Genomic DNA, 168,536 nt, shown 5'->3' on the forward strand with positions numbered 1-168,536 from the left:
ACCCCCAAGCATCCAATACTCCCCTCGCTCGAATGGCAGGACCTGAATGGTTACGTCAGGGTCTTCAGCGACCTTCAGGGTGTGGGTAAGTTGCCTCATCATCGCCACTTTCCCGCCGACTGGCCGCTTTAGCGCCGACTCGTCCATGACCGCCCAGTACGGGGGCCGCTCTTCCCGGCTGAAGACCCGCTGCCGACCCATCCGGTTGACTACGGCCTCATCGAAGTGACCCTTCGGCGCCTTAGGGCGAGCTGTTCGCAGTAGAGCACTCGCGTAATCTTCGATCTGCAGTAGCGCAGGGATCGTGCTGCTCGTGAAGACCTGAATCCGCTCGGCCTGAGCCTCCCTTGTGGCAGCCGTTCGCCCGTACTCCTGCACCGATCCCCCGCGGACGGTGTCGAGGAGCTGGATGAGCGTTCCACCCATTTCAAATCGCTGATCAAGGGCGGCCATCAAGGCGTCGGACGGCAATTGAGTGCCAAGCTCCACCCTGTTGATATAGCTGTGCCCATAGCGTGTTTCTTCGGCGAGGTCTCGCAACGACAACCCCGCACGCTTGCGCAGATGCTGAATCATCAACCCGATCGCCTGACGTATCGTCAGCCGTTCGTCCTGTTCCCGCTCAGTCATCGAACAACCGCCCGTCACCATCTGCGAGTTGTGTACACGCCTCCTCTGGTGAGGGTATGCCCCTCTGCTCAATCCTGGTAATCGCCTGATCACAGAGCGCAGGAGGCGCTGACGCCCCTGCCCTTCGGCAGGCACAAGACGTGCCACATGCGAGACCCCCGCGACCGTGGCGTCGGTCCGGGGGCGTGGCCAACGCTGACAAGGAGCGCTAGCAATGCACGACCTTATCCTCCGATGCCTCACGTGGGCGAGAACAACCTTCTGGCCCGGTGCTGCCGACCGCACCGGCCGAGCCACCCGGGCTCCACAGATACCCACCCCGCAACCCATGACGCCCCCGGCGCCGAAGGCCCCGTCCCTTGCCGAGGTGCCGATGGGTGACGGCGCCGGCCCCGTCTTCCTGTGGGTGACGGCACACGGCATCGACTTCCGGCCTCGCCAGCCCCACGGTGCGGAGGTGAGCCGGTGACGGCCGCCGACGAGCGCCGAGGAGACGGGCGGGTGCCCAACGTAGGGGCACTGGTCGTAGACCTCCGGCGGGATCGTGTCGGTGAGGTGATGGCCTCGACCGGCGGGCGGTTGTCGCTGCGGCCCCCGTCCGGCGGACGGGAGTGGGAGGCGTTCCCCTGTGACGTCCGCTCGATGACCGCGAGCGACGAACTGCGGGCGAAAGTGACGGAGGCCAACGACCGGAGCAGGCGAGAGCGGGGCACGGCATGAGCGAGAAGACCACCGCCGAACACGGAACCGCGCCCGAACCCCGGCGCCCTCGGTGCCAGGAGTGCTGGGACATCAAGCGCACGAGGGCTCAAGCGCTGGTGGTCGACGACCGCCGGACGGCCGAGGAGATGACCCGGGCCATGGGCGTCCACATCTGGAAGGCGCACGCGTGAGGGCCCCGGGGGAACATCAGGGGTGCGAGGCCGGGGCGATCCGGCCACCGCTGGAACTCGGCGGGAACGGAGTCGTCTACGTGCCGACGTCTGAACCCGTGAAGCCGTGCACCCACCCCTGCTCACTGTGCCAGCTGAGGGAGCGCCAGAAGACCGCTCCGGCGGGAGCGGGAATCCGCGACAGCTGACTGCCGCAAAGCCGAGTGTCCTGCCCGGGACCAATTCCCCGGGCAGGACGCTCTGATACAGGTCAGGCAGTCCTTTCGACCGGCTTCAGGACCACCACGCACTCTATATGATGCGTCTTCGGGAAGGTGCCGAGACGACGACTTCCCGAAGAAATCGCGGGTCAGAGTATTTTAGGTTGCCAGAGCGAGGCCATCAGGATCCTGGAGCGTGCTTACTGTCCACCCGTTGCCGTCTTCGTCCCTCCGCCATGCCGGGTTACCCGAGGACGGCATCGCATTCGGACGGCTCCGTGAGTGAACGCCGGGTCAGTGGACTTACTCGCCCACACGTACGCCTCGCCGGGCTGAAGCTGCGCCATCTGCTCAGCGCGCAGACTAGCGAAGGCGGTGTTCGCCTTCTGGAGGTGTTTCAACCAGGCCGGCGAGGTGAACTTATGCAGGATGACGTGGTCGGAGAGTTCGATCAGGGAGATCGGTACGGAGGGCGGGTCCTGGCTGGCGACCAGGACGCTTATTCCCTTGTGGCGCATCTCGCGGACGGTCTCGACTAGGCCGGCGACGAGGTCCGGGCTGTCGATATACTTGTGCGCTTCGTCGAAAACGACCAGCTTGTTGAAGTGTTCGTCCCCGCTGCGTGCCTCGGCGAAGAGCTGCATCAGGACGACGAAGAGACCGAGCGCTTCGTCCTTCTCGATGTACTCGTCGCGGAGGTCAACGATGATCAGTCGGCCGGGTCGGATGAGACTGGCGAGCCGGGCATTGTCGTCGATGTAGCCCTCGGCGAGGTTGAGCCGCTCCTGGGCCAGTTGCTTGACGTGGTCGGGCATACCGGAATCGGCCACGCCCTGCCGGATGACGCCGAGGTTCAGGTTGTTGCGGTTCGACTTCATAATGCGGGTCAGCTGCCGGATGTACGTTGACTGGTTGCCGACCGCGCCCATGAGGAAGCGCCAGTGGGATGCCTGGAGTTCGGCGGAGGAGAAGGCGAGCGGCTGGACGTCGATACCGGGGAATTCCCGTCGGCGGTCGGCGACCTGGTCGGCGGGAGCGAGCAGCAGCACGTCCGACAGCGCTTGGGGTTCGGCTCCATAGCGCTCCTTCAGGACCTGGAGCTGCACCTGGTCATCATTTGGGCGCGCCATGGAAGTGAACTCCGGTGCGTAGTCCATGGTGCGGCTGTAGTGGAACACCACGGTCGCGAGAGGGCGGGGAAGTTCGTTGACCGACGGGGTGGGCAGCGAGGCCATCTCGATGATGTTGCCCAGGGTGTAGCTCTTGCCGCCTCCTTGTACGCCGAAGAGGCTGATGGTGTGGGTTTCGTCGAGATCGACCGCGACTTTCCGGCCGACTACTTCGCCGAGTACACCGTGTTGCGGGGAGGGGCGGGTGACGCCGAGGAAGATCTCGGGGAGGCCCCCTGGTGAAGCCGATCCTGGTGTGACAGGGGTGGGCTGGGCATCGATGGTCGGCGACTCGTGGAAGCCCTGGCTTTCAGGGACGGTGCCCGCCCGCAGCGGATTTCCGGTACCGCCCGGAGGAGGAGCAGCCGATGAGGTTCCTTCCGAAGAAGGAGACACCGGGACCGCCCCCGCCGTGTCTGCACCAGGCACGGCCAAAGTTGCCACGGACTGAGCCGGACCTGTCTCACGGCCTGCACGCTCAGGTGCGGTGAGTGGCGTGGTCTCGTTGCCGTTCGCGGCCTCGTCCGTGTCGAGGATAGTCACTGCCTTGCCCGCACCACCCTGCCCGCGGTCTTCCTCCTGGGCATCTTTGGCATCCCGCTCGTCGCCAGGTGCCCGGAACTCGGCGTTGGGGAGCCGCGGCACGGCCAACTGCGACAGGGCCAGGGTGGGAGCGGTGGCCGCTCCGTCCTCCTCCTCAACGGCTAGGTCCGTGGGCGCGGGTACGCCCGGCCGAACAGTGGGAATCGCATTGATCAGCTCGGTGATCAGATCGCTACCGATGCGGTGGAACTCCACCTCGTCGTCGAGTTCGCGGTCGGTTCCCTCGCGGGCGAGGTCGAAGATCAGGCCGCTGCGGGTGAAGTGGAGGGCGTAGCCGTCGTCAAGGCTATCGAGCAGGGCGTGGGCCGCCTTCCGGGGGGCGTGCCCCATGGTCCCGTGGCGTGCCGCCCGTTCCAGGTAGAAGCGGAGCAGGGAGCCGAGTGCCAGGTTCTTGACCGGCCGGTCCAGCCGGTCCGGGGAGGTGTGGGCCGGATCGAAGGACTCGGTGAGCACGGTCTGGCTCCGTCTGAGCTGCTGGGCGACCTTGGCTTTGAGGCGCTGGTAGGCGCCGATGTCGTCGAGCGTGGTGTAGCACTTGACCTCGACGAGGCGGCAGGTGATGGCTCGGGTCCATGCGTCTAGGTGGAACAGGGCGAGGTCACTGCGCTGGAAGGTGAGGGCGTAGCCGAGTTCCCGGGCCTGGCGGCGGACTTCGGCGTACAGCTCGGGGTGGGCGTCCAGGGGGACGACGATCTGGTTGTGCAGGGCGCCCTGGTAGTCCAGGTAGAGGCGGGCCAAGGCGAGGCCGAGTACTTCGGTGCGCTGAGTGGGGGCGGTGGAGGCCAACTTGAAGGCGAGGTTGCCGGAGAGCAGGCGCAGTTGCTCGAAGAAGGTGTTGAGGTGGCGCTGTTCGACGTCGAGCCCGTGCTGCTGGGCGGTCGGTCCAAGCAGGGTGCGCAGTTCGTCGACCGAGTTCGAGCTGACCATGATCTGGTGGCCGAGGCCGCTGTCCAGCGAGGGCGCGTAGTCGATGACGTACTCGGGCCGGTCGCGTTGTCCGGCGTGGTCGAAGTACTCCAGGCCGAGGGTCCTGTCGATCGTGACGACCCAGTCGCCGACCTGGTGGGCCTGGTAGAGCAAGGCTCGGTCAGTGTTGTCGAGGGAAAGGACGGTACACGGCACATGGCGCGGCGCCTGTCCCGCGGTGGCGACGTTGGCCGCGGCGCCGGCGAGCAGTCCGGGAAGCCGACCCAGGAGAATGGCAAGGTCCTCCGCGTCCTCGGCGGGCAGGGCGACGCCGTGGCGTGGCATGGTCCGCCACACAATCTGCTGTTCGTTGTCCTCGTACGTGGAGGACGTCGGCTGTACCAGGCCGTGGACGGGGGCGTGCGCGATGTCGTGGCGCGTGACGGAGCCGTGCTGTTCCCCGCCGAAGGCGTCGATGAGCACGGTCAGATGGGCGTCGAACTCGGCTCCGGGTTCGCCGAACTCCTCCACCGAGCGGACAGAGTAGACGAGTTTCGGGCTCCGGGTGCCTTCCGCGGCGTGTAGGAACGCCTCCGCCTCTGTCGAGGTGAACTGACTCTGCGCGCTGATCAGCCCATCCAGCGCTGCACCGGACTCGGGGGCTTCCGGGTCGGACACGCACAGCCGAATGTCGTAGGTGAGGTCCCTGGTGGGGGTGCGGCGCTGCAGTTCAAGGAGGGCGTCGGCGACGATCTCGGCGCGGCCGGCGTTGACGATGTTCATGACCAGGGTACGGACGTACGGGTGGAGACTTACGTACCGCTCGATCCGATCGGCGAGCGCCGTACCGGACAACGCACCGGCTCCGCCTGCGGCGCGAGGGCCGACCGCCGGGAGATGCAGCGCGGTGGTGAGTCGGCCGAGCAGGCCACGGGGGTCGGCTGTCTCACTAGGTAGGTAGGCGGCCCAGTACGGGGTGAGGTTGTCAGCGGCCGTCATGAGCCGTCCGTCCTGGCGGGGGACGGCGAACGGGAAGCCCAAGGGCGAGAGGGCTTGGAAGAAGGAGTCGCGGGTGGCGATGACCCGTCGCTTTTCCTCGCCGACGAGGCGCGCGGCCCAGTCCCGGCCCAGGGCCGACCAGGTCGCCAGCCAGAGTGCGCGGAGGGGGTGCGTCGGGGAGACGAGCAGAACGGTGTCGCGCCCGCCGAGACCGTCGGTGAGGGTGACGGCCGCACAATCGGCCTGCTGGATGCGGGCCAGCGCCACCAGCGCGGCGCCCCGGGCGCCGTCACCAGCCCTCTCGGCCTGGAGCGACTGGGCTTCCACCAGTTCCGCGTACGCCTCCGTGTAAGCGACCAGTTCGTCCCGGACCACCTCGAAGTCGACAGCCTCGCTGACCAGGAGCTGATCGGTATCGGCCGGGTCTCCCGCCTGGCCGCACAGGGCGGCGAAATAGGCGTGCCGCGTCGCGAGATAGCGGTCGTAGGCCTCGGCAGCCCGCCCGTTCAGGGCGAGGGACAGGTCCTCCTCGTTCCCCTCCGGGGTCTCGCTGGTGCCGTTGGGGCACAGTACGAGTCGGCGCAGAGAAGTGTCCTGGGGGCGAGCCAGTAGGTCCTGCTGGAGTTGCACGAGCAGCGGGGAGAGCCGGATCTCCGCGCTTCCCGCCGTGTGGATGCGGGCGTTAAGGACGCGCAGGGGGCTGCGCGCCGACGTGGACTTCCAACGGACGTCCGTCAGCGTGACACGGGTCGGATCGTCCCCGGCGGTCAGCGCCTCGAACTGCAGTGAGCGCAGCGCTTGAGTGATGCCGTCGTAGCGCCCGACGCTGCGCTCCAGCGGCTCCTCGGCCTCTCCCTCGGGCACGACGTAGAAACGTTCACTCTCGCCGCCGGGCAGGCCATGTACACCAGGGGCGATGTCGAGAGCGTCACCGGAGGCATCGAGCGGGGTGATTTTGAGGTAGTGCCACCCTTCCTCCCAGTCGATCTTGTTCAGGCGACGCAGCGGTGCCTTGTAATCGGGCTTGGCCCGGGTCCCCTTGGTAACGTGGGCGATCCGGCCGATCGGCCCGCCGCTTTCCGAGACGATCTCCACGCGGAAGCGTTCAAGTCCCTCCACCTTGAGCGGGGATGGTTCAACGGTGAACCGGGGTGTCAGTTCGCGGATGCCCTTGTCCCCGGCGAGCAGGTAGGGCTGCCCCACGATGGCTTCGAGTGCCGGGTGGGCCTTTAGCTCCTCGGCGTTGTCGCCGGCGGCGGGCAGACCGAGTTCGCGTACCTCGATGGAGACGGTGGCGCGGCGCCGTTCGTCGATGCGCCAGTTCCCGAAGGAGAGTGTCCAGTTCTCTCGGTCAACGACGATACGGCGGGTCCATGTCGCCGGGTCCTCCAGGCCGCAGCGGGTGGCGAATCCCGCGAGCCTGCCGGCGAAGTCCGCGTCGGTCAGCCCTAGATCGAGGACGCGCTGGCGCTCCGAGCGGCTGGAGGCGGTGAGTTTGCCGACCAGCTTGCGGTTCCGCTCGGCCCGATCCTTGACGAGCGACGGATCGGCGTACAGCTCGAAGTCGGGTACCAGGCCGAAGTGGTAGATAGCGGCCCCCGCGACCTGGTCGCGGTAGTCGTTGGTCCGGAGCGTCAGCAAGTACAGGGCGATGGCACGGTCGCCCGTCCGGTGTCCGGGCCGGTCACGGAGTACGGCGAGCAGCTCGTCGACGCCGGGCCGCAGCCGGTCCGGTACTTGGTCCAGAAGGTGGTCGGCCAGCTGCGCGTAGGCGTCGCCGAGGGGCACTTCCTCGAAGGTCGCGATACCGAAGGAATCCTCGGCGCTGACCCGGGTGCCCGGGGGGACGAAGACGAGGAGTGGTCCGGGCAGGCTGTTCCCGTTCCCGTCGTCGCCTTCGGTGCGGTTGCGGAGCTCGACCAGTTTGGTGCTGGTGACGACGGTGTCACGGTACGGCTGTTCGGGAGCGAGGTCGTCGGCGGTGCCCAGGACACAGACGGTGGCGGTGGGCCCGAGCGCTCCTCGGAGCCGACGGACCAGCGCGGCCGCCAGTTCGGGCTCCACCTCGGTGACCCGCATGCAGTGTCCGGCGCCCCGCTCGCCGACCAGCTTGGCCAGGCGCGGTACAAGGACGCCTTCGAGGGCTTCGCGGAGGTCCTTCGCGGTGGGCTCCGCAAGGCCGGCGCTGGTGCTGGCGCTGCTCATCAGGCCGTCGCCCCCGTCGTCGCGGCCCCGATGGTGTACCGGGGCGTGATGGTCTGCGTCAGATAGGCGTCAGACATGTCCTGGTAGTAGCCGATCTCGCGCAGTCGATTGAGGAAGGCCGCTGCGTTGGCCCGTAGGGCTGCCTGGTCGTCCAGGTGGGCGCCAGAGAAGCCGTCGCCGTCCGGCAGCTGATCGATGTGGAGTCCGTACCGTTCGCGCAGCAGAGTGAGGAACTCGTCCACGCGCATGGGGGCGGTACGCAGATTGCCGCTGGCGTCGTCGCCCTCCCTCAGGAGCGACACCTGAAGGAGCACTTCGAGCAGGCGCGCGTCCAGGACGAATCGCCGGACGGCACTGTCGCGTCTGCCGCGCGGCTGGGCGAGCAGGGCACCGGGCCGATGTTTGAGCAGCATCGAGTCGAGGCAGTCGATGAAGTAGCTGCGGTAGTAGCTGCCCTTGTAGTGCATCAGCATCTCGATGTACTCGTCGAAGGCATTGAGCCCGAGCTGTGTGATCTGCTTCAGCTCCGGGGGAAGGTCCTTCTCCTCGTCCCGTACGCGGGTGGCACGCTGAAGGAAAAACGCCTCGCGTTCCTTGGGATGGGTGGAGAGCCGCCGCAGGACCTCGACCGGGGTGAAGTAGCTCCGGCCAACGGGCGAGGTCAGCTTCTGGCTCTTGACGAGGTCCTCGGAGAACTCGTCAAGCTTCTTGATCTGATAGGTCGCCTGGACGAACCGCGTGATCCGCCCGTACCAAATGGCGGCGCTACGCTCGGCGAGCGCAGCCGCCGGGGTGCCGGGCACACCCTCGACGTCGACGAAGAGCCGGACGCGGTGCGGGCAGCGGTCCCCCGTCCGCATGTCCTGATGCCCGGTCCGGCAGGTGGCGGGCGCCGATCCGGCATCGATCACGGCGGGCAGCAGCTTCATCATCCGCAGGTGGTAGAGGGCCAGGTGAAAGGCGAAGAGGATCTTCAGGTAGTCCACGAGGACGGTCCGGGGCATGTGGTCCTGATGGTAAAGCAGCCGCAGGACGTCCCGGCACAGCTGGCGGGCCGGTTCGGCGCACAGGGCGGGGTAGGGGGTGCGGGGGCGAGTGGTGTCGGGCCGGTCCCGCATCTGTCCGCCCGCCTGTTCCACCAGGTGGAGCAGCGCCTGGGTCTCCACGTCGGTGTCCGTCCCCGGGGTGATCTCCGAGGTGGCGCGGTCGACATCGGAGAAGAAGAACTCGCGGAGCTGGTCCAGGACCCCCTCGTCGGTGGCGAGCATCTCGTACAACTGCTCGTCAGCCCCGTACGGGCGGGACTTGCGCTTGTTGCGGAACCGGTAGGTGAGACCGTGTAGCGGTCTGGGGCCGGCCACCGCCTCGGTGGCCCTGCCCCGGTTGACCATGTCGAGGAGATGGGTGGAGGCCCACCGGGTGGTGGTCTCCCGGTCGAAGCCGTCGAAGACCTCCGGATGGTCCAGGAACAGCTTGACGAAGACGTCGACCTTGAGCTCGTTGGAGCGGTTGATCTTGCTGGGCATGCCCTGGTGCCACAGGCGCGCGAGCAGCCCGGTCAGGACACGGTCCATGTCCAGTGTCTTGTAGTCGAGCCGGCTGATGCCGGGGTGGTGGAACGTCCCCAGGGAACCGCTCAGCGCCATGTCGTCTCCTCCGTCCTCGCGACGCCCCCTGCGATGCCGGCCACGGTGTCGGTCGCGGTGCCCGCGCCAGCCGGATCGTCGCCGTCCGCACCGCCGTTGTCGTCGCCAGACCGTGCTGTCAGTTCTTCCATGTGCAGGACGGAGTCTTCGGTGCGGTGGATCCGTCGCAGGTCGTGTCCGTGTGTGGTGAGCAGGATCTCCTGGTACGGCACGGCCGCCAGCCGGTTCTTGAACACGGCGAGGGCGAGCTGCTGCCCTTGCAGGTCGGTCACAGACGGCCGGTAGCCGCGCTCGAACCGCTGGAGAAGCTCGAACAGGTCGAGCCGGATGTCTAGTTCGGCCGTGCCGCCCTGGCTGCCAGCCGGATCCCGGTAGCTCAGCCGCAGCGAGGTGCGCCCCGACTCGATATACGGCGAGGCCGCCGCGTTACCTGGTTCGAGCCGGAACCCTTCTGCGGGGAAGCGGCGGAAGGTACGGATGGTGCCGCCGGGTACGTCGCGCACCTTCAGCGCAAGCGCATCGCCGATCCGCTCGGGGGCCACGAGTCCCTCACCACGGTTGAGCGCCCGCAGGATCCGATCCCGCTCCTTGGTGCCCGTTTGCGTTACGCGGGACAACAGCGCCATGAAGTGCAGCACCGACGGGTACGGCAGCATCCGCTCCGCTCGGTCCTCGTCGTGGAGTTCGAAGTAGAGCAGGCGGCGGGCCGCGTCCACGTAGTGGCGGTGGGCAGCGGCCTGGGAGACGCGTTCGGTGACCGACCGGCCGAGCTGCTCGAACGCGCCGCGCAGCAGTACGCGATCGCGGTCGCCGCGCCCGTCGACCGCGACCAACGCCCGGTCCTCTAGGAGCCCGGCGTAGTCCAGACGACGGTCGAGCTGCGGCTGCGGAACCGCCGCCACATCGGCCTCGCGCAGCAAGGTCAGCAGACGGTCCCGCTCACGCGGACTGCCGTCGGCGGTGGCCGGGGCGCCGAGATGCGCAGAGAAGTAGAAGCTGTCCAGGATCTCCTGACCGGAACTGGCCGCGTACAGCTGGTGGATCTCGGCGCAGTCGCGGCCCGAGGTGAGGGTGTAGGCGAGCGCGGAGCGCAGGTCGCGCAGGGTGATGTGGAGCCTACCGCGCAGCTGGGTCATCTCGTAAAGGCGGCGCAGACGACGCGCAGCCTGCGGGCCAGCGGCGGGGTGCTGGAAAGTCTGGGCGTTGTGCCGGGCATAACAGGTGGCGGCCAGGTCGCAGCGCTCACAGTCCTCCCAGAACCGGTCGTGTGTCATCCGGTCGAGCATGCGCTCCAGGAGCGATGCGCCGTCCTGCGGTTCGCCGTCGGCGTCGAGGGAACGAGCCGCGACATCACGTGCGTTGAGGTTGACGACAGCGACGGCCTGCCCGGTGTCCCGGCCCGCCAGGCCGAGGTTGGCCACCTTGGCGAGGTGCGGGAAGCGGTCGTGGTGGTGGCTGAGGAAGTCGACCAGACGCCCCTCGTTGATGGCAATCAACCGGGTTTCCCCCGCGACCTGCCACGCCGATGCGTCGGTCCCGGCGAAGGGTGCGAAGAACTCGTCCAGTACGTCGTCGCCGCTGACCCCACCCTCGTCTTGGCTGCCGTCGTGGTTGGTGCGGAACCGTTGCCCGGCCAGGGTGAAGTCGCTGCCATTGGCCCGGCGGGGCCCGAACTCGGCGCCTAGCTCGCGCGCCTGGCGTTCGAATCGCTCCAGGAAGGCCGTCTTGCCGTCGCCCGCGTTACCAGTCACCACGACCAGCGCATGCCGGCCTTCCCGCAGTGCGGGCACGAGCTCCCGGTCCAGGGCCGTCTCGACGTACACGGACATTGTGTGCGGGTCGAGGCCGCGGGTACCGCGGTTGCTGCGGCGGCTCTGGCTGTACAGCGTCTGCAGGTGGGCCACGAACGGGTTGGTATTCGGCTCAGGCTCCTGACCTGTGCCGGGTTCCGATGGTGGCGCCGGGGGCTGCTCGGCTCGCTCGGATGTGGACGACGGGGCCACGGCCGGTGGTGGCAGTGCGGGGGCGACGCGGGCGGATTCCAGCGCCTCCAGCGCGCGCAGCAGTTCCTCGGCCGTGGAGAACCGCTCCGCCCGGTACGGAGAGATCGCGCGCAGCATGATCTCGGCGAAGCCGGGCGCCAGATCACCGAAACCGCTGTACGCGGTGCGCGGGTCCACCGGCGGCACACCGGGCGAGGGCCGCCCGACACCCTCCCACGGGTACTGCCCGCCAGTCAGCGCCTCGTACAGGGTGACGCCGAGGCCGAACAGGTCCCGGTCGGTGTAGCCAGAGGCGTCGGCGGGCACCTGGTCCAGGTCCGGCGGGGTGTAGCGGGGGCTGGTGTAACTGTGGCCCTCGGAGGAGTCGGAGGTCTTGGAGATCCCGAAGTCGATCAGCTTGACGCCGTCGTCGGTCCACAGCAGGTTGCTCGGCTTGATGTCGCAGTGCCACACCCCGCGCTCGTGGATGTGACGCAGCCCGCGCGCGGTGTCGATCGCGAGCCGCAGCACGTCCGCCGCGCCCATCCGGCCGCCGCGGATCACCTCGGCGACGTCCTTGCCGTCGACGAACTCGAAGACCAAGTACGGGTACTCGTCCGGTGGCATCAGCCGGTCCGCGTCCACCATCGACACTACATTGGGGTGCGGGGCGTTCTGCAGCCGGTCAAGGACGCCCGCCTCACGGCGCAGCCGCTCCAGGACGGAGTCCCGGTCCCGCAGAACCAGCTTCACCGCCCGGTCGACACTCCTTATCGTGTCGTACACCCGGTAGGCCACACCAAACGAGCCGGGACGGCCGAGACGGTGGCGCACCAGGTACTTCGTACCGAGCTGGTGGTCAGCCGGCAGGTCACGGAAGAACTCCGGGCCTCGCGGACCGTCCTGCACGGGCTGCCCGGCGGAGGGCGCAGGAGGAGCCGGGGGAACTGCGGCCGAGGAGCCGATACGCCGGGCCGGAGCCCGCCGCGCTCCCATCACCAGATCCAGGCGGCGCAGCGCCTCTACGCCGGTCGGCCGGGCGTCCGAAGCCATCGCGCACAACTTCTGCAGCCAGTGGGCCAGTTCGACGCGTACCTCGGCGGCTTCGAGGACCTGCGCAGGGAGCCGTCCTGCCTCGTCGGCCTGCTCGGTAGCGGAGGTGAACGGCAGCTCGCCGGTGAGGAGCTGGAACCCGAGGACACCGACCGCGTAGATGTCCGTCTTCATGCCCATCGCCGCCGGGTCGGTATGGCACTCGGGCGCCAGATACGCGCGGTCGGCGACCTGGTACGCCTCCCGCATGACCGTGTGGGCACGGCGCTGCGCGGTCTTCGCATATTCGAAACCGGTCAGCATCGCCCGGCCATCCTGCGCGATCAGCACGGTGGACGGGTTCAGCTCGCGGTGCGCGATCAGGCGGCTGTGCGCGTGAGCTAGGCCCATCAGCATGTGACGGATCGTCCGCAGCTTCGCGTCGGCGGTCAGCGGGTCTGCAGCCCCGTTCAGGTGCAGGGCGAGGGCGTGCCCCGGAACGTCGTCGTAGACGGTGACGAAGGAGTCCTTGTCCTCGTCGGCGAAGAAGTCCCGCACCCCGACGATGTTCGGGTGCGAGGGCAGCTTGCCGAGTGCCTCGTACGCGATGCCGATCCGCTTCTGCTGTTGGAGCCGCTCGGCCTCCGGCGCGTACGGATCGGCCCTGCGGACGGAGAGCCGGACCGTGCCCGACCCCTGCACCGCGAGGGCGTTTTTCGCCCGGTACTCGCGGTGGACGTCGTCACCCTCCTCCGGTCCCGTCTCGCTCAGTCGCTCGATCACTTCCCAGCTGCCAAACCGCAGGGGGCCCGACGGCGGCCGGGACGAACCCTGCACCGCGCGCACGATCAGCTCGTGGTGCGCGGAGACGTCCGTGTCGAAGCGGTTGGTCGAGGTGGGTACGCGTCTCACGTCCGCGAGCCGGCCGATCAGGTCCGGGAGGTTGACGGTGTCACGGGCGTCGTGCTGGCGGGGCGTCCGGTCGACGAGCAGGGCGTCGGGTGCGGGCAGGACGACGAGTGCGTCCGTGTAGAGCCGGGACAGCGTACGGTGGGCCGTCTCCAGGAGCGTCTTCAGCTGCTTGGCGTGCCCGCGCAGCTTCGGCAGCGGGGAGCGGAATGGCGCCCGGTGCGAGGGCTGCCAACGGCCGCCGTCGACCTCGATGCGGCCCCGGGCGCCCTTGACGTCGATGACGTACACGGCGTGCCCGGTGACCACGACGAGGTCGACCTCGAACAGCTCGTTCCGGTTGTACGGAATCTCGACGGAGTGCAGGACCGTCCAGTCGTCGGGGGCGTGATCACGCAGGTGCGCGATCACCCTCCTCTCGGCATCGTTGACGGCCTCCCCAACAGCAACGATCCTGGCACCCATCAGCCGGCGGCCTCCTCGATGGCGGTGGTGAGCAGCGCGAGGGCCTGGTCTTCGAGGACGTCAGCTTCGTCGCGGCATTTGTAGGCGTGGCGGACGGTGGCGGCGATGCGCTTACGGTCGGCCGGGGGGGCGAGGGGGATGCGAAGCTCTTGGAGCCTACTGGGTAGAAAACCTTGTTGCTTTCCCCCATAGCTCATGGCACGAAGTAGCCTGAAGGCCACAGCAGAGCGGAAGAACGCAAAAAGATAGGCTCCTGGAATTTCAGAATTCCCACTCGAAACCCGCACGAAATCTTGACTGTAGGCATTCGCCAACCAAGATCCGGTGACGAAGATTGCGCGGCCGTATACCTCATTTTCACCAAGAGTTCCACGTCCGGCAATTAGGATTGTTTCATCCGGAAGGCTTGAATTGCTAGGCGCTTGAGCAGCGCTAATCCATCGCCCTTCCGGTCGGAGCCAAAATACCTGCCGCTGTCCGAGTAGGCGAATGCCATTCGCAGAATCAACGTCGATCCTCTTGAATCGTGACCCGATTTTCAAGCTGGATTCTGTGCAAACTTCCCCGAACGACTCTCCAGGCACCGAGCTCAGCCTTTGTGCCAAATTTTGGGCTCGCGGAGAGAAGTTAAGAGCCCGAAGGGAATCAGGGCCCAGCCCATCGACCTTGAACCCGAGGTCCCGCTCCTGCTGATGCCATCCGACATCGATCAGCTCGGGCAGCCCCACGCTCGTGAAGAGGTCCTTCGTCGCTTTGACCGAGGACGACTGGAACTCAGCACGCAGCCGCGCACACTCTTCCACCAGGTCGTGGATCTGGCCCTCGAGCTTCGTTCCCAATCGCGGCACCGGCAGCCCTGCGATGTGATGCGGCTCGATGTGCTTCACGGCCGAGCCGTACACCGACCCTCGCACGAGCGACTCGCCGAACTTGCTGAGCAGGAAGGCGTACAGATATCCGGATTTGATCTTCTCCGGATCAGGCTCGACCTTGACAATGTCCTCCGAGGCCCAGTAATCACCCATGTCGGGCCGGACGTACGCCCGCCTTCCTGCGTTAAATCCCGAGCGCGAGATCAAGGTCATTCCAGGCTTGAGCTGGAGATATGACAGGGCTGGCGATTCCGCATCCGCCTTACGCAGCCGGGGCAACCCAGTCAGGTCGGCCGCCATCATGTCCTTGGTGCCGATGAACGGCACGCTGTGCTCAGGATCGGTAAGGAAAACCCGCCGGAACATGGGCCCGCTGAAAATTCCGCCCTTGTGCCCCGCCGTCAGGCTCGCCAGCAGCTCCGTCCTTGGCAACTGCTCCAGCAGCTTCTTCGTCTTCATCGACCCCGCAACATACGGCGAGGCATCCAGCCGAAGTCCCTGGTCCGCGAACCAGTCAGACTTCACCGGGTTGGACAGCTCGGCGATCTTCACGCCCCTGCCCCCGTTCCCGCCGACCCAGCCGTACGCGGGTCCACGCCCGGCACCGGGTACTTGGCCCGGAACTCCCGGTACTTCTCCGCGATCACCGGCAGATCGTTGTCGATGACCTTCTTGCTGCGGGTCAGCGGCCGGGTTACTTCCTTGCCCCGGATCCGGAGCCGCTCCATGACGACCTCCGTCTCCACCACGATCTCCCCGTTGGGCTCACGCTTGTAGAGGTCGTTGCCACGCCGGTCGAAGCCGACCTTCTCGGCGACCGCCATGAAGACGGGGTACGTCTTCTCCGTCCCGAGGTCGTGGTTCTGGATCTCCTGGCGAGTCTTGCGCTTCAAGAAGAGGAGCGTGGTGAGGATGTTGACGTTGGCGTCGACGATGAACGTCTCCACCGGCAGCTCGACGCTCGCGAGGACCCAGCAGTTCCGCAGGATGTAGCGGCGGATCGCCTCGTCCGTCGGCCCGGGGTTCGACAGAATGCCGTTCGGCAGGACGATGCCGATCCGTCCACCGGGCTTGACCCACTCGATGGCGCGCTGGATGAACAACTGTTCCGGCGCCATGCTCGACGGCATGCTGGTCGTGCTCGCCTCGACCTCGCCGGTCTCCTTGTTGCGCCCCCAGGACCTGGCGATCCCGTTACGGAACGACCCGAGCACCGACTCGTCGCTGACCGGGATGTCCGCGCCGAAGGGCGGGTTGGTCAGGAGTACGTCCACGGTGGGCTTGTCGAGCGGGATCTTCTCCTTCGCCGCCTCCACGCCCGCGAGGTGTCCGCGCGGGAAGGCCAACGAGTCCATGTGGAAGACATTCCCTGTGGTCTGTGCGAGCGTCATGATCGCCATGGTGGTCGCACGCACCAGGAACGGGTCGAAGTCAGAGCCGAACAGGTGCTTTTCCGCGTACGACTTGAGCTTGTCGCCATACCGCTCCCGCTCCTCCTTCTCGTCCGGGAAGCCGAGCGTGCCGGCCTCCTTCTTCCAGGTGTGGTGCAGGTGCTTGAGGGTGGCCTGGAGGAAGCCGCCGGTGCCGCAAGTCGGGTCGAGGACGGTCTCGTCCTCCTTCGGGTCGAGCATCTCGACCATCAAGTTGACTGCGCCGCGCGGGGTGAAGTACTGGCCTCGGTCGCCGCGCAGGTTAGTGCCGACGAGCTCCTGGTAGGCAATGCCCTTGGCGTCGACATCCGTGCCGATCAGGTCGTACGGGGCAAGCTCGCTGACGATGAAAGCGAGGGCCCGGTCGGAGAGGGTGATCTCGTCGGTGGGCTTGAAGACGTCCTTGTACTCGCTCTTGACGTCCTCGAAGAGCTCCTTGACGCGCTTGCTGATGGCCGCGCGCCCATTCTCGTCGAACATCTCCTTCAGACCGGTGCGGAACCGGCCGTGCACGGAGCCGTGACTGACCCGCTCGTCGTACATCTTGGCAAAGAGCAGGTAGAGGAACTGCCAGAATGCGGCGTCCTTCGGCATGCCCTCGTTGCCGTGGATGTAGTTGTGGCAGCGCCGGAAGGCGATCTTGAGCATCTCCGGGTCGGCCTGGCGCAACCGCTGGTGCGAGGCGACGGTGCGGCTGCCGAGGGTGCCGTCGGCAACCTCCCAGTCGCTGCGGTCCTCAAAGTCGGCGCCGAAGTCGCCGAACACCTTCTTGAGGAAGAAGAAGTCGACACCGTCGGTCCACATGCCGTCCGCGCACTGCGGGCGGTCCTCGTTGCCCATCAGCTCCTGGAGCTCCTCCAGGTCCTTCCGGGCCTGGTCGGGCTCGCGGAGCTTGACGACGTTCTTCCCGCGCTTGGGCTCCTGCTTACAGATCACCACCCGCCGGAGGTTCGCCGTGGTGTGCGGGGCGCCGGACTCGAAGATCGCGATGTCGGCCTTCTTGCTCCGCTTCCGCTTGGCGCCCTCCTCGCTGATCGTGACGGAGAAGTCGCGCTGCATGTCGCCGGGGTCGATGCCGTGCTCGTGCACCAGCCCGCGGGCGATCCGCTGCCGGACCTTCTCCTTCTCCGTCTCCTTGATCGCATCGCCGGAGATGTAGTCGACGACCTGGCCCTCCTTGAGGGCCGTGACCTTGGGCGCGGAGCCCTCCGCGGCAGGCCCCGCGCCGTCCTCGGGCTGCTGCGGGATGTCCAGGTCCAAGGCCAGTTCCTCCATCGGCGTGCTGCTTCTTTCCTGTGCTCAGTGGTGCGGGCAGGGGTCTGCGCCCCGGGCGGTCCGTGCGTGCGCCGTCACAGTCGCCACCTGGGATTCTACGGCCCCACGGGTACCTCCGAAGGTGCGTTCCGCCAGGCCGGAAGGTGCGCGGTTCAATGTCTCCGGACCCTACAGGGAGCTACTGACAACGCCTGGGCGGAAGCGGGGCGACGAGGCTGGGCCGGCGGCGCCCCGATCCCCTGGCCGCGCTCACTCCTCCGTCGGCTCGTTTCCCTCTCGCAGCCGTACTGCCAGCGCCAGCTCGTCCAGCGAACCCTGCCCCGGCACGAACCACCGGATCGTGCCCTGTGCCGAGCTGTTTACTCCGGACGCCTCGCAGCGCATCTTCCGCGCGAGGCCACTGGGCGAGTACCACTCATCGTCAGCGTGCCACTGCAGGGGGTAGCGACCCGCCGCGTTGCTCCAGGTCGCCTGAGCTCGCCGTGGGTCGACCGCCAGCCACTCGGCCATCTCACGGCGCTCTGGCTTGCTGTACGGGCGGAATTCCAGGACCGTGCCCTCCTCGATCTCGCCAGCGGCGACCAGGGTCGTCACGGCGTTCACCTTCCGCCCCCGGGCCTCGGCCGTGGCGACCTGGTAGTCCTGGTTGAGCTCCGGGGCTTTCTCCTCGGAGTCGAGCTTGCGCAGGGCCGCACGTACCACTCGCTCGATCCGTTCCGTGTTCCGGACGGCGGCGATGATGTGGCTGGACGTGCCGTATTCGTTGTCGATCGCATCGAGCACCCAGGACAGGGACTCGCGGACCAGGTCGGGCACCTTGGCGAGCTCCGTCGCCCAGTCACACTCCGGATCCTCGATGGCCCGGGTATCCAGGCGGCGGTAAACGATGTGGGTGACCAGGAGGTCGCCGTAGAAGGCCGCCGCGTCGGCGCGCCACACCAGCCCCTCACGCAGGAGCTGCAGCTGCGCCCGGACCTCACGGAGAAGCTCGACACTGCGCCAGACCTTGAAGACGTTCGGTTCGGGGCCGAAGGTCTCCTGGTAGTTGTGGTCCTCCCACAGCCCGGCGAGGTTGTCATCACGCTTGGCCACGGCTGCGAGCCGGGCGTTCGGGCTGACAGCCGCAAGCGCCTCGGCGGCCTCGGTGATGGAGCAACCGTGCGCCGGGTCGGGGACCGTCTCGCCGCGCTTGATGACGTAACTGCGCTTGAGGAGCATGGCGAAGTCGTCGCGGAGCCTGACCTGGCCGGGGTCGAGGGACTTGAAGTCGCGCTCCTCGATCGGGTTCTGTGTGTTCGTGGTGGTGGTGACCTGGTCGCCAAAGCCAGGCGGGCAGTCCTCCAGGGAGATCAGGCGCACAAGGACCCGCCCGTCCTGCGCCGCGCCCGTGTCCTCGGTAAAGGCCCGATAGATGGCACTCACCGTCTGCGCGCCGTTGACCACGCTGACGCCGGACAGCTGGAAGTTGCCCACTTTGCCGGGCAGCGCCCGGCCGATCGACTGGATCGACTCACACAGCATGGTGATGCCGTTGCTGAAGTACCAGAAGTGCTCGGGCTCCTCCCGCAGGGTCTCTCTGATCTTGGAGTTGACGTCGCTCTCATCGAGGGAGTCACGGATGTTCCGGGCGAAGAGGCCGCGCCGGTGCTCCTCATAGAGATCGGCGAGGTCGGGGACGGTCATGGTGCCGTACATCGCCTTGTACGGCGTCGACTCCTGGCCGAAGCACTCCAGCTGAACCTTGGCGTCGATCTTCGGTGCGGCGGCGTCGCCGAGAATCGCTCGATGGAAGTCCCGCAGGTCGAGAACCTTGACCTCGACCATGTCGCGGACAACCTGGTTCTGCTCCTCCTGCTTCATCCTGATCAGTTCGCGCACGCCGTCGCTGAGCGGCGCCTCGCGCATCAGGGCGAGCACAAGGGTGATCTTCGGGGTGCCGGAGTCGTAGGCCCGCTCGATGTCAGGGACGAACGGCTGGAAACGGCGGTTGAACCGGCCGAAGTTCCGGTCGAGCATGAGCTCCAGACCGTGGAACATCTTGTGCACCTCGGCCTCGCCGAAACCGCCCTTGTTCTGGTCGCTCCACTTCGCCTGCACCAGGCAGATCCGGGAGCGCGTGGTTCCGAAGTCCACCGCGATCGAGTCGAGGCCCTGGTCGTCCTGCCCGTCAAAGACCCTCGTGGCGGCGACCCGGTCGCTGCACGGGTGCTCGATCTGCGCGGCGAGCGCGGCCAGACCACGGCTCAGGAACGCCTGATGGCGACTGGCCTCCGACAGCCGCGCCTGGTCCGACATGTCGATAAGACCGGTGAACCGGTCCTCGATCGCCTTGCGGACGTACCCCACGTGCAGTTTGCTCACGGTCCACCCCTGTCAACGCCTCAGATCGTCAACACCCTATCGGGGGGAATAGTCCTTGTGAGGTTCCCCTCGCAGCATGGAGTCCGTGACAGCAGGGGACGTTGGTTGTCATGGCGGAGAAGCGTCGCAAGTTCGCGGCGGAGTTTCGTGAGGGGCAGTACGGATCGTGACGGAGTCCGGGAAGCCGATCCCGAGGTTGCGAAAGACCTGGGGATCAACGAGACGTCCCTGGCGAGCAATGGGCGTCATTTCAGCGTCAAGATATCGCCCGTAACGCCCACCGAAAATAATACGCACACCTAAAATTGCAGGTCAGGAGCCGTTCTCGGCAGGCTTAAGGATCGCCACGCACTCCACATGATGCGTCATCGGGAACAGATCGAACGCCCGCAGCGTCACCGGCCTGTACCCCTCCTCCGCGAAGTACGCCAGGTCCCGTGCCAGCGCCGCCGGGTCGCAAGCCACATAAGCGATCCGGCGCGCCCCCAGCGAAGCCAGGTGGCGGACCGTCTGCTTGCCGGCGCCCGCGCGGGGCGGGTCGAGGACGATGATGTCGGCGCTGTCGATGCCGGTGCGCGGGAGGACCTGTTCGACCTTGCCCTGCTCGATGCGGACGCGGTCGAGGTCCTGGAGGTTGTGGCGGGCGTCCTCTACGGCGCGCTTGCTGGACTCGATGCCGAGGACCGCGCCCTTGTCCGTGATGCGCTCGCCGAGCGCGCCGGCGAAGAGGCCGACGCCGCAGTACAGGTCGAGGGCCATGTCGTTCTTGCGGGGCATCAGGCCCTGCATGACGGCCTTGATCAGGGTGTCGGCGGCCTGCGGGTGGACCTGCCAGAAGCCGCCCTCGCCGACGCGGTACGTGCGCTCGTCGGCGCGCTCGCGGACGAAGGGGCGGCCGTGCACGCGGTGGACCTGCTTCTCGCCCCGGCGGTTCTCGCCGACGCGCATCACCGACACCGGCTTATCCAGCTCCACGATGGGGAGGCGGCCGTCCGGCTTCGGGGTGAGGATCACCTGGCGGTCCGCGGAACCCGAGGCCGCGATGGCCTCGATCGTCGCGATCTGCGGCCACTCGCGCTTCTCGATGCCCAGCTCGGTGACGCCCGGCGCGGCGATCATGCAGTGGTCGATGACCTGGACCTCGTGCGAGCGGTGCTTGCGCAGGCCCGCGTGGCCCTCGGCGTCGACGGCGTACTGGACGCGGGTGCGCCAGGCCGGGACCTCGCCCGCCGGGAGCTTGTCGCCCTCGGCCGGCATCACGGTGCCGTCCCAGCCGGCCTCCTCGGGGGTGAGGCCCGCGAGGCGCTTGAGCTGCTCCGCGATGACCTCGCCCTTGAGGCGGCGCTGGGCGCCGGGCTTGGCGTGCTGCCAGTCGCAGCCGCCGCACATACCGGGGCCCGAGAACGGGCAGGGGGCCGGCACCCGGTCCTTGGAGGCTTCGAGGATCTCGACCGCGTCCGCGCGCAGGAAGCGCGAGGTCGACTCGCCCTCGGTGACGCGGGCGCGGACGCGCTCGCCGGGGAGGGCGTGCCGGACGAAGAGGACGCGGCCCGAATCGGTGCGGGCGACGCAGTGGCCGCCGTGCGCCACCGGGCCGACCTCGACCTCGTACTCGTGGCCGATCAGCGATGCGTCGGTGTCGTGCTGCATGGCGGGATCGGCTCCAGAGGTCAGAGGAAGAAAGGAGAAGTGCGGCGCGGTGGAACTCGCCGGACAACATCAGCCGTCCAGTCTACGTCCCACCGCGCCGCACTCCTGACGTTCCGGCGCCGCCACGCGGCTACCGCTTCGTCGCGGCCTTCTCCCGCTTCGGTTCGGCGACCGGGCCGCGGCGCACCGAGCCCGGCGCGTTCCACTCGGCTCGCTTGCGGGCCCGCCGCTTGGCGGCCTCGGAGGAGTCGAGCTGCCAGGGCACCGAGGTGACCATGACGCCCGGGGTGAAGAGCAGCCGGCCCTTGAGGCGCAGCGCGCTCTGGTTGTGGAGCAGGTGCTCGTACCAGTGCCCGACCACGTACTCGGGGATGTACACGCTCACCACGTCGCGCGGGCTCTCCTTACGGAGGCTCTTGACGTAGTCGATGATCGGGCGGGTGATCTCCCGGTACGGCGAGTCGAGGATCTTCAGCGGGACGTCGACACCACGGCGGTGCCACTCGTCGCGCAGGGCCTTGGTCTCGGCCGCGTCGACGCTGATGCTGAGCGCTTCGAGGGTGTCGGAGCGCATCAGCTTGGCGTAGGCCAGGGCCCGCAGGGTGGGCTTGTGGACCTTGGAGACGAGGACGATGGAGTGCACCCGGGAGGGGCGTACGGTCTCGTCGCCCGGCTCGTCCTCGGCGGCGATCTCCTCGGCGACCCGGTCGTAGTGCTTCCGGATCGCGGTCATGGTGGCGTAGAAGATCACCATGCCGAGCAGCGCGACCCAGGCGCCGTGGGTGAACTTCGTCAGCAGCACGACGACGAGGACCAGGCCGGTGAAGAACGCGCCGAAGGTGTTGATCGCGCGGGAGCGGACCATGCGGCGGCGCTCGGCCGGGTCGCCCTCGGTGGCCAGGTGGCGGTTCCAGTGCCGGACCATGCCGATCTGGCTGAGGGTGAAGGAGACGAAGACGCCGACGATGTACAGCTGGATGAGCCGGGTGGAGTCGGCCCCGTAGATCACGACGAGTATGGCGGCGGCGCCGGCCAGCAGCACGATGCCGTTGGAGAACGCGAGCCGGTCGCCGCGGGTGTGCAGCTGGCGCGGCAGGTAGCGGTCCTGGGCGAGGATCGAGCCGAGCAGCGGGAAGCCGTTGTACGCGGTGTTGGCGGCCAGGAAGAGCACGAGGGCGGTGGCGGCGGCGAGCACGATGAAGAGGAACGAGCCGTTGCCGAAGACCGCCTCGGCGACCTGGGAGATCACCGGGTTCTGGGTGTAGCCGGAGCCGACCGGCCGGCCGTCCTTGAGCAGGTCCGTGGCCGGGTGCTCGGCCATCCGCACCTTGGTGGTCATGGCCAGGGCGATGATGCCGCAGAACATGGTGACGGCGAGGCCGCCCATGAGGGCGAGGGTGGTCGCCGCGTTCTTGCTCTTGGGCTTGCGGAAGGCGGGCACGCCGTTGCTGATGGCCTCCACGCCGGTGAGCGCGGCACAGCCGGAGGAGAAGGCGCGCAGCAGCAGGAAGACGAGCGCGAAGCCGGCCAGGCCCTGGTGCTCGGCGTGGATGGTGTAGTCGGCGGTGGGCGCCTTCATGGTCTGGCCCATGATCAGGCCGCGTACCGCGCCCCAGACGATCATGATGAAGACGCCGCCGACGAAGATGTACGTCGGGATGGCGAAGAGCTTCCCGGACTCCTTGACGCCCCGCAGGTTCATCAGGGTCAGCAGCACGATCACCCCGACGGCGCAGGCCGTCTTGTGCTCGACCACGAACGGGACGGCGGAGCCCAGGTTCTCGATGCCGGAGGAGATCGAGACCGCGACGGTCAGGACGTAGTCGACGAGCAGGGCGCTGGCGACGGTGAGGCCGGCCTTGGGCCCGAGGTTGGTGTTGGCGACCTCGTAGTCACCGCCGCCGCTGGGGTACGCGTGCACGTTCTGGCGGTACGAGGCGACCACCGTGAACATCAGCACCACGACCGCGACGGCGATCCAGGGACTGAAGTGGTAGGCCGACACACCTGCCACGGAGAGCACGAGAAGCACTTCGCCCGGCGCGTACGCCACGGAGGAGAGGGGGTCGGAGGCGAAGACGGGGAGCGCGACACGTTTGGGGAGAAGGGTTTCTCCCAGCTTGTTGCTGTGCAGCGCCCGCCCGATCAGGATCCGTTTCGGCAGGTCGGTCAATTTGGACACGCAGAGGATCGTAGAGGATGGCAAGGCATTCGTATCCACGCCGCCCCACCTGGCTGCCTATGCGAGGCGAAAGCCGTTAAAGAGGCGTTAAGACGGGCCGGTACCGGCGCCCGAGGGCGCCGGCCGGGGTTATAAGCGGACTCCGGAAAGGGGTGCGGGGGCCCGGGAAGCGGTGGGTGAACGGGCTCCTCGGATCCGGGGAAAGTGGCCAACGCGACAGTCCGGCCGGCGGCCGGTACGCCGACCCGCCGGCCCCGCCCCGTCAGCGCGTCAGCGCGTCAGCAGTACGGGCAGGCTCCGGTGCCCGTTGGAGATGAAGGACTCCACCGGACGCAGCCCTTCCGGGTCGGCGAGGGCCAGGTCGGGGAAGCGCGCGAAGAGGGCGGGCAGGGCGACCGCGGCCTCCAGCCGGGCGAGGGGCGCGCCGAGGCAGAAGTGGACGCCGTGGCCGAAGGCGAGGTGGTCCTTGACGGCGCGGGTGACGTCGAAGCGGTCGGCGTCCTCGCCGTGCAGCTCCGGGTCGCGGCCGGCGGCGGCGTAGGCGGCCAGGATGGGCTCGCCGCGGCGGATGGTGACGCCGTCGAGGGCGATGTCCTCGGTGGCGTAGCGCAGCGGCAGGCTGGCGACGGGGGCCTGGACGCGGAGGGTCTCGTCGATCACCGCGTCCCAGTCGGCCTTCCCGTCCCGGACGAGCGCGAGCTGGCCGGGGTGGGTGAGGAGGGCGTGGATGGCGTTGTCGAGGAGGTTGACGGTGGTCTCGTGACCGGCGCTGATCACCAGCAGCAGGGTGTCGATCAGCTCCTGCTCGGTGAGGCGGGAGCCGTCCTCGTCGCGGGCCGAGATCAGGATGCTGGTCATGTCGTCGCCGGGGGTGGCGCGCTTGGCGGCGACGATGCCGGCGAGGATCTCGTAGACCCGGGCGTAGGTGGCCGTGACCTCGTCGGCGTCGGCGGAGGTGTGGAAGATGCTGTCGACGCAGGCGCGCAGGCCCTCGCGGGTGGCCTCGTCGGTGACGCCGAACAGCTCGCAGATGACCTGGATGGGGATGGGGTACGCGTAGTTCTCGCGGAGGTCGACCGGGCGGCCGGCCGGGGTGGCCGCGAGGTCGTCGAGGAGGCCCTGGGCGAGCTCCTCGATGCGGGGGCGCAGGGCGGCGGTGCGACGGGCGGTGAAGGCGCGGGCGACGAGGCTCCGCAGCCGCTTGTGGTCGGCGCCGTGGGCGGTGAACATGTTCTGCACCGCGACCCAGGTGAAGAGCGGCCACTCCGGCGAGATCTCACCGTTGATCCAGGCCGGCCAGTGGCGGCGCGGGTCCTTGGAGACGCGGGGGTCGGTGAGGAGCTGCTTCAGGAGCGGCTGGGTCGTCACTGCCCATGCCACCACTCCCCCAGGAAGCTCCACGGGCGTCGCCGCTCCGCGGGCCCGGATCCGGGCGGCCTCGCCGTGGATGTCACTGCCGGTGGGGTCGATGGCGACGGCACCGGTCCTGCTGAGCTGACTGAGCTGGCTTTCCATCGGGGGTCTCCAGGGGTCTCGGCCTGCTGCTGACGGTGGTGGTACGGGGCTCCGGGCCCTCCCGCGGCACCGGGCACGCCGGACGCCGCGAGGTCGTGGACGGGCGCGGGGGCGGGCCTGGTGGGGTGGACCGGGGGGAAGCGGACGGGCAGGGCGGTGAGCGCGCGGTGGAAGGGGCCCGGCCGCCAGACCAGGCGGTCGGCGGGGACGGCCAGCTCCAGGTCGGGCAGCCGGTCGAGGAGCTTCTCGACGGCGACGGCCGCGATGAGCCGGGCGGCGTCCTTGGCGGGGCAGGTGTGCGGGCCGGCGCTCCAGGCGAGGTGGGCGCGGTTGCCGGTGCGCTGGTCGGAGAGGAGGGCGGGGTCGGTGTTGGCCGCGGCGAAGCTGACGACCACGGGCTCGCCGGCGCGCAGCGGGACGCCGCCGAAGTCGACGTCCTGCACGGGGTAGTGCACGCCGTAGTTGGCCATCGGCGGGTCGAGCCAGAGGACCTCGTCCAGGGCGTCCTCGACGGGCATGCTGCCGCCGGCCAGGTCGCCGGCGAAGCGGTCGTCGGAGAGCAGCAGCCGCAGCGCGTTGGCGATGAGGTTCTGCTGGGGCTCGGTGCCGGCGCCGATGAGGACGACGAGCTGGTGGATCATCTCCTCGTCGGTGAGCCGGGCGTGGTGGGCCATCAGCCAGGAGGTCATATCGGCGCCGGGCTCGGTGTGCTTGAGGCCGATGAGTTCGACGAGGCTGTCGGCGATGAGGGCGTCGGCGCGCTCGGCGTCGACGCCGTCGAAGATCCCGGAGAAGCCCTCGACGAGGCGGTCGCCGAGCTCCGGCGGGCAGCCGAAGAGCTGCTGGAAGACCAGGAGCGGCAGGACCTTGGCGTAGGCGCCGAGGAGGTCGGCCTCGCCGAGGCCGGCGAAGCGGTCGATGAGGGTGTCGGCGCTGCGCTCGACATAGCCGCGCAGGGCGTTGGGGTCGATCCGGGACAGGGAGTCGGTGACGGCCTGGCGGAGCCGGCGGTGGGCGTCCCCGTCGGAGAAGAGACAGTTGGGCCGGTAGGCCATCATCGGGACGACGGGGTTGTCGGCGGCGACCCGGCCGTCGGCGAGGGCGCGCCAGCGGCGGGCGTCCTTGGCGAAGATCTCGGGGCTGCGGAGCACCTCCAGCGCGGCCCGGTAGTCGGTGACGAGGGTGGCGTGGGCGCCGGGCGCCAGCTCGACCGGGGCCGCCGGCCCGAGGGCCCGCAGCCGCCGGTAGACGGCGTGCGGGTCGGCGGCGAAGTCCGGCCCGTACATGGGGGTGGCGCCGCCGTGGTGCGCGGGGCAGCCCGGCGGTGCGCCGGACCCCGCTCCGGGGCCGGCGTCGGGGCGGTGGGTCACACGGGCTCCTGGGCGTACGGGGCGGCGTGCCCGGCCGGACCGCCGGGGACCGGTGCCGGACCCGCCGGACCCGCCGGGGCCGCCTGTCGCGCCTGGAGGTATTCCACGAGGGCGATCAGGGCGCGGGTGGAGGAGATCCGGTCGCGGGCGTCGCAGGTGATCAGCGGGGTCTCGGGGAGGAGGTCGAGGGCCTCGCGGATCTCCTCCTCGGGGTGGGCCGGGGCGCCGTCGAAATGGTTGACGGCGACGGCGTACGGCAGGCCGTGCTCCTCCAGCAGCCCCATGACGTCGAACGACTGCTCAAGCCGACGGGTGTCGGCGAGCACGAGCGCGCCGAGGGCCCCATGGGTCATGTCCTGCCAGAGCCGGGTGAAGCGCTGCTGGCCGGGGGCGCCGAAGAGATAGAGGACGAGGCTGTCGCTGAGGGTGACCCGGCCGAAGTCCATGGCGACCGTGGTGGTCGTCTTGCCGTCGATGCCGGCCAGGTCGTCGACGAGCGCCCCGGCCTGCGTCATGGTCTCCTCGGTGCGCAGCGGCCGGATCTCCGACAGCGAGCCGACGAAGGTCGTCTTGCCCACCGCGAAGTGGCCCACGACGAGGAGCTTCGCGGCGGTCCGCACGGACCGCCGCAGGTAGAGCGCTCCGTCAGAGGCGAGCGCGGAGTCCATCCAGCACCTCCTGAAGAATCTGGGCCTCGGGAAGTTGCGCCGAGGGGATGGGGGCCCGGGTGATGAGGTGACCGCTGTCCACGAGATCGCCGAGCAGCACCTTGGTGACGCTGACGGGCAGCATCAGATGGCCGGCGATCTCGGCGACGGACAGCGGCCCGCCGAGGCAGAGTTCCATGAGCCGGTACTTCTCGGGGCTCAGTCCGCCGAGCGGGCGGTCGTACTGGGCGATGACGAGGGTGACCAGGTCGAACGTGTTGCGGGTCGGGTGGGCGCGGCCGTCGGTGACGACGTACGGCCGTACTAATCCTTGTCCGCGCCTCGGCGTGGGCGGGGTCATGCCGGGCTGCCGCCCTGCCAGGCGTCCCGCCGGGGCGGGCTGGTGAGCTCCTTGCCGAGCCGGTCGACGAGCTTCTGCATGCGGTAGGTCACGGCCTCCATGTCGACGTGCTCGGTGGCCGAGACGGCGAGGTAGGCGCCGGGGCCGGCGGCGATGAGGAAGACGTAGCCGCCCGCGAACTCCACGAGGGTCTGCCGCCAGGGGCCGGACTGCTGGATCTGCGGGCTGCAGAACTCGGCGGTGGAGCGGCTGATGGACTGGAGGCCGGAGAGGGCGGCGGCCTGCCGCTCGGCCTCGTCGCGCTCGATGCCCTCGGAGCGGGCGCGGAGCATTCCGTCGGAGGAGAGGAGGATCGCGTGCCGGGCCTCCGGCATCTTCACGACCTCGTCCAGCATCCAGCCCAGCTCGTTGTTCAGGTGGTCGTTCACGCTGGGGTGTTCCCTTCGTCGTCTTCGGGTGCCTGTTCGGGGTGGCCGCCGTGGCGGGGGGCGTGGCCGGGGTGCCCGGTGCGGCCGGAGCGGGTGCCGCGCGCGAAGGCGCCCATGCGCCGGGCGGTCTCCTCCGGGCTGCGGGGCGGCGGTCCGTCCAGGTCGAGGGGCGTACCGCCGGGCGGGGTCGTCATGCCGCCCAGCCCCAGGATCTCCACGGTCTGCTCGGCGGGCGCCTGCCCGGCGCCCGCCGTGGGCTGCCTGCGGCGGCGCTTGGGCAGGCCGCCCGCGGTGGAGCCGGTGACGGCTCCCGGGTGGCCGTCCGGGGAGCCGACGGCCGGGCGGGCGGGCGGGAAGGCGCCGGGGGCGGGCGCCATGGGGGCGGTGTCGCCGGTACGGCCGGAGGGGGCGGAGGGTCCGGGTGGCCGGCGGGGCCGGCGGGGCCGCCGCGAGGGGCGGGCGGCGGGAAGGCATCGGCGGCGTGCGGAACGCCGCCCGGGACCCGCTGTCCGGGGAACGCGGCTCCGGCGGCATCGGCACCGCCGGGAACACCGGCCGCACCGGAGGCACGGGGAGCCTCGGACATTCCGGGAACCTCGTGCGACCCGGGGGCATCGCGGACCTCGTCGTGCCGTACGCCCTTGGAAGCCGTACGGCCGGGGGGCCCGAGCGGCGTGGTGTCGGGCCCGTCGATCTCAAGGTGCACCAGCAGCGCGCTGGGCAGGAACAGCACGGCCCGCACACCGCCGTACGGCGAGCGGGTGTCGACGGAGACGCTGAACCCGTAGCGGGCGGCGAGCACGCCGATGACGGGGAAGCCGAACTGCGGCGGGTCGCCGAGCCGGGAGACGTCGACGGTCCGCTGGCCGGACAGCAGCGCGGCCGCCCGCTGCACCTCCTGGCCGTCCATGCCCACGCCCGCGTCGTCGATGACCACGCAGGCGCCGTTGTGCACGGGCTGGAGGCCGACCTGCACGGTGGTGTTGGGCTGCGAGTGACGGGCGGCGTTGTCCAGCAGCTCGGCGACGGCCAGCACCACGGGCTCCACGACCCTGCTGACGACGGCGAGATCGGCCTGGTTGTGCACCTGTACGCGCCGGTAGTCGCGGATCCGCGAGGTGGCGCCGCGTACGACGTCGGTCAGCGGGGACGCACTGCGCTGCCGGCCGGGCCAGGAGCCGCACAGCACGGAGATGGCCTGGGCGCGGCGGCCGAACTGGGAGTTGGCGTGGTCGATCTGGAGGAGGTCGCGCAGCACGTCGGGGTTGTCGTGCCGCTCCTGCATGTCGGAGATGGCCAGCTGCTGTTCGTGCGCCAGCCCCTGCAAGGCGCGCATGGACGCCTTGAGCGCGGCCTTCGCCGACTGGTCGGCGCGGGCCTGCGCCTTGTCCACGGCCTGGGTGAAGGTCTCCATCACGGACTGAAGGCCCTGGGCGAACACGGTGCCGGTCAGCCGCTCGTCGAGCAGCCCCGGCAGGGGCACGGGCTGGTGCATGGAGGCCGTCACGGCGGGCAGCCGGACGGCGACCAGGTGCCGCACCTCGGTGTCACGTGCCTGAAGGCCGTCCTCCAGCGCGCTGACCCGCCGGCGCACGGCGGCGGTGATCCCCCGCTGGCGCACGAGCAGCACCGCCACGGCGACCAGCGCGACGGCCAGACACCAGCTCACCACCTCCGGTATGTGATGTGACATCAATTCCTCGTGGGCGAAGGGGGCATACGGTCGGCGTGGACAGGTGGTGTCCTGACGTCCCGTCCAAAACGGAATACGCGGATCATCCTAACCACGCGGCTGGGCGTCTGGCCGATCTTCGTTTCACGAGTTACCGAACAGACATACGCCTCATGTCACGACCGTAGCGTGCGTCCCTTCAGGGCGTCAGAGGCCCCCGTACGGGCGGCCCCGGGACCGCGCTCATACGATCACGCCCGACGGATCCGTGTCCTCCGTCACCGGCCGCAGGGCGTGGGGGATGTGGGCGACGGGTGGGAGGGTGAGGACGGCGCGGGCGATGGCGTCGGAGTCGCCGAGGGTGACGGAGTCGACTCCGGGACGGATGCCGGCCGCGGTCACCCAGTGCACGGCTTCGGTCGGCACGCCGTAGGCGAACCGTCGAGGATGGACATGGCCTCTCCCGTCGATCACGTGGTACGGCCGCTCGGTGACCGCGAGACCGCCCGTCTCATAACTCGTACCCGACGCCGCGTCGATACGGAAAGTCGTGATCTGGTCAGTGTTCAACAAGTGCCGCAGCAACGGATCCGCGGTACGCCGCAGGTCAGGCTCGGGAAGCCGGGCCTCGATCAGCGTGCGCGCCCGTACCGGAGCCCCGGGCACCGCCGTGGAGGTCGCCACGAACGCGGGGTCCGCGGTGTCGATGCGCACGACCGTCCCCGGCCCGGTCACCTCCAGCACCCCGGCCTCGATCAGCGCGATCATCTCCTCGATCCGCGACGCGGGCGGGCCGATCGACAAGAACGCGTTCAGCGGGGTGTACCAGCCCTCCAGGTCGTCACGGTGCGAGGTGCCCTCCAGACCGCCGTGGTCGACCGCGAGACGGATCTCGTTGCGCAGATCCCGCATCACGTCCAGCGCCGCCTTCAGCGGCCCGCTGACATTGCCCGCGCGGGCCGCCCGCACGTCCTCCGCCAGATACCCCAGCAGCCACGCGTGGAACTCCCCGCGACCGGCGAACTCCCGCTCCCCGTACGGGCGCGAGAGCCGCTCCCAGCTCCACCGCGCGTCCCCGCCGATCCCGAACGCCTCCAGCAGCCCCGCCCGCTCCTCCTCCGACTCCAGAGCCAGGAACCTGCCCGCGAACGGCTCCGCCTCCCCACCACGCCCCAGGGAGCGCAGCAGAGTGGCGTAATAGACGCTCTCCACCTCACGGGAGATCAACGGCCACAGATCGGCACCGAAGCGCACCGGTCCCCCACGACGGACGCGGTCCCGCAGCCCGGCCACGTACTCGGCCGTCAGCAGCCTGGGAAGGTAACGGCCGTATGCGCCCTTCTCGTTCTCACCCCGTGCGTGATAAGGGACGCCACGCCGGGAGAAGGCGTAGATCTTCGGCTCCCGGCCGGACGGTCGGTAGGCCACCTTCCCGCCCGCACGGACGAACCGCCCGCCCCGCCCGGCCGTGAAGAGCGCCATGTAGTCGAAGAAGTTCAGGCCCAGACCGCGCAGCAGGACCGGCTCGCCGCCCCGGACCCCGCTCAGGTCCAGATCGGCGGGGTTGGCGGGGGTGACGTAGTCGAGGTGGTGGATACGGGCGAGCGACGCGGTACGGGCCTCGCGCGGTGAAAGATGGGCCGGCACATGGCCCAGCGCCATCACGATCGCGTCCAGCTGGTTCAGCCGGGTGCCGTCCTCCAGGCGGACGCCCTGGGGGCCGCCGGGCACGCCTTCGACATCGGCCATGGCGACCACCAGCGAGCGATGCGTCTCGACGGTCATGTGCGTGGGGGCGCGGGCGACGATCCGCCGGAAGCTGTCGTGGAGGTAGCGGCCGTAGAACGCCCGGGTCGGATAGGCGTCCGGGCCCAGTCCGCGGGCCTCGGCCAGAGTCGCCCCGTCGTACGGACCGGCCGCTCCCCCGGCGCGCCCCGCCACGCCGCGCGCCCACTCGTACAGGCTCGGCCCCGGCTCGATCGGGCCCTCGATCCGGGCGCTGTCGTCCGTGTACACCGTGATCTGCGACGACACCGTGTTCATCAGCAGCTCACGCGACTGGTCACTGCGCCACACGGTGCCCGCGCCGGGCGCCGACGGATCGACGACATGCACCGTGACGGCCGCATGCGTGGGCGCGACGCGCTCGTTGGCGCACAGCCGCTCCAGGACGGACAGGCCACGCGGGCCGACACCGACGACGCAGACCTCGACATGGCTGTCACTCATGCGGGGCTCCTCTTTTCCAGAGAACAGCGGCTCGGACACCGCCCCGGGGGGAGACACGGCCCCCTCGCCGGCCGCGCGCGAGCGGTCCGGAACGTGCCGCCGCCGGCCGGCGCGGCTTCCCACGCCTGTCAATCTGGACGGCTCCGTTTTCACGGGTCAACGGCCGGTCTGCGGGTCCGTCAGGTCCTCCCTTTTTCCCCGGCCTCTGGGCGCTTCACGGCCCCGGCCCGGCCCCCCTGACCTGACGCATCAACCGGGGCGGCCTTGTCCGGCACGGCCGCCGCCGCGCAGTCTCGTGCCATGAGCCGTGCCCGCCCGTGCGCCGGGGCACCTCGCCGAAGGACCGGCCGAGGGACTCGCCGAGGTCTTCGGGCGACCGGACCCGGCGCGGTGGGCCGGACCGCCCCTCGACCGCCCCGACCGCCCCTAGGCGCCTGCCTGCGTGAGATGAGGAGAGATGACGACCCGAGCGGCACCCTCCCGTCCGTGGACCGAGAGCTGGGACCCGGAGGACGAGGACTTCTGGGAGCGCGGTGGGAAGCACATCGCGCGACGCAATCTGACGGTGACCGTCCTCTCCGGACACCTCGCCCTCTCCGTGTGGGGCATGTGGTCGGCGCTGCTGCTGTTCGGGTCCCCCGGAACCGGCCCGGCGTACGGTCCCGGGGGCGCTTTTCTGCTGGTCGCCGCGCCGGTGGCGGCCGGGGCGGCGCTGCGGTGGGCCGGTTCACGGGGGCGGCGCGCCCCCGGTCCCGTGGACCGGCCGGGCGGCCGGGCACGGGTCGTCCTCGGGACGGCCGCCCTGCTGCCGCCCGCCCTGGCCGCCGCCTGGCTCGTACAGCGGCCCGGCACCCCGCTGTGGACGCTCCTGATCGTCGCGGCGACCGCCGGGGCGGGCGGGGGGACGCTTCCCGCCGTCGGCGCGCGGCACCTCGCGTCCCTGTATCCCCACCGGGAGCGCGGGCTCGCGCCGGGTGTGGGCGGCGGCCTGTCCGGCGTCGTGACCGCGCAGGCGCTGGGACTGCTGGTGATCGCGGCGGCCGGGGAGTCGGGCCCGGCGTACGTGGCCGTCGCGCTGCTGCCCCCGGTCGCGCTGGTCGCGGCGGCGGCCGCGCTGCTGATGGACGATCCGGTTCCGTTACGGCCGGCACGGGTCTTGCGGGTCGTGCCTCCCGTCCGGCCCCGGGCGGTGGCGCCGCGCCGCGCCCGCTGGGCCGCGGCACTGCGCGCGGGCACGTCCGGCGCGCTCCTCGGCCACTGCCTGGCCTTCGGCCTGGTCCTGCGGAGCGAGTTCGGCTGCTCGCCGCGCCGGGCGGCCGCGTACGCCTTGCTGGGCGCGCTGCTCGGCCGGGCGGCCCGGAGCCTGGGCGGCAGGGCGCCCGGCCCCCGGACCGCGGGGCGCGCCGTCCTCGCGGGGACGCTCGGCATGGCCGTGACGGCCGCGCTGCTGCCGACGGTTGGGGGCACGTGCGGAGGGTTCGCGGCCGGCTTCACGGCGCTGTGCGTGTGCGGCGGCGTGGGGGCGGGGGCTCTGAGCCGTACGGCCGACGACGTGGACGGCCGCGCGGGGAGCGGCGTGCGCGACGTCGCCGGGGGCGGCCGGAGGAACGGCCGTGGTGGGGTCATGGACAGCGACCCCACCGCGTACGGCCACGCCGGAACCGGCCTGCGCGACGCCATCGGGGACGGCCGGAGGAACAGCCCGGGTGGGGCCATGAACAGCAACCCCACCGCGTACGGCCGCACCGGAACCGGCCTGCACGACGCCATCGGGGACGGCCGGAGGAACAGCCCGGGTGGGGCCATGAACAGCAACCCCACCGCGTACGGCCGCACCGGAACCAGCCTGCACGACGTCACCGAGAACAGCCGGAGAAACGGCCCGAGCGGGGTCATGAACAGCGACCCCACCACGTACAGCCGCGCCGGAACCGGCCTGCCCGGCGTCATCCGGGACGGCCGGAGGAGCCGCGGCATCGCGGGCGGCGGCCCCCGCGTGGCCGACGCGTTCGGTGCCGTCGTCGTGCTGCTCACCTTCGCCGCCTGCTACGCGGGTCCCTCCGGCGGCGGTTCGGCGGCGCCCGCGCTCCGGGGCCTCGCCTGCGTCCACGGGGTGTGCGCGGTGCTCGCCTGGGCGGTCGACCGGCGGCGCGGGGCCTCGGCGGGCCCGGGCCGGGAACCCGCCCGGGCGCACACGGACGTTCCGCGCCGCGGGACCGTCCTCCCGGGTGTCACGGGAGCGTCCCCGTAAAGCGCTCCGGGGGCCGAGCGCTCCAGGGGCCGGGAAGGAAACGCGGGCGCGGTGCCGGAGAGGTACCGCTTCGGTGTCGGCGACGGGGACTCTCCCGGTCGCCGACACCGGCCGCACCGTGCCGACGACCGGGAGAACGGAGACCGACATGTCCAGGGTGGTGCTGATTTCCGGGAGCCTGCGCCGCGGGTCCGTGAATTCCGCGGCGCTGCGCGCCGTGCGGCGCATCGTGGAGAGCGCCCCGGGCGCCCCGGAGGTGATCTCGCTGCCCATCGGCCGGCTGCCGTTCTACGACGGGGACGTCGAGCGCTCCGGGGCGGCCACGGCCGTGCAGGCGGCGCGAGCGCTGGTCGCGGACGCCGACGCCCTGGTCATCAGCACCCCCTCGTACAACGGCGCGGTGCCGGGGGTGCTGAAGAACGCGCTGGACTGGCTGTCCCGCCCGGACGGCGCGAGCCCGCTCGCCGGGCGGGTCGTGGCCGTGCTGAGCGCCTCGCCGAGCGGGCGCGGGGCGATCGACGCCCAGCCCGCGCTGATGGACCTGCTCGACGCCTGTGAGGCGGTCGTCGTCGAGCACCCGCCCGTGGCCATCCGCCGGGCGGATCGCCGCCTGGACGCGGCGGGCGAGATGAGCGATCCGGAGGTGCTGGCCGCCCTGCGCGGGCTGGTCGACGCCACCTTCGAAGCGGTGGCGATCCTGGCGGGCCAGCGTCGGTCGGCGCTCGCCTGACGGGACCGGCCCGCCCCGGTGCGGCCGCGACGCGCGGTCTCCGGAGCGGGGACCCGGACGAACGGGCGAGGCCCTGGAGCCTCGGACCGCTCGTGTCCGCTCCCGGGTGAAGGGGTCAGCGGGGACCGCCCGGCGGGAGCGGGTGCTCGGGGAAGAGCCGGTGCAGCTCGGCGTGGAAGCCGGGGAAGGTCTTGGCCACGCAGTGGGGGTCGTCGAGTGTGAGGGTGCCGGGCACGGCCAGGCCGAGCACGGAGAAGGCCATGGCGATCCGGTGGTCGCGGTGGCAGGCGATACGGGCGGGCCGCGGTGTGCCGGGGTGGACGGTGAGCCGGTCGGGGCCCTCCTCGCAGGTGATGCCGCAGGCGCGGAGGTTCTCGGCGACGGCGGCGACCCGGTCGGACTCCTTGAGCCGGGCGTGGGCGACGCCGCGCACGGTGACGGGCGCGTCGGCGAGCGGGGCGATGGCCGCGAGCGTCATGAACGTGTCCGAGATATCGCCCATGTCGATGTCGAAGCCGCCGCGCAGCGGCCCCGTCCCGGCGACGGTGGTGGCCGTCTCCCCGACCTCCACGTGCGCCCCGGCCCGGCGCAGCGCCTCGACGAAGCGCAGGTCGCCCTGGACGCTGCGGGTGCCGAGGCCGGGCACGGTGACGGCGCGCCCGGTGACGGCGGCCGCGGCGAAGACGTAGGAGGCGGTGGAGGCGTCCGGTTCGACGACCAGGTCCGCGGGGGCGCAGCCGCCGGGCCGTACGGTGATGCGGCCGTGCGGGCCCTCGGTGACGTCGGCGCCGAAGTGCCGCATCAGGGCCAGGGTCATGTCGAGGTACGGGCGGCTGACGAGGTGGTGGACGTCGACGGTGAGCGGGGCGCGCATCAGGGGCGCGGCCATCAGCAGCCCGCTGAGGTACTGACTGCTCATGGACGAGTCGAGGACGAGCCGCCCGCCGTCCAGACCGGTGGTGTCGAAGTGCAGCGGCGGACCGTCCTCGGGTGCGGGGCGGACGGCGGCGCCGAGGCGTGCGAGCGCCTCGGCGAGGGGGCGCTGCGGCCGGGCGCGCAGCTGGGCGGAGCCGTCGAAGACGAACTCGCCCTGCCCGGTGGCGGCGAAGGGGGGCAGGAAACGGGCGGCGGTGCCTGCGTCTGCGCACCAGACACGGGCGGGCCCGGTGGGGCCGCGGCCGGTACCGGTGACCTCCCAGCAGCGGTCGTCGGGGGCGCTGCGGACGGTCACGCCGAGGGTGGTGAGGGCGGTGCGGAAGGCGAGGGTGTCGTCGCTGACGAGGGGTGCCCGGATGCCTGTGGTGCCGCGGGCGACGGCGGCCAGCAGCAGGGCGCGGTTGGTGATGCTCTTGGAGCCGGGGATCCGCGCGGTCAGCGCGGTGACGGGCGGCTGCCAGGTCGTCATGGAGTCTCCTGGTCGGGGCGGTCAGGGAAGTCGAGGCGGTCGAGGGTACGGGCGTCGGGGCGGGCCCCGGCGGCGGTCTCCAGGGCGAGGGTCAGGGTGTCGAGGAGGCGGTGCCAGGACTCGTCGAGGTCCTTGAGGGCCTCGGCCTCCAGGCGGGTCGTGAGTTCGCGGTGGTCGATGCCGCACCACCGCAGCTGGCCGAGGAGGCGGCGGGCGGCGGCGTGGCCCACGTCGGTCCAGGGCCGGCCGGTGGCCTTGCCGTGGTCGGCGACGGCTTCGAGGGTCTCCTCGGCGAGGGCGGTGACGGTGGACCGGGCGGTCAGCCGGTCGGCGTGGCGGGTGTCGCGGTAGGCGGGGTTCCGTACGGTCGTGTCCGCCCAGAGCAGCCGCCGCGGCCGGCCGCCCGAGCCCGTCCGTGCTCACGGCCGGTTCCCTCCCGGCCCGCGGGCCAGTCCGGCGCGGGCGGCCGCGGCGACCCGCTGGGCCGTCAGCCCGCCCTGCTCGTAAAGGGCGCGGTACGAGGCGAAGGCGCCGGCGCCGTCCAGGCCGACGGTCTCGCGGGCCGGGCACAGGAGCTGGTACCAGCCGAGGGCGGTGCCCGCGCCGACGGAGACGGTGGCGCGGGCGCCGGGCGGCAGGACGGCGTCGCGGTACGCGGGGTCCTGCTCGTGGAACCACTTGGCGCACGGCATGGCGACCACGCGGGTGGCGATGCCCTCGCGCTGGAGGATCCGCCGGGCGTCCAGCGCGACGGGCACCTCGCCGCCGCCCGCGACGAGTACGACGTCGGGGTCGCGGGAGCCGCCGCCCGCGTCGGCCTCGGCCTCGGCCAGGACGTAGCCGCCTCGGGCGACCCGGTCGGCGGCGGGGGCCGCCAGGGTTTCCAGGGGTGTTCGTACCACTGCCGGGCTCATGCGACGGGCACCTTTTCGACGAGGCCGGCGAGCAGGTTCCCCACGATCCGTGGTCCGTCCTGGGTGAGGACGGACTCGGCGTGGAACTGCATGGACGCGAAGTGCGGGCCCCGCAGGGCATGCACCTCACCATTGGCGGGATCGCGGCTGACCTCCACGGTCCCGGCAGTGCCGTACGGGACCGTGTCCGTAGCACTGCGGGCGGCGAAGGTGTTGTAGAAACCGACACGTTCAGGACTGCCGAAGAGATCGATCCCCCGCTGGACACCCTGATTCGGCACCTCACGACGGCCCAGCTCCAGCCCCAGACGCAAACTGAGAACCTGGTGACTGAGACAGACCGCGAGGAAAGGCCGCCGCTCATCGAGCAGAGTGCCGATCGCCGCGTCCAGATGGGCGATCTTGGGATGGGAAAGCTCCCTCGGATCACCCGGGCCCGGGCCCATGACCACCAGATCGTGCCCGTCGAAGGAATACGGCTCATCGAAACGGCGAACCGTCACCGTCAAACCCATGGCGCGCAGCTGGTGGTCGATCATGGAGGTGAAGGTGTCCTCGGCATCCACGACCAGCACCCGCCGCCCGGCCAGCACCGGCACGGTGCGGGCCCGCTCGGTGTCGGGGGCCAGCCAGAACCCGGCGATACCCGTATTCCGCTCCGCCAGGGCGGCCCGCACCCGGGGGTGACGGCCGAAACGGCCGGCCCCGTCGTCCTTCAGCGCGGAGATCAGCCCCGCCGCCTTCGCCCGCGTCTCCAGCACCTCCGAACCCGGATCCGAATGACGCACCAGCGTGGCCCCGACCCCGATCCGCACCCGCCCCGAACGGTCGATGTCGGCGGTGCGGATGAGGATCGAGGAGTCCAGGACCCGCTGCCCGGCGCTGTCCCTGCCGATGAGGGCGAGCACCCCGCTGTAATAGCCGCGGCCCGACTCCTCATAGCGGTCGATGACCCGGCAGGCACTCTCCAGCGGGCTGCCCGTCACCGTCGGCGCGAACATCGTCTCGCGCAGGATCTCGCGCGGATCCCGGTCCGTACTGCCCTCGATCAGATACTCGGTGTGCGCGAGACGCGCCATCTCCTTCAGATACGGCCCCACCACCCGGCCGCCACCCGTGCAGATCCGGGCCATCATCTTCAGTTCCTCATCGACCACCATGTACAGCTCATCGGTCTCCTTACGGTCCGCGAGGAAGTCCATGACCTCGGGAAGACTGGGCCCCGCGGCCGGGTAACGGTAGGTCCCGCTGATCGGGTTCATCACCGCCCGGCCCCCCGCGACACTGATGTGCCGCTCCGGAGTCGCGCCCACGAAGGTCCGCTCACCCGTATGCACCAGGAACGTCCAGTACGCCCCCGACTCCCGCTCCAGCAACCGCCGGAAGAACGTCAAAGCATGCTCGGGCCCGTATCCGGTGATGTCCGCGGTGAAAGACCGCTTGATGACGAAATTGGCACCCGTACCCTCACCGATCTCCTCCGCGATCACCCGCCGCACCATCCGGGCATACGCGTCATCATCGACGTCGAAATGCTCCCCGGTAAGAGCGAGCGGCACCTCGGGAATCCGGGCCAGAACCTCCGCCACACCCACAACAGCCTGATCAGTCACCGTCATCGCCAGCAACGGAGCACCGTCATCGGCACAGGCGAAACCCCGCTCCGCGATCTGCCGGTACGGGACCACCACCAGCGCCTCGTGCCCCGCGCCGCCCGGTGCGGGCAGCCGGACGTCGGCCAGGGTCCCGGGCGTCGACACCTCGCCCACCAGCAGGTCCATGGCCCCGGGCCCGGTGGCGTCCGGGCGGTGCACCAGCGCGTACGCGGGCACCTCGCCGCCCAGGATCCGGCCCAGGAGATCCCCCGTGCCCGTGCTCATGCCGTGACTCCTTCCCACTGTGCCGGGCCGGCCGGGAAGGCCGCCCCGGGGTCCTTCGTCGTGTCCGCCGCCAGAGCGGCCGCCAGGTCCCCGGCCGTGGCGACCACCGCGCACCGCTCCGCCGCGTAGGTCAGGGCCAGCCGGTGGTACTCGGCGGAGAAGTCCGCCACCGCGTCGCCCACCAGGAACGTCTCGATGTCGTTCGTGAACGCCTCGACGGCGGTCATCAGCACGCCCACGTGCGCGTACACCCCGCACACCACCAGTTGGTCCCGCCCGGCCGCGCGCATCCGCGCGAGCAGTCCGGAGCGGAAGAAGGCGCTGTAGCGCCACTTGGTGAACACCCAGTCGCCCACCCGTGGCGCCACCTCGTCCACCACCAGCCGGTCCGCGGGGGCCACCCGCATGCCCGGCCCCCAGAAGTCCTTCAGCAGGCCCCGCTGTTCCTCGCTCATCCCGCCCGGCTGCGCCGTGTACGCCACCGGCACGCCGGCCGCCGCGCAGCTCTCCCGGAGGAGGGCGGTGTGCCGCACCAGGGCGTCCCGGACGCCTTCGGGCAGGGGGGCCAGGAAGTAGCGCTGCATGTCGTGGACCAGCAGCACGGCGCGGGCGGGATCCACCGTCCAGCGGGCGGTGTTCCCGGGCAGCTCGCCCGCTGTCGGCATCGGGTACGGCTCTATCGGGGGGATACCAGCCATGGAACTTCCTCTCCTTCGCTCTCGGTCCTCCGGTGGTCGCCCGGGGCCCGGCAGGGCTTCCCCGGTCAGCCCTGCCAGGCCGAGACGACCTCGATGGCCTGGGCGGGGTTGAGCCGGGGGTCGCAGAAGCTCGTGTACTTGTCGCCGACGTGCGCGAGCCCGGACTCGTCCCGTACGCACTCGGTGACGTTCTCGGGCGTGGTCTCCAGGTGCAGGCCACCGGCGACGCCGCCCGCGGTCCTGACCGAGCACTGGAAGCCGCGGACCTCGCGGACCACGGTGTCGAGCAGCCGGGTCTTGAGGCCGTCGGGCGCGGTGACGGTGTTGCCGTGCATGGGGTCGGTGAGCCAGATGACCGGGTGTCCGGCGGCGCGTACGGCCTCGACGAGCGCGGGGAGCCGCTCGGACACGGCGTCGGCGCCCATGCGGGCGATCAGGGTGAGCCGGCCGTGCTCCCGGCCCGGGTCGAGGAGTTCGCAGAGCGTGAGGAGTTCGTCGGCGTCCATGCCGGGGCCGACCTTGCAGGCCACGGGGTTGGCCACCTCGGCCAGGAGGGCGACGTGGGCACCGTCCACCTGCCGGGTGCGCTCACCGATCCAGGGCCAGTGGGTGGAGGTGAGGAGGGCGCGCCCGGTCTCGTCCCGGCGGACCATGGGCTCCTCGTAGTCGAGGAGCAGGGCCTCGTGGCTCGTCCACACCGGCGGGCAGACGCCCGAGCGGCGCGCGGGGGCCAGCCAGCCGAGGTGGGTCATGGCCTCGCTCGCGGCGAGGTAGCCGGACAGCAGGCGCTGCGGGTCGGGGCGGCGGCGCTCGGGGTGCGGCTCGGGGCTGTTGACCATGTGACCGCGATAGACGGGCAGTTCCACGCCCCGCACCAGCTCGGTGGGGCGCGAACGCGGCTTGGCGAACTGACCGGCCATCCGGCCCGCCCGCACCACCGGCTTATGGGTGATCATCTTCAGCACGCCGGCGAGGATGTCGAGCAGGCCGGCCTTCCGGGCGACGTAGCCCGAGGTGCACTCCGCCGGGTCCTCCGCGCAGTCGCCCGCCTGCACCACCTGGGATTCCCCCCGGGCGACCTGGGCGAGATGGGCGCGCAGGGTCCTCACATCGGCGGAGCGTACGAGCGCGGGGCGGGAGGCGAGTTCGTCGCGGACCCGCTGAACCTGAGGGGCGTCTCTCCAATCGGGCTGCTGCGGCGCGGGCTTGAGCCGGGTGGCGAGCAGAGTGTCGTTCACGGATGACTCCAAAAGCGTTTCGTTAATGGGCCGCTCTCAAACAGGGGTGGAACCAAGGAGGTGGCAGGCTTCGGAACTCCCTTCACCGCGGGGACCGGGGGTTCTCGATCGTCCGGCGGTGCCGCGCATTCCGCCAAAGGCGGCACGCTCACTCCGTCAGATGGGCGGGACTCCATCAGATCGCTGTCAAGTCCGCGATCACGCCAATGTGACGGAGTAAGCGCGGACTGTTCGGCGCGGTCGCGTATCCGCTTTACTGTCGTGCCCTCTGCCCTATCCATTTCCGCGACCGGCCCGGAGAGGGGGCAACGCCTCATGGGAGAGCGCTCGGTGATTTCGGACGGTGAGGTACTGCGCGAACTTCTCGCGGAAGGCGTCTCACCCTGGCTCGGCGGGCTGTGCCGGTCACTGCTCGCCCCGGGACGGCTCGCGGCCCTCGTACGGGAGGCCGGGGTGCGGGGGGCGACGTCGCACCCGCGGGCGCTGGCCGCCGATGTGGCGCGGGGCACCGCCTACCGGCAGCAGCTTTCCCACCTGGCGTGCCGCTCGGTGCCGCTGGACACGTCCGTGCAGGCGCTGTGCGCCTACGATCTGCGGTCCGCCTGCGACGAGTTGCTGCCGGTCTTCGTGTCCACGCAAGGCCGCGACGGGCATGTGTCGATGGACCTGGACCCCCGGCTGGCGCACGACGCGCGGGCCACGGCGGTGGCCGCCGTGGCCCTGAACCGGGCGGCGTGCCGGCCGAACGCGCTGGTCAAGATACCGGCGACGGACGAGGGCATCGTGGCGGTCGGGGACTGTCTGGCGCGGGGCATCGGGGTGCACGTCACGGAGATCTTCTCGGTGCGCCGCTACGAGCGGGTCGTCGACGCCTACTTCGACGGGCTGGAGCGGGCCCTGGCCGCGGGCCGCGACCTGGCGGCGATCTCCTCGCTGGCCTCGCTGCCCGTGGCCCGCCTCGACGCCGAGATCGACGCGCGGCTGCGCGCGTCCGGCGCTGGGACGGCGGAGCCCGGCACGGCCTCGCCGGCCGTCGCCCGGCTGGTGTACCGGCTGTACGAGGAGCGCCTCGGCAGTGAGCGCTGGCGGATCCTGGCGGCCGCGCACGCGCATCCGCAGCGGCTGATGTGGGAGGTCGACACCCCCGAGGACCCGGCGCCGGCCGTGCCGTACGTGGCGGGGCTGGTCGCCTGGGGCACGGTCAGCGTGATGTCGGAGGCCACCCTGGAGGCGGTGGCCCGGGGGTGCCGGCTCCAGGGCGACACGCTGTCCGGCGAGGCGGAGGCGGCGCGCGCCGTGGTGACGGGGCTGGAGCGGCGCGGGGTGTCGCTGGAGGAGGTCGCGAAGAAGCTGGAGACGGACGGCGTGGACCGGCTCGTCTCCTCCTGGCGGGCGCTGCGCGGCGCGGTCGACGACCGGCTGCGCCGTCCCCGGGGGTGACCCGGTGCCGGACCGTCCGTACCGGCGGGGCGCCCGCCGCGCCGGTGCGGGGCCGTACCGGCGTACGGCCTTGGGCCGGGGCGCGTACGGGGTGCCGGCCCCGTACGCGGCCGTCGCCCGGGGGCGGGCTCAGACCCGTACGGAGCCGCGCCGCCGCTCGGGGAAGTCCGTGCCGGTCAGGGCGGTCATGGGGGCGGCTTTCACGGCCGTCTCCTCGTACTCCTCCCCGGGGTCGGAGAGGGCGATGATCGCACCGCCGACGCCGTAGCGGACCCGCCCGGGGGTGATCACCGCGGTGCGGATGACCACGCTGAGGTCGGCGGCCCCGGTGAGGGAGAAATAGCCGATGGCGCCGGAGTAGACGCCGCGCGGGCCGGCCTCCAGCCGGTCGATGACCCGCATGGTGCGGATCTTGGGCGCGCCGGTCATGGAGCCGGGCGGGAAGGCGGCGCGGACGCACTCGACGGTACTGCGGTCCGGGCGCAGCCGGGCGCGGACGGTGCTGACCAGCTGGTGGGCCTTGGCGTAGCTCTCGACCTGGAAGATCTCCTTCGCTTCGACCGTGCCGACCCGGGCGCAGCGGCCGAGGTCGTTGCGGACGAGGTCGACGATCATCAGGTTCTCGGCGCGGTCCTTCTCACTGGTGCGGAGGTCGTCGGCGAGGGCCGCGTCCTCCTCGGGGGTGGTGCCCCGGGGGCGGGTGCCCTTGATGGGGCGGGATTCGGCGAGGCCCTCGCGGTCGACGCGGAGGAAGCGCTCGGGCGAGGTGCTGAGCACCGACAGGGCGCCGAAGCTGAGCAGGGCTCCGAAGGGCGCGGGGCTGGTGCGGCGCAGGAGGCGGTAGCCGCTCCAGGGGTCGATGGTGCCGGGCACCTCGGCCATGTTGGTGAGGCAGACCTCGTAGGTCTCGCCTGCGGCGATCTCCCGCAGGCACTCGTCGATCAGGCCCAGGTAGGCGGCGCGGTCGTGGCGCAGGCGCAGGGCGCCCAGGGGTGCGGGGGGCTCGGTCGGGCGGGCCGGGGCGCCGGCGAGGGCGGTGAGCCGGCGGGCGGTCGCGTCCATCCAGGAGCGGGCGGCGCGTTCGTCGCCGTCCTCGGCGAGGGCGAGCAGATGGGTGGTGGCGGTGGCGTGGTCGAAGACGAGCGCCCGGTCGGCGAAGACCATGGTGGCGTCGGGCTCCTCGGCGGGGTGGGCGCGGTCGCCGCCGCACTCGGCCTTGAGGCCGTAGCCGAGGTAGCCCACCCAGCCCAGGGCGAAGTCGAAGGGCAGGTCGGGGACGGTGGTGCGGGCGGCCCGCAGGTCGCGGTCGAGCCAGTCGAGGAACTCGCCGGTCACGACCTCGGTGGTGTGCCGGGAGCGGACCGTGACGGTGCTGCTCTCGACGTCGGCGGAGGCGACGCGGGAGAGCGGTCCGGAGGCGTCGCCCATGATCGAGAACCGGCCCTGGCGCTCGTCGCGGCGGCTGCTGTCGAGCCAGTAGCCGTACGGGCCCCGGCGGAAGAGGTGGTCGAAGGCGGCCTCGTCGTCCCACCGGGTGGGCAGGGCGGCGGCGAGGACCCGCAGCCGGCGGGGCGCCGCGGGGGCCGGGGTGACGGCCGGTGGTGGTGGGACCACAGCGGCCGGGGTGGCGGCCGGTGGTACGAGGCGGCGGACGCCGCTCCGGCCGTGTTTCTCGGTCAGTGCCCGGAAGTTGCGCAGGAGCTGGTGCCCATAGGCACTGTTGACGGATTCCGGATGGAACTGCACTCCCCACAGCGGGAGTTCCCGGTGGCGCAGGCCCATGACGACGCCGTCGGCCGTCCAAGCCGTCGCCTCCAGCGCGGAGGGCAGCGCACGGACGGCGAGGGAGTGGTAGCGGACGACCCGAAAGGGGGACGGCAGTCCCCGGAACAGCTCGCTCCCATCGTGCAGGACGGGCGAGACGCGCCCGTGGCAGGGCTCGGGGGCCCGCCCCACTTCACCGCCGAACACGCTTGCGATGCCTTGGTGGCCGAGGCAGACGCCGAGGGTGGGCAGTCCGCCGGTCTCGACGATTTCCCGGCAGATTCCGAAGTCCGCGGCCCGTTCCGGATTTCCCGGCCCGGGCGAGAGGACGACGTTGTCGAATGCGGTGAGATGCGCCGTACGCCAGGCCGGGTCGTCATTGGCGACGACTTCGGGTTCCCGCCCGTTGACCTCGGCGAGATAGTGGAAGAGGTTGTAGGTGAACGAGTCGTAATTGTCCACGAGCAAGGTGCGCACGAGCTTCCCCCTTATCGGACGGCCGCCGCCCGGCGGACCGGCACTTCCGCCGGTGTCACCTCTATCAGCAGGTGTTCGACCCGCTGCGTGCCCTCGCGGCGCACGGCGCTCTTGAGCACCCGCAGCCGGCGGCCGGCCTCGCCGGCGATACGGAGCAGGGCCGCGACGTCGCCCCGGGTGCTGAAGTGCAGCAACACCGAGCCGCCGGGGGTCAGCCGGTCGGTCGCCTCGGCGAGGAAGCGGCGGTGCGCGGCATAGCCGGGATCCACATAGGCGATCTCGTGCAGGCTGCGCGGGCGGTAGTCCGCCGGGGCCAGCACGAAATTGGAGTGCCAGAAAATGGTGTCGAAGCGTTCGTTCTCGTCGATTCCGTCGAACAGGTCGCTGTGCACACCGCGGACGCGGTCGAGCACACCGTGCCGGGCCGCGTTCACCGAGGCGTTCAGCGCGGCGGCGGGGTGGATGTCGGCGGCGACCACCCGGTCACAGCCGGCCAGCGCGCTCGTCACCGCGATGATTCCGGTGCCGCAGCCCATCTCCAGCATCGAACCCGACCGGGGAACTCCCACCCATTCGTCGAGCCCCAGGAACTCCAGGGCAATCCTCGTGGCCGGCGTGTAAATCGGAGCAAACACCTCCGGTAATAGCTCCCACTCGCGTCCGCACATCGAGAAAACCGACGGCCGGTCCTTCCTTGTCAGTGCCGCACGGCCGCGCTCGAGCGAGAGTCTGTAGTCCCGCGTCTCCAGCATCCTGATCCCCCCAGAATCGGCGACAACTCCCGGCTGAACCCCGGGTGTTCATCAACCTTCACCTATAAGGGGCGTTTACAGGAAGGTGATCCAGTAACACACCAACGGCAGACGGCGGTGGTCCGGACACCATCGGTCCGGCGCCACCTGGCTTGCGGCCCACTGGTGCCTCGCATAGCTTGATCGGTCGTGGTTGACGCACCACTGCCGGGGTGCATAGCTTCCCGGCATACCGTGCCGTGGCTCATCCGTGCGGCAGCGCGCTGGACCCGGGGGGCATCGTGTCACATGGCAGGGCCGAGGACGGAATATTCGCCATGCTGGAGCTTTTGGCCGGCGAGGCCCCGGCACATGAATACGAAGCGCTGACCGAGGCCGGACGACGTACCGGCGCCGCCCCGGACGAGCTGGCGAAACTGGAGCGCGCGAAGCGACTCGGCCTCGCCATAAGGACTTTGACGGAACGCCGGCATCAGCGGGAGGCCGGCCTCTCCGCCCTCGTCGACACCGCGCGCGACCTCGCGACCCCGCACGACGTCGACACCCTGCTCCAGGTGATCCTCCGGCGCGCCCGGCTGCTGCTCGCCGTGGACATGGCGTACATCGGCATGTACGAGGACGACCAGCGCCATTTCAGCGTCCGCGCCTCCGACGGGCACACCACCGCGCTCAACATCGGGCTGCGGCTGCCGAGCGGCACGGGGCTCGGCCATGTCGTCATGACCAAGCCGTCGCCGTTCTGGAGCCCCGACTACCTCGCGGACGAGCGGATCCACCACAGCGGCGACGTCGACCACGTCGTCAAGGCCGAGGGGCTGCACGCCATCCTCGCGGTGCCGCTCAGCAGAGGGGCCCGGCCGTTCGGCACCCTCTACGTGGCGGAGCGGAAGGTGCGCCACTTCACCACCGACGAGATAGCCCTGCTGAGCTCCCTGGGCGACCTCGCCGGCGTGGCCATCGAGAAGGCCGAGCTGCTGGACCGCAGCACGGCCCTGGTGAGCGAGCTGGAGCGGTACACGAGCCAGGTCGAGGCCGGGCTGCGCGGCGCGCAGGAGCTCGGCGACATCCAGCACCGGCTGATGCAGCTGGTCCTCGGCGACTGCGACCTCGACACCCTGGCCCGCGCGGCCGGCACCGAGCTGGGCGCCGCCGTGCAGGTCTGCGCGGCCAACGGCACCATCCTCACCACGGCGGGCGACATGACCGGCTCCGCCGCCCGCCCGGGATTCCCGGACGGGGCCGCGGACGCCGCCGAGTCCGCGCTGGTGCTGGCCACCATGGACGCCCACGCCGCCCGTGAACCCGTCGCCCTCCAGGGCGGCCTGTGGGCGGTGCCGATCTCCGCCGGCACCGGGAACCTCGGCACCCTGCTGCTGCGCCCCGACCGCCCGGACGAGGTGCAGGACGAGCGGCTGCTGCGCCTCGTCGCCCAGGTCGTCGCCGTCCAGCTGCTGGTCGAGAGCCGGCGCACGGCGATCGCCGAGGGACAGGTGCGCGACGACTTCCTGGGCGACCTGCTGGCCAGCCCGCAGCGCCCGCCCCACCAGCTGGAGCAGCACGCCCGCCGGCTCGGCATCGACCTGAGCAAGCCGCACGTGCTGGTGGTGGCCCGGCCCGAGGGCGACGCCCGGGGCAAGATGGCGATCTGGGCGGCCTCGTACGCCCACCGGCTGAGCGGGCTCAAGAGCATGCACAACGGCTGCGCGGTGCTGCTGCTGCCCGGGACCGACGCGGGCGGCGCGGCCCGCGCGGTCTCCGCGGAGCTGTCGCCGCTGCTCGGCCACCCGGTGACGGTCGGCTCCGCGGGCCCGATGACGGGTCCGGTCTCCGTCCACCACGGCTTCCAGGAGGCGCTGCGCTGCCTGGACGCCATGACCTCGCTCGGGGTCACCGGCCGCTCGGCGTCGGTGCGGGAGCTGGGCTTCCTCGGGGTGCTGCTTTCGGACAACCACGACGTCGAGGGGTTCGTCGACTCGGCCATCGGCCCGGTCATCGACTACGACCAGCAGCGGTTCACCGATCTGACCCGCACTCTGGAGACCTATTTCGACGCGGGCGGCAGCCCGACGAACGCGGCCAAGAAGCTTCATGTGCACCCCAATACGGTGGCCCGTCGGCTGGAACGGATCAGTGAGCTGCTGGGCCCGGAGTGGCAGCAGCCCGACCGGGCGCTGGAGGTCCAGCTGGCGCTGCGGGTCTTCCGGGTGCGGCACAGCCTGCGCCGCCCGGACCGGCCCATGGCCGAGGAGGGCGCGGACCCGGCCGGGGACCGGGAGGGCTGAGCCCGGCGGCCCCGCGCCGCCCGCCGGACGGGAGGTGTCGCCGCCCCTCCCCCGGCACGTCTCAGGACACCCGCTCCAACCGGTGCCCGGCCTCGTACCGCCCGGTCAGGGCGGCGACCGCGTGCGCCGCCGAGGCCAGCGTGACGTGCCGGTGCCAGCCGCTGAACGAGCGGCCCGCGAAGTCCCGGACGCCGACCTCGTCGGCGATCTCGGTGAAGTCCCGGTCGACCCGGTCGATGAGCTTGCCCAGCCGGACGAGCGCCGCCGGCGGCACGTTCACCATGTCCGTCACCCACAGCTCGGCGGGCCACTGGCGGCCGTTCTCGCCCACGCCCAGCAGGAGCAGGTCCCGGCGGCGCACGGGGTGCCCGGGGGCGGCGCGGGTGGGCAGCCCCACCCGTACGGCGGCGGTCAGCGCGGTCCGCACCGTCCGCGCCGGTCCGTGGTCGCGCCACATGACCGGGCGGCGCATGTCGCGGGCCGCCCCCATGATCTGGTGCGCGGGCAGGGCCTCGGGGCTCCGGCCGGGCACGGCCGGGTCCGCGACCACCATCCGCAGCGAGCTGCCGACCCGGGCCAGCACCGGCACCCCGGTGGCGCGCAGCCGCTGGAAGACGGCCGGCGCGTCCGCCTCCCGGGCGTCCAGCACCAGCGGGCGCGGCGGCAGCCCCCAGTCCCGCATCATCCCGAGGTACGCCTCGACCGTGCACTCCCCCAGCGTCTCCGGCCGCACCGAGTCCGGGATCGACGCCTGGTCGCGGCGCGCCCCGTCGGCCAGCCAGGCGTCCGACAGGTGCAGCCGCCAGTTGACGGGCGAGCTGCGCTCGACGGAGGCGGCCCACACGCCCACCGCCTGCTGGGCGTTGAGCACCTGCCCGACGGCCGGGCAGAAGCGGCGGTCCACGCCGACGGAGTTGTCGCCGGCCTTCGGGATGACCATGGGGCGGACGACCCATGCCTGCGGCGGCGAGACCCGGGCCAGATAGTGCGCGAGGGCGCGGCGCACGGGCGCCCACTCCCAGGTGGAACTGGCGATGAAGTGGTGCAGGCTCTGCTCGGCCGCCTGGCCGCCGGTCAGCGCCGCGATATTGCGGATGGACTTGCGCCCCCGCGCGCCCAGTAAGCCCCGTACGTACGCCTCGCCGCGGCGGCGCTGATCGCTGCGGGGCAGCGAGGCGAAGAGCGCGGCGCACAGCTCGGCGAGCACGACGTCCCGTGTCCCGGGGTGGGCCGGTACGGGCCGTACCCGCTGACCGGCCCGTGTGGAGAGAGCAACACCACTCATCGGAATTCCCCCATCTCGGCTTCGCGGACGCGCTGCTGGGTGGCTCTTCAACGGTGCGTGCGGGCGCCCCCTCGCGCACAGGTGCGCAGCGCACCCGCGTACGGCCTCCTCAGGTGCTCCCACCACCACCCCGGCGGTCCGGAGCCCGGCCGGAGGGCCTCGCGGGGGCCTCCGGGTGTGCCCGCACCACCATGGGCGCGGTTCCGGGGGCGCGGCGGGCCGGGCCCGGGGACCCGGCCTACGGGCGCGCGGGGGCCAATCGGCGGACGGGGGTCTCAGCGCGGCGCGGCGCAGCGGATACGGTGGTCCCATGCGCCGAAGCGGTTCACCCCGTGGCAGGCGCATCGCGTCGTTACGCGAGCGGAAAGCTCTCGCGGGCCCGTGAGGGGAACCCGAGAACAACAAGGGAAGATGTGAGCAGGTTGTTGGTGCAGGTCAGCGCGGTCGTCCGGAGCACGGGGTAATCGACATGCACATTGTGATCATGGGCTGCGGGCGAGTGGGCTCGGCCCTCGCGCAGACCCTTGAGCAGCAGGGGCACACGGTCGCCGTGATCGACCAGGACCCGACGGCCTTCCGTCGCCTGGGCTCCGGCTTCGGCGGCCGCCGGGTGACCGGCGTCGGCTTCGACCAGGACACCCTGCGCGAGGCGGGCATCGAGGAGGCCGGCGCCTTCGCGGCGGTCAGCAGCGGCGACAACTCCAACATCATCGCGGCCCGGGTGGCCCGGGAGATGTTCGGCGTCGAGAACGTCGCGGCCCGTATCTACGACCCCCGGCGCGCCGAGGTCTACCAGCGGCTCGGCATCCCGACGGTGGCCACCGTCCGCTGGACCGCCGACCAGATGCTGCGGCGGCTGCTGCCGTCCGGCGCGGAGCCGCTGTGGCGCGACCCGAGCGGCGGTGTGCAGCTCGCGGAGGTGCCCGCCTCGGAGGCGTGGGTCGGCCACAAGGTCAGCCGGCTCCAGGACGAGACCGGCGTGCGGGTGGCGTTCCTCACCCGGCTGGGCGAGGCGATGCTGCCGTCGTCCACGACGGTGCTGCAGGAGGGCGACCTGGTGCACGTGATGATGCGCACCGACGAGGTCGAGAAGGTCGAGGCCGCGTTCGCGCAGGGGCCCGAGGAGGGACACCGATGAGGGTCGCTATTGCGGGCGCCGGTGCGGTGGGCCGTTCCATCGCGGGCGAGCTGCTGGAGAACGGGCACGAGGTCCTGCTCATCGACAAGGCCCCGACGGCCATCTCGGTGGAGCGGGTGCCGCTCGCGGAGTGGCTGCTGGCCGACGCGTGCGAGATCACCTCGCTGGACGAGGCGGCGCTCCAGCGCTGCAACGTCGTGATCGCCGCCACCGGTGACGACAAGGTCAACCTGGTGGTGTCGCTGCTCGCCAAGACGGAGTACGGGGTGCCCCGGGTCGTGGCCCGGGTGAACAACCCGAAGAACGAGTGGCTCTTCAACGAGTCCTGGGGCGTGGACGTGGCCGTGTCCACGCCGCGTCTGATGTCGGCGCTGGTCGAGGAGGCCGTGAGCGTCGGCGACCTGGTGCGCCTGATGCGCTTCAGCCAGGGTGACGCCAACCTGGTGGAGCTGACGCTGCCGCCGGAGTCCGCGCTGGCGGGCACCCGGGTCGGCGACGTGGACTGGCCGGACGACACCTCGCTGGTCACGATCATCCGTGGCAACCGGGTGCTGACCCCCAGCAAGGAGGACGCGCTGGAGGCCGGCGACGAGCTCCTCTTCGTCGCCGCCCCCGCGCGCGAGGAGCAGCTGGAGGACCTGCTGTCCGTCCGCCGTGAGGGCACCTCCGACTGAGGGCCCGGACGCCGGACGCCGGGAGGCCCCGGGAACCTTCAAGGTTCCCGGGGCCTCCCGGTGTCGTGTGCGGCGCGGGCTCAGTGGCGCGGCGGCGCCGCGCGGTCGGCCGTCGCGCCGGCCTCGTCCACGGCCCGGTCGGCCCACTCCGCGAGCAGCGGCTCGGCGACCTTCGCGACGTCCGCGGCCTTGTCGGCGGCCTTGTCCGCGGCCGCCTTCTCGCGCTCGGCGGCCTCCGCCGCCTCCATCTCCGCGAAGACGTCGATGGGCGGCGGCGCCTTGGCCAGGAAGATCCAGGTCAGATAGACCGAGAGCAGCATCGGCGGAATGCCGAGGGCCACCTTGACCCAGCCCAGCTGGGTGGCGTCGCCCCACCAGTAGAGCGGGAAGAGGATCGCCGACTTGGCGAGCAGGATCAGCCCCCAGGCCCAGCTGGCCTTGGTGTACGCGGCCTTGCGGCCGGGGTTGCGGGTGCGCCAGGAGAGGTTCTCCTTGAACACCGGGCCGAGGATCAGGCCGAGCAGCGGATAGCCGAAGAGCGAGGTGACGATGTACGCCACGGCCAGCCCGAGGCTGTAGAGCATGCCCGGCAGGTAGAAGTTCTTGGCGTCGCCGGACATCATCGCGAAGACGGCGCCGAAGGCCACCCCGAAGACGCCGCTGAAGGCGTGCTTGAGGGTGTCCTTGCCGACCAGCCGGGCGATGCCGAGCGCTACGGAGAGGCCGAGCGCGGCGATGGCCGCGATGTGGATGTCGCGCTTCACTGTGTAGATCGCGACGAAGACGAGGCCCGGGACGGTCGTCTCGACCATGCCCCGCACTCCGCCGAACGCCTCGAACAGGGCGGCCTCCGTGGCCGATCTGGCCTCGGCGTCACCGCCGGCGCCCTGCCCTCGCTGGTCGGTCGGCTTGTCGAGAGACGTCACCCGCTACTCCTGTCCGAGCGGTCGGAGTTCGTACTTGGGATTGAACAGCACTCTGCGGCCGCGGCTCATGGAGATCCGGCCGGAGGCGATCAGCTTACGGCCGGGTTCTATCCCGACGATGGAGCGGCGCCCCAGCCACACCACGTCGAGCGCGGCCGAGCCGTCGAACAGCTCGGCCTCCAGGGCGGGCACTCCGGCGCGCGGGCGGAGGGTGACCGTCCGGAGCGTACCGGTGACCTTCACTATCTGGCGGTCGTCGCAGTCGCGTATCTTCGTGCAGCCCACGGCCTCGGCGTCCTGCTGCAGCTCGGCGGAGTGGAGGTCCTCCTGCGAGGTGGACAGCCGGTCGAGCATCCGGCGGAAACGGCCGGTCGGCTTCTCGGGACGGGGTACGGCGCTCATGCGTCCAGCGTACCGGTGGCCCCCCGGGCGGGCGTACGCCCGGAGGGCCGGTTGTCCAGTGCGAACGGGCGCGCCGGGGGTCCGCCGGGGGCGGCGGGCCGGTCCTTCCGGCGCCGGGCGACGGGCTCCCGGGCGACAAGGGGGTACGGGGCCCGGCCCCGTACCCGGAGGAAGCCCGCTCACACCTCGAAGCGGTATCCCGTCCCCGGCTCCGTAATGCCGCAGCCCTCGGGGGCGACCCCCGAACCCCGGGCCGCACCCGCACCACCCCTCACACCTCGAAGCGGTACCCCATCCCCGGCTCCGTAATGCCGCAGCCCTCGGGGGCAACCCCCGAACCCCCGGCCGCACCCGCACCACCCCTCACACCTCGAACCGGTACCCCATCCCCGGCTCGGTGATGAAGTGCTTCGGGTGCGAGGGGTCCTGCTCCAGCTTCCGCCGCAGTTGCGCCATGTACACCCGCAGATAGTTCGTCTCCGTGCCGTACGACGGCCCCCAGACCTCCTGGAGCAGCTGCTTCTGGCTGACGAGACGGCCCGTATTGCGGACCAGGACCTCCAGCAGGTGCCACTCGGTCGGCGTCAGGCGGACGTCCCGCCCCTCGCGGTTGACCTTCTTGGCCGCGAGGTCGACCGTGAAGACCTCGGTCTCGACGATCGCGTCGTCCCCGGCCGCGGCCGCCCCCGTGGGCTCGGCGCGCCGCACGGCCGCGCGGAGCCGGGCGAGCAGCTCGTCCATGCCGAAGGGCTTGGTCACGTAGTCGTCGGCGCCGGCGTCGAGCGCCTCGACCTTCTCGTCGGAGGTCTGGCGGGCGGAGAGGACCAGGATCGGCACCCGGGTCCAGCCGCGCAGACCCTTGATCACCTCTACGCCGTCCATGTCGGGCAGGCCGAGGTCGAGGATGACCACGTCGGGGTGGCGGGCGGCGGCGAGCTGGAGGGCGGTGGCGCCGTCGGGCGCCGCGTCGACCTCGTACTTCCGCGCCTTGAGGTTGATCACGAGAGCGCGGACGATCTGCGGCTCGTCATCCACCACGAGCACCCGGTTCATCGGTAACCACCTCTGCTGTTCGTCCGGGCCCATCCGCTGGGCCCGGTGTCCGGTTCTGTGGGTCTGTCCGTACGGCGGGGCGCCGGGGTCATGAGGTGGCCTGGGCGGGCAGGTCCGGGCGCACGGGCGGGCGGCCCGCGGCGACCCGCAGGGTGAGCACCATGGTCATCCCGCCGCCGGGGGTGTCCTCGGCGGCGAGCGTGCCGCCCATGGCCTCGGCGAAGCCGCGGGCGACGGCGAGGCCGAGGCCCACCCCGGCGCCGCGCGGGGCGTCGCCGTAGCGCTGGAACGGCTCGAAGATGCGGTCCTTGGCGCTGTCGGGGACGCCGGGCCCGCGGTCGGCGACGCGTACCTCCACCCGCTCGCCGAGGGCGCTGGCGGCGACGAGGACGGGCCGGCCGTCGGGGTTGTACTTGACGGCGTTCTCGACGATGTTGGCGACGCTGCGCTCCAGCAGCCCGGGGTCGACGGCGACCATCGGCAGCGACTCGGGGATGTCGAGGCAGACGCTGCCCTCGGGGACGCCGCCGAGGGCCATCGGCACCACCTCGTCGAGGTCGATCTCGCGGATCAGCGGGGTGACCGTGCCGGTCTGCAGCCGGGACATGTCCAGGAGGTTGCCGACGAGGTGGTCGAGGCGGTCGGCGCCCTCCTCGATGCCGGCCAGCAGCTCGGTCTCGTCCTCCTCGGACCAGGCGACGTCGTCGGAGCGCAGCGAGGTCACCGCGGCCTTGATCGCGGCGAGCGGGGTGCGCAGGTCGTGGCTGACGGCGGCGAGCAGGGCGGTCCGGATCCGGTTGCCCTCGGCGAGCTGGCGGGCCTGCTCGGCCTCGCCGACCAGCCGCTGGCGGTCCAGGAAGACGGCGGCCTGGGCGGCGAAGGCGGCCAGCACCCGGCGGTCCTCGGCGGGCAGCACCCGGCCGGAGAGGGCGAGGGCCATGTTGTGCCCGACGGGCATGTCGACGTCGGCGTCCTCGGGCCGCAGCAGGGGCTTGCCCGTGCTGGTCACGACGCTGCCCGCGCAGGTCCAGGGGTCGACCTCGCTGACCCGCTCCAGCAGGGCGACGGACTCCATGGCGAAGGTCTCGCGGACCCGCTCCAGCAGGGCGTCCAGGCTGGTGTCGCCGCGCAGGACGCTGCCCGCGAGGAAGGAGAGGATCTCGGACTCGGCGCGCAGCCGGGCCGCCTGGTGGGTGCGCCGGGCGGCGACGTCCACGACGGAGGCGACCGACACCGCGACCGCGAAGAAGATCACGATGGCGACGAAGTTCTTCGGGTCCTGGACGGTGATGCTGTGCGTGGGCGGGGTGAAGTAGTAGTTGAGCAGCAGCGAGCCGAAGGCCGCGGAGGCCAGGGCGGGCAGCAGCCCGCCGAGGAGGGCGGCGGCGACGGTCAGGAAGAGGAAGAGCAGGACGTCGTTGGCGAGGCCGGGGCCGTTCTCCAGGGCCGTCAGCCCGAGCGACAGCAGCGCGGGCGCGACGACGCCGACGATCCAGCCGGCCACGATCCGGGGGCGGCCCAGCCGGGCACCGCGCGCCACGGGCAGGCCGCGGCCCTTGGCCACCTCCTCGTGGGTGACGATGTGGACGTCGAGGTCGGGTCCGGAGTCACGGGCGACGGTCTGGCCCACGCCGGGGCCGAAGACGTACTGCCAGGTCTTGCGGCGGCTGGAGCCGAGCACGATCTGGGTGGCGTTGACGCCGCGGGCGAACTCCAGCAGCGAAGCGGGCACGTCGTCCCCGATCACGTGGTGGAAGGTGCCGCCGAGGTCCTCGACCAGGGTGCGCTGGACGGCCAGCTCCTTCGGCGAGGCCGACGTCAGCCCGTCGCTGCGGGCGATGTAGACGGCGAGGATCTCGCTGCCGGAGCCCTTGGCCGCCATCCGGGAGGCGCGGCGGATCAGGGTGCGGCCCTCGGGGCCGCCGGTGAGGCCGACGACGATGCGCTCGCGGGCCTGCCAGATGGTGGAGACGCTGTGCTCGGTGCGGTACTGCCGCAGGTACTCGTCGACGCGGTCGGCGGTCCACAGCAGGGCCAGCTCGCGCAGGGCGGTGAGGTTGCCGGGGCGGAAGTAGTTGGAGAGGGCCGCGTCGACCTTGTCCGGCTTGTAGATGTTGCCGTGCGCCATCCGGCGGCGCAGCGCCTGCGGCGACATGTCGACGAGCTCGATCTGGTCGGCCCGGCGGACGACCTCGTCGGGCACGGTCTCGCGCTGCCGGACGCCGGTTATCGACTCGACGACGTCGCCCAGCGACTCGAGGTGCTGGATGTTGACGGTCGAAACCACGTCGATGCCGGCCTGGAGGAGCTCCTCGACGTCCTGCCAGCGCTTGGTGTTGCGGGAGCCGGGCACGTTGGTGTGCGCGAGCTCGTCCACGAGGGCGACGGCGGGGCGGCGGGCCAGGAGGGCGTCGACGTCCATCTCGGTGAAGACGGTCCCCCGGTAGGCGAGCTCCCGGCGGGGCACCTCCTCCAGGCCGTGCAGCATGACCTCGGTGCGGGGCCGGTTGTGGTGCTCCACGAAGCCCACGGCGAGGTCGGTGCCGCGCTCCATGCGGCGGTGGGCCTCGGAGAGCATGGCGTAGGTCTTGCCGACGCCCGGTGCCGCACCGAGATAGATCCGAAGCTTGCCGCGTCCCATGGCCCCATTGTCTTTCACGAATCGTGACGGTGTTCGGGCCGGTTCTCCGTCCCGAGGTACGACATCGTCGCGCTCTGTTGACCATACGGCCAATGTTCTGGACATTTGGGGCGGGAGGTGGGGAGGCCCCGGGTATTGACGCGGTTCTGACGCCACGCGCCCGTGTCCTGGCCCGCCTGGGCGTTCATACTCCCCCGCGGACGGCCCTGCGGGGGCGGGACGGGCTCTCTGGCAGCATGACGACCATGATTCACGTACGCACGGCGCACACCTCGGAGCTCGGCGAAGGCGAGCTCACGGCGATCCGGAACCTGCTGGACACGGCGTTCGAGGGCAATTTCTCCGACGACGACTGGGACCACTCGGTGGGCGGCGTGCACGCCCTGGCGCACGACGGCGACGAGCTGGTCGGCCACGGCTCGGTGGTGCAGCGGCGGCTGCTGCACGGCGGGCGGGCGCTGCGCACCGGTTACGTGGAGGCCGTGGCGGCCCGCGCGGACCGGCGCCGCCGGGGCGTGGGCTCGGCCGTGATGGCGGAGCTGGAGCGGGTGCTGCGGCACGGGGCGTACGAGCTGGGGGCGCTCGGCGCGGCGGAGGCCGCCGCGCCGCTGTACACCGGGCGCGGCTGGCGGCTGTGGCGGGGTCCGTCCTCGGTGCTCTCCCCCGGCGGGATCGTGCGCACGGAGGAGGAGGACGGCTTTCTGTACGTCCTGCCGCTGACGGCGGAGCTCGACCTGGACGGGGAGCTGGTGTGCGACTGGCGGCCCGGGGACGTCTGGTGACGCCGACCGGTCCCGCCGACCTTCCGGCCGGCGGGACCGAGGCACGTCGCCGGCTAAGCCGGATTGGCGAAGTCCGGTGCGGTTCGGCAGCGCCCCGAAGGGACGCGGGGAACCGCGCGGCCGGCCACGACGCACCCGCGGATGACTCGCCGGAGTGCCGGCGGAGCGCTTAGCGGGCCGGGCGGCTGCCCGGTACCTCCGGGGCGCGCCACTGCCGGCCCGGGGCCGTCACGGCCTCCGTCCACTGCCGGGCACGGGCGCCGGGCTTGAGGCCGGAGTTGTCGATCTCCAGGAACTTGCCGCTGTTCTTGTTGATGACGGGCGTGATGTCGTTCATGACGTCGAAGCGCCAGAGCCGGGTGCCGACGCCGTCGACGCAGCTCCACTGCCGGGCGGGGGCGCCGTCGTCCCGTCTCCTCAGCCCACGTCCGAGCGGGTGCGCGGCGCGGGCCGCCGCCCCAGCAGGTCCGCGAGGCCCTGCCGGGTCGCGGTGACGATCAGCCGGTCCTCGGGGCGCAGGACGTAGGAGGACGGCAGGTCCCGGAGCAGCACCGGGAGCCGGCCGCCGGGACCGGCCGGCTCGGGGCGGTCCTCGACGAGGGCGACCGCCCGCCAGGCCCCCGGCGCGAAGGCGTCCGCGGCCCGGCGGCCCGCGAGCCCGGCGTGCGCGCCGGCCATCAGCTCGGCGATCAGGATGACCTTCCGCTCCACCGGAACGGCGCCCAGGACCTGACGGCCCACCATGGCCGCGGCGAAGGCCGGCGCCACCATGTAGCTGACGCTGCGGCTGCGGGTCAGGCCCTGCGGGTGGGAGTCGCGCAGGGTGCGGTAGACCGCCTTCGCGAACCCGTCCTCGTACAGCCGCATCACCACCCGGACGTCGGGCCGGACCCCGCGGGCGTACAGCACGGCCTCCAGGTTGGTGACGTCGCTGCTGGTGAGCGCCATCAGGGTGCGGCACTGCCCGATCTTGGCGGCCTCCAGGACGCCCTCCTCGGTGACGTCGCCGATGACGGTGGGCACCCGCAGCGAGCGGGCCAGCGCCACCCCACGGGCCTGCGGGTCGCGCTCCACGCAGACCACCGGGATGTCCAGTTCGCGCAGCCGGGCCAGCACCCGGGCCCCGATCTTGCCGAGGCCGAGCAGGACCACGTGGCCGGACAGGCCGCGCGGCGGGCGGCGCAGCGCCGAGGCGGAGCGGAAGGTGCCGAGCCCCTCCAGGGCGGCGGCCACCAGCAGCGGGAGCAGCAGCAGTCCGGTCAGCCCGGAGAGCAGTTGGAGGATCTGGCGGCCCAGGCCCTCCCCTATGGCGGGGTCGTTGATGGCGAAGAGGTCGAGGAGTGACAGATAGGCGGCGCGCATCGGGTGCTCGCCGGTGACGAGCCAGGAGGCGACGGCCAGTCCGCCGACGGCGGCGGCCAGCCAGACCATCGACCAGCGCAGCCGCCGGGAGAAGAAGGAGCCCAGCGGCAGGCTGCGGGCGGTGAGCCGGGCGGGCGGGGGCCCGGAGTAGTGGGTGGCCTCCAGGACGACCCGGGTGCGGCCGGTGGCTGCGGCGACGGCGGCCTCGTCCGGGAGCATGTCGGGGCCGTCCGCGTCGGCGCCCGGCGCGGACAGCAGGGCGAGGGTGCCGGCGCCGGGGCTCCCGCCGGGCGCGCCCGGCGGCCGCTCCACGGCCCGGAACACCAGGCCGCCGGCCTCGACGACCTTGTTGTGCCCGGAGACCGCGGTGGCCACCAGGGCCGGGGCCGCGGTGTCGGCGTCCGAGAGGACGGTCGTGGTCGCCTCGCCGCCGCCTCCCAGGGACGCCTGGTCGAGGAGTTCCTCCAGGTACTGGCCGAGCCGGCGGTTGTAGAGGCGGATGACGAGCCGCAGCCGGGGGTTGAGGCGGCGGGCCCGGAGGGCGGCGTGGATGTTGGTCTCGTCGTCGTCGTAGACGAGCGCGAGGGCCGTGGCGTCGGCGACGCCGGCCTCGGCGAGCGCCTCGTCGTCGGGCCCGGCGGCCTCGACGATCCGCACCGGGCCATGGGCCGCGCCGTTCCTGCCGGCCACCGGGGGCCCGCCGTTGGCCCCGGACACCCGGCCGACGGCCCCGGTCATCCGCCCGAGGAGCGCCGCGGCCCGCCCGGCCGCCGCCCCGGCACGCCGCGGCCGCCCGTCCCGCGCGGACGGCAGGACGAGGGTGACGCACTCGCCGTACACCCCGGAGAGCTCGGCGGCGAGCCGGTGCGCGAGCCCGTCGTCACCGCACACGACCATGTGCGGGACGCTCGGCGCGACTTGAGGCTGCTGAGGAAGAGTGACCACCTCAACAGAGTGCCTTGTTCAGCCGTTCGAATCCCGCAACCGCGCCGAGGGCCGGGGCGATGTGCCCCGGCCCTCGTGTCCTCATCACGGTTCCCGCGCGGGCGACTTCACGACGCCGCGCTGCGGACTCCGGCCGTCTCAGCCGTTGGCCAGCTCCCGGAGCGCGATGTTCAGTTTGAGGACGTTCACCCGCTCCTCGCCCATGAAGCCGAGGGCGCGGCCGTCCACATGCCGGTCGACCAGCTCGCGGACCTTCGCCGACGGCAGGTGGTTCGCCTTGGCGACGCGGTCGGCCTGGAGGCGGGCGTAGGCCGGGGAGATGTCGGGGTCGACGCCGGAGGCGGAGGCCGTGAGGGCGTCGACCGGGACCGACGACGGGCGGACGCCGTTGAAGGCGGCGACGTCGGCGCGGCGCTGCTCGACGTTGGCCAGCAGGACCTTGCTGTCGGCGGCGAGGTTGGACGGGCCCGAGACCAGCAGGGAGTACTTCGTGTTCTCCGTGTTGGCGCCGGCCGCCGACGGGCGGGGCTGGAAGTACTTCGGGTCGGGCAGCGGGTTGCCGTCCTTGTCCTTGGCGTCGAGGTTGTAGCTCTGGCCGAGGCGCTCGGAGCCCACGGACTTGCCGTTCACCTTCAGCTCGGAGCCGTTGGCCTTGCCGTGGAAGGCGACCTGGGCGATGCCCGTGACGACCAGCGGGTAGATCACGCCGCAGACCACCGTGAGGACCAGCAGGGCCCGCAGGCCCGCCGCCACCAGGCGGGCCGTACCGCTTACGGAAGTGTTCATGGAGAGGTCACCCGATGCCAGGGATGAGGGAGATGAGCAGGTCGATGATCTTGATGCCGATGAACGGGGAGATCAGGCCGCCCAGTCCGTAGATCAAGAGGTTGCGCCGGAGCATGCTGTCGGCGCTCATCGGGCGGTAGCGGACGCCCTTGAGGGCGAGCGGGACCAGGGCCACGATGATCAGGGCGTTGAAGATGACCGCCGACAGGATCGCCGACTCCGGCGACGTCAGGTTCATGATGTTGAGCTTGTCCAGGCCCGGGTAGGCCACCGCGAACATCGCCGGGATGATCGCGAAGTACTTCGCGACGTCGTTGGCGATCGAGAAGGTGGTGAGCGCGCCCCGGGTGATCAGGAGCTGCTTGCCGATCTCGACGATCTCGATGAGCTTGGTCGGGTTGGAGTCCAGGTCCACCATGTTCCCGGCCTCCTTGGCGGCCGAGGTACCGGTGTTCATGGCCACACCGACGTCCGCCTGGGCCAGCGCGGGCGCGTCGTTGGTGCCGTCACCCGTCATGGCGACGAGCTTGCCGCCCGCCTGCTCACGCTTGATGAGCGCCATCTTGTCCTCGGGCGTGGCCTCGGCCAGGAAGTCGTCGACGCCCGCCTCCTCCGCGATGGCCCTGGCCGTCAGCGGGTTGTCACCCGTGATCATGACGGTCTTGATGCCCATGGCGCGCAGCTCCTCGAAGCGCTCGCGCATGCCCTCCTTGACGACGTCCTTGAGGTGGATGACGCCCAGGACGCGGGCGCCCTTGTCGTCCTCCACGGCGACCAGCAGCGGGGTGCCGCCGGCCTGCGAGATGTCGTCGGTCAGCCGGGTGGCGTCCTCGGCGACCGTGCCGCCCTGCTCCTTGACCCAGGCGATGACCGAACCGGTCGCGCCCTTGCGGACCTTGCGGCCCGCCACGTCGACGCCGGACATCCGGGTCTGCGCCGTGAACGGCACCCACTCGGCGCCGGCCAGCTCGCTCCGGTGGCGCTCGTCCAGGCCGTACCTGCCCGTGGCGAGGACGACGATCGAGCGGCCCTCGGGCGTCTCGTCGGCGAGCGAGGAGAGCTGGGCGGCGTCCGCGACCTCGGCGTCCGTGGTGCCCTTGACGGGTACGAACTCCGAAGCCTGGCGGTTGCCGTAGGTGATGGTGCCGGTCTTGTCGAGCAGCAGCGTCGAGACGTCGCCCGCGGCCTCCACCGCGCGCCCGGACATCGCCAGGACGTTGCGCTGGACGAGCCGGTCCATGCCCGCGATGCCGATCGCGGAGAGCAGCGCGCCGATGGTGGTCGGGATGAGGCAGACCAGCAGGGCCGCCAGCACGATCATCGTCTGCTCGGCGCCCGCGTAGATCGCGAAGGGCTGGAGGGTGACGACGGCCAGCAGGAAGACGATGGTCAGCGAGGCGAGCAGGATGTTGAGCGCGATCTCGTTCGGCGTCTTCTGCCGGGCCGCGCCCTCGACCAGGTTGATCATCCGGTCGATGAAGGTCTCACCGGGCTTGGTGGTGATCTTGATGACGACGCGGTCGGAGAGGACCTTGGTGCCACCGGTGACCGCCGAGCGGTCGCCGCCGGACTCCCGGATGACCGGGGCCGACTCACCCGTGATCGCCGACTCGTCGACGGACGCGACGCCCTCGACGACATCGCCGTCACCGGGGATGATGTCGCCGGCCTCGCAGACGACGAGGTCGCCCACGCGCAGCTCGGTGCCGGGCACCGACTCCTCGGCCGAGCCGTTCAGCCGGCGCGCGACCGTGTCGGTCTTGGCCTTGCGCAGGGTGTCGGCCTGGGCCTTGCCGCGGCCCTCGGCGACGGCCTCGGCGAGGTTGGCGAACAGCACCGTCAGCCACAGCCACACCGTGATCGCCCAGCCGAACCAGGCGCCCGGGTCCTTGAGCGCCAGCCCGGTGGTCACCACCGAGCCCACCAGGACCACGAACATCACCGGGGACTTGACCATCACCCGGGGGTCGAGCTTGCGGAACGCGTCCGGCAGCGACTTCAGCAGCTGCGCGGGGTCGAAGAGGCCACCGGAGACGCGCCCGTGCTCCTCGGGGCCCTGCGGAGGCGTCGCCTCCGGCCCCTCCTGGGCGGTACGGACAGGGGTGGTCGTGCTCATGAGAGTCCCTCCGCCATCGGGCCAAGGGCCAGGGCCGGGAAGTAGGTCAAGCCGGTGATGATGAGGATCGCGCCGACGAGCAGGCCGGCGAAGAGCGGCTTCTCCGTGCGCAGGGTGCCCGCGGTCTCGGGCACGGGCTTCTGCTCGGCGAGCGAGCCCGCCAGCGCCAGCACGAACACCATCGGGACGAACCGGCCGAGCAGCATGGCGAGGCCGATCGTGGTGTTGTACCACTGGGTGTTGGCGTTGAGGCCGCCGAACGCGGAGCCGTTGTTGTTGGCACCGGAGGTGAAGGCGTAGAGGACCTCGGAGAAGCCATGGGCGCCGCTGCCGTTGACCGAGTTCTCCGCCGTGTTGAGGATGGAGTCCGGCGGGGTCGCCAGCGCCATGGACAGGGCCGTGAAGCCGAGCACCAGGGTCGGGGTGACCAGGATGTAGCAGGCGGCGAGCTTGATCTCGCGGGTGCCGATCTTCTTCCCGAGGTACTCGGGGGTCCGGCCGACCATCAGGCCCGCGATAAAGACCGCGATCACGGCCATCACGAGCATGCCGTACAGACCGGAGCCGACGCCGCCGGGCGCGATCTCGCCGAGCATCATGCCGAGCAGCGTGATGCCGCCGCCGAGGCCGGTGAGCGAGGAGTGGAAGCCGTCCACCGCGCCGGTCGAGGTCAGGGTGGTGGTGGTCGCGAAGATCGCGGTGCCGCCGACGCCGAAGCGCTGCTCCTTGCCCTCCATCGCGCCGCCCGCCGCCTGGAGCGCGGGGCCGTGGTGCGCGAACTCCGTCCACATCATCAGGGCCGTGAAGCCGAGCCAGATCAGGCCCATGGTCGCGAGGATCGCGTAGCCCTGCTTGACGTTGCCGACCAGCTTGCCGAAGGTCCGGGTCAGCGCGAAGGGGATGACCAGGATCAGGAAGATCTCGAACAGGTTGGTGAAGGCGTCCGGGTTCTCGAAGGGGTGGGCGGAGTTGGCGTTGAAGTAACCGCCACCGTTGGTGCCCAGCTCCTTGATGACCTCCTGCGAGGCGACGGCGCCGCCGTTCACCTGCTGGGTGCCGCCGGTGAGCTGCCCGATCTCGTGGATGCCGGCGAAGTTCTGGATCGCGCCGCAGGCGACGAGCACCAGCGCGCCGATCACGGAGATCGGGAGCAGCACACGGACGGTGCCGCGCACCAGGTCGGCCCAGAAGTTGCCGAGCTCGCCGGTGCGGGAGCGGGCGAAGCCCCGGACGAGCGCGACGGCCACGGCCATGCCGACGGCGGCCGAGACGAAGTTCTGCACGGCGAGGCCGAGCGTCTGGACGGCGTGGCCCATGGCCTGCTCGCCCGAGTACGACTGCCAGTTGGTGTTGGCGACGAACGAGGCGGCCGTGTTGAACGCCTGGTCCGGGCTGATCGCGGTGAAGCCCAGCGACAGCGAGTCCGGCAGCACGCCCTGGATCCGCTGGAGCAGGTAGAGGAAGAGAACGCCGGCCACCGAGAAGGCGAGGATGCCGCGCAGATAGGCGGGCCAGCGCATTTCGGCGTTCGGGTCGGCGCCGATGGAGCGGTATATCCACTTCTCGACGCGCAGGTGTTTCTCGGAGCTGTAGACGCGGGCCATGTAGTCGCCGAGCGGGCGGTACACCAGGGCCAGCGCCGCGACGAGCGCGGTGAGCTGGAGAACTCCGGAAAGGACGGGGCTCATGTCGGCGGTCAGAACCTCTCCGGGAAAACGAGGGCGAGGATCAGGTAGCCCAGCAGGGCGACGGCCACGACCAGGCCGACGACGTTCTCGGCGGTCACAGCTTCGTCACCCCCTTGGCGACGAGAGCCACCAGCGCGAAGACCGCGATCGTGGTGACGACGAAGGCCACGTCGGCCATCGTGTGCTCCTAGAGAGGTCGGATAGGAACGGACCTCCACAGCAAACCGCTCTTATCAACGTATGAGCGCCCCGTTGACGCCTCCCTTACGGCCATTAGCGCGCCCTTGACGGAATCCATACGGGCACCTCCCGGACCTGCGAAAACGCCGCTGGGCCGCGACCCCGGAAGGGGGTCACGGCCCAGCGGAACGGCGTAATCCAGCCGTTTGACGAGCGTTTTCTCAGCGGATCTCGGAGATCTCCGGACCGCGCTCCAGCCGCTCCACGCCACCGGCGAAGCGGGAGCCCTCGGAGTCGTCCTGCTGGAGGCCCTCGGCCACCATCTGGGCGTCGTCCGGCAGCTTCAGCACGATCGGGTCGCGCGGCGCCATCGGGGAGTCGCCGCGCACGACGACGGTGTCCTTGAAGATCTGCTCCAGCAGGCCGGCGGTCTGCGGCTGCACCGCGCCCTGGCCGGAGATCACCCCGCGCAGGAACCAGCGCGGGCCGTCGCAGCCGACGAAGCGGACGAGCTGCACGCCCTGGGTGCCGTCCGGCAGCGCCACCGGCACCTGGGCCCGCAGCTCCCAGCCGAGCGGGCCCTGCGTCTCGTCGACGACACCGCCCTGCTGGGTGATGCCCGAGGCGATCTCCTCGCGCACCTCGTGCCAGATGCCCTCGCGCTTGGGGGCGGCGAACGCCTGGAGCTGCACGGCGCTGTCGCGCAGCACGACCGTCGCGGCGACGATCGCGTCGCCGGCGACCTCGACCCGCAGCTCCATGCCCTCGACCCCGGGCACGAACAGTCCACCGAGGTCGACCCGGCCCTCGCCGGCCTCCCGCACCTCGGAGAGGTCCCACGGCCCGTCGGGGCGCGGTTCCGGCTCCAGCCGGACCCGGCTCGCGGCCGCGGTGTCCGTCACGGACTCGTCGGCGAGGGTGTCCTCTGCCGACTCATCGGAGGTCACGTCGTCGATGTGATCGACGGCGTCCTCGCTGCGCTTGCGGCGACGACCGAACACGTCACTGTCCTTCCCGGTCGCTGGCGACCGAAGCGAATCCATTCCCCACGGCAGCGTGGCCACCGGTGGACCCGAAGCCCCCTTCGGCCCGTGCCGAGCCCGGAAGCTCCGCCACCTCGTGGAAGCGGACCTTCTCGACCTGCTGGACGACCAGTTGGGCGATGCGGTCGAACCTCTCGAACCGGACGGTCTCCCGCGGGTCCAGATTGACCACGATCACCTTGATCTCTCCACGGTACCCGGCATCGATGGTCCCCGGGGCATTCACCATGGAGACCCCGCACCTGGCGGCGAGACCCGAACGCGGGTGCACGAACGCGGCGTACCCGTCGGGCAGCGCGATGGAGATCCCGGTGGGCAGGACCAGCCGCTCCCCCGGGGGCAGCTCGGCGGCCTCGGTGGTGACCAGGTCGCAGCCGGCGTCGCCGGGGTGCCCGTAGGCCGGGATGGGGACCTCGGGGTCCACCCGGCGGATCAGCACGTCGACGGGCGCGCCGCTGGGCGCATGACTCATGGGTTCACCTCAAAAGCTCGCGCGACCTTCACCTGGTCGGGGTCGGCCAGGGCGGCCTGGATCTCGGCGGGACGGCCGTTCTCGATAAAGTGGTCGATCTTGACCTCGATGAACACCGCCGACGCGCGCACCGCGACGGGGCCCTCGGGACCGCCGATCCGGCCGGTGGCCGTGGCGTAGATCTTACGGCCGTGCACGGCGTGCACGGCGGCGTCCAGGTGCAGCACGGTGCCCACCGGTACGGGCTGTACGTAGTCGGTCTCCAGCCGGCCGGTCACCGCGATCACCCGCAGCAGCCAGCCCAGCGAGCCCAGCGTCTCGTCCAGCGCGGTGGCCAGCACTCCGCCGTGCGCGAGGCCGGGGGCGCCCTGGTGCGCCTCCTTGACGCGGAACTCCGCGGTGACGCTCACGCCCTCGCCCGCCCGCGCTTCCAGGTGCAGTCCGTGCGGGACGCCTCCGCCGCATCCGAAGCAGTGTTCGTAATGCGACCCGATGACCTCTCCGGGCGCGGGCGCGTCGGGGTGCCGCACCGGCGGCTCGGCCCCGTCCGGCGGCGCCAGCGCTGTCGTTCTTCCACTCACAGGGGCTGACCTTACCCGCGACGGCCGGGCCCGGTCCCGTCCGTGTCAAGCTTGGGCCCATGCAGGGTTACGAAGAACGCCTCACCGCGCCCCGTTCCTGGTGGTTCGTCGCGGTTCTGGTCGGGATCGCCATGGGGCTGATCATGCTGCCGCTGGGACCTGTTCCGATGATCGGCGGGCTCATCGGCGGCGGCGCGCTGGCCGCGGTGGCCGTGAGCTCCTACGGGTCGGTGCGGATCCGCGTGGTCGGCGGCGATCTGGTGGCGGGCGACGCGCGGATCCCGGTCGAGGCGCTGGGGCGGGCGGACGTCCTGGACGCGGCGGAGGCCCTGGCCTGGCGCACGCACAAGGCCGACCCCCGCGCGTTCATGCTGCTGCGCGGCTATGTGCCCACCGCGGTGCGGATCGAGATCACCGATCCGGCCGACCCGACGCCGTACGTCTATCTCTCCACACGCTCTCCCGAGCGCCTGACGGCCGCTCTGGCGGCCGTACGGACCTGAGCGAGCCCCGGGGGCCGCCTCAGGGCGTCCCGGGCGGCAGGGCGTCCCAGGACACCTGCTTGCGGCGCAGGTCCTTGCGGACCTTCTCGGCGAGCTTCCGGGTGTCCCTGCGGTTCATCACCGCGCCGACGGCGGCGCCCACCATGAACGGCGCGAGGCTCGGCAGATTGCGGACCGTGCGCTTGAGGATCTGCTGGCGCAGTTCGCGCTTCAGCTGGCCGCCCAGGGCGGCGTTGACGGAGGTGGGGGCGGTGACGTCGATGCCCCGCTCGTCCGCCCAGGCGGCGAGGTAGGCCGTGGCCCGCTGCCGGGCGCTGCCCGGGGCCCGTACGCCGTAGACCTCGTGCAGCTCGGCGATGAGCTTGAACTCCACGGTGGCCACACCGATGATCTCGGCGGCCAGTTCGGCCGGCATGGCCGGCGGGACCGGCATCATCGCCGCGGCGCCGACGCCGGCGCCGACGGTGGACGTGCCGTTGGCGGCGCCGGTCACCAGCTTGTCCGCGAGCTCCTCCGGGCCGAGGCCGGGAAACTGCTCGCGCAGGGTCGCGAGGTCGCGCACCGGGACGCGCGGGGCGGTCGCGATGATCCGGTCGACGACGGCGGTCAGGCCCGCCCGCGCCCCCCGGCCGCCCATCCTGGCGCCGTGGCCGACCGCCGCGGCGAGCGAGGCCGTGCGGCCCCGCTCGACGCCGGTGCCGGCCACGGCCCCGGCAGTGTCGTCCTGCCGCGCGGCGTCACCGGTCGGCCCGCTGGTCAGCTCGGGCCGGCGGGAACGCCGCTTCCGGAACGGGGTCGAGCCTGCCATGGCAGACCCGGTCCTCAGTCGCAGTCGCGGCAGATCGGCTGGCCGTTCTTCTCGCGGGCCAGCTGGCTGCGGTGGTGCACGAGGAAGCAGCTCATGCACGTGAACTCGTCGGCCTGCCGAGGCAGGACCCGGACGGACAGCTCCTCGTTGGAGAGGTCCGCGCCGGGCAGCTCCAGGCCCTCGGCGGCCTCGAAGTCGTCGACGTCGACCGTCGAAGCCGACTTGTCGTTCCGCCGTGCCTTCAGTTCCTCGATGCTGTCCTCGTTGACGTCATCGTCGGTCTTGCGTGGGGTGTCGTAGTCCGTTGCCATGTCGCTCTCCCCCTCTGGGTGTCTGCGGTGTCTCCAGCGCACGTAACGCGTGAGAGGCCGGACTTGTGCCCGACCTGAGGCGGAGATTTTGCCTCACATCAAGGTCTGTTACTCAATCGACACCCAACCGCACACCTGAAGAGGTGATGGGGTTGGGTGGCGAACCGGACCGTACACGGTCCGAAAGCCGCATGCGGATACGCCATCCCGTGTACTTCCCGTGATCAGGACCAATGGAAACCCCCATTTTCCCGGCGTTCCGCCGGTCCCGTCGATCACGGAGAGTGGATGGCCTGAAGTTTGCGCATGTGAGCGATCACACACGCCTACAGCAAGGGTCGGACCGTGAAAATTCCGCCCAAAGCGAACCCGCAGCCGCCCTATTCTCGCAGAATCTGTCAGGTGGGCAGTACCACTCTCATGATCAATCCGCCCCCCTCGCGTGATTCGGCCGTGATCCGGCCGCCGTGGGCGCGCGCCACGGAGCGCACGATCGACAGTCCGAGGCCCACCCCCTTGTCGCTCCCGGTGCGCTCCGTGCGCAGCCGGCGGAACGGCTCGAAGATGTTGTCCAGCTCGTACGCCGGGACGACCGGCCCGGTGTTCTCGACCACCAGCAGGGCGTGGCCCGGCATGGCCTGGGTGGTGACCTCCACCCAGCCGTCGTCCGTGTTGTAGCGCACGGCGTTCTGCACCAGGTTCAGCGCGATGCGCTCCAGGAGCACGCCGTTGCCCTGGACCACCGCGGGCTCCCGGGTGCCCCGCAGCTCCACGCCCTTGCCCTGCGCCTCCGCACGGGCCTGGTCCAGCGCCCTGGAGGCCACCTCGGCGAGGTCCACGGGCTTGCGGTCCACGATCTCGTTGTCGCTCCTGGCGAGCAGCAGCAGGCCCTCCACGAGCTGCTCGCTGCGCTCGTTGGTGGCCAGCAGCGTCTTGCCCAGCTGCTGGAGCTCCACCGGGGCCCCCGGATCGGAGAGGTGGACCTCCAGCAGCGTGCGGTTGATCGCCAGTGGGGTCCGCAGCTCGTGCGAGGCGTTGGCCACGAAGCGCTGCTGCGCGGTGAAGGCCCGCTCCAGCCGGTCGAGCATCTCGTCGAAGGTGTCCGAGAGCTCCTTCAACTCGTCCTCCGGCCCACCCAGTTCGATCCGCCGGGAGAGGTCCGTGGCGGCGACCCGGCGGGCGGTGCGGGTCATCCTGCCCAGGGGCGAGAGGACCCGGCCGGCCATCGCGTAGCCGAAGGCGAAGGCGATCACGGCGAGGCCGAGGAGGGCGAGGAGGGAGCGCTTGAGCAGGCCGTCGAGGGCCACGGCGCGCTGGTGCTCCATGCAGCGGCGCAGGCCGCTCATGAAGACGTCGCTGTCGTTGGTCGAGGTCAGGTACCCGCAGGTGCCGCTCGTCTCGACCCGCGCGTTGACGATCCGGAACGGCAGCTCGTTGCCCTGGCTCAGGGCGCTCGCCGCCAGCAGGTAGATGATCGTCAGCAGCAGCACCCCGGCCATCAGGAACATCCCGCCGTACAGCAGCGTGAGGCGTATCCGGATGGTCGGGCGCAGCCAGGGGAACGGCCGCACGACCGGCTGGCGGGGGTCCCAGCTGGGCTTGGGCGGCGTGGGCCGGGAGCCGGCCGGCGGGGCCGGGGCGGCGGAGGCGGGGGGTGTGGAGGGCAAGGGGATCAGATCCGGTATCCCGAGCCGGGCACGGTCACGATGACCGGCGGCTCGCCGAGCTTGCGGCGCAGGGTCATGACGGTGACCCTGACGACGTTGGTGAACGGGTCGGTGTTCTCGTCCCACGCCTTCTCCAGCAGCTGCTCGGCCGAGACGACGGCGCCCTCGCTGCGCATGAGGACCTCCAGGACGGCGAACTCCTTCGGCGCGAGCTGGACCTCACGGCCCTCGCGGAAGACCTCGCGGCGGTTGGGGTCGAGCTTGATGCCGGCCCGCTCCAGGACCGGGGGCAGGGCCACGGTCGTACGGCGGCCGAGGGCCCGGACGCGGGCGGTCAGCTCGCTGAAGGCGAAGGGCTTGGGGAGGTAGTCGTCCGCGCCGATCTCCAGGCCCTCCACGCGGTCGCTGACGTCGCCGGAGGCGGTCAGCATCAGCACCCGGGTGGGCATGCCGAGCTCGACGACCTTGCGGCAGACGTCGTCGCCGTGGACGACGGGCAGGTCACGGTCGAGCACGATGACGTCGTAGTCGTTGACGGCGATGCGCTCCAGGGCCGCGGCCCCGTCGTACACGACGTCGACGGCCATGGCCTCCCGGCGCAGTCCGGTGGCGACGGCATCTGCGAGCAGCTGCTCGTCCTCGACGACGAGTACGCGCACGGCGTTCTTCCTTCCCTTTGAGCCCTGGGGGCACATGATGAGACCCGGTTCCCGGGTATATCCATCCTGCCTGCAACGCCGGTAAACCGGCCGTAAGGGGCTCCTGGCAGCCAGTGAGCATCGGGTTCCGGCGAGATTCCGGATTGGCGTGTGGCGGCAGGTTTCCGCGCGGAGCACGGTGGGGAAGACGTCTGCACACCCGCGATCACACCGGCCCTGGCGGCCGCACGCCGTGTGCCACCCGCCCTCCGGGCCCGGTCGTGATCGTTTCGCCGTCGGCACACCCCCGTGCCATCGACCCACGACGAGGGGGCGCAGCACCATGGACGCGTTCACCGCTGGCATTCTGCAGCGCATAGAGACCACCCGGTCCGACCTGGACCAGGCCCGTAGGTCGGGCGACGAATTCCTCGCCGAGGTGGAGCAGGCCGCACTGGACGATCTGCACCGCCTGGCCGCCGAACACGGCGTCCAGGTCACGGCCGCTTAGGCCGTAAGGGGCCGATCCACGCAGCGGAGCGCCCCCGTGCCGGTCGGCACGGGGGCGCTCTGTGCGCTCTGTGCGGCCGCCTCGCGACCTGCCGGGCCCGCCGGGGTCCCGGTCTAGTCCCGCCAGGCCCCGAGCTCGTCCAGGCGGGCCTGGAGGGGTTCGAAGAGGCCGGGCGGGGCGGCCACGGTGAGCTCGCCCGATTCCGCTTCGCCGGGGCGGCCGCCGGTCAGGGCGCCCGCCTCCCGGGCGATGAGGGCGCCGGCCGCGTGGTCCCAGGGGTTGAGGCCCCGCTCGTAGTAGCCGTCGAGCCGGCCGCAGGCCACGTCGCAGAGGTCGATGGCGGCCGAACCGCCGCGCCGGATGTCCCGCACCTCGGGCAGCAGCGCCCGCAGCACCTCGGCCTGGGCGGCCCGGCGCTCGGTGAGGTAGCCGAAGCCCGTGCCGATCAGGGCCTGGCCGAAGGCGGGCGCGGGCCGGACCGTCAGCGGCAGGTCGCCGGCGAAGGCGCCCCCGCCGCGGACCGCGCGGTACGTCTCGCCGCGTACGGGGGCGGCGACCACGCCTACGGCCGTCTCGCCGTCGATCTCGGCGGCGATGGAGACGGCCCAGGAGGGCAGCCCGTACAGATAGTTGACCGTGCCATCGATCGGATCGACGACCCAGCGCACTCCGCTGGTGCCGGCGGTGCTGGCGCCCTCCTCGCCCAGCACCCCGTCGGCGGGGCGGCGCTCGGCCAGGAAGTCGGTGATCAGCTTCTCGGCGGCGAGGTCCATCTCGGTGACGACGTCGATCGGGCTGGTCTTGGTGGCGGCCACGCCCAGGTCGGCCGGGCGGCCGTCGCGCAGCAGCGCGCCCGCGCGGGCGGCGGCCTCCAGGGCGACGGAGAGGAGTTCGGCCTTCAGGGGGTCGGTCATGGTGCGGGGGCTCCTCAGGCGTACGGGCTGTCGGCGCCGGCGGCGGCCGGGCGGGGGGCCCGGGCCGGGCAGCAGCCGACGGGGCAGAGGTCGTGCGAGGGGCCGAGGGCGCCGAGGGCGCAGCGCCCGGGCCGCTCGCCGCGCTCGGTGGCGGCGCGCTCCAGGACCAGCTCGCGGACGGCGGCGGCGAAGCGCGGGTCGGCGCCGACCGTGGCGGCGCGGGCGACCGGCAGTCCGAGGTCGGCGGCCTTGGCGGTGGCCTCGGTGTCGAGGTCGTACTTGACCTCCATGTGGTCCGAGACGAAGCCGATGGGGACCATGACGACGGCGGGGACGCCCTCGCCGTGCAGGGTCTCCAGGTGCTCGCAGATGTCGGGCTCCAGCCAGGGGATGTGCGGGGCGCCGCTGCGGGACTGGTAGACGAGCCGCCAGGGGCGGTCGGCGCCGGTCTCCTCGCGGACCGCCTCGGCGACCGTCCGGGCGACGTCGAGGTGCTCGGCGACGTAGGCGCCGCCGTCGCCGTGGCCCTCGGCGGGCCCGGAGGAGTCCGCGGCGGCCGTGGGGATGGAGTGTGTGGTGAAGGCCAGGTGGGCGCCGGCCCGTACGTCCTCGGGCAGCTCGGCGAGCGCGGCGAGCGTCGCGTCGACCATGGGTCGGACGAAGCCGGGGTGGTTGAAGTAGTGCCGCAGCTTGTCGACGCGCGGCGGGGTCAGGCCCTCGGCCTCCAGGGCGGCGAGGGCGTCCGCGAGGTTCTCGCGGTACTGCCGGCAGCCGGAGTAGGAGGCGTAGGCGCTGGTGGCCAGGGTCAGGACGCGGCGGTGGCCGGCGGCCGTCAGCTCGCGCAGGGTGTCGGTCAGGTACGGCGCCCAGTTGCGGTTGCCCCAGTGGACCGGCAGGTCGAGGCCGTGCTCGGCGAAGTCCTCGCGCAGCGCGCCGAGCAGCTCGCGGTTCTGGTCGTTGATCGGGCTGACGCCGCCGAAGAGGAAGTAGTGCTGCCCGACCTCCTTGAGCCGCTCGCGGGGGATGCCGCGCCCCCGGGTGACGTTCTCCAGGAACGGGACGACGTCGTCCGGGCCTTCGGGGCCGCCGAAGGAGAGCAGCAACAGGGCGTCGTACGGCGCGGCTGCCGACGGGGGTGCCTGCTGGTCTGCTGGCTTGTCTGCTGTCTGGTCCGACATGCGTCCGATCCTGCCACCCTGTCCTGACGGGCAGGAAATGGCCGTGCGTAGGACGCGCGTACGCACGTAAGCTGTATCGGCCACTTACAGCCCTTACGGACGTCCCGTCGCCGCTCGTGCCCCGCCCGGCCCCCACGCCGTGCCGTCCCGCCCGCCCGTCCCCCTCCCGAGCCTCCTGGCGGTCCTCTTGCCCAGCTCCTACCGCGACATATTCGCCGTCCCCGGCGCCAGGGGCTTCTCCGCCGCCGGCCTCATCGGCCGGATGCCGCTGTCCATGCTCGGCATCGGCATCGTCACGATGATCTCCCAGCTCACCGGCCGGTACGGGCTGGCCGGCGCGCTCTCCGCGGCGCTGGCCGTCTCGGCCGCCGTGCTCGGCCCGCAGGTGTCCCGGCTCGTCGACCGGCACGGACAGCGCCGGGTGCTGCGCCCGGCGATGCTGATCGCCGTGGTCTCGGTGGCGGGGCTGGTGCTCAGCGCCCAGCAGCGCTGGCCGGACTGGACCCTGTTCGTCTTCGCGGCCTGCGCGGGCAGCACGCCCAGCGTGGGGTCGATGGTGCGAGCCCGCTGGGCGGCGGTCTACGGCGGCACCCGCGAGCTGCACACGGCCTACGCCTTCGAGTCCGTCGTCGACGAGGTGTGCTTCATCTTCGGGCCGATCCTGTCGATCGGGCTGTCCACGGCCTGGTTCCCGGAGGCCGGACCGCTGCTGGCCGCCGCCTTCCTCGCGGCCGGGGTCTGGTGGCTGACGGCACAGCGCGGCACCGAGCCCGCCCCGCACCCCCGCGGGCAGCACACGGGGGGCTCCGCGCTGCGCTCGCGCCCCCTCCAGGTGCTGGTGGCGACCTTCGTCGCGATGGGCGCGATCTTCGGCACGATCGACGTGGTGACGGTCGCCTTCGCCGAGGACGAGGGCCACAAGGCGATGGCGAGCCTGGTGCTCGCCGTGTACGCGCTGGGCTCCTGCCTGGCCGGCGCGATCTTCGGGCTGCTCCACCTCAAGAGCGATATGGCGCTCCGCTGGCTCCTGGGCGTGAGTGCGATGGCCGTGAGTATGATCCCCCTCCAACTGGTCGGGAGCCTGCCGCTCCTGGCCGTGGCGCTCTTCGTCGCGGGCCTGTCCATCGCGCCGACCATGGTGACGACGATGGCCCTCGTCGAACAGCACGTACCGCGCGCGAAGCTGACCGAGGGCATGACCTGGACGAGCACCGGGCTCGCGGTCGGCGTGGCGCTGGGGTCGTCGGCCGCCGGCTGGGCGGTCGACGCCGCGGGGCCCGAGGCGGGGTACGGGGTGGCCGGCGTGGCGGGGGTGCTCGCGGCGGCGGTCGCGTTCCTGGGATACCGCCGGCTCCGGGAGCCGGCGCCGCAGCGGCCCGGCCCGTCCGCGCCGCAGGCAAGGGGAGGGGCTGGGGCGGATGGCGGAGACGACGACCGCGACGGGAAGCGGGACAAGGGGCGCGTGGCGTAACTGGGCGGGGAACGTCACCGCCCGGCCCGCGCGGACCGTGGCACCCGCGAGCACGGCGGAACTGGCGGCGGCGGTGGCCCGGGCCGCGTCGGACGGGTTACGGGTCAAGGCCGTCGGCTCGGGCCACTCCTTCACCGCGGCGGCCGCCACCGACGGCCTGCTGGTCCGCCCCGACCGCCTCACCGGCGTCCGGGACGTCGACCGGCGCGCCGGGACGGTGACGGTGGCCGCCGGCACCACGCTGCGGCGGCTCAACACGGAGCTGGCCGCGCGGGGCCTGTCGCTGGCCAACATGGGCGACATCATGGAGCAGACCGTCTCCGGGGCCGTCAGCACCGGCACCCATGGCACGGGACGGGACTCGGCCTCACTGTCCGCCCAGGTCAGAGCCCTGGAGCTGGTGACCGCCGACGGCCGTGCGCTCCGCTGTTCGGCGCGGGAGCACCCCGAGGTCTTCGCGGCGGCCCGGCTGGGGCTGGGCGCGCTGGGCGTGATCAGCGAGCTCACCTTCGCGGTGGAGCCGTCGTTCCTGCTCAGGGCCTGCGAGGAGCCCATGGCGCTGGACCGGGTGACGGCCGAGTTCGATCAGCTCGTGGCCGAGAACGAGCACTTCGAGTTCTTCTGGTTCCCCCACACCTCCGGCTGTGTCACCAAGCGCAACAACCGCAGCGCGGGCCCCGCGGCTCCGCCCGGCCGAATAGGCGCCTGGGTCGAGGACGAGCTGGTCTCCAACGGTCTCTTCCAGGCCGTCTGCACGGCCGGCCGCGCCGTGCCCGCGGCCGTGCCGGGCCTGGCCCGGGTCGCCGGCCGCGCCCTGTCCGCCCGCACCTACACCGACGTCGCCTACAAGGTCTTCACCAGCCCGCGCCGGGTCCGCTTCGTGGAGATGGAGTACGCCCTGCCGCGCGAGACCGCGCTGGCGGCGCTGGCCGAGCTCAAGGCGATGATCGAACGCTCCCGGCTGCGGATCGGGTTCCCGGTGGAGGTACGGATCGCGCCGGCCGACGACATCCCGCTGTCCACCGGGCAGGGCCGGGAGACGGCCTATCTCGCGGTGCACATGTACCGGGGCGCGCCCTATCGCGCGTACTTCGCGGCGGCGGAGCGGATCATGACGGCGCACGGGGGGCGGCCGCACTGGGGGAAGCTGCACGGGCGCGACGCGGAGTATCTGGCCGGGGTGTATCCGCGGTTCGGGGAGTTCATGGCGGTGCGGGATCGGGTGGATCCCGGGCGGGTGTTCGGGAACGAGTATCTGCGGCGGGTGCTGGGCGGGTGAGCGGGTGGGGGGCGGGGGTGGGGTGCCGCTGCGCGGGGCTTTTTCCCCTACCCGCCCCTTCCCGTAACCGGGGCTGACGCCCCGGGCCCCTTTCCGCGCTCCGCGCGGTGTCCTCAAACGCCGGACGGGCTGAAAATCAGCCCGTCCGGCGTTTGAGGACATTCGAGAAAGGGCGGGGCGGGTCCCCGTTATGAGACCGGGGTCTGCTTGCCCGTTGTGGCGGCGCCCGCCGCCGCGTTCTGCTCCGGCGGCTTCGGCGTGCTCTGGCCGCCACTCGTGCCCTGCCCGCCGGTCGTCGTCCCGCCGTCGGTCTTGCCGCCGTCGGAACCCCCCTTGCCGCTGTCGGGCGACTGCCCGCCCCCGGAGGGGTTCGGCTTCGGGGACGGCGAGGAGCCGCCCGTGGACGGGTCCACCGGGTCCGGGGACGTGGACGGGTCCGGCGACCGCTTGCCCGGGTCGCCGCCCGGCTCGGACGTACCGGGGTCCGGCGCGCCGCCGTCCCGGTCCTTGCCGCTCTCCCGGCCGCCGCCCTGCTCCGTGCCCCGCTCGGGTCCGGGGTCCTGCTTCTTGCCCGAGTTCCCGCCCCCGCCGGTCAGGATCTGGTTGACGGACGTGCCCTTGCCGCCGTCGGCGGTCTTGCCGCTGACCAGTTCGACGGCGGTCACCGTGCCCATGGCCAGGACGAAGATCGCGGCGGCGGCCAGCAGCGGGCGCTTGTAGCCGCGCCACCGCGTGCCGTGCGTGATGCCGGACGTGTACTCGTCATCGAACGGGGCAGCCGTGCCGTCATGACCATCGGAGTGCGGATCGGCGTGCGGGGTGGAATTCGCTCCCGCGTGTGCGCCGTTTCGCTCCGGCGGATGATCCACGCTGCGCAACAGCTGGGTCGCGTCGGCGGCGGGCCGTGCGGCGGCCGGGTCGACGCCGGGGAGCAGCCGCGTGGCGTCCGCGTCACCCACCTGGCCCAACAGCTGGGTGCGATCCCACGCGGGGCCGCCACGCCCGACCGCGCGACCCGCGTCCCGGACCGGGACCTGCCGCATCTTCGGCCGTGCGGCCTGGGTCGTCGCCTCTCTGAGCTGCTCGCCCGTGCGTTTGAACAAGTGCTGGAAGATCGTGCCGCCCGACGTGGCCACGACACTGACGACGCCGGCACCGATGACGGTGCCGTACACCCCGAGCTTGCCGGCGAGCAGAGCGGCGATCACCGCCGCCAGGGCGCTGCCGGCGACCTGCGCGACGCTCAGTTCCAGACGCTTGTTCTTCTGTTTTGCCTCGCTTTCGCCTTTGCCGTCCATCTCCTGCCTCTGTTAGCTCTTCGGTCCCTCTTGCAGCTAGAAGAGACATTCGAGCGTAACGAACAGTTCCGATTCGGGCGATTGTGTGAACCTCGACACCCGGACAACAGCCGTCCGTGTCGGTGGCTCCCGACCAACTCCCTTCTCCCGCGTGAACTTCGATGGCGCGCCGATCCACCCCCCCGTGGCCCGAATGGAGTACTGTGGCGAGCCCTGGCCCGGTGTCCCGTCCGGCTGCCCGGACCCAACGGGAGGGATCCAGGCGGCTCTCGCCCCGTCAACTCGGCAATGTTGTGGCAGGCTGCACCCGGGCAGGCCACACTCGACTAGCGGAAGCAGCGACGCAGGTGACGTCGGCAGGCACCACCCGGGAGGTCCCCATGCCCGAACTGCGTGTCGTGGCCGTCTCCAACGACGGCACACGGCTGGTGCTCAAGGCTGCGGACAGCACGGAGTACACCCTTCCCATCGACGAACGGTTGCGTGCGGCCGTACGTAACGACCGTGCTCGCCTGGGCCAGATCGAGATCGAGGTGGAGAGCCATCTCCGCCCCCGTGACATCCAGGCACGTATACGCGCAGGCGCCTCCGCCGAGGAGGTCGCCCAGCTCGCGGGCATCCCCGTGGAGCGCGTCCGCAGGTTCGAGGGCCCGGTGCTCGCCGAGCGCGCGTTCATGGCCGAGCGCGCCCGTAAGACCCCCGTGCGCCGCCCCGGCGAGAACACCGGCCCCCCGCTCGGCGAGTCCGTGGCGGAGCGGCTGGTGCTGCGCGGCGCCGAGAAGGACAGCGCGCAGTGGGACTCCTGGCGGCGCGACGACGGCACCTGGGAGGTCCTGCTCGTCTACCGCGCGGCAGGTGAGCCGCGTGCCGCCAGCTGGAGCTTCGACCCGCCGAGGCGGATCGTCCAGGCGATGGACGACGAGGCCCGGGCGCTCATCGGCGAGACCGACGACACGCCCGAGCCGAGCTTCCCCTTCGTGCCGCGCATCGCCCGGCTGCCCCGGGACAGGCCGCTGGACCGCAGCCAGGACCGGACTGCCGACAGGCAGTCCGGCGCGCCCACCGGCTCCGACGAGGACGCGGGCGCCGCGACGGCGGAGGCGTCCAAGGAGCGGGATTCGCTGACGAGCCTGCTGGAGGCCGTGCCCAGCTTCCGCGGTGACATGGTCGTGCCCGAGCCGCCCTCGGTGGCCCCGGTGCCGGCCGAGGAGCCGGGCGAGGAGGCGGAGGCCGTCGAACCGCCGGCCCCCGCGGCCAGCGCGGGCGCGGCGTACGCCGATGTGCTGATGCCGCGGTCCGTGGCCGGTCACCGCGACCGGCTGACCGGGACGACGGACCGTCAGGCGGAGGCGGACGGCGTCCGGCCGGGCCGCCGGGCGGCGGTGCCCAGCTGGGACGAGATCGTCTTCGGCACACGCCGGAAAAAACAGGAATGACGAGAAGAAGAGAAGAGAAGTAACCATCCGTCACGCCCCGGCCGGGACGTGACGGACGGCTGCCGGGCCCTGTCGGCAGGCGCCCGGCCCACCCGGATCCGGCCACCGCTCCCCGGCCCGTAGCTCCCGGACCGGGTCCACGCCGTGACGGCGGGGCGGATGAACCGGCGGACCGCGTACTCCGGGAATCCGGGGCCCGGCGGACTCACCTACCCGCTCCAGCCGGACCAGGCCCACGCCCGCCACGACCGGACAGGCGCACCTGCGGAGCACGCGCTCCAGCGTCCCGGGGCCCGGCGGGCTCCCCTGCCCGCCCCTCCCGGACCAGGCCCACGCCCGCCACGACCGGACAGGACGAACCGGCTGACCGCGCACCCCAGGAACCCCGGTCCCGGCCGAGTTACCCCGCCCGCCCCACCCGGACCAGGCCCACAACCCGCCCCCCAGGACCCCGCCCCGCCCCGCTCAGCCCGGCAGGGCCCCCGTGGCCACCGGGCGGGACGTGTCCGCCGACCACTCGCTCCAGGAGCCCACGTAGAGGGCCGCCGGAGTGCCCGCCACCGTCAGGGCCAGCACCTCATGGGCCCCGGAGACGCCCGAGCCGCAGTAGACGCCCACCTCCGGGCCCGGCTCCCCCGCCGCCCCGAGCTCCGCGAACCGCGCGGCGAGCTCCTTCGCGGGCCGGAAGCGTCCGTCCTCGCCGACGTTCTCGGTGGTCGGCGCCGAGACCGCGCCCGGGATGTGCCCGCCGACCCGGTCGATCGGCTCGACCTCGCCGCGGTACCGCTCCCCGGCCCGCGCGTCCAGCAGCAGCCCCCGCCGGGCCAGCGCCGCCGCGCCGTCCGCGTCGAGCAGCGGCAGCGCCCCGGGCTCCGGGGTGAAGTCGCCCTCCGCCACGGCAGGCACCTCCGTGGTCAGCGCCCCGCCGCGCGCGGTCCACTCCGCCAGCCCGCCGTCGAGGACCCGTACGTCCCCGTGCCCGGCCCAGCGCAGCAGCCACCAGGCGCGGGCGGCGGCCCAGCCCTGCCCGCCGTCGTACACGACGACCGTGCGGTCCCGGCGGACCCCGGCCCGCCGCATGGCGGCCCCGAACTCCCCGGGGTCCGGCAGCGGGTGCCGGCCGCCGCCCTCCCCCGCCGGACCGGCGAGCTCGGTGTCGAGGTCCACATAGACCGCGCCCGGCACGTGCCCGGCCTCGTACGCCGGCCGGCCGGGCGGGCCGCCGAGCTGCCAGCGGACGTCCAGCAGGGTCGGCGGCCGCTCGCCGGCCGCCGCGTTCATGAGTTCGACTGCGGTGATGAGTGGGGTCATGACCCCATCCTGGCGTACCGGGCATTGGGCCGAACGGTCCTCTGGCCAGACCGCACACAGTCGATCGATACTGGACCGCCATGACATCGGAGCGGGACCGAAAGGCGAATCCGGGCATTCTCCTGCGGGAACCCGTGAAACCCGGCGCGGCCGGGGGGCGCGCCACGGCCGGTGGTGCAAACATCTCCACGTGCCCCGTCCCGTACCACCCGCGCGCCGCGTGCCGGTGCGGGACGCGCGGCCACCCCGATGGTCCGAGGAGAGAATGACGATGACCGAGGTTTGGGGGTCTCCCCAGAGCGATACCGGGGAGGCTCGGCACACCCCCGGCACCCCGTGCTGGACGAGCCTGCTGGCGCACGACCTGGAATCGATCAAGGACTTCTACAGCGGCCTGTTCGGCTGGGCCTACTACAGCCCGGGCCCCCGCCAGCTGGGCCCGTACGTGCGTGCCACCCTCGACGGCCGGGACGTCGCGGGGCTCGGTGAGCTGACGCCCGGCCGCCGGCTACCGACCGTCTGGACCACATATCTCGCCAGTGACGACGCCGACGAGGCGGCGGAGTGGATCCGCTGCTGCGGCGGCACGGTCGGGGTGGGGCCGCTGGCCGCGGAGGACGCGGGGCGGCTGGTGATCGCCTCCGATCCGGCCGGGGCGCCGTTCGGCGTGTGGCAGGGGCAGCGGATGCCCGGGGCCCAGCTGAGCGGGGTGCCGGGCACCCCGGTCTGGCACGAGCTGGTGACCCGGCGGACGGCCACGGTCGTCAAGTTCTACCAGGCGCTGTTCGGCTATCAGACCAAGCGGGCGGAGACGCCGGACACCGACCACCTCACGCTGCACCTGGACGGCCGGCCGGTCGCCGGGATGCGCGGCGTCGGGGCCGAGCTGCCCCGGGAGCGGGGCCCGCACTGGATGACGTACTTCGAGGTGGCAGACGCCGAGGCCGCCGCGGCGCGGGTGACCGGGCTGGGCGGCCGGGTGCTGCTGCCCCCGCGGCAGGGGCCGGGCGGCGACGAGACCACCGTCGCGGACCCGGAGGGGGCCGTGTTCACGCTCAGGCGGTCGGCTCGCTGACGGGGTCCACGGGCAGCACGTCGGGCGACAGGGCCGCGGCGCGAGCCGCCGCCGCGGTCAGCCGGCGCCGGTGGTGACGGCGGCACAGCACCTCGTAACCCACCACGGTCTCCGGCTGGTTGACGTCGCCGACGACGACCTGCGCGCCCTCGACGACCATCTGTCCGCCGACCGTGCGGGCGTTGTGGGTGGCCCGCGCGCCGCACCAGCAGAGCGCCTCGACCTGGAGCACCTCTATCCGGTCGGCCAGCTCGACCAGGCGCTGGGAGCCGGGAAAGAGCCTGGTGCGGAAGTCGGTGGTGATGCCGAAGGCGAAGACGTCGAGCTCGAGGTCGTCGACGATGCGGGCCAGCTGGTCGATCTGCTCCGCGGTGAGGAACTGCGCCTCGTCGGCGATGACGTAGTCGGCACGGCCGCCGGCGGAGACATGGGCGACGATGTGCGCGTAGAAGTCGAACCCCTCGCCCGCCTCGACGGAGTCGGTGACCAGGCCGAGCCGGGAGGAGAGCTTCCCCTCGCCCGCGCGGTCGTTGCGGGTGTAGATCATCCCTTGCAGGCCGCGGGCGGAACGGTTGTGTTCGATCTGCAGAGCGAGGGTGCTCTTTCCGCAGTCCATGGTTCCGGAGAAGAACACCAGCTCGGGCATGGGGAAGCCAATGCCTTTCATACGTCGTCGGGTGGGGGGCGGGTGGGGCGGTAGAGGCGTGGGTGGCTCAGGACCGGACTTCGAGGAGCGGCACCAGTTGCTCCACGGGGGTCATGGAGCCGTGCAGGCCGACCATCCGGGACTCGTTGGGCTCGGTCTCGGTGGCGACGATCGCGATGTCGTCGCGGGCCGCGGCGACCACGTCGCCGATCCGGCCGTACACCCGGTCGTCCACGCCGTCGCCGGGCCGGCCGAACCAGCCCGCCTCGATGGCCTCGTCGCGCCCGGCGACCCACATCTGCTCGCCGAGCACCTCGCGCCAGACGGCCAGGACGTCGCCGGCCGCGCCGGGCACGGCGTAGACGTGGCGGGCGCGGGCCTCGCCGCCGAGGAGGGCGACGCCGGCCCGCAGCTCCCAGTCCTCGTCGAAGTCGATGCGCGACTCGGGGTCGAACGGGATGTCGATCATGCCGTGGTCGGCGGTGACGTAGAGCACCGAGCGGGGCGGCAGCTGTTCGGCGAGGCGCTGGGCCAGCCGGTCGACGTACATCAGCTGACCGCGCCAGTCGTCGGAGTCGACGCCGAAGCGGTGCCCCTTGCCGTCGAGGTCGCTGTAGTAGGTGTAGACGAGCGAGCGGTCGGCGGCGCCGAGCCGGTCGGCGGCGAGGTCCATGCGGTCCTCGCCGGAGAGCCGGCCGTGGAAGGTGCCGCCGCTGAGCGCGATCTTCGTCAGCGGGGTGTGCTGGAAGTCGGGCGCGGAGACCTGGCAGGTGTGCACGCCCGCGGCGTCCGCGAGCTGGAAGACCGTGGGGTAGGGCTGCCAGACGTGCGGGTCGGTCCACGGGCGCCAGCGCAGCTGGTTCATCAGCGCGCCGGTCGCCGGGTCGGCGACGGTGTAGCCGGGCAGGCCGTGGGCGCCCGGCGGCAGGCCGGTGCCGACGGAGGCCAGCGAGGTCGCGGTGGTGGACGGGAAGCCCGCGGTCATCGGTTCGCCGGTGCCGTTCAGGGAACCGGCCATCAGCGAGTGCAGGAACGGCGCCTCGGCGGGGTGGGCGCGCAGCTGCTCCCAGCCCATGCCGTCGACCAGGAAGACGCAGACCCGGTCGGCGGGGGCCAGCTCCAGGCCGGTGGAGAGGCCGGGGACGCCCATGCCGGAGGCGACGGCGGGCAGCAGGTCGGCCAGCGAGCCGGTGCCGTAGCGCGGGAGGGGGGCGGAGCGGGGGTCGAGCGGGGCCGGGTCGGACCAGGAGGACGGGCCGCCCGAGGTCAGCGGGTAGGACATCAGCGGCCGGTCGCCGCGGTCGCCTCGGAGAGCGCCTGGGCGAAGGCGAGGGCCTGCCGGACGGTGTCCGGGCCGTCGCCCGCCTCGCTGACCCGCAGGCTCAGGTCGTCCGCGGTGGCGGAGCCGGTGTAGCCGTGGTCGGCGTCGCAGTTGGGGTCGCCGCAGGCGGCGGGCTCCAGGTCGATCCGGGAGACCGCGCCCCAGCCGATGGTGAGGACGACCTCGCGGGGCAGGGTGCCCGGGGTGTACGCCTCGGGGTTGGCGACGACGCGGCTGAGCACCACCGAGGAGATCCGGTCGAGCTTCACGGACTCGGTGGAGGTGGTGGCGTACGGGGACGGGGAGGTGCCGTCGGCCGCCTGCTCGTCGGTGTGGCTGACGATGAAACGGTTGCCCGTGAGGACGAGGACCGTCACATGGCGGCGCACCTCGTTGGAGTCGAACGTCGTCTCCTGGTGCACGAGGTACGACACGACCGGCTCCCCGCCCACGGCGGCCTCCACCGCCTCGGCCACGAGGGCCGGGTAGTAGCCGCTGCGCTCGATCGCCGCGCGCAGCCCTTGGGTCGTCGTACCGGTCTTCGCCATACGCCCATCCTACGGGGCGTACGGGGTCTGCCCGTGCGTGCCCGCACGGACGGACGGCGGAGCCCCGGGGGTCGCACGGGGCCGGTGGCGGCGGGCCGTCAGTAGGCCGGGAGGCTGCGCGGGCCCAGGTCGGTGCGGGCCGGGGGCGGGGCGAGGCGGATCACGGCGCCGAGCACATGGACGCCCCGGGGTGCGACGATCACCGGCTCCAGGTCGGCGCCGACGACCTCGGGGTGGTCGTCGACCAGGCGGGAGACGCGGAGCAGCAGCTCCTCCAGGGCCCGGGTGTCGACGGGGGTGCTGCCGCGCCAGCCGAAGAGGAGCGGGGCGGTGCGGATCGAGCGGATCTGCTCCGCGGCGTCCCGGTCGGTGACGGGCACGAGGCGGTGCGCGGTGTCGCCGAGCAGCAGGGAGGGCGCCCCGGCGAGACCGAAGGAGAGGACGGCGCCGGCGGCGGGGTCGATGACGGCGCGGACGACGGTGTCGACGCCGCGCGGGGCCATCGACTGGACGACGAAGCGGGTCTCCTCCGGCTTGCCGAGGAGCTCGGTCAATTCGGCGTAGGACCGGCGGAGTTCCGTCTCGCCGCCCAGGTCGAGCCGGACGCCGCCGAGGTCGGCGCGGTGGCGCAGGTGCGGGGCGGTGGGCTTGAGGGCGACGGGGAAGCCGAGCCGCCGGGCGGCCCGGACGGCGGTGTCGGGGTCGGGCGCGGGCAGCGCCGGCAGCACGGCGATGCCGTACCGGGCGAGCAGCCGCTGGGTGTCGGCGGCGGAGAGGGTGACGGCGCGGGGGTCCGCGGGCTCCGGGAGCGGGCCGCCGGGCAGGGCGCCGTGGGCGGCGAGCAGGACGTCGATGTCGGCGGCGGCGCCCGCCTCGTCGATGTCGTCGTATTCGGGCACCTTGCCCGGCTCAGCGGCCAGCCGGCGCCAGCGCGCGTACCGCACGGCCTCGGCCAGGGCGCGCACGGCGCGCTCGGCGGCGGGGAAGGCGGGGATCCGGACGGCGGGGGCCGGGTGCCCGCGGTCCTCGCCGCGTTCGTCGTCATCGGCTTCGGCTTCGCCGGTGGGGCCGGGGGCCGGTGCCGCGAGGGCCTCGGCGAGGCCCGGGATCTCCAGGTGGACCACCGTCACCGGCTTCGCCGCCGGGGAGGCGGCCACCGCGGTGCGCAGCGCCGTGGCGAGGTCGGCCGCGGACGCCTCGCCGACCCAGGGGATGGCGGTGACGACGACGGCGTCGCACTCGTCGTCCGCCAGGGCCAGGGCGAGGGCGGCGCGGAAGTCCTCCGGCTCGGCGGCGGTCGACAGGTCGTACGGCGGCTGGGGGCGCAGGCCGTCGGTCAGACAGGCGTCGTAGGTGAGGAGGGCCAGGGACTCGGAATTGCCGAGGATGGCGACGCGGGGGCCGGCCGGCAGCGGCTGGGAGGCGAGCAGCAGCCCGGTGTCGGCCAGCTCGGTGACGGTGTCGACGCGGATGACGCCGGCCTGCCGCAGCAGGTCGGAGACGGTGGCGTCGGGGATGCGGGTGGAGGGGACGGCGTGGCCGGTGGGGGCGGCGCCGCCGTGCCGGGCGCCCTTGACGACGACGACCGGCTTACGGGCCGCGGTGCGCCGGGCGAGCCGGGCGAACTTGCGGGGGTTGCCGATGGACTCCAGGTACATGACGACGACGTCGGTGTCCGGGTCGTCGTGCCAGTACTGGAGGAAGTCGTTGCCGGAGACGTCGGCGCGGTTCCCGGCGGAGACGAAGCTGGAGACGCCGACCAGGCCGGCGGCGCGCCGGTGCAGCCCGGAGAGCAGGGCGATGCCGATGGCGCCGGACTGGCTGAAGAGGCCGAGCCGGCCGGCGGCGGGCAGCTCGGGCGAGAGCGAGGCGTTGAGCCGGACGCCGGGGGCGGTGTTGATCAGGCCGAAGGCGTTGGGGCCGATGAGGCGCATGCCGTACGAGCGGGCCTGGCGGACCAGCTCGCGCTGGCGGTCGCGGCCGTCGGCGCCGCTCTCGGCGTAGTCGGCGGAGAGGACGACGAGCCCCTGGACGCCGTGCTCGCCGCACTCGGCGACGACGGAGGGGACCTGCTCGGCGGGGACGGCGACGACGACGAGGTCGACCGGGCCGGGGATGCCGAGGACCGAGCGGTGGGCCGGCACGCCCTCGGGCTCCAGGACGGAGGCGCCCTCGGGGAAGGCGCGGTTGACCGCGTACAGACTCCCGGTGAATCCGCCCTCGCGCAGATTGCGCAGCACGGCGCGGCCCATCCCGCCGGGCTCGCGGCCGGTGCCGACGACGGCGACGGAGCCGGGGGCGATCAGGCGGTGGACGGAGCGGGCCTCGGCGCGCTGCTCGCGGGCGCGCTGCACGGCGAGGGAGCGGTCGGTGGGCTCCAGGTCCAGCTCCAGGCGGACGACGCCGTCCTCGAAGCTGCGCTTCTGGGTGTAGCCGGCGTCCGTGAACACCTTGATCATCTTGGTGTTGGCGGGCAGCACCTCGGCGGCGAAGCGCCGGATGGAGCGCTCGCGGGCGACGGCCGCGATGTGCTCCAGGAGGGCGGAGGCGACGCCGCGGCCCTGGTGGGCGTCCTGGACGAGGAAGGCGACCTCCGCCTCGTCGGCCGGGCCGGAGGAGGACTGGCCGCGGGCGTCGATGCGGTCGTAGCGGACGGTGGCGATGAATTCGCCGCCGACGGTGGCGGCGAGGCCGACCCGGTCGACGTAGTCGTGATGGGTGAAGCGGTGCACGTCCCGGTCGGAGAGGCGGGGGTAGGGGGCGAAGAAACGGTAGTACTTCGACTCGTCCGAGACCTGTTCGTAGAAGCTGACCAGCCGCCCGGCGTCGTCGGCCGTGATGGGGCGGAGGTGCGCGGTACCGCCGTCGCGCAGCACCACGTCGGCTTCCCAGTGGGCCGGATACACCTGCTCGGACGGCGTCTGCATGGGGCCAGCGTAAGGCCGGGCACCGACAAGCCGCCCAGGGCCGACCGGGGTGCACGGGAGCACCGTCACCCCTGTGCAACACTGGTCTAGACAACTCCTTACGACTTGAAGGGCAACACCATGGCTGAGCGCCGCGTCAACGTCGGCTGGGCCGAGGGCCTGCACGCCCGTCCGGCGTCGATCTTCGTTCGTGCGGCGACCGCCGCCGGCGTCCCGATGACGATCGCCAAGGCCGACGGCAACCCCGTCAACGCCGCCTCCATGCTGGCCGTGCTGGGCCTGGGCGCCCAGGGTGGCGAGGAGATCGTGCTCGCGTCCGACGCCGAGGGTGCCGAGGCCGCCCTGGACCGTCTGGCGAAGCTGGTCGCCGAGGGCCTCGAGGAGCTCCCGGAGACCGTCTGATTCACGGGAATCGCGCGCGGCGGGGCCGCGGTGGCCGGGAGAGGCCACCGCGGCCCCGTTGTCGTTCCCGGACCGGTTTCCCGGTGCGTGCCGCCGGGGAATTCCGGCGTTCCCGCCGGGCGGGAATAGCAGCCAATTGTTAAGAACGTGCGCTCGCCGTGTGCACGGATTGTTTCGGGGATTGTTTTCCGTGCCGCCCGTCCGTACGGCCCGGGTCGCGGTCCGGGGTCCGCTCCGGGTCCCGGGGGCGCCGCGGCCCGGCGGCGGCCCGCAGCCGGTAGGCGCCGGGGGCCCGCTCGGCGCGGGCCTCGGCGAGCGTCCGCGCCCGGTCGGCGTCCCCGCGCGCGACGGCGTCGACCAGGGCCGCGCAGGTGCCCCACGCCTCCACCGGCCGGGCCGGCGGCTCCGGCACGTACACCCAGGAGATCTTGAGCCGGAGCTGGGTGAGCAGGGCGGCCAGGCTGGGGCTGCCGGACGCCTGGGCGAGCGTCTCGTCGAACCAGTCGTCCAGCGGGCGCAGCTCGCCCGCACGGCCGCCGCGGGCGCGCTCCTGGCCGAGCCTGACCAGCCCGCGCAGCACCTTCAGGTGCGCCTCCGTGCGGCGCTGGGCGGCGCGTGCGGCGCCCAGCGGCTCCAGCAGCGCGCGGACCTCGATGAGGTCGGCCGCCTCCTGCTCGGTGGGCTCGGCGACACAGGCGCCCGCGTGCCGGCGGGTGGTCACGAACCCTTCGGAGGCGAGGGTGCGCAGTGCCTCGCGGACGGGCACCCGGGAGACGCCGTACCGGCGGGCGAGGACCTCCTCGGTGAGCCGGCCGCCGGGTGGGAAGACGCCCGTGACGATGTCGTCGCGGATCGCCGTGCAGACCGCGTGCGCCGAAATGCGGCCGCCGTTCGGTGCCGCTTTACCATCGCCGTTCACGTACGGCCCCGCATGGGTGAACCTCCGCATTGACCCCCGCGAAACGCGGCCGATTGACGCCTGGTCAATGACTCTATTGCAGCGGCCCGCGATTTCCGATGGCACCGAAGATTTCATCGATATGTTTTGGCCAACACGAAGGCCCCGGCCGGGGGCCGGGGCCTTCGTGGAACGACGCGGTGCGCGCGAGGGTCAGATGCCGACGCCGTGCGAGCGCAGGTACTCCACCGGGTCGATGTCGGAGCCGTAGGAGGGGCCGGTGCGGGCCTCGAAGTGCAGGTGCGGGCCGGTGACGTTGCCGGTGGCGCCGGAGATGCCGATCTCCTGACCCGGGGTCACCGTCTGGCCGGCGCTGACGCCGATGGACGACAGGTGGCCGTACTGGGTGTAGGTGCCGTCGTTGTGCTTGATGACGACGTTGTTGCCGTAGGCGCCGCCCCAGCCGGCCTCGACGACGGTGCCCGCGCCGACGGCGTGGACAGACGTGCCGGATTCGGCGTGGAAGTCGACACCGGTGTGGCTGCCGGACGACCAGAGGCCGCTGGACGCCTTGTAGGAGGTCGAGACGTACGAGCCGTCGATCGGCGACACGTAGGCGTTGAGCTTCTTGCGCTCTTCCTCGCGGGCGACGCGCTCCCGCTCCTTGCGCTCGGCCTCGGCCTTGCGGGCGGCCTCGTCCGCGACCTTCTTGGTCGCGGCGGCCTGCTGGCGGGCCTCGGCCTCGGCGTGCAGCCGGGCGCTGGCCTCGTCGGCGGAGCTGCGCTGGACCTCGGCCTGCTCGCCCACGCGGTTGGCGGTGTCCTCACCGATGACGATGGCCTGGGTGAGGCCGGTGTCCTCGGTGCGCGGGGCGTCGTCGGTGGCGGCGAGCGCGGGGGCGGCGAAGCCGGCGACGACGCCGGTGGCCGTCAGGGTGGCTATGCCCGCGATGTTCGCGCCGGTGCGCACGGCGCGGCTCGGACGACGGTGCTTCCCGGTGGCACGAGTGAACGCCATAGGTGCGGCTATTCCTTTCCTTCCCTCTCGCCTACCGGGTTAGCTGACGGGTTCGGAGCAGGAAGGTCTCCTACGGCGCCCTCCGGAAAGGGAACCGATTCACCCCAGGGGACATGTGGGTCCCCGGCTCCCCTGGCTCGCGCCGTACGGGGACTCGGCGATGGTTGCCCGGGGCCGCGGATGCGACTCACATCTGACGGACAACCGCCCTGACGCTAAACGGCGCCCGATTCGAACGGCAAACAGAACTCATGTTTTGTGGCGTACGCCACACACCAGACGTGCAACCACTCCACTAAATCGGACATAAGGGAGGCGCGTGGGTCTCGCCGACCCCACGCGCCTCCCCGCACCCTGATAAAGCGTCAGCCGGTGACGACCGTCACCTCGCCGATGCCCAGCGCCTTCACGGGCTCCTCGATCTGCGCGGCGTCACCCACCAGGATCGTCACCAGCCGGTCGACCGGGAACGCGCTGACCGCGGCCGCCGTGGCCTCCACCGTGCCGGTCGCCGCGAGGCGTTCGTAGAGATGCGCCTGGAAGTCGTCCGGGAGGTGCTGCTCGACCTGGTCGGCCAGCGTGCCCGCGACGGCCGCCGCCGTCTCGTACTTCAACGGCGCGACGCCGACGAGGTTCTGCACCGCCACGTCGCGCTCGGCGTCCGTCAGGCCCTCGGCCGCGAGGGTGCGCAGCACGGTCCACAGGTCGTCGAGAGCCGGGCCGGTGGACGCGGTGTCCACCGAACCGCTGATGGCGAGCATGGCCGCGCCCGTGCCGTCCGGCGTGGAGCGCAGCACCTGGCCGAACGCCCGGACGCCGTAGGTGTAGCCCTTCTCCTCGCGCAGGACGCGGTCCAGGCGGGAGGTGAGGGTGCCGCCGAGGCAGTAGGTGCCGAGCACCTGGGCGGGCCAGACGCGGTCGTGCCGGTCGGCGCCGATCCGGCCGATGAGCAGCTGGGTCTGGACGGCACCGGGCCGGTCCACGATGACCACGCGGCCCTTGTCGTCCGCCGTGATGGGCGGGGCCTGCCGGGGGGCGGCCGGGGAGCCCGTCCAGGCGCCGAGGGTGTCGGCGAGCGCGGCGTCCAGGTCGACGCCGGTGAAGTCGCCGACGACCACGGCCGTCGTGGTGACGGGACGGACGTGCGCCTCGTAGAAGGCCCGGACGGCGGCCGCGTCGATGCGCTCGACGCTCTCCTCGGTGCCCTGACGGGGGCGGGACATCCGCGAGTCGGCCGGGAAGAGCTGCGCCGAGAGGGCCATGGCCGCCCGGCGGGCGGGGTTGGCCAGCTCGTGCGGGATCTCGTCCAGGCGGTTGCGGACGAGCCGCTCGACCTCGCCGTCGGGGAAGGCGGGGGCGCGCAGCGCGTCGGCGAGCAGGCCGAGCGCCTTCACCAGCCGGGAGGCCGGGACCTCCAGGGAGATCCGGACGCCCGGGTGGTCGGCGTGCGCGTCGAGGGTGGCGCCGCACCGCTCCAGCTCGGCGGCGAACTCCTCGGCCGTCAGCTTGTCGGTGCCCTCGGAGAGGGCACGCGCCATGATGGTGGACACGCCGTCGAGGCCGGCCGGCTCGGCCTCCAGGGGCGCGTCGAGGTTGATCTCGACGGCGACGACCTGCTGGCCGGGGCGGTGGCAGCGCAGCACCGTGAGGCCGTTGGGCAGCTGACCGCGCTCGGGGGCCGGGAAGGCCCACGGCGTGGCCGGGCCGGGCTGGGGCTGCGGGTGGAAGGTCATGGTGGCCGCGGCGTCGCTCACTGGGCCGTCTCCGTCTCTTCAGCGTCTTCGGCGGTCACATCGGCCTCGGCGGCCTCGGGGGCGGTCGGTTCGTACACCAGCGCCGCGCGGTTGTCGGGGTGCAGCCTGGCCTCGGCGACCGCCCGCACCTCCTCCGGAGTGATGTCCAGCACGCGCTCCACGGCGGTCAGGGCGAGCTGCGGGTCGCCGAAGAGCACGGCGAAGCGGCACAGTTCGTCGGCGCGGCCGCTGACGGTGGCGAGCCGGTCCAGCCACTCGCGCTCCAGCTGGGCCTGGGCGCGCTCCATCTCCTCCGGGGTCGGGCCCTCGGCGGCGAAGCGGGCCAGCTCGTCGTCGACGGCGGCCTCGATGTCCGGGACCTCCACGCCGCCCGACGCCTTGACGTCCAGCCAGCCGAGCGAGGGCGCGCCCACGAGCCGGAGCAGTCCGAAGCCGGCGGCGACGGCGCTGCGGTCGTGGCGGACGAGGCGGTTGTGCAGCCGGGAGGACTCGCCGCCGCCGAGGACGGTCAGGGCCAGGTCGGCGGCGTCGGCCTCGCGGGTGCCGTCGTGCGGCAGCCGGTAGGCGGCCATCAGGGCGCGCGAGGGCACCTCCTCGCGCACGACCTCGCGCAGCTCCTCGCCCATCACGTCGGGCAGGGTGCCGTCGCGCGGGGGCTGCTTGCCGTCGTGCGCCGGGATGGAGCCGAAGTACTTCTCGATCCAGGCGAGCGTCCGCTCGGGGTCGATGTCGCCCACGACCGACAGCACGGCGTTGCCCGGCGCGTAGTACGTCCGGAAGAAGGCGCGGGCGTCCTCCAGGGAGGCGGCGTCCAGGTCGGCCATGGAGCCGATCGGGGTGTGGTGGTACGGGTGGCCGTCGGGGTAGGCCATGGCCGTCAGCTTCTCGAAGGCCGTGCCGTAGGGCACGTTGTCGTACCGCTGGCGGCGCTCGTTCTTGACGACGTCCCGCTGGTTCTCCATCGACTCCTCGTCGAGAGCCGTCAGCAGCGAGCCCATGCGGTCGGCCTCCAGCCAGAGGGCGAGCTCCAGCTGGTGGGCGGGCATGGTCTCGAAGTAGTTGGTGCGCTCGAAGCTGGTGGTGCCGTTGAGCGAGCCGCCGGCGCCCTGCACCAGCTCGAAATGGCCGTTCCCCTTGACCTGGGCGGAGCCCTGGAACATAAGGTGCTCGAAGAGGTGGGCCAGCCCGGTGCGGCCCTTGACCTCATGGCGCGAGCCGACGTCGTACCAGAGGCAGACGGCGGCGACCGGGGTCAGATGGTCTTCTGAGAGCACCACCCGCAGGCCGTTGGCCAGCCGGTGCTCGGTCGCTGTCAGGCCGCCGGAACCGGCCTGTTGCGTGGCCGTGTGACCCATGGGCATGTACGTCCCTTCGATCGCTTGAAATCTCGCGATGGTCCGCGATGACTCGCGTGATGAACAGTCCTGTCACTGTATGCAAGCGCGCCGACATCTGGCGAAGTTCCCGGGGCGGTCCGCCCTTACGGACGGGTCGCGGTCGGCGATGTCGGTGGGGCGGGCCACAATGGTCGGCGTCAGAACCCTGCCTCGGCAATCGATCGAAGGAGCCGCAGCCGCGATGGCCCGCCGCAGCACGAAGACCCCGCCGCCGGAGAACTTCGAGGAGCGCATCCTCGACATCGACGTCGTCGACGAGATGCAGGGTTCCTTCCTCGAGTACGCCTATTCGGTCATCTACTCCCGGGCCCTGCCGGACGCCCGGGACGGCCTGAAGCCCGTTCACCGCCGCATCCTCTTCCAGATGAACGAGATGGGCCTGCGCCCCGACCGTTCGTACGTGAAGTGCGCCAGGGTCGTCGGCGAGGTGATGGGCAAGCTGCACCCGCACGGCGACGCCTCCATCTACGACGCTCTGGTCCGCATGGCCCAGCCGTTCTCGATGCGGGTGCCGCTGGTCGACGGCCACGGCAACTTCGGCTCGCTGGGCAATGACGACCCGCCCGCGGCCATGCGCTACACCGAGGCCCGGATGGCCTCGGCCACCTCGCTGATGACGGAGTCGATCGACGAGGACACCGTCGACTTCGCGCCCAACTACGACGGCAGCGAGCAGGAGCCCGTAGCCCTCCCCGCCGCCTATCCGAACCTGCTGGTCAACGGCTCGTCCGGGATCGCGGTCGGCATGGCGACGAACATGCCGCCGCACAACCTCGGCGAGGTCATCGCCGCCGCCCGGCACCTCATCAAGCACCCGGGCGCCGACCTCGACACGCTGATGCGGTTCATCCCCGGCCCGGACCTGCCCACGGGCGGCCGGATCGTGGGCCTCGGCGGCGTCCGCGACGCCTACGAGACCGGCCGCGGCACCTTCAAGATCCGCGCCACGGTCGCCGTGGAGAACGTGACGGCCCGTCGCAAGGGCCTGGTCGTGACGGAGCTGCCCTTCACGGTCGGCCCCGAGAAGGTCATCTCCAAGATCAAGGACCTGGTCGGCTCGAAGAAGCTCCAGGGCATCGCCGACGTCAAGGACCTCACGGACCGCTCGCACGGCCTGCGCCTGGTCATCGAGATCAAGAACGGCTTCAACCCCGAGGCCGTCCTGGAGCAGCTCTACAAGCTGACGCCGATGGAGGAGTCCTTCGGCATCAACAACGTCGCCCTGGTCGACGGCCAGCCGCTGACCCTGGGCCTCAAGGAGCTGCTGGAGGTCTATGTCGACCACCGCTTCGAGGTGGTCCGCCGGCGGAGCGAGTTCCGGCGCGGCAAGCGGCGCGACCGGCTGCACCTCGTCGAGGGTCTGCTGGTGGCCCTCATCGACATCGACGAGGTCATCAGAATCATTCGATCGAGCGATAACGCCGCGCAGGCCAAGGAGGCCCTGATCGCGCGGTTCTCCCTCTCCGAGATCCAGACGCAGTACATCCTCGACACCCCGCTGCGCCGTCTGACGAAGTTCGACCGGGTCGAGCTGGAGTCGGAGCGCGACCGCCTGACGGGCGAGATCGAGGAGCTGACCCGGATCCTGGAGTCCGACGCCGAGCTCCGCAAGCTGGTCTCCGGGGAACTGGCGGACGTGGCGAAGAAGTTCTCCACCGACCGGCGCACGGTGCTGCTGGAGTCGGCGGGCGCCCCGGCGTCGGCCGTGCCGCTCCAGGTCGCGGACGACCCGTGCCGGGTGCTGCTCTCCTCCACCGGCCTGCTGGCCCGTACGGCCTCGGGCGAGCCCTTCCCGCCCGGCTCCGGGGAGGCCAAGCGCGTCAAGCACGACGTGATCGCCTCGGCGGTGCCGGCGACGGCGCTGGGCGAGGCGGGCGTGGTGACCTCGGCCGGGCGGCTGCTGCGGCTGCGGGTGATCGACCTCCCGCAGCTGCCGGAGACGGCGGCCGCGCCGAACCTCTCGGGCGGCGCCCAGGTGACGGAGTTCCTGTCGCTGGACGACGGTGAGCGCGTGGTCTGTCTCACCACCCTGGACGAGTCCTCGCCGGGCCTCGCGATCGGCACGGAGCAGGGCGTCGTCAAGCGCGTGGTCCCCGACTATCCGGCGAACAAGGACGAGTTGGAGGTCATCTCCCTCAAGGACGGCGACCGCGTCGTCGGTGCGGTCGAGCTGCGCACCGGTGAGGAGGACCTCGTCTTCGTCACCGACGACGCCCAGTTGCTGCGCTATCCGGCGGGGCAGGTGCGGCCGCAGGGCCGCCCGGCGGGCGGCATGGCGGGCATCAAGCTGACCGCCGGTGCGAAGGTGATCTCTTTCACGGCCGTCGACCCGGCGGCGGACGCCGTGGTGCTCACGGTCGCGGGCGCGGCGGGCACGCTGCTGGGCGCCTCGGAGACGACGGCGAAGCTGACACCGTTCGACCAGTACCCGCGCAAGGGCCGGGCGACGGGCGGCGTGCGCTGCCAGCGGTTCCTGAAGGGCGAGGACTGCCTGGTCCTGGCCTGGGCGGGCCCGGCCCCGGCACTGGCCGCGGGCGCGAACGGCACCCCGGTCGACCTCCCGGAGCCGGACCCGCGCCGCGACGGATCGGGCACGCCGCTGGCGAAGGCGGTGGAGGCGGTGGCGGGGCCGGTGTAGGCGGTCCGTGGCGCGGCCCGGGCGGGCGACGCCCGGGCCGCCGTACGGGGCCCGTAGCCCGTCGGCGCGCGACGGCGGCCGGGTCGCACGTCGACCGGGTCGCACGTCGGCGGCCCGGCGCGCGGAAGGGCGTACGCGTCCGCCCGCCGTGCCGGGCCGTCGGGTGCGCGGGCCGGGGACGACGGCCGCCGGCGCTGTCCTGGGCCAGGACCGTCCGGCGTGCGGGGCCCGGGGCGTCCGTGCCCGGGCCGCGCGCCCGGCGTCTCCGGGCGAGCCCCGGCGTCTCCGGGCGAGCCCCGGCGTCTCCGGGCGAGCCCCGGCTTTCCGGTCCGGCGCCCGGCCGGATCGCGGGGTCAGCCCTGCGCGTACCGCAGCACGCCCCACATCGTGTGCTCCTCCGCGTCCTCCTCGGCCAGGTGCCGGCACGCTTCGAGCCCGGACCGCAGGGCCTCCGGGTCGATGCCCGTGCCGATCAGCACCAGCTCGGTCGGCCCGTCCTCGCCGCGCGCCGCGGGCGTGGCGTAGAAGCGGAGGAAGTCGCCGACGGCGTGCACCTCGTACCGCGTGCGCCGGTGTCCCGCCGCGCCGAAGCGGACGTACCCCTTGATGCGGTAGAGGCCGTCGGGGCGGTTGTCGAGGAAGTCCATGAGCCGGCGCGGGTCCATCGGCCCGTCGGCCGTGAAGGCGACGCTGTCGTAGGCGGCGTGCAGGTGGGCGCCGTGGCCGCAGGCGTCCGCGCAGCCGTCCGTGCAGCCGTCGCCGTGCCCGTCGGCGCCGTGCCCGTGCTCCCGCGCGTCCGCCCGCTCCCGCTCCTCGCGGACGAGGTCCTCGAAGGACAGCTGCCGTATCGCCGCGGTGTCCTCCTCGCGCGGCTTGCGGTCGAAGAGCAGCTCCGGGTCGACCCGCCCGTAGGACGCCTCGACGACGGGCGTGCCGGGGCGGCCGATCCGGCCGAGCTCCTCGCGCAGGGCCCGGCGCGCGTCCTCCGGCACCCGGTCCGCCTTGTTGAGGACGACGAGGTCGGCGAGGGCCAGGTGCCGGTCGATCTCGGGGTGCCGGGCCCGGGTGCCGGCGAACTCGGCGGCGTCCACGACCTCGACCAGTCCGCCGTAGACGATGCTGGTGTTGTCGCTGGCCAGGATCATGCGGATGAGCTCCTGCGGCTCGGCGAGCCCGCTGGCCTCGATCACGATGACGTCGATCCGGGCGGCCGGGCGGGCCAGCCGGTCGAGGAAACCGTCCAGCTCGCTGGTGTCGACGGCGCAGCACAGGCAGCCGTTGCCCAGCGACACCATCGAGTCGACCTGCCCGGCCACGCTCATGGCGTCGATCTCGATGCTGCCGAAGTCGTTGACGACCACGCCGATCCGGCTGCCCCCGCTTCTGCTCAGCAGGTGGTTGAGCAGGGTGGTCTTGCCGGAGCCCAGGAAGCCCGCGAGCACGATGACCGGGATCTGTCGTTTCGCCAACGGGGGCGCCTCCCTCACATGTCGGACGCAGCGGGAACCGGCTGCGGCGGGGGCGGGCCGACATAGCGGGCCGCCGGGCGGATGATCTTCGAGTCCTCCGCCTGCTCCAGGATATTGGCGCTCCAGCCGATCACCCGGGCCGCGCAGAAGGTCGGGGTCAGCTTCTCGGCCCTGAAGGGACCGGGCCTGCCGGCTCGGTCGGGAGGGCGTTGATTACAAGTGGAGCGCGGCCGGCTACCGCGTGGTTCCCCTGCGTCCGGAACCGGCTCGCGCCGGTTCTGGGGCGGTTGACTGCGCCCCGCTGCCACGCAGCCTCGCCGCGATAGGCGATGTTGCGGGAGCCGTTGTGGTCCGCGTGCCGCACGGTCCCGCAGGACCGGCATACGAACCGCGCTTGATCCACCCGGTTGGTCCGGTGGGTGTGCCAGCACTCCGAGCACTGGCGGGAGGTGTTGCGCGGGTCCACGAAGACCACGGGCACACCCGCCCGTCGCGCCTTGTACTCGACGTATGCGCCGAGCTGGGCGAAAGCCCAGGAGTGCAGCCGTGCCCGCTGGTCCTTCTTGGCCGTAACCCTCTGCCGGATACCGCCCAGGTCTTCCAGGGCGATCCCGCGCGAGGTGCGTTCAGCGGTGGCAACGAGCTTCTTGGCGATGATGTGGTTGGTGTTCGCGGCGTGCCGGGCCTCGCGGCGGCGGACACGCTTCAGGACCCGCTTCGCGGACTTGGTCCGCTTCTTCTGCAACTTGGTCCGCAGATCACGCTGCCGCTTGCGGTACCGATTGAGCCCACGCCCGGCCATGATCTGACCGTCACTGGTGGTGGCGATATTGACGATGCCCAGGTCCACGCCGAGGAACCCGTCCGGCTCGAACACCTCGGGCTCTGGCACGTCGATAGTGGCGATGAGGAAAAACATCCCGTCCCGCATCACCAAGTCGGACTCCCCCTTACGGGAAGCCAGCAACTTCATGGTCTGCTCGGAACAGACGAACGGGATGCCCTTCAACCGTCCGGCCACGGTCCAGATCGACACCGTGCGCTGATCGAGGTTCCACGTCAGGATGCGGTCATCGAACGGCTGCGCCGCGTCCTCTCGGAACACGATGGGCTTGGACTCCGCGCGGCGGCGACCCTTCGAACCCTCCGGGCCAAGATTCCCGGCCTTGATATTGCCCTTCAGCGTGGCGTAGGCGTCACAGACCTTCTTCACCACCCGCACAGAGGGCTGGGCCCCGAGGTCGTAGTCAGCCTTGAGCGCGAAGTACACCTCCTTCTGCAACACGTTTCGCCGTTTGAGGCCCTTGGCGAACGCCACCCCGGAAGCGTGGTTCGCGGCCCGGTTGCAAGCACGCAGAGTCGCTGCCAGTGCGTCCGCGTCGTGCGCGGCCACAGGCACCAACTTCACCTGCGCGACAATCTTCACGCAAAACACGCTAGTACGACTCGCCACAGAGAGACAACTTGCCCTCGGAGCCGCGCCGAAGAGAATTCCGCCTCTTCGTGGCCCCGCGTCGAAGGAGCCATTCCCAGAGCTGACGCCCCGGATGCCCGACGCGGCGTCACTGCGGGCCCTGGAGGCCGCCCTCGTGCTGCTCATCGACCACGACCTCGCCGCCTCCACGCTCGCGGTGCGGGTCGCGGCCTCCGCGCGGGCCCACCCGTACGCGGTGGTCTCGGCCGGGCTCGGCGCGCTGGAGGGGCCGCTGCACGGCGCGGCGAGCGGCCTGGCGCACCGGATGCTCACCGAGGTGCTGGAGCGCGGCAGTGCGGCGGCCGTGGTGGCGGACCATCTGCGGGGCGGGCGGAGCGTCCCGGGGCTGGGGCACCGGCTCTACGCGGGCCCGGACCCCCGGGCGCGGGCGCTGTTCGCCCGCCTGGAGTCCGTCCCGGGCGCCCGGGACGCCCTGGCGGCGGCGCGGGAGGTGGAGGCGACGGCGGCCCGGCAGGGCACCCCGCACGCCAACGCCGACCTCGCGCTCGCGGTGCTCACGGTCGCGTCCGGGATGCCCCCGGAGGCGGGCGAGACGGTCTTCGCCGTGGCCCGTACGGCCGGCTGGATCGCCCATGCCCTGGAGGAGTACGCGGAGCGTCCGCTGCGGCTCCGGCCCGTCGGCCAGTACTGCGGCCCGAAACCCCCTCGGGCGATGCCGTGAACGGTTCGTATCGCCCTGCCCGCCACGCCCGTTCGGCCCGATCCGAACATACAATCTACGCCGAGGTAGGTTAGGCTAACCTTCGTGAGTACGTGCGCGACCGCCTCTCGCCGCCTTGCCGAGCCGTTGTCCGGTACCGCGGCCACCGCCCGGACGTGGCTGCTGATCGAGCAGCCCGGCCCGTGGGGCGCCGACGCCCTCACCACCAGCCACCTCGACCCCGCCGTGGGCCGGGCCCTGGCGGCGGCCACCGAGGGCACCGGCGTACGGGTCGCGCTGATCCGGCGCCCCGGCCGGCACGCCGACTGCCACGGGCCCACGACGCAGCGGGTGTTCGCCGCCCACACCGCGCCGGGCCGCTCCTGGGTCCGCACCGCCGCCCTCGCCGACCCGGCGTCCCTGACCTCGCTGGACTTCGCGGCGCTCGGTGCGGGCGAGCACGGCGGCCTGTGGGAGCCGCACACCGGCGAACCGCTGGTCTTCGTCTGCACCAACGGCAAGCGCGACCGCTGCTGCGCCCTGCTGGGCCGCCCGCTGGCCGCCGAACTCGCCGCGACCGGGTCCATCGACACCTGGGAGATCACCCACATCGGTGGGCACCGCTTCTCCCCCACCCTCTTCGTCCTGCCGTACGGCTACGCCTACGGACGGGTCACCGCCCACGAGGTCAAGGACATCGTCGAGGCGGCCCGCGACGGCCGGATCACCACCGGGAACTGCCGCGGCCGCTCGGCCTGGGAGCGCCCGGCGCAGGCCGCCGAGCTGGCGGTGCGCGAGCTCACCGGCGAGGAGGGCGCGGGCGCGCTGGACGTGACGCGGGCGGAGGGACCCGCCCCGCACTGGTCCGTGACCGTCACCCACGCCGACGGCCGCGCCTGGCGGGTCGCGGTGGAGCAGGGCGCCGCCGAGCCGCCCCGGCCCGAGAGCTGCGGCCGGGTGCCCGGCAGCCCGGCCCGGATGGACGTCGCGTCGGTCACCCCGCTGGTGCCCGTCTCCCCTTAGGGAAGCCGTCAGCCGGCTCAGGAAGCCGTCAGACCGACGTCACCCGGCCTTCTTCACGAACTCCGTGGTGTAGGTCTTCTCCAGGTCCACCTTGGCGTTCTTGAGGTTGGGGTTGAAGGACTTGAGCACCTCGTGGACGGTCCTCGGCCCGTCGGCGGGCATCACGCCGTCCGGGGTGAACATCGGCAGCGTGTTCTTCACCGCCTCGACGTACTGTTCCTTGCCGCCCTTCGCGTAGTCCTCCGGCATCTTGGCGGCGATCTCCTCCGGGCTGTGCGTGGACATCCACTTCAGGGTCTTCACGAAGGCGTTGGCCAGCTTCTGCGCGGTCTCCTTGTGGTCGTTCACCCAGCCGGTGTTCATATAGAGGCTCGACGCGGGGTAGAGGCCGCCGAGCGCCGCCCGGGAGCCCTCCGGGGTGCGCATGTCGACGAGCACCTTGCCCGCGTCCTTGGCGAGGATCTGCGCGACCGTCGGGTCGGTCGTCATGCCCGCGTCGATGGAACCCTGCTGGAGCGCGGCGAGGAAGGTCTGGCCGGCGCCGACGGCCACGGGCGTGATGTCGCTCACCTTCACCCCGTTCTTGACCGCCAGATACTTCGTCAGGAAGTCGGTGGAGGAGCCGAGTCCGGTGACGCCGAGCTTCTTGCCCTTGAAGTCCTTGGGCGAGGTGAGGTCCGGTGCCGCCTTCTTGGAGACGATCTCCACCTCGCCCGGCGTCCGGGCCAGCTGCACCACCGACTCCACGTTCTTGCCCTTCACCTGAAGGTCGAGCGTGTGGTCGTAGAAGCCGACGACGCCCTGGACCTCCCCGGAGACGAGCGCGGTGGTGGCCTGCACCCCGGCCGGCTCGCTCAGCAGAACGACCGCCACGCCCTCCTCCTGGAAGTAGCCCAGCCGCTGGGTGAGCACGGCCGGCATGTAGATGACCTTGTCCAGGCCACCGACCATGATCTTGACGGTGTCCCCCTTGGCCGCCTCGGCGGCCTTCTCCGCGGTGTGCGTCGCCGAGGAATCGTCGGCGCACCCGGCGAGGCTCCCCGTGAGGAGGAGGCAGAGTGATCCCGCGGCGGCCGCCGTACGGACGGGGGCGCGCTTGCTGAAGATGGGCATCAAGTTTCCCTACGGTCGGGACGTACGCCGGAACGCACGGCCGGAAGTGACGGACGGGGCGTGGGGAGTGCGGTGGGCGGTCTCAGCCGCCCGCGCCCGGATCGGTGGGCTTCCAGCGGAAGAGGCGTTTCTCCGCGAAGGTCAGCAGCCCCTCCGCGAGGAGGGCGACGACGGCGAGGATGACCATCGCGGCGTAGACGCCGGCCGTGTTGAAGGCGCCCTGGGCGCTGGCGATGAGCATCCCGATGCCCTTCATGGCACCGATGTACTCGCCGACGATCGCGCCGATCAGCGCGAAGCCGAAGCTCACATGGAGGCTGGTGAAGATCCAGGAGGTCGCGGACGGGACGACGACCTGAAGGGTCACCCGGCGGTTGCTCGCACCCAGGATGCGGGCGTTGGCCACCAGATTGCGGTCGACCTCGCGGGCGCCCTGGAAGGCGTTGAAGAAGACCGGGAAGAAGACCAGCACGACGGCCGAGGCGACCTTGGACGCGGGGCCCAGCCCGAACCAGATCAGGAAGATCGGCGCCAGCACGATCCGCGGCACCGCGTTGAGCACCTTGATGTACGGGCCGAAGACGTCGGCCAGGAAGCGGACCCGGCCGAGCACGATGCCGAGCACCACACCGGCGAGGACGCCGATGACCCAGCCGAGCAGCGCCTCGTAGAGCGTGTACCAGATCTGCTCGCCGAGCGAGCCCTGCGCGGTGCCGTGCAGCGTCCACTGGACGATCTGGTCCCAGATCGCCGACGGCATCGAGAAGTTGAACGGATCGATCAAGCCATTCCGGGACAGCGCCTCCCACGCGGCGAGCACCGCCACGAGCAGCAGCACCCGGGCCCCGTACACGAGCGCCCTGCGGCGGCGGGCGGCCTGCGCGCGGGTCACCGTCCGGCTGGTGCGGAAGGCGGTGGGCGCGCCGACGGACTCCACGGACTCAAGCGACACGGGAGGCCCCCCTCTCCCGGGTGATGCGGACCTCTTCGCCGAGGGAGGACCAGATCTCGCGGTAGATCTCCACGAACTCCGGCTCCAGCCGGACGGCTTCGACCTTGCGCGGCCGGGGCAGCCGGACGGGGAAGACCTCCTTGACGGTCGCCGGGCCGGCGGTCATCACCACGACCTTGTCGGCGAGCGCGATCGCCTCCTCCAGGTCGTGGGTGACGAAGACGACGGAGGCCGCCGCCCCATCGGCGCGGCTGGCGCTCCACAGCTCCAGGAGTTCGTCCGACATCAGCGCCCGCGTCTGTACGTCGAGCGCCGAGAAGGGCTCGTCCATCAGCAGGATCGCGGGGTCGCACACGAAGGTCTGGGCGAGCGCGACGCGCTTGCGCTGCCCGCCGGAGAGCTGGTGCGGATAGCGGTCGGCGAAGGCGTCGAGGCCGACCCGGCCCAGCCAGTCGCGGGCCCGGTCCCGGGCCTCGGCCTTGGGCACGCCGCGGAAGCGGGGACCGGCCGTCACGTTGGAGAGCACGGTGCGCCAGGGGAAGACCGCGTCCTGCTGGAAGACGAAGCCGACCTCCGGCCGGATCCCGCGCACCGGCTCGCCGCCGACCAGCACCTCGCCCTCGGTCGGCTCCTCCAACCCGCTGACCAGGGTGAGCGTGGTGGACTTGCCGCATCCGGTCGGTCCCACGACCGCCACGAACTCGCCCCGCTCCACGGTGAGGTCGAGATCCCGTACGGCCGTGTGCGCGGCCCCCGAGGGGGTCCGGAACACCTTGCTCGCGCCCCGCAGCTCGATCGCCGGGGTGTGCCCGCCCGGCGCGGGGCCGCCGCGCCTGTCGCCGTTCATCCGCATGCCTCCTTCGCCCGGCCGCCTCGTCGGACCCCCGCTGTCCTGGGGCCCGGTCGGCCGGTGCTGGAGGTTAGGTGCGGCGCGCGGCGACGGCACAGGCTTGTGGGCGCTGTGCGGCTTCCGCGCACGAACCCCGTTCTGCTCGTTCTGCTCACGGTGGAACCTCGCGGTAGCGCAACGAATGCGCCACGGGGCTGGGCTACGGGGGCAGGGCCCGGATACGTTCTGTTGACGCCGCAGAAGCGGACAGCCGCTGAACCGGAATTGACCAATCCGGTCCGGCTGGGCGACTGGCCGGTCCCGCATGGGCGGGAGACGACATGAAAGGGACAGAGATGCGCCCCCGGTGGCCCCGCCGCGTCTTCGCCCAGGTCCTGCTCGTCCACCTCCTGATCATCACCGGGGTCACCGGGCTCGCCGCCGGGCTCTTCCTCGCGCCCCTCGGTGCCCAGCTGGACGAACAGGCCGAGCGCCGGGCGCTGTCCATCGCCCAGGCCACCGCCGCCCAGCCGGGCCTCGCCCACGACCTGCTGGCCGGCAGGCCCACCCCGGACGGCCCGGTCCAGGCCGGCGCCGAACGCGTCCGGCTGGCCACGGGCGCCAGCTATGTGGTGATCGTCGACACCCGGGGCATCCGCTACTCCCACACCACCCCCTCCCGGATCGGCGGCCGCGTCAGCTCCGACCCCGGCCCGGCCCTCGGCGGCCGTGAGTGGACGGGCATCGGGCGGGGCACCCTCGGCCGCTCCGCCCGGGGCAAGGTGCCGCTGCGCGACGGCGAGGGGGCCGTCGTCGGCGCCGTCTCCGTAGGCATCGCCTACGACAACGTGCACGCCCTGCTGATCCGCGCGGTGCCGGGCATCCTGCTCTACGCGGGGGCCGCGCTCGCGGCCGGCGCGCTGGCCGCGGTCGCCGTGTCCCGGCGGCTGCGCAAGCGCACCCACGGCATCGAACTCACCGAGATATCAGCGCTCCTGAACGAGCGTGAGGCCATGCTGCACGGCATCCGCGAGGGCGTGGTGGCGCTGGACCGGCGCGGCCGGGTGCGCCTGGTCAACGACGAGGCGCAGCGGCTGCTCGGCCTCGGGCAGGACGCCATCGGACAGCCCCTCGACACCGTCCTGCCGCCCGGCAGGACCACCGATGTCCTGGCCGGCCGGGTGACCGGTACGGACCTGCTCACCGTGCGGGACGGCCGGGTGCTCGTCGCCAACCGGATGGACACCGCCGACGGCGGCACCGTGGCGACCCTGCGCGACCGCACGGAGCTGGAGCAGCTGCGCAGGGAGCTGGACGGCACCCGGGGGCTGACCGACGCGCTGCGCGCCCAGGACCACGAGCACGCCAACCGGCTGCACACCCTCCTGGGCCTGCTGGAGCTCGGGCTGCACAAGGAGGCCGCCGAGTTCGTCGCGGAGGTGACGGGCGCGCACCGGGCCACCGCCGAGCAGGTCACCGAGCGGGTCCGGGACCCCGTGGTCAGCGCCCTGCTGGTGGGCAAGGGCGCGGTGGCCGCGGAGCGCGGGGTGGCCCTGCGGGTGAGCCCCGGCAGCCGGCTGCCCGACCGGGTGGTGGACGCGCGGGACGTGGTGACGGTGCTCGGGAACCTCGTGGACAACGCCCTGGACGCGCTGGCCGCCGGACCGCGCGGGGAGCCCTGGGTCGAGGTCGACCTGCGCGCGGTGGGCTCCACCGTGGTCCTCCGGGTCTCGGACAACGGGCCGGGCATACCGGAGGCCGCCGGGGAGCTGGTGTTCACGGACGGCTGGTCCACCAAGGAGTCGTCCCCGCACCGCCGCCGGGGCCTCGGCCTCGCGCTCGTACGGCGACTGGCCGAGCGCTACGGCGGCTCGGCGCGGTCGGGTGATCGGGAAGGCGGCGGCGCGGTGTTCACCGTGGAGCTGCCGGAAGCACTGAACCACCTCGAAAGGGTGAATCGATGATCGAGGTCCTGGTCGTGGACGACGACTTCCGCGTCGCCGAGATCAACGCCGCTTACGTCGCACGGGTCCCCGGCTTCCACGTCGGCGCCAAGGCCCACAACGCGGCGCAGGCCATGGCGGTCCTGGAGCGCGGCGGCATCGACCTGGTCCTGCTGGACCACTTCCTGCCGGACGAGACCGGGCTGTCCCTGGTCCGCCGGATACGTCAGCGGGGGCACCTCACCGACGTCATCATGGTGACGGCCTCGCGCGACATCGCGACCGTACAGGCGGCGATGTGTTATGGCGCGCTGCAGTACCTCGTCAAGCCGTTCACCTTCCCCGGGCTGCGGGTGAAGCTGGAGGCGTACGCGCAGCTGCGGCGGACCCTGGACGACGCGGAGGAGGCGGGCCAGGACCAGGTCGACCGGATCTTCGGCACGCTGCGGACGGCGGCCACCAGCGCGCCCCTGCCGAAGGGGCACTCCGCGCCGACGGCCGAGCTGATCCGCCGGGTGCTCTCGGACGCGGCCCGGCCGCTGTCGGCGCACGAGGTGGCGGCCCGCTCCGGGCTGAGCCGCTCGACGGCGCAGCGCTACCTCAAACGGCTGGAGGAGTCCGGGCGGCTCCGGCTCACCCTGAAGTACGGCGAGACGGGCCGTCCGGAGCACCGCTACACCTGGGCGGTGGCCGGCTGACGCGGGCCGGCCACCGCGCTCGTCAAGGCGCCCGAGGGACCGTCAGGCGTCGATGCGCGAGCGGTCCAGCGTCGCCGCCGAGTTGGTGATGAACTCCTTACGGGGGGCCACCTCATTGCCCATCAGCAGGTCGAAGGCGCGCTCGGCCGCCTCCAGGTCGCTGATGTTGATGCGGCGCAGGGTGCGGTGGCGGGGGTCCATCGTGGTCTCCGCGAGCTGGTCGGCGTCCATCTCGCCGAGGCCCTTGTAGCGCTGGATGCCGTCCTTGTACGGGACGTTCTTGCGGTCCAGCTCCAGCAGCGTCTGCCGCAGCTCGCTGTCGGAGTAGGTGTAGATGTACTTGTCCTGGCCCTTCTTCGGGCGGGTGAGCTCCACCCGGTGCAGGGGCGGCACCGCGGAGAAGACCCGGCCCTCCTCCACCATGGGGCGCATGTAGCGCTGGAAGAGGGTCAGCAGCAGACAGCGGATGTGCGCGCCGTCGACATCGGCGTCGGCGAGGAAGATGACCTTGCCGTAGCGCGCGGCGTCGATGTCGAAGGTCCGCCCGGACCCGGCTCCTATGACCTGGATGATCGCGCCGCACTCGGCGTTCTTCAGCATGTCGGAGACCGACGACTTCTGGACGTTCAGGATCTTGCCGCGGATCGGCAGCAGCGCCTGGAACTCGGAGTTCCGGGCGAGCTTCGCGGTGCCGAGCGCGGAGTCTCCCTCGACGATGAACAGCTCGCTGCGCTCGACGTCGTCGCTGCGGCAGTCGGCGAGCTTGGCCGGCAGCGAGGAGGACTCCAGGGCCGTCTTCCGCCGCTGGGCCTCCTTGTGCTGCCGGGCGGCGATGCGCGTACGGGCCGCCGCGACGACCTTCTCCATGACGGCGCGGGCCTGCTGCTTGGCATCGCGCTTGGTGGAGGTCAGGAACGCCTTGAGCTCCTTCGCGACCACGTTCGCCACGATCCGGGTGGCGGCCGAGGTGCCCAGGACCTCCTTGGTCTGCCCCTCGAACTGCGGTTCGGCCAGCCGGACCGTCACCACGGCCGTGAGGCCCTCCATGGCGTCGTCCTTGACGACGTCGTCCTCGGCGACCCTCAGCAGCTTCGACGAGCGGAGCACCTCGTTGACGGTCTTGGTGATGGAGCGCTCGAATCCGGACACGTGCGTGCCGCCCTTGGGGGTGGCGATGATGTTGACGAACGACTTCACGTTCGTGTCGTAGCCGGTGCCCCAGCGCAGGGCGATGTCCACGCCCAGCTCGCGGGTGACCTCGGTCGGCGTCATGTGGCCGCGGTCGTCGAGGACCGGCACGGTCTCCTTGAAGGTGCCCTGGCCCGTCAGCCGCAGCACGTCGCAGACGGCCTTGTCCTGCGCGAGGTACTCGCAGAACTCGCTGATGCCGCCGTCGTAGCGGAACGTCTCCTCGGTGGCGCCCTCGCCGTCGAGGCCGCGCTCGTCCCGGACGACGATCGTCAGGCCCGGCACCAGGAACGCCGTCTGCCGGGCGCGCCCGTAGAGCGTCTCCAGGGAGAGCTTGGCGTCCTTGAGGAAGATCTGGCGGTCCGCCCAGTAGCGCACCCGGGTGCCGGTGCGGGTCTTGGGCACCTTCTTGCCCTTGAGGAGGCCGTTGCCCGGGTCGAAGGGGGCGTCCGGGCCGGACTCGGTGAAGATGCCGGGGACGCCGCGGCGGAAGCTGATGGCGTGCGTCCGGCTGTTCCGGTCGACCTCGACGTCCAGCCGGGCGGAGAGGGCGTTGACGACGGAGGCGCCGACGCCGTGCAGACCGCCGGAGGCGGCGTACGAGCCGCCGCCGAACTTTCCGCCGGCGTGCAGCTTGGTCATGACGACCTCGACGCCGGACAGGCCGGTCTTGGGCTCGACGTCCACCGGGATGCCGCGGCCGTTGTCCCGCACCTCCACGGAGCCGTCGTCGTGGAGGATCACGTCGATCCGGTCGCAGAAGCCGCCCAGGGCCTCGTCCACGGAATTGTCGATGATCTCCCAGAGGCAGTGCATCAGACCGCGGCTGTCGGTCGAGCCGATATACATGCCGGGGCGCTTGCGAACGGCCTCGAGGCCCTCGAGGACGAGCAGGTGCCGCGCGGTGTAGTTGGATCCGTCCCGGTCTGCCCCGGTCAGCAACGCAGTGGACGGCACGGACATATCGGCGGTCACGCGGTTCGCTCCTCGCTGAATTTCTTTTTGGCCCGGGTCGGGCGCAGTGATGGCTCTGTCGCCGTTCAGAGGGTACCGACGCCTGGTAGAGCCTTTGCGCAGCCACCCGTGGGAACGCCCATGCTAGTCCAGGGTCGATCAGATGTTCGATGACTCGATGGGGTGACGTGCACATCACGTTCCCTTGGAGGCATGAACCATTTAGGCTCCGGGCACGTCCTGAACAACAACCCGGCAAGCCGGCCGGGTGGACGAGAACTCCCCAGCGATGTGAAACCGTAAGCCCACGCAATACGGCTCATTCGCCGCCAACCGTCAAGATCCGGCCTGCTCCGAAGGAAGTTTCGAGGAAAAGCCGCGAGCGGGAACGTTTTCGGCCTGGTTGGATGTTGACCCTGGTACGACAGCTCGTCGAGCTAGAGAAGAGGCGACGTGACTACTGTTCTGACCCCCGCGAGCCCGCTGACGGCCGCTGACCGCTGCGACCGGTGCGGCGCTCAGGCTTACCTGCGCGTCGTTCTCATGAGCGGCGGCGAACTGCTCTTCTGCGCCCACCATGGGCGTAAGTTCGAGCCAGAACTCAAGAAGATCGCCGCGGAAATACAGGACGAGACGGAGCGGCTCACCACCCCTCCGGCGTCCGCGTCCGACGAGGACCGCTGAGTCCGCAGTGGAACGCTGACACATCGCATCCGACGACGAGCGAGGTCCGGCCATCCAGGGCCGGGCAGCCGCGGGCGGCCACCCCCACGGGGGAGGCCGCCCGCTCTCGTGCGCGCGCCCGGCCGGCGGGCCTCTCCGGCGGCGCGCCGCGGCGACCCTGCGCGTGTCGCGGCCCGGCGGCCTGACGGCGACCCGGGTGGCAGCGCGTACCGCGGGCCGGGCGCGAGCCGGGCGACGCCGGGGCGCGTGTAGCCGGCCTTCCCGGCCGCGGCAGCGGCGTGGCCCGCGGACCCGTACGCACCTCGGCCCACGGACCCGTACGACCCCCGGCCCGCAACCCCCGCGTCACCCCCAGCGGGCCGCCACAGGCCCTCACTGCCGTCACCACGGCCTCCGGGGGTGCTCCCCGGCACTCCTTTGCCCCGCCGCCCCACGAGGCGGCGAGACGGGCCTCTGGCCCCTCACCGGCACCGGCGGGGGCGGCACGGCGTGCGAGCGGCCCTTCGGCCGTGCCGGCCGGCCGGCGTGCGACGCCGGCTGCCGGCCGTGCTTCCGGGCGACCGGCCCGGCGCCCCCCGTGACCCGGCCCGACCGCGCCTCCGAGGGCGATATCGGCGGAGCGGGCTTCAGTACGTCGACGCTGTGCTCCTTCACCTTGTCGATGGCCGCCGAGATCCGTGTGTACACCCCCGGGTGGCCGGGCTGGGCGCAGCCGCTCCCCCAGGACACCAGCCCCACCAGCCGCCCCCGGGCCACCAGCGGTCCTCCGCTGTCGCCCTGGCAGGCGTCCCGGCCGCCCGCGGGAAGCCCCGCGCAGAGCATCGTGGCCCGCCGGTACACGCCCTCCGCGCTGCCGGGGTACGCCCGCTCGCACTGCGCGTCGTCCATCATGACCAGCCCCGCCGCCCGCAGGGTCTCGGAGTACGTGCCGTTGCCGAACATGTCGCCCCAGCCGTAGACCGCCGTCGGCGTGCCCGTGCGGTAGACGCCGTCGCCCGCCTGCGCCAGCGCGATCGCGCTGTCGTGCGGCAGCGGGTCCTTCAGCGTGAGCACGGCCAGGTCGCCCTCGTTGGTCTCGGTGTCGAAGTCCGGGTTGACCCAGGTGGCACGCAGCTCCAGCTCGGACCCGGACACGCCCCTCAGATCGTCCCGGCCGTAGATCACCCGGAGGTCCTTCGCCTCGCTCACGTCCGTCCCGAGGACCTCGCGGCTGAGGCAGTGCGCCGCCGTGAGCACGGTCCGCTGCCCCACCACGGCACCGCCGCAGAACTGCCCCGAACGGGCGGGGCCGAACCGCTGGCGGCTGGCCAGGGCCACCGCCCAGGGCGCCTCCGCGGCCCGGACGGACTGCCCTCCGACGACCGCCAGGTCCGCCTGCGCGGGGACCGGCGCCGCCAGCAGCAGCGCGACCGCGCCGGCCAACGGGTAGCTCAGCGAACGCATGCACACTCCTGACCGTATGAAGTCCCCTGCATACCCAGGGTCACCCCGTCCGCCGATCATCGCATCCCGAAGCCCGAAGGCCCGGCACCTCGGAAGAGGTGCCGGGCCTTCGGGGACTTTCGGGGAACGGGCGACCGCCCCGGTTTCTAGTCCAGGTAGTCGCGCAGGACCTGCGAACGGGACGGGTGGCGCAGCTTGGACATGGTCTTCGACTCGATCTGGCGGATGCGCTCGCGCGTCACGCCGTAGACCTTGCCGATCTCGTCCAGCGTCTTCGGCTGACCGTCGGTGAGGCCGAAGCGCATGGAGACCACGCCCGCCTCGCGCTCGCTGAGCGTGTCGAGGACGGAGTGCAGCTGCTCCTGGAGGAGCGTGAAGCTGACCGCGTCGGCCGGCACGACCGCCTCGGAGTCCTCGATGAGGTCACCGAACTCGCTGTCGCCGTCCTCACCCAGGGGGGTGTGGAGGGAGATCGGCTCACGGCCGTACTTCTGGACCTCGATGACCTTCTCGGGGGTCATGTCGAGCTCCTTGGCCAGCTCCTCCGGGGTGGGCTCGCGGCCCAGGTCCTGGAGCATCTGGCGCTGGACACGCGCGAGCTTGTTGATGACCTCGACCATGTGCACCGGGATACGGATGGTGCGGGCCTGGTCGGCCATCGCGCGCGTGATGGCCTGGCGGATCCACCAGGTCGCGTAGGTGGAGAACTTGTAGCCCTTGGTGTAGTCGAACTTCTCGACCGCACGGATCAGACCCAGGTTGCCTTCCTGGATGAGGTCCAGGAAGAGCATGCCGCGGCCGGTGTAGCGCTTGGCCAGGGAGACCACCAGACGGAGGTTGGCCTCCAGGAGGTGGTTCTTGGCGCGGCGCCCGTCCTCGGCGATGATCTCCAGCTCGCGCTTGAGCTTCGGGGCGAGCTTGTCGGAGTTCGCCAGCTTGTCCTCGGCGAACAGGCCCGCCTCGATGCGCTTGGCGAGCTCGACCTCCTGCTCGGCGTTGAGGAGGGGGACCTTGCCGATCTGCTTGAGGTAGTCCTTGACCGGGTCGGCGGTGGCACCGGCCACCGCGACCTGCTGCGCGGGAGCGTCGTCCTCGTCGTCGTCGGAGAGGACGAAGCCCTTGTTCTCGCCGGTCTCGTCCTCCTCCTCGCCGGCCTTGCCGGGGGTGGGGGTCTCCTCGACGAGCTCGTCCTCGAGCAGCTCGTCGGCGTCCTTCTTGGAGGCGGTCTTCTTGGCCGCCGTCTTCTTCGCGGTGGCCTTCTTCGCCACCGTCTTCTTGGCCGCCGTCTTCTTGGCGGCGGCCTTCTTCACGGGCGACGCGGTCTCGTCACCCTCGGCGTCGCCGTACGCGCCGACGGACGCGCCGGACGTGGCCTGCCGGGACGTGACCGTCTTGGAGGCGACGGTCTTGGTCGCGGTGCGCTTCGCCGGGCTCTTCGCTGCGACGCTCTTGCGGGTGCGCTTGGGCGCCTCGGCGGCACTGACCATCAGCGTCACACCCTCCTCGTCGAGGACCTGGTTGAGGCTGCGCAGAACATTCTTCCACTGGGTTGGCGGAATCTGGTCAGCCTCGAAGGCCCGACGCACGTCGTCGCCGGCGATCTGCCCCTCGGCCTTTCCCTGCTCGATGAGCGCCATCAGAGACTCGGATTCGGCGATCTCCGGCGGGAGCGTACGGGATGTGCTGGCCGACACGAACAACCTCTCGGAACGATGGAAACGGCTTCCGGCCCCGGTCCGCTCTGAACGACGGACCGGTTCCGACGACCGCCGGCAAAGGATGAACCGACGGCGCGCGGGTGGTGAGTACGGACGGACACAGCACCTCGAACGAGGCCGGTATTCCCTCCGCCGCTGCCACCTCTTTAGTCATCGCACTGCCTCAAAGAGCGTTACGCCCAATCCTCGTGGCCCGAGTCACACCACATAACGGAGTGAAAGGCCATACAAGAGGACATAGCATCCCGTCGCTCTCCGCCGAGGCCCCCGTCCGAGCTCCGAGGGGCGGCCGGCGGCGCCCGTCCCGCGACGGATCGGGCGCGCCCGGCCGGGGTGTCGGCCGCGCGCCCGATCCGCTCCCGCGGTCCCGCGCGCGGCCCGGCCGTACGACCCGGCCCGTACCGTCCCGCCTCTCCCGCGGTCAGTGTTCGCGCGGCGCGGGCACCACGCGCTCGACGTCGGGGTGGGCGATCAGCAGCTGGCGCATGGCGGCCTCCGCCCCGGCGGCGTCGCCCGCGCCCACCGCGTCGACGATCCGGAGGTGGTGTCCGACGCCGGCCTCGGTGGGGCGGTCGCAGCCGCCGGCCGGGGCGCCCGAGACGTGCAGCGCGGCGGAGACGATGCCGGAGAGGTGCTCCAGCATGCGGTTGCCCGCGACCTGGAGGAGCAGGGAGTGGAACTCGGCGTCGGCGCGCGAGAACGTGAGCGAGTCGCCCTGGGCCAGCGCGTGGCCCATGATCTCGGCCATGTCGGCGAGGCGCTGCTGGACGTCCTCCCGGCCGTGCCCGGCGGCGAGGCGGGCGGCGAGCGGCTCGATGGTCCAGCGGAGCTCGCAGAGCTCGCGGCGCTGGTCCTCGCGCTGGGGGCCGAAGGCCCGCCACTCGATGATGTCCGGGTCGAGGAGGTTCCAGTCGGCGACGGGGCGGACCCGGGTGCCTACGTTCGGCCGGGCGCTGACCAGGCCCTTGGCCTCCAGGACGCGCAGGGATTCGCGGACGACGGTGCGGGAGACCTCGAAGCGCTGCCCGATCTCCTCCGGGACGAGGGGGCGGTCGGCCCCCAGGTCCCCGGAGACGATCATCTGGCCCAGCTGCTGCACGAGCTGTCCGTGCAGCCCTCGGCCCCGGCTGCCGGCCGCGCGGCGGCCGGCCCGGCTGAGCTCCGCCTCGCTGTCCCAGGCGGGTGGGGTCCCACGGTCGGCCCCGGGGGCCTCTCCGTAGGAGTATCGGTCCAGCTCGCCCGGGCCTGTGAGGCCGGAGTCGGAGGGGCGAGCCGCGGTCATCATGGTGTGCGCAAGGGTACTCACGCCTCCTTTGTCGGCGACACCTCCAGCTCCCTTGAGGTCTTTGGTGAAAAGCACACGAAAGGGTGATCGCCCATTACCTCATAATTGACGCCTAACTGTGCGGAAACGGGCGTACTTCCTGGGCGCTTTGAATGCGGAGCGTGACATTCGAGGCGCCGGGCTCACGGGGAGTTCATGGGCGTGAGCGGGCGGGCGCGCGCCCTCACCGCGGGCGACCGCGGAACACGGTGAGAACGTACGCGCCGAGGAGCGCGGTCAGCGAGAGCGCGAGGCCCCACCCGACGGGCTGGGAGACCAGCCGCAGGGCCGCCGAGACGCCCTGGTCCACACCGGAGGGCCACTGCACGACGGCCGCCGAGCGCAGCCGCTCCGGGAGCCCGACCAGCGACCGGGCCGCGGGCTCGGCCAGCAGCCCGCCCAGCACGGGGACCACCAGGGTCGGCACCGCCAGCACCGCCACCAGCCCGAGCGCCGTGGACCGGAACAGGCCGGCGGCGAGCAGGCCGGCCCAGGCGCAGCCCAGGGTGAGCCCCGCCCAGCCGGCGAGCGCGACGGCCAGTTCGCCGGAGGGGCCGACGGTGACGTCGCCGAAGAGCAGCCCGACCGCCGCCGCGTCGAGGGCGACGGAGGCGAGCGCGAGCAGCAGGGCGGCGGCGGCCGTGACGGCGAGCTTGGCGCCGAGGAGGCCGAGGCGGCGGGGGACGGTGCCCTGGTCGGGGGCGAGCGCGGGGTAGCGGAACTCCTGGCCGAAGGAGAGCGCGCCGATGAACCCGGCGCCGAAGGCGGCCGGGGGCAGCGGCAGCAGGGTGGGCCAGCCGGTGAACAGGCGGGGCTCGGGCGATCCGGTGCGGGCGAGGAGCACCGAGGCGAGGACCGAGACGAGGAGCGCTGCGGCGGCCGCCACCCAGGCCGTACGCACCCCGGCGGTGCGGCGGAGTTCGTAGCGGAGCGGCCAGGCGGGGTCGGACGCCGGGAGGCGGGGCTGGACGCGGGGGGACAGGGCGGAGCGGGCTGCCGCGCGGCCGCTCCGGGCGGACCGGCCACGGGCTTCCGCCCGACCGAGGGGCGCACCGGGCTTTCCGGGCACCTCAAGCGCATCAGGTGCCTCAGGCGCCCTGGGCGGTGACTCGGCGGGAGTGGCGGTGTCGGCGGGGGCGGCAAGGCCAGTGGGATCAGGGAGGCCGGTGGGGTCGGGGACGGGCCGCCTGCCGTCGGCGCGCGGCAGGGGGGCCACCGGGCCGGTGTCGCCGACCTCCTCGGTCAGCCGGTGGACGAGGATGCCGTGGCGGTAGGCGACCTCCCCCACGGCGGCACAGCTGCTGTTGTAGACGGAGAGCCGGCCGCCGCCCTCGTTGACGACCTCCATGCGCGGCCCCGCGTCGGCGGCTCCCGCGGCATCCGTGGCACCCCGGACCTCCGCGGCACGGCCCGCGTCGGCCTCGGAGTCGAGGACATGGGCGAGGCGGTCGGCGAGCGGGGTCCGCACGGCGACGCGAGGGCGCAGCCGGGTGCGGGCGAAGTCGTCGACGACCTGGTCGGCCACGAGGCGGCCGTGGTCGATGGTGACGACCTGGTCGGCGAGGCGGGCGGCCTCCTTGGGGTCGCGCGAGGTGACGAGGACGGCGCCGCCCTGGCTCGCGTAGCCGCGCAACAGCCCGTGGAGCCAGGCGGTCTCGCGGGGGGAGAGCTCATGGGCGGGCTCGTCGAGGACGAGCGAGTGCGGGTCGCCGAGGAGGGCGGCGGCGAGCCCGAGGCGGCGGTCCATGCCGAGGGAGAAGGTGCCGAGGCGCTGGTCGGCGAGACCGCTGAGGCCGACGACCTCCAGGACCTCGTCGGCGCGGGCCACGGGGACCCCCGCGGCCGCGCTGAGCATGCGCAGATGCCCCCGGGCGGTACGGGAGGGGTGCCCGGGGACGTCGCCCAGCAGCACCCCGATCTCACGGGTGGGGTGCGGGACGCGGTCGAGGGGGCGGCCCCGGAAGAGCGCGACACCCCGGCCGGGGTCGAGGCGCAGGACCAGACGCAGCGCGCTGGTCTTTCCGGCACCGTGCTCCCCCAGCAGGACGGTGACCTTCCCGGGACGCGCCTCGAAGGTGAGGTCGGCCACGGCGAGCGGTTGATTGCGGCGGGGAGCGCTGGTCAGTCCGATGGCCTGGATCATGGCTTCTCCCGCAGGGCGTGAGACGGCTCGGCGGCGCCAGGGCGCACGCGAACGTGAGGACGCACGGGAGCACGGTAACCCGGTATGTCCTATTTGTTACGCAATACATGCGCCGGGTGTCCGCGTGTCCCGCACCGGCCCGGGGCAGCCGCGAGCACCGGGCGACCGCGCGGCCGACCGGGCCGCCGACCGGTCGCTCGGGGCGGGTCCGGGACAGGGCCGGGACAGGGCCAAGGTGGGGCCACCGGGGCCGGAAAGCCGGCTTCCGGGCAAGCGCGCGTCAGGGCCCGGGCAGACGGCCGAGGAAGGCACACGGCAGGACGGAAGGAGGCCGGAAGCACCCTCCGGCCGGGCCGAGCGCCGGCCTTCCCGGTCGCCGGCCTTCCCGGTCGCTGTATCTCCCGGTCGCCATGCCCGCGGCCGCACCGCCCGTGCCGCACTCCGGTGGCCGCTACGCCTCCGGCCGCAGCATCGGCGGGTTGAGCAGGGTGGCCCCGCCGGCCCGGAAGAGCTGAGCGGGCCGCCCGCCCTGACGCGTCGTCGTCCCTCCCGTCGGCACCAGGAAGCCCGGGGTGCCGGTCACCTTGCGGTGGAAGTTGCGCGGATCCAGCGCGACGCCCCACACCGCCTCGTACACCCGGCGCAGCTCCCCGACGGTGAACTCCTGGGGGCAGAAGGCGGTGGCGAGCGAGGAGTACTCAATCTTGGAGCGGGCGCGCTCGACGCCGTCCGCGAGGATCCGGGCGTGGTCGAAGGCGAGCGGGGCCGCCTGCTCGTCCTCGCGGGCGTACCCGACCTCCTGGTCCAGCAGGTCCTCGACGGGCGCCCAGCGCACGCTCCGGGCGTCACCACCCGCGCGCGGCGCCGGCAGGTCCGGCGCCAGCGCGAGGTGCGCCACGCTGACCACCCGCATCCTGGGGTCGCGCTTGGGGTCGCCATAGGTGGCGAGCTGCTCGAGATGGGCGGCGTTGGGCAGCAACGGTCCGGCCGGGTCGTGGGCGTGCAGCCCGGTCTCCTCGGCGAGCTCCCGCGCGGCCGCCGTCGAGAGGTCCTCGTCGCCCCGCACGAACCCGCCCGGGAGCGCCCAGCGACCCTGGTACGGAGGCTCGCCGCGGCGGACGGCGAGCGCGCACAGCGCGTGGCGGCGCACGGTGAGCACGACCAGGTCGACAGTGACAGCGAAGGGCGGAAAGGCCGACGGGTCGTAGGGCATGACGCGATCATAGTCGTCTGCTTGACGATAAACAGGGTCTTGCGGACGCCCCTGAAGCGTCCCGTCGAAGAGTTCCACTCACACCCCCAGCTGCAGGCCATCGGCCGCTTCCTCGACCATCCCGAGCCCGAGTCTGCTGATCCGCACGGCGAACGGCTGCTCGGCCACCCGCAGGCCGGTGAACCGCAGCGCACCGAGCGGCGTCGTGCGGAGCGGGCGGACGGCCACACTGCCCGCAGGCACATCGGGCCGCACCCCGGCGAGCGTGGTCAGCAGTTGCACCGCGCCCGCGGCGGCGACGGCGGCCGGGCGGCAGGCCGCCGGGTGGGGCAGCGGAGTGCTTCCGGTCACCCGCTGCTCGCCCGCGTACATCTCCGGCAGGCGGTGGCCGAAGGACTCGGCGGCGTCGATGACGCCGCGCAGCAGCCCGCCCGCCTCCTGCTCATAGCCCGCGGCCGCCAGCCCCGCCACGGCCACGGCCGTCTCATGGACCCGCACGGCCCCGCTGCGGTGCCCGAACGGATTGTGCCCGGGCTCCTTGGCGCCGAGGCTGCGCAGCCCCCAGCCGGAGTCGAGGGCCGGCCCGCCGAGCAGCCGGGCCAGCTGCTCGGTCCGCACCTTGTCGAGCAGCCCGGGAGCGTGGGTGCCCGCGCCGAGCAGGCCGGTGTCGAGCAGGTGTGCGGCGGCGGAGCCGAGGTGCGGTATCAGGCGCCCGTCGGGCGTCCGGGCGGCGGCGGGGCGGCCGCCCCCGGGGTCCTCGATCCAGAACTCCTCGCGGAAGCGGCTCCGCAGCCCGGCGGCCCACGTCCGCCACCACTCCGCCCCGGGCCGGCCGTGGGCCTCCAGGAGATCGGCGCCGAGCAGCGCCGCCCGGTGGGCGTGCGCCTGCACCTCACAGCGGTACGGCCCGGTGGGCAGCGGGTCGGCGAGACAGCCGCCCGCCGCCGTACCGTCCCCCGCGACGGCGGACCGCAGCCACTCCAGGCACCGCTCGGCGGCCGGCAGCAGCGCCTGGGCCTCCCGTTCGGGCAGCCCCCACCGCCGGGCCTCGGCGAGGACGACCGGGAAGAGCAGCGTCGCCTCGATGCCCGTACAGCCCGGCGGCAGATGGGACCCCGTATGGCGCAGCGCTCCGGGGAAGCTCCCCCTGTCCGGGCCGGTGCCGGCGATCTGGGTGCGGGCCAGGGTCCGCAGGGTCCCGGCGGCGACCCGGACGCCCAGCGGCAGCGTCATCCGGGCCGCCCAGAGCGCCTCGGCCGGGGCCAGCCCGCAGCGCCAGGGGACGCCGGCCGCGAGGTGTACGTCGCCCGGTTGCGCGGGGTCGCGCAGCAGCAGCGCCCGGAGGTCGTCGAGGGCCGCCGCGAAGAGGGCCGCCGCGCGGGGGTCGTCCCCGTCGGCCTCCGCGTCCCCCCAGGGCAGGGTGGCTCCCCGCCCGCCCGAGGCCGCGGCCTCGGGCGGGCGTGCCCGGCCCGGCTGTTCCAGCCCCGCGCGGAGCTCGATGGCCCTCGTGCCGCCCGGGGGCAGGTCGATCTCCCAGCACAGCAGGCCGGCGGAGGCCAGGGTGTCACCGGGCGCGGGCTCGGCTGTGACCACGGCCTGCGCGCCGGGCGCCGCCCACCGCAGTCCGGAGGCGTGCACGGCGGCGGGCACCTCCGGGCCGGGCATTCCCGCCGCGACAGCGCCCAGCTCGGCCAGGTCGGTGCCCAGGGACACCTCCACCCGCAGCCGCAGCGGACGGATGGCGGTGCTGCGCAGGACGACGCGCTCCACACCTTCGGCGGAGCGGAGCCGTTCGACCGTGACGGCCGGATCCGGACCGGAGTCCGCGGCGGTCCGCACGGTGCCGACGAAGCGGGCGCGGTCGGCGGCGAGCATCCGGCCCTGGACGGGCAGCGGGTGCTCTCCTCCGACCCGCACCAGACAGCGCGCGAGAATCCGCCGCCCGCCGCGGTAGAACCCGTCGAGCCCCTGGCCGGTCATCTGTCCGTGCTCCCCGGAGATAGCGAGGGCCGGCAGCGCGACACAGATCAGGGCCGTGTGCACGGCCTGCGGACCGGACGGCCGCACACCGCCGGTCCGCTGCTGCGGCGCCGGGGGACGGCGGGTCGGCCTGCCTTGGGGGGCGATGCCTTGCACGTGTCTGCACTCCCCTGCGGGTGTCATGGCCCAGGACGACGGGCAACGCTTACGGGCCACCCGGATGAACGGCACCGGACCGGTCGAAGTCACGGTGACGCTCGGCACGTCGCGCGCCCGGGCCGCGCCGACGGGTGTCACCGGGAGCCCCTCTGCCCGTCGCGGACCTCGCGCGCCGAGCTCCTGCGCCGCACGCGCGGGCGGCCCGCGGGCCCGGTGGCACCACCCGGGCCCGACCCGCCGGCGGGGCCCCGGGCCTGCCGCCTCGCCGCGCGGCCCGGCGCGGCCGCTCCTCCTCCACCGCCGAGGCCGCCGACTCCACCCGGGTCGCGGCGGCCTCTGCCCGCACGGCGGCCTGCAGCGCCCGGTCGGCCTGCTCCCGGCGCAGGCAGTGGCGCAGCGGCTCCGGGTCCAGGCCCTCGTTGCAGGCCCTGTGCAGGAGCTGGGCGAAGAGGTACCGGGGGTCGAGGCTCAGGGCGCGGCTGAGCGCGACCCGGGCCTCGGGGTGGTCGCCGATGGACCAGGCGACCCAGCCCGCCAGGGTCACGGGAGCGGTCGCGTGCTCGGTGTATGGGGGCACACAGCGCCGGGCGACGGCCCGCCACACCCGGAGCACCGCCGGGGCCTGCGGGCCCTCCATCCATTCCGCGGCGCGGTCGCGCGTCGTGCGGTCCTGGAGCCCGATGATCAGCGCGGCGGCCTCCTCGGCGGTGAGGAGGGTGTCGTCACGGGCGTCGGACTCGGCCCGGCCGGGCACGGGCGGCGCCTCGTCGAACCGGCGCACCAACCGGCCGGTGAGGGCCAGGGTCTCCTGCCGCACGTCCTCGCAGTCGGCGCCGCGGAGGATGCGCGGGACCAGCGCGAAGGCCGCCGCGTCGAGCGCCCGCTCCTGCTCGTCGGCGCAGTCGCCGGACAGGGGGGCGAACCGGGCTTCCATCTGACGCAGCGACCCCCGCACCTCGATGCCCGCGTAGGTGGCGGCGGCCGCCATGACAGAGGTGCCGGGAAGGGCCAGGGGCGTGCCGTCGGGCGGGCAGCAGCGGGGGTCGGGGCAGCAGTAGGACCAGAAGCGGCCGTCGGAGATGCACAGTGCCTCGTGGACCGGCATGTCGAGCCGGCCGCACGCGAGGCGCAGGGTCTGGGCGAGCGGACGCAGCCGCTCCATCACTTCGCCCGGGGTCTCGCCGGGCGCGGGGTCCTGGCAGAAGAAGAGGACGACTCCGTCGGGGCGGGCGCCGCGCTTGCTGCTGCCGGACAGCAGCGTCTCGGCGAGCAGGGTGCAGACGTCGGGCCACTCCTCGCGGAGGGGCGGGATGCCGAGCCTGAGCCGGCCGCCGAAGCGGCCGCGCTCACCGTGCAGCGCGACCATGACTACGGAGTCGTCCGGCCTGAAGCCCAGAAGATACGGGAGCGCGTCGGCCAGCTCGGCCGGGCTGCACAGGGTGACCTGCTGTTCCGCGTGCGAGCCCGACGCGGTGGTGGAGGTGGACGGGCGGGGCGAGTCGTTGTGCTGAGTCATGGCGAGAGAGTCGCGTGGATCCGGCACGTCCCACCAGCCCTGTGGATAACTCCAGAATGATGGTCATACGAACCTCTGTGGACAACGCTCCTTCGCCTCGCCCGGATCTCCCCGCCGGGTTTTCCACAGGCGGGCGGTCTCGTTCGCGCGATGTCAGTGGGCTCGTGTTGCATGGGGGCATGACCAACGAAGATCTGCGCCACTCGGCCGACACCGTCCTGGCCCGCCTCGTCGGAGACCGCACGGGCACAGCGAGACTGCGCGAGGATCAGTGGCGCGCGATCGAGGCGCTGGTCGCCCACCGCCGCCGTGCGCTGGTCGTCCAGCGCACGGGCTGGGGCAAATCGGCCGTGTACTTCGTCGCGACGGCGCTGCTGCGCGAGCGCGGCAGCGGCCCCACGGTGATCGTCTCGCCCCTGCTGGCGCTGATGCGCAACCAGGTGGAGGCCGCCGCCCGGGCCGGCATCCGCGCGCGCACGATCAACTCGTCCAACACCGAGGAGTGGGACACCGTCCAGGCGGAGGTGGCCGCGGGCGAGGTCGACGTGCTCCTGGTCAGCCCGGAGCGGCTGAACAATCCGGACTTCCGCGATCAGGTCCTGCCCAAGCTCGCCGCCGCCACCGGCCTCCTGGTCGTCGACGAGGCGCACTGCATCTCCGACTGGGGTCACGACTTCCGGCCCGACTACCGCCGGCTGCGGACGATGCTGGCCGAGCTCTCCCCCGGCGTCCCCGTCCTCGCGACGACGGCCACCGCCAACGCCCGGGTCACGGCGGACGTCGCCGAGCAGCTGGGCACGGGAGAAGGGGCCGAGGAGGCGCTCGTGCTGCGGGGGCCGCTGGACCGGGAGAGCCTCAGCCTGAGCGTGCTGAACCTGCCCGACGCCGCCCACCGGCTCGCCTGGCTCGCCGACCGGCTCGGCGATCTGCCGGGGTCCGGCATCATCTACACCCTCACGGTGGCCGCGGCGGAAGAGGTCACGGCGTTCCTGCGGCGCCGCGGCCACACGGTCGCCTCCTACACCGGCAAGACGGAGAACGCCGACCGGCAGCAGGCGGAGGAGGACCTCCTCGCCAACCGCGTCAAGGCCCTCGTCGCCACCTCCGCGCTGGGCATGGGGTTCGACAAGCCGGATCTGGGCTTCGTGGTCCACCTGGGTTCCCCCTCCTCCCCCATCGCCTACTACCAGCAGGTGGGACGCGCCGGGCGCGGTGTGGAGCACGCCGAGGTGCTCCTCCTGCCGGGCCGGGAGGACGAGGCGATCTGGAAGTACTTCGCGTCCCTCGCCTTCCCCCCGGAGGAGCAGGTCCGCCGCACGCTGGACGTCCTGGCCGCCGCCGGCCGGCCCCTCTCCCTGCCCGCCCTGGAGCCGCAGGTGGAGCTGCGGCGCTCCCGCCTGGAGACGATGCTCAAGGTCCTCGACGTGGACGGCGCGGTGCACCGCGTCCGCGGCGGCTGGACGGCGACCGGCCGGCCGTGGGCGTACGACGGCGAGCGCTACGCCTGGGTCGCCCGGCAGCGTGAGGCGGAGCAGCAGGCCATGCGCGACTACGCCGCCACCACGGAGTGCCGGATGGAGTTCCTGCGGCGGCAGCTCGACGACGAACAAGCCGCGCCCTGCGGCCGCTGCGACAACTGCGCCGGCTCCCGGTTCACCGCCGAGGTGTCCTCCGTGGCGCTCGACGCCTCCCGGGGAGAGCTGGGCAGGCCGGGCGTCGAGGTCGAGCCGCGCCGCATGTGGCCGACGGGGATGGCCGCGGTCGGCGTGGATCTGAAGGGGCGCATCCCGGCGGGCGAGCAGGCCGCTCCGGGCCGGGCCCTCGGGAGGCTCTCCGACATCGGCTGGGGCAACCGACTGCGGCCCCTCCTGGCCGCGCAGTCACCGGACTGCGTCATTCCTGATGATGTGGCGGACGCGGTCGTGACCGTTCTCGCCGACTGGGCCCGGGGGCCGGGCGGTTGGGCGACCGGCGCTCCCGACGCGCTCGCCCGGCCGGTGGGCGTGGTCACCCTCGACTCCCGGACCAGGCCGCAGCTGATCCGGTCGCTGGGCGAGCGCATCGCCACGGTCGGGCGCATGCCCCTGCTCGGCACGGTCTCCTACCGGGACACGGGGACGGACACCCGGCTGCCGCGGACCAACAGCGCGCAGCGACTGCGGGCGTTGGACGGCGCCCTGACCGTGCCGCCGGACCTCGCCGCCGCCCTGGCCAAGGCCGGCGGGCCCGTCCTGCTGGTGGACGACCTCTCCGACACCGGTTGGACGCTCGCCGTGGCCGCCCGGCTGCTGCGGCGCGCCGGGGCGCGGGAGGTGCTCCCGCTGGTGCTGGCGGTGCAGGGGTAGGAGCGCGGGGCCGACGGGGCGGCAGAGCGCGCCCGGGCGCCTGCAGCGCGGCACGGGGCGGGCCCTCGTGAGTGGCGCCAATTGATCGTTGCCGCCTGCCGGTGCGGCCGGGAGAATTGGAGCAGCTCCCCGCCCCGCCCGACCTGACCGCTCACGGGCCCACGGGCAGGACTGCCTTCGCGCGTACCCCGGCCGACGCCCGCCCTGCCCGTGGGCCCGCAGACGAAGGGAGGCTCATGGCCTTCGGCTTCGCTCCGCCCCCGCCCGCCGACTCCGGCCCCCGCATCGGCCGGCTGCTCGAACCCGCCGAGTGGACCGCCGCCGGAATCCCTTTGCTGCGCAACCCCCGCGAAGTGATCACCGGTCTGCACACCCGGCACCGTCCGGCACCGTCGACGGCCGTCGTCGCCGTCCTCGACCACGAGGAACGGGTCACCGCGAGCGCGTCCTTCGCCCGGCGGGCCACCGCCCCGGACGGCTGGGAGCTCCGTAACGAGCTCCTCACCCAGCTGCGTCTGGTGATCCCCCACGATCTGCGCCGCCGCACCCCGGTGAGGACGGCGGTGCTGCTCTACTGCCGGGCCGGTGAGGCCCATTGGACGGAGGAGGACGGGGCGTGGATGTGGGGGCTGCGGGACGCCTGCACCCTGCACGGGCTGCGCTGCGGCGCGTACATCACCCTGACCACGAGCGGCTGGCGGATCCTCGGCGAGGGGCGCAGCGGGCGCCGGCCCCGCTCGCCCGTACACCGGACGGCGCGGCTCACCTCCGGCGGCGGGGCGCCCGAGGCGCACCGCCACACGGCGGCTCGCTGACGCCCCGGCCCTGGCAGCGCCCTCCCCCGTCCGGGTACGCGAACGGCGGCCGTCCTCCCCGCGGGGGGGGGTGGGCGGCCGCCGGACGGCTCGGGCTCAGACGCCCGCCGGAAGAAGGGCATTGACCCGCTGCGGGTCGCCGCAGACAACCAGCAGCGCACCGGCGCGGGCCACCGCGGCGGCCACCGCCTCGTCGCCACCGCCGTTGACGGCGACGATCACGACGGGACGGCCCTTCGCACGGGTGGCGTCGGCCGCCGCGTAGAAGACGTCGTCGCCGGCGTCGTGCTGCGCCCAGTAGGACGCCTCGCCGAACGACAGCTCGTGCGCGGCCCACGGGTGCGGGTCGCCGGTGGTGAGCACCAGGATCTCGCCCGGCTCACGGCCGGTGTCGAGCAGCAGGTCGACGGCCTCGTCGGCCGCGGCCAGCGCACCCTGCGCGGGCGCGGGGATCAGCTGGACCTGCGGTCCGGCGGCGGGAACCGGGGTGGCCGGGGCCGCCGCCGTGGTGCGCGGAGCGCGCGGCGACGGGATCGGGGCGCGGTCGGCTCCGGCGCCGCCGGGCCGCGTCGGGACCGGTCGGGGGCCGGGGCCAGGAACGGGACGGGGGGTCTGCGCGCTGCGGCCGGGGTTCGGAACGGCGCGGGGACCCGGGACACTCTCGTGAATCTGAGGCTCCTCGGGGATGAGAGGCATGAGTTGATATTTATCAAACGCCGGTGCGAGTCGCGTCGGCGGGTGGCGGTTCGGGCCACTCAGAAGTCAAAGCCGAGCTGGCCACCCGCCTCCAGAGCAAGTGCTTCGGGGGCGCTACGGGCCCGCTTGAGGTGCTGCCACCTGGGCAGCGCGTCCAGATAGGACCAGGACAGTCGGTGGTGCGGGGTGGGGCCCAGCGCCTCCAGGGCCGTGCGGTGCACCGGCGAGGGATATCCGGCGTTGTCGCAGAAGCCGAATTCGGCGTACTCCGCGCCCAGTTCGGCCATCATGGCGTCGCGCCGCACCTTGGCGATCACGGAGGCGGCGGCGACCACCACACAGGACTGGTCGCCCTTGATGACCGTACGGACCTTCCACGGGTCCCCGAGGTAGTCGTGCTTACCGTCGAGGATCACGGCGTCGGGCCGTACGGGCAGCGCCTCCAGCGCACGTGTCGCGGCCAGCCGCAGCGCCGCCGTCATACCCAGCTCGTCGATCTCCTGTGGGGAGGAGTGGCCGAGGGCGTGGGCGGTGACCCAGCTCTCCAGCACGTCGGCGAGCGCGGTCCGCCGCTTGGGGGTCAGGAGCTTGGAGTCGGTCAGCCCCTCCGGGGGGCGGCGCAGGCCGGTGACAGCCGCGCACACGGTGACCGGCCCGGCCCAGGCCCCTCGACCGACCTCGTCGACTCCGGCGACGATCTTGGCTCCGGTCGTGGCGCGCAGGGAGCGCTCGACGCTGTGGGTAGGCGGTTCGTACGGCATGGCGCCAGCAAGCGTACGCCCCCGTCGCCGACCCGAGTAGCCCCGCCCCCTCCCCTTTTCGCCGGGTCAGCCCCCGAGGGCGGGCAGCCAGGCAGGCAGGGGCTCGGTGCGCTCCAGCCAGGCCGCGGGCGGAGCCCCTCGTTCCGCCGCGCCGACCACGCCGCCGGCGATGGCGGACGTGGTGTCCACGTCGCCGCCCGCCTGCGCCGTCGTCCAGAACGCGGTCTCGTAGGAGCCGAGGTTGCGGGCCGCCGCCCACAGTGCGAACGGCACCGTGTCGTGGGCGCTCGTGCGGCGGCCGCAGCCCAGGACGGCGGCGACGGTGTTGGCGTCGGCGTAGTCCAGCATGTCCCGCGCCCGCCGCAGCCCCGCCTGCACGGCGCTGCGGGGCACGAGCGCGATCACTCCGTCCAGCAGCACCTCGGGGCCGACGTCGCCGGCCGGGTCGGCCGCGATGGCCGACGCCGCGGCCACGGCCATCGCCCCGGCCACGGCCTCGCGGTGCTGGTGGGTGGTGTAGGCCGAGATCTCGGCCTGGTGCGTCGCCTGCTCCGGGTCGTCGGCGTACCAGGCGCCGAGGGGCGCGATGCGCATGGCCGCGCCGTTGCCCCAGGATCCCTGGCCGTTAAACAGGGCGGCGGCCAGCTCACGCCAGTCGCCGCCCTCCCTGATCAGGCGCAGCATCCGGTTGACCGCCGGGCCGTAGCCGCGGTCGAAGTCGTGGTGCTCGGCGAAGGAACGCGCGAGGGCGTCCTGGTCGATGCGGCCGTGCTCGACGAGGACGGCCAGCACGGAGCAGGCCATCTCGGTGTCGTCGGTCCACTGCCAGAGAGCGGGCGGCAGCTCACGGCGCTTGAGGGAGGGGTAGTTGGCGGGGACGAAGAACTGGGACCCGAGGGCGTCACCCAGGGCCAGCCCGCGCAGGCTCGCCAGGGCTCGATGGAATCGGTCAGCGGTCATCGCAGCGAACTCTAACCGGTGAAGCCGTACGGTTCAGGGGTGCACCAGCGCTCGAAGGGCCGGTCCAGGTGGTACCGGCCGTCGGTGCCGAGGACCAGGGCGCGCGTCGCGCCGTTGCCAGGGTTCGAGAGGCACTCGAACTCCGCGACGGTCCAGTGCAGCCAGCGCATGCAGAAGAGCCTCATGGTCAGGCCGTGGGTGACGAGCAGGACGTTCGGCGGGTGGCCGGGATCGTCGAAGCTGCGCCACAGGCTCTCCAGGAAGGCTCCCACCCGGTCGTAGACGTCGGCGCCGGACTCGCCCTGGGCGAAGCGGTAGAAGAAGTGGCCGTAGGCGTCCCGGTACGCCTTCTGCTTGCGCACCTCGGCGGGGTCCTGCCAGTTGCCCCAGTCCTGCTCGCGCAGGCGTGGTTCCTCCCGGACCCTGACCAGGCTCGGGTCCAGGCCCAGGGCGTGGAAGGTCTGGTGCGTGCGGCGGTACGGGGAGACGTAGGCGGAGACCCGTTCGCCGCCGAACAGCTCGCGCAGCCGGCCGCCGGCCTCCTGGGCCTGCTTGCGGCCGGTCTCGGTGAGGCTCAGGGCGTGATCGGGTTCCCGTTCGTAGACGGTGTCGTCCACGTTGCCCACGGACTCTCCGTGTCGGATGAGGACGATGCGTCGGGGCCGTGACATGCCGCCACCCTAGATCGAGCGGGGGCCGTCCGCCTCGTCTCGCCCCGGGAGCGGTGTCCGGTCGACCCGGCGCACCCCTCCACCTAATGCAATCAATGTTGCGTTTACCTTCCCGGACCCGCCCCGGCACCTCGCCCGCCCCAGGCGCCCCCGCTGGCTCCCCCGCCCCCAGGCGCCCAGGACGGCCCGCCCGAGCCGGACGCCGGATCCCGTCGGCACCGGCGCGCCGCCGGAGAGGGATCACACCGTCCAGGAGGGCTCTATCGCGACGATGTCGCCCCCGATGGCCGCCACGTCCGTCTCGGTCTGGGCCCGCAGGGCCAGCCGCTCCACCCGCTCGGCCCGGTACTTGCCGTGCTCGGCCTCGGAGTTCCACAGGGAAAGCACCAGGAACTCCGGGCCCGGGGCCTCACCGAACAGGCCGCGCAGCATCCCCGGAGAGCCGGCCATCGCCGGATTCCAGACCTTCTCCTGCATGAGCGTGAAGTGCTCCACCCGGTCCTCCCGGACTCGGCAGTGGGCGAAGCGCACCACGTCCGCGTCCGCGAACTGGGGACGGAAACCCACCTTCACATCGAAGCGGTGCTCGAAGAGCCGCACCTGGATGTCCTTGTACGTCCCCGCCTGTGCGGCGGCCAGCCTGTCGTGCGAACGCGCCATGAAGGAGTCGTAGAACGCCCGGCTCTCCCAGAAACCGAAGAGATGCGCCACATGCGGACGACTTCGACTCCAGCCCCCTCCCTGGCCCCGGAACCCGGGCTCGCCGAGCAACCCCGCCCACTTCCGCTGCCCCCGCTCGAAACCGCGACGGTCCACCACGGTGCAGCGAATCCACTTGACCAGCACCGCGCCATCGTACGGCGCCGGAGGGGGCGCACATCACGTACCGGAGGAGTACGCCCCCAGGAGCCTGCCGGTGTCCGTCTCACTGAGCTCGATCCGGAACTCCCTCGCCAGCAGTTCCGTCAACTCCTCCGCCGAGATCTCCCGTTGCTCCTGCGAACCGTCGGCGCGGGCGACGGAGAACACCGAGCCCACCAGGTTCCGTCGCGACCCCTCGGTGGTCCGCTGCACCACGACGCGGGAGACGAAGGGCGAGTGCGGGTGTGTGGAGATGTAGTGGTTCATCACCGCGTAGTCGACCGGGAAGCGCTCCTCCGGGCCGATGGCGTAGAGGTCGAACCAGCCGTCCTGGTGCAGCGAGCGCAGCACGCGCGTGCCGTCGGGCCGGTGCTCGATCCCGAACGTCCAGTCGCCCTGCCGGGCCCGGGCGCCGTCGTGGAAGGGCAGCGGCTCCAGCAGGCCCTCCCCGCCGAAGCCGACGTCACACAGCCATTCCCCGCCGTCGGCGGCCACCTTCAGCGCCATGTGCGTGACGGGGCGCAGCTTGTCGGCACCCATGCGGACCCGCGCGCCGAGCCCGGTGAAGGAGAATCCGATGCGTTCCAGGGCCGCCGCGAGCAGGAGGTTCTGTTCGTAGCAGTAGCCGCCTCTGGCCTGCGCCACCATCTTGTCCTGAAGCGCCTTGACTTCCAGTCGGACCGGCCGGCCGAGCAGAATCTCCAGGTTCTCGAAGGGAAAGGCCGCCACATGACCGCGGTGGACCGCCCGCAGCGTCGGGAGGTCGGGGCCGACAACCCCTTCCAGACCGATGCGTGCCAGATAGGCGCCCAGGTCCAATTCCCTGCCACCCCACATGGCCTCACTCATCCCGTCGCCCGACTCCGCTTCCCTCGCGTTTTCTCGCGCCCCTCAGTATTCACACCCGTGACGCCGGCGGCCGCGAGGAGCACGGCGGCCGCGTCCCTCGCCCGGGCGGCCGCTTCGGGCGCGCCCGTGACGGCGGCCGTGGTGATCGCCCCGTCGACGACCAGGGCCAGCTGATCAGCCAGGGGCTCCGGGTCCGTGGCGCCGGCGGCGCGGACGAGACCGAGGAGGTAGCCGCGCACCTCGGCCTTGTGATCGCGGGCCGCCTCGGCCACGGCCGCCGAGCCGGCGCCCATCTCGCCGAAGGCGTTGATGAAGGCGCAGCCCCGGAAGTCCGGTTCACCGAACCACGCTTCGAGCCAGTCGAACACCGCGAGCGGCCGCACCGCGGCCGAGGGCACGGCCGCGACATGGGCGGCCAGGGCCCCCCGCCAGCGCCGGTCCCGCCGTCGCAGATACGCCTCGACCAGTTCCTCCTTCGACGCGAAGCACTGGTAGAGGCGCTTGAGGGAGACGCCCGAAGCCGCCCGGATCCGGTCCATGCCGACCGCCTGGACCCCATGCCCGTAGAACAGGGTCTCGGCCGCGTCGAGCAGACGGTCTTCGGCCTCGATGTCTTCCATGCCACACCCCACTAGCGAAGAGAACGTTCATTCTCTAGGCTACTCGAACATCGGGAGAACGCACGTTCTCTCGATGCGAGAGCATCACCCGCACCGAGAGAGGCACGCCATGACACAGCGCCCGCTACTGCCGCCGTTCGACGAGGAGACCGCCCGCGCGAAGGTGCGGGCGGCCGAGGACGCGTGGAACAGCCTGGACCCCGACCGTGTCGCCCTCGCGTACACGGAGGACTGCGTCTGGCGGAACCGGGACGAATTCATCGTCGGCCGCCAGGAGATCCGCGCCTTTCTCCGCCGCAAATGGGAGAAGGAGCTGAACTACCGCCTCCGTAAGGACCTGTGGTCCTGGACCGACAACCGCATCTCCGTCCGCTTCCGGTACGAGTGGCAGGACGCGACGGGACAGCAGTGGCGCAGTTACGGCAACGAGCAGTGGGAATTCGACGCCGACGGGCTGATGCGCCGCCGCGAGGCCAGCATCAACGACCTCCGGATCGACGGGTCCGACGCGATCGGCACGGGAAGCCATGGCGAACGCAGGGACGACCTGTGGACGTTCATGACAGCATGAGACAACCAACGCCACGTTCCTGGCAGTTGCCGACATCATCCCGCCGGGCATGCAGCTCCGAGGAAGGGGGAGGCCCCGTGAGCGGTCTCAACAAAGGGCTCGGAAAGGTCGAAGTGGCACTCAAGTGGGACCCCAGCCCCTCCGGCGACCCGGACCACGACCTCGACATCATCGCGGCGACCTATCCCGCGCACGATCCGTACGGCAAACCCTCGTACCTCGTGCACTTCGGCAGCCGCTCGCCGGACGGCACCATCACCCTCAACAGGGACAGCCGCACCGGCCAGGGCTTCGGCTTCGACGAGGTCATGATCCTGGAGTTCGACCGGCTGTCGGACACGTACGGCCGGGTCGTCGTAGGCGTCGCCATCCAGCAGCAGGACGACCATAAGCTGTTCGGCGCCGTACCCAACACGGCCGTCCGGATCACCGAAGGACGCACCGAGCTCGTGGCCCACGACTTCTCCGGTGTGACCGGCTGCACGGCCACGACCGTCGCGGAATTCACCCGCGACGACTCCGGGGCCTGGCGCTTCCACCCGAGCGCGCACGGCTTCGACACAGATCCGACGACCTTCGCGGCCCGCATGGGCAGCGCCCGGACGGTGTGACGCACCGGACGTGAGCGCCCTGAGGGAGGCAAGGAGCGCACGAGGGCACCACGTACGCCGCAGGGGGCGAAGCCGGGAACCGGCTCCGCCCCCTGCACCGTGCGGCTCGGGTCGGAGCCCGGGACCCCGGCGCAGCGCCATGGCGGGCGCGACCACACATGGTCAGAGGTCGAGCAGCTCCGCGAGAGTGCCGCCGAGGACGCGATCGCGCAGCGCGCCCGGCCCGGTCACGCGCTCGACGGTGGCGCGGGCGAGGAGCGGGTCGCCATAGGGCGCGTCCGAGCCGAACATCGTGCGATCGGGCACCTCTTCGATCGCCAGCCGAACCGCGAAGATGACACTCGCCGTCGACAGCTCCAGGAACAGGTTCGGGGTCTCCCGGGCCAGCTCGATGGCCGTCAGCCAGTTCAGCCCGCCGAGCTGGCTGATCACCAAGGGGACGGTCGGGTGACGGCGCGCGAGTCCGGCCAGAGTCGCCAGGTCTCCCGCCGTGGTCGGCGCGAACCCGTGCACGACGACAGGCAGCCCACCATGATCGGCGGCCGCCCGCAGAACGGGCTCGATCCGGCCGGCCCCGTCCGGTGGCGGGGTCAGCTCGCCGATGCCCCGGAAGCCCCGGCCGACGACCTCCCGTTCCACGTCCGCCGCGATCTGCGCGGCCGACCGGTCCATGCGGACCTTGCCGAAGCCGATGAAACGATCGGGATACGCGGCGCACGCCGCGGCGAGCTCCTCCCCTGCGGCCTGATGGCTGTCCGGGCCGCCGGACCGCCCGCTGACCGTCTCGTCCAGCACACGCATCTCGCGCCGGAACGAGGCCAGATCGGTGGCCCGCTCGGGGTGCGGCCGGGTGCCGAAGAGCACGGCGAGGTCGACTCCCGCCTCGTCCAGCAGGGCGATATGACCGTGCGCGGGATCGTGGACATGGCTGTGCGCGTCGATGATCAACGAATTCCCCTGTTCAGGAGCGGTGACGACGACGGAATTCCGCCGCCGGCCCCTATCGTTGAAGGTTGACACCATGGCAAGGTCAAGATCGTGGAGAAGCAATGCTGATCGGGCAGCTGGCCGGACGGACCGGGACGAGCGAGCGTCTGCTCCGCTACTACGAAAGCGTCGGCCTTCTCACCTCTGTCCGCCATGCCAACGGATACCGCGACTACGACGATGCCGCCGAGCAGACGGTCGGGCAGATCCGCGCCCTGCTGGCGGCCGGGCTGCCCACCAGCCTTATCCGGCAGGTGCTGCCCTGTTCCGTCGCGGACGGCTCACTGCGTCCCTGCCCGGGGGTCCTGGACAAGCTGCGCTCCCGGCTCGCCCGTCTCGATCAGCGGGCGGACGAACTGGCTCGAGCCCGTACGGCCCTGCAGCGGACCATCGCGGCGGCCGAGCACGCCGAGTAGCCGAGCGGCCGGTGCCGCGTCGAGTGCGGTGGTCACGGGCCTCGTACGCCAGTGAGGTGCCGGCGGAGACCGCCGACACCTCACGGAGCAACTAATTCACACCCGAGCAGGGCTCACACTCAGCTGCAGCCGCTGGTCGAGCCGCAGCCCTCGCAGAGGTAGCAGCTGCCCGCGCGGCGCATCTTCGTGCCGCAGGAGAAGCAGAGCGGGGCGTCGGCGTTCAGGCCGAGCTGCATCTCCACCAGCTCGGTGGAGTTGTGGGCCTGCTTCGGGGCCGGGACGGCGGCCACGGGCTGGGCCGGGGCCTCCGCCTTCGGCGCGGCCAGCTGGCGCGGGGCCGACTGGGCCAGACCCTCGACGTCGACCTCCTCGTCGGCCGGCTCGTACGAACCGGTGTCCAGGTGACGCTGGCGCTCCTCGGCGGAGTGGATGCCGAGCGCCGAGCGGGTCTCGAAGGGCAGGAAGTCCAGCGCCAGGCGGCGGAAGATGTAGTCGACGATCGACTGCGCCATCCGCACGTCCGGGTCGTCCGTCATGCCGGCCGGCTCGAAGCGCATGTTCGTGAACTTCGAGACGTAGGTCTCCAGCGGCACGCCGTACTGGAGGCCGACCGAGACGGCGATGGAGAAGGCGTCCATCATGCCCGCGAGGGTCGAACCCTGCTTGGACATCTTGAGGAAGACCTCGCCGAGACCGTCGTCCGGGTAGGAGTTGGCGGTCATGTAGCCCTCGGCGCCACCGACCGTGAAGGAGGTGGTGATCCCCGGGCGGCCCTTGGGGAGGCGCTTGCGGACCGGACGGTACTCGACGACCTTCTCCGTGGCGGGGGCGACGGCCTCCGGGGCCTTCGCCTCCTCCTTCTTCTTCGCGGAGAGCGGCTGGCCGACCTTGCAGTTGTCGCGGTAGATCGCGAGCGCCTTCAGGCCGAGCTTCCAGCCCTCGTAGTAGACCTCCTCGACCTCCTCGACGGTGGCCGACTCGGGAAGGTTCACGGTCTTGGAGATCGCGCCGGACAGGAACGGCTGCGCGGCGGCCATCATGCGCACGTGGCCCATGGCGGAGATCGCGCGCTCGCCCATGGCGCAGTCGAAGACCTCGTAGTGCTCGGCCTTCAGACCCGGGGCGTCGATCACATTGCCGTGCTCGGCGATGTGGGCGACGATCGCCTCGACCTGCTCCGACTGGTAGCCGAGGCGCTTGAGGGCCTTGGGGACCGTGTTGTTCACGATCTGCATCGAGCCGCCGCCGACGAGCTTCTTGAACTTGACCAGGGCCAGGTCCGGCTCGACACCCGTGGTGTCGCAGTCCATCATCAGGCCGATGGTGCCGGTGGGGGCGAGCACCGACGCCTGGGCGTTGCGGAAGCCGTTCTTCTCGCCAAGGCGGATGACGTCCTGCCACGCCTCGGTGGCCGCGGCCCACACCGGGGTGTCCAGGTCGTCCATGCGCGGGGCGGTGCCGTTGGCGTCCGCGTGCTGCTTCATGACGCGCTTGTGGGCGTCGGCGTTGCGGGCGTAGCCGTCGTACGGGCCGACCACGGCGGCCAGCTCGGCGGAGCGCTTGTAGGAGGTGCCGGTCATCAGCGAGGTGATGGCACCGGCCAGGGCGCGGCCGCCGTCGCTGTCGTAGGCGTGGCCGGTGGCCATCAGCAGGGCGCCGAGGTTGGCGTAGCCGATGCCCAGCTGGCGGAAGGCGCGAGTGGTCTCGCCGATCTTCTCGGTCGGGAAGTCGGCGAAGCAGATGGAGATGTCCATCGCCGTGATCACGAGCTCGACGACCTTGGCGAAGCGCTCGGCGTCGAACGACTGGTTGCCGTTGGCGTCGTCGCGCAGGAACTTCATGAGGTTGAGGGAGGCGAGGTTGCACGAGGAGTTGTCCAGGTGCATGTACTCGCTGCACGGGTTGGACGCGGTGATCCGGCCCGACTCCGGCGAGGTGTGCCAGTGGTTGATCGTGTCGTCGTACTGGATGCCCGGGTCGGCGCAGGCCCAGGCGGCCTCGGCCATCTTGCGGAAGAGGCCCTTGGCGTCGATCTCCTCGATGACCTCGCCGGTCATCCGGCCGCGCAGGCCGAACTTCGAACCGGTCTCGACGGCCTTCATGAACTCGTCGTTGACGCGGACGGAGTTGTTGGCGTTCTGGTACTGGACGGACGTGATGTCGTCGCCGCCCAGGTCCATGTCGAAGCCGGCGTCGCGCAGGGCGCGGACCTTCTCCTCCTCCTTGACCTTGGTCTCGATGAACGCCTCGACATCGGGGTGGTCGACGTCGAGGACGACCATCTTGGCCGCGCGGCGGGTGGCACCGCCCGACTTGATCGTTCCTGCGGACGCGTCGGCGCCGCGCATGAAGGAAACCGGGCCGGAGGCGTTGCCGCCGGAGGACAGCAGTTCCTTGGAGGAGCGGATGCGGGAGAGGTTCAGGCCGGCGCCGGAGCCGCCCTTGAAGATCATCCCCTCTTCCTTATACCAGTCGAGGATCGACTCCATGGAGTCGTCGACGGAGAGGATGAAGCAGGCGGAGACCTGCTGCGGCTGCTTGGTGCCGACGTTGAACCACACCGGCGAGTTGAAGCTGAAGACCTGGTGGAGCAGGGCGTACGTCAGCTCGTGCTCGAAGATCTCGGCGTCCGCCGGGGAGGCGAAGTACCCGTGCTCCTCACCGGCCTTGCGGTAGGTGAGGACGACGCGGTCGATGAGCTGGCGCAGGCTGGACTCGCGCTCGGGGGAGCCGGTGGCGCCACGGAAGTACTTGCTGGTGACGATGTTGACCGCGTTCACCGACCAGAAGTCGGGGAACTCGACGCCACGCTGCTCGAAGTTGATCGAGCCGTCGCGCCAGTTGGTCATGACGACGTCACGGCGCTCCCAGACCACCTCGTCGTACGGATGCACGCCGGGAGTCGTGTGGATGCGCTCGATGCGCAGACCCTTGCCGCCCTTGGTGCCCTTGGAACGGGAACCTCGTGCCGGGCCGCTCGTCGTCTCGGTCATGCCGCCTCCCTCTACGGGCAAAACGCCCTAATGCGCCCAATTCTTCCGTGGCGCGGATGTCTGTCTTTCACCCGGCGCGCGAGGCGCGCCGGGCAGGTCTCTGTATGTGTCGCCGCGCTATTCGGCGGCCGCGGCGGGTGCGGGGACCCCGGGGGCCCCGTCGCGCTCGCCGGCGGTGGTGACGGGCCGCTGCTCGCGGAGCTCCGCGACGGCGGCCTCGAAGTCCTCGAGCGAGTCGAACGCCTGGTACACGGACGCGAACCGCAGATAGGCGACGAGGTCGAGGTCCCGGAGGGGGCCGAGTATGGCGAGGCCGACGTCGTGCGTCGAGAGCTCGGCGCTGCCCGTGGCGCGCACCGCCTCCTCCACCCTCTGACCCAGCTTCGCCAGGGCGTCCTCGGTGACGGGGCGGCCCTGGCACGCCTTGCGGACGCCCGAGATGACCTTGGTGCGGCTGAAGGGCTCGGTGACCCCGCTGCGCTTGATCACCATCAGTGACGCTGTCTCTACCGTCGTGAAGCGGCGGGAGCAGTCGGGGCACTGGCGGCGCCTGCGGATCGAGCAGCCGTCATCGGTGGTCCGGCTGTCGACCACTCGGCTGTCGGGGTGCCTGCAGAAGGGGCAGTGCATGGCTCTCCACCCTCCTCACCCTCGTAAGACTGTGCACGATCTCCGGCTTCGCCGGGCCCCTCGTTCGGGCTCTTGCGAAGCAGCTCCCAGCATAGGCGATGCCCACGGCCGGAGATGACCAGCCGAGACTCATGGACCACAACCAGTGGGAAGCCGCCACCCATCAAACCACTAGATCTGGTGCCGGGTGGGCAAGCGCGCCGGATGCGTGTCGCACGCCACGCCCGGATTCCGTCCCCACGGGGGACGCTCCGGCCGGAGCCCGACGGGAGCATCCGTGGCACGCTGATGACACACTGGGCGCGACGCCCGCACGGCGCTCACGAGGCACGGCACCACCGCCCGAGGCCGCCGCGGCCACCCGCTCGGCGGGGCCTGCGGGGTGCGGCACGGCCGTTCGGGCTTCGCACCGAAGGGTACCGTAATCGCCCGAATTGATCTTCGGCCGTACACCTTCTCACCTGATCGCGTCAGCCAATCTTCGATATTTCACTCGAACGTGTGTTTGGCGCAACCTTTCGAAAGCAACTACCGTTGTCCAGCTAGGGAGAACATTTCGAGAGGGGCCGACGTGACCACCACCGCAGACAGCGCCACCATCACCGCCCAGGACCGCTCCCAGAACCGACTCGACCAGGCACACCCGATGAATGACGCAGCCATGACCGGGGAGGGGCAGAAGCCCGCCCGCGCCCTTCCCGGACGACCTCCAGGAATCCGGGCGGACAGCTCGGGACTCACCGACCGGCAGCGGCGGGTCATCGAAGTGATCCGGGACTCCGTCCAGCGGCGGGGATACCCACCCTCCATGCGCGAGATCGGCCAGGCGGTGGGGCTGTCGAGCACCTCCTCCGTGGCCCATCAGCTCATGGCGCTGGAGCGCAAGGGGTTCCTCCGCCGGGACCCGCACCGCCCCCGGGCGTACGAGGTGCGCGGCTCCGACCAGCCGAGCACCCAGCCGACCGACACCACCGGCAAGCCCGCGGCCTCGTACGTCCCGCTGGTCGGCCGTATCGCCGCCGGTGGTCCGATCCTGGCCGAGGAGTCCGTCGAGGACGTCTTCCCCCTCCCCCGGCAGCTCGTCGGCGACGGGGAGCTGTTCGTCCTGAAGGTGGTCGGCGACTCCATGATCGAGGCCGCCATCTGTGACGGTGACTGGGTGACGGTGCGCCGCCAGCCGGTCGCGGAGAACGGCGATATCGTGGCCGCGATGCTCGACGGCGAGGCCACGGTCAAGCGTTTCAAGCGCGAGGACGGCCATGTGTGGCTGCTCCCGCACAACGCCGCCTACCAGCCCATCCCCGGCGACGAGGCCACCATCCTCGGCAAGGTGGTGGCGGTGCTGCGCCGGGTCTGAAGGAGCATCGCAAGACCGGGCCCCGGAACCACTGCGCCGGTTCCGGGGCCCTGCTGTATCCCGACCGGGCCCAGCAGGTACGGGCCCGGAGCCCCGCCGCGCGTCCGGGAGCAGCGGCGCAGCACCGTGCCCGCCCCGCTTACTTCTCCTCGGCCTTGGCCGCCGTATCGATCGCGGCCAGCGAGCGGCGCACCTGGTTACGGTCCGTGGTGTACCAGAAGTCCGGCATGGACGCCCGCAGGAAGCTTCCGTAGCGGGCGGTGGCCAGCCGGGGATCGAGCACCGCCACCACACCCCGGTCGCCCGAGGCCCGCACGAGCCGGCCGGCGCCCTGCGCCATCAGCAGCGCCGCGTGCGTCGCGGCGACGGACATGAAGCCATTGCCGCCGGCCTCCTCCACCGCCTTCTGCCGGGCGCTCATCAGCGGGTCGTCGGGGCGCGGGAAGGGCACCCGGTCCATCACGACGAGCTGGCAGCTCGGCCCCGGCACGTCCACCCCCTGCCACAGCGACAGCGTGCCGAACAGACAGGTGCGGGCGTCGGCGGCGAAATTCCGGATGAGCTCGCCGAGGGTCTCCTCGCCCTGGAGCAGGATCGGCGTGTCCAGCCGCCCGCGCAGCGCCTCAGCGGCCGCCTGGGCGGCGCGCATCGAGGAGAACAGGCCCAGCGTGCGGCCGCCGGCGGCCTCCACCAGCTCGGCCAGCTCGTCGAGCATGTCGGTGCGGCTGCCCTCCCGGCCGGGCTGGGAGAGGTGCCGGGCGACGTACAGGATGCCCTGCTTGGGGTAGTCGAAGGGCGAGCCGACGTCGACGCCCTTCCACTGCGGGACGTCGGCGCCGCCGGTGCCCTCCGGCGCGAGGCCGAGGGAGGCACCCACCCCGTTGAAGTCGCCGCCGAGCTTGAGCGTGGCGGAGGTCAGGACCACGGACCGCTCGGCGAAGAGCTTCTCCCGCAGCAGCCCCGACACCGTGAGCGGGGCGACGCGCAGGGACGCGCCGAAGCGGTCATGGCGCTCGTACCAGACGACGTCGTACTCGGAGCCTTCGACGATGCGCTCGGCGACGGTATGGATGTTCTCCACGGCGGCGAGGGCCTGCTTGCGGACGGCGTCCTCGTCCTGGACGGACTTGTCGCGGGTGTTGCCGATGCAGGTGATCACCGTGCGGGCGGCGTCGCGCAGCGCCGCCAAGGCGTACCCGAGATCCTCGGGGAGCTCTTCCAGGCGACCCGGAAGCGCCAGCTCCATCAGCCGCTCGAAACCCTCGGCGGCCGTCTGGAGGCCGTCCGCCGCCTTCTCGTCGACCAGCTTGGCCGCCCGGCGCACCGCGCGGTTGACCTGGCCCGGGGTGAGCTCGCCGGTGGCCACGCCGGTGACCCGGGAGACCAGCTCATGGGCCTCGTCGACGATCAGCACCTCATGGCTGGGCAGCACCGGGGCGCCCTCGATCGCGTCGATGGCGAGGAGGGCGTGGTTGGTGACCACGACATCGGCCAGCTTGGCGCGCTCGCGCGCCGCCTCGGCGAAGCACTCCGCGCCGTACGCGCACTTCGACGCGCCCAGGCACTCCCGGGAGGTCACCGAGACCTGGGACCAGGCCCGGTCGGAGACCCCGGGGGTGAGGTCGTCGCGATCACCGGTCTCGGTCTCGTCCGACCAGTCGCGCAGGCGCAGCAGGTCCTTGCCCAGCTTGCTCGTCGGCGCCGCCGCCTCGAAGGGGTCGAAGAGGCCCTCTTCCTCCTCCTGCGGCACTCCCTCGTGGAGCCGGTGCAGGCACAGGTAGTTCGACCGGCCCTTGAGCATGGCGTACTGCGGGCGGCGGCGCAGCAGCGGCTGGAGGGCGTCGACCGTGCGCGGAAGATCGCGCTCGACGAGCTGGCGTTGGAGCGCGAGCGTGGCGGTCGCGACGACCACGCGCTCGCCGTGGGCCAGGGCGGGCACCAGATAGCCGAGGGACTTTCCGGTGCCGGTGCCGGCCTGCACGAGCAGGTGGTCACCGCCGTCGACGGCTTCGGCGACGGCTTCGGCCATGGTGACCTGGCCGGGCCGCTCGGTGCCGCCGACGGCGGTGACGGCGGCGTGGAGCAGGTCGGCGAGGGAGGGCGAGGAGGAGGGAGTCATAGCTCTTCCACCCTAAGGGGCGGCACTGACATCCCCGACGCTCTCCGGGGATCGGCCGGACGGAGCGCGGCGCCCGGAGACCGGGTGGGCAAGATCCGGGCGGCCGCGTCCGGCGGGCGGGAGCGTACGGGACCGGCACCACGGCTCGTGGGCCCGGGGCGGTACGGGTGGCGGCGCGCGACATCCGCCCGTACGAGTGAGCGGAAATCGGGCCGGGGCGTGCCCAGTTGTGCCGCGACGGCGTGAAGAGGGGCGCGCCGGGGGCTCAGAGGAGCGCGCGCAGGGCGCGGTCGCGGATCATCAGGGCCGCGCGCTTGCCCGGCAGGTCGAGCTCGCCGGTCAGCCGGAAGCCCGCGCTGAGGAACGCGGCCACGCAGGGGGTGTTGCGGAGGTCCGGTTCGGCGACGACCCGGGCGCAGGCGGGCCGGTGGTCCAGGATGTGGTCGGAGACGGCGCGCAGCAACCGGCTCCCGATCCCCCGGGCCCGGTCGGCGACCTTGCCGATGAGGATGTGGACGCCGGTGTCGTGCGGCCGGGCCGGGTAGTGGCGGGCGAGGGGGTCGAGGTCCGCGCGGTAGATCTCCCAGTAGCTCATGGGGACGCCGCCGACCACGCCGAGGCAGGGGAGGCTGCGGCCGTCCCCGTCGAGCTGCGCGCGCAGGTGGGCCTCGATGACGCTCTCGGGGCCGTCGAGCGACCAGAAGGCCGCGACAGCCGGGTCGTTCATCCACCGGGCGAGGAGCGGGAGATCGCGCTCCAGCCGGACGGGGACGAGCTGGAAGCCGCCCACCGGGGTGGCGACGGGTCCCCAGTCGGCGAGGAAGTCGAGGAGGTCGTGGCCACCGAGGCCGAGCCCTTGGCCGGACCCGCCCATCGGTTGCCCGGCGCCCTGGCCGAGCCCTCCCCCGGCCGCCTCCGGCCGGTCGCAGGCGATGAGCTCGACGAAGTCGTCCGGCAGCCTCAGGTCGAGGGTGTCCTCGGTGCTGGAGTGGACACCGGGGTCGGTGGGTTGCACGGACACACGCTCCTTTCGAGGTTTCGGCCGGGCCGGAGGTCCGTCCGGCCTCGGCCGCTCCGGGATCCCGGACCCCGTTCGCCCAGCCCCCGGAGTCCGGGGCACCGGCCACGGGTCATCCGGCGGACGTGACCAGGGGGTTGGCGATGGTGACGTAGACGGACTGGGTGTCGACCGGTCCCACGAGCTCGTCGAGCCCGTGCAGCCTGGTCAGCAGATTGGCCTTGCAGCGCAGGGTGGGCGCTTCCAGGAGACGGGCGGGCAGGGACGAGCGGGTCGCGGCCGGTCCGCCGGCGGCGCCCTGGAGGAAGCGCCGGAGGGCGGCGAGCAGGATCCGCTCGTCGGCGAGGCGCTGGGCACCGAAGGCGCCGATCAGCCCGAGGACGTTGTTGATGCCCAGGTAGTAGGTGAACCTCTCGTCGGCCACCGCGTCGGAGACGAAGGTGTCGCTCTCCGCCCCGATCCCGGGCAACAGCCGGTCGAGCGCCTCTCGGTGGGACTCACGGAAGTAGTAGCCCTGGTTGTCGCGGTAGCGCCCGCCGACCGGCCAGCCGTCCCGGTCGAGGAGGACGAGGGTGTTCTGCTGATGGGCCTCCAGGGCGATGCCCGCCTCGCCGTCGAGCCACAGCACAGGGCGGACGACGGCCTCCAGATACCGCAGGAACCACTCCGCGGAGACGGTTCCGACGGGCCGGCCGGTGCGCAGGGAGAGTCGGCCGACGATATCGGCGAGCCGGGAGTGCATGGTGAGGTGCCCCGCCGGTCCCGGGGCTTCGAGGCCGTCCGCCCAAGGGCGCGGCGAGACGATCCCGGCCAGGCAGGCGGCGTCGTCCCCGGGGCCGAAGGGGTTGTGCCGGACGACGGCGTCCAGGCCGGGGAGCGGGGTACCGTCCGGGGCGTCCACGGCCAGCCAGGCCGGGTCGCGGACGATGTCGAAGCCGAGCCCGCCGGCGCAGGCCGCGCGCCACCGCTCGGCGAGGCCGCTGCGCAGCAGGCGGTGCACCTCCACCCCCCGCCACAGCTCCTTACGGAGGTTCTCCCTGCGGGAGTTGGTGATGCGCAGCCCCAGGGAAAGCTTCAGCATGGCGGGCGCGCCGGGGCGGTGGACCGTACGCACGGAGGAGGTGGGGTGCCAGGGCTCGCCGAAGGGGCCGAGGTCGCGGAGCAGCCCGGCGTCCATGAGGGCGGCCACGGCGGGGCGGCAGCGGATGTCACGCGCCTGCCAGGGGTGGAGCGGCAGCGGCACGGTGTCCGGGGGGACGCGCAGGCCCGGCCCCGCGAGCCGGACGGCCAGGGTGACGGCGTCCACGGCGCGGCCGCGCTCGGTCCAGGCCGAGTCGGTGGCGAGCAGGGAGCGGTGGACGGCGAGCCAGTGCAGGGGGAAGGAGCCGCGCGCCTCCGGGGAACAGCGGTGGGACTCCGCCTCGGAGAGCCCTTCGCGGCTCTTGGGGGCGGGGTGGAGCGGGTGGCCCAGGAGCAGGGACTGCTCGGCGTGGAGGAAGAGGTTACGGGTGTCGGGGTCGGCGGGCCGCGCACGGCGGGCGGCCAGGAACCCCGCCGTGCGGCGGGCCGAGTCCGCGACCCGCCCGACGAGCGCGGCGCCGTCCTCGGCGGGGGTGCCGCCGGAGCGTACGGCGTGGTGCGCCGCCTCGCGGACGAGGAGGGCGGCCAGGGTGACGGCGTCGACCGCCGACGCGTCGGCGGGGCCGCCCGTCAGGGCGGCCGGACCGAAGCGGTGCCAGCCGGCGGCGGACCAGTGGCGTACGGGCACGGTCAGCGCGGTGCCGCTGGCGGTGAGGGGCACCGTAAGGGCGTCGCCTTCGGGCCGGGAGAGGTCGTTCTCCCTGACCCAGCAGCGCAGCAGGCTCTCGACCGTGGCGGCGTCCGCCGCGATCCTCGGGTCGGGGTGTTCGAGTGGGTCCGTGGCGGCCGCCACGGGGGCGGCTCGGCCGCTCTGGTGGGGCACCGCAGGGGGCGGCACGGGCCCGGGCGGCCGGCCCGGCTCGCGCTCCTGGGCGGCGGTGGACGCGTCCGTCCCGTGGGGTGCGTTCATACGGTGTGCGGCGGGCATGCCACGGCTTCAGGCCGGGTATGCGGCGCCTGCCTCCTTCGGCGTGCTCAGGGTGGCTGCGCGGTGGCCCGTCCGGCAGACCGCGGCGATGGCGTCGGCGAGCCGGTCGAGGACCGCTTCGGCCTGCTCGTCGGTGAGGGTGAGCGGTGGCAGGAGGCGTACGACGCAGGAGTGGCGGCCGCCCAGCTCCACGATCAGGCCCCGGCGCAGGCACTCCCGCTGGACCGCGACGGCCAGCTCCGGAGCGGCGGGCGGCGGCTCGGGCCGGTGGGAGGCGCGGAAGCCGTACGGCTCCGCCCCGGCGGGAGCCGCACGGCCCGGCCGCCCGGCGGCCTGCGGCGGCAGGGCCGACCCGGGCTGCCCGGCGCCGCCCGGCTGGGGGCCCGCCAGCCAGAGGCCGTCCGCGAGCAGATCGGACTCCGGCCGTCCACCGTCCGCGCCGGGGCCCGTCGCGGCGTCGCCGGCGCCTTCCGGGGCCGGCTGCCCGGCGGGGCCGCCGGGGCGGACGAACTCGATGCCGGTCATGAGCCCGAGGCCGCGCACGTCCCCTACGCAGTCGTACTCCCGGGCGAGCTCGCGGAGGCGGCGGAGCATCCGCTCGCCCAGGGCCGCGGCGCGGCCGGCGAGGCCGTTCTCCCGGACGTGGCGCAGGGTCGCGGTGCCGGCCGCCATGGCCAGCTGGTTGCCCCGGCAGGTGCCCGCGTGGTCGCCGGGCCGCCAGGCGTCGAGGTCCGCGCGGTAGACGACGGCGGCGAGCGGGAGGCCGCCGCCGATCGCCCTGGAGAGCACCATCACGTCGGGCACGATCCCGCTGTGCTCCACCGCCCAGAACGTCCCCGTGCGGCCCACGCCGGTCTGCGCCTCGTCGGCGATCAGAGGGATGGAGCGGGCCGCCGTGACGGCGCGCATCCGGCGCAGCCAGCCGTCCGGCGCGGGGACGACCCCGCCCTCGCCCTGTACGGGCTCGACGACCATGCCGGCCGGGGCGCGGACGCCGCTCCCGAGGTCGTCGAGCAGGCTCTCGGTCCAGTGCACGGCCAGGCGCGCGCCGTCCTCGCCGCCGATGCCGAACGGGCAGCGGTAGTCCTGCGGGAAGGGCAGCCAGGTCACCCGGGCGCCGGGCGCGGCCATCGGCCCTTCCGCCATGCCGTGGTGCGCGCCGGTGAACGCCAGCAGCCCGTCGCGCCCCGTGGCGGTGCGGACGAGCGTGAACGCGGTCTCCACGGCGTCCGTGCCGGCCGGTCCGCAGAACTGGATGCGCGCGGAGTCGGCCAGCTCCCGGGGCAGGGTGGCGAACAGCTCGCTGGTGAAGGCGTCCTTCACGGGCGTCGCGAGGTCCAGGACGTGCAGCGGGGCCCCCGAGTCAAGGACGGCGCGGATGGCTTCGAGCACGACCGGGTGATTGTGGCCCAGCGCGAGTGACCCGGCGCCCTGGAGGCAGTCCAGATAGCGGCGTCCGTCGGCGCCCTCGATCGTCAGGCCCCGGGCGCGCACCGGCACGATGGGCAGGGAGCGTGCGTACGTCCGGGCGGCCGGTTCCCGTGCCGACTGCCGCCGGAGAATGCCGTCGTGGGCCGTGGACGACTGTGCCGTCGGCGGTAGCTGGGTCACGGCCACGGCTTCGGATCCTCCTGCTGATGAACGCCGGTCGGTTCTCTCCCGTACGTACCAACGACGCCACGGGCCACGGAACACGGCCGACGGTCAAGATCCTTCGGTGCGGAACCGGGGACCCGGCCTCCTCCGTCTCCCCTTCCACCGGCATAGTGGGGCCCTGCTCCTCCACTGGGGCGGTGCATGACAACTTCATAGGGTGTTCCGAGCAGAGCGGGCACACCGTCACACAGCAGATCGATCAGGGGGAACCCACTCCATGCCTTCCATCCGCCGGCCCGCGCTGGCCGCGGCCGTCCTGTCCGCCGCGCTGGCCCTGACCGCCACCGCGTGCGGCCCCTCCGAGGACAAGGCCGCCGGCGGCGACAAGCCCAGCGCCTCCGCCGCGCAGACGGGCGACGACGTCATCCAGCTGCCCAAGAACCTCCCGTCCTCCCTCAAGGACCTGGACAAGTGGAAGAACGGCGCCTGGAAGAACTGGGACAAGGATCAGTGGCTCCGTGAGGCGCGCGACTTCATCAACCCGATGATCAAGGGGCACTGGAAGCCCGACACGATGAAGGACGCGCGCTCCAGCGACAAGACGCTCACCAGCAAGGGCGCTCCCGGGGCGGCCCCGGGCGCCTCGGGCGACCAGGGCGTCACCGACCCGGAGCCGAACCCGGTCCAGGCCAAGTCGGTCGAACTGCCCTACCACAACTACGCCGCCCCGGTCGGCAAGGTCTTCTTCGACAGCCCCGAGGGCCACATGGTCTGCTCGGCCACGGTCGTCAAGGACCCGGCGCACCCCGGCAAGTCCAACATGGTGTGGACCGCGGGCCACTGCGTGCACGCCGGCAAGAAGGGCGGCTGGTACCGCAACATCGCCTTCGTGCCGTCCTACAACGACAAGGGCCTGCCCGGCGCCCAGGTCAACACCGCTCCGGTGCAGGACGTCGCCCCGTACGGCGTGTGGTGGGCGGACTGGGCCCAGACCTCCGGCCAGTGGATCACCCAGGGCTCGGAGACCGGTGGCGCGGGCGCTCCTTACGACTTCGCCGTGCTGCACGTGAAGCCCGAGGCCGGGGCCGGCAAGTCACTGGAGGAGACCGTCGGCAACGCCCTTACGGTCGACTTCAACGCTCCGCAGGTGAAGTCCATCCAGTCCATGGGCGCTTGGGGCTACCCGGCCGCGCCGCCCTTCGACGGCCAGAAGATGTACGACTGCGTCGACCGGCCGGGCCGGCTGACGATCGAGCCGTCGCAGCCCACGATGTACCGCATCGGCTGCACCATGACCGGCGGTTCGTCGGGCGGCGGCTGGTTCGCCAAGCGCGACGGCAAGGTGGTGCTGGTCTCCAACACCTCCATCGGCCCGTCCGACAGCACATGGCTCGCGGGCCCGCGCCTCGGCACCGAGGCGAAGGGCGTCTACGACGCGCTCAGCCAGAAGTTCGCCAAGCGCTGAGGCACCGCCCGGAGCCCCCTGAGCGGCTCCGGGAAGCGGTCGGAGAAACGGTCTTCCAAGACCGAAGGCCCGCCCCCGGTATCGGGGGCGGGCCTTCGCGTTCCTACGTTCCGGGTGGGACCGGTCAGTCGCCGGTCGTCCCGCAGCGCTGGAGCTCCGCGGCGAGCTCCTCGTGCACCCGCGCCTTGATGAGGGTGCCCTCCTCGGTGTGCTCCTCGGAGATCACCTCACCGTCGGCGTGGACCCGCGCGATCAGCGAGCCCTGGGTGTAGGGCACGAGCGTCTCGATCTCGACGGCGGGCCGGGGCAGCTCGGTGTCGATCAGACCCAGCAGCTGCTCGATGCCCTCGCCGGTGCGCGCCGAGACCGCGATGGAGTGCTTCTCGACCCGCAGCAGGCGCTGCAGGACGAGCGGGTCCGCGGCATCGGCCTTGTTGATCACCACGATTTCGGGCACGTCGACCGCGCCGACCTCACGGATGACCTCGCGCACGGCGGCCAGCTGCTCCTCCGGCGCCGGGTGCGAGCCGTCCACCACGTGGAGGATCAGGTCGGAGTCGCCGACCTCCTCCATGGTGGAGCGGAACGCCTCGACGAGGTGGTGCGGCAGGTGCCGGACGAAGCCGACGGTGTCGGCCAGGGTGTAGAGCCGCCCGGTGGGCGTCTCGGCCCGGCGGACGGTCGGGTCGAGGGTGGCGAACAGGGCGTTCTCCACCAGCACGCCCGCACCGGTGAGCCGGTTGAGCAGCGAGGACTTGCCGGCGTTGGTGTAACCGGCGATGGCGACCGACGGGATCTTGTTCCGGCGGCGTTCCTGGCGCTTGATGTCGCGCCCGGTCTTCATCTCCGCGATCTCCCGGCGCATCTTCGCCATCTTCTCGCGGATCCGCCGGCGGTCCGTCTCGATCTTGGTCTCACCGGGGCCGCGGGTGGCCATGCCGCCGCCACCGCCACCACCCATCTGCCGGGAGAGCGACTGACCCCAGCCGCGCAGCCGCGGCAGCATGTACTGCATCTGGGCCAGCGCGACCTGGGCCTTGCCCTCTCGGGACTTGGCGTGCTGGGCGAAGATGTCGAGGATCAGGGCGGTGCGGTCGACCACCTTGACCTTGACGACGTCCTCGAGGTGGATGAGCTGACCGGGGCTGAGCTCACCGTCGCAGACCACGGTGTCGGCGCCGGTCTCCAGGACGATGTCCCGGAGCTCTTGGGCCTTGCCGGAGCCGATGTACGTGGCCGGGTCGGGCTTGTCGCGGCGCTGGACGACACCGTCGAGTACGAGGGCGCCGGCGGTCTCCGCGAGGGCGGCGAGCTCCGCGAGGGAGTTCTCCGCGTCCTGCGCCGATCCGGACGTCCAGACACCGACCAGCACCACGCGCTCCAGGCGCAGCTGGCGGTACTCGACCTCGGTGACGTCCTCCAGCTCGGTGGAGAGACCCGCGACACGGCGCAGCGCAGCGCGCTCGGAGCGGTCGTACTGCTCGCCGTCGCGCTCCCCGTCGATCTCGTGGCTCCAGGCGACGTCCTCTTCCATCAGGGCGTCGGCCCGAAGGCCATCCGGGAGGTTCTGCCGGTCCTGGGGAAGGGAAGAAGAGGAGGTCATTTGATCCTTACGTCGTTGGGAAGAGGTGGCTCCTGACCGGAGCCACACCGTCGACAACGCGTGACGACGCCCGGAGATTCCCGAGTTCGGCCGCCGCGCCGACCTGTTGATCGTGCCACGCCGTGGCCTGGTCGTCACGCGGATTTCGAGACGGGCTTCCAGTCCGGGTGACCAGGCATGGGCGGGGTCGTTGCTTCGTACAACCAGGCCCTCAGGAACTGTGTCAGGTCCTGGCCGGAGACCTGCGAGGCGAGGGCGACGAAGTCGGTCGTGCCGGCCGTGGAGTCGCGGTGGCCGGCGACCCACTCCCGCTGCAGGCGCTCGAAGGCGGGAGCGCCGATCTTCTGGCGCAGCGCGTAGAGCACCACGGCCCCGCCGTCGTAGACATTGGGGCGGAAGATACTCGTCTTCCGCCCCGGCTGGGGCACCTTGGGGGCTGCGGGCGGGCCGCCGTCGGCGCGCCAGGCGTTCGAGTGCTCGTAGGCGGTGCGCATCCGGGCGGTGAACGAGGTGCCGCCCTTCTCCTCGGCGTACAGCGCCTCGTACCAGGTGGCGTGGGCCTCGTTGAGCCAGAGGTCGGACCAGGCGCGCGGGCTGACGCTGTCGCCGAACCACTGGTGGGCGAGCTCGTGGACCATGACGGACTCGAGGTACCAGCCGGGGATGTCGGTCCTGACGAACAGGTTGCGCTCGAACAGCGAGAGGGTCTGGGTCTCCAGCTCGAAGCCGGTCGAGGCGTCGGCCAGCAGCACCCCGTACGTCTCGAAGGGGTACGGGCCGATCTTCTTCTCCAGCCACGCCAGATGGGCGGGCGTCCTGGCCGTCCACTTCTCCAGCCGGCGCCGGTCGGCGGCGGGCACGACGTCGCGGACGGGGAGGCCGTGCGGGCCGGTGCGGTGGGGGACGGCGGAGCGGCCGATGGAGACCTGGGCGAGCTCGGTGGCCATCGGGTGCGGGCTGCGGTACGTCCACGTGGTCTGCGCGCCGCTGGTCGAGCGCCCGTCGGGGAGCCCGTTGGCCACCACGGTCAGATCCTTGGGGGCGGTGACGCGGAAGGTGAAGCGGGCCTTGTCGGAGGGGTGGTCGTTGCCGGGGAAGACGCGGTGGCCCGCGTCGGCCTGATTGGCCATGACCAGGCCGTCGCTGGTGGGCACCCAGCCGGTGTCGGCGGCGCGCGGATCGCTGGTGTGGTGCACGGTGACGGTGAAGTGCCCCTCGTCGGGCAGGGCGACCGCCGGGGTGACGACCAGGTCCTCCTTGGCGGGGGTGAACTCGGCGGGCAGGCCGTTGACCGCCACGGAGCGGACGGCGCCGCCCGCGAAGTCGAGGTTGAAGTGGTCCAGCCGGTCGGTGGCCTCGGCCTGGAGCGTGGTGACGGCGTCGAGCGGCTTGTCGTTGCCGTGATAGGTGAACGCGATGTCGTAGGCGATGACGTCGAAGCCTGGATTGCCCAGCTCCGGGAAGAGCCGGTCGCCGATGCCCTGCGGGGTCGCGGACGGCGGGGCGGCGGCGCCCAGGAGGAGGGCCGAGACGGCTGCGGCGAGGGCGGCCCGGCGGCACGCGGACCGCCAGGGGATCGGGGAGCGTCTCCCGGGTGTCTGGGGCATGCGTCCACCGCTATCAGCGCCGGGGCCCCCGCCGTCGGCGGCACGACGCCGCCCCACCCATATGAGCGTTCCGGAAGGATGTGCGGCCACCGGGCGAGCGGTTGGGCCGCCCTCGGGTCACAGCGGGGCGCCCGCGACGGCCCGCCCCGCCCGCTCGACGTCGTAGACCCCCGGCACCCGGCGCATCGCCCGCATCAGCTCCGGCAGCCGGCCCGCGTCGGTGAGCTGGAGGGTGTAGGTGTGGCGCACCCGCTGCTCGTGCGGCGGCTCGACGGCGGCCGAGATCACGGCCGCGCCCTCGGCGGCGATGGCTTCCGTGAGGTCCGCGAGGAGGTGCGGCCTGCTGAACGACTCGGCCCGGAGGGTCACGCGGTAGTCGCAGGCGACGGCGCCGTCGGGCGCGCCCCAGCGCACGTCCACCGGCTCACGGCCCGAGGCGGTCATGCGCCCCACGGCCGGGCACTCGGCGCGGTGCACGGTGACGGTGCCGCCCCGCACCTCGAAGCCCGTGACCTTGTCGGGCGGCACGGGGGTACAGCAGCCGGCCAGCCGGACGCTCGCGGCCGCGAGGTCGGCGCCGTCGGCCGCGACGACCACCGGCCAGCGCAGGGCCGGGGCGGTCGAGCGGGGCGGCGGGCAGGGGCGGTCCGCGGCCGCCGGCGCCGGCGAAGCGGCCGGGTCCGGGGCCGGGTGGGTGGCCAGCCAGCGCTCGATGGCGATCCGCGCGGCGGGCGTACGGGCGTGCTCCAGCCAGTCGGGAGAGGGGCCGGACACGGTGTCACGGGACATCAGCAGGTGCAGCGTGTCCCCGTCGCGCAGGACGGTGCTGAGGGTCGCCAGACGGCCGTTGACCCGCGCCCCGATGCAGGCGTGCGCGCCTTCCCCGTGCTGGGCGTAGGCGGCGTCGACGCAGCTGGAACCGGCCGGCAGGCCGATGGTGCCGCCGTCGGCGCGGAAGACGGTGACCTCGCGGTCCTGGGCGAGCTCGTCGCGGAGCGAGGTCCAGAAGGTGTCGGGGTCGGGTGTGGCGCGCTGCCACTCCAGGAGCCGGGAGAGCCAGCCCGGCCGGGTCGGGTCGACGCGCTCGCCGTCCGTCGCGTCGGGCGTCTCGGGCGCCGCGTAGGGGTTGCCGAGGGCGACGACGCCGGCCTCGGCGACGCGGTGCATCTGATGGGTGCGGATGAGGACCTGCGCGGGCTCGCCGCTCGGGCCGGCCACCGCGGTGTGCAGGGACTGGTAGAGGTTGAACTTCGGGACGGCGATGAAGTCCTTGAACTCGGAGACGAACGGCTGGAAGCACGTGTGCAGTTCGCCCAGGACGGCGTAGCAGTCGGCGTCCTCCCCGACGAGCACCAGGAGTCTGCCGAGGTCCGAGCCGGTCACCTTGCCGCGCTTGAGGCGCACCCGGTGGACGGAGACGAAGTGCCGGGAGCGGACGAGGACGTCGGCGGCGATGCCCGCGTCGCGCATGACGGAGCGGATGCGCTCGGCGGTCGCCTCCAGCGGGTTCGGCCCGGCCGCGTGGGACGTGTGGGAGAGGACGAGGTCGCGGGTGCGGGCGTACTCCTCGGGGTGGAGGATCGCGAAGACGAGGTCCTCCAGCTCGGTCTTGAGGGCCTGGACGCCCAGCCGCTCGGCGAGGGGGATCAGCACGTCACGGGTGACCTTGGCGATGCGGACCTGCTTCTCGGGGCGCATCACGCCGAGGGTGCGCATGTTGTGCAGGCGGTCGGCGAGCTTGATGGACATCACGCGGACGTCGTTGCCGGTGGCGACGAGCATCTTGCGGAAGGTCTCCGGCTCGGCCGCCGCGCCGTAGTCGACCTTCTCCAGCTTGGTCACGCCGTCGACGAGGAAGCGGACCTCCTCGCCGAACTGCCCCCGCACCTGATCCAGCGTCACCTCGGTGTCCTCGACCGTGTCGTGCAGCAGGGAGGCGGTCAAGGTGGTCGTCTCGGCGCCCAGTTCGGCGAGGATCAGGGTCACGGCGAGCGGGTGGGTGATGTACGGCTCGCCGCTCTTGCGCGTCTGACCGCGGTGCGAGGACTCCGCGAGGAGGTAGGCGCGGCGGAGGATGTCGAGGTCCGCTCCGGGGTGGTGGGCGCGGTGGACCTTGGCGACGTGGTCGATCGCGTCCGGGAGCCGGCCCCGGGAGCCGGAGCCGCTCAGCGCGGCGCGCCCCAGCCGTCTCAGGTCGAGACGGGCCCGGCCGCGCCAGCGGCCGGGAGCACCGTCGTTCGGGGCGTCTGCGCTCATGGGCACCTCCGGCAGCGTCGACCGGCGGTCGGCTCACGCCTCCGGACCGGTGCTTGATGCTACCGAGCCCATCACGCACTGCTCGCCCGCTCTCGCCCAGAGTGAAACGGATCACCCATTCGAGCGAGCCACGCTGCCGGTCGCTCGGCAAACGGTCCCGGGCCGGGGTAGTGCGCCCGTGGCGGGCGGGCGTCAGCCGAGGACGGTGTCCAGCCAGGACGCGTCGAAGACGCCCTCCGCGACGATCACCGCGGGACCGGTCATCTCGACGGATCCGTCGGGCGTCTCGGCGATCTCCAGGCGCCCGCCGGGGAGGTCCACCGTGTACGTGACGGGCAGGCCGGTGACCGCCGGGTCGAGGCCGTCGCGGCGGGCCGCCGCGACCATCACGGCGCAGGCGCCCGTGCCGCAGGAGCGGGTCTCGCCGGAGCCGCGCTCGTGCACCCGCATCGCGACGTGGCGCGGGCCGCGGTCCACGACGAACTCGACGTTGGTGCCGTCGGGGTACGCGCCCTCCGGGGCTACGGCGGGGGCCGTGTACAGATCGCCCGCGTCGGCGAGGTCCTCGACGAAGCAGACCGCGTGCGGGTTGCCCATGTTGACGTGGAGGGCGGGCCGGCTGCGGGTGCCGACCGTGACCGTGACGGGGCCGGCCGGCAGCAGGGCCTTGCCCATGGAGACGGTGATCCCGCCGCCGGAGCTCTCCTTGGCGATGTGGGCGCGGCGGACGCCGGCGCGGGTGGCGACGGCGAGGTCGCCCTCCTCGGCGAGCCCGGCGTGCCTGAGGTAGCGGGCGAAGACGCGGACGCCGTTGCCGCACATCTCGGCGACGGTGCCGTCGCTGTTGCGGTAGTCCATGAACCACTCGGCCTCGTCGGCCATCGCGCGCGCCTCGGGGTGGGCGGCGGAACGGACGACGCGCAGCACGCCGTCCGCGCCGAGCCCGGCCCGGCGGTCGCACAGGCGGGCGACGGCGGCCGGGGACAGCTCGATCCGGCCGTCGGGGTCGGGGACGATCACGAAGTCGTTCTCCGTGCCGTGGCCCTTGAGGAAGGCGATCTGAGTGCTCACGCTTCGATGGTACGGGGCGGGTACGACATCGCCCCTGGCCAGGCCCCTCGGGGCCGGCTGCCCGCTAGCGGAGGCGGGCGACGCGCCACACGGCGAGGACGACCACCAGGGCGACGACGGCGGTGTACGAGGCGACGTAGCGCCAGTCGGGCCGGGTGCCGGAGCCCCGGGGCGGCAGGCCGGGCCAGGTGTAGCCGACGCGGCGGGCCGCCATCACGCCCCAGCCCGCGGCGCAGCAGCTGATCAGCAGGCCGAGCATGGCGACGACGGGCCCGCCGTCGCCGAACTCGAAGGCGAGCGGGAAGGCGAACATCAGCGACCCGATCGCGGCGAGGACGACGATGGGCGCGATCTGCCAGACCCGCAGCCTGCGCTGCGGGCGCAGCTCCCGAAAGGAGGCCGGGGCGGTCGCGTCGGGGGCGGCGCCGTCCGTCTCGCCGGTGTCCTCGGGGCCATCCGGAGTCAGTGCTTCCGATTCGCCCCCGGCCACCACCGGGCGGTGCCCCCGCCGGGGCGGCTGTTGCGGTCTGTCGCGAGGGCCGGCCTCCATCGCCACGCGCCCTCCCAACTCGGACTTCACGGCTCGATCGAAGCTTGATGATGGCACGCTCCCGCAGGCCGTAAGGGCGTGCATAGCGTCCCGATGCCATCACGTGATCAGGCTGTGACCGCCCGTTCGACCAACGTCAGCGCTTGCCCGGGGAGTTCCGACCGGCGGTCGGCCGCGCCGCTCAGCCAGTGGACGCGCTTGTCCTTCCGGAACCACGAGTCCTGTCGGCGCGCGAAGCGCTTGGTGGCCCTTACGGTCTCCAGGCGCGCCTCCTCCTCGGTGCAGTCCCCGGCGAGGAAGGAGAGCACCTGCTGGTACCCGAGCGCGCGGGACGCCGTACGCCCCTCGCGCAGGCCCTCGCGCTCCAGCGCGCGCACCTCGTCGACGAGCCCCGCCTCCCACATGCGGTCCACCCGGACGGTGATCCGCTCGTCGAGCTCGGGGCGCTCGACGTCGACACCGATCTGCAGCGCGTCGTACACGGGCTCCTCACCCGGCAGGTTGGCGGTGAAGGGGCGTCCGGTGAGCTCGATGACCTCCAGGGCGCGCACGATACGGCGGCCGTTGCCCGGCAGGATCGCGCGCGCGGCGGCGGGGTCGGCCGCGGCGAGCCGGGCGTGGAGTTCCCCGGGCCCCCGCTCGGCGAGCTCCTCCTCCAGGCGGGCGCGTACGGCCGGGTCGGTGCCGGGGAAGTCAAGGGCGTCGATCGTGCCCTTGATGTAGAGCCCGGAGCCGCCGACGAGCACCGGCGTGCGGCCCTCGGCGAGCAGCTTGTCGATCTCGGCGCGGGCCAGCCGCTGGTACTCGGCGACGCTCGCGGCCTCGGTGACGTCCCAGATGTCGAGCAGGTGGTGCGGCACTCCCTGCCGCTCCTCCAGGGTCAGCTTGGCCGTGCCGATGTCCATGCCCCGGTAGAGCTGCATGGAGTCGGCGTTGACCACCTCGCCGCCCAGGTGCCGGGCGAGGGCGACGCCGAGGTCGGACTTGCCGGCCGCCGTGGGGCCCACGACGGCGATGACCCGCGGTACGGGAACTGCGTTTTTCACCTGGTTTCTCACCGGATCAGTCTCGCAAACCTTTGCAGCACCCCACGAACGAGCGACGTGACGCGACGCTGCCGCTTTCGTTGCCTGTTGCGAGGTTCCGAGAGCCGGTTCACAGGTCGGTGTCCGGAAGCGGCGCAATGGACCGCCCCGGGCGACGCGGGATTTCGCTCACACCAGTAAGGTAATGGAGTAGATATGGGCGTGTTTTCAAGGTTTCGCCGTAAGAAGGCCGAAGCGTCAACCGAAGAGGCGGCGACAGCCACTCTGACGACGGAATCGGTCGAGGACGCCGGGACCACCGAGACCGCCGAGGCCGAGCCGGAGCAGTCCGGCGAGGCCAAGGCGGAATCCGCGGCGGCCGAGGGAGTCGAGATTCCCAAGCAGCAGTCCGCGGAGAAGGCGGCTGACAGCGAGGCCGGTGAGGGCGCCCGTAAGTAGCTTTGACGAGGAAAGACGAGGGAAGGCGCCATGGGCCTGTTGGACAATCTCAAGGCCAAGCTCGGTCCCGTGAAGGACAAGGTCGGCGACCTCGCGCAGCAGCACGGGGACAAGATCGAGCAGGGGTTGGAGAAGGCCGCCAAGGTCGTCGACGAGAAGACCAAGGGCAAGTACAGCAGCCAGATCCAGACGGGCACCGGCAAGGCCAAGGACGCCCTTGACCGCCTCGCCGAGAAGGATGGCAAGGACGGCGGTCCGGGCTCCACGGCCCACTGAGACCTCGTCGGCGACGGGCCGCGGAGCCGGTGCTCCACGGCCCGTCGTCGTTCACTCGCTCTCCGCGTCCGTGTGCGCCGCCCTGACGGCCCCGCGGTCGCCTGGGGGCCTCGCGCCCCTACGCGTCGCCCAGGAGGCCCGCCAAGGGGCTCGTGGAGCCTCTCAGGACCAGGTCGCCACGAAGTAGCCGACGCCGTAGGGCGCCTCGTCGTACAGCAGCTCGCCGGTCAGCCCGGCGCCCTCACCCGCGCCCGCGAGCACCTGCCAGGGCGCCCGCCCCGCGGCCTTCAGCTCATGAGCCAGCTCCGCGTCCAGCGCCGTCAGCGCGGTGGTGTCGGCGGCGCCCAGCGCCCGCGCCGCCGCCGCGTCGAAGTCCTCGGCCCGCGGATCGAGGTAGCCGGGTGCCTTGAGGGTGCGGCAGGCGCTGCCGTCGCCCATCACCAGGAGCGCGAGCCGCTCCTCGGCCGTGGCCAGCTCTCGGCCGGTGGCCACGGCGCGCCCGGTCTCCAGCGGTTCGCCGACGCCCAGGCCCTCGACGGGCGCGGTGGCCCAGCCCGTACGGCCCAGCAGCCACGCGGCCACCGCCAGGGACTGCGGCAGCGCCCTCTCCCCTGTGGTCCCGCCCTGTCCCAGCCGCACGTCGACGTCCACGCCGAAGCCGCGGAACGATCCGGTGGCGCCCTGGGGGTGCGAGCCGCGGCCGGACGGGCCGGCGGGGCCGATGACGACGAGCCGGTCGGGCCGCGCGGCGGCCAGCACGCCCACGGCGTCCAGGCAGGCGGCGCGCAGGCCGTCCAGCTCGGGAGCGGCTCCGGCGGCGACCTCGGGGACCAGCAGCGGCGGGCAGGGGCATACGGCGGCGGCGACAAGCATGATCCGCAGCCTAGTGGGGCGGCGGCCCCTGGTCGCGGTGGGCACCCGGGGGCCCGGGGCGTCCACCGGCCCGCGACGGCGCGGGTACGGGCCGGGGAGCGGCCGGAGCCGCTCCCCGGCCCGGGCCGCGTCAGACGAGGCTGCAGCCGCCCGTCGGCGCGGGCAGCGGAGCCGGGGCGCCGATGCCGGGGAGGCCCAGCATGACGCCCGCCCCCTTCTCGGCCGGTGCGGCGTTGCGCTTCTCCCAGGCGTCGCCCGCGCGCGTGCGGCGCACGGCCTTGGCGGGGCCCTCGGCCAGCAGGTGGTGCGGGGCGGCGTAGGTGATCTCGACGGTCACCACGTCGCCCGGGCGCACGTCCTCGTCCGGCTTGGTGAAGTGCACCAGGCGGTTGTCGGGGGCGCGGCCGGACAGGCGGTGCGTGGCGCCGTCCTTACGGCCCTCGCCCTCGGCGACCATGATCTCCAGGGTGCGGCCGACCTGCTTCTTGTTCTCGTCCCAGGAGATCTCCTCCTGGAGGGCGACGAGACGCTCGTAGCGCGCCTGCACGACCTCCTTGGGGATCTGGCCCTCCATGGTCGCCGCGGGGGTACCCGGGCGCTTGGAGTACTGGAACGTGAAGGCGTTCGCGAAGCGGGCCTCGCGGACCACGTGCATGGTCTGCTCGAAGTCCTCCTCGGTCTCGCCGGGGAAGCCCACGATGATGTCGGTGGAGATGGCGGCGTCCGGCATGGCGGCGCGCACCTTCTCGATGATGCCCAGGAAGCGGTCCTGGCGGTACGAGCGGCGCATGGCCTTGAGCACCGGGTCCGAACCCGACTGCAGCGGCATGTGCAGCTGGTGCATCACGTTCGGCGTCTCGGCCATGGCGGCGATCACGTCGTCGGTGAAGTCGCGCGGGTGCGGCGAGGTGAAGCGGACCCGCTCCAGGCCCTCGATCTCGCCGCAGGCGCGCAGCAGCTTGGAGAACGCCTCGCGGTCGCCCATGTCGGAGCCGTAGGCGTTGACGTTCTGCCCGAGCAGGGTGATCTCGCTGACGCCCTCGGCCACCAGTGCCTCGACCTCGGCCAGGATGTCGCCGGGGCGGCGGTCCTTCTCCTTGCCGCGCAGCGCCGGGACGATGCAGAAGGTGCAGGTGTTGTTGCAGCCGACCGAGATGGAGACCCAGGCCGCGTACGCGCTCTCGCGCCGCGTGGGCAGCGTCGAGGGGAACGCCTCCAGCGACTCGGCGATCTCGACCTGAGCCTCCTCCTGGACGCGGGCGCGCTCCAGCAGGACGGGCAGCTTGCCGATGTTGTGCGTGCCGAAGACGACATCGACCCAGGGGGCCCGCTTCACGATGGTGTCGCGGTCCTTCTGGGCGAGACAGCCGCCGACGGCGATCTGCATGCCGGGCCGCTTCGTCTTCATCGGGGCCAGCCGGCCGAGATTGCCGTACAGCTTGTTGTCGGCGTTCTCCCGCACCGCGCAGGTGTTGAAGACGACCACGTCGGCGTCGCCCTCGGCGGTGCCTTCGGGCGCGCGGACATAGCCCGCGTCCTCCAGCAGGCCGGACAGCCGCTCGGAGTCATGGACGTTCATCTGGCACCCGTAGGTGCGCACCTCGTATGTCTTCGCACTCATCTCAATCGACCAGGGTACGTGGTCGCCCGGACAGCCCGCTTCCTCCCGTCCCCGGCCCGCCTCCCCGTCCCCACGTGCGGCGCTCCGCGCCCCCCCTGCACCGGTCCGGGTGGCGTCCTGTGCCAAGGCACTGCCCAAGCCCGGCCGGGCCTGGCAGGATCCGCCCATGGTTCCCCGACTCCCCCGCCCCGGCGGGCGCCGTGCGGTACGGGCCGGCGCGGCGGCGGCCCTCGCGCTCGCGCTGTTCCTGTGGTGGCTCGTGTCCCTGCACGGCACCTCGTCGCCCTCGGGGCGGCTGTCGTTCGCGACCGGGGTCCCGACCGGGGTGTACGCGAAGTACGGCGACCTCCTGAAGGAGGACCTGGGCCACGACATGCCCTCCTTGGAGGTGCGCCTCAGGAGCAGCCAGGGGTCGCTGGACAACCTCCAGCAGCTCACATCGGGGAAGGCCGACTTCACCCTGGCCACCGCCGACTCGGTCGCCACCTACCAGGACCGGCGGCAGCCGGGCGCGAAGGGGCTGCGGGCCTGTGCGCGGCTTTACGACGACTACATCCAGCTGGTGGTCGAGAAGGACTCCCGGGTGCGGTCGGCGCGGGACCTCAAGGGGCTGCGCGTCGGCGTCGGCACCGACGACTCGGGCGTGCAGCTGATCACGCGGCGGCTGCTGACGGCCGCCGGGCTCGATTTCGAGAGGGACATCACGCCGGTGCGGGTCGGCATCGACCGGATGCCCGGTCTGCTGGAGGACGGGCAGCTCGACGCGTTCTTCTGGTCCGGCGGCCTGCCGACGAACGCCGTGTCGGCGCTCGGCCGCCGGCTGTCCATCCGGCTCGTCCCGCTGGACGACCTGATCGGCCCGCTGCACGCCCTGGGGCCGGAGACGCGCTTCTACCGGGCCGCGGTCATGCCGGTGGACGCCTATCCGGAGCTCCAGGCGTCGCAGTCGGTGAAGACGATAGCGGTCGCGAATCTCCTGATGACCATGGACAGCGCTGACCCGGAGCTGGCGGAGAGCGTCACCCGCTCGGTGATGAACAGTCGCGACCGCATAGGGCAGAAGGTGCACGCCGCGCAGAAAGTAGACCTCCGGACGGCGATTTTCACAGACCCCCTGACCCTGCACAAGGGAGCCCGGCGCTACTACCTGTCGGTGAAGCCGTAAGGCGCGACTCCGCCCACCAGTGACGTTCACTTACGCGAAGAAGCGCCCTTGCTCCCCTTCTCGGCGCAGTGCCGCGGCACCTTGATCACCGCCCGCAGCCCCTGCGGCTCGTTCGGCGCGTACGAGAGCGTGGCGCCGCCCGCCGCGAGGAGGGCGCGGGAGATCGACAGGCCGAGCCCCGAGCCCGAGACGTTCTGGTGGCGGCCGCTGCGCCAGAAGCGGTCGCCGATCCGGGTCAGCTCGTCCTCGGTGAGGCCCGGACCGCCGTCGGCGACCGTGATGCCCACCGTGTCGCCCTCGACGGCGACGCTGACCTCGACACGGGCCTCCGCGGGCGTGAACTTGAGGGCGTTGTCGACCACGGCGTCCAGAGCACTGGAGAGGGCCACCGGGTCGGCCCAGCCGGTGGCCGCGGCCGGGCCGCGGTAGATGAGGGTGACGCGCTCCCGGTCGGCGACCGGCGACCAGGCGCCCACCCGGTCGGTGACGATCTCCGCTATGTCCGCGAGCTGGAGGTCCGCCGCCGCGTGCTCCGCCAGGGCGAGGTCCAGCAGGTCGTCGAGGACGCGGGCGAGGCGCTTGCCCTCGGTCCGCACGGAGGCGATCTCCTCATGGCCGTCCGGCAGGTCGAGGGCGAGCAGCTCGATACGCAGCAGCAAGGCGGAGAGAGGATTGCGCAGCTGGTGCGAGGCGTCCGCGACGAAGGCGCGCTGCTGCTCCAGGACCGTCTCGACGTTGTCGGCCATCTCGTTGAACGACCGGGCCAGCCGGCGCAGCTCCGGCGGTCCGCTGTCCACCGCGACGCGGGAGTTCATCCGGCCCGTGGCTATACCGTGCGTGGCCGCGTCGAGAGTCCTTACGGGCCGCAGCACCCAGCCGGTGAGGCGGAAGGCGGCCGCCACCGCGACGAGCATGGCCGCGATCTCCCCGGCCACCAGCAGCAGCCAGGAGTGCAGGATCCTGGAGCGCAGCGCCCCGGTCGGCGAGTCGGTGACGACGACGGCGACCACGTCCCCGTCGCGGATGACCGGTGAGGCGACGGTCAGCCGGGTGTGCCGTAAGGGCCAGACCTGGCTGGGATCGTGGCTGCGCCGCCCCGCCAGGGCCTCCTGGAAGGCGCGCTGCCCCTCGCCCTCCGGAGGGACGGGCCAGCCCGCCGGGGCGACGGCCATGGCCCTTCCGTCGCGGTAGAAGATGCCGACCTTGATGCCGTAGACGTCCTCGTAGCGCAGGAGTTCGTCGCGCAGGGTGTTGAGCCGTTCGTCGTTGCCCGCGTCGGGTTCGAAGGGCCGGGCGGTGACGTACTGGGCCAGCGAGGCGAAGCGGGCGGTGTCGTCGATGCGGTCGACGACCAGCCGCTGCTGCTCGGCCGCGGCGATGCTGCCGGCCAGCGGGAAGCCCAGGGCCAGCAGGACGCCCGCGAGCAGGACGATGAGGAGCGGGAGGAGTCGGGTGCGCACGGGGCAGGCCGGCCGTCACGCGGCCGGGACGACGATTTTGTAGCCGACGCCGCGCACCGTCTCGATGAGGGCGGGCATCCGCAGCTTGGCGCGCAGCGAGGCCACGTGCACCTCCAGCGTGCGCCCCGTGCCCTCCCAACTGGTGCGCCAGACCTCGCTGATGATCTGTTCGCGGCGGAAGACGACGCCGGGGCGCTGGGCGAGCAGGGCCAGCAGGTCGAACTCCTTACGGGTGAGCGGGACGGTGGCGCCGCCCACGGAGACCTGGCGGTTGGGGAGCTCGATGGTGAGCGGGCCCAGGCGCAGGGGCTGCTGGTCCTCGGCGCCGCGCTGCTCCTCGGTTCCGCCGTTCTCGGCGGGCGGGGTGCGGCGGGCCACCGCGTGGATGCGAGCGAGGAGTTCACCGGTGTCGTAGGGCTTGACCACGTAGTCGTCGGCGCCGAGGTTGAGCCCGTGGATCTTCGATCTGGTGTCGGCGCGGGCGGTGACCATGATGACGGGCGTGGCGGTGCGCTTGCGGATCTTGCCGCAGACCTCGAAGCCGTCCTGGTCGGGCAGGCCGAGGTCGAGCAGGACGACGGCGAACGGCGCGCCGGCGTCGGGCAGCAGCGCGCGCAGTGCCTCCTCGCCGCTGCGGGCGTGGGTGACGTAGAAGCCGTGCCGGGCGAGAACGGCCGCCAGGGCCGCGGCCACATGGTCGTCGTCCTCCACGAGCAGCAGTCTCATCCGCCTCCCTCCGTCCGGCTCGTGTGTGGCTGTGGCAACGCTGTGGCAACACCGCATCCACGCTGATGGACGCCCGCCTCGTCAAGGGGGTTGCAGGTGTGAGGGCGCTTCCGTTATGCAGCCGGTACTCCCGCACAACCCTTGTACACACCGTGCGCCCCCTTCACGCCGTGTGTCCCTTTGCGGCCGGATCGTTATGCTCAATTTCAGCTCAGATGTAATGACGCTGGTAGTTCACGCTCATTAGGGTCCTCCCCAACCGAGGAGGATGGAGCGAGGAACGCCGATGAGCGAAGTATCGGTGACCAAGGACGCCGCGGCGGCCCCCGCGGACGCGCTGGTCGTCCTGCACAACGTGAACAAGCACTTCGGCGCGCTGCATGTGCTCCAGGACGTCGACCTGACGATCGCGCGCGGCGAGGTCGTCGTCGTCATCGGGCCCTCGGGCTCAGGGAAGTCGACGCTGTGCCGGACCATCAACCGCCTGGAGACGACCGATTCCGGGTCGATCAGCATCGACGGCAAGCCCCTGCCCCAGGAGGGCAAGGAGCTGGCGCGGCTGCGCGCCGACGTGGGGATGGTCTTCCAGTCGTTCAATCTCTTCGCCCACAAGACCGTCCTGGAGAATGTGACTCTGGGTCAGATCAAGGTCCGCAAGACCGACCGCAAGCAGGCCGAGCAGAAGGCCCGCGCCCTGCTCGACCGGGTCGGGGTGGGCGCCCAGGCGGAGAAGTATCCGGCGCAGTTGTCGGGTGGTCAGCAGCAGCGGGTGGCGATCGCGCGGGCGCTGGCGATGGACCCGAAGGTGATGCTGTTCGACGAGCCGACGTCGGCGCTGGACCCGGAGATGATCAATGAGGTGCTGGAGGTCATGCAGCAGCTCGCCCGGGACGGGATGACGATGGTCGTCGTCACCCATGAGATGGGCTTCGCGCGCTCCGCCGCGAACCGGGTGGTCTTCATGGCGGACGGCCGCATCGTCGAAGAGGCGCGGCCGGACCAGTTCTTCAGCAACCCGCGCAGCGACCGGGCCAAGGACTTCCTGTCGAAGATCCTGCACCACTGACCCGGTCACGCCCTCCTGTCACCACCCGACGGACCGCTCGGCTCCGGAGGTATCCGACGCCTGCCGGCCCGGCGGCCGCCCGCCGCCGACCGGTGGTCCCGTCACACCCGTAGACGCAAAGGATGTTCACCATGAAGCTCCGCAAAACCGCCGCAGCGGCCGCCGTGGTGCTGGCGCTCACCGCGACCGCGACCGCCTGCGGCAAGTCGGGCAGCCCCGACGACAAGAGCGACAAGGCCGGCGACAGCAAGTCCGCGCCGCCCACGCCGACCTACAAGGTGAACACCGCCGCCGATGTCAAGGACTCGCCGGTCTTCGAGAAGATCAAGGGCAAGACCATCACCATCGGCACCAAGGCCGACCAGCCCGGCCTCGGCTACGAGAACCCCGGCACCAAGAAGCGCACCGGGTTCGACGTGGAGATCGCTCGCATGATCGCGGCGGACCTCGGCTTCGACGAGGCGCACATCAAGTGGCAGACGATTCCTTCCGAGGCCCGTGAGACGCAGATCGCCAGTGGCGGCGTCGACCTCTACGTCGGCACGTACACGATCAACGACGAGCGGAAGAAGCAGGTCGGCTTCGGCGGCCCGTACTACATCGCCGGGCAGGACCTGCTGGTGAAGGCCGACAGCAGCATCAAGGGCCCGGACGACCTCAAGGGCAAGAAGGTCTGCTCGGCGAGCGGTTCCACGCCGCTCAAGCGGATCAAGGAGCCCAAGTACGGCGTGGCCGAGGCCAAGGCGCAGCAGACCTACCAGCTCTGTGTGCAGGAGGTCGTCAACGGCACGGCGGACGCCCTGACCACGGACGACTCGATCCTCAAGGGCTACGCCGCGCAGAACAAGGGCGCCCTGAAGGTCGTCGGCAACCCGTTCTCCAAGGAGCCCTACGGCGTCGGTCTCAAGAAGGACGACAAGGCGCTGCGGATGGCCGTCAACGACGCCCTCGAGGCACACATGAAGAACGGCGACTGGAAGAAGGCGTACGACGCCACGCTCGGGCTCTCCGGCGTCGCGGCCTCCAACCCGCCGGCGGTCGACCGCTACTGACGGCCGGCGTCCGACCGGTCCCGCGGCGGCGGCCGGAGCCCTGGACCCCACCGGTCCGCAGGGCTCCGGCCGCCGGGGCCGCGGATACCCGCCACGCGAATCCCGGAGACTTGACTTGAACGTTTTGTCGGACAACTTTGCGATGTTCCGCGAAGGCTTTCTCGGCACCGTCGAGCTGACGGCGCTCAGCGCCCTGCTCGCCCTCGTGCTGGGCACCCTGATCGCGGCGTTCCGCGTCTCTCCGGTGCCCGCCCTGCGCGTCTTCGGCACCGCCTGGGTGACGTTGCTGCGCAACACCCCTCTGGTGCTGCTCTTCCTCGTGGCCACCCTGGGCCTGCCGGCCCTCGGCCTCAAGGGCTGGGACTCCTTCTGGCTCGCCGTCATGGCACTGGGCTGCTACACCTCGGCGTTCGTCTGCGAGGCCATCAGGTCCGGCATCAACACCGTTCCCGTGGGACAGGCGGAGGCGGCCCGCTCGATCGGGATGACCTTCAGCCAGACCCTGGGCCAGATAGTGCTGCCCCAGGCGACCCGGACGGCGATCCCGCCGATCGGCAGCCTGATGATCGCGCTGGCCAAGAACACGGCGATCGCCTCGGGCTTCAACGTCACCGAGCTCGGCTCGGTGCAGAAGACCCTCAACGCCGACGCGGGCTACGACATCTACGTGATCTTCGCGTGGATCGCGGTCTGCTACATCATCATCACTTTCGCGATCAGCGGCCTCTTCCGGCTGCTGGAGAACCGGCTGGCGGTGGCCCGATGAGCGCGAGCGTCCTCTACGACGTACCCGGCCCGAAGGCGCGGGTGCGCAACCGGATCTACGGCGCGCTGTCCACCGTCGCCCTGCTCGGCCTGCTGGCCTTCATCGTCTACAAACTGGACGACACCGGCCAGTTCCAGGCGGAGCTGTGGGACGACTACGAGTACAGCAACACACACGAGCGGATCCTCGACGGGCTGCTCACCACGCTGAAGACCTTCGCCATAGCCGCCGTCCTCTCGGTGGCGCTCGGCGCGGTGCTGGCCGCGGCCCGGCTCTCCGACCACCGGCCGGTGCGCTGGCTGGCGACCGCGGTCGTGGAGTTCTTCCGCGCCATGCCGCTGCTCATCATGATCTTCCTGCTGTTCGCGGCGGTGTTCACCTCCGACCCGATGTGGGCCCTGGTCATCGGCCTCACGCTGTACAACGGCTCGGTGCAGGCGGAGATCTTCCGGTCCGGCATCAACGCCGTGTCCAAGGGGCAGGGCGAGGCCGCGTACGCGCTCGGGCTGCGCAAGACCCAGGTGATGACCAGCGTCCTCATCCCGCAGGCCGTGCGCTCGATGCTGCCGTCGATCATCAGCCAGCTCGTGGTGACCCTGAAGGACACTTCTCTCGGATTCATCATCCTGTACGAGGAGCTGCTGTTCGTCGGCCGGGCGTTCGCCCAGCAGACCGAGCCGGTGAACGGCGTCTACGCCTTCATCCCGATGGTGATCGTCTTCGGTTCGATCTACATCCTGCTGTGCCTGGCCCTGTCGTCGCTCGCGACCTGGGTCGAACGGCGCACGAAGCGCTCGCGCAAGGGCGCTCCGCCCGCCATGCCCGTGAACAACGCCGCCCTCGCCTCGGAGGCGGGACAGATAGGATGACCGGCGCCCGGTCCGGCGCCTCCGGCGCACACCGCGTCAGGACCGGCCGGACACCACGCGCTTGACGCCCCGTCGGCCGGCACGGCCGACGGGGCGCGCCCGCTCCGGCGCACCTCGGGCGGCCGCCTGATCGCTTGACGCGGGCACCCGCAGTGGGTTGCATACGTTCTGTGATCGAGCACCGTGTTCCCCCCTCCGGCGACCGTACGTCCCGCGTGTCGCGCACCGCGCGTGCGCCACGCGGTGCCCGTGGCGGACTCGTCCGCCGGCCCGGAGCGGGCGAGGGAGCCGTGTCGTGGATCCGGTGATCATCGTGGGGGCCGGCCCGGTCGGCCTCACGCTCGCGCTCTCCCTGGCCCGGAACGAGGTGCCGGTGGTCGTCCTCGACGAAGCCGCCGCCCGGGAGGGCGGACCGGAGGAGCGCCTCGCCCGTACCGCCGTGCTGCGACCGGACACCGCCGCCCTGCTGGAGCGGCTGGGGTGCGCCACGGCCGGAGGGGCCCGGTGGACGGGCTGGCGCACCCTGCGCCGCCGCGCGGTCGCCGCACGGGTGTCTTTCGCCGATCAGGCGCGAGCGGTGGCGGACGGGGAGCCCGCGGAGCCGGGTGAGGAGTACGAGGCCGGCGCCGACGCCGGCTCCCCGCTGCACCTGCCGCAGCACGTCCTGACGCGGGAGCTGCGGGCCGGGCTCGCCCGCCACGAGAAGGTGCGGATCGTCCCCGGCACCCGGGTGGACACCCTGCGGCAGGACCCGGCGGGGATCAGCGTGCACACCCGGGGGGACGAGGGCTCGCACTGGCGGGGCAGCTATCTCGTCGGCTGCGACGGCGCCCGGTCGACCGTCCGCAAGCTGCTGGGCGCGCGCTTCCCGGGCCGGACGGCCGTCGAGCGGTACGCGGTCGCCGCGCTCCGTGCCGAGCTGCCCTGGCCCGGCGAGGCCGTGCTGCACAGGTCGCCGCCGCGCGGCCCGGAGGTGACGGCGCGTCCGCTGCCGGACGGCGTGTGGCGGCTGGACTGGCTGCTGCCGCCGGGCGACGACCTGGTCACCCCCGACACCCTCCTGGCGCTGGTGCGCGACTCCCTGACCTCCTGGTGCGGCGAGCCGCCGCCGTACGAGCTCCTGGACACCGGCGTGCACGCCGTGCACCACCGGCTCACCCGCCGGATGCGCACGGAACGGGCGTTCCTCGCCGGGGACGCGGCCCATCTGCTCGGGGCGCTCGGCACCCAGGGGCTCGACGAAGGGCTGCGGGACGCCGAGAACCTCTCCTGGAAGCTCACTCTGGCCTGGCACCAGGGCGCCTCGGAGACCTTGCTCGACAGCTACCAGGCGGAGCGGCGCGGAGCGCTCGTGGCCCGGCTGCGGGCCGCCGACCGGGTGCTGCCGGCCGTGCGGGGCGAGGGCGGCTGGAGCGCGGTGCGGCGCACCCTGGTGCCGGGGGCCGTGCGCGGACACGACGAACTGCTCACGGACGGGCACCTAGGGCGCGGCTCCCTGGGCGCGCCCCCGTTCCACGCCCGTACGCCCCTGGCTCCCGCGGGGCCGCCGACCGGTTCCGTCCCGGTGGGCACAGCGGTGGGGGAACAGGTCGAGGACGTGCCCGTGACGGCGCCGGACGGGTCGGCGGCGGCGCTGCGGGACCGGTTGGGCGGCGCGCTGCTCGTGGTGCTCGTCGCGCCCGGTACGGGCGTGTGGGAGCGGCGGCACTGGCTGGGCGCGGGGCTGATGCCCCGGCTGGCGGCCGCCGTCGGCGCCCTGCCGCTGCCGGCGGAGCTGCTGGTCGCCGAGGGGTATCCGGGGGCGGCGGCCCACACCGTGCTGCTGGTGCGGCCGGACGGCTGTCTGGTGGCGGCACTGGCCGGGGTGCGGGCGGCGGAGCTGGCCGCGTGCGCGGACGCCGTACGGGGCGGGGCCCCGGGCGGCCCGTCGACGGCCGGTCCGGTGGGTGACACCGGCCCCGACGGAACCGGCGGCGACGCGGACGGGGGTGCGGACGGGGGCGTGGAACCGTCCGCGCGGGCCGGTGGCGGAGGCGCCGAGGGCACGTCCGCGTCCGACGGCGCCCCCAGTGAAGCCACGGCCAACCGTTGACCCGCTCCTGACGGTCGTGGTGGACTACTCACTGTGACTGACAGCGGCGTGCGCTTCTGGCGGAGGGTCCATCTGGACCTCGTCCGCTACGCGGGCTGTGTCTGTCGTCCGTCCTGCTGATCCGCTCCCCGCCGCGCGGCCGTGTCGCCGCGCGCTCCTCGCGATCTCTCAGGACGGTCTTCCGTGTCTTCTCCTGCCCGAACGCCCGCACTGTCCGGTGCGGTGACGCCGGTGTTCCCCGGCGCGCCCTCGGCCGCCGATCTCCTCGACTTCGCCCGCCGGACGGCCGGTGATCCCGCGCTCGTCGCCGCGCTCCCGCTGGATCCCGAGGGGCGCACCTGGGCCCGCCTGGAGGGGCCGGGCGGCAGTGAGGCGTGGCTGATCGGCTGGCCACCGGGCAGTGGTACCGGCTGGCACGACCACGGTGGTTCCCATGGGGCCTTCGTCGCGGCGGCGGGCGTGCTGACCGAGCAGTCGCTCGCGGCCCGGCTGCCCACGGAGGGATGGCGGACGCTGGAGCTGGTGGAAGGCGTCGACCGCGAGCGGCAGTTGTCCGAGGGAGACGGCCGGGCCTTCGGCCCGCACCATGTGCACCAGGTGCTCAATCCGGCACCGGACCGGCACGCGGTGTCCGTGCACGCCTATTACCCGCCGCTGCCGATGATGCGGCGGTACAGCCGCTCGGGGCAGGTGCTGCGGCTGGAGCAGGTCGAGTGGCCGGAGGAGTGGGCATGAGGGTCGAGGAACTGCTGGCGGCCGCCCGGGCGGGTCTCGACCGCCTCGGTCCGGCGGAGGCCGCCGCGGCACGGGACGGGGGCGGACTGCTCGTCGACATCCGTTACGCGGCGCTCCGGGAGCGCGACGGAACCATCCCCGGTGCGCTGGTCGTCGAGCGCAACGAGCTGGAGTGGCGGCTGGACCCGGCGTGCGAGCACCGCGCGCCGGAGGCCACCGGGCACGACCTGCGTGTGGTCGTGGTCTGCGACGAGGGCTACGCCTCCAGCCTGGCCGCGGTCTCCCTGCGAGGGCTGGGTCTCCACCGCGCGACGGACCTGGCCGGCGGCTTCCAGGCATGGCGAGCGGCGGGCCTGCCGGTGACGCCCCCGCCGGGCCCGCTCCCGTAAGCGACGGCTCCGTAAGGGGACCGCCCCGCCGTCGGACCCACGCCGGACGGGCAGGGTGCCTCGGCCGAGGATCGGAGCCCGGGGCCCCGAGGGCCGGGACCCGGCGGCCGGGGCCCTGGGATCCGGAAACCGGAGATCCGGGCAGCGGGGATCCGGCCATCCGCCTCTGAACCGACTCGGCGGAGTCCGGTGCGGTTCGGCAGCGCCCTGAAGGAGCACGGGGAACCGCGCGGCCGGCCACGACGCACCCGCGGACGACTCGCCGGAGTTCCAGCGGAGCGCTCAGGCGTCCGGCAGCCAGTGCTCCAGCAGCTCCGGCTCCTCGCCCTCCTCCTCCAGGGCCCGGCGCACCACCCGGAGGGCGAGGCCCTCGGGGTATCCCTTGCGGGCCAGCATTCCGGCGAGGCGGCGGAGCCGCTTCTCCCGGTCCAGCCCTCGGGTGGCCCGCAGCTTGCGGTCGACCAGCTCGCGGGCGGTGTGCTCCTCCTGCTCGGAGTCGAGTCGGCCGACCGCTTCGTCGATCACCGCGGCGTCCACGCCCTTGGTGCGCAGCTCGCGCGCCAGGGCACGGCGGGCCAGGCCCCGGCCGTGATGCCGGGACTCCACCCACGCGCCGGCGAACGCCGAGTCGTCGATCAGGCCCACGTCCTCGAAACGGGAGAGGACCTCTTCCGCCACCTCGGCCGGGATGTCCCGCTTGGCCAGGGCGTCCGCGAGCTGTTTGCGGGTGCGCGGGGATCCGGTGAGCAGGCGCAGGCAGATCGCCCGCGCCTGCTCCTCCGGTCGCGGTGGCGCTCCGCCCCCGGCCCTCGACGAGGACGGGGCGTCACCGCCGTTCGGGTCGGCCGACGGCCGGTCCGGCCGGTCTCCCCCGGCGCCGGGCAGGGGGTATTCCGATCGCCGTGTCACGGGTCAGCTCTTGGCGGCCGCGGCCTTGGTCGCCTTGCCCGTGGACTTCGCCGGGGCGGGCACCGACTTGGCCGGCTCGGCCGCCGCGGCACCGGCCGCGTCCGTGCCGGGCTCGGCCGCCGGGGACTCGGGCCGGACGCCCACGCCCAGCTTCTCCTTGATCTTCTTCTCGATCTCGTTGGCGAGGTCGGGGTTGTCCTTGAGGAAGTTGCGGGCGTTCTCCTTGCCCTGACCGAGCTGGTCGCCCTCGTAGGTGTACCAGGCGCCGGCCTTGCGGACGAAGCCGTGCTCGACGCCCATGTCGATCAGGCCGCCCTCGCGGCTGATGCCCTGGCCGTAGAGGATGTCGAACTCGGCCTGCTTGAAGGGCGGCGAGACCTTGTTCTTCACGACCTTCACGCGGGTGCGGTTGCCGACCGCCTCCGTGCCGTCCTTGAGGGTCTCGATGCGGCGGATGTCCAGACGCACGGAGGCGTAGAACTTCAGCGCGCGGCCACCGGTCGTCGTCTCCGGGGAGCCGAACATGACGCCGATCTTCTCGCGGAGCTGGTTGATGAAGATCGCGGTGGTCTTGGACTGGTTGAGCGCGCTGGTGATCTTACGGAGCGCCTGGCTCATCAGCCGGGCCTGGAGACCGACGTGCGAGTCGCCCATCTCGCCCTCGATCTCCGCGCGCGGCACCAGGGCGGCGACGGAGTCGATGACGATCAGGTCGAGGGCGCCGGAGCGGACCAGCATGTCCACGATCTCCAGCGCCTGCTCGCCGGTGTCCGGCTGGGAGAGGATGAGGTTGTCCGTGTCGACGCCGAGCGCCTTCGCGTACTCCGGGTCGAGCGCGTGCTCCGCGTCGACGAAGGCGACCGTGCCGCCCGCCCGCTGGGCGTTGGCCACGGCGTGCAGGGTCAGGGTCGTCTTACCGGAGGACTCCGGGCCGTACACCTCCACGACACGGCCGCGGGGCAGTCCGCCGACGCCGAGGGCGACGTCGAGAGCGGTCGACCCGGTGGGGATCACCTCGATGGGCTCGTTCGGCCGGTCGCCGAGGCGCATCACGGCGCCCTTGCCGAATTGGCGTTCAATCTGTGCGAGAGCGGCGTCCAGCGCCTTCTCGCGGTCGGTTCCTGCCATGGGCTCCACCCGGTTTGCTTGAGTCGATCGCTTCACGTCAACGACGCTAACGCCTGCCACTGACAATGGCCCCGGGCACCGCCCCAGCCTGTGGATAACCCGCCCCTCAGAAGGCCCGGAAACACCCATGAGAATGGATGTTCGATTTTGGTGTCAAGCAGGCCGCCCCTGGACACGCGGGTCGTCCGTGACGTCGTACCGCTTCACGTACGCCCCCAGGAAAGCCTGTAGTGTCGCGGTCGCCGGAATGGCGACGAGCGCGCCCACCGCGCCGAGCAGCGCGGTGCCGGCGATCACCGAGCCGAAGGCCACGGCGGGATGGATGTCCACGGTCCTGGCGGTGATCCGGGGCTGGAGCACGTAGTTCTCGAACTGCTGCAAAAGCGAAAGAGTGTATACATCTCGTCATGGCAACATCATCAGGCGCAGTCGCCACCCGACCAGCTCAAGTCGGCCTTGAACCCAACCGATCGACCTGGGGCGCCACCGAGCTGGCAGAGCTGGGCCGATGGCGCGAGATGCAAGCGTCACTGCCGAGCGATGCACCCCGAGGGCTCCTGTCGGTGCGTCTCTCCGTCTTCACGGACGAGACGACCTCTCCCATCCGTCAGGAGTTGGACCTGTGGGCCCTGGCGACAGCGAAGGGCATCCGGGTCGTAGGTGTCGCCTCTGACCTGAACCAGTCGGCAACCAAGATCCCGCCGTGGAAGCGGAAGGCTCTCGGGCATTGGCTTCACGAGAAGGCCCCTGAGTTTGATGTGATCCTCTTCTGGAAGCTTGACCGATTCATTCGCCAGATCTATGACCTGCACTTGATGATCGAGTGGTGTCAGGACTTCGGCAAGAACATGATCTCGAAGGTTGAAGAGCTGGACTTCAAGTCCACCTTCGGCCAGATGATGGTCACGATGATCGCCGGCATGGCGAGGATCGAAGCCGAGAATCTTGGAATCCGCCTCACCTCTCTCTGGCAGTACGCCCGGACCACTGAGCGATGGGTGGTCGGCAAGCCAGTGTTCGGCTATCACACCGTCAAGGACCCCAAGACTAAGGAAGTCTCCCTAGCCGTCACCCAAGATCGGGCAATGATGCTTAGGTGGGCTCGACTAATGCGAGTGAAGAGAAAGCGATCCTACGGATTCATTTGCAAGGTACTGAACCTCGCAGGTTTCAGGACCGCACAAGGGAAGCTGTGGAGGGTCACATCCCTAGTCCGGATCATGAGGAATCCGGCGCTCATGGGAGTCAGGATCATCTCTGACGGGAAGCCTGGAAGGTACAACCCCCCGCGAATCTTCTACGGGTCGGACGGAAATCCGGTGAAGGTGGCAGAGGCTATCTACACGGAGCTGGAGTACACCGAGCTCATCGAGTTCGATATGACCAAGACTCAGGTTCACCCGCCGAAGCAAAAGAAGTCCACGAACTTCCTTGGCGTAATAAAGTGCGGGTACTGCATGGGCAACATGACCTATCAGGCCAACAAGAAGAAGGACAAGAAGGGGAACGTCACCAAGATCCTGGAATACATCCGCTGCTTCTCCACGGTCAGCAAGCCATGCGAGCACAGGCCGTCCGGTAAACCAAATGACGTGTACGGCTCACTGATCCAGGCTGTCTTGGATGAAATCGGCGATTACGAGGTGATTGAGCGGGTCTACCACAAGGGAGAGGAGACCGCCAAGCGCCGGAAAGAGTTGGAGGAGTCCATCCAGTTCTACGTGGGAGGCATCGCACCGGGCGGGCAGTTCGCTGTCGGAGGATTCCTCCAGAAGACGGCAGAGGACGCACTACAGAAGCACAACGCAGAGTTGAGCAGCCTACCGGAGGAAGCCTCTACGGACAGGTGGAAGTACAAGCAGCTTGAGGGAACCTACCGTCAACGCTGGCTCATGGGAGACACAGAGAGGATGGAAGAAGACCTCAGACGAGGCAGCATCAAGTTCATGGTCTACGACGACCATGCCAAGCTAATAGTTCCCGAGGACGTAAAGAAGAGACTGATCCTGCGAGAAAACTACTTCTCCGAAGGAAGACTTCGGAGCAAGGTGGCGACAGGGGCCTGAGCACAGAAAAGCCTCCGCCATCCCTGGCATGAAAGGGATGGCGGAGGCTGATCTTTACCCCCACTCTGACACATCGGGGGGCTCTGAGAAGTCATACACCCTTTCCCGAACGGTAGTCTCATTACCGTCTGCGTCAACGCGAACAGTAATTACACGCATCGAGCACCCTCCGCCCTCATACGTGTCAAACCCTGAAAAAATCCGAGTCATTCATCACCCTCCTCCAACACCGCTGCGGAGGGATGCACCTCCTTCACCCAGTAGTCCGTCGCCATCTCCTTGGCCAGGTCGTGAGGCACTCCGGCCCCGATGGCCTCCACGTAGAGGGCGCCGGCGATGCGGGCGAATGTCAGCGCGGCGACGCCCCGCTGTTCGATGAGGGTCTGATTCATCTC

General features: G+C 72.0%; 134 protein-coding genes, 4 pseudogenes and 1 riboswitch (1 of these 139 running past the window's edge). Of the genes and pseudogenes, 41 read left to right on the top strand and 97 right to left on the bottom strand.

Annotated features, from left to right (window positions below):
- Positions 1-651, bottom strand: partial view of a helix-turn-helix domain-containing protein gene (locus AF335_RS16395; protein ID WP_244927049.1) — the 5' portion only. It extends 192 nt beyond the left edge of the window; only the first 651 of its 843 coding nucleotides appear in the window; it begins with the start codon at positions 649-651; its stop codon lies beyond the left edge, outside the window.
- A gap of 480 nt (positions 652-1,131) precedes the next feature.
- Between AF335_RS16395 and AF335_RS16405 the strand changes: the two genes are divergently transcribed.
- Together AF335_RS16405 and AF335_RS34665 are read left to right on the top strand one after the other, a co-directional pair.
- A complete protein-coding gene (locus AF335_RS16405; RefSeq protein WP_184743288.1) occupies positions 1,132-1,350 on the top strand; it encodes a hypothetical protein in 219 nt (72 codons plus the stop codon).
- Positions 1,347-1,523, top strand: a complete 177-nt coding sequence (locus AF335_RS34665; RefSeq protein ID WP_170127715.1) for a hypothetical protein — start codon at positions 1,347-1,349, stop codon at positions 1,521-1,523. The genes AF335_RS16405 and AF335_RS34665 overlap by 4 nt, the downstream gene beginning before the upstream one ends.
- 400 nt (positions 1,524-1,923) lie before the next feature.
- Here the strand turns inward: AF335_RS34665 and mads8 are convergent, their stop codons facing one another.
- The 16 genes from mads8 to AF335_RS16485 form a co-directional block, all read right to left on the bottom strand.
- Entirely contained in the window at positions 1,924-7,605 is a 5,682-nt protein-coding gene (gene mads8, locus AF335_RS35650; RefSeq protein WP_102919118.1) for a methylation-associated defense system ATP-binding protein MAD8, read from the bottom strand.
- Positions 7,605-9,251 carry a methylation-associated defense system protein MAD7 gene (mads7, locus tag AF335_RS16415; protein WP_102919119.1) on the bottom strand — a complete coding sequence of 549 codons (1,647 nt, stop codon included), beginning with the start codon at positions 9,249-9,251 and terminating at the stop codon, positions 7,605-7,607. The genes mads8 and mads7 overlap by 1 nt, the downstream gene beginning before the upstream one ends.
- Positions 9,242-13,639 carry a methylation-associated defense system protein kinase MAD6 gene (gene mads6, locus AF335_RS16420; RefSeq protein WP_102919120.1) on the bottom strand — a complete coding sequence of 1,466 codons (4,398 nt, stop codon included), beginning with the start codon at positions 13,637-13,639 and terminating at the stop codon, positions 9,242-9,244. The genes mads7 and mads6 overlap by 10 nt, the downstream gene beginning before the upstream one ends.
- Entirely contained in the window at positions 13,639-15,063 is a 1,425-nt protein-coding gene (gene mads5, locus AF335_RS16425; protein ID WP_102919121.1) for a methylation-associated defense system restriction endonuclease subunit S MAD5, read from the bottom strand. Before mads5 ends, mads6 begins: the two co-directional genes overlap by 1 nt.
- Complete coding sequence (gene mads2 / locus AF335_RS16430; RefSeq protein ID WP_102919122.1) at positions 15,060-17,216, bottom strand: methylation-associated defense system DNA methyltransferase MAD2; 2,157 nt, start codon at positions 17,214-17,216, stop codon at positions 15,060-15,062. Before mads2 ends, mads5 begins: the two co-directional genes overlap by 4 nt.
- A 249-nt stretch (positions 17,217-17,465) precedes the next feature.
- A complete protein-coding gene (locus AF335_RS16435; protein WP_244927050.1) occupies positions 17,466-19,577 on the bottom strand; it encodes an AIPR family protein in 2,112 nt (703 codons plus the stop codon).
- Positions 19,578-19,889: 312 nt separating this feature from the next.
- On the bottom strand, positions 19,890-21,227 hold the full coding sequence (locus AF335_RS16440; protein WP_102919123.1) for a class I SAM-dependent RNA methyltransferase: 1,338 nt from the start codon (positions 21,225-21,227) through the stop codon (positions 19,890-19,892).
- Positions 21,228-21,357: 130 nt separating this feature from the next.
- Positions 21,358-23,409, bottom strand: coding sequence for an APC family permease (locus AF335_RS16445; RefSeq protein WP_102919124.1), 2,052 nt, complete (start codon positions 23,407-23,409; stop codon positions 21,358-21,360).
- 270 nt (positions 23,410-23,679) lie between these two features.
- Entirely contained in the window at positions 23,680-24,777 is a 1,098-nt protein-coding gene (locus tag AF335_RS16450) for a cytochrome P450 family protein (RefSeq protein ID WP_311775577.1), read from the bottom strand.
- The gene (locus tag AF335_RS16455; protein WP_228772890.1) at positions 24,774-26,210 is read right to left on the bottom strand and encodes a cytochrome P450; all 1,437 of its coding nucleotides are present in this window, start codon (positions 26,208-26,210) and stop codon (positions 24,774-24,776) included. The genes AF335_RS16450 and AF335_RS16455 overlap by 4 nt, the downstream gene beginning before the upstream one ends.
- Positions 26,211-26,290: 80 nt before the next feature.
- Entirely contained in the window at positions 26,291-26,962 is a 672-nt protein-coding gene (locus tag AF335_RS16460; protein WP_102919126.1) for a GTP-binding protein, read from the bottom strand.
- Entirely contained in the window at positions 26,940-27,302 is a 363-nt protein-coding gene (locus tag AF335_RS16465; protein WP_102919127.1) for a DUF742 domain-containing protein, read from the bottom strand. The genes AF335_RS16460 and AF335_RS16465 overlap by 23 nt, the downstream gene beginning before the upstream one ends.
- Positions 27,299-27,730, bottom strand: a complete 432-nt coding sequence (locus AF335_RS16470) for a roadblock/LC7 domain-containing protein (RefSeq protein WP_087925836.1) — start codon at positions 27,728-27,730, stop codon at positions 27,299-27,301. The genes AF335_RS16465 and AF335_RS16470 overlap by 4 nt, the downstream gene beginning before the upstream one ends.
- Positions 27,727-27,924 carry a hypothetical protein gene (locus tag AF335_RS34670; RefSeq protein ID WP_170127716.1) on the bottom strand — a complete coding sequence of 66 codons (198 nt, stop codon included), beginning with the start codon at positions 27,922-27,924 and terminating at the stop codon, positions 27,727-27,729. Before AF335_RS34670 ends, AF335_RS16470 begins: the two co-directional genes overlap by 4 nt.
- Positions 27,921-29,423 (bottom strand): ATP-binding protein, encoded by a 1,503-nt coding sequence (locus AF335_RS16480; RefSeq protein WP_244927052.1) that lies wholly within the window; start codon positions 29,421-29,423, stop codon positions 27,921-27,923. The genes AF335_RS34670 and AF335_RS16480 overlap by 4 nt, the downstream gene beginning before the upstream one ends.
- Positions 29,424-29,645: 222 nt before the next feature.
- Complete coding sequence (locus AF335_RS16485; RefSeq protein ID WP_102919129.1) at positions 29,646-31,631, bottom strand: FAD/NAD(P)-binding protein; 1,986 nt, start codon at positions 31,629-31,631, stop codon at positions 29,646-29,648.
- A gap of 457 nt (positions 31,632-32,088) precedes the next feature.
- On the opposite strand from AF335_RS16485, the gene AF335_RS16490 reads away from it, so the two are divergent.
- Together AF335_RS16490 and AF335_RS16495 are read left to right on the top strand one after the other, a co-directional pair.
- Positions 32,089-33,882 (top strand): MFS transporter, encoded by a 1,794-nt coding sequence (locus AF335_RS16490; RefSeq protein WP_102919130.1) that lies wholly within the window; start codon positions 32,089-32,091, stop codon positions 33,880-33,882.
- A gap of 148 nt (positions 33,883-34,030) precedes the next feature.
- On the top strand, positions 34,031-34,612 hold the full coding sequence (locus AF335_RS16495; RefSeq protein WP_146045539.1) for an NADPH-dependent FMN reductase: 582 nt from the start codon (positions 34,031-34,033) through the stop codon (positions 34,610-34,612).
- 115 nt (positions 34,613-34,727) lie between these two features.
- Here the strand turns inward: AF335_RS16495 and aroA are convergent, their stop codons facing one another.
- From aroA to AF335_RS16525, 6 genes are all read right to left on the bottom strand, one after another.
- Positions 34,728-36,017, bottom strand: coding sequence for a 3-phosphoshikimate 1-carboxyvinyltransferase (aroA, locus tag AF335_RS16500; protein ID WP_102919132.1), 1,290 nt, complete (start codon positions 36,015-36,017; stop codon positions 34,728-34,730).
- On the bottom strand, positions 36,014-36,403 hold the full coding sequence (locus AF335_RS16505; protein WP_102919133.1) for a transaldolase family protein: 390 nt from the start codon (positions 36,401-36,403) through the stop codon (positions 36,014-36,016). The genes aroA and AF335_RS16505 overlap by 4 nt, the downstream gene beginning before the upstream one ends.
- Before the next feature lie 33 nt (positions 36,404-36,436).
- Positions 36,437-36,931, bottom strand: coding sequence for a transketolase-like TK C-terminal-containing protein (locus tag AF335_RS16510; RefSeq protein WP_102919134.1), 495 nt, complete (start codon positions 36,929-36,931; stop codon positions 36,437-36,439).
- Complete coding sequence (locus AF335_RS16515; RefSeq protein ID WP_102919135.1) at positions 36,928-38,811, bottom strand: anthranilate synthase family protein; 1,884 nt, start codon at positions 38,809-38,811, stop codon at positions 36,928-36,930. The genes AF335_RS16510 and AF335_RS16515 overlap by 4 nt, the downstream gene beginning before the upstream one ends.
- Positions 38,808-39,509 carry an isochorismatase family protein gene (locus AF335_RS16520; protein ID WP_102919136.1) on the bottom strand — a complete coding sequence of 234 codons (702 nt, stop codon included), beginning with the start codon at positions 39,507-39,509 and terminating at the stop codon, positions 38,808-38,810. The genes AF335_RS16515 and AF335_RS16520 overlap by 4 nt, the downstream gene beginning before the upstream one ends.
- Before the next feature lie 65 nt (positions 39,510-39,574).
- Positions 39,575-40,747: a 3-deoxy-7-phosphoheptulonate synthase gene (locus AF335_RS16525; protein ID WP_102919137.1), complete on the bottom strand. Its 1,173-nt coding sequence runs from the start codon at positions 40,745-40,747 to the stop codon at positions 39,575-39,577.
- Positions 40,748-41,077: 330 nt separating this feature from the next.
- Between AF335_RS16525 and AF335_RS16530 the strand changes: the two genes are divergently transcribed.
- Positions 41,078-42,187: a transaldolase family protein gene (locus tag AF335_RS16530; RefSeq protein WP_170127717.1), complete on the top strand. Its 1,110-nt coding sequence runs from the start codon at positions 41,078-41,080 to the stop codon at positions 42,185-42,187.
- Positions 42,188-42,316: 129 nt separating this feature from the next.
- On the opposite strand, the gene pabB is transcribed toward AF335_RS16530, so the two are convergent.
- Positions 42,317-44,428, bottom strand: a complete 2,112-nt coding sequence (gene pabB, locus AF335_RS16535) for an aminodeoxychorismate synthase component I (RefSeq protein WP_102919139.1) — start codon at positions 44,426-44,428, stop codon at positions 42,317-42,319.
- 11 nt (positions 44,429-44,439) lie between these two features.
- Complete coding sequence (locus AF335_RS16540) at positions 44,440-45,063, bottom strand: methyltransferase domain-containing protein (RefSeq protein WP_244927053.1); 624 nt, start codon at positions 45,061-45,063, stop codon at positions 44,440-44,442.
- A gap of 434 nt (positions 45,064-45,497) precedes the next feature.
- On the opposite strand from AF335_RS16540, the gene AF335_RS16545 reads away from it, so the two are divergent.
- Positions 45,498-47,462, top strand: a complete 1,965-nt coding sequence (locus tag AF335_RS16545) for a helix-turn-helix domain-containing protein (RefSeq protein WP_102919141.1) — start codon at positions 45,498-45,500, stop codon at positions 47,460-47,462.
- A gap of 61 nt (positions 47,463-47,523) precedes the next feature.
- Here AF335_RS16545 and AF335_RS16550 read toward each other — a convergent pair whose 3' ends face one another.
- Positions 47,524-48,747 carry an IS701 family transposase gene (locus AF335_RS16550; protein WP_228773514.1) on the bottom strand — a complete coding sequence of 408 codons (1,224 nt, stop codon included), beginning with the start codon at positions 48,745-48,747 and terminating at the stop codon, positions 47,524-47,526.
- A gap of 469 nt (positions 48,748-49,216) precedes the next feature.
- On the opposite strand from AF335_RS16550, the gene AF335_RS16555 reads away from it, so the two are divergent.
- Both AF335_RS16555 and AF335_RS16560 read left to right on the top strand, forming a co-directional pair.
- The gene (locus AF335_RS16555; RefSeq protein WP_102919142.1) at positions 49,217-49,885 is read left to right on the top strand and encodes a potassium channel family protein; all 669 of its coding nucleotides are present in this window, start codon (positions 49,217-49,219) and stop codon (positions 49,883-49,885) included.
- Positions 49,882-50,559, top strand: a complete 678-nt coding sequence (locus tag AF335_RS16560) for a potassium channel family protein (protein ID WP_102919143.1) — start codon at positions 49,882-49,884, stop codon at positions 50,557-50,559. The genes AF335_RS16555 and AF335_RS16560 overlap by 4 nt, the downstream gene beginning before the upstream one ends.
- Before the next feature lie 80 nt (positions 50,560-50,639).
- On the opposite strand, the gene AF335_RS16565 is transcribed toward AF335_RS16560, so the two are convergent.
- From AF335_RS16565 to AF335_RS16580, 4 genes are all read right to left on the bottom strand, one after another.
- Positions 50,640-51,485 (bottom strand): DUF3159 domain-containing protein, encoded by an 846-nt coding sequence (locus AF335_RS16565; RefSeq protein ID WP_102919144.1) that lies wholly within the window; start codon positions 51,483-51,485, stop codon positions 50,640-50,642.
- Positions 51,486-51,488: 3 nt separating this feature from the next.
- Positions 51,489-51,887, bottom strand: coding sequence for an OB-fold nucleic acid binding domain-containing protein (locus AF335_RS16570; protein WP_095579329.1), 399 nt, complete (start codon positions 51,885-51,887; stop codon positions 51,489-51,491).
- Between the two features lie 363 nt (positions 51,888-52,250).
- Positions 52,251-52,940 carry a response regulator gene (locus AF335_RS16575; protein ID WP_095579330.1) on the bottom strand — a complete coding sequence of 230 codons (690 nt, stop codon included), beginning with the start codon at positions 52,938-52,940 and terminating at the stop codon, positions 52,251-52,253.
- A gap of 88 nt (positions 52,941-53,028) precedes the next feature.
- Positions 53,029-55,581 carry a sensor histidine kinase gene (locus tag AF335_RS16580; RefSeq protein ID WP_102919145.1) on the bottom strand — a complete coding sequence of 851 codons (2,553 nt, stop codon included), beginning with the start codon at positions 55,579-55,581 and terminating at the stop codon, positions 53,029-53,031.
- A 236-nt stretch (positions 55,582-55,817) separates the two neighbouring features.
- Between AF335_RS16580 and AF335_RS16585 the strand changes: the two genes are divergently transcribed.
- Entirely contained in the window at positions 55,818-56,363 is a 546-nt protein-coding gene (locus tag AF335_RS16585; protein ID WP_376697869.1) for a GNAT family N-acetyltransferase, read from the top strand.
- 169 nt (positions 56,364-56,532) lie between these two features.
- On the opposite strand, the gene AF335_RS34095 is transcribed toward AF335_RS16585, so the two are convergent.
- The 9 genes from AF335_RS34095 to AF335_RS16625 form a co-directional block, all read right to left on the bottom strand.
- The gene (locus AF335_RS34095; RefSeq protein WP_146045540.1) at positions 56,533-56,700 is read right to left on the bottom strand and encodes an RICIN domain-containing protein; all 168 of its coding nucleotides are present in this window, start codon (positions 56,698-56,700) and stop codon (positions 56,533-56,535) included.
- Between the two features lie 80 nt (positions 56,701-56,780).
- The gene (locus AF335_RS16590; RefSeq protein WP_102919146.1) at positions 56,781-58,622 is read right to left on the bottom strand and encodes an NAD-binding protein; all 1,842 of its coding nucleotides are present in this window, start codon (positions 58,620-58,622) and stop codon (positions 56,781-56,783) included.
- A 186-nt stretch (positions 58,623-58,808) separates the two neighbouring features.
- Positions 58,809-59,456: a K(+)-transporting ATPase subunit C gene (gene kdpC / locus AF335_RS16595; protein ID WP_102919147.1), complete on the bottom strand. Its 648-nt coding sequence runs from the start codon at positions 59,454-59,456 to the stop codon at positions 58,809-58,811.
- 7 nt (positions 59,457-59,463) lie between these two features.
- Positions 59,464-61,572, bottom strand: a complete 2,109-nt coding sequence (gene kdpB, locus AF335_RS16600; protein WP_102919148.1) for a potassium-transporting ATPase subunit KdpB — start codon at positions 61,570-61,572, stop codon at positions 59,464-59,466.
- Positions 61,569-63,260 (bottom strand): potassium-transporting ATPase subunit KdpA, encoded by a 1,692-nt coding sequence (gene kdpA / locus AF335_RS16605; RefSeq protein ID WP_102919149.1) that lies wholly within the window; start codon positions 63,258-63,260, stop codon positions 61,569-61,571. Before kdpA ends, kdpB begins: the two co-directional genes overlap by 4 nt.
- An 8-nt stretch (positions 63,261-63,268) precedes the next feature.
- The gene (kdpF, locus tag AF335_RS16610) at positions 63,269-63,358 is read right to left on the bottom strand and encodes a K(+)-transporting ATPase subunit F (protein WP_087925864.1); all 90 of its coding nucleotides are present in this window, start codon (positions 63,356-63,358) and stop codon (positions 63,269-63,271) included.
- Between the two features lie 303 nt (positions 63,359-63,661).
- Positions 63,662-64,441, bottom strand: coding sequence for a DUF3710 domain-containing protein (locus AF335_RS16615; RefSeq protein ID WP_102919150.1), 780 nt, complete (start codon positions 64,439-64,441; stop codon positions 63,662-63,664).
- Between the two features lies 1 nt (position 64,442).
- Positions 64,443-64,955, bottom strand: a complete 513-nt coding sequence (dut, locus tag AF335_RS16620) for a dUTP diphosphatase (RefSeq protein WP_102919151.1) — start codon at positions 64,953-64,955, stop codon at positions 64,443-64,445.
- Positions 64,952-65,536, bottom strand: a complete 585-nt coding sequence (locus tag AF335_RS16625) for a PaaI family thioesterase (protein ID WP_102919152.1) — start codon at positions 65,534-65,536, stop codon at positions 64,952-64,954. Before AF335_RS16625 ends, dut begins: the two co-directional genes overlap by 4 nt.
- Before the next feature lie 59 nt (positions 65,537-65,595).
- On the opposite strand from AF335_RS16625, the gene AF335_RS16630 reads away from it, so the two are divergent.
- Positions 65,596-66,039: a DUF3093 domain-containing protein gene (locus AF335_RS16630; protein ID WP_102919153.1), complete on the top strand. Its 444-nt coding sequence runs from the start codon at positions 65,596-65,598 to the stop codon at positions 66,037-66,039.
- A 19-nt stretch (positions 66,040-66,058) separates the two neighbouring features.
- Here AF335_RS16630 and AF335_RS16635 read toward each other — a convergent pair whose 3' ends face one another.
- The 4 genes from AF335_RS16635 to AF335_RS16650 all read right to left on the bottom strand — a co-directional run bounded on the left by AF335_RS16635 (position 66,059) and on the right by AF335_RS16650 (position 69,484).
- Positions 66,059-66,847, bottom strand: a complete 789-nt coding sequence (locus AF335_RS16635) for a hypothetical protein (RefSeq protein ID WP_102919154.1) — start codon at positions 66,845-66,847, stop codon at positions 66,059-66,061.
- 14 nt (positions 66,848-66,861) lie between these two features.
- On the bottom strand, positions 66,862-67,158 hold the full coding sequence (locus AF335_RS16640) for a DUF4193 domain-containing protein (RefSeq protein WP_087925870.1): 297 nt from the start codon (positions 67,156-67,158) through the stop codon (positions 66,862-66,864).
- 398 nt (positions 67,159-67,556) lie between these two features.
- Positions 67,557-68,825, bottom strand: a complete 1,269-nt coding sequence (locus tag AF335_RS16645; RefSeq protein ID WP_102919155.1) for a sensor histidine kinase — start codon at positions 68,823-68,825, stop codon at positions 67,557-67,559.
- Between the two features lie 5 nt (positions 68,826-68,830).
- Entirely contained in the window at positions 68,831-69,484 is a 654-nt protein-coding gene (locus AF335_RS16650) for a response regulator transcription factor (protein WP_087925872.1), read from the bottom strand.
- Positions 69,485-69,806: 322 nt separating this feature from the next.
- Between AF335_RS16650 and AF335_RS34675 the strand changes: the two genes are divergently transcribed.
- Positions 69,807-69,974, top strand: a complete 168-nt coding sequence (locus AF335_RS34675) for a hypothetical protein (RefSeq protein WP_170127719.1) — start codon at positions 69,807-69,809, stop codon at positions 69,972-69,974.
- A gap of 113 nt (positions 69,975-70,087) precedes the next feature.
- On the opposite strand, the gene AF335_RS16655 is transcribed toward AF335_RS34675, so the two are convergent.
- Complete coding sequence (locus AF335_RS16655; protein ID WP_102919156.1) at positions 70,088-70,888, bottom strand: inositol monophosphatase family protein; 801 nt, start codon at positions 70,886-70,888, stop codon at positions 70,088-70,090.
- Between the two features lie 14 nt (positions 70,889-70,902).
- Positions 70,903-72,066, bottom strand: a complete 1,164-nt coding sequence (locus tag AF335_RS16660) for a ferrochelatase (protein WP_102919157.1) — start codon at positions 72,064-72,066, stop codon at positions 70,903-70,905.
- A 187-nt stretch (positions 72,067-72,253) separates the two neighbouring features.
- On the opposite strand from AF335_RS16660, the gene AF335_RS16665 reads away from it, so the two are divergent.
- The gene (locus AF335_RS16665) at positions 72,254-73,537 is read left to right on the top strand and encodes an MFS transporter (protein WP_102919158.1); all 1,284 of its coding nucleotides are present in this window, start codon (positions 72,254-72,256) and stop codon (positions 73,535-73,537) included.
- Entirely contained in the window at positions 73,485-74,816 is a 1,332-nt protein-coding gene (locus AF335_RS16670) for a D-arabinono-1,4-lactone oxidase (protein WP_102919159.1), read from the top strand. The genes AF335_RS16665 and AF335_RS16670 overlap by 53 nt, the downstream gene beginning before the upstream one ends.
- Before the next feature lie 188 nt (positions 74,817-75,004).
- Here the strand turns inward: AF335_RS16670 and AF335_RS16675 are convergent, their stop codons facing one another.
- Positions 75,005-76,114 (bottom strand): hypothetical protein, encoded by a 1,110-nt coding sequence (locus AF335_RS16675; RefSeq protein ID WP_102919160.1) that lies wholly within the window; start codon positions 76,112-76,114, stop codon positions 75,005-75,007.
- 347 nt (positions 76,115-76,461) lie between these two features.
- Between AF335_RS16675 and sepH the strand changes: the two genes are divergently transcribed.
- Positions 76,462-77,550: a septation protein SepH gene (gene sepH, locus AF335_RS16680; RefSeq protein ID WP_102919161.1), complete on the top strand. Its 1,089-nt coding sequence runs from the start codon at positions 76,462-76,464 to the stop codon at positions 77,548-77,550.
- 465 nt (positions 77,551-78,015) lie between these two features.
- Here sepH and AF335_RS16685 read toward each other — a convergent pair whose 3' ends face one another.
- Positions 78,016-78,861, bottom strand: a complete 846-nt coding sequence (locus AF335_RS16685) for a sulfurtransferase (protein ID WP_102919162.1) — start codon at positions 78,859-78,861, stop codon at positions 78,016-78,018.
- A gap of 271 nt (positions 78,862-79,132) precedes the next feature.
- On the opposite strand from AF335_RS16685, the gene AF335_RS16690 reads away from it, so the two are divergent.
- Positions 79,133-79,936, top strand: coding sequence for a VOC family protein (locus AF335_RS16690; protein ID WP_102919270.1), 804 nt, complete (start codon positions 79,133-79,135; stop codon positions 79,934-79,936).
- Here AF335_RS16690 and AF335_RS16695 read toward each other — a convergent pair.
- The 4 genes from AF335_RS16695 to AF335_RS16710 form a co-directional block, all read right to left on the bottom strand.
- Complete coding sequence (locus AF335_RS16695; RefSeq protein ID WP_102919163.1) at positions 79,917-80,582, bottom strand: thymidine kinase; 666 nt, start codon at positions 80,580-80,582, stop codon at positions 79,917-79,919. The two genes, AF335_RS16690 and AF335_RS16695, sit on opposite strands and share 20 nt — an antisense overlap.
- Positions 80,583-80,649: 67 nt before the next feature.
- Positions 80,650-81,864 (bottom strand): alkaline phosphatase family protein, encoded by a 1,215-nt coding sequence (locus AF335_RS16700; protein WP_102919164.1) that lies wholly within the window; start codon positions 81,862-81,864, stop codon positions 80,650-80,652.
- A complete protein-coding gene (locus AF335_RS16705; RefSeq protein ID WP_087925882.1) occupies positions 81,864-82,451 on the bottom strand; it encodes a DUF5998 family protein in 588 nt (195 codons plus the stop codon). The genes AF335_RS16700 and AF335_RS16705 overlap by 1 nt, the downstream gene beginning before the upstream one ends.
- Positions 82,452-82,549: 98 nt before the next feature.
- The gene (locus tag AF335_RS16710) at positions 82,550-85,378 is read right to left on the bottom strand and encodes a bifunctional acetate--CoA ligase family protein/GNAT family N-acetyltransferase (RefSeq protein ID WP_102919165.1); all 2,829 of its coding nucleotides are present in this window, start codon (positions 85,376-85,378) and stop codon (positions 82,550-82,552) included.
- Positions 85,379-85,498: 120 nt separating this feature from the next.
- Between AF335_RS16710 and AF335_RS16715 the strand changes: the two genes are divergently transcribed.
- Entirely contained in the window at positions 85,499-85,780 is a 282-nt protein-coding gene (locus AF335_RS16715; protein WP_046925618.1) for an HPr family phosphocarrier protein, read from the top strand.
- 139 nt (positions 85,781-85,919) lie between these two features.
- Here AF335_RS16715 and AF335_RS16720 read toward each other — a convergent pair whose 3' ends face one another.
- From AF335_RS16720 to AF335_RS16735, 4 genes are all read right to left on the bottom strand, one after another.
- Positions 85,920-86,699: a GntR family transcriptional regulator gene (locus tag AF335_RS16720; RefSeq protein WP_244927054.1), complete on the bottom strand. Its 780-nt coding sequence runs from the start codon at positions 86,697-86,699 to the stop codon at positions 85,920-85,922.
- 192 nt (positions 86,700-86,891) lie between these two features.
- Entirely contained in the window at positions 86,892-87,695 is an 804-nt protein-coding gene (locus tag AF335_RS16725) for a M23 family metallopeptidase (protein WP_102919167.1), read from the bottom strand.
- 13 nt (positions 87,696-87,708) lie between these two features.
- Positions 87,709-87,865, bottom strand: a riboswitch (cyclic di-AMP (ydaO/yuaA leader).
- Between the two features lie 195 nt (positions 87,866-88,060).
- A complete protein-coding gene (locus AF335_RS16730; RefSeq protein ID WP_102919271.1) occupies positions 88,061-89,428 on the bottom strand; it encodes a M16 family metallopeptidase in 1,368 nt (455 codons plus the stop codon).
- A gap of 17 nt (positions 89,429-89,445) precedes the next feature.
- Positions 89,446-90,804 (bottom strand): M16 family metallopeptidase, encoded by a 1,359-nt coding sequence (locus AF335_RS16735; protein ID WP_102919168.1) that lies wholly within the window; start codon positions 90,802-90,804, stop codon positions 89,446-89,448.
- Positions 90,805-91,027: 223 nt separating this feature from the next.
- Between AF335_RS16735 and AF335_RS16740 the strand changes: the two genes are divergently transcribed.
- Positions 91,028-93,484, top strand: coding sequence for a DNA gyrase/topoisomerase IV subunit A (locus AF335_RS16740; protein ID WP_102919169.1), 2,457 nt, complete (start codon positions 91,028-91,030; stop codon positions 93,482-93,484).
- Between the two features lie 353 nt (positions 93,485-93,837).
- Here AF335_RS16740 and AF335_RS16745 read toward each other — a convergent pair whose 3' ends face one another.
- The 3 genes and pseudogenes from AF335_RS16745 to AF335_RS16755 all read right to left on the bottom strand — a co-directional run bounded on the left by AF335_RS16745 (position 93,838) and on the right by AF335_RS16755 (position 96,379).
- Positions 93,838-94,953, bottom strand: a complete 1,116-nt coding sequence (locus AF335_RS16745) for a CobW family GTP-binding protein (RefSeq protein WP_102919170.1) — start codon at positions 94,951-94,953, stop codon at positions 93,838-93,840.
- Between the two features lie 14 nt (positions 94,954-94,967).
- A pseudogene (locus AF335_RS16750) lies at positions 94,968-95,120 on the bottom strand (citrate/2-methylcitrate synthase); the annotation flags it as partial.
- Complete coding sequence (locus AF335_RS16755; protein ID WP_244927056.1) at positions 95,111-96,379, bottom strand: RNA-guided endonuclease InsQ/TnpB family protein; 1,269 nt, start codon at positions 96,377-96,379, stop codon at positions 95,111-95,113. The pseudogene AF335_RS16750 and the gene AF335_RS16755, both read right to left, overlap by 10 nt.
- Positions 96,380-96,503: 124 nt before the next feature.
- On the opposite strand from AF335_RS16755, the pseudogene AF335_RS16760 reads away from it, so the two are divergent.
- Both AF335_RS16760 and AF335_RS16765 read left to right on the top strand, forming a co-directional pair.
- A pseudogene (locus tag AF335_RS16760) lies at positions 96,504-97,109 on the top strand (citrate/2-methylcitrate synthase); the annotation flags it as partial.
- Positions 97,110-97,193: 84 nt separating this feature from the next.
- The gene (locus tag AF335_RS16765) at positions 97,194-98,111 is read left to right on the top strand and encodes a ferredoxin family protein (protein WP_102919171.1); all 918 of its coding nucleotides are present in this window, start codon (positions 97,194-97,196) and stop codon (positions 98,109-98,111) included.
- Between the two features lie 39 nt (positions 98,112-98,150).
- On the opposite strand, the gene AF335_RS16770 is transcribed toward AF335_RS16765, so the two are convergent.
- The 3 genes from AF335_RS16770 to AF335_RS16780 all read right to left on the bottom strand — a co-directional run bounded on the left by AF335_RS16770 (position 98,151) and on the right by AF335_RS16780 (position 101,023).
- Positions 98,151-99,224, bottom strand: coding sequence for an ABC transporter substrate-binding protein (locus AF335_RS16770; RefSeq protein WP_102919172.1), 1,074 nt, complete (start codon positions 99,222-99,224; stop codon positions 98,151-98,153).
- A gap of 82 nt (positions 99,225-99,306) precedes the next feature.
- Entirely contained in the window at positions 99,307-100,176 is an 870-nt protein-coding gene (locus tag AF335_RS16775) for an ABC transporter permease (RefSeq protein ID WP_102919173.1), read from the bottom strand.
- Positions 100,166-101,023 carry an ABC transporter ATP-binding protein gene (locus AF335_RS16780; RefSeq protein WP_102919174.1) on the bottom strand — a complete coding sequence of 286 codons (858 nt, stop codon included), beginning with the start codon at positions 101,021-101,023 and terminating at the stop codon, positions 100,166-100,168. The genes AF335_RS16775 and AF335_RS16780 overlap by 11 nt, the downstream gene beginning before the upstream one ends.
- Positions 101,024-101,346: 323 nt before the next feature.
- Here AF335_RS16780 and AF335_RS16785 point away from each other — a divergent pair, with 323 nt between their 5' ends.
- Both AF335_RS16785 and AF335_RS16790 read left to right on the top strand, forming a co-directional pair.
- Positions 101,347-102,969: a sensor histidine kinase gene (locus AF335_RS16785; RefSeq protein ID WP_228773513.1), complete on the top strand. Its 1,623-nt coding sequence runs from the start codon at positions 101,347-101,349 to the stop codon at positions 102,967-102,969.
- Complete coding sequence (locus AF335_RS16790) at positions 102,966-103,646, top strand: response regulator (RefSeq protein ID WP_102919176.1); 681 nt, start codon at positions 102,966-102,968, stop codon at positions 103,644-103,646. Before AF335_RS16785 ends, AF335_RS16790 begins: the two co-directional genes overlap by 4 nt.
- Positions 103,647-103,688: 42 nt before the next feature.
- On the opposite strand, the gene AF335_RS16795 is transcribed toward AF335_RS16790, so the two are convergent.
- Positions 103,689-105,809, bottom strand: a complete 2,121-nt coding sequence (locus tag AF335_RS16795) for a DNA gyrase/topoisomerase IV subunit B (RefSeq protein WP_102919177.1) — start codon at positions 105,807-105,809, stop codon at positions 103,689-103,691.
- Positions 105,810-106,241: 432 nt separating this feature from the next.
- On the opposite strand from AF335_RS16795, the gene AF335_RS16800 reads away from it, so the two are divergent.
- Positions 106,242-106,472: a DUF7455 domain-containing protein gene (locus AF335_RS16800; protein ID WP_102919178.1), complete on the top strand. Its 231-nt coding sequence runs from the start codon at positions 106,242-106,244 to the stop codon at positions 106,470-106,472.
- A 660-nt stretch (positions 106,473-107,132) separates the two neighbouring features.
- On the opposite strand, the pseudogene AF335_RS16805 reads toward AF335_RS16800, so the two are convergent.
- The 7 genes and pseudogenes from AF335_RS16805 to AF335_RS16835 all read right to left on the bottom strand — a co-directional run.
- Positions 107,133-107,915: pseudogene (locus AF335_RS16805) on the bottom strand (serine protease); the annotation flags it as partial.
- Between the two features lie 146 nt (positions 107,916-108,061).
- Positions 108,062-109,609: an RNA polymerase sigma factor gene (locus tag AF335_RS16810; protein ID WP_102919272.1), complete on the bottom strand. Its 1,548-nt coding sequence runs from the start codon at positions 109,607-109,609 to the stop codon at positions 108,062-108,064.
- Positions 109,610-110,054: 445 nt separating this feature from the next.
- Positions 110,055-110,993, bottom strand: coding sequence for a FadR/GntR family transcriptional regulator (locus tag AF335_RS16815; RefSeq protein WP_102919180.1), 939 nt, complete (start codon positions 110,991-110,993; stop codon positions 110,055-110,057).
- A 148-nt stretch (positions 110,994-111,141) separates the two neighbouring features.
- A complete protein-coding gene (locus AF335_RS16820; protein ID WP_102919181.1) occupies positions 111,142-113,100 on the bottom strand; it encodes an ABC transporter ATP-binding protein in 1,959 nt (652 codons plus the stop codon).
- A gap of 451 nt (positions 113,101-113,551) precedes the next feature.
- Entirely contained in the window at positions 113,552-114,313 is a 762-nt protein-coding gene (locus tag AF335_RS16825; RefSeq protein ID WP_087925902.1) for an NUDIX hydrolase, read from the bottom strand.
- 78 nt (positions 114,314-114,391) lie between these two features.
- A complete protein-coding gene (locus tag AF335_RS16830) occupies positions 114,392-116,476 on the bottom strand; it encodes a glycogen debranching N-terminal domain-containing protein (RefSeq protein WP_102919273.1) in 2,085 nt (694 codons plus the stop codon).
- A 22-nt stretch (positions 116,477-116,498) separates the two neighbouring features.
- Positions 116,499-117,968: a DUF4192 domain-containing protein gene (locus AF335_RS16835; protein WP_102919182.1), complete on the bottom strand. Its 1,470-nt coding sequence runs from the start codon at positions 117,966-117,968 to the stop codon at positions 116,499-116,501.
- A gap of 179 nt (positions 117,969-118,147) precedes the next feature.
- Between AF335_RS16835 and AF335_RS16840 the strand changes: the two genes are divergently transcribed.
- Both AF335_RS16840 and AF335_RS16845 read left to right on the top strand, forming a co-directional pair.
- Positions 118,148-120,313 (top strand): RecQ family ATP-dependent DNA helicase, encoded by a 2,166-nt coding sequence (locus AF335_RS16840; RefSeq protein ID WP_102919183.1) that lies wholly within the window; start codon positions 118,148-118,150, stop codon positions 120,311-120,313.
- A 236-nt stretch (positions 120,314-120,549) separates the two neighbouring features.
- Positions 120,550-121,128, top strand: coding sequence for a hypothetical protein (locus AF335_RS16845; RefSeq protein WP_102919184.1), 579 nt, complete (start codon positions 120,550-120,552; stop codon positions 121,126-121,128).
- A gap of 96 nt (positions 121,129-121,224) precedes the next feature.
- On the opposite strand, the gene AF335_RS16850 is transcribed toward AF335_RS16845, so the two are convergent.
- The 7 genes from AF335_RS16850 to AF335_RS16880 all read right to left on the bottom strand — a co-directional run bounded on the left by AF335_RS16850 (position 121,225) and on the right by AF335_RS16880 (position 126,546).
- Positions 121,225-121,824 (bottom strand): hypothetical protein, encoded by a 600-nt coding sequence (locus AF335_RS16850; RefSeq protein ID WP_102919185.1) that lies wholly within the window; start codon positions 121,822-121,824, stop codon positions 121,225-121,227.
- 59 nt (positions 121,825-121,883) lie between these two features.
- Complete coding sequence (locus AF335_RS16855; protein WP_102919186.1) at positions 121,884-122,585, bottom strand: ribonuclease HII; 702 nt, start codon at positions 122,583-122,585, stop codon at positions 121,884-121,886.
- 66 nt (positions 122,586-122,651) lie between these two features.
- Positions 122,652-123,545, bottom strand: coding sequence for an ADP-ribosylglycohydrolase family protein (locus AF335_RS16860; RefSeq protein WP_102919187.1), 894 nt, complete (start codon positions 123,543-123,545; stop codon positions 122,652-122,654).
- Positions 123,546-123,556: 11 nt separating this feature from the next.
- Entirely contained in the window at positions 123,557-124,216 is a 660-nt protein-coding gene (locus AF335_RS16865) for a histidine phosphatase family protein (protein WP_102919188.1), read from the bottom strand.
- A gap of 240 nt (positions 124,217-124,456) precedes the next feature.
- A complete protein-coding gene (locus AF335_RS16870; RefSeq protein ID WP_102919189.1) occupies positions 124,457-125,062 on the bottom strand; it encodes a YdbC family protein in 606 nt (201 codons plus the stop codon).
- 33 nt (positions 125,063-125,095) lie between these two features.
- Positions 125,096-125,926: an arylamine N-acetyltransferase family protein gene (locus AF335_RS16875; protein WP_102919190.1), complete on the bottom strand. Its 831-nt coding sequence runs from the start codon at positions 125,924-125,926 to the stop codon at positions 125,096-125,098.
- Entirely contained in the window at positions 125,923-126,546 is a 624-nt protein-coding gene (locus AF335_RS16880; RefSeq protein ID WP_102919191.1) for a TetR/AcrR family transcriptional regulator, read from the bottom strand. Before AF335_RS16880 ends, AF335_RS16875 begins: the two co-directional genes overlap by 4 nt.
- A 109-nt stretch (positions 126,547-126,655) precedes the next feature.
- On the opposite strand from AF335_RS16880, the gene AF335_RS16885 reads away from it, so the two are divergent.
- Together AF335_RS16885 and AF335_RS16890 are read left to right on the top strand one after the other, a co-directional pair.
- Complete coding sequence (locus AF335_RS16885; protein WP_102919192.1) at positions 126,656-127,117, top strand: nuclear transport factor 2 family protein; 462 nt, start codon at positions 126,656-126,658, stop codon at positions 127,115-127,117.
- A gap of 77 nt (positions 127,118-127,194) precedes the next feature.
- On the top strand, positions 127,195-127,728 hold the full coding sequence (locus AF335_RS16890) for a TerD family protein (RefSeq protein ID WP_102919193.1): 534 nt from the start codon (positions 127,195-127,197) through the stop codon (positions 127,726-127,728).
- 162 nt (positions 127,729-127,890) lie between these two features.
- On the opposite strand, the gene AF335_RS16895 is transcribed toward AF335_RS16890, so the two are convergent.
- Positions 127,891-128,676, bottom strand: a complete 786-nt coding sequence (locus AF335_RS16895; protein ID WP_102919194.1) for an amidohydrolase family protein — start codon at positions 128,674-128,676, stop codon at positions 127,891-127,893.
- A 101-nt stretch (positions 128,677-128,777) separates the two neighbouring features.
- Here AF335_RS16895 and AF335_RS16900 point away from each other — a divergent pair, with 101 nt between their 5' ends.
- Positions 128,778-129,131: a MerR family transcriptional regulator gene (locus AF335_RS16900; protein ID WP_102919195.1), complete on the top strand. Its 354-nt coding sequence runs from the start codon at positions 128,778-128,780 to the stop codon at positions 129,129-129,131.
- Positions 129,132-129,250: 119 nt separating this feature from the next.
- Here the strand turns inward: AF335_RS16900 and AF335_RS16905 are convergent, their stop codons facing one another.
- Both AF335_RS16905 and nrdR read right to left on the bottom strand, forming a co-directional pair.
- Positions 129,251-132,124, bottom strand: coding sequence for a vitamin B12-dependent ribonucleotide reductase (locus AF335_RS16905; protein WP_102919196.1), 2,874 nt, complete (start codon positions 132,122-132,124; stop codon positions 129,251-129,253).
- A 117-nt stretch (positions 132,125-132,241) separates the two neighbouring features.
- Complete coding sequence (gene nrdR, locus AF335_RS16910) at positions 132,242-132,754, bottom strand: transcriptional regulator NrdR (RefSeq protein WP_102919197.1); 513 nt, start codon at positions 132,752-132,754, stop codon at positions 132,242-132,244.
- A gap of 571 nt (positions 132,755-133,325) precedes the next feature.
- Here nrdR and lexA point away from each other — a divergent pair.
- Positions 133,326-134,111, top strand: a complete 786-nt coding sequence (gene lexA / locus AF335_RS16915; protein WP_102919198.1) for a transcriptional repressor LexA — start codon at positions 133,326-133,328, stop codon at positions 134,109-134,111.
- Between the two features lie 139 nt (positions 134,112-134,250).
- Here the strand turns inward: lexA and AF335_RS16920 are convergent, their stop codons facing one another.
- The 4 genes from AF335_RS16920 to AF335_RS16935 all read right to left on the bottom strand — a co-directional run bounded on the left by AF335_RS16920 (position 134,251) and on the right by AF335_RS16935 (position 140,933).
- Positions 134,251-136,230, bottom strand: a complete 1,980-nt coding sequence (locus tag AF335_RS16920) for an ATP-dependent DNA helicase (protein ID WP_102919199.1) — start codon at positions 136,228-136,230, stop codon at positions 134,251-134,253.
- A 265-nt stretch (positions 136,231-136,495) separates the two neighbouring features.
- The gene (locus AF335_RS16925; protein ID WP_376697870.1) at positions 136,496-137,350 is read right to left on the bottom strand and encodes a GNAT family N-acetyltransferase; all 855 of its coding nucleotides are present in this window, start codon (positions 137,348-137,350) and stop codon (positions 136,496-136,498) included.
- Between the two features lie 10 nt (positions 137,351-137,360).
- Positions 137,361-139,298: an IucA/IucC family protein gene (locus AF335_RS16930; RefSeq protein ID WP_228773512.1), complete on the bottom strand. Its 1,938-nt coding sequence runs from the start codon at positions 139,296-139,298 to the stop codon at positions 137,361-137,363.
- Positions 139,299-139,325: 27 nt separating this feature from the next.
- Positions 139,326-140,933 (bottom strand): aminotransferase class III-fold pyridoxal phosphate-dependent enzyme, encoded by a 1,608-nt coding sequence (locus tag AF335_RS16935; RefSeq protein WP_102919201.1) that lies wholly within the window; start codon positions 140,931-140,933, stop codon positions 139,326-139,328.
- Positions 140,934-141,189: 256 nt separating this feature from the next.
- On the opposite strand from AF335_RS16935, the gene AF335_RS16940 reads away from it, so the two are divergent.
- Complete coding sequence (locus AF335_RS16940) at positions 141,190-142,377, top strand: trypsin-like serine peptidase (protein WP_102919202.1); 1,188 nt, start codon at positions 141,190-141,192, stop codon at positions 142,375-142,377.
- 124 nt (positions 142,378-142,501) lie between these two features.
- Here AF335_RS16940 and hflX read toward each other — a convergent pair whose 3' ends face one another.
- The 6 genes from hflX to miaA form a co-directional block, all read right to left on the bottom strand.
- Positions 142,502-143,980: a GTPase HflX gene (gene hflX / locus AF335_RS16945; RefSeq protein WP_102919203.1), complete on the bottom strand. Its 1,479-nt coding sequence runs from the start codon at positions 143,978-143,980 to the stop codon at positions 142,502-142,504.
- 134 nt (positions 143,981-144,114) lie between these two features.
- The gene (locus tag AF335_RS16950; protein WP_102919204.1) at positions 144,115-145,587 is read right to left on the bottom strand and encodes a M1 family metallopeptidase; all 1,473 of its coding nucleotides are present in this window, start codon (positions 145,585-145,587) and stop codon (positions 144,115-144,117) included.
- A gap of 117 nt (positions 145,588-145,704) precedes the next feature.
- The gene (locus AF335_RS16955) at positions 145,705-147,843 is read right to left on the bottom strand and encodes a RelA/SpoT family protein (RefSeq protein ID WP_102919205.1); all 2,139 of its coding nucleotides are present in this window, start codon (positions 147,841-147,843) and stop codon (positions 145,705-145,707) included.
- 192 nt (positions 147,844-148,035) lie between these two features.
- Entirely contained in the window at positions 148,036-148,914 is an 879-nt protein-coding gene (dapF, locus tag AF335_RS16960; protein ID WP_102919206.1) for a diaminopimelate epimerase, read from the bottom strand.
- A 64-nt stretch (positions 148,915-148,978) separates the two neighbouring features.
- A complete protein-coding gene (locus AF335_RS16965) occupies positions 148,979-149,464 on the bottom strand; it encodes a hypothetical protein (protein ID WP_102919207.1) in 486 nt (161 codons plus the stop codon).
- Between the two features lie 107 nt (positions 149,465-149,571).
- Positions 149,572-150,510: a tRNA (adenosine(37)-N6)-dimethylallyltransferase MiaA gene (gene miaA / locus AF335_RS16970; protein ID WP_102919208.1), complete on the bottom strand. Its 939-nt coding sequence runs from the start codon at positions 150,508-150,510 to the stop codon at positions 149,572-149,574.
- Between the two features lie 195 nt (positions 150,511-150,705).
- Here miaA and AF335_RS16975 point away from each other — a divergent pair, with 195 nt between their 5' ends.
- Together AF335_RS16975 and AF335_RS16980 are read left to right on the top strand one after the other, a co-directional pair.
- Positions 150,706-150,948 (top strand): hypothetical protein, encoded by a 243-nt coding sequence (locus AF335_RS16975; protein WP_102919209.1) that lies wholly within the window; start codon positions 150,706-150,708, stop codon positions 150,946-150,948.
- A 30-nt stretch (positions 150,949-150,978) separates the two neighbouring features.
- A complete protein-coding gene (locus AF335_RS16980) occupies positions 150,979-151,224 on the top strand; it encodes an antitoxin (RefSeq protein WP_102919210.1) in 246 nt (81 codons plus the stop codon).
- 162 nt (positions 151,225-151,386) lie between these two features.
- Here AF335_RS16980 and AF335_RS16985 read toward each other — a convergent pair whose 3' ends face one another.
- Entirely contained in the window at positions 151,387-152,097 is a 711-nt protein-coding gene (locus tag AF335_RS16985; protein ID WP_102919211.1) for a class III extradiol dioxygenase subunit B-like domain-containing protein, read from the bottom strand.
- Positions 152,098-152,227: 130 nt separating this feature from the next.
- Complete coding sequence (miaB, locus tag AF335_RS16990) at positions 152,228-153,718, bottom strand: tRNA (N6-isopentenyl adenosine(37)-C2)-methylthiotransferase MiaB (protein ID WP_102919212.1); 1,491 nt, start codon at positions 153,716-153,718, stop codon at positions 152,228-152,230.
- A gap of 166 nt (positions 153,719-153,884) precedes the next feature.
- On the opposite strand from miaB, the gene AF335_RS16995 reads away from it, so the two are divergent.
- Positions 153,885-154,883, top strand: coding sequence for a TAXI family TRAP transporter solute-binding subunit (locus AF335_RS16995; RefSeq protein WP_102919213.1), 999 nt, complete (start codon positions 153,885-153,887; stop codon positions 154,881-154,883).
- Between the two features lie 26 nt (positions 154,884-154,909).
- Here the strand turns inward: AF335_RS16995 and AF335_RS17000 are convergent, their stop codons facing one another.
- Together AF335_RS17000 and AF335_RS17005 are read right to left on the bottom strand one after the other, a co-directional pair.
- On the bottom strand, positions 154,910-156,343 hold the full coding sequence (locus AF335_RS17000) for a sensor histidine kinase (RefSeq protein ID WP_102919214.1): 1,434 nt from the start codon (positions 156,341-156,343) through the stop codon (positions 154,910-154,912).
- A 15-nt stretch (positions 156,344-156,358) separates the two neighbouring features.
- Positions 156,359-157,069 carry a response regulator transcription factor gene (locus tag AF335_RS17005; RefSeq protein WP_102919215.1) on the bottom strand — a complete coding sequence of 237 codons (711 nt, stop codon included), beginning with the start codon at positions 157,067-157,069 and terminating at the stop codon, positions 156,359-156,361.
- 286 nt (positions 157,070-157,355) lie between these two features.
- Between AF335_RS17005 and AF335_RS17010 the strand changes: the two genes are divergently transcribed.
- The 8 genes from AF335_RS17010 (at position 157,356) to AF335_RS17040 (ending at position 164,038) form a co-directional block, all read left to right on the top strand.
- On the top strand, positions 157,356-158,135 hold the full coding sequence (locus AF335_RS17010) for an amino acid ABC transporter ATP-binding protein (RefSeq protein ID WP_102919216.1): 780 nt from the start codon (positions 157,356-157,358) through the stop codon (positions 158,133-158,135).
- 131 nt (positions 158,136-158,266) lie between these two features.
- Positions 158,267-159,187, top strand: a complete 921-nt coding sequence (locus AF335_RS17015) for a glutamate ABC transporter substrate-binding protein (protein WP_102919217.1) — start codon at positions 158,267-158,269, stop codon at positions 159,185-159,187.
- A gap of 115 nt (positions 159,188-159,302) precedes the next feature.
- On the top strand, positions 159,303-159,953 hold the full coding sequence (locus AF335_RS17020; RefSeq protein WP_102919218.1) for an amino acid ABC transporter permease: 651 nt from the start codon (positions 159,303-159,305) through the stop codon (positions 159,951-159,953).
- Positions 159,950-160,822 (top strand): amino acid ABC transporter permease, encoded by an 873-nt coding sequence (locus tag AF335_RS17025; protein WP_102919219.1) that lies wholly within the window; start codon positions 159,950-159,952, stop codon positions 160,820-160,822. Before AF335_RS17020 ends, AF335_RS17025 begins: the two co-directional genes overlap by 4 nt.
- A 295-nt stretch (positions 160,823-161,117) precedes the next feature.
- A complete protein-coding gene (locus AF335_RS17030) occupies positions 161,118-162,914 on the top strand; it encodes an FAD-dependent monooxygenase (protein WP_102919220.1) in 1,797 nt (598 codons plus the stop codon).
- Between the two features lie 48 nt (positions 162,915-162,962).
- On the top strand, positions 162,963-163,034 hold the full coding sequence (locus AF335_RS36420; RefSeq protein WP_311775615.1) for a putative leader peptide: 72 nt from the start codon (positions 162,963-162,965) through the stop codon (positions 163,032-163,034).
- A gap of 63 nt (positions 163,035-163,097) precedes the next feature.
- Positions 163,098-163,649, top strand: coding sequence for a cupin domain-containing protein (locus tag AF335_RS17035; protein ID WP_102919221.1), 552 nt, complete (start codon positions 163,098-163,100; stop codon positions 163,647-163,649).
- The gene (locus AF335_RS17040) at positions 163,646-164,038 is read left to right on the top strand and encodes a rhodanese-like domain-containing protein (RefSeq protein WP_102919222.1); all 393 of its coding nucleotides are present in this window, start codon (positions 163,646-163,648) and stop codon (positions 164,036-164,038) included. The genes AF335_RS17035 and AF335_RS17040 overlap by 4 nt, the downstream gene beginning before the upstream one ends.
- Positions 164,039-164,320: 282 nt before the next feature.
- On the opposite strand, the gene recX is transcribed toward AF335_RS17040, so the two are convergent.
- The 3 genes and pseudogenes from recX to AF335_RS17055 form a co-directional block, all read right to left on the bottom strand.
- Complete coding sequence (recX, locus tag AF335_RS17045; protein WP_102919223.1) at positions 164,321-164,947, bottom strand: recombination regulator RecX; 627 nt, start codon at positions 164,945-164,947, stop codon at positions 164,321-164,323.
- A gap of 3 nt (positions 164,948-164,950) precedes the next feature.
- Positions 164,951-166,075, bottom strand: coding sequence for a recombinase RecA (recA, locus tag AF335_RS17050; RefSeq protein ID WP_102919224.1), 1,125 nt, complete (start codon positions 166,073-166,075; stop codon positions 164,951-164,953).
- A gap of 153 nt (positions 166,076-166,228) precedes the next feature.
- Positions 166,229-166,459, bottom strand: a pseudogene (locus tag AF335_RS17055) (AI-2E family transporter); the annotation flags it as partial.
- Between the two features lie 23 nt (positions 166,460-166,482).
- Between AF335_RS17055 and AF335_RS17060 the strand changes: the two are divergent.
- A complete protein-coding gene (locus AF335_RS17060; RefSeq protein WP_102919225.1) occupies positions 166,483-168,141 on the top strand; it encodes a recombinase family protein in 1,659 nt (552 codons plus the stop codon).
- A gap of 206 nt (positions 168,142-168,347) precedes the next feature.
- On the opposite strand, the gene AF335_RS34680 is transcribed toward AF335_RS17060, so the two are convergent.
- Positions 168,348-168,536 (bottom strand): hypothetical protein (locus tag AF335_RS34680; RefSeq protein ID WP_170127721.1); only part of this gene is annotated, 189 nt, incomplete at its 5' end.

It is taken from the genome of Streptomyces eurocidicus (genome assembly GCF_002891295.1).
GTDB classification, from domain to species: Bacteria; Actinomycetota; Actinomycetes; order Streptomycetales; family Streptomycetaceae; genus Streptomyces; species Streptomyces eurocidicus.

Coding starts and splice junctions, on each gene's coding strand:
- AF335_RS34665 (WP_170127715.1), top strand. CDS start 1,347: ATGAGCGAGAAGACCACCGCCGAACACGGAACCGCGCCCGAACCCCGG.
- mads8 (WP_102919118.1), bottom strand. CDS start 7,605: ATGAGCAGCGCCAGCACCAGCGCCGGCCTTGCGGAGCCCACCGCGAAG.
- mads7 (WP_102919119.1), bottom strand. CDS start 9,251: ATGGCGCTGAGCGGTTCCCTGGGGACGTTCCACCACCCCGGCATCAGC.
- mads6 (WP_102919120.1), bottom strand. CDS start 13,639: ATGGGTGCCAGGATCGTTGCTGTTGGGGAGGCCGTCAACGATGCCGAG.
- mads2 (WP_102919122.1), bottom strand. CDS start 17,216: ATGGAGGAACTGGCCTTGGACCTGGACATCCCGCAGCAGCCCGAGGAC.
- AF335_RS16440 (WP_102919123.1), bottom strand. CDS start 21,227: ATGCAGCACGACACCGACGCATCGCTGATCGGCCACGAGTACGAGGTC.
- AF335_RS16455 (WP_228772890.1), bottom strand. CDS start 26,210: ATGTACGGGCCGGACTTCGCCGCCGACCCGCACGCCGTCTACCGGCGG.
- AF335_RS16460 (WP_102919126.1), bottom strand. CDS start 26,962: ATGGACTCCGCGCTCGCCTCTGACGGAGCGCTCTACCTGCGGCGGTCC.
- AF335_RS16465 (WP_102919127.1), bottom strand. CDS start 27,302: ATGACCCCGCCCACGCCGAGGCGCGGACAAGGATTAGTACGGCCGTAC.
- AF335_RS34670 (WP_170127716.1), bottom strand. CDS start 27,924: ATGACGACCCCGCCCGGCGGTACGCCCCTCGACCTGGACGGACCGCCG.
- AF335_RS16480 (WP_244927052.1), bottom strand. CDS start 29,423: ATGTCACATCACATACCGGAGGTGGTGAGCTGGTGTCTGGCCGTCGCG.
- AF335_RS16485 (WP_102919129.1), bottom strand. CDS start 31,631: ATGAGTGACAGCCATGTCGAGGTCTGCGTCGTCGGTGTCGGCCCGCGT.
- AF335_RS16490 (WP_102919130.1), top strand. CDS start 32,089: ATGACGACCCGAGCGGCACCCTCCCGTCCGTGGACCGAGAGCTGGGAC.
- AF335_RS16495 (WP_146045539.1), top strand. CDS start 34,031: ATGTCCAGGGTGGTGCTGATTTCCGGGAGCCTGCGCCGCGGGTCCGTG.
- aroA (WP_102919132.1), bottom strand. CDS start 36,017: ATGACGACCTGGCAGCCGCCCGTCACCGCGCTGACCGCGCGGATCCCC.
- AF335_RS16510 (WP_102919134.1), bottom strand. CDS start 36,931: ATGAGCCCGGCAGTGGTACGAACACCCCTGGAAACCCTGGCGGCCCCC.
- AF335_RS16515 (WP_102919135.1), bottom strand. CDS start 38,811: ATGAGCACGGGCACGGGGGATCTCCTGGGCCGGATCCTGGGCGGCGAG.
- AF335_RS16520 (WP_102919136.1), bottom strand. CDS start 39,509: ATGGCTGGTATCCCCCCGATAGAGCCGTACCCGATGCCGACAGCGGGC.
- AF335_RS16545 (WP_102919141.1), top strand. CDS start 45,498: ATGCTGGAGCTTTTGGCCGGCGAGGCCCCGGCACATGAATACGAAGCG.
- AF335_RS16550 (WP_228773514.1), bottom strand. CDS start 48,747: ATGAGTGGTGTTGCTCTCTCCACACGGGCCGGTCAGCGGGTACGGCCC.
- AF335_RS16555 (WP_102919142.1), top strand. CDS start 49,217: ATGCACATTGTGATCATGGGCTGCGGGCGAGTGGGCTCGGCCCTCGCG.
- AF335_RS16560 (WP_102919143.1), top strand. CDS start 49,882: ATGAGGGTCGCTATTGCGGGCGCCGGTGCGGTGGGCCGTTCCATCGCG.
- AF335_RS16570 (WP_095579329.1), bottom strand. CDS start 51,887: ATGAGCGCCGTACCCCGTCCCGAGAAGCCGACCGGCCGTTTCCGCCGG.
- AF335_RS16575 (WP_095579330.1), bottom strand. CDS start 52,940: ATGAACCGGGTGCTCGTGGTGGATGACGAGCCGCAGATCGTCCGCGCT.
- AF335_RS16580 (WP_102919145.1), bottom strand. CDS start 55,581: ATGGGACGCGGCAAGCTTCGGATCTATCTCGGTGCGGCACCGGGCGTC.
- AF335_RS16585 (WP_376697869.1), top strand. CDS start 55,818: ATGACGACCATGATTCACGTACGCACGGCGCACACCTCGGAGCTCGGC.
- AF335_RS34095 (WP_146045540.1), bottom strand. CDS start 56,700: ATGAACGACATCACGCCCGTCATCAACAAGAACAGCGGCAAGTTCCTG.
- AF335_RS16590 (WP_102919146.1), bottom strand. CDS start 58,622: ATGGTCGTGTGCGGTGACGACGGGCTCGCGCACCGGCTCGCCGCCGAG.
- kdpC (WP_102919147.1), bottom strand. CDS start 59,456: ATGAACACTTCCGTAAGCGGTACGGCCCGCCTGGTGGCGGCGGGCCTG.
- kdpB (WP_102919148.1), bottom strand. CDS start 61,572: ATGAGCACGACCACCCCTGTCCGTACCGCCCAGGAGGGGCCGGAGGCG.
- kdpA (WP_102919149.1), bottom strand. CDS start 63,260: ATGAGCCCCGTCCTTTCCGGAGTTCTCCAGCTCACCGCGCTCGTCGCG.
- dut (WP_102919151.1), bottom strand. CDS start 64,955: ATGAGTCATGCGCCCAGCGGCGCGCCCGTCGACGTGCTGATCCGCCGG.
- AF335_RS16630 (WP_102919153.1), top strand. CDS start 65,596: ATGCAGGGTTACGAAGAACGCCTCACCGCGCCCCGTTCCTGGTGGTTC.
- AF335_RS16635 (WP_102919154.1), bottom strand. CDS start 66,847: ATGGCAGGCTCGACCCCGTTCCGGAAGCGGCGTTCCCGCCGGCCCGAG.
- AF335_RS16640 (WP_087925870.1), bottom strand. CDS start 67,158: ATGGCAACGGACTACGACACCCCACGCAAGACCGACGATGACGTCAAC.
- AF335_RS34675 (WP_170127719.1), top strand. CDS start 69,807: ATGGACGCGTTCACCGCTGGCATTCTGCAGCGCATAGAGACCACCCGG.
- AF335_RS16655 (WP_102919156.1), bottom strand. CDS start 70,888: ATGACCGACCCCCTGAAGGCCGAACTCCTCTCCGTCGCCCTGGAGGCC.
- AF335_RS16660 (WP_102919157.1), bottom strand. CDS start 72,066: ATGTCGGACCAGACAGCAGACAAGCCAGCAGACCAGCAGGCACCCCCG.
- AF335_RS16670 (WP_102919159.1), top strand. CDS start 73,485: ATGGCGGAGACGACGACCGCGACGGGAAGCGGGACAAGGGGCGCGTGG.
- AF335_RS16675 (WP_102919160.1), bottom strand. CDS start 76,114: ATGGACGGCAAAGGCGAAAGCGAGGCAAAACAGAAGAACAAGCGTCTG.
- AF335_RS16685 (WP_102919162.1), bottom strand. CDS start 78,861: ATGACCCCACTCATCACCGCAGTCGAACTCATGAACGCGGCGGCCGGC.
- AF335_RS16690 (WP_102919270.1), top strand. CDS start 79,133: ATGACCGAGGTTTGGGGGTCTCCCCAGAGCGATACCGGGGAGGCTCGG.
- AF335_RS16695 (WP_102919163.1), bottom strand. CDS start 80,582: ATGCCCGAGCTGGTGTTCTTCTCCGGAACCATGGACTGCGGAAAGAGC.
- AF335_RS16700 (WP_102919164.1), bottom strand. CDS start 81,864: ATGTCCTACCCGCTGACCTCGGGCGGCCCGTCCTCCTGGTCCGACCCG.
- AF335_RS16705 (WP_087925882.1), bottom strand. CDS start 82,451: ATGGCGAAGACCGGTACGACGACCCAAGGGCTGCGCGCGGCGATCGAG.
- AF335_RS16710 (WP_102919165.1), bottom strand. CDS start 85,378: ATGCAGACGCCGTCCGAGCAGGTGTATCCGGCCCACTGGGAAGCCGAC.
- AF335_RS16715 (WP_046925618.1), top strand. CDS start 85,499: ATGGCTGAGCGCCGCGTCAACGTCGGCTGGGCCGAGGGCCTGCACGCC.
- AF335_RS16725 (WP_102919167.1), bottom strand. CDS start 87,695: ATGGCGTTCACTCGTGCCACCGGGAAGCACCGTCGTCCGAGCCGCGCC.
- AF335_RS16730 (WP_102919271.1), bottom strand. CDS start 89,428: ATGACCTTCCACCCGCAGCCCCAGCCCGGCCCGGCCACGCCGTGGGCC.
- AF335_RS16735 (WP_102919168.1), bottom strand. CDS start 90,804: ATGGGTCACACGGCCACGCAACAGGCCGGTTCCGGCGGCCTGACAGCG.
- AF335_RS16740 (WP_102919169.1), top strand. CDS start 91,028: ATGGCCCGCCGCAGCACGAAGACCCCGCCGCCGGAGAACTTCGAGGAG.
- AF335_RS16770 (WP_102919172.1), bottom strand. CDS start 99,224: ATGCCCATCTTCAGCAAGCGCGCCCCCGTCCGTACGGCGGCCGCCGCG.
- AF335_RS16780 (WP_102919174.1), bottom strand. CDS start 101,023: ATGAACGGCGACAGGCGCGGCGGCCCCGCGCCGGGCGGGCACACCCCG.
- AF335_RS16785 (WP_228773513.1), top strand. CDS start 101,347: ATGAAAGGGACAGAGATGCGCCCCCGGTGGCCCCGCCGCGTCTTCGCC.
- AF335_RS16790 (WP_102919176.1), top strand. CDS start 102,966: ATGATCGAGGTCCTGGTCGTGGACGACGACTTCCGCGTCGCCGAGATC.
- AF335_RS16820 (WP_102919181.1), bottom strand. CDS start 113,100: ATGATCCAGGCCATCGGACTGACCAGCGCTCCCCGCCGCAATCAACCG.
- AF335_RS16825 (WP_087925902.1), bottom strand. CDS start 114,313: ATGCCCTACGACCCGTCGGCCTTTCCGCCCTTCGCTGTCACTGTCGAC.
- AF335_RS16830 (WP_102919273.1), bottom strand. CDS start 116,476: ATGACACCCGCAGGGGAGTGCAGACACGTGCAAGGCATCGCCCCCCAA.
- AF335_RS16835 (WP_102919182.1), bottom strand. CDS start 117,968: ATGACTCAGCACAACGACTCGCCCCGCCCGTCCACCTCCACCACCGCG.
- AF335_RS16840 (WP_102919183.1), top strand. CDS start 118,148: ATGACCAACGAAGATCTGCGCCACTCGGCCGACACCGTCCTGGCCCGC.
- AF335_RS16845 (WP_102919184.1), top strand. CDS start 120,550: ATGGCCTTCGGCTTCGCTCCGCCCCCGCCCGCCGACTCCGGCCCCCGC.
- AF335_RS16850 (WP_102919185.1), bottom strand. CDS start 121,824: ATGCCTCTCATCCCCGAGGAGCCTCAGATTCACGAGAGTGTCCCGGGT.
- AF335_RS16855 (WP_102919186.1), bottom strand. CDS start 122,585: ATGCCGTACGAACCGCCTACCCACAGCGTCGAGCGCTCCCTGCGCGCC.
- AF335_RS16860 (WP_102919187.1), bottom strand. CDS start 123,545: ATGACCGCTGACCGATTCCATCGAGCCCTGGCGAGCCTGCGCGGGCTG.
- AF335_RS16865 (WP_102919188.1), bottom strand. CDS start 124,216: ATGTCACGGCCCCGACGCATCGTCCTCATCCGACACGGAGAGTCCGTG.
- AF335_RS16875 (WP_102919190.1), bottom strand. CDS start 125,926: ATGAGTGAGGCCATGTGGGGTGGCAGGGAATTGGACCTGGGCGCCTAT.
- AF335_RS16880 (WP_102919191.1), bottom strand. CDS start 126,546: ATGGAAGACATCGAGGCCGAAGACCGTCTGCTCGACGCGGCCGAGACC.
- AF335_RS16885 (WP_102919192.1), top strand. CDS start 126,656: ATGACACAGCGCCCGCTACTGCCGCCGTTCGACGAGGAGACCGCCCGC.
- AF335_RS16900 (WP_102919195.1), top strand. CDS start 128,778: ATGCTGATCGGGCAGCTGGCCGGACGGACCGGGACGAGCGAGCGTCTG.
- AF335_RS16905 (WP_102919196.1), bottom strand. CDS start 132,124: ATGACCGAGACGACGAGCGGCCCGGCACGAGGTTCCCGTTCCAAGGGC.
- nrdR (WP_102919197.1), bottom strand. CDS start 132,754: ATGCACTGCCCCTTCTGCAGGCACCCCGACAGCCGAGTGGTCGACAGC.
- AF335_RS16920 (WP_102919199.1), bottom strand. CDS start 136,230: ATGACTCCCTCCTCCTCGCCCTCCCTCGCCGACCTGCTCCACGCCGCC.
- AF335_RS16930 (WP_228773512.1), bottom strand. CDS start 139,298: ATGAACGCACCCCACGGGACGGACGCGTCCACCGCCGCCCAGGAGCGC.
- AF335_RS16940 (WP_102919202.1), top strand. CDS start 141,190: ATGCCTTCCATCCGCCGGCCCGCGCTGGCCGCGGCCGTCCTGTCCGCC.
- hflX (WP_102919203.1), bottom strand. CDS start 143,980: ATGACCTCCTCTTCTTCCCTTCCCCAGGACCGGCAGAACCTCCCGGAT.
- AF335_RS16950 (WP_102919204.1), bottom strand. CDS start 145,587: ATGCCCCAGACACCCGGGAGACGCTCCCCGATCCCCTGGCGGTCCGCG.
- AF335_RS16955 (WP_102919205.1), bottom strand. CDS start 147,843: ATGAGCGCAGACGCCCCGAACGACGGTGCTCCCGGCCGCTGGCGCGGC.
- AF335_RS16965 (WP_102919207.1), bottom strand. CDS start 149,464: ATGGAGGCCGGCCCTCGCGACAGACCGCAACAGCCGCCCCGGCGGGGG.
- AF335_RS16975 (WP_102919209.1), top strand. CDS start 150,706: ATGGGCGTGTTTTCAAGGTTTCGCCGTAAGAAGGCCGAAGCGTCAACC.
- AF335_RS16980 (WP_102919210.1), top strand. CDS start 150,979: ATGGGCCTGTTGGACAATCTCAAGGCCAAGCTCGGTCCCGTGAAGGAC.
- AF335_RS16985 (WP_102919211.1), bottom strand. CDS start 152,097: ATGCTTGTCGCCGCCGCCGTATGCCCCTGCCCGCCGCTGCTGGTCCCC.
- miaB (WP_102919212.1), bottom strand. CDS start 153,718: ATGAGTGCGAAGACATACGAGGTGCGCACCTACGGGTGCCAGATGAAC.
- AF335_RS16995 (WP_102919213.1), top strand. CDS start 153,885: ATGGTTCCCCGACTCCCCCGCCCCGGCGGGCGCCGTGCGGTACGGGCC.
- AF335_RS17005 (WP_102919215.1), bottom strand. CDS start 157,069: ATGAGACTGCTGCTCGTGGAGGACGACGACCATGTGGCCGCGGCCCTG.
- AF335_RS17010 (WP_102919216.1), top strand. CDS start 157,356: ATGAGCGAAGTATCGGTGACCAAGGACGCCGCGGCGGCCCCCGCGGAC.
- AF335_RS17015 (WP_102919217.1), top strand. CDS start 158,267: ATGAAGCTCCGCAAAACCGCCGCAGCGGCCGCCGTGGTGCTGGCGCTC.
- AF335_RS17025 (WP_102919219.1), top strand. CDS start 159,950: ATGAGCGCGAGCGTCCTCTACGACGTACCCGGCCCGAAGGCGCGGGTG.
- AF335_RS17040 (WP_102919222.1), top strand. CDS start 163,646: ATGAGGGTCGAGGAACTGCTGGCGGCCGCCCGGGCGGGTCTCGACCGC.
- recA (WP_102919224.1), bottom strand. CDS start 166,075: ATGGCAGGAACCGACCGCGAGAAGGCGCTGGACGCCGCTCTCGCACAG.
- AF335_RS17060 (WP_102919225.1), top strand. CDS start 166,483: ATGGCAACATCATCAGGCGCAGTCGCCACCCGACCAGCTCAAGTCGGC.